206 protein-coding genes, 1 tRNA gene, 1 other RNA gene, 4 pseudogenes and 1 riboswitch (2 of these 213 running past the window's edge) are annotated in these 225,905 nt (G+C 64.6%); of the genes and pseudogenes, 93 read left to right on the forward strand and 119 right to left on the reverse strand.

The features are described from left to right. On the reverse strand, positions 1-1,000 hold the 5' end (the start) of the coding sequence (locus tag ACR64R_RS19880; RefSeq protein WP_487357991.1) for a response regulator. It extends 1,334 nt beyond the left edge of the window; only the first 1,000 of its 2,334 coding nucleotides appear in the window; its start codon is at positions 998-1,000; its stop codon lies off the left edge, out of view. A 332-nt stretch (positions 1,001-1,332) separates the two neighbouring features. Between ACR64R_RS19880 and ACR64R_RS19885 the strand changes: the two genes are divergently transcribed. From ACR64R_RS19885 to ACR64R_RS19915, 7 genes are all read left to right on the forward strand, one after another. After that, positions 1,333-2,472, forward strand: coding sequence for a transporter substrate-binding domain-containing protein (locus ACR64R_RS19885; protein WP_487357992.1), 1,140 nt, complete (start codon positions 1,333-1,335; stop codon positions 2,470-2,472). After that, entirely contained in the window at positions 2,469-3,053 is a 585-nt protein-coding gene (locus ACR64R_RS19890; protein ID WP_487357993.1) for an ANTAR domain-containing response regulator, read from the forward strand. The genes ACR64R_RS19885 and ACR64R_RS19890 overlap by 4 nt, the downstream gene beginning before the upstream one ends. 8 nt (positions 3,054-3,061) lie before the next feature. Beyond that, the gene (locus ACR64R_RS19895) at positions 3,062-3,910 is read left to right on the forward strand and encodes an ABC transporter permease (RefSeq protein ID WP_487357994.1); all 849 of its coding nucleotides are present in this window, start codon (positions 3,062-3,064) and stop codon (positions 3,908-3,910) included. A 2-nt stretch (positions 3,911-3,912) separates the two neighbouring features. Then, on the forward strand, positions 3,913-4,833 hold the full coding sequence (locus tag ACR64R_RS19900) for an ABC transporter permease (protein ID WP_487357995.1): 921 nt from the start codon (positions 3,913-3,915) through the stop codon (positions 4,831-4,833). A 28-nt stretch (positions 4,834-4,861) separates the two neighbouring features. Beyond that, positions 4,862-6,490 carry an ABC transporter substrate-binding protein gene (locus ACR64R_RS19905; protein ID WP_487357996.1) on the forward strand — a complete coding sequence of 543 codons (1,629 nt, stop codon included), beginning with the start codon at positions 4,862-4,864 and terminating at the stop codon, positions 6,488-6,490. A gap of 103 nt (positions 6,491-6,593) precedes the next feature. After that, on the forward strand, positions 6,594-7,538 hold the full coding sequence (locus ACR64R_RS19910; protein WP_487357997.1) for an acetamidase/formamidase family protein: 945 nt from the start codon (positions 6,594-6,596) through the stop codon (positions 7,536-7,538). Next, a complete protein-coding gene (locus ACR64R_RS19915; protein ID WP_487357998.1) occupies positions 7,538-9,238 on the forward strand; it encodes an ABC transporter ATP-binding protein in 1,701 nt (566 codons plus the stop codon). Before ACR64R_RS19910 ends, ACR64R_RS19915 begins: the two co-directional genes overlap by 1 nt. A gap of 68 nt (positions 9,239-9,306) precedes the next feature. On the opposite strand, the gene ACR64R_RS19920 is transcribed toward ACR64R_RS19915, so the two are convergent. Then, positions 9,307-10,224, reverse strand: a complete 918-nt coding sequence (locus ACR64R_RS19920) for a polyprenyl synthetase family protein (RefSeq protein ID WP_487357999.1) — start codon at positions 10,222-10,224, stop codon at positions 9,307-9,309. 128 nt (positions 10,225-10,352) lie between these two features. Between ACR64R_RS19920 and ACR64R_RS19925 the strand changes: the two genes are divergently transcribed. The 4 genes from ACR64R_RS19925 (at position 10,353) to ACR64R_RS19940 (ending at position 13,324) form a co-directional block, all read left to right on the forward strand. Beyond that, complete coding sequence (locus tag ACR64R_RS19925; RefSeq protein ID WP_487362498.1) at positions 10,353-11,060, forward strand: biosynthetic peptidoglycan transglycosylase; 708 nt, start codon at positions 10,353-10,355, stop codon at positions 11,058-11,060. 154 nt (positions 11,061-11,214) lie between these two features. Then, positions 11,215-11,397: a 50S ribosomal protein L32 gene (gene rpmF, locus ACR64R_RS19930; RefSeq protein ID WP_006203806.1), complete on the forward strand. Its 183-nt coding sequence runs from the start codon at positions 11,215-11,217 to the stop codon at positions 11,395-11,397. 232 nt (positions 11,398-11,629) lie between these two features. Then, positions 11,630-12,031, forward strand: coding sequence for a hypothetical protein (locus tag ACR64R_RS19935; RefSeq protein ID WP_487358000.1), 402 nt, complete (start codon positions 11,630-11,632; stop codon positions 12,029-12,031). Positions 12,032-12,262: 231 nt separating this feature from the next. After that, positions 12,263-13,324, forward strand: coding sequence for an alpha/beta fold hydrolase (locus tag ACR64R_RS19940; protein ID WP_487362499.1), 1,062 nt, complete (start codon positions 12,263-12,265; stop codon positions 13,322-13,324). 66 nt (positions 13,325-13,390) lie between these two features. On the opposite strand, the gene pyk is transcribed toward ACR64R_RS19940, so the two are convergent. Together pyk and ACR64R_RS19950 are read right to left on the reverse strand one after the other, a co-directional pair. Further along, the gene (gene pyk / locus ACR64R_RS19945) at positions 13,391-14,818 is read right to left on the reverse strand and encodes a pyruvate kinase (protein WP_487358001.1); all 1,428 of its coding nucleotides are present in this window, start codon (positions 14,816-14,818) and stop codon (positions 13,391-13,393) included. Next, positions 14,815-15,369: a DUF1036 domain-containing protein gene (locus ACR64R_RS19950; RefSeq protein ID WP_487358002.1), complete on the reverse strand. Its 555-nt coding sequence runs from the start codon at positions 15,367-15,369 to the stop codon at positions 14,815-14,817. Before ACR64R_RS19950 ends, pyk begins: the two co-directional genes overlap by 4 nt. Before the next feature lie 170 nt (positions 15,370-15,539). On the opposite strand from ACR64R_RS19950, the gene ACR64R_RS19955 reads away from it, so the two are divergent. The 3 genes from ACR64R_RS19955 (at position 15,540) to ACR64R_RS19965 (ending at position 18,040) form a co-directional block, all read left to right on the forward strand. After that, on the forward strand, positions 15,540-16,337 hold the full coding sequence (locus ACR64R_RS19955; protein WP_487358003.1) for an N-formylglutamate amidohydrolase: 798 nt from the start codon (positions 15,540-15,542) through the stop codon (positions 16,335-16,337). A 25-nt stretch (positions 16,338-16,362) separates the two neighbouring features. Next, positions 16,363-16,671 (forward strand): DUF1244 domain-containing protein, encoded by a 309-nt coding sequence (locus tag ACR64R_RS19960; protein ID WP_487358004.1) that lies wholly within the window; start codon positions 16,363-16,365, stop codon positions 16,669-16,671. Positions 16,672-16,858: 187 nt separating this feature from the next. After that, on the forward strand, positions 16,859-18,040 hold the full coding sequence (locus tag ACR64R_RS19965) for an MFS transporter (RefSeq protein WP_487358005.1): 1,182 nt from the start codon (positions 16,859-16,861) through the stop codon (positions 18,038-18,040). Here the strand turns inward: ACR64R_RS19965 and ACR64R_RS19970 are convergent. Continuing rightward, positions 17,998-18,912 (reverse strand): LysR family transcriptional regulator, encoded by a 915-nt coding sequence (locus tag ACR64R_RS19970; RefSeq protein WP_487358006.1) that lies wholly within the window; start codon positions 18,910-18,912, stop codon positions 17,998-18,000. The genes ACR64R_RS19965 and ACR64R_RS19970 overlap by 43 nt on opposite strands. 96 nt (positions 18,913-19,008) lie before the next feature. Between ACR64R_RS19970 and ACR64R_RS19975 the strand changes: the two genes are divergently transcribed. Further along, positions 19,009-19,965, forward strand: coding sequence for an SDR family oxidoreductase (locus ACR64R_RS19975; RefSeq protein WP_487358007.1), 957 nt, complete (start codon positions 19,009-19,011; stop codon positions 19,963-19,965). On the opposite strand, the gene ACR64R_RS19980 is transcribed toward ACR64R_RS19975, so the two are convergent. From ACR64R_RS19980 to ACR64R_RS19995, 4 genes are all read right to left on the reverse strand, one after another. Further along, on the reverse strand, positions 19,966-20,124 hold the full coding sequence (locus tag ACR64R_RS19980) for a DUF3309 family protein (protein ID WP_487358008.1): 159 nt from the start codon (positions 20,122-20,124) through the stop codon (positions 19,966-19,968). Between the two features lie 94 nt (positions 20,125-20,218). Next, positions 20,219-23,395 (reverse strand): efflux RND transporter permease subunit, encoded by a 3,177-nt coding sequence (locus tag ACR64R_RS19985; RefSeq protein ID WP_487358009.1) that lies wholly within the window; start codon positions 23,393-23,395, stop codon positions 20,219-20,221. A 70-nt stretch (positions 23,396-23,465) separates the two neighbouring features. Further along, positions 23,466-24,641 carry an efflux RND transporter periplasmic adaptor subunit gene (locus ACR64R_RS19990; protein WP_487362500.1) on the reverse strand — a complete coding sequence of 392 codons (1,176 nt, stop codon included), beginning with the start codon at positions 24,639-24,641 and terminating at the stop codon, positions 23,466-23,468. A gap of 355 nt (positions 24,642-24,996) precedes the next feature. Then, positions 24,997-26,418, reverse strand: coding sequence for a coniferyl aldehyde dehydrogenase (locus ACR64R_RS19995; RefSeq protein ID WP_487358010.1), 1,422 nt, complete (start codon positions 26,416-26,418; stop codon positions 24,997-24,999). Positions 26,419-26,714: 296 nt separating this feature from the next. Here ACR64R_RS19995 and ACR64R_RS20000 point away from each other — a divergent pair. Further along, a pseudogene (locus tag ACR64R_RS20000) lies at positions 26,715-27,491 on the forward strand (AraC family transcriptional regulator). Positions 27,492-27,586: 95 nt separating this feature from the next. Here ACR64R_RS20000 and ACR64R_RS20005 read toward each other — a convergent pair. Then, positions 27,587-28,717 (reverse strand): patatin-like phospholipase family protein, encoded by a 1,131-nt coding sequence (locus tag ACR64R_RS20005; RefSeq protein ID WP_487358011.1) that lies wholly within the window; start codon positions 28,715-28,717, stop codon positions 27,587-27,589. 194 nt (positions 28,718-28,911) lie between these two features. Then, positions 28,912-30,012: a citrate synthase/methylcitrate synthase gene (locus tag ACR64R_RS20010; RefSeq protein WP_487358012.1), complete on the reverse strand. Its 1,101-nt coding sequence runs from the start codon at positions 30,010-30,012 to the stop codon at positions 28,912-28,914. An 89-nt stretch (positions 30,013-30,101) separates the two neighbouring features. Between ACR64R_RS20010 and ACR64R_RS20015 the strand changes: the two genes are divergently transcribed. After that, positions 30,102-31,259 (forward strand): citrate synthase, encoded by a 1,158-nt coding sequence (locus ACR64R_RS20015; protein ID WP_487358013.1) that lies wholly within the window; start codon positions 30,102-30,104, stop codon positions 31,257-31,259. Positions 31,260-31,408: 149 nt separating this feature from the next. Here the strand turns inward: ACR64R_RS20015 and phaR are convergent, their stop codons facing one another. Further along, positions 31,409-32,002 carry a polyhydroxyalkanoate synthesis repressor PhaR gene (gene phaR / locus ACR64R_RS20020; protein ID WP_487358014.1) on the reverse strand — a complete coding sequence of 198 codons (594 nt, stop codon included), beginning with the start codon at positions 32,000-32,002 and terminating at the stop codon, positions 31,409-31,411. A 306-nt stretch (positions 32,003-32,308) separates the two neighbouring features. Between phaR and ACR64R_RS20025 the strand changes: the two genes are divergently transcribed. From ACR64R_RS20025 to ACR64R_RS20050, 6 genes are all read left to right on the forward strand, one after another. Further along, positions 32,309-33,493: an acetyl-CoA C-acetyltransferase gene (locus ACR64R_RS20025; protein WP_487358015.1), complete on the forward strand. Its 1,185-nt coding sequence runs from the start codon at positions 32,309-32,311 to the stop codon at positions 33,491-33,493. Positions 33,494-33,579: 86 nt separating this feature from the next. Beyond that, complete coding sequence (gene phbB, locus ACR64R_RS20030) at positions 33,580-34,305, forward strand: acetoacetyl-CoA reductase (protein ID WP_487358016.1); 726 nt, start codon at positions 33,580-33,582, stop codon at positions 34,303-34,305. Between the two features lie 696 nt (positions 34,306-35,001). Next, a complete protein-coding gene (locus ACR64R_RS20035) occupies positions 35,002-38,352 on the forward strand; it encodes a helicase-related protein (protein ID WP_487362501.1) in 3,351 nt (1,116 codons plus the stop codon). Between the two features lie 91 nt (positions 38,353-38,443). Next, the gene (locus ACR64R_RS20040) at positions 38,444-38,830 is read left to right on the forward strand and encodes an RNA-binding S4 domain-containing protein (protein ID WP_487358017.1); all 387 of its coding nucleotides are present in this window, start codon (positions 38,444-38,446) and stop codon (positions 38,828-38,830) included. A gap of 152 nt (positions 38,831-38,982) precedes the next feature. Next, the gene (fdxA, locus tag ACR64R_RS20045) at positions 38,983-39,321 is read left to right on the forward strand and encodes a ferredoxin FdxA (RefSeq protein WP_487358018.1); all 339 of its coding nucleotides are present in this window, start codon (positions 38,983-38,985) and stop codon (positions 39,319-39,321) included. Between the two features lie 372 nt (positions 39,322-39,693). Continuing rightward, on the forward strand, positions 39,694-40,275 hold the full coding sequence (locus ACR64R_RS20050) for a CarD family transcriptional regulator (RefSeq protein ID WP_140645828.1): 582 nt from the start codon (positions 39,694-39,696) through the stop codon (positions 40,273-40,275). Positions 40,276-40,340: 65 nt separating this feature from the next. Here ACR64R_RS20050 and ACR64R_RS20055 read toward each other — a convergent pair whose 3' ends face one another. The 3 genes from ACR64R_RS20055 to ACR64R_RS20065 all read right to left on the reverse strand — a co-directional run bounded on the left by ACR64R_RS20055 (position 40,341) and on the right by ACR64R_RS20065 (position 42,697). After that, the gene (locus tag ACR64R_RS20055; RefSeq protein ID WP_487358019.1) at positions 40,341-41,120 is read right to left on the reverse strand and encodes an amino acid ABC transporter ATP-binding protein; all 780 of its coding nucleotides are present in this window, start codon (positions 41,118-41,120) and stop codon (positions 40,341-40,343) included. Beyond that, positions 41,117-41,797, reverse strand: coding sequence for an ABC transporter permease subunit (locus tag ACR64R_RS20060; RefSeq protein WP_487358020.1), 681 nt, complete (start codon positions 41,795-41,797; stop codon positions 41,117-41,119). The genes ACR64R_RS20055 and ACR64R_RS20060 overlap by 4 nt, the downstream gene beginning before the upstream one ends. Positions 41,798-41,923: 126 nt before the next feature. After that, positions 41,924-42,697, reverse strand: coding sequence for an amino acid ABC transporter substrate-binding protein (locus ACR64R_RS20065; RefSeq protein WP_487358021.1), 774 nt, complete (start codon positions 42,695-42,697; stop codon positions 41,924-41,926). Between the two features lie 305 nt (positions 42,698-43,002). On the opposite strand from ACR64R_RS20065, the gene ACR64R_RS20070 reads away from it, so the two are divergent. Beyond that, on the forward strand, positions 43,003-43,866 hold the full coding sequence (locus ACR64R_RS20070; protein WP_487362502.1) for an RNA polymerase factor sigma-32: 864 nt from the start codon (positions 43,003-43,005) through the stop codon (positions 43,864-43,866). A gap of 170 nt (positions 43,867-44,036) precedes the next feature. Then, entirely contained in the window at positions 44,037-45,980 is a 1,944-nt protein-coding gene (locus tag ACR64R_RS20075) for a caspase family protein (RefSeq protein WP_487358022.1), read from the forward strand. A 114-nt stretch (positions 45,981-46,094) separates the two neighbouring features. Here ACR64R_RS20075 and ACR64R_RS20080 read toward each other — a convergent pair whose 3' ends face one another. From ACR64R_RS20080 to thiB, 4 genes are all read right to left on the reverse strand, one after another. Then, on the reverse strand, positions 46,095-47,501 hold the full coding sequence (locus ACR64R_RS20080) for a M48 family metalloprotease (RefSeq protein ID WP_487362503.1): 1,407 nt from the start codon (positions 47,499-47,501) through the stop codon (positions 46,095-46,097). A gap of 217 nt (positions 47,502-47,718) precedes the next feature. After that, positions 47,719-48,507, reverse strand: a complete 789-nt coding sequence (gene thiQ / locus ACR64R_RS20085; protein WP_487358023.1) for a thiamine ABC transporter ATP-binding protein — start codon at positions 48,505-48,507, stop codon at positions 47,719-47,721. Further along, a complete protein-coding gene (gene thiP, locus ACR64R_RS20090) occupies positions 48,504-50,231 on the reverse strand; it encodes a thiamine/thiamine pyrophosphate ABC transporter permease (protein WP_487358024.1) in 1,728 nt (575 codons plus the stop codon). Before thiP ends, thiQ begins: the two co-directional genes overlap by 4 nt. 128 nt (positions 50,232-50,359) lie before the next feature. After that, positions 50,360-51,370 (reverse strand): thiamine ABC transporter substrate binding subunit, encoded by a 1,011-nt coding sequence (gene thiB / locus ACR64R_RS20095; protein ID WP_487358025.1) that lies wholly within the window; start codon positions 51,368-51,370, stop codon positions 50,360-50,362. 43 nt (positions 51,371-51,413) lie between these two features. Beyond that, positions 51,414-51,519: riboswitch (TPP riboswitch) on the reverse strand. A gap of 134 nt (positions 51,520-51,653) precedes the next feature. Between thiB and ACR64R_RS20100 the strand changes: the two genes are divergently transcribed. From ACR64R_RS20100 to ACR64R_RS20115, 4 genes are read left to right on the forward strand one after another with little or no spacing between them, the layout of a single operon-like run. After that, a complete protein-coding gene (locus tag ACR64R_RS20100; RefSeq protein ID WP_487358026.1) occupies positions 51,654-52,298 on the forward strand; it encodes a thiamine diphosphokinase in 645 nt (214 codons plus the stop codon). 1 nt (position 52,299) lies between these two features. After that, a complete protein-coding gene (locus ACR64R_RS20105; protein ID WP_487358027.1) occupies positions 52,300-54,114 on the forward strand; it encodes an ABC-F family ATP-binding cassette domain-containing protein in 1,815 nt (604 codons plus the stop codon). Positions 54,115-54,162: 48 nt separating this feature from the next. Then, positions 54,163-54,405, forward strand: coding sequence for a type II toxin-antitoxin system CcdA family antitoxin (locus tag ACR64R_RS20110; RefSeq protein WP_487358028.1), 243 nt, complete (start codon positions 54,163-54,165; stop codon positions 54,403-54,405). Then, entirely contained in the window at positions 54,405-54,638 is a 234-nt protein-coding gene (locus ACR64R_RS20115; protein WP_487358029.1) for a CcdB family protein, read from the forward strand. The genes ACR64R_RS20110 and ACR64R_RS20115 overlap by 1 nt, the downstream gene beginning before the upstream one ends. Before the next feature lie 83 nt (positions 54,639-54,721). Here the strand turns inward: ACR64R_RS20115 and ACR64R_RS20120 are convergent, their stop codons facing one another. Then, entirely contained in the window at positions 54,722-56,554 is a 1,833-nt protein-coding gene (locus ACR64R_RS20120; RefSeq protein ID WP_487358030.1) for a hypothetical protein, read from the reverse strand. A gap of 69 nt (positions 56,555-56,623) precedes the next feature. Then, the gene (locus tag ACR64R_RS20125; protein ID WP_487358031.1) at positions 56,624-57,922 is read right to left on the reverse strand and encodes an adenylosuccinate synthase; all 1,299 of its coding nucleotides are present in this window, start codon (positions 57,920-57,922) and stop codon (positions 56,624-56,626) included. A gap of 316 nt (positions 57,923-58,238) precedes the next feature. Here ACR64R_RS20125 and ACR64R_RS20130 point away from each other — a divergent pair, with 316 nt between their 5' ends. Beyond that, complete coding sequence (locus tag ACR64R_RS20130; protein WP_487358032.1) at positions 58,239-59,129, forward strand: DMT family transporter; 891 nt, start codon at positions 58,239-58,241, stop codon at positions 59,127-59,129. 104 nt (positions 59,130-59,233) lie between these two features. On the opposite strand, the gene serA is transcribed toward ACR64R_RS20130, so the two are convergent. From serA to glmM, 5 genes are all read right to left on the reverse strand, one after another. Beyond that, positions 59,234-60,835, reverse strand: a complete 1,602-nt coding sequence (gene serA, locus ACR64R_RS20135; RefSeq protein WP_487358033.1) for a phosphoglycerate dehydrogenase — start codon at positions 60,833-60,835, stop codon at positions 59,234-59,236. A 63-nt stretch (positions 60,836-60,898) separates the two neighbouring features. Next, positions 60,899-62,074 carry a phosphoserine transaminase gene (locus ACR64R_RS20140; protein WP_487358034.1) on the reverse strand — a complete coding sequence of 392 codons (1,176 nt, stop codon included), beginning with the start codon at positions 62,072-62,074 and terminating at the stop codon, positions 60,899-60,901. 192 nt (positions 62,075-62,266) lie between these two features. Beyond that, positions 62,267-63,145 carry an outer membrane protein gene (locus ACR64R_RS20145; protein WP_487358035.1) on the reverse strand — a complete coding sequence of 293 codons (879 nt, stop codon included), beginning with the start codon at positions 63,143-63,145 and terminating at the stop codon, positions 62,267-62,269. 204 nt (positions 63,146-63,349) lie between these two features. After that, a complete protein-coding gene (locus ACR64R_RS20150) occupies positions 63,350-64,162 on the reverse strand; it encodes an outer membrane protein (protein ID WP_487358036.1) in 813 nt (270 codons plus the stop codon). Between the two features lie 433 nt (positions 64,163-64,595). Then, positions 64,596-65,948: a phosphoglucosamine mutase gene (glmM, locus tag ACR64R_RS20155; protein WP_487358037.1), complete on the reverse strand. Its 1,353-nt coding sequence runs from the start codon at positions 65,946-65,948 to the stop codon at positions 64,596-64,598. 366 nt (positions 65,949-66,314) lie between these two features. Here glmM and ACR64R_RS20160 point away from each other — a divergent pair, with 366 nt between their 5' ends. Further along, positions 66,315-67,178, forward strand: a complete 864-nt coding sequence (locus tag ACR64R_RS20160) for a hypothetical protein (RefSeq protein ID WP_487358038.1) — start codon at positions 66,315-66,317, stop codon at positions 67,176-67,178. A 233-nt stretch (positions 67,179-67,411) separates the two neighbouring features. Beyond that, positions 67,412-67,870, forward strand: coding sequence for a hypothetical protein (locus tag ACR64R_RS20165; protein WP_487358039.1), 459 nt, complete (start codon positions 67,412-67,414; stop codon positions 67,868-67,870). A gap of 196 nt (positions 67,871-68,066) precedes the next feature. Here ACR64R_RS20165 and ftsH read toward each other — a convergent pair whose 3' ends face one another. The 9 genes and pseudogenes from ftsH to ybgC form a co-directional block, all read right to left on the reverse strand. Then, positions 68,067-70,001, reverse strand: coding sequence for an ATP-dependent zinc metalloprotease FtsH (gene ftsH / locus ACR64R_RS20170; protein ID WP_487358040.1), 1,935 nt, complete (start codon positions 69,999-70,001; stop codon positions 68,067-68,069). A 103-nt stretch (positions 70,002-70,104) separates the two neighbouring features. Continuing rightward, positions 70,105-71,484 carry a tRNA lysidine(34) synthetase TilS gene (gene tilS, locus ACR64R_RS20175; protein ID WP_487358041.1) on the reverse strand — a complete coding sequence of 460 codons (1,380 nt, stop codon included), beginning with the start codon at positions 71,482-71,484 and terminating at the stop codon, positions 70,105-70,107. After that, entirely contained in the window at positions 71,478-72,650 is a 1,173-nt protein-coding gene (ybgF, locus tag ACR64R_RS20180) for a tol-pal system protein YbgF (protein ID WP_487358042.1), read from the reverse strand. The genes tilS and ybgF overlap by 7 nt, the downstream gene beginning before the upstream one ends. A 211-nt stretch (positions 72,651-72,861) precedes the next feature. Next, entirely contained in the window at positions 72,862-73,368 is a 507-nt protein-coding gene (pal, locus tag ACR64R_RS20185; protein WP_042645746.1) for a peptidoglycan-associated lipoprotein Pal, read from the reverse strand. Between the two features lie 240 nt (positions 73,369-73,608). Beyond that, positions 73,609-74,923: pseudogene (gene tolB, locus ACR64R_RS20190) on the reverse strand (Tol-Pal system beta propeller repeat protein TolB). Between the two features lie 39 nt (positions 74,924-74,962). After that, complete coding sequence (gene tolA / locus ACR64R_RS20195; protein WP_487358043.1) at positions 74,963-76,117, reverse strand: cell envelope integrity protein TolA; 1,155 nt, start codon at positions 76,115-76,117, stop codon at positions 74,963-74,965. 7 nt (positions 76,118-76,124) lie between these two features. Continuing rightward, complete coding sequence (gene tolR, locus ACR64R_RS20200) at positions 76,125-76,586, reverse strand: protein TolR (RefSeq protein WP_487358044.1); 462 nt, start codon at positions 76,584-76,586, stop codon at positions 76,125-76,127. A gap of 9 nt (positions 76,587-76,595) precedes the next feature. Continuing rightward, complete coding sequence (tolQ, locus tag ACR64R_RS20205; protein ID WP_487358045.1) at positions 76,596-77,306, reverse strand: protein TolQ; 711 nt, start codon at positions 77,304-77,306, stop codon at positions 76,596-76,598. Between the two features lie 393 nt (positions 77,307-77,699). Next, complete coding sequence (gene ybgC, locus ACR64R_RS20210) at positions 77,700-78,170, reverse strand: tol-pal system-associated acyl-CoA thioesterase (protein WP_487358046.1); 471 nt, start codon at positions 78,168-78,170, stop codon at positions 77,700-77,702. A gap of 51 nt (positions 78,171-78,221) precedes the next feature. Between ybgC and ACR64R_RS20215 the strand changes: the two genes are divergently transcribed. Continuing rightward, entirely contained in the window at positions 78,222-79,472 is a 1,251-nt protein-coding gene (locus tag ACR64R_RS20215; protein WP_487358047.1) for a glycoside hydrolase family 5 protein, read from the forward strand. A 45-nt stretch (positions 79,473-79,517) separates the two neighbouring features. Here ACR64R_RS20215 and ACR64R_RS20220 read toward each other — a convergent pair whose 3' ends face one another. The 7 genes from ACR64R_RS20220 to rcdA all read right to left on the reverse strand — a co-directional run bounded on the left by ACR64R_RS20220 (position 79,518) and on the right by rcdA (position 84,125). After that, the gene (locus ACR64R_RS20220) at positions 79,518-80,435 is read right to left on the reverse strand and encodes a metallophosphoesterase (RefSeq protein WP_487358048.1); all 918 of its coding nucleotides are present in this window, start codon (positions 80,433-80,435) and stop codon (positions 79,518-79,520) included. A 134-nt stretch (positions 80,436-80,569) separates the two neighbouring features. Beyond that, the gene (gene ruvB / locus ACR64R_RS20225; protein WP_487358049.1) at positions 80,570-81,607 is read right to left on the reverse strand and encodes a Holliday junction branch migration DNA helicase RuvB; all 1,038 of its coding nucleotides are present in this window, start codon (positions 81,605-81,607) and stop codon (positions 80,570-80,572) included. Between the two features lie 43 nt (positions 81,608-81,650). Next, a complete protein-coding gene (gene ruvA / locus ACR64R_RS20230) occupies positions 81,651-82,271 on the reverse strand; it encodes a Holliday junction branch migration protein RuvA (RefSeq protein ID WP_487358050.1) in 621 nt (206 codons plus the stop codon). Positions 82,272-82,281: 10 nt separating this feature from the next. Continuing rightward, positions 82,282-82,701 carry a type II toxin-antitoxin system VapC family toxin gene (locus ACR64R_RS20235; protein ID WP_487358051.1) on the reverse strand — a complete coding sequence of 140 codons (420 nt, stop codon included), beginning with the start codon at positions 82,699-82,701 and terminating at the stop codon, positions 82,282-82,284. Then, on the reverse strand, positions 82,679-82,948 hold the full coding sequence (locus ACR64R_RS20240) for an AbrB/MazE/SpoVT family DNA-binding domain-containing protein (protein ID WP_487358052.1): 270 nt from the start codon (positions 82,946-82,948) through the stop codon (positions 82,679-82,681). The genes ACR64R_RS20235 and ACR64R_RS20240 overlap by 23 nt, the downstream gene beginning before the upstream one ends. A 56-nt stretch (positions 82,949-83,004) precedes the next feature. Then, a complete protein-coding gene (gene ruvC, locus ACR64R_RS20245) occupies positions 83,005-83,517 on the reverse strand; it encodes a crossover junction endodeoxyribonuclease RuvC (RefSeq protein WP_487358053.1) in 513 nt (170 codons plus the stop codon). A 77-nt stretch (positions 83,518-83,594) separates the two neighbouring features. Beyond that, a complete protein-coding gene (gene rcdA, locus ACR64R_RS20250; protein ID WP_487358054.1) occupies positions 83,595-84,125 on the reverse strand; it encodes a protease adaptor protein RcdA in 531 nt (176 codons plus the stop codon). A gap of 557 nt (positions 84,126-84,682) precedes the next feature. Between rcdA and ACR64R_RS20255 the strand changes: the two genes are divergently transcribed. Beyond that, positions 84,683-85,234, forward strand: coding sequence for a DUF2269 family protein (locus tag ACR64R_RS20255; RefSeq protein ID WP_487358055.1), 552 nt, complete (start codon positions 84,683-84,685; stop codon positions 85,232-85,234). Between the two features lie 46 nt (positions 85,235-85,280). Here the strand turns inward: ACR64R_RS20255 and ACR64R_RS20260 are convergent, their stop codons facing one another. Then, on the reverse strand, positions 85,281-86,051 hold the full coding sequence (locus ACR64R_RS20260) for a sulfite exporter TauE/SafE family protein (protein ID WP_487362504.1): 771 nt from the start codon (positions 86,049-86,051) through the stop codon (positions 85,281-85,283). Between the two features lie 163 nt (positions 86,052-86,214). On the opposite strand from ACR64R_RS20260, the gene ACR64R_RS20265 reads away from it, so the two are divergent. Beyond that, the gene (locus tag ACR64R_RS20265; protein WP_487358056.1) at positions 86,215-86,673 is read left to right on the forward strand and encodes an N-acetyltransferase family protein; all 459 of its coding nucleotides are present in this window, start codon (positions 86,215-86,217) and stop codon (positions 86,671-86,673) included. Positions 86,674-86,688: 15 nt separating this feature from the next. Here the strand turns inward: ACR64R_RS20265 and ACR64R_RS20270 are convergent, their stop codons facing one another. Then, positions 86,689-87,417 (reverse strand): class I SAM-dependent methyltransferase, encoded by a 729-nt coding sequence (locus tag ACR64R_RS20270; RefSeq protein ID WP_487358057.1) that lies wholly within the window; start codon positions 87,415-87,417, stop codon positions 86,689-86,691. Between the two features lie 206 nt (positions 87,418-87,623). Here ACR64R_RS20270 and ACR64R_RS20275 point away from each other — a divergent pair, with 206 nt between their 5' ends. Next, positions 87,624-88,271, forward strand: a complete 648-nt coding sequence (locus tag ACR64R_RS20275; protein ID WP_487358058.1) for a thiamine phosphate synthase — start codon at positions 87,624-87,626, stop codon at positions 88,269-88,271. A 1-nt stretch (position 88,272) separates the two neighbouring features. Continuing rightward, entirely contained in the window at positions 88,273-89,436 is a 1,164-nt protein-coding gene (locus ACR64R_RS20280; RefSeq protein WP_487358059.1) for a tetratricopeptide repeat protein, read from the forward strand. A gap of 7 nt (positions 89,437-89,443) precedes the next feature. Here ACR64R_RS20280 and ACR64R_RS20285 read toward each other — a convergent pair whose 3' ends face one another. After that, positions 89,444-90,460: a zinc-dependent alcohol dehydrogenase family protein gene (locus ACR64R_RS20285; RefSeq protein WP_487358060.1), complete on the reverse strand. Its 1,017-nt coding sequence runs from the start codon at positions 90,458-90,460 to the stop codon at positions 89,444-89,446. A 104-nt stretch (positions 90,461-90,564) separates the two neighbouring features. Here ACR64R_RS20285 and ACR64R_RS20290 point away from each other — a divergent pair, with 104 nt between their 5' ends. From ACR64R_RS20290 to ACR64R_RS20320, 7 genes are all read left to right on the forward strand, one after another. Continuing rightward, the gene (locus ACR64R_RS20290) at positions 90,565-91,431 is read left to right on the forward strand and encodes a LysR family transcriptional regulator (RefSeq protein ID WP_487358061.1); all 867 of its coding nucleotides are present in this window, start codon (positions 90,565-90,567) and stop codon (positions 91,429-91,431) included. A 131-nt stretch (positions 91,432-91,562) separates the two neighbouring features. Continuing rightward, positions 91,563-92,129 carry an elongation factor P gene (gene efp, locus ACR64R_RS20295; RefSeq protein ID WP_487358062.1) on the forward strand — a complete coding sequence of 189 codons (567 nt, stop codon included), beginning with the start codon at positions 91,563-91,565 and terminating at the stop codon, positions 92,127-92,129. Between the two features lie 37 nt (positions 92,130-92,166). Next, the gene (locus ACR64R_RS20300; RefSeq protein ID WP_487358063.1) at positions 92,167-92,967 is read left to right on the forward strand and encodes an inositol monophosphatase family protein; all 801 of its coding nucleotides are present in this window, start codon (positions 92,167-92,169) and stop codon (positions 92,965-92,967) included. A gap of 114 nt (positions 92,968-93,081) precedes the next feature. Further along, complete coding sequence (trhA, locus tag ACR64R_RS20305; RefSeq protein WP_487358064.1) at positions 93,082-93,774, forward strand: PAQR family membrane homeostasis protein TrhA; 693 nt, start codon at positions 93,082-93,084, stop codon at positions 93,772-93,774. 176 nt (positions 93,775-93,950) lie between these two features. Further along, positions 93,951-94,976, forward strand: a complete 1,026-nt coding sequence (locus tag ACR64R_RS20310) for a MotA/TolQ/ExbB proton channel family protein (protein WP_487358065.1) — start codon at positions 93,951-93,953, stop codon at positions 94,974-94,976. Position 94,977: 1 nt separating this feature from the next. Next, on the forward strand, positions 94,978-96,006 hold the full coding sequence (locus ACR64R_RS20315) for a peptidoglycan -binding protein (RefSeq protein ID WP_487358066.1): 1,029 nt from the start codon (positions 94,978-94,980) through the stop codon (positions 96,004-96,006). A 353-nt stretch (positions 96,007-96,359) separates the two neighbouring features. Then, a complete protein-coding gene (locus ACR64R_RS20320) occupies positions 96,360-96,785 on the forward strand; it encodes a hypothetical protein (RefSeq protein ID WP_487358067.1) in 426 nt (141 codons plus the stop codon). Positions 96,786-96,912: 127 nt separating this feature from the next. Here ACR64R_RS20320 and ACR64R_RS20325 read toward each other — a convergent pair whose 3' ends face one another. Further along, positions 96,913-97,266 carry a DUF1304 domain-containing protein gene (locus ACR64R_RS20325; protein WP_487358068.1) on the reverse strand — a complete coding sequence of 118 codons (354 nt, stop codon included), beginning with the start codon at positions 97,264-97,266 and terminating at the stop codon, positions 96,913-96,915. Between the two features lie 144 nt (positions 97,267-97,410). Here ACR64R_RS20325 and ACR64R_RS20330 point away from each other — a divergent pair, with 144 nt between their 5' ends. Further along, positions 97,411-98,895 (forward strand): carboxypeptidase M32, encoded by a 1,485-nt coding sequence (locus tag ACR64R_RS20330; protein ID WP_487358069.1) that lies wholly within the window; start codon positions 97,411-97,413, stop codon positions 98,893-98,895. 36 nt (positions 98,896-98,931) lie between these two features. On the opposite strand, the gene ACR64R_RS20335 is transcribed toward ACR64R_RS20330, so the two are convergent. Next, positions 98,932-100,734, reverse strand: coding sequence for an ABC transporter transmembrane domain-containing protein (locus ACR64R_RS20335; protein WP_487358070.1), 1,803 nt, complete (start codon positions 100,732-100,734; stop codon positions 98,932-98,934). A gap of 205 nt (positions 100,735-100,939) precedes the next feature. On the opposite strand from ACR64R_RS20335, the gene rpmE reads away from it, so the two are divergent. Further along, positions 100,940-101,161, forward strand: coding sequence for a 50S ribosomal protein L31 (gene rpmE, locus ACR64R_RS20340; protein ID WP_027166741.1), 222 nt, complete (start codon positions 100,940-100,942; stop codon positions 101,159-101,161). A 183-nt stretch (positions 101,162-101,344) separates the two neighbouring features. On the opposite strand, the gene ACR64R_RS20345 is transcribed toward rpmE, so the two are convergent. After that, positions 101,345-101,986, reverse strand: coding sequence for a TetR/AcrR family transcriptional regulator (locus ACR64R_RS20345; protein WP_487358071.1), 642 nt, complete (start codon positions 101,984-101,986; stop codon positions 101,345-101,347). 109 nt (positions 101,987-102,095) lie between these two features. On the opposite strand from ACR64R_RS20345, the gene ACR64R_RS20350 reads away from it, so the two are divergent. Both ACR64R_RS20350 and ACR64R_RS20355 read left to right on the forward strand, forming a co-directional pair. Beyond that, complete coding sequence (locus tag ACR64R_RS20350; protein ID WP_487358072.1) at positions 102,096-102,929, forward strand: NAD(P)H-binding protein; 834 nt, start codon at positions 102,096-102,098, stop codon at positions 102,927-102,929. Between the two features lies 1 nt (position 102,930). Continuing rightward, positions 102,931-103,407 (forward strand): anthrone oxygenase family protein, encoded by a 477-nt coding sequence (locus ACR64R_RS20355; protein ID WP_487358073.1) that lies wholly within the window; start codon positions 102,931-102,933, stop codon positions 103,405-103,407. A gap of 30 nt (positions 103,408-103,437) precedes the next feature. Here ACR64R_RS20355 and ACR64R_RS20360 read toward each other — a convergent pair whose 3' ends face one another. The 3 genes from ACR64R_RS20360 to ACR64R_RS20370 all read right to left on the reverse strand — a co-directional run bounded on the left by ACR64R_RS20360 (position 103,438) and on the right by ACR64R_RS20370 (position 105,149). Further along, complete coding sequence (locus ACR64R_RS20360) at positions 103,438-103,764, reverse strand: Rdx family protein (RefSeq protein ID WP_487362505.1); 327 nt, start codon at positions 103,762-103,764, stop codon at positions 103,438-103,440. 17 nt (positions 103,765-103,781) lie between these two features. After that, positions 103,782-104,531: a YebC/PmpR family DNA-binding transcriptional regulator gene (locus tag ACR64R_RS20365; RefSeq protein WP_487358074.1), complete on the reverse strand. Its 750-nt coding sequence runs from the start codon at positions 104,529-104,531 to the stop codon at positions 103,782-103,784. 294 nt (positions 104,532-104,825) lie between these two features. Then, positions 104,826-105,149: an ArsR/SmtB family transcription factor gene (locus ACR64R_RS20370; RefSeq protein ID WP_487358075.1), complete on the reverse strand. Its 324-nt coding sequence runs from the start codon at positions 105,147-105,149 to the stop codon at positions 104,826-104,828. Between the two features lie 51 nt (positions 105,150-105,200). Between ACR64R_RS20370 and ACR64R_RS20375 the strand changes: the two genes are divergently transcribed. Genes ACR64R_RS20375 through ACR64R_RS20390 form a run of 4 tightly spaced genes read left to right on the forward strand, consistent with a single transcriptional unit; the run spans position 105,201 to position 107,018 of the window. Next, positions 105,201-105,683: an SRPBCC domain-containing protein gene (locus ACR64R_RS20375; protein ID WP_487358076.1), complete on the forward strand. Its 483-nt coding sequence runs from the start codon at positions 105,201-105,203 to the stop codon at positions 105,681-105,683. 43 nt (positions 105,684-105,726) lie between these two features. Beyond that, positions 105,727-106,119, forward strand: coding sequence for a VOC family protein (locus ACR64R_RS20380; protein WP_487358077.1), 393 nt, complete (start codon positions 105,727-105,729; stop codon positions 106,117-106,119). A gap of 50 nt (positions 106,120-106,169) precedes the next feature. After that, the gene (locus tag ACR64R_RS20385; protein WP_487358078.1) at positions 106,170-106,532 is read left to right on the forward strand and encodes a VOC family protein; all 363 of its coding nucleotides are present in this window, start codon (positions 106,170-106,172) and stop codon (positions 106,530-106,532) included. Positions 106,533-106,556: 24 nt separating this feature from the next. Continuing rightward, positions 106,557-107,018, forward strand: a complete 462-nt coding sequence (locus ACR64R_RS20390; protein WP_487358079.1) for an SRPBCC family protein — start codon at positions 106,557-106,559, stop codon at positions 107,016-107,018. Between the two features lie 6 nt (positions 107,019-107,024). Here ACR64R_RS20390 and ACR64R_RS20395 read toward each other — a convergent pair whose 3' ends face one another. From ACR64R_RS20395 to ACR64R_RS20415, 5 genes are all read right to left on the reverse strand, one after another. Then, the gene (locus ACR64R_RS20395) at positions 107,025-107,792 is read right to left on the reverse strand and encodes a TerC family protein (protein ID WP_487358080.1); all 768 of its coding nucleotides are present in this window, start codon (positions 107,790-107,792) and stop codon (positions 107,025-107,027) included. Positions 107,793-107,872: 80 nt separating this feature from the next. Further along, on the reverse strand, positions 107,873-108,697 hold the full coding sequence (locus ACR64R_RS20400) for a TIGR00282 family metallophosphoesterase (RefSeq protein ID WP_487358081.1): 825 nt from the start codon (positions 108,695-108,697) through the stop codon (positions 107,873-107,875). A 78-nt stretch (positions 108,698-108,775) separates the two neighbouring features. Further along, on the reverse strand, positions 108,776-109,363 hold the full coding sequence (locus tag ACR64R_RS20405; RefSeq protein ID WP_487358082.1) for a 5-formyltetrahydrofolate cyclo-ligase: 588 nt from the start codon (positions 109,361-109,363) through the stop codon (positions 108,776-108,778). 82 nt (positions 109,364-109,445) lie between these two features. Beyond that, positions 109,446-109,601, reverse strand: a non-coding RNA gene (gene ssrS / locus ACR64R_RS20410) — 6S RNA. 25 nt (positions 109,602-109,626) lie between these two features. Further along, positions 109,627-110,052: a DUF4345 domain-containing protein gene (locus ACR64R_RS20415; protein WP_487358083.1), complete on the reverse strand. Its 426-nt coding sequence runs from the start codon at positions 110,050-110,052 to the stop codon at positions 109,627-109,629. A gap of 149 nt (positions 110,053-110,201) precedes the next feature. On the opposite strand from ACR64R_RS20415, the gene ACR64R_RS20420 reads away from it, so the two are divergent. The 4 genes from ACR64R_RS20420 to msrB all read left to right on the forward strand — a co-directional run bounded on the left by ACR64R_RS20420 (position 110,202) and on the right by msrB (position 113,260). Then, positions 110,202-111,041: an AAA family ATPase gene (locus ACR64R_RS20420; protein WP_487358084.1), complete on the forward strand. Its 840-nt coding sequence runs from the start codon at positions 110,202-110,204 to the stop codon at positions 111,039-111,041. Between the two features lie 75 nt (positions 111,042-111,116). Further along, the gene (locus tag ACR64R_RS20425) at positions 111,117-111,563 is read left to right on the forward strand and encodes an N-acetyltransferase family protein (RefSeq protein ID WP_487358085.1); all 447 of its coding nucleotides are present in this window, start codon (positions 111,117-111,119) and stop codon (positions 111,561-111,563) included. A 7-nt stretch (positions 111,564-111,570) separates the two neighbouring features. Further along, the gene (locus tag ACR64R_RS20430) at positions 111,571-112,761 is read left to right on the forward strand and encodes a vWA domain-containing protein (RefSeq protein ID WP_487358086.1); all 1,191 of its coding nucleotides are present in this window, start codon (positions 111,571-111,573) and stop codon (positions 112,759-112,761) included. 94 nt (positions 112,762-112,855) lie between these two features. After that, positions 112,856-113,260: a peptide-methionine (R)-S-oxide reductase MsrB gene (gene msrB / locus ACR64R_RS20435; RefSeq protein WP_487358087.1), complete on the forward strand. Its 405-nt coding sequence runs from the start codon at positions 112,856-112,858 to the stop codon at positions 113,258-113,260. 136 nt (positions 113,261-113,396) lie between these two features. On the opposite strand, the gene ACR64R_RS20440 is transcribed toward msrB, so the two are convergent. The 13 genes from ACR64R_RS20440 to ACR64R_RS20500 all read right to left on the reverse strand — a co-directional run bounded on the left by ACR64R_RS20440 (position 113,397) and on the right by ACR64R_RS20500 (position 128,228). Then, positions 113,397-113,693 carry a hypothetical protein gene (locus ACR64R_RS20440; RefSeq protein WP_487358088.1) on the reverse strand — a complete coding sequence of 99 codons (297 nt, stop codon included), beginning with the start codon at positions 113,691-113,693 and terminating at the stop codon, positions 113,397-113,399. Positions 113,694-113,703: 10 nt separating this feature from the next. After that, entirely contained in the window at positions 113,704-114,144 is a 441-nt protein-coding gene (locus tag ACR64R_RS20445) for a hypothetical protein (RefSeq protein WP_487358089.1), read from the reverse strand. Positions 114,145-114,308: 164 nt separating this feature from the next. After that, positions 114,309-114,569, reverse strand: a complete 261-nt coding sequence (locus tag ACR64R_RS20450) for a DUF2312 domain-containing protein (protein WP_040991643.1) — start codon at positions 114,567-114,569, stop codon at positions 114,309-114,311. A gap of 151 nt (positions 114,570-114,720) precedes the next feature. Next, positions 114,721-118,179, reverse strand: coding sequence for a pyruvate carboxylase (pyc, locus tag ACR64R_RS20455; RefSeq protein WP_487358090.1), 3,459 nt, complete (start codon positions 118,177-118,179; stop codon positions 114,721-114,723). Between the two features lie 271 nt (positions 118,180-118,450). Beyond that, positions 118,451-119,572 carry a branched-chain amino acid ABC transporter substrate-binding protein gene (locus ACR64R_RS20460; protein WP_487358091.1) on the reverse strand — a complete coding sequence of 374 codons (1,122 nt, stop codon included), beginning with the start codon at positions 119,570-119,572 and terminating at the stop codon, positions 118,451-118,453. Positions 119,573-119,708: 136 nt separating this feature from the next. Next, positions 119,709-120,056: a DUF6867 family protein gene (locus ACR64R_RS20465; protein WP_487358092.1), complete on the reverse strand. Its 348-nt coding sequence runs from the start codon at positions 120,054-120,056 to the stop codon at positions 119,709-119,711. Between the two features lie 14 nt (positions 120,057-120,070). After that, positions 120,071-120,799 carry an ABC transporter ATP-binding protein gene (locus tag ACR64R_RS20470; RefSeq protein ID WP_487358093.1) on the reverse strand — a complete coding sequence of 243 codons (729 nt, stop codon included), beginning with the start codon at positions 120,797-120,799 and terminating at the stop codon, positions 120,071-120,073. After that, positions 120,799-122,229, reverse strand: coding sequence for an ATP-binding cassette domain-containing protein (locus ACR64R_RS20475; RefSeq protein ID WP_487358094.1), 1,431 nt, complete (start codon positions 122,227-122,229; stop codon positions 120,799-120,801). Before ACR64R_RS20475 ends, ACR64R_RS20470 begins: the two co-directional genes overlap by 1 nt. Continuing rightward, positions 122,229-123,620 (reverse strand): high-affinity branched-chain amino acid ABC transporter permease LivM, encoded by a 1,392-nt coding sequence (gene livM / locus ACR64R_RS20480; RefSeq protein WP_487358095.1) that lies wholly within the window; start codon positions 123,618-123,620, stop codon positions 122,229-122,231. Before livM ends, ACR64R_RS20475 begins: the two co-directional genes overlap by 1 nt. A 5-nt stretch (positions 123,621-123,625) precedes the next feature. Then, complete coding sequence (locus tag ACR64R_RS20485) at positions 123,626-124,528, reverse strand: branched-chain amino acid ABC transporter permease (RefSeq protein ID WP_487358096.1); 903 nt, start codon at positions 124,526-124,528, stop codon at positions 123,626-123,628. A 427-nt stretch (positions 124,529-124,955) separates the two neighbouring features. Then, on the reverse strand, positions 124,956-125,957 hold the full coding sequence (locus ACR64R_RS20490; RefSeq protein WP_487358097.1) for a 4-hydroxyproline epimerase: 1,002 nt from the start codon (positions 125,955-125,957) through the stop codon (positions 124,956-124,958). Positions 125,958-125,970: 13 nt separating this feature from the next. After that, the gene (locus ACR64R_RS20495) at positions 125,971-127,278 is read right to left on the reverse strand and encodes an NAD(P)/FAD-dependent oxidoreductase (RefSeq protein WP_487358098.1); all 1,308 of its coding nucleotides are present in this window, start codon (positions 127,276-127,278) and stop codon (positions 125,971-125,973) included. A gap of 14 nt (positions 127,279-127,292) precedes the next feature. Then, entirely contained in the window at positions 127,293-128,228 is a 936-nt protein-coding gene (locus ACR64R_RS20500) for a dihydrodipicolinate synthase family protein (RefSeq protein WP_487358099.1), read from the reverse strand. A gap of 68 nt (positions 128,229-128,296) precedes the next feature. On the opposite strand from ACR64R_RS20500, the gene ACR64R_RS20505 reads away from it, so the two are divergent. Continuing rightward, positions 128,297-129,001: a GntR family transcriptional regulator gene (locus ACR64R_RS20505; protein ID WP_487358100.1), complete on the forward strand. Its 705-nt coding sequence runs from the start codon at positions 128,297-128,299 to the stop codon at positions 128,999-129,001. Between the two features lie 274 nt (positions 129,002-129,275). Here the strand turns inward: ACR64R_RS20505 and ACR64R_RS20510 are convergent, their stop codons facing one another. Further along, the gene (locus ACR64R_RS20510; RefSeq protein ID WP_487358101.1) at positions 129,276-129,575 is read right to left on the reverse strand and encodes a hypothetical protein; all 300 of its coding nucleotides are present in this window, start codon (positions 129,573-129,575) and stop codon (positions 129,276-129,278) included. Positions 129,576-129,878: 303 nt separating this feature from the next. Further along, positions 129,879-131,375, reverse strand: a complete 1,497-nt coding sequence (locus tag ACR64R_RS20515) for a CoA-acylating methylmalonate-semialdehyde dehydrogenase (protein WP_487358102.1) — start codon at positions 131,373-131,375, stop codon at positions 129,879-129,881. A 162-nt stretch (positions 131,376-131,537) separates the two neighbouring features. On the opposite strand from ACR64R_RS20515, the gene ACR64R_RS20520 reads away from it, so the two are divergent. Next, positions 131,538-132,419, forward strand: a complete 882-nt coding sequence (locus tag ACR64R_RS20520) for a LysR family transcriptional regulator (RefSeq protein WP_487358103.1) — start codon at positions 131,538-131,540, stop codon at positions 132,417-132,419. Here the strand turns inward: ACR64R_RS20520 and ACR64R_RS20525 are convergent. Then, positions 132,416-132,991 (reverse strand): hypothetical protein, encoded by a 576-nt coding sequence (locus ACR64R_RS20525; protein WP_487358104.1) that lies wholly within the window; start codon positions 132,989-132,991, stop codon positions 132,416-132,418. The genes ACR64R_RS20520 and ACR64R_RS20525 overlap by 4 nt on opposite strands. 152 nt (positions 132,992-133,143) lie before the next feature. Here ACR64R_RS20525 and ACR64R_RS20530 point away from each other — a divergent pair, with 152 nt between their 5' ends. Further along, complete coding sequence (locus ACR64R_RS20530) at positions 133,144-133,584, forward strand: phospholipase A2 family protein (RefSeq protein WP_487358105.1); 441 nt, start codon at positions 133,144-133,146, stop codon at positions 133,582-133,584. Then, positions 133,581-135,746 carry a phospholipase D-like domain-containing protein gene (locus tag ACR64R_RS20535; protein WP_487358106.1) on the forward strand — a complete coding sequence of 722 codons (2,166 nt, stop codon included), beginning with the start codon at positions 133,581-133,583 and terminating at the stop codon, positions 135,744-135,746. The genes ACR64R_RS20530 and ACR64R_RS20535 overlap by 4 nt, the downstream gene beginning before the upstream one ends. A 46-nt stretch (positions 135,747-135,792) precedes the next feature. On the opposite strand, the gene ACR64R_RS20540 is transcribed toward ACR64R_RS20535, so the two are convergent. From ACR64R_RS20540 to rsfS, 10 genes are all read right to left on the reverse strand, one after another. Then, positions 135,793-137,055: a D-amino acid dehydrogenase gene (locus tag ACR64R_RS20540; protein WP_487358107.1), complete on the reverse strand. Its 1,263-nt coding sequence runs from the start codon at positions 137,053-137,055 to the stop codon at positions 135,793-135,795. 21 nt (positions 137,056-137,076) lie between these two features. Continuing rightward, positions 137,077-137,613, reverse strand: a complete 537-nt coding sequence (locus ACR64R_RS20545; protein ID WP_487358108.1) for a GreA/GreB family elongation factor — start codon at positions 137,611-137,613, stop codon at positions 137,077-137,079. Beyond that, the gene (rnk, locus tag ACR64R_RS20550) at positions 137,610-138,023 is read right to left on the reverse strand and encodes a nucleoside diphosphate kinase regulator (RefSeq protein ID WP_487358109.1); all 414 of its coding nucleotides are present in this window, start codon (positions 138,021-138,023) and stop codon (positions 137,610-137,612) included. Before rnk ends, ACR64R_RS20545 begins: the two co-directional genes overlap by 4 nt. Before the next feature lie 264 nt (positions 138,024-138,287). Next, positions 138,288-139,439, reverse strand: coding sequence for an alanine racemase (gene alr / locus ACR64R_RS20555; protein ID WP_487358110.1), 1,152 nt, complete (start codon positions 139,437-139,439; stop codon positions 138,288-138,290). A 73-nt stretch (positions 139,440-139,512) separates the two neighbouring features. Continuing rightward, complete coding sequence (locus ACR64R_RS20560) at positions 139,513-140,028, reverse strand: RNA pyrophosphohydrolase (protein WP_487358111.1); 516 nt, start codon at positions 140,026-140,028, stop codon at positions 139,513-139,515. 52 nt (positions 140,029-140,080) lie between these two features. Further along, entirely contained in the window at positions 140,081-141,265 is a 1,185-nt protein-coding gene (locus ACR64R_RS20565) for a divergent polysaccharide deacetylase family protein (protein WP_487358112.1), read from the reverse strand. A 203-nt stretch (positions 141,266-141,468) separates the two neighbouring features. After that, on the reverse strand, positions 141,469-142,800 hold the full coding sequence (locus ACR64R_RS20570) for a S41 family peptidase (protein ID WP_487358113.1): 1,332 nt from the start codon (positions 142,798-142,800) through the stop codon (positions 141,469-141,471). Between the two features lies 1 nt (position 142,801). Beyond that, complete coding sequence (locus ACR64R_RS20575; RefSeq protein WP_487358114.1) at positions 142,802-144,136, reverse strand: murein hydrolase activator EnvC family protein; 1,335 nt, start codon at positions 144,134-144,136, stop codon at positions 142,802-142,804. Positions 144,137-144,274: 138 nt separating this feature from the next. Then, positions 144,275-144,757 (reverse strand): 23S rRNA (pseudouridine(1915)-N(3))-methyltransferase RlmH, encoded by a 483-nt coding sequence (rlmH, locus tag ACR64R_RS20580; protein WP_487358115.1) that lies wholly within the window; start codon positions 144,755-144,757, stop codon positions 144,275-144,277. Positions 144,758-144,818: 61 nt separating this feature from the next. Then, a complete protein-coding gene (gene rsfS / locus ACR64R_RS20585; RefSeq protein WP_487358116.1) occupies positions 144,819-145,196 on the reverse strand; it encodes a ribosome silencing factor in 378 nt (125 codons plus the stop codon). Between the two features lie 230 nt (positions 145,197-145,426). On the opposite strand from rsfS, the gene ACR64R_RS20590 reads away from it, so the two are divergent. Beyond that, positions 145,427-146,278 carry a mechanosensitive ion channel family protein gene (locus ACR64R_RS20590; RefSeq protein WP_487358117.1) on the forward strand — a complete coding sequence of 284 codons (852 nt, stop codon included), beginning with the start codon at positions 145,427-145,429 and terminating at the stop codon, positions 146,276-146,278. A 5-nt stretch (positions 146,279-146,283) separates the two neighbouring features. Here ACR64R_RS20590 and ACR64R_RS20595 read toward each other — a convergent pair whose 3' ends face one another. From ACR64R_RS20595 to obgE, 5 genes and pseudogenes are all read right to left on the reverse strand, one after another. Further along, positions 146,284-147,570: an MFS transporter gene (locus ACR64R_RS20595; protein ID WP_487358118.1), complete on the reverse strand. Its 1,287-nt coding sequence runs from the start codon at positions 147,568-147,570 to the stop codon at positions 146,284-146,286. 92 nt (positions 147,571-147,662) lie between these two features. Continuing rightward, positions 147,663-148,250, reverse strand: coding sequence for a nicotinate-nucleotide adenylyltransferase (locus tag ACR64R_RS20600; protein WP_487362506.1), 588 nt, complete (start codon positions 148,248-148,250; stop codon positions 147,663-147,665). 83 nt (positions 148,251-148,333) lie between these two features. Beyond that, positions 148,334-149,620, reverse strand: a complete 1,287-nt coding sequence (locus ACR64R_RS20605) for a glutamate-5-semialdehyde dehydrogenase (RefSeq protein ID WP_487358119.1) — start codon at positions 149,618-149,620, stop codon at positions 148,334-148,336. A gap of 31 nt (positions 149,621-149,651) precedes the next feature. Next, positions 149,652-150,792: pseudogene (gene proB, locus ACR64R_RS20610) on the reverse strand (glutamate 5-kinase). Positions 150,793-150,794: 2 nt separating this feature from the next. After that, positions 150,795-151,826 (reverse strand): GTPase ObgE, encoded by a 1,032-nt coding sequence (gene obgE / locus ACR64R_RS20615; protein ID WP_487358120.1) that lies wholly within the window; start codon positions 151,824-151,826, stop codon positions 150,795-150,797. 163 nt (positions 151,827-151,989) lie between these two features. Here obgE and ACR64R_RS20620 point away from each other — a divergent pair, with 163 nt between their 5' ends. After that, entirely contained in the window at positions 151,990-152,853 is an 864-nt protein-coding gene (locus ACR64R_RS20620) for an endonuclease/exonuclease/phosphatase family protein (RefSeq protein ID WP_487358121.1), read from the forward strand. Between the two features lie 172 nt (positions 152,854-153,025). Here the strand turns inward: ACR64R_RS20620 and ACR64R_RS20625 are convergent, their stop codons facing one another. The 3 genes and pseudogenes from ACR64R_RS20625 to ACR64R_RS20635 all read right to left on the reverse strand — a co-directional run bounded on the left by ACR64R_RS20625 (position 153,026) and on the right by ACR64R_RS20635 (position 154,790). After that, the gene (locus tag ACR64R_RS20625) at positions 153,026-153,613 is read right to left on the reverse strand and encodes a GNAT family N-acetyltransferase (protein WP_487358122.1); all 588 of its coding nucleotides are present in this window, start codon (positions 153,611-153,613) and stop codon (positions 153,026-153,028) included. Between the two features lie 123 nt (positions 153,614-153,736). After that, the gene (gene rpmA / locus ACR64R_RS20630) at positions 153,737-154,006 is read right to left on the reverse strand and encodes a 50S ribosomal protein L27 (RefSeq protein WP_006327539.1); all 270 of its coding nucleotides are present in this window, start codon (positions 154,004-154,006) and stop codon (positions 153,737-153,739) included. 99 nt (positions 154,007-154,105) lie between these two features. Continuing rightward, positions 154,106-154,790, reverse strand: a pseudogene (locus tag ACR64R_RS20635) (50S ribosomal protein L21). 326 nt (positions 154,791-155,116) lie between these two features. Here ACR64R_RS20635 and ACR64R_RS20640 point away from each other — a divergent pair. Together ACR64R_RS20640 and ACR64R_RS20645 are read left to right on the forward strand one after the other, a co-directional pair. Further along, positions 155,117-155,206: transfer RNA gene (locus ACR64R_RS20640), tRNA-Ser, on the forward strand. Positions 155,207-155,441: 235 nt separating this feature from the next. Next, on the forward strand, positions 155,442-155,897 hold the full coding sequence (locus ACR64R_RS20645; protein ID WP_487358123.1) for a hypothetical protein: 456 nt from the start codon (positions 155,442-155,444) through the stop codon (positions 155,895-155,897). Between the two features lie 50 nt (positions 155,898-155,947). Here the strand turns inward: ACR64R_RS20645 and recQ are convergent, their stop codons facing one another. Then, positions 155,948-157,792: a DNA helicase RecQ gene (gene recQ / locus ACR64R_RS20650; protein WP_487358124.1), complete on the reverse strand. Its 1,845-nt coding sequence runs from the start codon at positions 157,790-157,792 to the stop codon at positions 155,948-155,950. A gap of 242 nt (positions 157,793-158,034) precedes the next feature. On the opposite strand from recQ, the gene ACR64R_RS20655 reads away from it, so the two are divergent. Then, positions 158,035-158,661, forward strand: coding sequence for a LysE family translocator (locus tag ACR64R_RS20655; RefSeq protein ID WP_487358125.1), 627 nt, complete (start codon positions 158,035-158,037; stop codon positions 158,659-158,661). Between the two features lie 165 nt (positions 158,662-158,826). Here the strand turns inward: ACR64R_RS20655 and ACR64R_RS20660 are convergent, their stop codons facing one another. Both ACR64R_RS20660 and uxaC read right to left on the reverse strand, forming a co-directional pair. Beyond that, on the reverse strand, positions 158,827-159,159 hold the full coding sequence (locus tag ACR64R_RS20660) for a cupin domain-containing protein (RefSeq protein ID WP_487358126.1): 333 nt from the start codon (positions 159,157-159,159) through the stop codon (positions 158,827-158,829). 52 nt (positions 159,160-159,211) lie between these two features. Beyond that, entirely contained in the window at positions 159,212-160,615 is a 1,404-nt protein-coding gene (gene uxaC / locus ACR64R_RS20665; RefSeq protein WP_487358127.1) for a glucuronate isomerase, read from the reverse strand. A gap of 185 nt (positions 160,616-160,800) precedes the next feature. Between uxaC and ACR64R_RS20670 the strand changes: the two genes are divergently transcribed. Next, on the forward strand, positions 160,801-162,291 hold the full coding sequence (locus ACR64R_RS20670) for a mannitol dehydrogenase family protein (RefSeq protein WP_487358128.1): 1,491 nt from the start codon (positions 160,801-160,803) through the stop codon (positions 162,289-162,291). A 136-nt stretch (positions 162,292-162,427) separates the two neighbouring features. On the opposite strand, the gene ACR64R_RS20675 is transcribed toward ACR64R_RS20670, so the two are convergent. The 8 genes from ACR64R_RS20675 to ACR64R_RS20710 all read right to left on the reverse strand — a co-directional run bounded on the left by ACR64R_RS20675 (position 162,428) and on the right by ACR64R_RS20710 (position 171,206). Further along, complete coding sequence (locus ACR64R_RS20675) at positions 162,428-162,835, reverse strand: F0F1 ATP synthase subunit epsilon (protein WP_487358129.1); 408 nt, start codon at positions 162,833-162,835, stop codon at positions 162,428-162,430. Positions 162,836-162,900: 65 nt separating this feature from the next. After that, complete coding sequence (gene atpD / locus ACR64R_RS20680) at positions 162,901-164,481, reverse strand: F0F1 ATP synthase subunit beta (protein WP_487358130.1); 1,581 nt, start codon at positions 164,479-164,481, stop codon at positions 162,901-162,903. Positions 164,482-164,546: 65 nt separating this feature from the next. Beyond that, complete coding sequence (locus ACR64R_RS20685) at positions 164,547-165,431, reverse strand: F0F1 ATP synthase subunit gamma (RefSeq protein ID WP_487358131.1); 885 nt, start codon at positions 165,429-165,431, stop codon at positions 164,547-164,549. Between the two features lie 33 nt (positions 165,432-165,464). Continuing rightward, on the reverse strand, positions 165,465-166,994 hold the full coding sequence (gene atpA, locus ACR64R_RS20690; RefSeq protein ID WP_487358132.1) for a F0F1 ATP synthase subunit alpha: 1,530 nt from the start codon (positions 166,992-166,994) through the stop codon (positions 165,465-165,467). Then, positions 166,994-167,554 (reverse strand): F0F1 ATP synthase subunit delta, encoded by a 561-nt coding sequence (locus ACR64R_RS20695; RefSeq protein WP_487358133.1) that lies wholly within the window; start codon positions 167,552-167,554, stop codon positions 166,994-166,996. The genes atpA and ACR64R_RS20695 overlap by 1 nt, the downstream gene beginning before the upstream one ends. A gap of 246 nt (positions 167,555-167,800) precedes the next feature. After that, positions 167,801-168,196 (reverse strand): AGROH133_08824 family phage infection protein, encoded by a 396-nt coding sequence (locus ACR64R_RS20700; protein WP_042645646.1) that lies wholly within the window; start codon positions 168,194-168,196, stop codon positions 167,801-167,803. 94 nt (positions 168,197-168,290) lie between these two features. Next, positions 168,291-168,986 (reverse strand): aspartate/glutamate racemase family protein, encoded by a 696-nt coding sequence (locus ACR64R_RS20705; RefSeq protein WP_487358134.1) that lies wholly within the window; start codon positions 168,984-168,986, stop codon positions 168,291-168,293. A 36-nt stretch (positions 168,987-169,022) separates the two neighbouring features. Further along, positions 169,023-171,206, reverse strand: a complete 2,184-nt coding sequence (locus ACR64R_RS20710; protein ID WP_487358135.1) for a primosomal protein N' — start codon at positions 171,204-171,206, stop codon at positions 169,023-169,025. 91 nt (positions 171,207-171,297) lie between these two features. On the opposite strand from ACR64R_RS20710, the gene fsa reads away from it, so the two are divergent. Further along, positions 171,298-171,954, forward strand: a complete 657-nt coding sequence (gene fsa / locus ACR64R_RS20715) for a fructose-6-phosphate aldolase (RefSeq protein WP_487358136.1) — start codon at positions 171,298-171,300, stop codon at positions 171,952-171,954. 238 nt (positions 171,955-172,192) lie between these two features. Here fsa and ACR64R_RS20720 read toward each other — a convergent pair whose 3' ends face one another. Together ACR64R_RS20720 and leuS are read right to left on the reverse strand one after the other, a co-directional pair. Next, entirely contained in the window at positions 172,193-172,774 is a 582-nt protein-coding gene (locus tag ACR64R_RS20720) for an LPS assembly lipoprotein LptE (protein ID WP_487358137.1), read from the reverse strand. After that, positions 172,761-175,388, reverse strand: coding sequence for a leucine--tRNA ligase (gene leuS / locus ACR64R_RS20725; protein WP_487358138.1), 2,628 nt, complete (start codon positions 175,386-175,388; stop codon positions 172,761-172,763). The genes ACR64R_RS20720 and leuS overlap by 14 nt, the downstream gene beginning before the upstream one ends. Before the next feature lie 146 nt (positions 175,389-175,534). Between leuS and ACR64R_RS20730 the strand changes: the two genes are divergently transcribed. Then, on the forward strand, positions 175,535-176,197 hold the full coding sequence (locus tag ACR64R_RS20730) for a YggS family pyridoxal phosphate-dependent enzyme (RefSeq protein WP_487358139.1): 663 nt from the start codon (positions 175,535-175,537) through the stop codon (positions 176,195-176,197). A 135-nt stretch (positions 176,198-176,332) separates the two neighbouring features. Next, positions 176,333-177,382, forward strand: coding sequence for an aldo/keto reductase (locus ACR64R_RS20735; protein ID WP_487358140.1), 1,050 nt, complete (start codon positions 176,333-176,335; stop codon positions 177,380-177,382). A gap of 57 nt (positions 177,383-177,439) precedes the next feature. On the opposite strand, the gene ACR64R_RS20740 is transcribed toward ACR64R_RS20735, so the two are convergent. Continuing rightward, a complete protein-coding gene (locus ACR64R_RS20740) occupies positions 177,440-178,345 on the reverse strand; it encodes a LysR family transcriptional regulator (RefSeq protein WP_487358141.1) in 906 nt (301 codons plus the stop codon). Positions 178,346-178,500: 155 nt separating this feature from the next. Between ACR64R_RS20740 and ACR64R_RS20745 the strand changes: the two genes are divergently transcribed. After that, positions 178,501-179,688 (forward strand): MFS transporter, encoded by a 1,188-nt coding sequence (locus ACR64R_RS20745; RefSeq protein WP_487358142.1) that lies wholly within the window; start codon positions 178,501-178,503, stop codon positions 179,686-179,688. A 40-nt stretch (positions 179,689-179,728) separates the two neighbouring features. Then, on the forward strand, positions 179,729-180,763 hold the full coding sequence (locus ACR64R_RS20750; protein ID WP_487358143.1) for an aldo/keto reductase: 1,035 nt from the start codon (positions 179,729-179,731) through the stop codon (positions 180,761-180,763). Between the two features lie 79 nt (positions 180,764-180,842). On the opposite strand, the gene ACR64R_RS20755 is transcribed toward ACR64R_RS20750, so the two are convergent. Together ACR64R_RS20755 and ACR64R_RS20760 are read right to left on the reverse strand one after the other, a co-directional pair. Next, positions 180,843-181,094 carry a hypothetical protein gene (locus ACR64R_RS20755; protein ID WP_487358144.1) on the reverse strand — a complete coding sequence of 84 codons (252 nt, stop codon included), beginning with the start codon at positions 181,092-181,094 and terminating at the stop codon, positions 180,843-180,845. Between the two features lie 279 nt (positions 181,095-181,373). Beyond that, complete coding sequence (locus ACR64R_RS20760) at positions 181,374-181,646, reverse strand: usg protein (RefSeq protein ID WP_487358145.1); 273 nt, start codon at positions 181,644-181,646, stop codon at positions 181,374-181,376. Between the two features lie 303 nt (positions 181,647-181,949). Here ACR64R_RS20760 and acs point away from each other — a divergent pair, with 303 nt between their 5' ends. Further along, positions 181,950-183,905: an acetate--CoA ligase gene (gene acs / locus ACR64R_RS20765; RefSeq protein ID WP_487358146.1), complete on the forward strand. Its 1,956-nt coding sequence runs from the start codon at positions 181,950-181,952 to the stop codon at positions 183,903-183,905. Next, positions 183,905-184,663 carry an MOSC domain-containing protein gene (locus ACR64R_RS20770; protein ID WP_487358147.1) on the forward strand — a complete coding sequence of 253 codons (759 nt, stop codon included), beginning with the start codon at positions 183,905-183,907 and terminating at the stop codon, positions 184,661-184,663. The genes acs and ACR64R_RS20770 overlap by 1 nt, the downstream gene beginning before the upstream one ends. 522 nt (positions 184,664-185,185) lie before the next feature. On the opposite strand, the gene ACR64R_RS20775 is transcribed toward ACR64R_RS20770, so the two are convergent. Continuing rightward, entirely contained in the window at positions 185,186-186,547 is a 1,362-nt protein-coding gene (locus tag ACR64R_RS20775; RefSeq protein WP_487358148.1) for a VWA domain-containing protein, read from the reverse strand. Between the two features lie 303 nt (positions 186,548-186,850). Beyond that, a complete protein-coding gene (locus ACR64R_RS20780) occupies positions 186,851-187,720 on the reverse strand; it encodes a transglutaminase-like domain-containing protein (protein ID WP_487358149.1) in 870 nt (289 codons plus the stop codon). A gap of 170 nt (positions 187,721-187,890) precedes the next feature. Here ACR64R_RS20780 and ACR64R_RS20785 point away from each other — a divergent pair, with 170 nt between their 5' ends. After that, complete coding sequence (locus ACR64R_RS20785) at positions 187,891-188,556, forward strand: HAD-IA family hydrolase (protein WP_487358150.1); 666 nt, start codon at positions 187,891-187,893, stop codon at positions 188,554-188,556. Between the two features lie 144 nt (positions 188,557-188,700). Here the strand turns inward: ACR64R_RS20785 and ACR64R_RS20790 are convergent, their stop codons facing one another. Then, a complete protein-coding gene (locus tag ACR64R_RS20790) occupies positions 188,701-188,922 on the reverse strand; it encodes a DUF1674 domain-containing protein (protein ID WP_487358151.1) in 222 nt (73 codons plus the stop codon). A 106-nt stretch (positions 188,923-189,028) separates the two neighbouring features. Between ACR64R_RS20790 and htpX the strand changes: the two genes are divergently transcribed. From htpX to purH, 4 genes are all read left to right on the forward strand, one after another. Continuing rightward, positions 189,029-190,063, forward strand: coding sequence for a zinc metalloprotease HtpX (gene htpX / locus ACR64R_RS20795; protein WP_487358152.1), 1,035 nt, complete (start codon positions 189,029-189,031; stop codon positions 190,061-190,063). A 32-nt stretch (positions 190,064-190,095) separates the two neighbouring features. Beyond that, positions 190,096-191,436, forward strand: a complete 1,341-nt coding sequence (locus ACR64R_RS20800) for an RsmB/NOP family class I SAM-dependent RNA methyltransferase (protein ID WP_487358153.1) — start codon at positions 190,096-190,098, stop codon at positions 191,434-191,436. A gap of 148 nt (positions 191,437-191,584) precedes the next feature. Continuing rightward, positions 191,585-193,309, forward strand: a complete 1,725-nt coding sequence (locus ACR64R_RS20805; protein ID WP_487358154.1) for a heparinase II/III family protein — start codon at positions 191,585-191,587, stop codon at positions 193,307-193,309. A gap of 113 nt (positions 193,310-193,422) precedes the next feature. Further along, complete coding sequence (purH, locus tag ACR64R_RS20810) at positions 193,423-195,039, forward strand: bifunctional phosphoribosylaminoimidazolecarboxamide formyltransferase/IMP cyclohydrolase (protein ID WP_487358155.1); 1,617 nt, start codon at positions 193,423-193,425, stop codon at positions 195,037-195,039. 41 nt (positions 195,040-195,080) lie between these two features. On the opposite strand, the gene ACR64R_RS20815 is transcribed toward purH, so the two are convergent. After that, positions 195,081-196,496, reverse strand: a complete 1,416-nt coding sequence (locus tag ACR64R_RS20815; protein ID WP_487358156.1) for an MFS transporter — start codon at positions 196,494-196,496, stop codon at positions 195,081-195,083. A gap of 235 nt (positions 196,497-196,731) precedes the next feature. Beyond that, entirely contained in the window at positions 196,732-201,510 is a 4,779-nt protein-coding gene (locus tag ACR64R_RS20820) for an NAD-glutamate dehydrogenase (protein WP_487358157.1), read from the reverse strand. Positions 201,511-201,638: 128 nt separating this feature from the next. Between ACR64R_RS20820 and ACR64R_RS20825 the strand changes: the two genes are divergently transcribed. Beyond that, entirely contained in the window at positions 201,639-202,202 is a 564-nt protein-coding gene (locus tag ACR64R_RS20825) for a peroxidase-related enzyme (RefSeq protein ID WP_487358158.1), read from the forward strand. A gap of 31 nt (positions 202,203-202,233) precedes the next feature. On the opposite strand, the gene ACR64R_RS20830 is transcribed toward ACR64R_RS20825, so the two are convergent. Continuing rightward, the gene (locus tag ACR64R_RS20830; RefSeq protein ID WP_487358159.1) at positions 202,234-202,845 is read right to left on the reverse strand and encodes a LysE family translocator; all 612 of its coding nucleotides are present in this window, start codon (positions 202,843-202,845) and stop codon (positions 202,234-202,236) included. 444 nt (positions 202,846-203,289) lie between these two features. On the opposite strand from ACR64R_RS20830, the gene ACR64R_RS20835 reads away from it, so the two are divergent. After that, positions 203,290-203,913 carry a DUF1062 domain-containing protein gene (locus ACR64R_RS20835; protein ID WP_487358160.1) on the forward strand — a complete coding sequence of 208 codons (624 nt, stop codon included), beginning with the start codon at positions 203,290-203,292 and terminating at the stop codon, positions 203,911-203,913. Positions 203,914-203,964: 51 nt separating this feature from the next. On the opposite strand, the gene typA is transcribed toward ACR64R_RS20835, so the two are convergent. Beyond that, positions 203,965-205,794, reverse strand: coding sequence for a translational GTPase TypA (gene typA, locus ACR64R_RS20840; RefSeq protein WP_487358161.1), 1,830 nt, complete (start codon positions 205,792-205,794; stop codon positions 203,965-203,967). Between the two features lie 194 nt (positions 205,795-205,988). On the opposite strand from typA, the gene ACR64R_RS20845 reads away from it, so the two are divergent. Beyond that, positions 205,989-206,276 (forward strand): hypothetical protein, encoded by a 288-nt coding sequence (locus ACR64R_RS20845; protein WP_487358162.1) that lies wholly within the window; start codon positions 205,989-205,991, stop codon positions 206,274-206,276. 44 nt (positions 206,277-206,320) lie between these two features. Here the strand turns inward: ACR64R_RS20845 and ACR64R_RS20850 are convergent, their stop codons facing one another. Further along, complete coding sequence (locus ACR64R_RS20850; RefSeq protein ID WP_487358163.1) at positions 206,321-207,895, reverse strand: alkaline phosphatase D family protein; 1,575 nt, start codon at positions 207,893-207,895, stop codon at positions 206,321-206,323. 133 nt (positions 207,896-208,028) lie between these two features. Beyond that, positions 208,029-209,312, reverse strand: coding sequence for an MFS transporter (locus tag ACR64R_RS20855; protein ID WP_487358164.1), 1,284 nt, complete (start codon positions 209,310-209,312; stop codon positions 208,029-208,031). A gap of 78 nt (positions 209,313-209,390) precedes the next feature. Here ACR64R_RS20855 and ACR64R_RS20860 point away from each other — a divergent pair, with 78 nt between their 5' ends. From ACR64R_RS20860 to ACR64R_RS20885, 6 genes are all read left to right on the forward strand, one after another. Beyond that, on the forward strand, positions 209,391-209,999 hold the full coding sequence (locus ACR64R_RS20860) for a TetR/AcrR family transcriptional regulator (RefSeq protein ID WP_487362507.1): 609 nt from the start codon (positions 209,391-209,393) through the stop codon (positions 209,997-209,999). 45 nt (positions 210,000-210,044) lie between these two features. Then, complete coding sequence (locus ACR64R_RS20865) at positions 210,045-210,635, forward strand: hypothetical protein (RefSeq protein ID WP_487358165.1); 591 nt, start codon at positions 210,045-210,047, stop codon at positions 210,633-210,635. 573 nt (positions 210,636-211,208) lie between these two features. After that, positions 211,209-212,234: a BMP family protein gene (locus ACR64R_RS20870; protein WP_487358166.1), complete on the forward strand. Its 1,026-nt coding sequence runs from the start codon at positions 211,209-211,211 to the stop codon at positions 212,232-212,234. 216 nt (positions 212,235-212,450) lie between these two features. Further along, positions 212,451-213,971 carry an ABC transporter ATP-binding protein gene (locus ACR64R_RS20875; RefSeq protein ID WP_487358167.1) on the forward strand — a complete coding sequence of 507 codons (1,521 nt, stop codon included), beginning with the start codon at positions 212,451-212,453 and terminating at the stop codon, positions 213,969-213,971. Further along, entirely contained in the window at positions 213,971-215,026 is a 1,056-nt protein-coding gene (locus ACR64R_RS20880) for an ABC transporter permease (RefSeq protein ID WP_487358168.1), read from the forward strand. Before ACR64R_RS20875 ends, ACR64R_RS20880 begins: the two co-directional genes overlap by 1 nt. Continuing rightward, on the forward strand, positions 215,023-215,967 hold the full coding sequence (locus ACR64R_RS20885) for an ABC transporter permease (RefSeq protein ID WP_487358169.1): 945 nt from the start codon (positions 215,023-215,025) through the stop codon (positions 215,965-215,967). Before ACR64R_RS20880 ends, ACR64R_RS20885 begins: the two co-directional genes overlap by 4 nt. A 16-nt stretch (positions 215,968-215,983) precedes the next feature. Here the strand turns inward: ACR64R_RS20885 and ACR64R_RS20890 are convergent, their stop codons facing one another. Next, positions 215,984-216,751 (reverse strand): SDR family NAD(P)-dependent oxidoreductase, encoded by a 768-nt coding sequence (locus ACR64R_RS20890; protein WP_487358170.1) that lies wholly within the window; start codon positions 216,749-216,751, stop codon positions 215,984-215,986. Positions 216,752-217,029: 278 nt separating this feature from the next. Between ACR64R_RS20890 and ACR64R_RS20895 the strand changes: the two genes are divergently transcribed. Further along, positions 217,030-217,185: a hypothetical protein gene (locus ACR64R_RS20895; RefSeq protein ID WP_487358171.1), complete on the forward strand. Its 156-nt coding sequence runs from the start codon at positions 217,030-217,032 to the stop codon at positions 217,183-217,185. Positions 217,186-217,339: 154 nt separating this feature from the next. Continuing rightward, complete coding sequence (locus ACR64R_RS20900; RefSeq protein WP_487358172.1) at positions 217,340-218,281, forward strand: LLM class flavin-dependent oxidoreductase; 942 nt, start codon at positions 217,340-217,342, stop codon at positions 218,279-218,281. A 20-nt stretch (positions 218,282-218,301) separates the two neighbouring features. Here ACR64R_RS20900 and ACR64R_RS20905 read toward each other — a convergent pair whose 3' ends face one another. Further along, a complete protein-coding gene (locus ACR64R_RS20905) occupies positions 218,302-218,967 on the reverse strand; it encodes a cysteine hydrolase family protein (protein WP_487358173.1) in 666 nt (221 codons plus the stop codon). Positions 218,968-219,224: 257 nt separating this feature from the next. On the opposite strand from ACR64R_RS20905, the gene exbB reads away from it, so the two are divergent. From exbB to ACR64R_RS20925, 4 genes are all read left to right on the forward strand, one after another. Then, complete coding sequence (exbB, locus tag ACR64R_RS20910) at positions 219,225-220,172, forward strand: tonB-system energizer ExbB (protein ID WP_487358174.1); 948 nt, start codon at positions 219,225-219,227, stop codon at positions 220,170-220,172. Positions 220,173-220,177: 5 nt separating this feature from the next. Further along, entirely contained in the window at positions 220,178-220,684 is a 507-nt protein-coding gene (gene exbD / locus ACR64R_RS20915) for a TonB system transport protein ExbD (RefSeq protein ID WP_487358175.1), read from the forward strand. Continuing rightward, the gene (locus ACR64R_RS20920) at positions 220,681-221,664 is read left to right on the forward strand and encodes a TonB family protein (RefSeq protein ID WP_487358176.1); all 984 of its coding nucleotides are present in this window, start codon (positions 220,681-220,683) and stop codon (positions 221,662-221,664) included. The genes exbD and ACR64R_RS20920 overlap by 4 nt, the downstream gene beginning before the upstream one ends. A 175-nt stretch (positions 221,665-221,839) precedes the next feature. Next, on the forward strand, positions 221,840-223,234 hold the full coding sequence (locus tag ACR64R_RS20925) for a multicopper oxidase family protein (protein WP_487358177.1): 1,395 nt from the start codon (positions 221,840-221,842) through the stop codon (positions 223,232-223,234). 53 nt (positions 223,235-223,287) lie between these two features. Here ACR64R_RS20925 and ACR64R_RS20930 read toward each other — a convergent pair whose 3' ends face one another. Together ACR64R_RS20930 and ACR64R_RS20935 are read right to left on the reverse strand one after the other, a co-directional pair. Next, the gene (locus ACR64R_RS20930; RefSeq protein WP_487358178.1) at positions 223,288-224,697 is read right to left on the reverse strand and encodes an RtcB family protein; all 1,410 of its coding nucleotides are present in this window, start codon (positions 224,695-224,697) and stop codon (positions 223,288-223,290) included. A gap of 1,132 nt (positions 224,698-225,829) precedes the next feature. After that, positions 225,830-225,905, reverse strand: the final stretch of a protein-coding gene (locus tag ACR64R_RS20935; protein WP_487358179.1) for a vWA domain-containing protein. Its footprint extends 1,484 nt past the window's final position; the window shows 76 of its 1,560 coding nt (coding positions 1,485-1,560); its start codon lies beyond the right edge, outside the window — the gene reads right to left on this strand; its stop codon occupies positions 225,830-225,832.

The following is a 225,905-nucleotide window of genomic DNA, read 5'->3' on the forward strand; positions in this document are numbered from 1 at the left end:
GCACGATAAGCTCGAGGTTTTTTTCGGCAACGCGCGCCGACACCAAGGTCGCCACGTCCTCGACCGCCTCCGCAAGGCGAAACGGGGCGGGGTCGAGCGTCAGCTGGCCGGCATTGATCTTCGAGAAGTCGAGGATGTCGTTGATGATGGTGAGCAGCGCGTTGCCGGATTTGACGATGACCTCGGTGAAGGTCTTCTGGCGCGGCGTGAGCTCCGTCTTGGCTAGCAGTTCGGCCATGCCGAGCACGCCGTTCATCGGCGTGCGTATCTCATGGCTCATATTGGCGAGAAATTCCGATTTGGCGCGGTCGGCGGCCTCCGCCTTGAACAGCGACGCCGCGCTCTCGGCGAAGGCGCGGCGGATCGCATTCTCCATCGGACGGAAGATCAGAGCCGCGGCGATGGCGAGCACGGCGATCAGCAGGCCGCTTGCCCAGAGGAGCAGCCTGTCGCTGGAGGCGTCCGCGAGGCGGCGCTCCTCGTCGAGCGCGGTGCGCACGCGCACCAGCATCGGCTGGGCGAAAAGGTCGTTCTGGTTGCGGATCTCGCGATAGCTCCATTCGTCGACCTTCTGGGCCGCCGACATCAGGTTGAAGTTGCGCACCATGTCGCGCGCCGACCAGAACAGGTCGCCGTTGACCGAGGCGGAATCGAGCGCATTGATCGTGTTGCGGGACAGTTTCGGCCTGATCGCCGCAAGCTCGGCATTCAGGCCTTCGATCTCGCCCGTCAGCCGTTCGGAGTGGCCGCGCGCGGCGGCCGTCAGCGCATCGCGCGTCTCGCTGCGCCAGGCGGTGCCGGTCGTCTCCGCGAAATTCGTGGCGTTGCGCAGGTCGCGGGCGAAGATGACGGCATTGCCGCTGAGAGCATCCACCTCGTGACGGAACGAGTTCACCCGGTTTAGCGCGTACATCACCGCGGTCGAGGCCAGCGCGAAGATCAGCAATCCGGAAATGTAGCGGATCCGGATCGACCGGAGAAAGGACGAGTATTCCGGCATGCGCAACCCCAACACATACGCACAATTGTAGCGGTCGGGATTACGCTTGATTTACATTAAGATTTCGTTGGAGGCCTTATCGATGCCTGACGGCCTTGATGAGAGGGTGACGCGTTCGAGGCAGGTCGTTCCACAGGCACCCTCCAGGCCATTGCAGCCATTCGCGCGCGTGACCGTTGACAAGCGTGCGTCTGCTCGTGTTCTATTTCGCAAGCGCACTTTTTCCCGCGTAACAAATCGCGTCCGGCAAGGCCGGGCAAGGGCAGCATGGCCCCGCCGCGTCTCATGAAAGCATGGGGTGCGTGTGGGGCCTTAGTTTTTTTGAGGTCCGGGTGAAGACGTTCAGGGTCGGCATCCTTTATTCGACCACCGGTCCCTATGGGGCGATCGGCCGCGATTGCCGCGCCGGCGCCGAATTTGCCATCGAGGAGCTGGAGAAGGCCGGAAGCGCCTTGCGCATCGAGCCGGTCTTCGGCGATCCCGCCGGCCAGCCGGAGCGCTACCTCGATTTGATCCGCACCATGCTGCGCGACGATCAATGCCGCAATGTGATCGGCACCATCACCTCGTTGTCGCGCAAGGACGTCATCCCGCTGGTGGAGAAATATGACGGCCTGCTCTGGTATATTTGCCCCTATGAAGGCTTCGAGGCCAACGAGAACGTCATCTACACCGGTGCCTGCCCCAACCAGCATCTGATACCGCTGTTCGACTACATGCTGCCCCGCTACGGCAAGCGCATCTATCTAGCCGGCGCCAATTATGTCTGGGGCTGGGAGATGAACAGGCTGGCGCGTGAGCTTCTCACGCGCGCCGGCGGCGAGGTTCTCGGCGAGCGCTGCCTGCCGATCGAGGAGACCGATGTCGGTCTGCTGATCGCCGATCTCGAGCGGCATCGGCCCGACTTCATCCTCAACAACATGATCGGCCCATCGAGCTACGCCTTCCTGGCCGCCGTGCGCCGATTGGCCGACCGCGATCCCGCCTTTGCACCGGAACGCTGCCCCGTGCTGAGCTGCGATCTGACGGAGTGCGAACTGGGCGAGATCGAGCCGGACACGGCCGTCGGCCAGCTTTCGACAGCCTCCTATTTCGAAAGCCTGGAAACGCGCGAGAACCGGATTTTCAAGCAACGCGTCGCAGCCCGTTTCGGCGGCGAGCGCCGCGTCTCCAGCTTTTTTGCCGGCGCCTATGCCGCCGTCATGCTCTGTGCCGAGGCGATCACAGCGACCCATGGAGACGACCCCGCCAGCGTGCGCGCTTTCCTGCATGCCCGGCCGCGGCAGACCGTGCTCGGACCGCTCGCCATCGATCCACGCACCAATCATGCGGCCCTGCCTTTCAATCTTGGCCGGATCAACGCGCAGTCCGGCTTCGACGTCATTGCCTCGCATGGGGCGATCGTCGCGGATCCTTACCTTGTCGGCACGCTGGCCAGCCGGCACGCTCCGCATCTGAGGGTCGTGCAATGACGCGGACGCCGAGTTTCGTTTCGTGGCGGGCCGTGATCCTGCATCGCGCCGACGACAACATCGAGCGCCTGAAGCGTCAACTCGAACGTCTGGGCGTGACCGTCCTTGTGCAGTGGAAGCCGCTCGATCTCTCGGGGACCCGTGCGGACATCGTCCTGGTCGACGCCGACCAGGGGTGGGACGATCTCTTGCCATGGGACGGCGACGAGGCGCCCGTCCCGGTGGTCGCGCTGCTCGGCTCCGAAGCGCCGGGTCGCATCGCCTGGGCGCTGGCAAAAGGCGCCGGCGCGCTCATAGCGAAGCCGGTCGCCGCCTCCTCGGTCTACCCGGCGCTGGTGCTTGCCACGCACGCCCACCATGAGCGCACCGCCGTAAAGGCACGCATTGCCGGTCTGGAGGAGCGTCTGCGGCTGAGGCCCATCGTCTACGACGCGATGCGCTCGATCATGGCAGCGCAAGGCGGCGATGAGACCGATGCCTATCGCACGCTCTGCCGCCTCGCCATGCAGCGCCGGCTTGCCGTCGAGCACGTCGCCGCCGCAATCGTTGCTGGGCACGAGCCCGTGCCGCGCGCGATGTAGGCCCTCCCATGCGGGTTATGCGCGAACTGATAAGACGGCCTTCCGCCCTGTTCGGGCTGATCGTGGTCGTGATCGTTTTGCTGGCGGCGATCTTCGCGCCATGGATCGCCCACTTCTCGCCGGATGATCAGCTCGCCGACGGCCTGTCGCTCGAAGGCGCGCCGCTGCCGCCAGGCAACGGCCATTTGTTCGGCACCGACACGCTCGGCCGCGACCTCTTCGCCCGCGTGCTGTTCGGTGCCCGCACGTCGCTCATCATCGGTCTTGTCGCCAACGGCGTCGCTGTCGCGATCGGGCTGCTCGTCGGCCTGCTCGCCGGCTACCTGCGCGGCACCGCCGGTAATCTTCTGATGCGCTTCACCGACCTGATGATGGCTTTTCCGGCGCTGCTGCTGGCGATCGCATTGGCCGCGCTGCTGAAGCCCAGCCTGTGGATCGTCGCCATGGTGATAGCCCTGGTGAACTGGGTGCAGGTCGCCCGTATCGTCTACACCGAGACGCGCGGCCTGGTGGAACGTGACTTCATCGTGGCCGAACGTTCGCTGGGCGCCGGCAACGGCCGTATCATTCTCTTCCACATCCTTCCGCACCTGATGCCGACGGCGATCGTGTGGGGCACGCTCGGCATCGCCACCACGGTGCTGCTCGAGGCGACGCTGTCCTTCCTCGGCATCGGCGTGCAGCCGCCGCAGCCCTCCTGGGGCAACATCATCTTCGAAAGCCAAAGCTATTTCCAGGACGCGCCCTGGCTGGTGTTCATCCCCGGCGCGATCATCCTCGCCACGGCGTTGTCCTTCAACCTGATCGGCGACGCGCTGCGCGACATCCTTGACCCGACCCAGCGCGGGAGGCTGTGACCATGGCGTCGTTTCTCGCCCGTCGCCTCGTCCAGGCCCTCCTGATCCTGTTGGGCGTCGCCGCCATCACCTTCCTGTTGCTTTATTGCCTTCCGGCGGACCCCGCCGTTCTGATCGCCGGCCGCTCCGCGACGCCGCAGATGGTGGCAGCCATCCGGCATGAGCTGGGCCTCGACCAGCCGCTGGTCATGCAGTTCCTGCATTATGTCGGCAACCTGCTGCATGGCGATCTAGGCCGCTCCTATACGCAGAAAACGGAAGTCCTGCCTTTGATCCTGGCGCGGCTGCCGGCGACGCTCGTCCTCATGGCGGCGGGCATCGTCGTCGAGGTGGCCCTCGGCCTGACCTTCGGTATCATCGCGGCGGTCCGGCGCGGCGGCTTCGTCGACCGCGCGGTCATGATGCTCTCCTTCGTCGGCGTCTCGTCGCCGCAATTCGTCGTCGCGCTGCTGCTTCTCTACGTGTTTGCCGCCACGCTCGGCTGGTTCCCGATGTCCGGCTTCGGCACGGCGCGGCATGTCGTGCTGCCGGCGCTTACGCTCGGCGTGCTCGGCGCCGGGTGGTATGCACGCATGGTGCGTTCGGCCATGATCGAAGTATTGCGCCAGGACTATGTGCGCACTGCCCACGCCAAGGGCCTCAGCGGCCGCCGCGTCGTGCTCGGCCACGCGCTGCCCAACGCGCTCCTGCCGATCATCGCGATGGTCGGCATCGACATCGGCCAATTCATGAGCGGCGTTGTCGTGGTCGAGGCCGTCTATGGCTGGCCCGGCATCGGCCAGCTCGCCTGGCAGGCCATCCAGCAGGTCGACGTGCCCATCATCATGGGCGTGACCCTGGTTTCCGCCCTGGCGATCGTGCTCGGCAACCTGCTCGCCGACTTCGTCGCCCCGTTCGTCGATCCCCGCATCCGCAGCCAATAACCGACAAGACCAACAGAGGAGTGAACTCATGAACAAAATCGTCAGAAAGATAGGCTTGGCGGCCTTGCTCGCCACTTCGGCCCTGGTGCCGGCCAAATATGCCTTCGCCGATACCCCGACCAATGGCGGCGACATCATCGTCACCTACAAGGACGACATCGCCACGCTCGACCCGGCCATCGGCTACGACTGGCAGAACTGGTCGATGATCAACGCCCTGTTCTCGCGCCTGGTCGACTACAAGCCGGGCACGACGGAGCTGGGACCGTCGCTTGCCGACAGCTACGACGTCTCCGACGACGGCAAGGTCTACACGTTCAAACTGCACCCCGGCGTCAAGTTCACCAACGGCCGCGCGGTGACGGCGGCGGACGTCAAATGGTCCATCGAGCGCGCCGTCAACCCGAAGACGCAAGGCCCGGGCGCAGGCTTCTTCCACTCGATCGTCGGCGCCGACAAGATGACGGCCGGCACCGCGGACACGATGGACGGCATCACGGCGATCGACGATCACACGGTCAAGTTCACCCTGTCGCAGCCCGATGCCACCTTCCTCAACGTGCTGGCGCTCAACTTCGCTTCCGTCGTGCCGAAAGAGGCGGTGGAGGCAGCCGGCGGCGACTTCGGCAAGCATCCGGTCGGCTCCGGGGCATTCACTCTCAAGGAATGGACGATCGGCCAGCGCCTCGTCTTCCAGAAGAATCCCGACTACTTCATCAAGGACCGTCCGCATGTCGACAGCTTCACGGTCGAGGTCGGCCAGGAGCCGCTGGTGGCGCTGCTGCGCCTGCAGAAGGGCGAGGTCGACATCGCCGGCGACGGCATCCCGCCGGCGAAATTTCTCGAGATGAAGAAGTCGCCGGACTATGCGGGCATGATCGTCGACCGCCAGCAGCTCGAGACGAGCTACGTCACCTTGAACACCCAGGTGAAGCCTTTCGACAATGCCAAGGTGCGGCAGGCCGTCAACATGGCCATCAACAAGGACCGCATCGTGCGCATCATCAATGGCCGCGCCACGCCAGCCAGCCAGGTGCTGCCGCCGCTGATGCCCGGCTACGACCAGAACTACAAGGGCTACTCCTACGATCCGGACAAGGCCAAGGCGCTGCTCGCCGAGGCCGGGCTGAAGGATGGCTTCACGACCCAGATCTACACCTCCAACACCGACCCGCAGCCGCGCATCACCCAGGCGATCCAGCAGGATCTGGCTGCGATCGGCGTCAAGGCCGAGATCAAGGCGGTGGCCAATCCGAACGTCATCGCCGCCGGCGGCACGCAGGGCCAGGCGCCCATGGTCTGGTCCGGCGGGCTCGGCTGGATCGCGGACTTCCCGGATCCGTCCGATTTCTATGGGCCGATCCTCGGCTGCGGCAGCGCGGTGGCCGGCGGTTGGAATTGGTCTTGGTACTGCAACAAGGAAATTGATGCCCGTGCCCAGGCCGCCGACGCCCTGCCGGTGCCGGCCAAGGCCGAGGAGCGCAACAAGGCTTGGGCGCAGATCTTCACCGACATCCAGACCAACGACGCCCCGTGGATTCCGGTGTTCAACGAACGCCGCGTGGTCGCCAAGTCCAAGCGCATGGGCGGCCCGGACGAGATCTACATCGATCCCACCCGGGTCATCGACTACGAAGCGATCTATGTGAACAAATAGACCGTCTTATCACCCGGCGGCGAGAGTCCGGTCCGCCGCCGGGACCGTCCAATGATGCCGCTCGAACGGGAGGGCGGCTTGCCAACGATAACGAGAAGCAACCATGTGCGTGAAGTGCGACTACACCATCCACCGCGCCAGCCATCACTTCGGCTGGAACCGCGATTTCGAGCCGGCGCTGACGGCCAAGCCGGGTTCGACGATCCATTTCGAATGCCTCGATTCCTCCGGCGGCCAGTTTGATGCCAATTCCACGGTGGCGGACGTCTCGACCATGGACTTCGGCAAGGTCAATCCGGTGACCGGACCGGTCTATGTCGAGGGTGCGATGCCAGGCGATGCGTTGAAGATTACGCTGCGCCATTTCGAGCCGTCGGGTCTCGGCTGGACCGCGAACATCCCGGGCTTCGGCCTGCTCGCCGACCAGTTCAAGGAGCCGGCGCTGCATATCTGGAAGTATGATGCCGCCTCGATGACGCCGGCCCTCTACGGCCCCGGCGGGTGTGTGCCGCTGAAACCCTTTGCCGGCACCATCGGCGTGGCGCCTGCCGAACCCGGCCTGCATTCGGTGGTGCCGCCACGCCGTGTCGGCGGCAATCTTGACATTCGTGACCTCGCGGCCGGCACCACGCTCTATCTGCCGGTCGAGGTGAAGGGCGCGCTGTTTTCGATCGGCGACACGCACGCCGCCCAGGGCGACGGCGAGGTGTGCGGCACGGCGATCGAGAGCCGCATGGATGTTGAGGCGACGATCGAGCTGGTCAAGGACGCGCGGCTGGAAAGCCCGCGCTTCACCACGCCTGGGCCGGTGACCCGGCATCTCGACGAAGCCGGCTATGAGGTCACGACCGGCGTCGGGCCTGACCTGATGGTTGCGGCGCGCGAAAGCGTGATGCGCATGGTCGACCTTCTTGCCGCCGACCATGGCTTGAATCCGGTCGACGCCTACATGCTCTGCTCGGTCTGCGGCGACTTGCGCATCAGCGAGATCGTCGACATGCCGAACTGGGTCGTCTCGTTCTATTTCCCAAGGATCGTCTTCAACTGATGGCAGACGATTTGAGGTCCGGCGATTCCCGACGACCAGATGCCGTCCTGACCGTCGACAATTTGTCGGTCGACGCGCTGACGCCCGAGGGCGCAAGGCGCGTCATCGACGGCATCAGCTTTGCGCTGGCGCCGGGCGAGACGCTCTGCCTTGCCGGCGAGTCCGGCTCGGGCAAGTCGGTGACGGCGCTCTCCATCATGCGGCTGTTGCCGCGCGCCTCGCTGCGCATCGCCGGCGGCGACATCAGGCTCGAACGGCAGTCGCTGCCGCGCCTGCCCGAGCGCGCCATGCGCGACGTGCGCGGCGGCGAGATCGCCATGATCTTCCAGGAACCGATGACGTCGCTCAACCCGGTTCACTCGATCGGCGCGCAACTGACCGAGGCGATCCGGGTCCACCAGGGCGCTGAGGGCGCCAGCATCGAGAAGCGTGCCCGCGACATGCTGGACGTTGTCCACATCAGCGATCCGGCGCGGCGCATGAAGCAATATCCGCACGAGCTTTCGGGCGGCATGCGCCAGCGCGTCATGATCGCCATGGCCCTGTCGTGCCGGCCGAAAGTGCTACTGGCCGACGAGCCGACCACGGCGCTCGACGTCACCGTGCAGGCGCAGATCCTGAAATTGATGCGCGAGTTGAAGCGCGAATTCGGCACCGCCATCGTCCTCATCACCCATGACATGGGCGTCGTCGCGGAGATGGCCGACCGGGTGGCCGTCATGCGCGATGGAAGGATCGTCGAGGCGGCATCCGTGCTCGACATCTTCGAGCGGCCACAGGCCGGCTATACGCGCGAATTGCTTGCCGCGGTGCCGCGGCTCGGCGCATTCGCGGGAACCGACATCCCGCCTCGGATCACAGCCACCCCTCGGCCACCCGAGCCAGAGGGTACGGCGGCGGTGCTTTCGGTGAAGAACCTCGTCGTCGACTACGGCGCTTCCTCGGGTCTTTTCCGCCGCCGCGCCTCGGAGGCGCCGGCGGTGCAGGACGTCTCCTTCGACATACGGCCTGGCCGGACGCTCGGCCTCGTCGGCGAAAGCGGCTCCGGCAAGTCCACCACCGGCAAGGCCGTGCTTGGACTTGTTCCCTTCACCGGTTCCGTAACCATCGGCGGCACCTCCATCCAGGGCCTCTCCGGTGCCGCGATGCGGCCGGTGCGGCGCGCCGCGCAGATGATCTTTCAGGACCCTTACGCCTCGCTCGACCCGCGCATGACGGTAGGGGCTGCGATAGCCGAGCCGCTCGTCATTCACGGCCTCGGCACCAAAGGCGACCGGCGCGAGCGCGTGGCCTCGCTTCTTGCACGCGTCGGGCTCGAGGCCGATCACGCCTCGCGCTATCCGCACGAATTTTCAGGCGGCCAGCGTCAGCGCATCTGCATCGCACGAGCGCTGGCGCTCGAACCGAAGCTGATCGTCGCCGACGAGAGCGTTGCCGCGCTCGACGTATCTGTACGGGCGCGCGTGCTCGACCTGATGCTGGAGCTGCAGGAGACGCTGGGTCTGGCGTATCTCTTCATTTCGCACGACATGGCAGTGGTCGAGCGCATGAGCCATGACGTCGCCGTCATGCGCTCCGGCCGCATCGTGGAAGCCGGCACGCGCCGCTCGGTGCTGTCGTCGCCACGCGAGGCATATACACGCGAATTGATTGCCGCAGTGCCCATTCCGGACCCGCGCGTCGCCAGCGTCAAGCAGTAGCGCTATTTGATTGCGGGCCAGCCTCTCGCGATCGGCGGAGGCGCGCCTGCTCGGGCCTGCGCCAAAATTCAGTTGCTGCGCGTCGCCACGAAAGTCGCGGCGGCTTTGAGCAGGGCCGCCGCATCTCCATAAGGCTCGAGCAGCGCATGCGCCTGGTCGATGAGGCCGTGGAGCTGGCTTCGCGCCCAGTCGGGTCCGTGCAGCGAAGCAAGCGTCGCCTTGCCGGCGGCGGCGTCCTTGTTCGTCGCCTTGCCCATCTGCTTGGCGTCCGCCGTCAGGTCGAGCAGGTCGTCTGCGAGCTGGAAGGCCAGGCCGATCGCCGAGCCGAATTCGGCCAGCCTCTCGCGGTCGGCTGCGGGCGCGCCGGCAAGGATCGCGCCGGCCTCGCAGGCGAAACGGATCAGCGCGCCGGTCTTCATCGCCTGCAGCGTGATGATGCCGGCCTCGTCCGGCGGTTTGCGCTCCGCCTCGAGATCGAGTGTCTGGCCGCCGACCATGCCGCCGGCGCCGGCCGCGCGTGCCAGCGCCAAAACGAGTGCCGCCCGGCGGTCGGCCGGCAAGACCGTCGCGTCGTCGGCGATGATGTCGAAGGCCAATGTCAGCAGCGCGTCGCCTGCCAGGATCGCGGTCGCCTCGTCGAAGGCCTTATGAACAGTCGGCTGGCCGCGCCGTAGGTCGTCGTCGTCCATGGCCGGCAGGTCGTCATGGATAAGCGAATAGCAGTGTACGCATTCCAGCGCCGCCGCGACGCGCAGCGCCGCATCATTGTCGGCCGAAAACAGCGCCGCGCTTTCCATGACCAGAAAAGGGCGCAGCCGCTTGCCGCCATTGAGCACGCCATGGCGCATAGCCGTCATTAGGCGCTCGGGCCGCGCGATCTCACCGGTTAGCGGACGCGCGTCGAGGACCCGCCGCAGTTCGGTCTCGACGGCGGCGGCACGCATGAAAAGCGCAGTTTCGAAGGCGATCTCGTCGTCTTTGCTCATGGCCGGGAGCGGTAGCCGACACTCAGACGTTGCGCAAGCAGGCGCGCGCCTTTATGCCGGAGGGGGTGAGGCACGGGTGGGGCGGCTTGACGGAACCGATCGTCGAACATGAAAGCGAAGGGCTGAACATGGCGCGTTCGCGGCGCCTGAACCGCGCCGGACTGAAGCGTATCGCCCGGCGTTGCCTGGTCGTCGCGCTCGTGCTGGCGGCTATTCCCGTCGTGCTCACCTTCCTTTATCTGCCGTCCTTCGTGCATCCGGTCTCGACGCTGATGCTGAAGGACCTCGTGACCTTTTCCGGCTACGATCGGCGCTGGGTTTCGATCGACGACGTGGCGCCGGTGCTGGCGCATTCGGTGATCATGTCGGAGGATGGACAGTTCTGTTTTCATCGCGGCGTCGATCTTGGCGAATTGAGGGGCGTCGTCGACGACGCGCTGGCCGGCGAGGCAACGCGCGGCGCATCCACCATCACGATGCAGACGGTGAAGAACCTTTTTCTCTGGGCGCGGCCGCTCAGCAGCGTGCGCAAGGTGGTCGAGCTGCCCTTGGCCGTCTATTTCGACGCGGTGATGTCGAAACGTAGGATCATGGAGATCTATCTCAACGTCGCCGAATGGGGACCGGGCATCTACGGCATAGAGGCCGCCGCCCGGCACCATTTCGGCGTCTCGGCCAAGCAGTTGTCGCGCCGGCAGGCGGCGCTGCTTGCCGTCACCTTGCCCAATCCGATCGCGCGCAACCCGGCCAAGCCGGGGCCGGGCCTGCGGCGGCTGGCGTCGCTGATAGAAAGGCGCGCAAGCAGGTCCGGCGCCTATGTCGGGTGCCTGGATTAGGACGAAGGGCCGCCGGCTCAAAAAAATTCGCGGCCGGCGCTGGCCAAAACGGCGCAAGGCGTGTATAGGCACCCGACTTTCTCAGATTATGGCCTCGATGCGGCCCTTTCGCGAGGGTTGCCGGGGCATTTTGACCATGTAGTGGAGCATATCCATGGCCGTTCCAAAAAGAAAAACCTCTCCGTCGAAGCGCGGCATGCGCCGCTCTGCCGACGCCCTCAAGGCCCCGACCTATGTCGAGGACAAGAATTCCGGCGAAATGCGCCGCCCGCATCACATCGACCTGAAGACCGGCATGTATCGCGGCCGCCAGGTCCTGGAGCCGAAGGAAAGCTGAGAAGCTTTCGCATTGATGACGTTTCAAAAGACCGGCCTCTGGCCGGTCTTTTTGCTTGGCATCGCGCTAGGCAGGCCTTGCGGGGGAATTTGGACGCATTGGCCGCACAGAGCAACCGGCTGACATCGTTATTTCATTAGGTCTTAGAGCGTGTTCGCCGCGCCGGCGAAAAACCTTGACGGCGCGCTTGCCGCGGATTTTACAAGGACGTGCCCCCGTTGGAGTCGCCCACATGTTCGGTGCCGTCCCGCTGCTGATCGTCCCCTTCGTCCTCTACAATCTCGGCCTGCTCGGATTGTTCGGCGGCGGCGACGATCCCTGGATGACCGAGATGTTCTCCTTTCACATGATGTCGGGCGGCATCTTCTCGATGACGCTCGGCGACCTGATGGTGTTGATCGGGCTGATCTTCCTGTTCATTGAGATCTCGAAATCGGTGCGCACGACCAATGCCTCGATCCTGGATCATCTCTTGTCGACGCTGGTCTTCATCGCCTTCCTGGTCGAGTTCCTGCTGGTGAAGGGCGCCGCACACTCCGTCTTCTTCACGCTGATGATCATCGCGCTATTCGACGTGCTGGCCGGCTTCTCGGTGTCGATGCGGTCGGCAAGCCGGGATATCAATCTGAATTAGGTCTCGGCGCCGAAATGACGGACGGGCCAATTCGCTTACCGAATTGCACAGGTCGTCGATCGGCGGAACTGTCCGGCGCGCAGACCACACGGTGGCGAGCAGAGGCGCTGCCGGCTTGTCCGAACGCTTGCGGTAACACGCCCGGCAGCACGATGGATTTTGGCTGCCAACGTAGTCAAAATCGCGTGACCAGTTGAACCAGATCGCGACTTGACCTCGTATCTCCACCGCATGAACCTCATCGGCGCCGCGCTCCTCTTCCTCATCGCGCTCCTCTTTGCCCTGGCCGGCGTCACCCGCGCCGGCGTCTGGGCGATCGAGCGACGCAGCCCGCCGGTCGGCGCGTTCGCCGAGATCGCCGGCGCGCGCATCCACTACGTCCATATCCCGGCGCCCGCCGGCGCCGATCTGCCGCCAGTCGTCTTCATTCACGGCGCCAGCGCCAACCTCAAGGACCAGATGCTGCCGCTGAAGCCGCTGCTCGAGGGTCGCGCAGAAATGCTGTTCCTCGACCGCCCGGGCTTCGGCTGGTCGCAGCGCGGCAACAACGAGACCCTGGCCGCGCAGGCCGATACGATCGCCGGGCTGATGGACCGCCTCGGCATCGAAAAAGCCGTCATCGTCGCACATTCCTTCGGCGGCGCGATCACCGCTGCCTTTGCCCGCCAGCATCCCGAGAAGACACTGGGGCTGGTCTTCCTCGCGCCCGCCACGCACCCATGGCCGGGCGGCGCGACCGCTTGGTACTACAAGCTCACCGCTACACCGGTCATCGGCTGGCTTTTTTCCGAAACGCTCGCCTATCCGGCGGGCATGCTGAGGATAGGCGATGCGACGGCCTGCGTCTTTTCACCCAACAGACCTCCGGACTTCTATCTCGAAAACGGTTCGATCCCGATGGTGCTGCGGCCATCCGCCTTCCGCGCCAACGCCCGCGATGTCGCCCGGCTCTACGACTATGTCCTTGCCGCGTCCCCTTCTTACCACGACATCAAAGCGCCGACCGTCATCATATCGGGCGATCGCGACAAGGTGGTCTATGCGACGATTCACTCCGTCGGATTGAGGCGTGACATTCCCGGCGCCGAACTGGTCTGGGTCCGCAATCTCGGCCACAAGCCGGACTGGATAGCGCCCGACCTCGTGATCGGCGCCATCGGCAAAGTCGCCGGCGCGTCGATCGACCTGCAGGCAATGGCCAGGACCGTGGAGAGCCGGATCGCGGGCGATGCCTATAACGACGACAAATGCCCGGACATCATCGTCCCGGATGCCGGGCAGACGCCGGGCTGAACTCGAAAACCGGAAGCGCGGGAAGCCCGATGTTCGCGGGCCGGCCTCATCCGAATATCAACACGCCTAATGCGTATCCGATCCGATATACGCAATGCGTAGCATATTGGTCGATCCGGGTGTCCGCAGCGGCACGCCGGCCGTGATGATGACACGGTCGCCCGGCTTGCCGAAGCCCTCTTCCAGCGCGATGCGGCAGGCCCGATCGACCATGTCGTCGAGGTCGGTCGCGTCTTCCGAGACCACGCAATGCGTGCCCCACAGGAGCGACAGGCGGCGCGCCGTGTTGAGGATCGGCGACAGCGCCACGATTGGCACTTGCGGCCGCTCGCGCGCGGCGCGCAGACCGGTGGTGCCGGACGCGGTGTAGGAGATGATCGCCGCCAGTTTCAGCGTCTCGGCGATCTCGCGCGCGGCCAGCGAAATGGCGTCGGCCCCTGTCGCCTCGGGTTCGGACCGCTGCGCGTTGATGATGCCGGCATAGGTCGGGTCGGCTTCGACTTTGGCGGCGATGCGGTTCATCATGCCAACCGCCTCGACCGGATAGGCGCCGGCTGCGGATTCGGCTGAAAGCATGATCGCGTCCGCGCCTTCGAAGACGGCGATCGACACGTCGGACACCTCGGCGCGGGTCGGCACGGGCGCGGTGATCATCGATTCCAGCATCTGCGTGGCGATCACCACCGGCTTGCCGGCGCGACGCGCCGCGCGCGTGATCTGCTTCTGGATGCCGGGCACGGCCTCGATCGGCATCTCGACGCCGAGATCGCCGCGGGCAACCATCAGCGCGTCGGAGAGCTCGATGATCTCGGGGAGCCGGGCCACCGCCTGCGGCTTCTCGATCTTGGCCATGATCAGCGCGCGGCCGCGCGCGATCTTGCGGGCCTCCGCCAAGTCCTCCGGCCGCTGCACGAAGGAAAGCGCCACCCAGTCGACGCCGGTGGCGAGCACCGCATCGAGATCGGCGCGGTCCTTCTCGGTCAGTGCGCCGACCGGCAGTTCGGTGTCGGGCAGGCTGACACCCTTCTTGTCGGAGATGCCCGAGCCGGCAACGACTGTGCAGGTAATCGACTTGCCATCGCTCTTCAGAGCCCTCAGCTCCAGCTTGCCGTCGTCGATCAAAAGACGGTGACCGGCCTCGACCGAGCTCAGGATTTCGGGATGCGGCAGATACACGCGCTTCGAGGTGCCGGGTTCCGGATTGTCGTCGAGCGTGAAGGTTTGGCCGACGGTCAGCGCCTCCTTGCCGTTGGCGAACTTGCCCACCCTGAGCTTCGGCCCCTGCAGGTCGGCGAGAATGCCGATCGGTCGGCCGACGGCGGCCTCGACCGCGCGGATGCGGCCGACCAGCGTACGCATCAGCTCGTGGTCGGTATGGCTCATATTGATGCGGAAGACATCTGCGCCAGCTTCGAAAAGCTTTCTCAGCATCTCGTCGGACGAGGAAGCCGGTCCAATGGTGGCTAGAATCTTGACCTTGCGGTTGCGTCTCATTGACTGTTCGTTCCCGGGGCGGGGGTCGCTGGCGCGCCTCCCGTTGCGGGCTCGTCGGTCAGCTGGACCATCCAGCTGGCCTGCTCGCCCGTGTCATATTCCTGAAAACCGGCGCGCTGGAAGCCCCGGGCGACGCAATCATTCACGCCGGCAATCTTGAACTCTTTTTCGGCGACGCACATGTTGATCGGGCCGTCCCAGCGCCCGCCACGCTCGGCGTCTTCTGCATAAAGATAGTAAAACCTTGATGACAGCGGACCCTCGATCAGCGTCTTGCAGGTCGAACCTTCGATGTGCCACCAGCCTTCGGTGATCCAGCCGGCTTTGGCGCGATAGCCTATGCCGACGCCCACCAGATTTTGCGTTGCGTTGCAAACGCGGAAGTCGGCCCGGGCCGGCGAGGTCGCCAACAGCCCGCACACCCCCGCGCCGACGATCAGCAACGGCACGGCCAGGCGCTTGCGCAACCGGCCAGTAAAACCCATCGCAGATCCTCTTGCGAACCACATTTGCATCTCTCGACGCCCCTTTTCAGCAAACTCCGGTCGCATGTCAACGCGCCGTTTTGTTCAAATCCAATCGATTTAGAAGGGCCTGCCGCGCAATTTCTCCCGCCATCGGGGATTTTTTGCGGAAACCTTGGCCAAACAACGGCATTGCGCCAGCGTCCTCTTCGTGGAATGACGATAGCACATCGAAGCCTTCACCCTCTTTTCAGCCGATGACCCGATCCACAGTTTTCGCGCCCTTCGACATTGTCGACGGCGACCGCAAGAAAGGCGTCGTGCTTCTCGCTGATCACGCCCGCCGCGACCTGCCCGAGGAATATGGCAGTCTCGGTTTGCCGGCGTCCGAATTCGATCGCCACATCGCATATGACATCGGCGTCGAGACGGTGACGCGCGAGCTTGCGGCAATGCTCGACGCGCCGGCGGTGCTGGCCGGCTTCTCGCGGCTGCTGATCGACCCCAACCGGGGCGAGGACGACCCGACCATGATCCGTCAGCTCTATGACGGCACGGTGGTGCCCGGCAACTATCCGATCGCCCGGGAGGAGCGCGAGCGGCGGCTCGACCGCTTCTACCGCCCCTATCACGACGCCGTCGGCGCGATGATCGCCTCCGTGGCGCATGCCGCTGGCAAGGCGCCGTTTATCTTCTCCGTCCATTCCTTCACGCCGGCGATGCAGGGTTTCGTCCGTCCCTGGCATGTCGGCGTGCTCTGGGACCGCGACGACCGCGTGGCGCGGCCGCTGATCGACATGCTGGCGCAGGACGAATCCCTCGTTGTCGGCGACAACGAGCCCTATGACGGCGCGTTGCGCGGCGACACCATGTTCCGCCATGCCATCGTCAACGGCTATGCCCATGCGCTGATCGAGATTCGCCAGGACCTGATCGCCGACCGCGCGGGCGCCCTAGCCTGGGCCGAGCGGTTGGCGCCCATCGTTGACGCCATCGACCGTCGTGCCGATATACACGAGGTGAAGATGTTCGGCTCGCGCACCGGGCCGGTTTGATGGCCGCAAGACCGGGAGTTCCCGAATGACCGAGCTCAGCGACGAACAGAAGCGCGACTTCGAGGCAGCCGCTTTCCGCCGGTTGGTGGAGCATTTGCGCGAACGCGGCGATGTCCAGAACATCGATCTGATGAACCTCGCCGGCTTCTGCCGCAACTGTCTGTCCAACTGGTATCGCGAGGCCGCCGACGCCGAAGGCGTGGCTCTGTCGAAGGACGAATCGCGCGAGATCATTTACGGCATGCCCTATGCCGAATGGCAGGCGCTCAACCAGACCGAGGCTTCCGCAGCTAAGAAGGCCGAGTTCGAGGCGAAGCGCCCGATGGATCACTAGCGATGCCGAACGCCTTCGCGGCTATGGACAGGCGCTTCAGCTAATCTCCACCGCAGCAGCCTGCGACGAACGACGCTGACCCTGGGGCGCTCCCTTGGTCCAAGCACTTCCCTGATACGGTTCTTGACTACAAATTGAATCGATCTAATTTGCCGCGCGAACCCCTTTGCATGACGGACTTCGGATCATGAGCGCGCAAAACATCATGCAGGCCGCGACACGCGGCCGCTGGGCCGTGGCCGGCATCTTCCTCGCCAATGGTTTTCTGACCGGCAGTTGGGCGCCGCAGATCCCGGTGTTCCTGACCCGGCTGGAGATCACGAAATTCACGCTCGGCCTGCTGATCCTCCTGTTCGGCGCCGGCGCGGTCATCGCAATGACCTGGTGCGGTCATCTGATCTCCAGGCATGGCTCGCGCGCTGTGACGAGGGCGTTCGGCATCTGCGGCAGCTTCGGCCTTCTCATCGTGGCGCTCGCGCCCAACGTGCCGCTGGCGGCCATCGCCATGGTGATCTTCGGCGGCTCGATCGGCGGCATGGATGTCGCGATGAACTCGAATGCGGTGGTGGTGGAGAGAAAGCTGTCCCGCGCGATCATGTCGTCCTCGCATGGCTTCTGGAGCCTCGGCGGTTTCGCCGGCGGCGCCCTTGGCGGCTTCTCGATTCAGAATTACGGCTATCTCGCCCATGCCGTCGCCGTCACGGTAATCGCCTTTGCGGTCATCGCCTTTGCGATTCGCTATCTCGTCGCCGAGGACCGGCCACAGGCGGTCGAGCATCGGAAATTCTCGCTGCCGCGGCACACGACCGTCTATCTGGTCGGGCTGATGGCGCTGCTCACCATGGTGTCGGAAGGCGCGGTGCTCGACTGGGCGGCGCTGTTCCTGCACCAGGAACTGGGCGCCGATCTCGCGGTCGCCGGTCTCGCCTACGCCGCCTTCTCCGGCGTCATGGCGCTGATGCGCTTCCTGGGCGACGGCGTGCGTAACCGCTTCGGCGCGGTGTCGACCTTGCGCGGTTCGGCGCTCGTCGCGGCAGCCGGCATGCTCGTCGCCGGCCTTTCCTCCTCGCCGTACCTCGCCATCGCCGCCTTCGCCTTCTGCGGCTTCGGCATCGCCAACATGGTGCCGATCCTGTTCTCGGCCGGCGGCAACCAGGAAGGCATGTCGTCCGGCACCGGCATGAGCGTCGTCACCACCATGGGCTATTCCGGCATATTGGTCGCCCCGTCGGCAATCGGCTTCGTCGCCGAGCATTCGAGCTTCGGGCCGATCTTCATTGCACTGTCCGGGCTTCTGGTCATCGTGCTTCTGATGGCGGGCCTCGCTCACCGGGCCGAATTCGCTCCCGAAGCTGTGCCGGCGGAGTAGCGCTTCAGTTCCTCATGCAGGAAATCCGCCACGCGCCGGATGCGCATGCTGGTGCGCACGTCACGATGCATGGCGAGCCAGACCGGCAGCACCGGCAATGGCAGGCTCGGCAGCACGATCTCTAGCGTCGGATCGCGCTCGGCCAGGGGACGCTGGCCAATGCCGATACCGTTTCCGGCCCGCACCGCTTCCCACAACACGATCTGGTTGTCGGTCCTGAAGCGGAAGCTTCCGCGGCTGACCGGGATGCCGAAGGCAGTGAAGCCACGGATGATCTCGTCGCTACGGTCGAATCCGACCAATGCGTGATTGGCGAGGTCGCCGGGCCGGGTCGGGCGGCCATGCCGGACAAGATAGGACGTTGTCGCGCAGGCACAGAGCGGAATGTCGGTGACCTTGCGCGCCACCAGTTCGTTCTGCGCCGGCCTGACCATGCGGATGGCGATGTCGGCGTCGCGGCGCAAAAGGTTCTCGACCTGGTTCGAGGCGACGATCTCGACCTCGATGCCCTGCTCCTCCTCGCCGAGACGCGCCATCATCTGCGGCAGCACATAGGCCGCGACCACCTCGGAGGCGGCGATACGCACCGTGCCCTCTATCGCCTCGACCGACCCCAGCGCCAGCAGCGAGAATGAATTGGCCTGCTCGCTGACGGCCCGGCCACGCTCATAGAGGGTGCTGCCCGCCTCGGTCAGCTCGTAACCACGCCGCCCGCGACGAAACAGCGTCACGCCAAGCGCCGCTTCCAGTTCTGCGATATGGCGGCCAAGCGTCGGCTGGCTGGCGGCGAGCCTGCGCGCGGCGGCCGAAAGGCTGCCGGTATCGGCGACCGCCACGAAACTCTTGATCAGGTTCCAGTCCAACTCCTTCATTCATTTTTGAATAACAGAACGCCAATCACAGTCAATTTCAATTCGTTCGTGAACGCCTCACATTGACCTGGCAAACACAAGCAACGGAGAGAACAAATGACCAAGATCGCAATCCTCGGCGCCAATGGCCGGCTCGGCCGCGTGGTCGGCAAGGCTTTCATCGACGCCGGCTTCGATGTCCGTGCCGTCACCCGCACCGGCACGGTTCCTGCGGAGCTCGATGGCGCGACCGCCGTCGCCGGGGACGCGCTCGACCGCGAGTCGCTGATCGGGGCCACGCAGGGCATCGACATCGTCTTCAACGGCCTGAACCCGGTCTACACCGATTGGGGCAAGTGCATGCCGATGGCCGAGAACGTCATTGCCGCCTGCCGCGCGAATGGCGCGCTGCATCTCTTCCCGGGCACCGTCTACAATTATGGCTCGCCGATGCCGCAGGTGATCAGCGAGGCGACGCCGTTCCACCCGACCACCGAGAAGGGCCGCATCCGCTGCGCCATGGAAGACCTGTTCCGTGGCGAGGCCGAGGCTGGCCGGGTGCGCACCATTGTGCTCAGGGCGGGCGATTTCTTCGGCGGCACCGGTTCAGGCTCCTGGTTCGACCTCGTCGTCGCCGCCAAGATGAGCAAAGGCGTCTACACCGCGCCCGGCCCGGCCGACTTGACGCATGAATGGGCCTACCTGCCGGACTTCGCCGTCGGCTTCGTCGGCCTGGCGAAGAACCTCGACAAGCTCGGCTTCTACGAAGCCATCAACTTCCCCGGCCACGCCATTACCGATCTCGACATGAAGGCCGCCGCCGAGAAGGCGCTGAACCGCAAGCTGAAGCTCTCCTTCATGCCCTGGTGGGTGCTGCGCGCCGGCAGCCCTTTCGTCGCCATGTGGCGCGAGATTGTCTCGATGTCCTATCTGCGCTTCGAAGCGCACCGGCTGGTCTCGACGCGGCTGGAAGAGGTGATCGGCGAAATACCGCACACCCCGCTCGACCAGGCGGTGAAGGAAGCCCTGAAGGATATCGGTATCGCCGTGGATCCCGGTCGCAGGGCCGCCTGATCAGATCCTGCCCATCAGCAAAAGCACCAGCAGCACGATCAGGACGACGCCGACAATGCCGGACGGCCCGTAACCCCAGGACCGCGAATGCGGCCACGCCGGCACGGCGCCGATCAGGATAAGGATCAGGATGATGATGAGAAGCGTGCTGATCGTCATGGAGCCCTCGCCGTCTGATTGAAACCGACGGGACAATGCAAAAAGCCGCCCGGTAGTTCCCGGGCGGCTTCTTTCGTTGGCTTGTGAAATCGCTTTATTCCGCGGCTTTCGGGAAAGCCTGCGCCGGCCCGGCGCCCGACTCACTGGCCGGCGCGTCGGTCGTGACCTCGCCCTTGCCACCGCGGAACAGGCGGCCGAACCAGCCGCGCCGCTGGCCAGGCTTCACCTTGGCGCGGGTGAACACCATCAGCATTGACGGCGTCACCACCAGCGTCAGCAGCGTGGCGAAAGACAGGCCGAAGACGATCGCCGAGGACAACGAGATCCACCATTGCGTCGACGGCGCGTTGATCGTCGTCTCGTGATGGAAGATCTCGAGGCCGAGGCCGAAGGCGATCGGCAGCACGCCGAGAATGGCCGACACCGCCGTCAGCACCACCGGACGCGCACGCTCGCGGCAGGTCTGCAGCACCGCGTCCATCTTGTCCCAGCCCTCCTCGCGCAGCCGGTCATAGGTGTCGATGAGCACGATGTTGTTGTTCACGACCACGCCGGCGAGCGCGATGACGCCGATGCCCGACATGACGATGCCGAAGGCCTCGCCTGTCAGAAGCAATCCGAGGAACACGCCGATCGTCGCCATGACCACGCAGGACAGCACGAGCCACACGCTGGTGAACTTGTTGAACTGGGCAAGCAGCACCAGGAAGATCAGGAAGATCGCGGCGCCAAAGGCCTTGCCGAGGAAGGCGCTGGCTTCCGCGCTGTCCTCGTTGGAGCCGGCCAGCTTCCAGCGGATGCCGCTGCCGAGATCCATCTCGGCGACGGCCTTGGTGACCTGCTCCTGCACCGCCGCCACCTGCGCTCCGGCGCTGACATTGGCTTGCACGACCACGGTGCGCGCGCCGTCGATGCGGTTCAGGATACCGACGGTCGGCTCGGGCTTGCGCACGACGAAGTTCGAGATCGGCACCGACCCTTGCGAGGTCTGCACACGGAGCTCGTCGAGCGTCGAGAGCGTGCGCCGATCCTCCGGCAGCCGTAGCCTTATGTCGACCGCGTCGTCGGCGCCCGCCGGCCGGTATTCCGAGAGCTTGAGGCCGTTGGTCACCAGTTGCACCACCGTGCCGACCGAAGTCGGGCTGATGCCGTATTGCGCCGCCTTGGCGCGGTCGACCTCGAGCGCCCAGTCGACGCCGGGCGGCGGCAGGCCGTCCGAAATGTCGATGACGTTGGGAATCTTGGCGATGCGGGCCGCGACCGCCCGCGCCTTGTCGTCGAGCCCGGCCGGATCGGCGGCCGACAGCCGGATCTGGATCGGCTTGCCGGTCGGCGGGCCGGCTTCCGGAACGCGCACCTCGACATCGACGCCGGGAATGCCCGCCATCACGCCGCGCAGATCGTCGAGGATGTGGTTGGCGGACTTGCGCTCTCGCCAGTCGACGAATTCGTACTGGATCACGCCGACGACGTCTTCCGGGACGTCCTGGCCGCCGCCTTGCGTCTTGCCGACGCGCGTATAGACCGACTTCACGCCGGGCCAGCCGAGCAGCCTGTTCTCCGCCGTCTTCGTCGCCGCGTCCATTTCCGCCAGCGAGAGATTGCCGCGGGCATGCACGTAGAGCAGGCCGTAATCCGGCTCGACGCTGGGGAAGAACTCGACGCCGGCGCCATATTTCGAATAGGCGAAGCCGACGCCAAACAGCAGGCCGACGGTGAGCAGGATGACGGTGATCGGGAAGCGCACCGCCTGCTTGACCACGGCCATGTACCAGCCGTCGCGATTGCCCTCTTCGTGATGCTCCGGCGCCTTGGCGAAGATCGCGCCCAAGGTCGGCGCGAAGACCAGCGCGTAGAGCATCGAGGCAGACAACGTCACGATCAGCGTGATCGGCATGTATTTCATGAAGTCGCCGATGATGCCGGGCCAGAACAGCAGCGGCGAGAAGGCGGCGATGCGCGTCATCGTCGCTGCGATCACCGGGCCTGCCATGCGCTTGGCGGCCAGCGCGAAGGCGTCGGCCTTGGGCATGCCCTCGCTCATGCGCCGTTCGGCGAATTCGGTGACGATGATGGCGTCGTCCACCAGCATGCCGACCGCCAGGATGAGGCTGAACAGCACGATCATGTTGATCGTGTAGCCCATCATGGCGAGCAGCAGGATGCCCATCAGGAACGACGACGGGATGGCAAGCCCGATGAGCAGCGAGGCCCGTCCCGACAGCGCGTAGAGGATGACGATGAACACCAGGATGACTGCGATCATCACATGGTTCTGCAGGTCGCCGAGCAGCTGGTTGACGAAGACCGACTTGTCCTGCGTGTAGGTGACATGCATGCCTTCCGGCATCGTCTTGATGAAATTGTCCGACACCTCCCTGACATGGGTCAGCGTGTCGATGAGGTTGGCGCCGATGCGCTTCTTCACCTCGATGGCGATGGCCGGCCTGCCGTCGAGGCGCGTCACCGTTTCCGCATCCTTGAATGTCGAGCGTATCGTCGCAATGTCCTTTGCCTGGACCACGGCGTTCGGCGTGGCGACGACCGGAAGGTTGGCGACATCTTCAGGGGTCTCGATCAGCGACGGTACCTTGACCGCGTATTTGCCTTCCGAGCCTTCGAGGTTGCCGGCCGCGACCAGGCTGTTTGAGGAAGCGACGCCCTGGATCACCTGGTCGAGTTGTAGCCCGTAGGAGGAAAGCTTCACCGGATCGATGACGACCTCGACGAGGTCGTCGCGCGCGCCCTGCAGCGAGCCTTCGAGCACGCCAGGCACTTCCTCGATGCGGTCGCGAAGCTCGCGCGCGGCCGACGTCAGCACGCGCTCCGGCACGTCGCCCGAAAGTGTGACGACCAGGACCGGGAATTCAGAGACATTGACTTCGTTGACCGTCGGCTCCTCGGCGGCCTGCGGCAGGTCGGCCTTCGCGTCCTGCACCTTACTGCGCGTATCCTGCAACGCCGTCGCCAGGTCGGTCTGCGGCTGGAACTCGACCAGCACATAGCCGCCACCCTGGAAGGCGGCCGAACGCATTTCCTTCAGCCCCTTGAGGCTCTTGAGCTTGCTTTCCATCGGCCTGAGCAGAAGGCGTTCGGAATCCTCCGGCGAGATGCCCTGATAAATCAGGCTGACATACATCATTGGGATCGGAACATCGGGCTCCGCTTCCTTCGGTGTCGACTGATAGGCGACCCAGCCCGCGACGAGCAGGAACAGCAGCGCCGATATCGTGAGGCGGGCGTTGTTGATGGCGAGTTTGACGATATCCATGACTTCGGCCTGTGTTCTTCGGGCTGCGAACCGGCCACCGCCAAGCGGCGCCGGCAAGGGCGTGTCGTTCTTACTGCGTGCCGCCGGTGGCTTCGCCGATCAGCTTGCTGATGATCGCCTGGTCGGCCTCGACAGGCTTCACCAGGTCGCCTTCCTTCACCAGTTCCTGTCCGGCGACGATGATGCGCGCATCTTTCGGAATGCCGCCCAGCACCAGGCCGTGCGGCGTGTCGTCGACGAGGTCGATCGGGAAGAACGCCACCTTGTCGTCCTTGCCGACGGCGCGGATGCCGAGATCGCCCTTGTCGCCCAGCGTCACCACCGAGCGCGGGAGCAAGATCGCGTCGGTCGGCTCGGCGCTGAGCGTGATTTCGGCCGTCATGCCGGCGGGAATGGAGCCGTCACCATTGGGTATCGCCACCTCGACGCGGAAGGTACGGGTCTGCGCCGAGGCATCGCGGCTGATGTAGCGCACCGTTCCGGTGGCCTTCTGGTCGTTGACCAGGCGCACGTCGGCCTCGTCGCCGATCTTGACGTAGCGCAGGTCGCGCTCGCTGATCTCGCCGCGTGCGATCACCGGGTCGAGCTTGAGGATCGTCGCCACCTCGCCGCCCTGCATCACCGAGCTGCCGAGCTCGACCGGAATGCGATCGATGATGCCGTCGAACGGCGCCTTGACCTCGTTGCGGTCGAGCTCGGCCTGTGCGGTGTCGAGTTGCGATTGCGCGAGCGTCAGGTTGGAGCGGGCGGTGTCGAGCTGCAGCTTGGGCAGGTTGCCGGTCTTGGCCAGCCGCTCCGCGGCGTCGAGCTCGGCCTTGCGCTGCACAAGCAATTGCTTGGCATTATCGACGTTGGAGATCTTCTCCTCGGCCGCGAGCATCAGCACCAGGTCGCCGGTCTTGACGTGATCGCCCTGCTTGACCGGCAGCTTTTCGATGACGCCAGCGACGCGCGTCGCCAGCACGGCGCGCTTGTCGGCCTCGGTCAGGCCGGAGATGCGGATTGCCCGCGCATAGATCTTGCGCGGCGGCGTCACCACCGCGACGGTGCGCGGCGGGGCCTTGGGCTCGGCGTCGGCTGTCTTCGCCTTGGCGGCCTCCGGCTGTCCGGCGCCGGCGTGCTTGTCGGTGGTGACCGACTTGTCTGCGGCGCTGCCGACGGACGAGAACTCGCCCGTTCCCATCCAGGCCGCGAAACCGATGAGCACGGCAATGGCTGCAAGCTTGTGAAACCTGATTTTCGGCATCATCATTTTTCCGTTGCAGGACCTGGCGAGGTCGGCGCTTCCGACTCGGGCGCGCGGCCGATATGGGGGTGCGCGGGGCCCAGTTCAATTTGCCGTGATCGGCGGACGTGCGCTTCTACCTCAAAGTTGCGGCGCAATATAGTCGGAAAAGTTGCGGAAACATTGCGCCATAGAACGCTATACCTCGACTAAAGCGGGCTTTTCTTCACTCCTGCTGGCGCTTTTTCGGGCGCGTGGGCAGGTTCCCCAAGGTTATTGGCAACAGCCGTCAGCATTATGCGAGAAATCTTCCACGGGCGGTGACAATCGTCCGGTTGGAGCGCGGTCACGCCCCACTATGGTCCGGTTGAATCCGTCAAGTGATGAGGTTGAGCAACCGGAAGATTCGCTCGAACGTCCTGCCGTAAGGGGGCCGCAGCAGGCCGCCGGCGCTGAGCCTCGACTGAATGAAGATCGGCTTCTCCTTGCTGAAGGTGCGGAACCCCCATTCGCCGTGATAAGCGCCGGTGCCGCTCTCGCCGACCCCGCCGAAGGGCTGCCGCTCCTGCACCAGATGCATCATGCAATCATTGATCGTGACGCCGCCGGCCACGGTTTCATGCATGACCCTTTGCCGGTTGGCGCTGTCGCTGCCAAACCAATAAAGCGCCAGCGGACGCTCGCCCCGGTTCACATGGCCGATCGCCTCGTCCACCGTCCCGTACTCGACGATCGGCAGCACCGGACCGAAAATCTCCTCGCGCATCAGCCGCAGGTTTTCCCCGGCATTGCGCACCAGCACCGGCGCCATCTTGCGGTCGGTGACGCCAAGCTTCTCATTAGCCGGATTGACCTCGGTGACCTCGGCGCCGCTCTCGCGCGCCTCGACGACCATGTCGTTCAATCGCCGATGATGCCGCTCGCTGACGATGGCCGTATAGTCGCGATTGTCGGCGAGGCGCGGATAGAGCTTCGCGATTGCCGCCGCAAATTTCGCGGCGATCGCGGCACCTTGGCCCCGCGGGACCATCAGATAGTCCGGCGCTATGCAGGTCTGTCCAGCATTGAGCAGCTTGCCATAGGCGACGCTGGCCACCGCCGCATCGAGATCGCAGGACGGGTCGAATATCGCCGGCGACTTGCCGCCGAGCTCGAGCGTCACCGGCGTCAGATTGGCGGCTGCGGCCAGCGCGACCTGGCGGCCGACCGCCGTCGAGCCCGTGAACAGGAGATGGTCGAAGGGCAGCGACACGAATGCCTTGCCGACATCCGCGTCGCCGACCACCGCGCTGACCTCGTCGGCGGCGAAATACTTTTCGACGAGGCTGGCGAGAAGGTCCGAGAACTTCGGCGTCAGCTCCGACGGCTTGATCAGCACGCGGTTGCCGGCCGCGAGCGCCGCCGTCGCCGGCGCGATGGCGAGCTGAAACGGATAGTTCCAGGGCGAGACGATGCCGACAACCCCGAGCGGCTGCGGCAACAGGCGGTTGCGGCCGGGCAGGAACGGCAGACTGGTGGCAACGCGTCGCTCGCGCATCCAGGCGCCGAGATGCGACAGCGCGTGCCTGACGCCGGCGCGCACGACGAACAATTCGGCAAGCCGCGTTTCCTGGGCCGAGCGGGCGGAAAAGTCGCTGTCGATCGCGGCGCAGATCTCGGCCTCATGCTCTTCGGTGAGCGCGAGAAGGCGCTTGAGGCGATCTTTGCGGACCGCCAGGCTTGGGAAGGGCTCCTTCTCGAAGGCCCGGCACTGCAGCTCGAAACGGGCGCCGAGCGCGTTCTGTCTTGTCTGCAGCATCGCAACCTCCCGTTTACGTTCAGGTAAGTTACATCGGCCATGCAACCGAATCCAGCGTTGCCCGGGTTCCGTTGCGGAATGCCCCGATTCAAGCGATCCGGATATCCGGTTGGCACCCGTCGTCGACATAGGAAAGCCCACCGGTCCGCAAACGACCCTTTTCGCCGTCCATGTATGAACTGGCGTGCAAACGGTGCTTGGCGGCGGTGGGCGGCTCGCGGCGAAAAAATCCGCAAGATCGGCCGAGCGCCTCATGTCCACGCGGCTTAGCTGGTGCTGCCACGGAGAACGGAGCGATGAAGGCAGCGGTTCATGACCACCATGCCCGGATGCAAAGGGTGCTGGATCACATAGATCGGCATCTCGACGACGATCTGGACCTGGAGGCGCTGAGCGGCGTCGCAGCCTATTCGAAATATCATTTCCACCGGCAGTTCACGGCGACCTTCGGGCTGTCCGTGCACCGATATGTCCAGCTCGCCCGCATGAAGCGCGCTTCATTTCGGTTGGGCCACGCGGACGCCGAAAGCGTCACCGATATAGCGATGGATGCTGGTTACGATGCACCGGATGCCTTCGCCCGCGCCTTTCGGCAACGCGAGGACAAAGCTCATGCAGATAATCTTTACACCAGATGACGTGATGATCCGCGAAGTGCCGCCCACCCTGGTGGCGGTTATGGAACATCGCGGAGATCGGGCGATGCTCGGCGACACCATCCAGCGGTTCATCGCCTGGCGCAAGGCGGCCGGACTGTCGCCCGAAACGAGCCCGACCTTCAACGTCTTCCGCTCCGAAAGATGTCCCGCTGTCGCGGCCGACTACAGCATGGACATTTGCGTCGGCACGAGGTAAAGGCCGGCGAGATCCCCGGCGGGCGCTGCGCCGTGCTGCGCTATCCCGGCAATACCAACAATCTTGAGCCGGCTGCGCTCTACCTTTATCGCGACTGGCTTCCGGCCAGCGGCGAGGAAACGCGCGACTTCCCGATCTATTGCCAGCGGCGGCTGTCCTTTTCCCCGGCCGCGCCGGTGCCTGAAATCATCGTCGAGCTGTTTCTGCCGCTGAAATAGCGCCGCCCTGTGACGGCGGCCTGTCCGCTCCGGTCGCAAAACCGGACTGGCCGCTGTCCACGCGGGCTCGGTCCTGCAAGCTCAGGTCCTTGCAATCAGGCCTGGCGCCGCGCCGCCTCCGGCTTCATCCGCGCGGCAAGGAATTCCTTGACGCGGCGCCCCGGCGCCGGACCGTGCAACGGCTTGAAGCCGTCGGCGAGCTCGCCCGAAAGATCGAGTGTGGCCCGCTCGCCGACGGCGTCGTAATTCGCTTCCAGCCAGTCGCTTGCAGCACTTCGGCCGAGGTCGCGCAGATAGGCGATGAACGCCCATTCGGCATTGACCTTGGATGAGGCCGATAAATCCTTGAAGGCCTCGTCTGCATCGATGCGGTGCATGCGGATGTCACGGTATTCGCCATGTGGCAGGCGTCCGGCCGCGATCAGTTCCTTGACGAAGGCGATCGAGCGGAATTCGCGCAGGAGCCCCGCGTTGAAGGTGATCTCGTCGATGCGGTTCTGAATCTCGTTGGCGCTCTTCGGCGTGCCCTCGCGCACCACCGGATTGATCTGCACAAGGAGCACGTCCTCGGTCGCCGTCGTCTTGAAGAACGGGAAAAGCGCCGGATTGCCGCCATACCCGCCGTCCCAATAGGGCACGCCCTTGATCTCGACGGCGCGGAACAATTGCGGCAGGCAGGCCGAGGCCATCACCGTATCGACGTCGATCTCGCCGTCGGAGAAGACGCGCAACTGCCCGGTCTCGACATTGGTCGCCGAGATGAACAGCTCCATCGACCTGCAGGCCCGCACATTGTCGAAGTCGATCTCCTTCTCCACCACATCGCGCAGCGGATTGAGGCCGAGCGGATTGGCCACATAGGGTGAGAACACCCGCGACATCGTATCGAAGAAGACGTAGCCGGGCGTGTTCTCTATCGACCAGTTGCCCCACGCGACATCCCAGGGCATGCGCTGCACCGGGCTGAAGCGGCCCTTCGAGGCCACGGCCCGCCAGAAATCGTCGAGCTTTCGGCGCGCGCCCTCGACGCCGCCGCGCACAAGGCCGTCGGCCAGCGCCACCGCGTTCATAGCGCCGGCGCTGGTGCCGGACACCGCCGCGATCTCCAGCCGTCCGTCTTCCAGCAACCGGTCGAGCACGCCCCAGGAAAAGGCGCCGTGCGAGCCGCCGCCCTGAAGCGCAATATTGATCTTCTTCTTTTCCTCCGCCTTGCCGTTCTTCACCATGGCGTTCCTTGTCTCGATGCGCTGGCCTGCCGCCGCGTCATTTGGACGGAGTCGGAACAGTCAGCCTATGTTGCAGCGCAGCATATAAGGGCGGACCAAGGCAAGAACACGAACACACAAGCGTGATCGCATGAAATTTCGGTCATTAGGGGTTCCTTCCTCGGCCCACGAAGTGGTGAGAGGAACCGAGCTTCTCAAGCAACGAGATCGGGCACCGGTCCGACATACCGCGATTGTGGCCTGATCAGCCGTCCGGTCGCCTGCTGCTCGCGCGCATGCGCTATCCAGCCGGCGACGCGGCCCGCGGCAAAGACGTTGGAGAATGCCTCTCTCGGGAAGCCGACCGCTTCCAAGAGAAGCGCGGTATAGAACTCGACATTAGTCTGGATCGAGCGTTGCGGCTTTGCGATCCTGAGCACGTCGAGCGCTGCCTGTTCCACCGTCTCGGCGAAGGCCAGCCGGCTGCCCATTTCCTTCCCACTCGCCTCCTTGCGCGAACCGAGCTGCCGCACGACCGCCTTCAGTGCGTCGGCGCGCGGATCGCGCACCCGATAGATGCGGTGGCCGAAACCCATGATGCGATCGCCGTGCGCGATCGCTTCTTTGAGCCAGGCGGCGGCGTCGCCGCTGGATTCGATGGCGTCCAGCATCTCGATCACCGGCCCCGGCGCGCCGCCATGCAGCGGGCCCCTCAGCGCTCCGAGCCCCGCCAGGATCGCGGAGGTCAGCCCGGCCTGTGTCGAGGCCACCACGCGGGTCGCGAAGGTCGAGGCATTGAGCCCATGGTCGCAAACCGTCACCAGATAGCTGTCCAGTGCCCTGGCAAGCGCCGGCGTGGCGGCGCCGGCCAGCATCCGCACCATATCGCCGGCATGATCGGCGTTTTCGTCGGGAGCGACCGGCGTCTCGCCTCGGCCAAGGCGCAGCAGCGCAGGCGTCAGCACCGCTGGCGCTGCGAGCAGCCGCAGCGCGTCGGCAAGCCCGTCACCGTCCGGAAGCATGGCCATGCCGGCCCGCATGCCACTGTAGATGTCGAGCGGGGCAAGCTGCGGAAGCGCCGGTTGCAGGCGATCGAACACCTCGACGCGCGCCTTGCCGACCGCCTTCTCCAGCCCGGCATCGCCTGGGAGATCGTCGAAGAAGCCGTCGAACAGCAGCCGGACCACCTGCGCATAGCGCCAGCGGCCGGCAAGCTCGATCAGCGAATGGCCTCGGATGGTGAGATGCCCGCCCGCGCCATCGACATCGGAAAGCACCGTATCGGCCGCCACAACATCATCGAGCCCATTCGTCATGATCGTCTCCTTGACCTTTTGTGCATTGCAATTAATACTGTGCAATCAATACATCAATCTTGATCAAGATAATCAATGTAAGGCGGCAAATGACGGAATGGCTGACGCGGGAGCAAGCGCTGGAGCGGCTGAACGTCAGGCCTCAGACACTCTATGCCTATGTCAGTCGCGGCCGCGTCGGCATGAAGCCGGACGATACCGACCCGCGACGCAGCCAGTACCGCGCCGACGACATCGCAGCGCTTGCCACCCGACGCGCTCGCGGGCGGAGCCCGCGGGCGATCGCCGAAAGCGCCATCGCCTGGGGCGAGCCGGCGATCGCCACCTCCATCTCGACGGTGCTGCATGGCCGCCTGGTCTATCGCGGCAAGGATGCGGTGGCGTTTTCATTCGCCGCTACGCTCGAGGAAACGGCCGCGCTGTTGTGGGCATCGGATTCGCCGGTGTCATTCGCTTCGCTGACGCCTTCGTCCGCCCGGCAGAGCGGAGCCGCGACGGCCTTTGCCAGGCTCTCGGCGCTCGCGGCCGAAGGCTGGCCCTCGCTCGGCCGCAGGCCGGCCATGCTGCAGCAGGACGGCGCCGCCGCAACCAGCGCGCTGGCCACCGCGCTCGGCGCGATGCCCGGATCCGAACCCGTGCATGCAAGGCTGGCGCGTGGTTGGTCGGTCGAGGACGAAGGCGCCGATCTCATCCGCAAGGCGCTGGTGCTGCTGGCCGATCACGAGCTCAACGCCTCGACCTTCGCCGCCCGCGTCGCGGCCTCCACCGGCGCCCCGGTCGCCGCCTGCCTGCTCGCCGGCCTTGCGACGCTGAGCGGCCCACGCCATGGCGGTGCGGGTGCTGCGGCGATCGCATTGGCCGAGGATGCGGAGCGGCTGGGTCCCGACGAGGCGATTGCCCGCTGGCTGGCGCATGACCGGCCGCTGCCGGGCTTCGGCCACCCACTCTACCCGGAAGGAGACCCGCGCGCGGAGGGCCTCTTGTCCGGTTTCCGGATCGATGACGCGCTATCGCGCCTGCGCGACGCGGTCCTTGCCGCGACCGGCCTGCATCCGAACATCGATTTCGCCCTTGCGGCGATGACGCGCGGCCTGCGCCTGCCGGCCGACGCGCCGTTCCGCCTGTTCGCCCTCGGCCGCAGCATCGGATGGACGGCGCATGCCATCGAGCAGGTCACAAGCAACAGGCTGATCAGGCCCCGCGCCCGCTATGACGGGCCGGCCGAGAGAACGGTGAGCGACGGGTAAAGCGCGCCAGGTGTGTCGAAAGTCAGGTCAGGCCGCGTCGAGAATGATGGCTGCCGAGAACCGGAATGGAGCGTACTCAAAGTACGTGAGCACCGGAAGCGCAGACCGTCGTCGTTCGCAGGCCGGCCTCACCTGAATATCGGCACACCTTACGACATCGTATCGAGCTTGCGCTGCATAGCTGCGATCTGTGCCTTCAATTCCTGCAGATCGTCGGACTTCTCTTCCCTCTTCGGCGGTTCGGACGGGGCGGCGGCGGTGCCGCCGCCGGACGGGAATGGCGTGAACATGCGCATGGCGTTCTGGAACATCTCGACATTGCGGCGAGTCTGTTCCTCGAGCGCCTTCATCGGCGTCTTCATCATGTCGATCGGCGTCTTGCCGAAGGCGCCCTTCATCTGCTCGCGAAACCGCTCCTGCTCCTTGGAGAAGGCGATCATCGATTGTTCGAGGAAGCTCGGCACGATCATCTGCATCTGATCGCCGTAGAAGGAGATGAGCTGGCGCAAGAACGGGATCGGCAGCATGTTCTGCCCTTCCTTGTTCTCCAACTCGAAGATGATCTGCGTCAGCACCGGATGAGTGATGTCGTCGCCGGTCTTTGCGTCCTGGACCGTGAACTCCTCGCCTTTCTTGACCATCTCGGCCAAGTCCTCGAGTGTCACATAGGTACTTGTGCCGGTATTGTAGAGCCGGCGATTGGCATACTTCTTGATGACGATCGGGTCGTCTTTCACGGCCATCCGTATCCTCCCCAGGACACCGGCACCTCAAGGAGTAAGCGGCCGGTAACGATTGCGCCCTTTATCGAGGATACGCGCAAAAGCGTCACAATTCCAAGTGGTTTGTGCACTGCGGCATCAATTAATGCTGCATAGCCATTGCAAAATCCGCCGCGCCGTCGACGTCATGTTACCGCAACCGGCACGCGCCCTGCTTGCCGCGCATGGCGGTCATGCCCATTTCCGGTTTGACTCAGGTCATTTAACGGGCAAGAAAAGTCCTCAACGATAGCCTAAAATACGACAACTCGAAGTCTGGAGAAGAAAATGGCCGCTTCCAATTCAATCGTCGTTGCCAGCGCCGCCCGTACCGCGGTCGGCTCCTTCAACGGCAGTTTCGCCGCCACGCCGGCGCATGAGCTCGGCGCCGCGGTCATCAAGGAATTGCTCGCGCGTGCGAGCGTCGAGGCGGCGGAAGTCGACGAGGTCATCCTCGGCCAGGTGTTGACCGCCGCTCAAGGGCAGAACCCGGCCCGCCAGGCCTCGATCAATGCCGGCCTGCCGAAGGAGACCACCGCCTGGGGCCTCAATCAGGTTTGCGGCTCGGGGCTGCGCGCCATCGCGCTCGGCATGCAGCAGATCGCCACCGGGGACGCCAGGGTGATCATCGCCGGCGGCCAGGAATTGATGTCACTGTCCCCGCATGCCGAGCATCTGCGGGCCGGCGTCAAGATGGGCGACTACAAGATGATCGACACCATGATCAAGGACGGCCTGTGGGATGCCTTCAACGGCTACCACATGGGCAACACCGCCGAGAACGTCGCCCGCCAGTTCCAGATCACCCGCGACGACCAGGACGAGTTCGCTTTGGCCTCGCAGAACAAGGCGGAAGCCGCGCAGAAGGCCGGCAGGTTCAAGGACGAGATCGTCGCCTTCACCATCAAGGGCAAGAAGGGCGACACCGTCGTCGATCAGGACGAATATATCCGCCACGGCGCGACGCTCGACGCCATGACCAAGCTGAAGCCCGCTTTCGACAAGGACGGCACGGTGACTGCCGCCAATGCGTCGGGTATCAATGACGGCGCCGCCGGCGCATTGCTTATGACCGAAGCCGAGGCTGCCCGGCGCGGCGTCACGCCCCTGGTCCGCATCGCCTCATGGGCGACCGCCGGCGTAGATCCGGCGATCATGGGCACCGGACCTATCCCGGCCTCGAAGCGGGCGTTGGAGAAGGCCGGCTGGTCGGTCAAGGATCTCGACCTCGTCGAAGCCAACGAGGCCTTCGCGGCGCAGGCCTGCGCCGTCAACAAAGGCATGGGCTGGGATTCCTCCATCGTCAATGTCAATGGCGGCGCCATCGCCATCGGCCATCCCATCGGCGCCTCCGGCGCCCGCATCTTCAACACGCTGATCCACGAGATGCGTCGTCGCGGCGCGAAGAAGGGCCTTGCCACGCTGTGCATCGGCGGCGGCATGGGCGTCGCCATGTGCGTGGAAGCGCTTTGACGGACTCGATTTGACGGGCGGCGTAAAGCCGCCCGTTCCTTATCTGCCAGGCCCGGACACAGGGTCGCTTCAAGAAGGGGAAACGCATGAGCAAGGTAGCAATCGTCACGGGCGGGTCGCGCGGCATAGGCGCGGCGATATCGGTCGCGTTGAAGAACGCCGGCTATTCGGTCGCGGCGAACTATGCCGGCAATGACGAGGCGGCCGCGAAGTTCAAGGCCGAGACGGGCATCCCGGTCTATAAATGGTCGGTGGCCGACTATGACGCCTGCGCCGCCGGCATCAAGCAGGTCGAGGCCGATCTCGGTCCGGTCGCGGTGCTGGTCAACAATGCCGGCATTACCCGCGACGCCATGTTCCACAAGATGACGCGCGAGCAGTGGAAAGAGGTGATCGACACCAACCTTTCCGGCGTCTTCAACATGACGCACCCGCTGTGGAGCGGCATGCGCGACCGCAAGTTTGGCCGCGTCATTACCATTTCCTCGATCAATGGCCAGAAGGGCCAGGCCGGCCAGGCAAACTATTCGGCTTCGAAGGCTGGCGACATCGGCTTCTCCAAGGCCCTCGCCCAGGAAGGGGCCCGAGCCGGCATAACCGTCAACGTCATTTGTCCGGGCTACATCGCCACCGAGATGGTCAAGGCGATCGACGAGAAAGTGCTCAACGAACGTATCATCCCGCAGATCCCTGTAGGCCGCCTCGGCGAACCGGAAGAGATCGCGCGCTGCGTGGTCTTCCTCGCTTCGGACGAAGCCGGCTTCATCACCGGCTCCACCATCACCGCCAATGGCGGCCAGTACTTCGCCTGACACCCGTTATCGCTAAGGCGGCCCCAATTTTGGGGCCGCCTTTTGCCCGCCGGCAAGGCCGGCGCGACACCTTGCCTCAATTCGGCACGCAAAGGTTAACGGCCGGGGCACTCCCTGTGCGCAACTCTCTTCACAAGCTGTGAGTTCTCGGTGGGCAAGCTGTGGATAACACCATATCTAGGGGTGAACAAACCGGGAAAACCGACAGATCGCTGATTCGTCGCCGATTCGTTCCGGCTTTGACCGGAAAGTTAACGGCGGGCGGGGCAAACGTCACCGAATTCGTTAAAAGCGATTAAGAAAAGTCAATAAATTCATAACCTTGACGATGGTCCCGAGGTCGACCGCGACAGGTCCGCCGGCAAGGTTAACGGTCATGCCCAGCTCGATGGGGCTAGGCATAAATCGGGCCAATTTCTCGATTCAGCATGTGGTGAGACTCATCGTCAAAAAATCCACATGTAGCCGTGAACAAACCCTGAACCAGGACGAGTCAGCGATTCGTCGCTGATTCGTTCCAGACTCGTTCCAGCCGTTAACAGGAGCCGATTTTGGATGCCGCAGCCGGCCCCGCCTACCCAGCAGAGGAACATTCCGCTTTCGCTTGGCGTTTTAAATCCCTATGTGTCGCCTGTCATACACGACGGCGCCGCCGTGGTTCAGACTACAAGCGGCAGAAACCTCATTTCCGAGCCGATGAACATCCAGCCGAAACATTCCCAGCCTTTGATCCTTTCGGGCCGCGACGTGACGGCCGTGCTGGGACCCACAAACACCGGCAAGACCCATCTCGCCATCGAACGCATGGTCGCGCATGAGAGCGGCGTGATCGGCCTGCCGCTACGGCTGCTCGCCCGCGAAGTATATGCCCGGGTCTGCGAGAAAGTAGGCGCCCACAAGGTGGCGCTGATCACCGGCGAGGAGAAGATCGTTCCGGCCGGCGCGAGATACTCGGTTTGCACCGTCGAGGCGATGCCGCGCGAAACCGACGCCGCCTTCGTCGCCATCGACGAAGTGCAGCTCGCCGGCGATCTCGAACGCGGCCACATTTTCACCGACCGCATCCTGCATCTGCGCGGCCGCCAGGAAACGCTGCTTCTGGGCGCGGCCACCATGCATGGCATCTTGCAGCGCCTGTTGAAGGGCGTGTCGGTGGTGACCCGGCCAAGGCTCTCTCACCTTGCCTATGCCGGCTCGAAGAAGCTGACCCGGCTGCCGCGGCGTACGGCGATCGTCGCTTTCTCGGCCGACGAGGTCTATGCCATCGCCGAACTGATCCGCCGCCAGCAGGGTGGCGCCGCCGTCGTGCTCGGCGCGCTCAGCCCTCGCACTCGCAACGCCCAGGTCGAGATATTCCAGTCAGGCGACGTCGACTATCTCGTCGCCACAGACGCCATCGGCATGGGGTTGAACCTCGACGTCGACCATGTCGCCTTCGCCCAGAACCGCAAATTCGACGGCTATCAGTACCGCAACCTGGCTGCGGCCGAGCTCGGCCAGATCGCCGGCCGCGCCGGCCGGCATCTGCGCGACGGCACATTCGGCGTCACCGGCCAGGTCGATCCGTTCGACGAGGATCTGGTCGCCAAGATCGAGTCGCATGACTTCGACCCGGTGAAAGTGCTGCAATGGCGCACCGCCGATTTCGATTTTTCCAGCCTCGATGCGCTGAGGCGCTCGATCGAGACCAATGCGCCGGTCGAAGGGCTGACCCGCGCGCTGCCGGCCGTGGACGCGCAGGCGCTGGAGCACCTGTCGAAGGACGGCGACATCCGCGCTTTAGCTTCCGACAGGGAGCGCGTCGCGCTGCTGTGGGAAGCCTGCGCTCTGCCGGACTACCGCAAGATCGCGCCGGCGCAGCACGCTGACCTTATCGCCTCTATCTATATGGACCTTGCGCGGCATGGCCATGTCGATGAGAATTACATGGCCGAGCAGGTGCGGCGCGCCGACACGACGGAAGGCGATATCGATACGCTCTCGCACCGGATCGCGCAGATCCGCACATGGACTTTCGTCTCCAACCGCCCCGGCTGGCTGGCCGATCAGCTACACTGGCAGGAAAAGACGCGCGAAATCGAAGACAGATTGTCGGATGCGCTGCATGAGCGGTTGACGAAACGCTTCGTAGACCGCAGGACTTCCGTCCTCATGCGGCGCCTTAGAGAAAATACCATGCCTGAAGCCGAAATCAGCCCCACCGGAACCGTCCTCGTCGAAGGCCATCATGTCGGCGAGTTGCAGGGGTTCCGCTTCACCGCCGACCAAAGCGCCGGCGGCGAGGACGCCAAGGCGGTGCGAACCGCCGCCCAGAAGGCGCTCGCGGCCGAGTTCGAAGCCCGCGCCGAACGCTTTGCCGCCTGCGCCAATGGCGACCTGGCGCTCGGCTCCGACGGCGTCCTGCGCTGGATCGGCGCGCCGATCGGCACGCTGGTCGGCGCCGACGAAGCGCTGAAGCCGCGTCTGGTCCTGCTTGCCGACGAGCAGCTGAACGGCCCAGCCCGCGACAAGGTCGCGGCGCGCGCCGAACGCTTCGTCAACTTCCAGATCGAGTCGCTGTTGAAGCCGCTGGTCGATTTGAAGAATGCCGAACAGCTCACCGGCATTGCGCGCGGCATCGCCTTCCAGTTGGTTGAGCATTTCGGCTTGATCAATCGCCGCGACATCGCGGACGAGATGAAGTCGCTCGACCAGGAAGGCCGCGCGGCACTCCGCCGGCTCGGCGTGCGCTTCGGCGCCTACCATGTCTTCGTGCCGGCGCTCATCAAGCCGGCGCCGGCGGGCCTGGTGACGCTGCTTTGGGCACTCAAGAACGACGGCAAGGACAAGCCCGGTTTTGGTGACGTCGTGCACGCGCTGGCGTCGGGCCGCACCTCGGTGGTCATCGATCCGGCCTTCGATAAGACATTCTACAAGCTCGCTGGCTATCGCAATCTCGGCCGCCGCGCCGTGCGCGTCGATATCCTCGAGCGGCTTGCCGACCTCATCCGCCCGGCGACCAACTGGAAGCCCGGCCTCGGCCAGCGCCCGGACGGAGCCTATGACGGCCACGCTTTCATGGTGACGCCGCCGATGATGTCGATTCTCGGCGCCACGGCCGACGACATGGAAGAGATCCTCAAGGGCCTCGGCTACCGCGCCGAGGCGAAGCCAGCCGCCGAAGTGAAGGCGAGGCTCGAGGCCCAGGACAATGCCGCCCGTGAAGCAGCGGCGGCGAAGCTGGCCGCCGAGGAGGCAGCCCGCGCCAGCCATGCGGCGGAGGCGCTCGCGCCCGAAGCAACTGCCGAGGCAGCGTCGGTGGAGAGCCCTGAGACGGCCGGCACCGAAACCCATGCGCCGGAGACCCCGGCGGAAAGCGCGGTCGAACCCGTCGACGAAACAGCCGGACAGGAGGCCGTGGCAGCTGAAGCAACGGCGGAAGCCGCGACGGCAAGCGAGCCGGCGGCGCCAGGCGATGAGCCGGCCGGCGAGACTGAGGAAAGCGCTTCCGCGATTCACGCCGAGACCCCGACCGCAGGCGAGACGATCGGATCGACTGAAACGACGGCGCCGGAAGCCGCCGCGGGCGAAACCCCGGCCGAGGAGCCGAAGCCGGTCCTCTTGTGGCGTCAGGCGCGTTCCGACCATCAGCGTCCGCGCCATCGCCACGACAACCGCCCACGCGGCGGCCAGCCCGCGCGCGACGGACAGGCGGGCGCCGCACCCGGCCAGCCTGGCGACAGGCCTGCACATGAAGGTCGCCGCGACGGTGCCGGCAAGCCGCGCTTCGACCGCTCGAAATTCAAGCCGAGACCCGAGACAGGCGACCGGCGCGAGGGTGGTGAACGGCGCGAAGGCAGGCCGCAGGGCGAGCGCCCTGATCGCCACGAGGGAGGCCGCCGCGAGGGCCGGCCCGACTGGAAGGGCAACAGGCAGGACGGCAAGGGCAATGTGCCTGGCGGAAAGCCGGCCTTCCAGGGCAAGCCGCGCGAGGAACGCCCACAGCGGTTCGATCCGGATTCGCCCTTCGCCAAGCTCGCCGCCTTGCGCGACCAATTGAAGAAGTAGCCTAGGGCATGATCCCGCACCTGAGAACCGCGTCGGCGGAAAGCGGAACAGGGCTTCCGGATAAGATCGTGCGCCAACAAGGCTAGCCTCGATGGTTGGAGAAGGTCGCCAGCGCATCGACAAATGGCTGTTCTTCTCGCGCGCGGTGAAGTCGCGATCCTTGGCGGCGAAAATCGCCGTCGCCGGGCGCATCCGCATCAATCGCGACAAAGCAGCGCAGGCCTCGGACACGGTGAAGCCCGGCGATGTGCTGACCGTCACACTCGAGGGCCGCATCCTGGTCTGGAAAGTGCTCAGTTGCGGGACGCGGCGCGGCCCGGCCGACGAGGCCCGCCTGCTTTACGAGGACATGTCGCCGGCGCCGACGCCCAAGGACGAGGCCGTCGCTGACGCCATTCCGGCGCTGCGCGACGCCGGCAGCGGCCGCCCGACCAAACGCGAGCGACGGCAGACCGACCGACTGCTCGGCGATGATTGAATAGGGCCTGTCGGACCGCCAGCGGCGACGCGGCTGGAATTCGATTTCCCGATGGCCGGCCGCATACAAACTCCGCGCCCTTGCAAGCAGCCGGCAAAGGCGTTACCTCAACCTGAAAAAGCCGAGTAAATCGGGACGTTCCGGAGCCTTCGATGACCTATGTCGTGACCGACAATTGCATCAAATGCAAATACATGGACTGCATAGAGGTCTGTCCGGTCGACTGTTTCTATGAAGGCGAGAACATGCTCGTCATCCATCCCGACGAGTGCATCGACTGTGGCGTATGCGAGCCCGAATGCCCGGCCGACGCGATCAAGCCGGACACCGAGGGCGGTCTCGACAGATGGTTGCAGATCAACTCCGAATACGCCGAGAAATGGCCCAACATCACCGCCAAGAAAGAGCCGCCGGCGGATGCCAAGACCTTCGACGGCGAGACCGGGAAGTTCGAGAAATATTTCTCTCCGGAGCCCGGTGAAGGCGATTGATGCAGGCGCTCGCAGCGCTGCATGACGCGGCGTAACGTGCCCGATACAATTACTGTCTTGACAGGCAGCGACCTCGCTTGGCGTTAGCGAACGCAGCAAAACCTTGATTCTTCCGACTTTTTGTGTTACACAAGCAAAACATGCCGGTGACACAACATCGATTTATGGCGCTAACGCCCCTAATCACTGAAAGGTGAGCTTTTAAATCCGGACCAGAGCGATCTGGGGCAGGCGGTCGCATTCGTGCGATGTGCCGGTCCCTGCTTTTCCGGTAGCTTCATCCTGTTGCGCGGCTAACGGTCGGCTTAGGCCGGCCCCCATGGGTTCGCGCCGGCATGATGCCGGCGGCACAACTAAGGAGTTCAGGGCGTAATGGCAACGATCACCCCGCAGAAGAAGTCCAACGCAGCCCGACACGGGTTCAAGACCGGCGAGTTCATCGTCTACCCGGCGCATGGTGTAGGCCAGATCGTGGCGATCGACGAGCAGGAAGTTGCCGGTCACAAGCTGGAACTGTTCGTCATCGATTTCCAGAAGGACAAGATGCGGCTGAAGGTGCCGGTCGCCAAGGCGACCTCGATCGGCATGCGCAAGCTGTCGGAAGAGGATTATGTCGATCGCGCGCTGAAGGTCGTGCAGGGCCGCGCCCGCATCAAGCGCACCATGTGGTCGCGCCGGGCTCAGGAATATGATGCCAAGATCAACTCCGGCGACCTGATCTCGATCTCGGAAGTGGTGCGTGACCTCTACCGCGCCGACAACCAGCCCGAGCAGTCCTACTCCGAGCGCCAGCTCTATGAAGCCGCGCTCGACCGCATGGCCCGTGAGATCGCCGCGGTGAACCGTATGTCGGAGACCGAGGCGGTTCGCCTCATCGAGGTCAACCTCAACAAGGGTCCGAAGCGCGGCGCCAAGGCCGACAACGAAGAATCCGAACAGGAAGAAGCCGCCTGAGGCTCTCGTCCAAGCGTATGAAAAACCCGGCCTCGCGCCGGGTTTTTTGTTTCTGGCAGCCCATTCTACGCGCCGCTGCCGGCGACGTCCTTCTGCGCCTCCTCCTGCCTGAGCGAGGCGATGAAGCGCTTGGTCCGCTCGCGCTCCGGATTGTCGAACACCACGGATGCCGGGCCCTTCTCGACGATCGCGCCGGCATCGAGGAACACAACCTCCCGGGCGATCTTGGATGCGAGCCTGAGATCATGCGTGGCCATGACCATCGTCGTGCCTTCGCGGGCAAGCTGCCCCAACACGTCGACCACTTCCTGCGCCAGTTCCGGATCGAGCGCAGAGGTCGGCTCGTCGCAAAGCAGCACGCGCGGCGAAGGCGCCAGCGCCCGGGCGATCGCGACGCGCTGCTGCTGACCGCCCGACAGCGTCGCCGGCCAGGCATCGGCCTTGTGCGCCATGCCGACCTTTTCAAGCAGCGCCATCGCCCGCTCGCGCGCTCTCGCCTCAGGCCATTTCAGCACCGTCACCAGCCCTTCCATGACATTCTCGACCGCCGTGCGATGCGGGAAGAGCTGGAAATTCTGGAACACCATGCCGGTCTGCAGGCGGATGCGCTGGATATCCTTTGCCGGCACCTTACCGCCCGGATGGAACGCAAGCGTCTCCTCGCCGATACGCAAGGAACCGGAGGTGGGGATCTCCAGCAGGTTGATGCAGCGCAGCAGCGTGCTTTTCCCGCCGCCGGAAGGACCGACCAGCGCCGTAACACTGCCTTCGTCGATGCTGACGGTGACGCCTTTCAGCACCAGATTGTCGCCAAAGCGCTTTTCGATGTCGGTAAGGCCGATCATGCATTGGCCTCCAGGAACCCGCCATAGCGGTTGAGCCGCACCTCCAGCCGCGCCTGCAACGCCGACAGCACCGAGCTCAGCGCGAGATAAAGCGCGGCCGCCTCGACATAGAGGATCAGCGGCTCGTAGGTGGTGGCGACGATGCGCTGCGCGGCCTGGAACATCTCCGGCACGGTGATGGCGGCAGCCAGCGAGGTGTCCTTGACCAGCGAGATGAAGGTGTTGGAGAGCGGCGGCACCGCGACGCGGCCGGCCTGCGGCAGAATCGTGCGCCGCATCGCCTGGCTCCAGGTCATGCCGATTGAGTAGGACGCCTCCCACTGGCCCTTCGGCACCGAGCCGATGACGGCGCGGATGATCTCCGACGTGTAGGCGCCGATGTTGAGCGTGAAGCCGATCAGCGCCGCCGGGAAGGCATCGAGCAATATGCCGACCGACGGCAGGCCGTAGAAGATCAGGAAGAGCTGCACCAGCAGCGGCGTGCCGCGGAAGATCCAGACATAGAAACGCGCCAGCGCGACCAGCGGCTTCGGCCCGAACAGCCGGATCAGCGCGGTCACCAACCCGGCGATCAGCCCGAGCGCGAAGGACAAGAGCGTCAGCGGCACGGTGAAGATCAGCGCCGCCCACAACAAAGTCGGCAGGGATTCCAGCATCAGTTGCAGCCAGTGCGGCACGGAGCTCTCCTCCTTTCCGGGCGCGGCGGCCGCATCCCGGCCGGCATTGCCGGATGACTATCATATGAAAAGCGGCGGGCCGTCAAAGACGGCCCGCCGACGTCCGAATGCAAGAATGAACGCGCTCTACTTCGAAACGTCCTGTCCGAAATATTTGTCGGCGATCTTCTTGTAGGTGCCATCGGCCTTGATATCGGCAAGCGCCTTGTTGATGGCCGCGACCAGTTCCGGATCGCCCTTGCGCACGATGACGCCGGAATAATCGGCATTCTCCTCCTGCGCGGCGATCTTCACATTGGCGTCCGGCTTGTGCTTCTTGAAATCGAGGAAGGACAGGCTGTCGTTGATGGTGGCGTCGGCGCGGCCGGTGATCAGAAGCTGGATCGACTGGTCGAAGCCGTCGGTGCCAACGAGCTCGGCGCCATTCTTCTCGGCCAGCTTGCCGAAATTCGAGGTCAGCGACTGCGCCGCCTTCTTGCCCTTGAGGTCGGCGAAGGTCTTGATGTCGGTGTTGTCGCCGCGCACGATCAGCACCGCCTTCGAGGCGATATAGGGATCGGAGAAATCATACTTGGCCTTGCGGGCATCGGTGATGCCGACCTCGTTGATGACGGCGTCATAGCGATTGGCGTCGAGACCGGCGATCAACCCGTCCCACTTGCCTTCGAGGAACTCGGCCTTGACGCCGAGCTTGTCGGCGATGGCCTTGGCGATCTCGACGTCGAAGCCGACCAGCGCGCCGGATTCGTCATGATAGGTGAAAGGCGCGTAGGTGCCTTCGGTGCCGACTTTGAGCACGCCGGCCTGCTTGATCTGATCGAGATTGGCGCCGGCATGACCGGCGGTGATCGCCGCAACCTGAAGCGTTCCGGCGATGAGGAGCGATTTGAGCCATTTCATTTTTCTGTGATCCCGTTTTGACCGGTGCCCGGCCTGATTGTGAGAGCCGGAAACTGACAGATAGAAGGCGGCGAAATAAGGAACCACATTTCAAAAAAAGGTTGTTTCAGAAATCTGATTCTCAAAAATGCAGGGAACTGGGCCCGCAGCATTTTCCGGGCCGATAACGGAAAGATCGCGCGGGGCAACACCCGCCCGTTCGGGCGGCGGAACCATCCATGCGCCTGACACGTTGCATGGCTGTTGTAGGGCGCGGCGGTGTCTTTTCAACCGTCCTGAACGCAATCACCGCCAAAGGAGCCGGCATGATCGAGGACGCGGCAGGAAGGACACTGGTTCGGGCGGCAATGAGGGCCCCCTATCTCGAGCGCGAAGAGGAGCACGTCCTTGCGGTGCGCTGGAAGGAAGAGAACGATCAGCACGCGCTGCATCAGATTACCGTCGCCCATATGCGCCTCGTAATCTCCATGGCCTCGAAGTTCCGCCATTACGGCCTGCCGCTCGGCGACCTTATCCAGGAAGGCCATGTCGGCCTGCTTGAAGCCGCGGCCCGTTTCGAGCCCGCGCGGGAAGTACGGTTCTCGACCTACGCGACCTGGTGGATCCGCGCCTCGATGCAGGACTACATCCTGCGCAACTGGTCCATCGTACGCGGCGGCACCAGTTCGGCGCAGAAGGCGTTGTTCTTCAATCTGAGGCGCCTGCGCGCCCGCCTTGCCAACGGCGCGGAGCCCCTTTCCAACGCCTCGCTCTATCGTGAAGTGTCGGCGGCGCTCGGCGTGCCGGAGGCCGACGTGGCGATGATGGACTCGCGCCTGTCCTCGCCCGACAGTTCGCTCAACGCGCCGTTGGCCGACGAGAACGGAGCCGCCGAAAGGATGGACTTCCTGGTTTCCGATGACCCGCTGCCTGACGAGATCGTCGGCGACAGGATCGACATCCAGCGTCGGGCCGTTTGGTTGAAAAGCGCGCTTGGTGCGCTCAACGCCCGCGAGCTGCGCATCATCGAGGAGCGCAGGCTTAGCGATGACGGTGCCACGCTGGAAGCGCTCGGCGAGCAACTCGGCATCTCCAAGGAGCGCGTCCGCCAGATCGAGGCTCGAGCCATGGAAAAGCTGAAGCTGGCGCTGGTGAAGCAGAACCCTGAATTCCAGGCGGAAGCGGCCTGAAAAGATTAGAAGATTTTCGATTCCACATAACGATACTGAATAAGCAGATATATATCACCGTGGTAGAAGATTTTCTTCCTCGTATCTATAAAATGTGGGCTTTTTAACATACTATCGTGGCGCAATCAGTCTTGCTGAAGCCTCCAGATCATAGCGGATGGGGGATTGCCATGCTGCGGTGCTTCGTATTCCTGACAGCCTTGATGCTCGTGGGCCTCACGGCCTTCGATGCGCATGCCGATCGAAGGATAGCCCTTGTCATCGGCAACTCCAAATACCGCGAAATCCCGGCGCTCAAGAATCCGGACAAGGACGCCGAGGACGTGTCGAGCACGTTCCGGCTAGCCGGCTTCCAGGTGTTCGCCGCCAAGGACCTCACCAGGCTTCAATTCGAAGAGCAGTTCCGCAACTATCTGGCGGCGGCGGACGGCGCCGACCTTGCGGTGGTCTACTATTCCGGCCACGGCTTTCAGATCGGCGGCGAGAATTTCCTGATCCCGGTCGATGCATCGCTCAAGGATGCGGCCGACATGGAAGTCCAGGCCATCAAGGTCGATGACATTTTGCGTCAGCTGCGTTCGAGATCGAAGATCCAGATGGTCATCCTCGATGCCTGTCGCAACAATCCCTTCCCGCGCAAGGACTATTGGCTGCGCGACCAGTTGATCGTCGCCGGCGGCAGCGGACTTGCGCAGGTCACCGGTACGCAGAACACGCTGATTGCCTTTGCGACCGAGCCGGGCGCCGTTGCCTATGACGGCTCCGGCGATCTCAGCCCCTTCTCGTCCGCCTTCTCACGCCGCGCGCTGGCGCCGAACCAGGAGATACGCTCGGTCATGGCCGCCGTGCGCCGCGACGTGGTCAAGGCCACCAACGGCAAGCAGGTTCCGTGGGAGAATTCCTCGCTGATCGACGACGTCGTGCTGATGCGCGGGCCGGAGCAACCGGCGCAGCCGCCGGCCGACGCGCAGCAGGACCAGCAGACGGAGCACGGGACGCAGGTCGCCGATGCTGCCCAGGCAATTGGAAGTCGCGACATCGGTGTCCCGGTCGGCATCGGTCCGGTTCCGCTGAAACTGGAGCTTCCGGGCAAGGACGCCGCGATCAGCCTCAAGCTTGCGAGCTACCCGGCGACCGGAACGCTGTCGCTGCCCGATCGCGTCCTGTCGCCGCAATCGAGCCTGATGGCTGCCGAGGTCGACAATCTGCGCTACGAGCCGCAGATCGGTTCGGCCGCGCCCGTCGAGGTCGGCTTCGAGATCCGTGCGGGCGGCGCCGCCAAGCAGGCGACGGTGAAATTGTCGCCCAGCGTCGACCCTTGCGACCAGGCCGCCGGCGAGCCTCTCGACCTGCAGGGCGTCGTCCGCGGCCGATCACCGAATGAAATTGGCGGCGGAGCCGTTGAAGCTTGTGAAGCAGCCGTCAAGGCCTACCCCGACATCACGCGCTTCCGCTACGAGCTGGGACGAGCGCTGCTGGCGTCAGGCAGGATCGACGAAGCCAGGCAGGCGATCCAGGAGGCCGCGGACAAGGGGCATATCCGCGCCCTGTTCGCGCTCGGCTCCATCGCCTCGTCAGGAATGGGGACGGCTGTCGACGCGGCGAAGGCGAACAGCCTCTATTCGAAAGCGTCCGACCAGGGAGATCCGTACGCCATGGCCGCCTGGGGTCGTGCCTTGTTCAACGGCTTCGGCGTCCAGCCCGATACCGGCAAGGGACTGGACCTGCTGCTCCAGGCAGCGGCAATGGGCCATGTTGACGCCATGAAGGACCTTGCGGTGATCTTCCAGGAAGGCCGCAACGGCGTACCCGCGGACCCGGCCCGGGCTTTGGCTTTTCTAAGGGCCGGGATGGATCGGCAGGACGTCTATTCTATGGCCATTCTTGGGCTTTCGCCGAAGCCCCGCACCCCAACGATAGCAGTGTGCAAGCCCAGGGTCGTGACGAAAGTGGTGACGAAGGTAAAGGTTGTCCCTGCACCTACGCCAATAGCGCCGCCGCCGAAGGCGACCCCTGCGGCACCAGGCAAACCCATATTCGTGCCTTCCTGGCGCGGCAGTGGCGGCGACCAAGATCACTCGCAGTCACAAAACAGCAACAACAGCGGTGGCTGATTGGAGTCGGAACGGCGGCGGGGCCGTCGAAACAGGCCGGCAAAGAGCGATCGCGGGGAAGAGGCAGCGGCCTGAAGTCACTGCCGCCAGGACTGCTCTGCTTCCCTGCGGGCCCTACTTGTCTGTGACGATCTTGACCTTGTCGCCCGTCGATACGCTAGCGCCGGGCGACATGGCGTTGAGCACACGGAAGAGATCGAGCTTGCGGTCGACGCCGACCATCTGCGCGGCGAGCGAACCCATCGTCTGGCCGGCCTGAACCGTGACGACCCTGATATGCAGCGGCTTCAGCGCCGCCTTCTCGGCCGGGCTCAGCACGCGGAAGGAGCCGCTGACCGAGCGCGCGACCGGATCAAGCGCGGTGCTGGCTGAGGGCGCTGCCGTCAGCAGCCTGTAGACCTGCCCGCCGGCGCGGATCACGGCGATGTCGAACTGCCAGCCCTGGGCGCTGGCATGCGCCATGGCCGCCTCGTTGCCGTTGACCGTCTCCTGGCGCACGCTGGCGTCTTCCAGCCCGGCCACCCAGCCGCTGCGGATATAGTCGGTCAGTGACACGGATTTGTCGATCGCCACGCCGTCGAAGCGGATGGCGATGTCGCCCGGCCCGGTCGCGGTAACGGCGGCGGCCGAATTGTCGATGACGAAACCATCCGGCACGGTGAAGGAGACGCCGAGATTGGGATGCATGAAGGTCTGGCCGCGCACATAGCCTTCTTCGGGCGTGTCGCCGTAAAGCAGACCGTCGATGCCCGCGAGGAACGCATCGCGGTCGCGCGTGCCGACGCCTGGCGGGCCGAAATTGCGGGCGAGGCGCTGCGCCAGTTCGATGCGCTGCGGCGTGTTGGGGTGCGTCGCCAGGAAGTCGAGGCTGGCGTCGGTGGCGCCGCTGACCGAGCGGAAATCGGTATAGGCCGACATCGACTGCAGGAAGCGACCGGCGGCGTAGGGATCATAGCCCGCTTCGCCGATCGACTTGATGCCGATGGCGTCGGCCTGGAGTTCCTGGTTGCGCGAGAATTGCGCGAGCCTCAGCTTGCCTCGGATCAGCGCCGCCTTGGCGGTCGGGCTGTCGCCGAGCACGTCGGAAACCACCTTGGTCGCCAGGCCTTCCTCAGCCTCGAGCTGCTGCCGCTGCAGGCCATGATTCGCGGTGACGTGGCCCATCTCATGCGCGATGACGGCGGCAAGCTCGGAAGAATCGTTGGCCAGCGCCAGCAGGCCGCGGGTCACATAGAGATAGCCGCCCGGCAGCGCGAAGGCGTTGACGTTGGGCGAGTTCAGGATGGTGATGCGGTAGGTCTGGGTCGGGTTGGCCGACACCACCGTCAGATTGCCGACGACCTTTGCAACCATGCGCTCGAGCTTGGGATCGGAATATTCGCCGCCATAGGTGGCGAGAATGCGCGGATGCTGTGCTTTCGCCATTTCCGCGAGCTTGGCGTTGGCGACGACATTGTCGACGGTGATCGGCTTGTCGGAAGGCTGGAAGCCGCTTTCCTGCACGTCCGGCGGCGTGAACATCTGGCAGCTCGCCAGCGCCAAGGCAAAGCTCGCCAACGCGAAAAATCGCGCCAGCTGCCTTCTCAACACCTTCTCAGCGCCGGTCGACAGATCGGCTTCCTTTCCAAAATGCACGGCAAATCACGGCCATAGCCGGACCCGTATGGCCGGACCTAGCCATACTCCCCCGGTCAAGGCAAGCAAACGCCGGAGCGCCCGTTGCCGGTTTGGCCGTAAATTATGTCCGCTTCCGGGCAATATGTTGTGATCCGGCAACGGTGCCGCCTCGATCGCCGATATAGCGCCGGAAGGCGTCCGGTCCAGACCGGTCGAAGAAATCGCTCGCCGGCCCGGTCGCCGCGATCGTGCCTTCGTCGAGAAATGCCACGTCCTGGCCGATACGGCGCGCATCTTCGGGCTGGTGCGTAACGAATAGAACCGTCATCTCGCGCTCGGCATGGATGCCGGCCAGGAGGTCGAGCATGTCGTCGCGCAGCGCCGGGCCGAGCGACGCGAAAGGTTCGTCGAGCAGCAACACCGGCCGGTCGCGCAGCAGCACCCGTGCCAGCGCCACGCGCTGCCGCTCGCCGCCGGAAAGCTCCCGCGGCAGCCGCTTTTCCTTGCCGGCAAGGCCCACACGCGCCAGCGCCCCGGCGACGGCGGCGCGATCGGCATCGCCGAGCCTCAGCGACGGCGAGCGGCCAAGCCCGACATTGGCTTCGACCGTAAGATGCGCAAACAGATTGTTTTCCTGAAAGACCATCGACACCGGCCGCGCCGAGGGCGGCGCCTTGCCGATATCGATGCCGCCGATCAGCACGTTGCCGGCATCGGGAGATTCGAAGCCGGCGACCAGATTGAGCAGCGTCGACTTGCCGGAACCGCTCGGCCCCATGATGGCTGTGATCCTGCCGGCCGCGAATTCGGCGTCGAAGCGGAAAGCGGACTCGCCATAGCTGAACGACACGTCATCCAGCGCCACGGCAAGGCCCTTTTGCGCGGTTGCGCCATTGATGGTCGTCGTCATGGCTTTCCTTCCCGCCCCAGCCAGTCGGCGGCGACCACCAGCATCAGGCAGACGAGGCCAAGCAGCAAGGCAAGGCCCGCGGCGTCGGCGGTGCGATAGCTGCCCATGCGTGCCAGAAGCAGGTAGGGCAAGGTCTGCACGGAATCGCTGCCGAACAGCGCGATCACGCCGAGATCGCCGAGCGACAGCGCCATGGCGAAGGCGAAGCCGGTGGCCAGAGGCCGTCGCAGCGACGGCCAGTCGATGAGGCGGAGCCGGGTCCAGCCGGATATGCCGAGCGCCAGGCAAAGCCGTTCATGGCGTTCGCTCGCCGCGTCATAGGCGGGGCGAATGGCCCGGATGGCGAAAGGCATCGCCATCACCGCGTTGACGGCCACGACCATGACCGGCGCGACGGCAAAGACATCGGTGACGCCGCGCAGCGCCAGGAACCAGCCGGCGCCAAGCACGATCGGCGGCACGACGAGGACGAAGCCGGCGCCGGTGTCGGCGGCATGCTCGAGCAGGCTCATGGCACCGCCTGCCCGGCGCCGCAGGGCAAGCGCGCGTCGCGCCGAAATCAGCGCCAGCGACAACGTCACGCCGAGCAGCGCCGCGAGCAGGGCAAGGCCGGCACTGGTCAGCGTCGCGCGGCGTACCGCCTCTTCGCCGGCCAGCCGCCCGAGATCGGACTCCAGGCCTGAGAGCACCGTCGCCGCCATCGGTCCGGCGACGAACAGCAGGGCAAGCGCGATGAGGCCGGCATTCAGCACGCTTTCGATCCGGCCCGCCGAAAGATGGCGGCGAGGCGCGACCGGCAGGTTGGCATCGCCGACCGTGTTGGCGCCGAGCCGCGTGAGCGCGACGACCACGACGAAGGTGAGCGCGATCTGCAGCAGCGTCAGCACGACAGCGCGCGCGGGATCGAAGTCGAAACGCAGCGACTGGTAGATGGCGACCTCCAGCGTCGTCGCGGCCGGACCGCCGCCCAGCGTCAACACGATGGTGAAAGAGGTGATGCACAGCATGAAGACGAGCCCTGCGACGCCCGGCATGGCTGCGCGCAGCACCGGCCATTCGATCAGCCGGAAGGCCGGCCGGGCGCCCATGCCGAGCTGGCTCGCCAACCGCCACTGGTCGGCGGGAATGGTGCCCAGCGCCTCGAGGAAGAGGCGCGAGGCCAGGGGCAGGTTGAAGAAGACATGGGCGACGAGGATGCCGGAGAGGCCGTAGATACCCGGCCATTCGCCACCGCCAAGCCTGGCGAAGATGCCGGCAAGATATCCGGCCCGGCCATAGAGCGCCAATATGCCAAGCGCGGCGACGATCGCCGGCAAGGCCAGAGGCACCGCGAACAGTTGCAGGATCAGGCGGCGCCCGGGAAAGACCGGATGTCTCGACAGGGCCCGCGCCACCAGCAGCGCCGGCGCGACCGACAGCAGTGTCGAGAGAGCCGCCTGCCATAGCGTGAAACGGGCGACGCGCAGGAGGTAGCCGTCGAAGGCGGCGGCGGCGCCGGAGACATCGTGCACGCCTTCGAGGATAAGGCCCGTGAAGGCGCCGCCGATGAGCAGCGCGATGGCGGCAAGAGCGATGGCGCCGGCGGTTATGCGGGGGTCAAGCCCAGGGTGCACGTTGCACCTTGGTGGAATTCGGCGAAAGCCGCGTTCCTTCGCGCCCTCCTCTATCCTGCCGGACATCTCCCCCACGAGGGGAGAGATCAGCAGCGTCCGCGCCTCGCTCATCCCGGCAACATTGCCAATTGCCGAAACCGCCGATGACGGCCCATCTCCCCCCAAGTGGAGGAGATGTCCGACAGGACACAGGGGGATGCCGTAAAGCGATCATCTGCTATGAATGGCCAAAGCAGCCCCTACTTGCTCATGACACTCAGCCACTCATCCACCCACGCCTTGCGGTGGGCGGCGACTTCCTCCGGGCTGTACAGCAGGGTCTTGGTCGGCTTCACCAGCTTGTCGAAGGCCGGGTTGAGTGGCTTGTCGGTCTTGCCGGCCGGGAACATCCAGTTGGTTTCCGGGATGACGTCCTGGAATTTCGGCCCGATCATGAAGGCGATGAATTTTTGCGCCAACGGGTTCTTGGCGCCGCCCTTGGTGATGCCGGCAACCTCGATCTGCAGATATTCGCCTTCCTCGAAGGAGGCCGCCTGGTAGCGCTCGGTGTTCTCGGCCACCATGTGGTAGGCCGGTGAGGTGGTGTAGGACAGCACCATCGGGGCCTCGCCCTTGGTGAACAGGCCATAGGCCTCGCTCCAGCCCGGCGTCACCGTCAGAACTTTAGTCTTGAGCTTGGCCCAGGCCTCGGGAGCTTTGTCGCCATAGACGGACTTCACCCACAAAAGCAGGCCGAGCCCGGGCGTCGAGGTGCGCGGATCCTGGATGACGATCTTGTCCGTGCCGGCGCCCTCGACCAGGTCCTTGAGGCTCTTCGGCGGGACTTTCAGCTTCTGCGTGTCATAGACGACGGCGAAATAGCCATAGTCGAAAGGCACGAAAATGTCGTCGCTCCAGCCCCCGGGCACATTGATGCCGGAGACTTCGCCATGCGGCGCGAACAGGCCGCTCGCCTTGGCTTCCGCCGTCAGGTTGGTGTCGAGGCCGAGCACGATATCGGCCTTGGTGCCGGCGCCTTCCAGCTTGACGCGATTGAGCAGGGCAACGCCGTCGGCCACCGAGACGAATTCCAGATCGCAGCCGCATTCGGCTTCGAATTCCTTCTTCACCGCCGGGCCGGGACCCCAATCGGCGGTGAAGCTTTCATAGGTATAGACGGTGAGCTTGTCCTTTGCCTCCGCGGACGCGACGCCCGCCAGAAGCGAAACAAGACCCGTTGCGAGAATGAGATGGGACAGCATCGCGCGCATCGGCGCCTCCTTCGTTCGAGTGACAAGGAATTGAGGCGCCGGATGGTCCGAAACGTCTAATCCCTCCGCCGGTACAAACCGGATCAGGTTCAGCGGGTTGGCTTGTCTGCCTCTCAGCCGGATCACGTCCAGCACCCCGTTAGAGCGCTTCGACAGATAGGCCCGGCCGAAGCGACGCGCAAGCGGAAGTTTGCCGGCAGCTGATGTTGCGGGCACGACTCGCGGCCGAGGCGCGTCGCATCCGGCTTCCGTTTCGCCCGGCGTGCTGGTAAGGGCGACGCCTATGGGCACATTCACCATCCTGCTCGGCGGCGAGCTTATCCGCACGCCTCGGCTCGAACGCCAGATCGAAGGTTCGCGCGTCATCGCCGCCGACGCCGGCATCGGCCATGCGCGCTTGCTGGATGTCGTCCCGGAGCTCTGGGTCGGCGATTTCGACTCCGTGCCGGCGAACCTGCCAGGAGGCCTGGCCGCCGTGCCGCGCAAGGTCTTTCCGGCCGAGAAGGACATGACCGACGGCGAGCTTGCCGTAGCCGAAGCGCTCCGGCACGGCGCCACCGGCCTCGTGCTGGCCGGCGCCTTCGGCGGCAAGCGCGCCGACCATGCCGTGCTGCATCTCGCGCTGGCCGTGCGGCTGGCCGCCGCTGGCACGCGGGTGCTTCTGACGAGCGGCGCGCAGGAAGGCGTTCCCATCCTGCCTGGCGAAGCCAGCTTCGACTATGCCGACGGCACCTTGTTTTCGGTGCTCGGCTTCTCCGACCTGTCCGGCCTCACGGTCACCGGCGCCAAATGGCCGCTCGACCGCGTGGAGGTGGCGTTCGGCTCCTCGCTCACTATATCAAACGAGGTCAAGGGGCAGCTTGGCATCGGGCTGGAGCGCGGCCGGGCGCTGCTTCTGGCTCACCCCTACCCTCTTCCAGAAAGCTGACATGGCGCCGCCACTCCTCAATCTCGACGGCATTAAACTGACCTTCGGAGGCGCCCCGCTGCTTGATGGCGCCGCGCTCAGCGCATCCGCCGGGGACAAGATTGCGCTGGTGGGACGCAACGGCTCGGGCAAGTCGACGCTGCTCAAGATTGCCGCGGGGATGATCGAGCCGCAGGACGGCGAGGTATTCCGCCAGCCTTCGGCCACGGTCCGCTACCTTCCGCAGATGCCCGACATGGACGGCTTCGCCAGTGTGCGCGCCTATGTCGAAGCCGGCCTGGGCCCGGCCGACGATCCGCATCGCGCCACCTATCTGATGGAGCATCTCGGCCTCACCGGCGACGAGCGGCCGAACGACCTTTCCGGAGGCGAGGCGCGCCGCGCCGCGCTTGCCCGCGTCATGGCGCCCGAACCGGATATCCTGCTGCTCGACGAGCCGACCAACCATCTCGATCTTTCCGTCATCGAATGGCTGGAGGAAGAGCTCGCCCGCACGTCCTCGGCCGTCATCCTCATCTCGCATGACCGACGTTTCCTCGAGCGCGTCTCGCGCGCCACCGTCTGGCTCGACCGCGGCCAGACGCGGCGGCTGGACAAGGGGTTCGCGCATTTCGAGGAATGGCGCGATCAGGTGCTCGAGGAAGAAGAGCGCGAGCAGCACAAGCTTGGCCGCCAGATCGTGCGCGAGGAGCATTGGCTGCGTTATGGCGTGACGGCCAGGCGCAAGCGCAACATGCGCCGGCTTGGCGAGTTGCAGACCATGCGACAGCGATTCCGCAGCCATCGCGGCGCCGAGGGTACCGCCACCATGGTGGCGAGCGACGCCGCCGAATCCGGCAAACTGGTGATCGAGGCCAAGGGCATCGACAAGAGCTTCGGCGATCTGATCGTGGTCAAGGGTTTCTCGACCCGCATCCAGCGCGGCGATCGCGTCGGCCTGGTCGGCCCGAACGGCGCCGGCAAGACGACATTGTTGAAGATGCTGACCGGAGAGTTGGCACCGGACGCCGGCACCGTGCGGCTCGGCGTCAATCTGGAGATCGCGACGCTCGATCAGAAGCGCGAGGCCGTCGACCCGCAGGAGACGCTGGCGCATTACCTCACCGACGGGCGCGGCGAGAACCTGCTCGTCAATGGCGAGCAGCGCCACGTCGTCTCCTACATGAAGGATTTCCTGTTCAAGCCGGAACAGGCGCGCACGCCGGTGCGTGAGCTATCGGGCGGCGAGCGCGCGCGGCTGCTGCTGGCCCGCGTGCTGGCGCGACCGGCGAACCTTCTGGTGCTCGACGAGCCTACCAACGATCTCGACATGGAAACGCTGGAACTGCTGCAGGAACTGGTTGCCGGTTTCGCTGGAACCGTCATCCTGGTCAGCCACGACCGCGACTTCCTCGACCGCACCGTCACCAGCGTGATCGCGCCGGACGGCGGCGGGCGCTGGATCGAATATGCCGGCGGCTACTCCGACATGCTGGCGCAGCGCGGCGGCTCCAGGCTGGAGGACCGCAAGACAAGGTCGAAGGTTGAAGCAAACGTGGCTTCGCCGAAAGCCGAACAGGCTGCTCTGAAAAGCCCGGCAAAAAAGTTGTCGTTCAAGCAGAAATTCGCCCTGGACTCCTTACCCAAGAAGATCGAGGCAGTCACCGCCTCGATCGCCAGGCTGGAGAACAATATCGCCGACCCTGCCTTCTATGAGCGAGATCCGGTCTCGTTCCAGAAGACCATCGCCGCGCTTGACAAGGAACGCACCACGCTCGCCGCGCTCGAGGAAGAATGGCTCGAGCTGGAAATGCTGCGCGAGGAGATGGAGGGGTAAGCCGTCTTCACTGCCAATCAGCGGCGTGCGCATAATGAGGACGCCATCATGCGCAAGATAGCGACCAACGCGGTCCATCAACCGGCTAACCTGTCGATCGATTCTCAGCTCATGGCGGAAGCCAAGGGGCTCGATGTGAATGTATCGCGTGCAGCGGAGGCGGGGATAGCGGCAGCGGTCGCTGCCGAGAAGACGCGGCTATGGAAGCTTGAAAACCGTGCGACGATGGACGCCTGGAACGACTATGTCGACAAGCATGGCATCCCGCTCGCCGAGCATCGGCAATTCTAATGGCGTGCTATGACGTCTTCGCCGGCGGCATCGAAGGCGGCTATCTGCTCGACGTTCAATCCGACCCGCTCGACCACTTCAAGACGCGCGTGGTCGTTCCGCTTCTGCCATTGACCTCGGCGCCTTCGCCAATGCGCAAGCTACATCCGGTCTCTGACATCAACGGCCGGAAGATGGTCATGGCCACCCACCTGATCGCGACGGTGGCTGCGACCGAACTCGGCGAGAATTGAACCAATCTTACGAGCCACCACGACGATATCGTCGCGGCGCTTGATATGCTCTTTCAAGGATTATAAGGCGCGCGCGCCCCGCCTCACCCCGACGTTTTCGCCGCCCAGGCCTTAAGCGCCTCGTCGAACACCTTCTCGCCGGGGATGCCCTTTTCCATGGTCAGCAGCGCGCGGCGACCGGTCTTGTAGACCACCGGCACGTCGATCCAGTCCTGGCCCCGAAGCAGCGTCAGGTTGGCATCCTCGTCGGCCTTGGTGTCGTTGAGCGCGACGAGGAAGAAGCCGTCGGCGATCTTGGCCGGAATGCCGATCAGCGGGCTGCCAGCATCCTGCTCCGAGCCTTTCATGGCGATGCGCAGGATGTTGTCGACTCCGCCGCCGTCAAACCCTTGCGGCGTCAGGAAGATCATCTCGATGATGTGGCTGGCCGGCAGGGTCTGGTCGGTGTTGCGCCGGATCGTCATGCGCAGCTGGATGTTCTTGCCGGGGATGGTCGCCTCGGCGCGGATCGCCGGCTCCGGCGGCAGGTCGCCGCCGGGCGATTCCTGCACCAGCGACCACACGATGCTGCCCGGCTCGGCCGTGCCTTGCTGGGTGCTGGTACGTTCCTCATAGAAGATCGCCTTCTGCCCGACCGGCACGGCCGCCTCGGCGGTTGCCGCCGCTGGCGGCGTCGTGGCTGCGGCAGGCGGCGTAGCCCCCGCCGCGGGTGGCGTGGCGCTGGCCGCGGGCGGCGTTGCAGCATCAGTCGTTGGCAGTGTGGTTCCAGCCGCCGGCGGCGTCGGATTGGCTGCATCGGCCGGCGCCGGCGTTGCGGGGGGCGGCGTTTGCGGGGCCGGGGCAGGAGGGGTGCCGGTCGCCGGGGGCGGCGCCGCTGGCGCGGTCGGCGGGCGCGAGGTCAGCGCCGCAACGGATTCACCTTCGCCGATCGTGGCTTGTCCGCCGGCCGGACCGGGGTCTGTCTCCTTGCCCTCGGGCGTCAGGCGCTGCGTGAACTTGGTCGTCTCGGCCGGCTCGCTTGTAGCGGCCGGAGCCGGGGCCGGCGCTGCCGCCGTCTCGGTCGCAGGCTTGGCTGGAGCGGGCTTGACCAGCGGCTCGGTCGAGGCCGTCTTATTGCCGCCGCCGAGGCCGAAGAGCGAGCCGAACGCATTCTTGTTCAGCCATATGCCGTAGCCGCCGCCAGCCAGTACCAACAGGGCGATGCCGGCAGCGATCAAGCCCCCATAGCCGCGCTTGCGCCGCTGCGGCTGAGGCCGCAACCGTTGAAAAGTATCGCCCGCCGGCTGCTCGTCATTCGCAAAGACGTCGCCGCCGTCCTCGGCATCGGCGGCTTCCATGCCAGCGAGGCCCACATCGTCATCGCGCGGCGACGGCATCGGCGGTGGCGGGGCGTTCCGGGCGGGCTCCACCTTTGGCGCGGGCTGCCAGCTCGGCTCGGCTCTTGCCGTGCTTTGCCAGGCCGGCTCCGCCTTCACAGAGCCTTGCGGCGCCGGCTCAGCCTTCGGCGCGCTTTGCCAGGAAGGTTCGGTCCTGACGGGGGCAGGCGCCGGCCTGGGTGGGTCTGATTTGAACGGCTCCCGCTTGGCAGGCGTCGGCGCGACCGTAGGCGGTGCCGGCTGGCGGGAGTGGGTCGGCTGGTTCCTGTTGCGGTCGATGGAGGAGAAGATATGCTCCAGCTCCGCGAGCGGATCGGCGGCGGGAACGCTTTTGGCATAACTGCGCTCGACGCTGGAGATGGCGTCCTCAAGGGTGCGCTTCTGCTGATCGACGACCGCGGGCGCCAATGGCGGAACGCGATCGGCAAGCTTCTTGGCGATTGTCGCCCGCGCCTTATCATAGACCTTCGACCGCATCTCCGGCGTGTTCTCGCTGAGATTGTCGATCGTCTTTTTCAGAACAGCGATGAAATCTGCCATGCGTCAGGTGACCTGCATTCTTCTCCCGCCGGCCGCAAATCAGCCGTAACGCCGGGAAGGGCTGTGAAACTAGTCTTGAAACGGGTCGGTCACAAGTATCGTGTCGTCCCGTTCGGGGCTGGTTGAGAGCAGCGCCACCGGGGCGCCGATCAGCTCCTCGATGTAGCGGACATATTTGACGGCTTGCGCCGGCAGATCGTTCCAGCTCCTGGCGCCGGCCGTAGTTCCCTTCCAACCTTCGAGCGTCTCGTAGATGGGCTCGACCCGGGCTTGCGCACCCTGGCTGGCCGGCAGGTAGTCGATCGTCTCGCCATCGAGTCTGTAGCCCGTGCAGACCTTGATCTCGTCCAGCCCATCGAGCACGTCGAGCTTGGTTAGCGCGATGCCCTTGATGCCGTTGACGGCCACAGCCTGGCGCACCAGAACGGCATCGAACCAGCCGCATCGCCGCTTGCGGCCGGTGACCACGCCGAACTCGTGGCCGCGCGTGCCGAGGAATTCGCCGACCTCGTTCTTCTGCTCTGTCGGGAAAGGCCCCTCGCCGACGCGCGTCGTATAGGCCTTGGTGATGCCCAGCACATAGCCGATGACGCCGGGACCGACGCCGGAACCGGCGGCGGCTTGACCCGCGACCGTATTGGACGAAGTGACGAAGGGGTAGGTGCCGTGGTCGATGTCGAGCAGCGTGCCCTGCGCGCCCTCGAACAGGATGCGCTCACCGGCGCGGCGCTTGTCGTCGAGCACTTTCCAGACGCGGTCCATATAGGGCAGGATTTCGCCGGCCACCGAGGTCAGCTCCTGCATGATCGCCTCATGCGTCGCTTCCGGATGACCAAGTCCGCGGCGCAGCGCATTGTGGTGCGTCAGCAGTCTGTCGACCTTCAGGGGCAGCGTTTCCAAATCCGCCAGATCCATCACCCGCACCGCGCGCCGGCCCACCTTGTCCTCATAGGCGGGGCCAATGCCGCGGCGGGTCGTGCCGATCTTGGTCCCGGAATTGGAGGCGGCATCTTCACGGAATCCATCCAGCTCGCGGTGCAGGGACAGGATAAGCGCGGTGTTTTCGGCTATTTTCAGGCGCTCTGGCGTGACCTGCACGCCCTGCTCCTTCAGCTTCTTGGCTTCGGCCACGAAAGCATGCGGATCGAACACCACGCCATTGCCGATGATCGACAGCTTGCCTTCCCGCACCACCCCGGATGGCAGCAGCGACAGCTTGTAGACCTTGCCGTCGACGACCAGCGTATGGCCGGCATTGTGGCCGCCCTGGAAGCGCACGACCACATCGGCCCGTTCCGACAGCCAGTCGACGATCTTGCCCTTGCCTTCGTCGCCCCATTGCGAGCCGACGACCACCACATTGGCCATATTCTTTTCCCTTGAAATGCCGCGCGGGCGGCCTGAACGACAGGCCTCTATAACCTCAAGCGAGCGCGCGCGCGACCCTTTCTTTGCCGCTGAAACCACCCTCGGATCACGATCCCCGAACCGAAGGTAAGGGAACCTGAAAGCGGGTACCAGCTTTCGAAAGACTGCTCCACCAGGAACAGATCTGAATGACCCCGTCGGCGAAACGTCGGCTGATCCAGGCACAACGAATTCCGGCTTGCGCATTATTTACTTGCCGCCGCCATCCCTCTAACCCGGCCTGAACCCTTGAACACCCCGCAGGGCCGCTTCCTCCATGCACCGAGCCGCCTATCTTTTCCTTCTGTCGACCATGCTCCTTTGGGGCGGCAATTCGGTCGCGGGCAAGCTTGCCGTCGGCCATGTCTCGCCGATGACGCTGGTGTTCCTGCGCTGGGTGATGGCGGTGCTCATCCTGCTGCCCATCGGCTGGCGGGCGCTGCGTGAGGATTGGCCCGAAGTGCGCCGCCACTGGAAGCTGCTTGCCGGCCTCGGCGCCTGCGGCTTCACCATATTCAACGTCATCTTCTACACAGCGCTGAACTATACGACAGCCATCAATGTCTCGATCGAGCAGGCGGCTATCCCGATCGTCATCATACTTGCCAATTTCGTGCTGTTCAGGCTGCGGGTGCGGCCTCTGCAGATCGTCGGTGTCGTTCTCACCATCGTCGGCGTTGCGCTGACCGCCAGCCATGGTGACCTCAGCCAGTTGCTCAAGCTCGATCTCAATTTCGGCGACGCCATCATGCTTGTCGCGGTGCTTTGCTACAGCCTCTATTCGGTCGGACTGCGCCTCAAGCCGGCAATTCGCTGGCAGAGTTTCATGCTGGCCCTGTCGATCGCCGCTTTGCTGGTCTCCTTACCCTTCTTTCTTTGGGAGGTCGCGTCTGGCAGGGTCATCGTCCCGGACACGAGTGGATGGATGCTCACGCTCTATACGGCGCTCGGTGCTTCTGTCGTATCGCAGGTCCTCTACATCAAGGGCAACGAGCTGATCGGCGCCAACCGCGCCGGCCTGTTCATCAATCTGGTGCCGATCTTCGGCACGCTGCTTTCGGTGCTGATCATCGGCGAACAGTTCCAGCCCTATCAGGCCTTCGCGCTCGCGCTTGTGCTGGGCGGCATCGCGCTCGCCGAATACAGCGGCAGCAAAGCCGCCATGTAGAGAGCTCGACATCCGCCGAACACGCCAGGCGGCCGCCGGTGCGGCTATATCATCAACGCCCGCCTGCTGTGCAGACGGGCGTTCTTCATGTCCGGTAAAAGCCGTTACTGCTCGCCGACGTCGAAGCGCAGCCGCTTGGCCGAGTCGATCGACTTGTGCGCCCGCACCTGCTCCAGCACCTTTTCCGGGAACGGCGCGTCGAGATAGAGCAGCGCGATCGCATCGCCGCCCGGCCGGTTGCGGCCCAGCTGGAAGTTGGCGATGTTGACGCCGTTCTCGCCGCACAGCGTGCCGAGCAGGCCGATGATGCCGGGCGCGTCGGCATTGGTCGTGTAGAGCATGTGCTGGCCGACCTCGGCATCGAGATTGATGCCCTTGATCTGGATGAAGCGCGGCTTGCCGTCGGAGAAGCAGGTGCCGGCGATCGAACGCGTCATATGCTCGGTCTTGACGGTGAGCTTGATATAGCCGTCGAACACGCCCGACTTGTCGCGCTTGACCTCGGCGACGATGATGCCGCGCTCCTTCACCATGATCGGCGCCGACACCATGTTGACGTCGGACACCTGCGGCCGGATCAGTCCTGCGAGGGTGGCGCTGACCAGCGCGCGCGTGTTCATCGTCGCGGTCGAGCCGTCGAACAGGATCTCGACCTCCTTGATCGGATCCTCGGTGACCTGGCCGACAAAGGCACCAAGCACTTCGGCGAGCTTGACGAAAGGCTTGAGCCGCGGCGCTTCCTCGGCGGTGATCGAAGGCATGTTGATGGCGTTGGAGACGGCGCCTTTGATGAGATAGTCGCTCATCTGCTCGGCAACCTGCAGCGCCACATTCTCCTGCGCCTCGGTCGTGGAGGCGCCGAGATGCGGTGTCGCCACGACATTCTCCATGCCGAACAGCGGGTTCTGCTCGGCCGGCTCGACCTCGAAGACGTCGATGCCGGCGCCTGCCACTTTGCCGCTCTTCAGCGCCGCGACCAGATCCGCCTCGACCACCAGTCCGCCGCGCGCGCAATTGATGATGCGCACGCCGTTCTTCATCTTGGCGATCGCCGCAGCGTCGATGATATTGCGCGTCTTGTCGGTCAGCGGCGTGTGCAGCGTGATGAAGTCGGCGCGGGCGAAAAGTTCGTCGAGCTCGACCTTCTGGACGCCGAGCTCCTCGGCCCGGCTGTCCGACAGGAACGGATCGAAGGCGATCACATGCATCTTCAGGCCGACGCCGCGGGTGGCGACGATCGAGCCGATATTGCCGCAGCCGATGACGCCCAGCGTCTTGCTGGTGATCTCGACCCCCATGAAGCGGTTCTTTTCCCACTTGCCGGCATGGGTCGAGGCATTCGCTTCCGGTATCTGCCGCGCCAGCGCGAAGATCATCGCCACCGCGTGCTCGGCCGTGGTGATCGAATTGCCGAAGGGCGTGTTCATCACGATGATGCCCTTGCGGCTGGCGGCCGGGATATCGACGTTGTCGACGCCGATGCCGGCGCGGCCGACGACCTTGAGCCTGGTTGCAGCGTTGATCAGTTTCTCGGTGACCTTGGTCGCCGAGCGGATGGCGAGGCCGTCATACTGGCCGATGACCTCGGCGAGCTTTTCCTTGTCCTTGCCGAGATCGGGCAGGTAGTCGACTTCGATGCCGCGATCCTTGAAGATCTGCACGGCGGTGGTGGAGAGTTTATCCGAAACGAGAACGCGGGGCGCCATGGCGGCCTCCTTGAAAGGGATTGGTTGTCGGAAATGATGGCGGCCCCCAGGCCGCCACGGATTTCAGGCCGCGGCCTTGAGCGAAGCCTTTTGCGAGGCGAAGGCCCAGTCGAGCCATGGCATCAGCGCTTCGAGGTCGGCGGTCTCGACGGTCGCGCCGCACCAGATGCGCAGGCCGGGAGGCGCGTCGCGATAGGAACCGATGTCATAGGCGACACCTTCCTTGTCGAGCAGGGATACGATCCCCTTGGCGAAGGCCGCCTGCCCGTCGGCGTCGAGCGCCGCCACTTGCGCGTCGGTGAAGGAGAGACACACCGACGTGTTCGAACGCGTCGCCGGATCGACGGCGAGATGGCCGAGCCATCCTGACTTGCCGGCGAACCGGTCGAGCACCGCGGCATTGGCGTCGGCGCGGGCAATCAGCGCCTCGAGGCCGCCGATCGACTTCGCCCAGTGGAGCGCATCGAGATAATCCTCGACGCAAAGCATCGACGGCGTATTGATGGTTTCGCCCCTGAAGATGCCCTCGATCAGCTTGCCGCCCGAGGTCAATCGGAAGATCTTCGGCAGCGGCCAGGCCGGCTTGTAAGTCTCCAGCCGCGCGACCGCGCGCGGCGACAGGATCAGCATGCCATGCGCGCCCTCACCGCCAAGCACCTTCTGCCAGGAGAAGGTGACGACATCGAGCTTGTCGAAATCAAGCCTTTGCGCGAACGCCGCCGAGGTGGCGTCGCAAATGGTCAGGCCCTTGCGGTTCGCGGGAATGAATTCGCCATTCGGCACGCGCACACCCGAGGTCGTGCCGTTCCAGGTGAAGACGACGTCACGATCGAAATCTATCTGGGTCAGGTCGGGCAGTTCGCCGTAGCCGGCCTCGAACTTGCGCACATCGGCCAGCTTGAGTTGCTTGACGACATCCGTCACCCAGCCGGAGCCGAAGCTTTCCCAGGCGACCATGTCGACACCGCGTTCGCCGAGCAGCGACCAAAGCGCCATCTCGACCGCGCCGGTGTCTGACGCCGGCACGATGCCGATGCGATAGTCCGCCGGGACATTGAGGATTTCGCGCGTCAGCTCGATTGCCTGCTCGAGCTTGCTCTTGCCGATCTTGGCGCGATGGGAGCGTCCGAGCGCGGCCTTCGTCAACGCCTCGACCGACCAGCCGGGGCGTTTTGCGCAGGGACCTGAGGAGAAATTGGGGTTTGCCGGACGGAGTCCGGGCTTGGTAAGCGTCGTCATCGTGGTCTATCCTTCCAGATAGTGGCCCCTCGTTGGGGAGGGGTGGCCCACGGACGGCGATATGCGCTCAGGCTGTCGGCGTCAAGAGCAAAGTCTTTGTCGCTGCCAGGATATTCGCTTAAGAAGCCAGCGTCAAAAAACGGGCGGCGGCACTGAAGAACCGCCCGCCTGCGAACCTCACTGGCGTCTGCGCTACCAAAGATCGTAGCGCAAGCCGAGCTTGACAGTCTGGAAGTTCACGCCCTTGTGAACGTTGAAGAGCCCATTGTCGTAAGCGACATACTGTGCGCTCGGGATCGAGAGATATTCGTAGCCGAGGTCGACCGAAACATTCTTGGTCGCCTGATAGGAGAGGCCGGCCGCCAGCGAGTATGCGAAGTCGTAGCTGGCCTTGGAACTGACCTGCCCGTCATAGCCGGCGGGGTCATCGCAGTTGAATTGCGTCGTGGTGGTGGTGCCGTTGCCGACGACGCTGCTGGTCGACGGAACGCAATTCTTCGCGCCGATAGCGCTGGCGTATTTGTCGTAGACGATGCCGGCGCCGGCGCCGATATAGGGCGTGATACCGACATAGGTGCCGAGATCGATATAGCCGTTGGCCATCAGGCTGTAGGCTTTGTTCAAGGCGTTGCTGGATCCTTTGCAGGGCTGCGTAGTGCCCGCAGCAGTGGTTTGGCTTGTAATCGTTTGGGTGGTGTTATCGATGACTGTCGTCGTTGTTGATCCACTGCAGGTGGTGTCTACGCTGTCCCCGAACTTGTTTGACGGCAGGATCCCGAGGTTCAGGTCGGCACGAAGATAATCGTTGAAATGGTAACCCATGCCCACGCTGGCATCGAACAGCGTCCGGCTGTGCGAAAAACCCGGATTATTGCTGGTGTCGTCGAAGGGATGGCTGAAGGCATAACCGACATCGCCGCGCAGGTACCAGCCCGAGCCGACCTCGACAGGCTGGTAGTCCGGCGCCTGGTCCACATAGATTGGCGGATCGTAATCGGCCGACCTCGCCAGCGTCGGCGGCATCAGCACGATTGCGGCGAGCGCCAGTGCTATACGCGATTTGAATGTCATGGTCCCCGGCTCCCGAGAGTGGCGCCAGCCGCGAACGCGAGCGCCGTTTCAGGGAGTCATTGTTAACCATAGTGGTTAAGTGGCGGTTAAGGATAACGCTCCGTTACCGAATTGATTTTGATCGTATTTTACGGACGGCGCCACAAAGCGAAAGCCGCCCGGTTCGATGCCGGGCGGCTGGGAAATCAGGATAATCGAGGAAGACTACTTGGTGTAGATCGGTTCCGGCTCGGGCTGGTAGGCAACCGGCGCCGCGCAGCCATTGTTGCCGCCGAACTGGTAGCGCAAGCCGCCGCGCACCTCGTGGGTATTCATGCCGTGGTCGAAACCTGGCCCGGAACTAGTCGTATCGTACTCGAACATGCGGCCGCCCTCGATATGCGTGAAGCGGTAACCCGCGTCGAGGATAACCTTGTCGGTGAGGCAGTAGGAAGCGCCGGCCATTAGCGCGTAGGCGAAGCGCCAGTTGGACGAGCCGGGATTGGTCTCGGTGGTATTCGGATCATACACCGTATCCCATTTGACGTGCGCACCGCCGATACCGGCGCCGATATAGGGCGTGACGCCGTGCCAGGTGCCGATGTCGACATAGGCATTGGCGAGCAGCAACAGCGCGCTCATCCTCGAGACTTCGGTCGAGGTGGTGAGCAGATCCGAGGTCTGGCCGTCGAAGTCCGACTTGAACCAGTAATCTGCGGTCACATCGGTGCGGAGGTAGCTGTTGATCTTGTAGCCGACACCACCGCCTAGCGAGAACCCGCCCTTCAGATGGCCGAAATCGAAACTATTGCTGCCGGGCGGCGGCCCATATGTAATATAGTCGATGTCGCCTAGGGTTGACTTGTGGTAGTCGATATCGCCGCGGATGTACCAGCCGCCGACATCCATTGGCTGCTGTTCGACCACCGGCGGCGGTGCCTCTTCGACCTGCGGCGCTGGCAGGTCGGCCGCGAAGAGCGGCCCGGCCGTCCCCCCGAACAGCGCGGCAACCAATGCCATTCTTGCTGTCTTGAACATTCTGTCACCCCTGAGAAGTCCTCGGGACGACACCGCCCGAAGATGATTGACCTCGGGTTAGGATAATGAATTGCAAAGGTTAAGAGCCGTTTAACCGTACCGATTAACCACGAATCCATACAATTTTAGAGGGAAAGTCGTTGTCCGGAGGGCCTGCTTGGCAACGAAAATGCCGCCTTGCGGCGGGCTTGGCGTCCGGCTCGCCGAACCAGGTGAGTTGAGATCCAGGTCAGGCCGAGCCGGAGTCGAAGACGGGCGCGAAGCGACCACACTGGGTGGCTTCCGACAATCGGCCAACGCTTCACAGCCGGTGACATTTATGAAGGCTTCGGGCCGGCGAAGGCCGAAGCGGAACGGACATTCGGTCCGTGAGCACCGGAAGCGCAGAGAGCCGCCATTTGCAGGCGGGCATCACCTGAATATCAACTCACCCCTAGGCGGCGCTGCGGGTTTCCTGCAGGATGCCCACGATGTCGTTGACCACCGTCTCGACCAGTTGCGGATCATCGCCCTCGGCCATGACGCGGATGAGCGGCTCGGTGCCGGACGGCCGGATGACGAGGCGGCCGGACTTGCCAAGGCGGTTTCGTCCTTCCTCGATGGCGGCCTTGACCGGCGCCTCCTCCAGCGGCTTGCCGCCAGAAATGCGGACGTTCTTGAGAAGTTGCGGCACGGGTTCGAACTTCTTCGACAATTCGCTGACCGGCCGGTTCTGGCGCTTGATGCAGGCCAGCACCTGCAGCGCCGAGACCAGGCCGTCGCCGGTGGTCGAGAAATCAGACAGCACGATGTGGCCGGACTGCTCGCCGCCTACATTCAAGCCATGCGCGCGCATATGCTCAACGACATAGCGATCGCCCACCTTGGTGCGGTGCAGCTGCAGCTTCATGTCGCCGAGGAAGCGCTCCAGGCCGAGATTGGACATCACGGTGGAAACGACGCCGCCGCCGGCCAGCCGTCCGCTCTGGTGCCAGGATTCGGCGATCAGTCCCATGATCTGGTCGCCGTCGACGATCGCTCCGTTCTCGTCCACGATGACAACGCGGTCGGCATCGCCGTCGAGCGCTATGCCGATGTCGGCGCGCACCTCATGCACCTTCTTCTGCAGGCCGGCCGGATGGGTCGAGCCGCATTCCTTGTTGATGTTGAAGCCGTTCGGCTCGACATTGATCGCCACCACCTCGGCCCCGAGTTCCCACAGCGCCTCGGGCGCCACCTTGTAGGAGGCGCCATTCGCGCAATCTACGACGATCCTCAGGCCTGAGAGCGACATCGAGCGCGGCAGCGTGCGTTTGGCGAACTCGATATAGCGGTCATGCACGCCGTCGACGCGCTTGGCGCGGCCAAGCCCGTCCGAATCGGCGAGCGCCAGTTCGATGTTCTTGTCGAGCATGCCTTCGATGCGCTCCTCGATCTCGTCGGAGAGCTTGTAGCCGTCGGGCCCGAACAGCTTGATGCCGTTGTCGTAATAAGGATTGTGCGAGGCCGAGATCATCACGCCGATGTCGGCGCGCAGCGAGCGTACCAGCATGGCGACCGCGGGTGTCGGTATAGGGCCGAGCAGGAAGACGTCCATGCCGGCGGCGCACAGGCCAGCCACCATGGCGTTCTCGATCATGTAGCCGGAAAGCCGCGTGTCCTTGCCGAGCACGACGCGGTGGCGATGATTGCCGCGGTGGAAGGAAAGCCCGGCGGCCATCCCGACGCGCATGGCGATCTCGGCCGTCATCGGAAATGTGTTGGCGCGTCCGCGGATACCGTCCGTACCGAAATACTGACCTGCCATGTTCCTACAGTCCCCGTCGGTTTTCAGCGGTCCGTATTGCCACAATTGGGCCGCATCCGATCATCAAATTTCGTGATTATATATTACCAATCCTTAGAAAATCATTGTCGTGGACGGCGCAAGTGATTCGAGAGTCTATACCATCATTGACCTCGGTGCCGACACGCCCGCGCGTGCTGGGCATTTCGACGCCCTGTCAGCGGGCAAAGCTTGGCTCCGGGCGAGCGCGCAAGCAATTCATCACCGTATCGGGAGAAACACACTTTGTGAGAGCGCCCATGCCGGAAGCATCTGGCGCAACCGGACATTGAGCGTTATTGATCTGGCATAGGGACACTTATTGGCGGCATCAAGGGAGAAAACGCCATGCTCATTCATAGACTTGCAGCTTTGACGGGCATCGCCGTCGCAACATTGTTCCTGGCGGCGCCTGCCAACGCGCTGACCATGGCCGAGTGCAGCACCAAGTATAATGCGGCCAAGGATGCGGGAACGCTTGCTGGCCAGACATGGAACCAGTTCCGCAAGGCGCAGTGCGGTAGCGATGCGTCCGCGGCGACCGACACCAAGGCGGCGACCGATACGAAGGCGGCCAATACGAAGGCCGCCGAGACGAAGCCCGCCAAGAAAGCGAAGGCCGAGGCCGCAGCTGCCGATACCGCCAAGGGTCTGAGCTCGAAGGAATGCAGCGCCAAGTACCAGGCCGCCAAGTCCGCCGGCACGCTGAACGGCATGAAGTGGAACGACTTCCGCAAGGCCGAGTGCGGCCCTGGCGCGACCGCCGCGGCTGCCACCGCGCCCGCGGCCGTAGCCAAGCCCGCCAAGACCTCGACCGCGGCCGCCGATGGCGGCAAGGGCCTGACCATGGCTGAGTGCAGCACCAAGTACCAGGCCGCGAAGACCGCCAACAAGCTCAACGGCATGAAGTGGAATGACTTCCGCAAGGCCGAATGCGGCGCCGCCGCTGCGGAGGACGAAACCGTGCCGGCTCCGACGGAAGCCACCTACACCAGCGAGCCGGCGAAGCCGTCCGTCGCCGCGCCGAAGGGCGTGACATTCCCGACGGCGATTTCGCCGAAATTCGCTACCGAGACCCCGGCCAAAGGCCGCATGCACACCTGCCTCGAGCAGTATTATGCCAACAAGGACGCCAACACGCTGAACGGCCTGAAGTGGATCCAGAAGGGCGGCGGCTTCTACAGCCTCTGCAACGCCAAGCTGAAGAGCTGATCGTCTAATTTTCGAAGAGAAAAGGCCCGAGCATCGCAAGATGCGCGGGCCTTTTTGTTGCAGGCGAAGAGCCCGCAGCCTTCCTTGTATCTGCATATCGGGGGACTGTCGGCATCGTCGATTCGCCGACACCTCCGCCGCCGGGCTTGTCGGTTTGCAAATTCTAGTTGAACATATCAGGAACAAACAGTATACAAAAAGACCATAAGCTTACTATCACTCAGGAGGGTCTTATGTTCAGTTTGAAATTGACGGCATTGGCTGTAACGGCATTGGTCGCTTGGAACGTCGCACCTGCAAGAGCACTGACGCTGAAGGAATGCGGCGAGACCTATCGGGCAGCCAAGCAAGGCGGCAATCTGAACGGCATGGACTGGGCCGCTTTCCGCAAGGAGAAATGCGCGACGTCCGACGCAAAGAGTGTCGGCGCCGATACGGTCGAAATCGCGGAGCAGCAGAAAAAGGAAACCAGCGCGGCGGTCGCCTCCACTGTAGCGCCGGCGGGCGTGACATTCCCGACCACCCTCGCCGCAGAGTTTAAGACCGAAAAGCCCGCGAAGGCACGGATGAAGACCTGCCTGCAGAGTTACCACGACAACAAGGAGGCGGGTACGTTGAACGGCCTTCGCTGGGTTCAGAAGGGCGGCGGTTACTACAGCCTCTGCAATGCGCGTCTGAAAGTTGAATCATAAAAATCGAATAGGTCGGACAAAGCGGTTCACCGTTTTTCCCGAGGCGTTGGACCCTGTCCTCGGGATGTCCCAGAATCTGCCGGTCGGGCGATATCTGGGCCCCGGGACGAGAGAAGCATTGCCTTCTCTCCAATTCCCAAACAAAAACGCCGCGGACCAAGCCGCGGCGTTTTTCGATCAGTCTTTCTCGCGCTCCTCAGCCCTGCGGCTGCGGCTCCATGCCGCCTTCGGGCTCCGAGCCCTTCTTGCGGCGCCCGCCCGTGCCGGCCTTCGGCACGGCAGAGCCGCGGCTGGGCGGGGTGTCGTCGCCGAGGTCGCGGGCGGGTTTGTTGCCCGCGATCAGCTGCTTGATCTCGTCGCCGGACAGCGTCTCGTATTCGAGCAGCCCTTCGGCAAGAGCGATCCATTCCTTCTTCTTCTTGGTCAGGATGGCCTTGGCTGTCGAATAGGCATCGTCGATCAGGCGGCGCACTTCGGCGTCGATGATCTGCGCCGTCTCCTCCGAAATGTTCTGTGTGCGCGCCACCGAATGGCCGAGAAATACCTCTTCCTGGTTGTCGCCATAGGCGACATGGCCGAGCTTGTCGGAGAAGCCCCAGCGCGTGACCATGGCGCGCGCTAGCTTGGTCGCCTGCTCGATATCGGAGGAGGCGCCCGAGGTGATGTTCTCCTTGCCGAACTTGAACTCCTCGGCGACGCGGCCGCCCATCATGATCGCAAGCCGCGAGATCATGTATTTGTAGCTCATCGAATAACGGTCGCCTTCGGGCAGCTGCATGACCATGCCCAGCGCTCGGCCGCGCGGGATGATGGTCGCCTTGTGCAGCGGATCGGCCGACGGCACGTTGAGCGCCAGTATCGCGTGCCCGGCCTCGTGATAGGCGGTCAGTTCCTTCTCGGCCTGCGTCATCGCCGACGAGCGGCGTTCGGCGCCCATCATGATCTTGTCCTTGGCGTCCTCGAACTCGGCCATGGTGACGAGCCGCTTGTTGCGGCGCGCCGCCATCAGCGCGGATTCGTTGACGAGGTTCATCAGATCGGCGCCGGAGAAGCCAGGCGTGCCGCGCGCCACCACCTTGAGGTCGACATTGGGCGCCAGCGGCACGTTGCGCACATGCACCTTGAGGATCTTCTCGCGGCCGACGATGTCGGGGTTCGGCACCACCACTTGGCGGTCGAACCGGCCGGGCCTCAGCAGCGCCGGGTCGAGCACATCGGGCCGGTTGGTGGCGGCGATCAGGATGATCGACTCGTTGGACTCGAAGCCGTCCATCTCGACCAGCAACTGGTTAAGGGTCTGCTCCCGCTCGTCATTGCCGCCGCCCAAGCCCGCGCCGCGATGGCGGCCGACAGCGTCGATCTCGTCGATGAAGATGATGCAGGGCGCGTTCTTCTTGGCCTGGTCGAACATGTCGCGTACGCGGCTCGCGCCGACGCCGACGAACATTTCGACAAAGTCCGAGCCGGAGATGGTGAAGAACGGCACGTTGGCCTCGCCGGCCACCGAGCGGGCGAGCAGCGTCTTGCCGGTGCCGGGCGGGCCTACCAGCAGCACGCCGCGCGGAATCTTGCCGCCGAGGCGCTGGAACTTCTGCGGGTCGCGCAGAAACTCGACGATCTCCTCGAGATCCTCCTTGGCCTCGTCGACGCCGGCGACATCCTGGAAAGTGACGCGGCCATGCGCCTCCGTCAGAAGCTTGGCCTTCGACTTGCCGAAGCCCATGGCGCGGCCGGAGCCGGACTGCATCTGGCGCATGAAGAATATCCACACGCCGAGGATCAGGATCATCGGCAGCCACGAGATCAGGTAGCCGAACAGCGAGTTGGAGCCATCGGTCTCGGGCTTGGCGGTGATGGTGACGTTCTTGTCCTGGAGCCTGGAAACCAGCGACGGGTCGCCTGGCGAGTAGGTCTGGAAGCCGTTCGAGTTGTCCGTATAGTTTCCGAAGATACGGGCGCCGGCGATGGTCACGCTCTTGACCCGGCCGGAGGCAACGTCCTGCAGGAACTGCGAATAGGCGATATCCGTCGTGGCCCCTCGCGTCTGCGGCGTCTGGAAGAGATTGAACAGGGCTATGAGCAGGACCGCTATGATCGCCCAGAGCGCGAGGTTGCGATAATTCGGATTCATCTATTGTCCCGTTTGCGTCCGCGCGCGGACCTGCAATGATGGAGAAGCTCGGCCTAACATAGGGAGAGCGCCACCCCTTGCCAAGCAGAACAGCACGTATCGGTTAAGCTTTCGCCCACGCCAGGCCGCCATCACGCATGTGGAACGGTGGCGCCGGCGGCGGCGGCGCGCCGACCAGCGCCGCAACGGCGATGGCGGCTTCGAGGTCGAAGGACGGCAGGAAGCGCGCGAAAGGGGTTACCGCCGCAGCGATCGAGACCGGTTGCGGGCCTGCCACACCGCCAGCGAAATCAAGGCATTTGCCGCCCGACCACAGCGCGGGCTCCGCGGCAAGCGCGGCGCGCGAGAGGCTTTGCGGGATATCCTCGCCCAGGGGCGCCTGCCTGGCGGCGGCCGCCCCCAACTGCGCGATCACCAAGTCGCCAGGCCCGTCTTGCAAAGTGATGCGTCGACGATTGTCCCAAAGCCGATTGTCCGCCGGCGGGGCCGGGGCGGGCAGGTTGCGGTTTTCGCGGCGAAGGAAAATGCCGGCACGGCGGGCGTCGACCACCGTCCGCGACAATGTGGCGCAAAGCGGCCCGGACCGCAGGCGGGAAAACAGCGTCGCGCAACGCGCTTCATCGGCGAGAAACGACACGCCGCCGACGGTCGCCAGCAGGATGCGCAGCGCATAGATGGCGGCCTTGCTGTCCTCATCATGGGCGGCAAAATCGCGGTTGAGGCGGATGAGGCCCGGCCCCGGTCTGCTGGCGAAGGCGCCGATCAGCGCGGCGGCGCGGTGGCCGAGGTCCTCGCGCTCGTTGGCCGCGCGGCCCGCCATTGCAAGCGCTTCCGCGACGCGCTGTTCGCCTTCACCCCGCGCGAGCGCCGCTCGCACGCGCGGCCGCTCGAAGCGGGCGTCGACATTGGTCGGGTCCTCGATCCAGCCGATGTCGCGGCGGCGCAGCACCTCGCGCAGCGACGCGCGCCTAGTGCCAAGCAGCGGCCGGACGATCCATGTGCGCCAGTCGTGCAGCATTGCGGGCGCCATGCCGGCAAGGCCGCGGCCTTCCTCGTCGCGCGCCTGCCGCATCAGCACCGTCTCCGCCTGATCGTCGGCGGTGTGGCCGGTCAGGATGAGCTTGATGCCTTCGGCGCCGGCCGCCGCGGCAAGCAGCCTGTAGCGCGCCTCGCGCGCGGCGGCGGGCAACCCGCTCGCGGGCTTGTCGCCGCTCCAGGCGAAAATACGGTGCTCAATGCCGCGCTCCGCGCAGAAGCGGGCGACGAGCCGCGCCTCGGCGGCGGAGTCTGGCCGCAAGCCATGGTCGATGGTCACCGCGAGCAGCCTGGCGGCCGGCGCGGTCCGGTCGAGGTGATCTTTGAGGAGAAGGAGAAGGGCGGTCGAATCGCTGCCGCCGGACACGGCTGCAACGGCGCCGGTCGAAAAATCTAGGTCACGGAAAAGGTGGTCTGAAAGTTCGGGGCTGGTATCGCGCGTCAGCACGCCGCCAGTGCCTTTTCCTGCTTGATGCGTTCCTTGAGCGTAACGGAGACATCGGGATAGCGCTTGCCGATTTCGTTGAAAGTGGCGCAGGCGACGTCGTTCTGCTTCAGGCCGACCAGCGAAACGCCGAGCTTGAGCAGCATGTCGGGCGCCTTTTTGGCCTTCGGATAATCCTTGCTGGCGGCCAGGAAGACCTCGGCCGCGTCGCGGTACTTCTGTTGGCCGAGCAGCGACTCGCCCAGCCAGTAATGCGCGTCGGCCGCCTTCGCATCCTTGGGGAAGCGGGAGATGTGGTCGCGGAAGCCCTGTTCGGCGGTCGGATAATCGCCCGAAAGGATGAACTGGTAGGAATTGCGATAGAGCTCGTCGGGATTGTCGGTCGACGGCAGGGCCGCGACCACGGTGCCGCCGGATTTGCTCTTCCTGGCCGGCGTTTCGGCCGAAGGCGCGCTGGCGGTGGCCGCGGGAGCCTGCGCCGGCGCGCTGGCCTGCGAACCCGTCTCGGCATTGACGACATTGCCGTTCTTGTCGACGGTGATGGTGCCGAAATTCTTCGGTGGCGCGCCGGTGATCAGCTTGCCGGGATCGCCGGTCTGCGATTCCACGATGACATCGCCCACGCTCTTGCCGCCGCTATCTTGCCCGCTGGCGTCGGACGGCGCCGGCGTCGCCGGGGCCTGCGCGACGCTGTTGTCGGTTCCGGCATCGCCTGTGCCGGAATCCCCGGTACCGGCATCACCGAGATTGGTGTTGCCACTGTTGCTGTTTCCGTCCCGGGGGGCGGCTTCCGATTTCTTCTGCCCGGCCGGCTTGGCGCCGCCTTGCGAGCCACCCTCTAGCTGCTGGAACCGGAACTCGTTGTCTTCCTGCTGCTTTCGGATCTGCTCCTGCATCTGCAGGATCTGGAAATTCATCTCCTCGATCTTGCCGTTCAACTGCCGAAGCTGGTCCTGCAGACCGATTATGCCAGCGCCGCCGCTATCCTGCTGCGCGACCTGCGCCTGTTCCTGCTTCTTGTTGTCGCCGAAAATGCCCAGCGTCGGCAGGTGGAAGGTGAACCCGCTGTCGGAGGCCCGCCCGGCGCTGTCGGCCGAGGCGGCAAGGCTCGGGAGGCTTGATACGAGCAGCAACGCAAGCGTGCCGCTCAGGACCGTTCTGAAATGCATTCTGTCTCTCGCGGTGGGTGTTGGCCTGATGCGCCTTTCCAAATCGAACAACGGGAGGAAGCGCCCTCGCGCTCATAGCAGGACGCGAGACTTCGGCCAAATTTTGTTTCAAGCCGTTGCAAATGAAAAAGGCGGCCCTGAGGCCGCCTTTCATTTTGGCATGTTGTATTTTTGCCGCCTGGGACGTCGGGCGCCCCCTGGCGAAACTTGATCAGGAGCCGGCGCCGGAAAGCGTTGTGACGGCGCGGCGGTTCTGCGACCAGCAGGAAATGTCGTCGCAAACCGCGACCGGGCGCTCCTTGCCGTAGGAGATCGTCTTGAGGCGGCTGGCGGAGACGCCCTTGGAAACCAGGAAGTCGCGCGTGGCGGCGGCGCGGCGTGCGCCCAGCGCCAGATTGTACTCACGCGTGCCGCGCTCGTCGGCGTGGCCCTCGATGACGATCGCATACTGGCGGTACTGGTTGAGCCACTGCGCCTGGCGTGCCAGCGTGGTCTGCGCATCGGCGCGAATCGACGAGGAGTCGGTGTCGAAGAAGATGCGGTCGCCGATGTTGACGGTAAAGTCCTGCGCTGAACCCGGCGTCGCGGCGCCGGCGCCGTTGAGGCCGAGATCGGCTGCGCTGTTCGGGGTCTTCTTCGAGGCGCAGCCCGTAATGGCAAGAGCTGCCACCAGAGCGATCATCGCCGGGTTGCGGGTAAGTGCTGCGATACGGCCCATGCCGCCTCTCCTTCGCAATTGAGTGATTTCGTTGATCACCCAGTAACCACGTTTGGGTTAACCGCCATTCAAGAAACAGGGTTAATTTTCGGTTTCGAGCCGCCGTCCCCGTCCTCGGCCGGTTTTCCGGGACTCACATTGCGTGCGGACCGTAGGCGGAAATGCGGCCAAAACGCGACCGGCCTGTGAAAAAGAGGCCGAAAAGGCCTCTTTCTCGGTGGGCTTTGGACAGATGCGACCCTATTCCAGCAACGGCGACCAAGCCGGATCGGACGCATAGTTCCCCGTCGGGATCGGTTGTTCATTGCGGCCGGTGAGATCGACCGAGACGAGCTTCGGCCCGCCGCCCGCCTCGCGGAAGAACATCAGAACGCGGCCGTTGGGCGCCCAGGTCGGGCCTTCCTGCTGGAAGCCCGAGGACAGGATGCGCTCGCCCGACCCGTCGGTCTTCATGACGCCGATCTGGAACTCGCCGCCGCTCTGCTTGGTGAAGGCGATGAGATCGCCGCGCGGCGACCAGACCGGCGTCGAATAAACGCCGTCGCCGAAGGAGATGCGGTGCGGATTGGAGCCGTCCGCGCCCATGACATAGATTTGCGAGCGGCCGCTGCCGCCGCCCCGGTCGGAGGTGAAGACGATCTGCGAGCCGTCCGGCGAATAGGACGGCGAGGTGTCGATGGCGGTCGAATCTGTCAGCCGCGTTGTCGAGCGGCTTCTCGAGATCCATCGCGAAGATGTTGGAATTGCCGTCGTCGCGCAGCAGGCTCATGATCACCTTCTGGCCATCGGGCGAAAAGCGCGGCGCGAAAGTCATGCCCGGGAAGTTGCCGACAAGCTCGCGCTGGCCGGTCTCGATCTGCAGGAGATAGACCTTCGGCTGTCCGCTTTCATAGGACATGTAGGTGATTTCCTGCCGGTTCGGCGAAAAACGCGGCGTCAGCACGATGGCGCGGCCGTCCGACAGGTAGCGCACATTGGCGCCGTCCTGGTCCATGATGGCGAGCCGCTTCTTGCGCGCGTTCTTCGGGCCGGATTCGTCGACGAAGACGACGCGCGTGTCGAAGTATCCCTTTTCGCCGGTGATCTTCTCATAGATCGCGTCGGCGATGATGTGCGCGACGCGGCGCTGATTGGCGTCGTTGGCGAAGAACTGCTCGCCGGCCAGTTGCTGATTGCCGAAAATGTCCCACAGCCGGTACTGGGCGCGGATGCGGCCGTCCGCCTCCTTGCTCACGCTGCCGGTCACCAGCGCCTGGGCGTTGATGACCTTCCAGTCTTCATAGCGGGGCGCGGCGTCGGGATTCGTGATCTTTTCGACAAAGGCGGCCTTGTCGATCGGCGCGAACAGCCCTGACCGTTTCAGATCCGCTGTCACGATCTCCGATATCTGCGGGCCAAGCCCCCCCTGGAAGTCAGGGATGGCGATCGGCATCGGCTCGACATTGCCCTTGTTGACGTTCAGCTCGAGAGTTGCCCAGGCAGGCAAGGTGGCGACAGAACTTATGCCTAGCGCCATCGCGGCGACCATCAGGAGCGGCTTGAGGATGGATTTCATGTCTTCTCGCTTCTGTTGCTGATTTCTTGGGTGCTCAGGCTACAGGCCAAGCATCGCTCTTGGATCGAAGTTGACACGAATGTCAGACCAGATGTCTTGCTTTCCGGCGGGAACTTGCAGACCTGCGACATCGCATTTCTGCACGGCGCGAACCGCGCTGGCGTCGAACTGGGGGTTGCCGCTGGACTTCTCGACGGTCGGGCGGCCCTCCAGCTTGCCGGAGGCATTCAGGTTGAAACGAATGACCACGGTGAAGTTCTCGGAGCCTTCGAGGCCGACCGGAAGGGTCCAGCAACTGCCGAGCTGATCCTCCAACGCCCCTTGCTCCGACTTGGAGAGCTTCTGGCCCTGATCCTTTTCGCCGCCGAGCGAGGCCTGCTGGGTCGAGCGCTTGGCGCCGCCGCCGGACGGCTTCTGCTTGTCGAGCAGGGCCGTAATCTCATCCGCATTGAACTGCTTCTCGTCCGACTTTTGCTTCGAGGAAGCTTCCTTCACCGGCTTTTGCGCATCCTTGCGATCCGGCGCCTTGGCGCTCTCAGCCTGGGCCGGCTGCGGCTTTGGCCGCGCTTCCGGCGCTGGGGCGGAGTCCGGCAACTTGGCTTCCTCCGTCGGTTGCTGCTGATCGATCGCCTCGGCGACGGCGTCCGGCTTTACCTCTTCCTTCGGGATGGCGGCGGTCGTGTCCTTCGGCGGTGTCGGCGCCGGTTGCTTGGCCGGCGTGGGCTTGGGCTCCGTCTGCTTGACCGGCTCGGGCTTGACCTCTTCCTTCGGCGTCGGCGTCGGCGCGACTTCCGTCGCGGGCGTCGGCTTCGGCTTCTCCTGCGGCTTCGGCACGTCCTCGACCGCCGGCTTCTCCGTCGGCGTCGGCGCGGGCGGTGGCGCCGCCGTCTTCTCCACCGGCTTAGGCTTGGCTTCGTCCGTCACCGGCTTGTCGGTGTCGACCGTGTTCTCGCCGACCTTCTTTGCATCGGGAACGACATCAGGACGCTTCGTCGGGACAGGCGCCGGCTTGTCATGCATGACCGCTTTCTTGTCGCCCTGCAGTGTCTGGGCGATGGCTTCCATCGGCACGATATCGACCGCCACCGACTCCACGTCGGCGGCCGGCATGGGGGGCGGCGACGACAGCGTGAACAGCCCGAAGGCCAGCGCCACCGCATGCAAGATCACCGAAGAGGTGAGACCCGTCCGCATCTGGCGTCTATTGATCCTGTTCCTGCAGCGAAACCAGGCCGATATTCTTGTAACCGGCCGCTGAAATGCGAGCCATGACCTTCATTGCCGTGCCATAGTCGGTCGACTTGTCGCCACGGATGAAGATGCGCTCGTCATAGCCGGTCTTCGAGATCGCCTGCAGCTTTGCCACCAGCTCGTCGATCGGGATCTCGGTTTCCTGAAGGAAAATCTTGCCCGTGGCGTCGATCGAAACAGTGATCGGCTGCGTGTCGACATTCATTGCCTTCGCTTGGGTGTCGGGCAGGTCGATCGGCACACCGACCGTCAGAAGCGGCGCCGCGACCATGAAGATGATCAACAGCACCAGCATCACGTCGACCATGGGCGTGACGTTGATTTCCGACATCAGGGCATGGTGACGGCCACGGCGCCTGTGACCGCGTCCGCCTCGCCCCGTGCCACCTGCGCCAGCAGCAGACATCCCCATGATCGTTCCTCAGGCCTTCTGTGCTACTTTTTCATCGATTTGGCGCGAGAGTATGGCGGAGAACTCGTCCGAGAACCCTTCCATGCGCACGCCGAGCTTGTTCGCGTCCGATGACAGCTTGTTGTAGGCGATGACCGCCGGGATGGCCGCGAGCAGGCCGATCGCGGTCGCCAGCAGCGCCTCGGCGATGCCGGGCGCAACCACCGAAAGGCTGGTGTTCTTCGACGCAGCGATCGCCTGGAATGATGTCATGATGCCGATGACGGTGCCGAAAAGGCCGATGAAAGGCGCCGCCGAGCCGGTGGTGGCGAGGAAGCCTAGGCGTCCCTCCAGCCTTTCCATCTCGCGTGTCAGCGCAAGGTCCATCGCTTTGTCGATGCGCGTCTGCAGAGCCAGCGGCGACTTCGCGCCCTTTTCGAAGCTCTTCTTCCATTCGCGCATGGCGGCGACGAAGATCGCGCCCATGCCGGTGGTCTTGCGGTCGGCCAGCGTGCGGTAGAGATCTTCCAGCGACTGCCCCGACCAGAACACCTGCTCGAAGCGATTGAGCGCCAGTCGCATCCGGCTATAGGCGACGAGCTTGTCGATGATGATCGCCCAGGTCCAGACCGAGGCGCAAAGCAAGCCGATCATGACCAGCTTGACCACCCAGCCGGCCTGCATGAACAGGGACCAGATCGATAAATGCGCTGCCGGATCGGCGAGTGCGATATTTTCCATGCCTTAAGTCCTTAAGATTTTCCGGGCATCGCTGGCGGCTGGCCCATGGGCATACCTTTGGTCCGATCGCGCGAAGCGTGAAGCTTGCGGGATAAGCCCCGAATGCACCGTTTCGCGGCCTTTTCGAGGCAAATATTGGTGAAAGGAAGGCGCACGGATTGCGCCAATCTTCGCCAATTCCTTCATGAACCGTTATGGTTAAGGATGGGTTAGGATGTCAGGCGCGGCGCATTGCCGCGCATGAGGGTCAAGGCGCGACGCAGGGCACGCTGAGATCTAGGTCAGGCCGAGCCGAGAACGGTGGCTTGCGAGAACCGGAGCGGAGCGTACTTTCCGTACGTGAGCACCGGAAGCGCAGGAAGCCGCCTATCGCAGGCCGGCCTCACCTGAATATCAGCTTGACCGAGGCATGAAAGCCGCGATCCACTCCTTCGGAAAGCGCTTCGGCCGGCCGCTTTCGCCGACGATCGCCGCTTCGACCTTGGCCTCGACCAGCAGATCGCCGCCGCGCTTCAATTGCTGGCCCATGACGATGCGGGCGCCGGAAATGTCGTCGGTGCGGGTGTCGATGGTCAGGATATCGTCCATGCGCGCCGGCGAGCGGAAGTCGATCTCCATGCGCCGCACCACCCAGACGATGCGCTCGCCATGTTTGCCGTCCAGGAGTTCGGTGTGGTGGACGCCGGTCAGCCGCAGATAGTCGGAGCGGCCGCGCTCGAGGAACTCGAGATAGCGGGCATGGTAGACGACGCCGGAGAAATCGGTGTCGGCATAATAGACGCGGGCCATCAGCCGGTGGCCGAATTCCGTCAGCGCGCCGGAAAGCCCGGCGCTTAGCGCCGCCGATTCACCATGATCGTCCATCGCGCTTTCCTTTTCTGGCCTGAACGGGCAGGTGTCCGCGCGGGGAACGGGATGGCACTGTTGGGCACGATGATCAAGACCCTGCTGGCCGCGCTGCTGGCGCTTGGCGCGCTTGCGCTGCCGGCCGAAGCGGCGACGTTTTCCATGAAACGCGGCCTCAACCTCGACCAGTGGGTAACCTGGCCGGCCGAGGACAGATGGGGCGACCGCCAGGCGATCCTGCCCTATCCGGAATGGCGCAAATTCCTCAAGGAGGACGACCTCAAGGCGCTCAAGGATGCCGGCCTCGACTTCCTGCGCATGCCGGTCGATCCCGCGCCCTTCCTTTCGGACCGCACCACGGCTCTTCGCGAAGACCTCTATGCCAGCGTGCTGGACTCGGCTCGCATGATCAATCGCGCCGGACTGAAGGTGATTGTCGACCTGCATCTCATTCCGGCCGGGGTCAACCGCAAGATCGGCATGGCGCAGGTGATGGACGATCCGGCCGTCTTCGGCGACTATACCGAGCTGGTGCGAAAGATGGCGCGGACATTGGCCAGCGAGGATCCGCAGCTTGTCGCGCTGGAATTGATGAACGAGCCGCTGGTCGATTGCGACGCCAACGGCACCAGTCGTTGGCCCGACCTGCAGAATCGCTTGTTCTCCGCCGCGCGCGCCTCCGCCACCAGGCTGACACTGGTCCTGACCGGTGGCTGTTATTCGAACGCTCAGTCGCTTGCCAAAGTCGATCCCAAGGCGATCGCGGATGGCAACATCATCTGGGCCTTCCACGCCTATGATCCGTTCCTCTTGACGCATCAGGGCGCGACCTGGGCCGGCGACTTCATCCGATATGTCACCGGCCTGCCCTATCCGCTGACAGCCGTTCCGAAGGCGCAACTGAACGTGACGCTGGACACGATCCGCGACCGCATCAGGGCAGAGGCTCCCTGGGCCCGGCGGAGCGGCCTGCTTGCCTATCTCGACGAACAGGTGGCGACGATGGACAGTCCCGAAAAGCTGCTCGCCGTCATGGACGCGCCGTTCAAGACGGTCGACGCCTGGGCGAAGGCCAACGGCGTCAAGCCACGTGATATCACGCTCGGCGAATTCGGCATGATCCGCAAGGAATATGGCAACGGCTTCGTCATGCCGGCCGGATACCGCGCCGCCTATGTGCGCGACATGATCGCCCGCGCCGAGGCGCGCGGCTTTTCCTGGTCGGTCTGGAGCTATGGCGGCGCCTTCGGCGTCGTCGACGCCTTCGACGGCGAGAAGGCCGAGCCGGACGTGATGGATATGATCAGGTCGCTGCGGTGAGCAACCGTTTGCCGCTTCAATGGGACATTGCTGATTCGAGCGCCATCACGCGCTGTCGGCGGAACCCAGATCTATCTGCAAGATCTCCGGCCGCACCCCGAAACGGATCGGGGCGATGCTGAAGCCCAGCCCTCCCGAGACGATCAGGTTACGGTCGTTTTCCACGACGTGGCCATAGGCATAGCGGTTGCCGTAGGCCGAAGGCACGACCGGCGAATAGCCGAACAGCCGCACCTGTCCGCCATGCGTGTGCCCGGACAAGGTGAGCGAAACCCGCCGCGGCACTTTCGGAAAAATGTCGGGCTCATGCGCAAGCAAAATGACGGGAGCGGTGTCGCCGACCTTGGCCAGCGTGCCGGGAAGATCGTCGAGGCCGGTAAGTCCCTTGCGGCCCTTGGCCTTGTCCGGCAGCAGCGCAATCTGGTCGGCCAGGCCGGCGATCCAGAAGCCCTGGCCGTCCTTTTCAAGTCGTACGACGTCGTTCTCCAGCACCGGAATGCCGACAGCCTCCAGCGCCTTGCGTGAGATGGTCGGCCCTGCTCCGGCTGCCTGCGCCGAGCGATCCTCCCACCAGTCGTGATTGCCGAGGATCGACCACACGCCGAGCGGAGCCTTCAGTCCGGAGAGCGCCGGCGCCCATTCCGAGGCTTTCACCCAGCCGGTCACAATCCGGGTTCCGGCGGGATAGTCGCCAAGCATCACGATCACGTCCGGCTGCAGTGCATTGGCCTCCTCGGCAAGCGCCGCGATCCGTTCCGGCGTCATCCAGGGGCGGCATGCATGGATGTCGGCAAGCGCCACGACGCGCAATTTCAGCCCGGCCGGCCAGTGCGGCGGCGTCAGCGCGTAGCGCTTCACATGGGTCAGCAGCATCGGCTCGATACCGACCGCATAGGCGCCGAGTGACACCATGACGAAGGCCGAGCCGCCGACAAGGCGCAGGAAACCGCGTCTGGTGATCATGGATCGGCCCAAGCCCTTGGCGTATGCGTCAGATGAGCTGCCTTAAAGGCGGCAATTGCGCCCTGAGCTTGGCCGAGGCGCGCAGATTCCGCGCAGGCGGGCCGCTGCGCGGCCGGACGGCGAACAAATTTGCGTTACTCTTCCTGGAACAGGCTGATCTGCTGCTGGGCGATATCCTTCGGCGGGTCGAGCCCGAGATGGCGCCAGGCATTGGCGGTCAGCACGCGGCCGCGCGGCGTGCGCTGGATGAAGCCCTGCTGGATGAGATAGGGCTCGATGATGTCCTCGATCGCGTCGCGCGGCTCCGAAAGCCCCGCCGCGATCGTCTCGATGCCGACGGGGCCGCCGCCGAAATTGCGCGCGATCATCGACAAATAGCGTCGGTCGAGCGCGTCGAGGCCGAGCGCGTCGACCTCGAGCCTCGTAAGCGCTTCGTCTGCGATCTTCCTGTCGACATGCTCGGCGCCCGCGACGCTGGCGAAGTCGCGCACCCGGCGCAATAGCCGACCTGCGATGCGCGGCGTGCCGCGCGCGCGGCGCGCGATCTCGAGAGCGCCGTCGTCGCCGAGCGGCATCGACAGGATGCGCGCGCCTCGGCGCACGATCAACTCCAGTTCCTCGACCGTGTAGAAATTGAGCCGTACCGGAATGCCGAAGCGGTCGCGCAGCGGATTGGTCAGCAGCCCAAGCCTCGTCGTCGCCGCGACCAGCGTGAAGCGGGCAAGGTCGATCTTGACCGAACGCGCTGCCGGCCCCTCGCCGATGATCAGGTCGAGCTGGAAATCCTCCATCGCCGGATAGAGGATTTCCTCCACCGCCGGGTTGAGCCGGTGGATCTCGTCGATGAAGAGCACGTCGCGCTCTTCGAGATTGGTGAGCAGCGCCGCGAGATCCCCGGCCTTGGCGATCACCGGGCCGGAGGTGGAGCGGAAATTGACGCCGAGCTCCCGCGCCATGATCTGCGCCAGCGTCGTCTTGCCGAGCCCGGGCGGCCCGACGAACAGCACGTGGTCGAGCGCCTCGCCCCGCCCCTTGGCGGCATCTACGAAGACCTTGAGATTGGCGCGCACCGCCGCCTGGCCGACGAATTCGTCCAGCGACTGCGGCCGCAGCGTCTGGTCAGCATCCTCGCCGCGCTTGTCGGGGGCAATGAGGCGGGGCGAAAGGCTCATGCCGCCTTCCTTGCATAGGACCGACGACGGAACAAGCGCCGCCTCACCGCGCCAGTTCCTTCAGGCCGAAGCGGATCAGCTTCGACGCATCCGCGCCCTCGCCGGCTGATTTCAGCGCGGCCGCGACCGCGTTCGCCGCGATGTCGCGCGAATAGCCGAGATTGACGAGCGCCGAGACCGCATCCGTGATCGGCGCCGGCGCAACGCCCTCGCCAAGCTCCTGCTTCAGCCCGATCGTCCCGGTCGACGCGCCCGCATAGGCGGGCGCCTTGTTCTTCAACTCGGTGACGATGCGCTCGGCCACCTTCTTGCCGACGCCGGGGGCTCGGCTGACCATCGCGATGTCGCGCAGCGCGATCGCATTGGCGAGATCGGCCGGCGCCAGCGTCGACAGGATAGCCAGCGCCACCTTGGCGCCGACGCCCTGCACATTGTTCATCAAGAGACGAAACCACTCGCGCTCCAGCGCCGACTGGAAGCCGTAGAGCCGGATCATGTCTTCGCGCACATAGGTCTCGATGAACAGCACCACCGCCTCGCCGGGCGAGGGCAGCGCGGCAAGCGTGCGCGCCGAGCAATGGGCGACATAGCCGACGCCATGCACATCGATGAGACAGGAGTCTTCGTCGATCTCGTCCAGCGTGCCTTTCAGCTTGCCGATCATGGCCTGGCCTTCATGGATGTGTTTCCGGAGAGACGATTTCGAGGTCTGGGAAATAGCTGCGATAGCGAGGAGCGTCGCGCGTCAAGAGGCGGTGACCGGCGACGGCCGCATGAGCGCCAATGAAAAAATCCGGCAAGGTCCGCTCTCGAACACCGCCGGCCCGCCGATAACGAGAATGTGCCACCCCAGCCAAGAACGCGGCTTCCCAGGGCAAAAACTCGCGATCCATTTCAAGCCTCTCGGCTGCTTTCCTCAGCATTGCTTCGGAAGCGACCAGAGGAGCAAGCTCGGACCAGACGATGCTGTTGATGACCAGCGCGCCATCGCGTCGGCAGGAGATAATCGCGGACGCAGACCATTCCGTCAGCGGCCCAGCCGGACCCCAGACATCAATGAGCACGTTTGTGTCAATTAACGTCGAGATTTTCACGTGGTCCCCTCAACCACTCCATATACTCGTCCGTCGTCATGCCGCCCAAATCCAGCGTCCCTTCCATCTTGTCGAGGACCTCTTTGAATTTGCGGGCAGCTTCCTCCTCCGAAATGTTTTCGTTGACGGCGACAAGCCGGGCGCCCTCGTCCGTAGCCACGAACTGGACCTCCGAACCCGGACCTATGCCCAGGTGGTCCCTTATTTGTTTGGGAATCGTGACTTGCCCTTTGGTGGTCACACGCATGGTAATACCTCCAAGGTATTACTTACTGCGCAAACGAGAACAAGTCAAGAACAACACTAGCCTGCCAGCACCGCCATGCGGTACGCCGCGCTCGGACGGTGATGCGCATGGCAGATGGCGATGGCCAGAGCGTCGGCGGCGTCGTCGGTGTCGAAGACAGCCTTCGGCATCAGCACCTTCACCATCATGTGGATCTGCTTCTTGTCGCCGTGGCCGACGCCGATCACCGCCTTCTTGACCGCGTTGGGAGCATATTCGGCGACCACCAGGCCGGCGCGCGCCGGTACCAGCATGGCGATGCCGCGCGCCTGTCCGAGCTTGAGCGTTGCCGTCGCATCCTTGTTGACGAAAGTCTGCTCGACGGCCGCCTCGTGCGGCATGGCCTGGTGCAGGACTTCTGCCAGCCCGTCATGCAATTGGCAGAGCCGGATCGCCAGCGGCGCCTTGTCGTCCGAACGCACGGTGCCGGACGCGACGAAGCGCAACGAATTGCCGAGGCTTTCGACGATGCCCCAGCCGGTGCGCCTCAAGCCCGGATCGATACCGATGATGCGAATCGCTTCCCCCATGCGCCAAGTCTAGTCTTGGCGGCAAGCGATGCCAGCAAAATGTGAACAAAGCAGAAACAGGCCGCTAAGGCTTGGGCTCAGCCGCGCGCGAAGGCCGTATTCAGGAGACTGATCTGGTCGGAGACCGGGTTGGCCCTGCGGCCGGGTGTGTGCGTGTCGTTGATGACGCCGCCATAGATTTCCTCGTCCATGCGCCGCACCAGCGCCTGCAGCCGCAGCGAGCGCGTCACGAGGTCCAGGAAATCCCTGGGCAGCTCGTTCCAGCCGAGCGCCTCCTCATGCGCGGACGCGGTGTCGAGACGCACCTTGGATTTCTCCGAGGCCACCTGGTCGCGCGTCATCTCGCCGGAATTCGCCGCGCGCTGCAGCAGGAGCCAGGAAGCGACTTGCATCAGCCTGGTGGTGAGCCGCATCGATTCGGCCGCGTAGAGCGTTGCCGCCGTGCGTGACAATTTCTTGGCTTCGAGCCTGCCCTTGCCGTCGAGATATTCGGCAGCCTGCTCGACCAGCCCCATGCCTTCCTGGTAGAGCGGCTTGAAGGATTGGGAGAAAACCCGGCGCTCGGCCAGTTTGATGGTTTTCGCGCTGCCCTTCGAAGGCTCGTTCATCGATACGCCCCTGCACTGCCCTAAGCCGATTCGGCAATCCTTGCCGACGCGGCCCGCACCCGAAATGACTGAGGCTTGAAAATGCGCTTCGACGCCCATGAAGGCAAGCGCATGTTTAACAAACGGTTAACGCCGGCCCTTTCCGGCCATCCTCGTGGGGGACGGCGCCGGCCTGCCGCCCGCGGAAAAAAAAGAGCCGCGGATAAGGCGGCTCTCAGGAGTTTAACAGGGAGGCGTCAAACAAAGTGGCTCCAACCACTCGGTAAGAATCCAGCAAAACTGGATAGGCGTAGTAAACGCCTGTAAAGCTTAATGAACCCTTAACGTGGCGTCGATTCTTTGACCGAGCGTCCTTTTCTGTGCCGGAACAGGACAACCGGCTCCGCCGCCCGCAATCGTTGAAAGATCGAAATCGGACGCCGTTGTCGCAACCGCCGAAACATGCCGGCTGCCGGCGCGGCATCGTTCCGAAACACGCGCCCCGCAAAACGCCGCTCCTCTGAAGCGCCGCGCAATCCGCGACGCTCGAAATCGGGCAGGATATCCGGGAGCAAACCATGGATTGGTATTCGATCGTCAAATTCCTTCACGTCGTTTCGGCTATTTTGTGGGTCGGTGGCGGCTTCGTGCTGTTCCTGCTCGGCATGCTGGCCGAGCGCGCCGGCAATATCGAGGACAAGCTGCACGCAATGCGCGCCAGCGGACAGCTCGGCGGCAAGTTCTTTGCGCCGATGTCGATGCTGACGCTGGTCTTCGGTCTCATCATGTGTGGCTTCTGGGTCGGCTTCACCGAGCTGTGGATCGTCATCGGCCTCGTCGGCTACGCCACGACCTTCTCGATCGGCATGCTGATCTTCAAGCCGACCGGTGAGCGCATGGGCGCCATGATCGCCGAGCAGGGTGTGACGCCCGCTGTTCTGGCCCTCGGCCGGCCCATGATGAACTGGGCGCGCCTCGATTACGCGGTGATGCTGGTGATCATCGCCGACATGGTGCTGAAGCCGACCTTGCACGACGTCGGCATCCTTGCCGGCATGGTGATGGTGGTCGCTCTCGGCGCCGCGCTCGCCTTCGGCGGCAAGCGCCAGATGGTGCCGAGCGCGGCCTGAGCGTCGCGTTTGGTTGCAGCGAGGCGGGCGGGTGGCCGCCTCGCTTCTACATCAGACCGGCAATGCCGTCCCACAGCAGCTTGACGGCGACGACCGCGACGGTGGCGTAGGTGAACGGATAGAAGATCTCCGGCCGCATGCGTCGCACCAGCCAGGCTCCGGCGATGGTGGAGAGCGGCGCCAGCGGCATCAGCACCGCCGACGCGGTGAGGTTGGTGGTGTCGAACTGGCCGAGCGCGAAATAGGGAACGAGCTTCAGCGCATTGGTGGCGGCAAAGAAGATCGCCGCTGTTCCCGACAGCACTTTCGGATCGAGCCGGATCGGCAGCGCGTAGACCTGGAAGGGCGGGCCGCCGACATGGGCCACGAAGCTGGTGAAGCCGGCGACCAGTCCCCAGAAGGCGGCCGCGATGCGGTTCGGTTCCGCCGCATGATCGGAGCCATGGCGGAACTGCAGGTAGATCCAGCGCAGCACGAACACCAGGGCGACGGCGCCAACGATCAGCCGCACCATCTCCTCAGTGACCAGGGCCGCCGTCAGCCAGCCGAGCCCGATGCCGATCACGGCGCCCGGCATCATGTCGACCAGCATCCTGCGGTCGTAGACGCCCCACCAGGTCCACACCGAAACGACATCCATCAGGCACAGGATCGGCAGCAGGATGGCGGCCGCCTGAACCGGGGGGATCGTCAGGGCCATCAACGGCACGCCGACGAAGCCGACAGCGCCGCCGAAGCCGCCTTTTGATAGGCCGACAAGGATCACCGCCGGAATGGCGGCGGCATAGAACCACGGATCGCTGAGCAGGCCTGACATCGGAAAGGGAAGATTGAGGGAGGCGGAAATCCAGCCATAGCGCAGAATGCCGCCGTCGGGATAGTCATTAACGCCGGCATCCGCTATTGCCGTCCCGACATCGACGACCGGCCGAGCCGCAAGGGCTCGTCGGTCGGCTGGCCCATTATCTCGAGGTGTGGAAATGAGCGCCATGACCATTCGCCGGGCGCGCGAAGCGGACGTCGCGGCGATCGTCGCGATGCTTGCCGACGATCCGCTGGGCCAGGCCCGTGAAGACGCAAGCCTGCCGCTGGCGCGAGCCTACCTGGACGCCTTCGCGGCCATAGATGGCGACCCCAACCAGTTCCTCGCTGTGATGACCGAGGGCGACGAGGTAGTCGGCACGCTGCAGATCACCTTCCTCTCCGGATTGTCGCTGCGCGGCGCCTGGCGCGGCCAGATCGAAGCCGTGCGCGTCGCCGCCAACCGGCGGGGCGAAGGGCTGGGGCGCCGCCTGCTCGACTGGGCTATCGACAAGTGCCGCGAGCGCGGCTGCCGGGTCATCCAACTGACGACCAACAAGAGCAGGCTCGACGCCCACCGCTTCTATGAGCGCCTTGGCTTCAAGGCCAGCCACATCGGGTACAAGCTTGAACTCTAGGGAGGCGGCGACCGTTCAAACCCGCGCCTGAACAAGCAGGAACATCGGCCGTTCCAACTCCTCGGCGAGCTCCGGCCGCGCGGCGATCTGCTCGTCCGTCGGGCGGAATTCCTCGACATGGCCAATGGTGAACCCGGCCGCGATCAGCAAGTTGAGCGTAGTGCCGACGGTGCGATGGTGCTTGACAACGCCCTTGGTGAACCAGTCGGTGGTGCGCGGTCCCTCGACCAAATAACGGTCGATCGGCCATGTCTTCCTGCCCTCGGAATCGATCGACCAGCCCGGCTTGGTCGGCGCCATGTAGATCGGATGTTCCGTCGAGAAGACGAAGGTCCCGCCTGGGACCAAGGCCTCGTGGACGGTCGCGAAAAGACGCGCGGCATCGCCGACATAATGCAAGGCGAGCGAACTGTGGGCGAGGTTGAAATGCGCCTTCGGCAGACTGAGCTCATCGAGATCGGCGCGCCGATAGGTGATGGCCTCGTCGACGCCCGCGGCGCGTGCCTGAGCAAGCATCTTTTCAGACAGGTCGAGGCCCAGAATCTCCCTTGCGCCCTGCGAGCGAGCCCAGCGGCAGAACCAGCCATACCCGCAGCCGAGATCGACGACCTTCAAACCTCCGAGGTCGGGCAGCATGGCGCGCAGCGCCGGCCATTCAGGCGCGCCGTCCAGGCCCTCGACCGAGCGCCCGAGACGGCTGTAACCTTCGAAGAATTCGGGGCGGTCATAGATGTTTTGCGCCATTGTGCCTGCTCCTGCTGTCGTCGGCATGTCTAGCCGAGCTTCCTTCTGCGTCAACGCCAGTGACGGACGCATGGATCACGCAAGCCACAGCGGCGGTAAGCATTTTGGCCTTGGTCCACGGCGCCGCTGTTCAAGCCCGACGCTTTGCTCTATGCCGCAATGCAACCATCTTCGCCCGACATAGGCGAAACCGGGATCGAAGGCCAATGAACGATTTAACCCCGCCCAACCGCTGCCGCATCGTGCTTATAGCCCCGCCGCTCGTGCCGGCGGAGCAGATCTGCGCGGCATTCGAAGGCGGCGACGTTGCTTCGCTCATCCTGCCGGACAACGGCATGGACGACGCCTCCTTCCAGGCCTTCGCCGAGAGGATCGTGCCGATCGCGCAGACCGCAGGCATCGCCGTGATCATCGCCGGCGACAGCCGCGTCGCGGGGCGCGTGCAGGCCGACGGCATCCATGTTGAAGTGAAGCCCGCGGAGCTAGCCGAGACGGTCGAGCGCCTTGCCGGCAAGATGATGGTCGGCGCCGGCGGCGCCAAGACCCGCGACGAAGCGCTGGCGCTCGGCGAGGGGCGGCCCGACTATATGTTCTTCGGCCGCTTCGGCTATGACAACAAGCCGGAGCCGCACCACCGCAATCTCGCCCTCGGCGAATGGTGGGCGGAGATGATCTCGATCCCCTGCATCGTCATGGGCGGCTCCGAGCTTGCTTCCGTCGAGACGGTGGCCGCGACCGGCGCCGAGTTCGTGGCGCTGTCCAGCGCCGTCTTTGCCGACGGGCGCGACCCGCGCGCGGCGGTCGCCGCCGCCAACGCGCTGCTCGATCAGACCGCGCCGCGCTTCGAGGGCTGACATGCGCCTGCGTGTCCTCCCCCTGGCTGTCCTGGCCGGCTTGTTTGCGCAGGCAGCGATGGCGGCTCAGACCGTCCCGCTGCCGCAGGCTCGGCCTGATGCAGGCACACCGAATACGGCCACGCCCAATGCAGCCACGCCAAATGCAGCCACGCCCAATGCAGCCACGTCGGGCGCACCCTTGCCGGACGCACCCATGCCGGACAACGCAGCGCCGGATGCGAGCAGGTTCGGCGGCAATCTGCATATCGACAAGCCGATCCAGAACACCTTGCCGCAGCCGGCCACCATGACGCCGCCGTCGGCCGACGCCGTCAATCCCGACCGCTTCGGCGCCAAGCAGCCGGACGCCGCCTACGGCGCCTTCCAGCGCGGCCTCTACAAGACCGCCTATAACCTTGCCATGGAGCGCGCCAAGAACGGTGATCCGGCGGCCGAGACGCTGGTGGCCGAAATCCTGTCGCGCGGGCTGGGCGTGCCGCTCAATCCGGCCGAGGCCGGCAAGTGGTATGCGCTGGCCGCCGAACAAGGGGTGCCTGAGGCGCAGTTCCAATATGCGCTGATGCAGCTCGACGGACGCTATGTGAAGAAGGACGAAAAGGGCGCTTTCGCGCTGATGCAGGCCGCGGCCGAGGCCGGCAACCGGCTTGCGCAGTTCAACTTCGCGCAGCTGCTCGTCCAGCGGGATCCGGGCGACGCCGGCCTTGCAAAGGCCGCCATCTATTACGAGCGCGCGGCCGCCACCGGCCTTGCCGACGCCCAATACGCAATGGCTCAACTCTACGCCAACGGCGCCGGCGGCAAGCCGCATGACGACGCCCAGGCGCGTCTTTTCCTGGCGCAGGCGGCGCGGCAGAATTACGACACCGCCCAGATCGACCTCGCCGCCTGGATGATAGAGGGACGCGGCGGCCCGCGCGACCTGAAATCGGGCTTTGCCTGGATGAGGCGGGCGGCGCAAGGCGGCAATGTCGCGGCCCAGAACCGCCTTGCCAAGCTCTATATGGGCGGCATCGGCACCGACCCGGACCTGATCCTCGCCGGCGCCTGGTATATCGTGGCCCGCCGCGCCGGACTGATAGACCCGCAGATGGACGATTTCCTGCAGGGCCTCGACGACGACCAGACCAAACAGGCGCTGCAAAAGGCAAATCGGCTGCCGTAAGCCTTCCTCACGTCATGTGGTCGAGAACAACCTTGCCGAAAGGCGATCCGTGTTCGAGATGCTCAAACGCACGTGCGGCCTCTTGCCATGGGAACACTTTGTCGATCACGGGGTGAATTCTGTTGACGGCAAGCGCCCGGTTCATTGCCTCAAAGGACTCACGTGAGCCGACCGGAATGCCGCGCGCCGTGACCTGACGCCGGAAGATCTCGAGCGGATTGACCGATCCGTCGCTGCCGCCGAGATAGCCGATGACGTTGATCTGACCCGCGCGCGCTGCGGCCTTGAGCGACTGCGCGAAGCTTCGCGGCCCACCGACCTCGATGATGTGGTCCGCGCCGCGACCGTCCGTCAGCCGCAGCACTGCTTCCGCCCAGTCCGGGTTGTCGCGATAGTTTACCCCGTCATCCGCGCCGAGCTCTTTCGCCCGAGCGAGCTTTTCATCGCTACTCGATGTCACGAGCACACGCGCTCCGGCAGTCCGTGCAAGCTGCACGGCGAACAGCGACACGCCCCCGGTGCCGAGGGTGAGCACGGTCTCGCCGGGCCTCAACTTGCCTTCGGTGAACAGCGCATGCCACGCCGTGACACCCGCGCAAGGTAGCGTTGCCGCCTCGACATCGCTGAGATGGGCCGGGGCGAACACGGCCGCCTGCTCATCGAGCAAGGCATACTCGCTAAGCATACCGTCGATAGGCCCGCCACGCTGGTAGGAAGCCTCGGCCATGAGGAAGCTGCCACCCACCCAGCGTTCCCAGAATGTCCCGCAGACACGGTCGCCGATCTTGAACCGGCTGACTTCCGTTCCGACAGCCACCACCTCACCCACACCGTCGGAAAGCGTCACCAAGGGCAGCGCGAACTTGGTGTGATAGCTGCCGCGGACGATTTCCACGTCACGGTAGTTGAGTGCGCTTGCCTTCACCTTGATCAGGATTTGCTGCCGGTCCGGCGCGGGTGTCGGCCGGCTGGCCATCCTCAGGTTTTCGATGCCGCCGGGAGCCTGCAATTCGATCGCGCGCATTTGGATTTTCCTTTGACTGGAGCACTCAGGCAGGAAAATCGCTTGCATCGACCCAGATTTCAAATTCATAATATTCAGAATGTTTATGCATCCGAAACATACTGATGCTTGACGAGCTACGTACCCTGGTCGTCTTCGCCGAGGAGGGGTCGATCCAGAAGGTCGCGCTGCGCCTGCCGCTGACGCAGCCGGCGGTGACCAGGCAGGTTCAGCGTCTGGAGGATATGCTCGGCACGACGCTGCTCGACCGGCGGCAAAAACCGCCGCGACTGACGGCAGCTGGGTTGGAGGTCCTCGCACGCGCCAGGGACATTCTGGCTTCGGTGGAGGCTCTAAAGTCTTTTGCAACTAAGGCCGAACCCCAAGGCGTTCTGCGCCTTGGCCTGGCGCATGGGCTGTCCGACCCTGGCGTGGCCAGCGCCATTGCCGACGCAACGGCAGCGTTTCCGAAAGTCTCACTGCGTTTGCGAACCGCCTGGAGCAAAGAGATCGTCGATCAATTCGATCGCGGCCAAGTCGACATGGGCATCGTTCTGAGCCCCCCCGACCATGAAGGTCCGGGAGTGCTCGGCATCGAGCGTCTCAGCGTCATCGCACAGGCCGGCTGCACGCGGCAGCATGTGGAAGCTCGCTCGCCGATGCCTTGGGTGCTGAGCCCGGAGCCTTGCGATGCCCGTCAAAGGCTCGCCTCCGCGATGAGGATTGACGAACGGCGCCGGCTCGTCGTGGCGGCTGAAATTCAGGATCCCGCAATGCAGATGGAATGGGTTCGCCGCGGACACGGCCTTGGCTTGATGCCCTCGCGATTGGCGTCGCGCGGAGTTCCCGATGGCATCATGCTTGTCGACACCGATGATCTCGACCTTTCCATGCGGGTTGTGGCGCTCCGCTCGCCGCACCTCAACTCCTTGGCGAAAGTGGCCGACGCCATCGCCAAAACCGTCGGTGAGGTGATCGCGGCTGGTGCCTGATGCCGAATTTGCGACACAGTCACTCAGCCGCGTACGTTGGCTCCCTCCCTTGCTACTAAGTGCAATTTGTGGTCTTGGGAGCGCCAAAGCGCGACCCGCGCCAGAAAAATCTCATTCCGGACCAGTTCAGCATGGCCAAGATCAGTGGCAACGAAATCCGTCCCGGCTATGTCATCGAGCACGATGGCGGGCTGTGGGTGGCGGTCAAGACCAACACCGTCAAGCCTGGCAAGGGCGGCGCCTACAACCAGGTCGAGCTCAAGAACCTGATCAACGGCACCAAGCTCAACGAGCGCTTCCGCTCGGCCGAGACCGTCGAGCAGATCCGGCTCGACCTGAAGGATTTCTCCTTTCTCTACGAGCAGGGCGACGCGCTGGTGTTTATGGATACCGAAAGCTACGAGCAGCTCGAGCTGGCCAAGGAATTCGTCGGCGAGCGCGCCGCCTTCCTGCAGGATGGCATGATGGTGACGGTGCAGCTTTACGAGGAGCGGCCGATCGGCATTTCGCTGCCCGACCAGGTGACGCTGACCGTCACCGAGGCCGATCCGGTGGTAAGAGGCCAGACGGCGGCCTCCTCCTACAAGCCGGCGGTCCTGGAAAACGGCATCCGCGTGCTGGTGCCACCCTTCATCTCGGCCGGTGAGCGCATCATCGTCGACACCAACGAAATCACCTACATGCGCCGCGCCGACTGAGCGTCGGTACGTAGCAAGACAAAGCCAGGAAGAAGAAATGGCGCGTTCCGCTCTCCTCAACGTCATGGTCCAGGCCGCGATGAAGGCCGGCCGCTCGCTGTCGCGCGACTTCGGCGAGGTGCAGAACCTGCAGGTCTCGATGAAGGGACCGGGCGACTATGTCAGCCAGGCCGACCGCAAGGCCGAAGAGATCGTCTTCACCGAGCTTTCGAAGGCGCGGCCGGGCTACGCCTTCCTGATGGAGGAACGCGGCGCCGTCGAAGGCGAGGACGCCCAGCACCGCTGGATCGTCGATCCGCTCGACGGCACGACCAACTTCCTGCACGGCATCCCGCTCTTCTCGGTATCGATCGCGCTCGAGCGCCAGGGCCAGATCGTCGCCGGCGTCGTCTACAATCCGGCGATGGACGAGCTCTACACCGCCGAGCGCGGCGGCGGCGCCTTCATGAACGACCGGCGGCTGCGCGTTGCCGGCCGCTCCAAGCTGATCGATGCGGTGATCGGCTGCGGCATGCCGCATCTCGGCCGTGGCCAGCACGGCAATTTCCTGATCGAGCTGCGCAACGTCATGGCGGAAGTCTCGGGCGTGCGGCGCCTGGGCTCGGCCGCGCTCGATCTCGCCTATGTCGCGGCCGGGCGCATGGACGGTTTCTGGGAAACCGGCCTGTCGTCCTGGGATATCGCCGCCGGCATCCTTCTGGTGCGCGAGGCCGGCGGGTACGTCTCCGATATGGACGGTGCCCAAGGCATGCTCGACAGCGGGGAGGTCGTGGCCGGCAACGAGCTGATCCAGCGCGCGCTGCTCAAGACCGTGAAGAAGCCATTGGCGGCTCGCTGATCGTCCATGGCGCCCTTCGCGCGTCGAAAAGACGCGCGCCTTAGTCGCAAAACCGCAACCGAAGCTTGAAATACTGGTCCGCGAGCGCCCAGATTAGGCCTTGCAGGATCAACGATGAACGAAGCGCGGCCAGATACCCAGCTTGAAATCCCCCTCGTCGGGCGCTGGCACTATTCGCGCGCCGAAATGATCGCCGACGGTATCGTTCACGCGGTCGGCATCGTGCTGGCGATCGCGGCCGGCTCCGCCTTCCTTGCGCTCGCGGCCTTCCATTCCGGCCCAGGCGAGTATGTGGCCGCCGTCTTCTACGTCGTCTCGCTGCTCACCGTGCTCTCGGTATCACTGGCCTATAATCTGTGGCCGGTCTCGTGGCCGGCGAAATGGGTGCTGCGCCGCTTCGATCACGCCGCGATCTACCTCCTGATCGCCGCCACCTACACGCCCTTCCTCGCCCAGCTCAACAGCACGCCGCTGGCGCTGCCCATGATCGTCGTCGTCTGGGGCGCCGCGATGGCCGGCATCGCCATCAAGATGTTCCTGCCCGGCCGCTACGACCGGCTGGCCATCGTCTTCTACCTGGCCATCGGCTGGAGCGGCGTGGTGCTGGCCGGACCGCTGGTCCAGACGCTGCCGACGGCCTCGGTCGCGCTGCTCGTCGCCGGCGGCATCGTCTATTCCTGCGGCGTCATCTTCTTCGCCTGGAAGGGCCTGCGCTACCACAACGCCGTGTGGCACGGCTTCGTCGTCACCGGAGCGGGCCTTCATCTGGCCGCCATGGTCGACTGCCTGGTCATCAGCCGGTTCTGAGCGCAATTCGAGGAAAATTGGCGCGGCAGTCAGGTCCGGCGCCTTCGGCTCGGCCCGCCGAATTGCGCCAAAACGAGACCGTGCCGGCGATATTGCCAAGCACCATTCAATTTGGTCACAATTCCGTTTAGAGTCGCGGCAATTCTGCGGCGGTTGGCATCGGAAACGGGGCACGGATGGCTTTTCTCAGATCCTTCGGCAGGCGCTCGGATGTCCTGGTCTACGATCCGCACAAGCTGTCGAGCCCACAGGTCTTCCTGCTGACCATGGTGATCTTCCTGATCATCGTCGCCTTTATCGCCGCCATCCTCACCCGCCAGATCTCCACCGCCTTCTCCAGCAACCCGGGCCTCAACGGATTGATCGTCGGCGTGCTGGCGGTCGGCATCCTGCTTGCCTTCGCACAGGTCGGGCGGCTTTTCCGCGAGGTGCGCTGGGTCAACTCCTTCCGCGCCGGCTCCGAGACCACCGAGCCGATCCTGCTGGCGCCGATGAAGGCGATGATCGGGCGCTCGTCCTCGATGGCGTTTTCGACCTCGTCGATGCGCACGATGCTCGATTCCATCGCCACCCGTCTCGACGAGAGCCGCGACACCTCGCGCTACCTTGTCGGCCTGCTGGTGTTCCTCGGCCTGCTCGGCACCTTCTGGGGCCTGCTAAACACCATCGCCTCGATCCGCGAGACGATCGAGGCGCTGGACCCGGGCACCGGCGATGCCGCCGCCGTGCTCGACGCGCTGAAGCAGGGCCTGTCGGCGCCGCTCGCCGGCATGGGAACCGCGTTTTCCTCATCGCTGTTCGGCCTGTCCGGCTCGCTGGTGCTGGGCTTCCTCGACTTGCAGGCCGGCCGCGCCCAGACCCGCTTCTACACCGAGCTCGAGAATTGGCTTTCGTCGGTCACCGACCTGTCGTCGGACATCGTCGTGTCAGACACGTCGAAAACCGCCGAATCCTCCGAGGACATCCGCCTGCTGTCGGAACGACTGCGCAGCCTGCAGGAAAACGGCGGCGGCTCCAATCCGCGCGTCGCGACCGCCATGGCCAATCTTGCCGACGGCATCTCGGGGCTGGTGAAGAACATGCGCTCCGAGCAGCAAATCATGCGCGACTGGGTCGAGGCCCAGTCCGATGAGCAGAAGGCCATGCGCAACACGCTGGAAAAGATCGCCGACGCGCTGAAGAAGCAGCAAGGGGTCCACTGACGTGGCGCTGGCAAGACGGCGCGCCGACCGCCGCATCGACTATTGGCCGGGCTTCGTCGACGCCTTGTCGACGCTGCTCCTGGCGATCATGTTCCTGCTCACCGTCTTCGTGCTGGCGCAGTTCCTGCTCAGCCGCGAGATCTCCGGCAAGGACGCGGTGTTGAACCGCCTCAACTCGCAGATCAACGAGCTGACCCAGTTGCTCGCGCTGGAGCGCTCGAACAGCCAGGACAAGGAAGATTCGCTCGCCAACCTGCAGGCATCGCTGTCGGCGGCGCAAGCCGAGAAGAGCCGCCTGGAGCAATTGCTGGCGCAGGGCGCAGGTGCCGGCGACGCGGCCAACAAGCGTGTCGACGCGCTGTCGGGCGAGCTCAGCAACCAGCGCCAGATCAGCCAGCAGGCGCTGAGCCAGGTCGAGATCCTCAACCAGCAGATCGCGGCCCTGCGCAAGCAGATCGGCGCGCTGGAAGACGCGCTCAACGTTTCCGAGCAGCGCGACCGCGACTCCAACACCAAGATCGCCGATCTCGGCCGCCGCCTGAACGTGGCGCTCGCGCAGCGTGTCCAGGAGCTCAACCGCTATCGCTCCGACTTCTTCGGCCGCCTGCGCGAGATCCTCGCCGACCGCGAGAACATCCGTATCGTCGGCGACCGCTTCGTCTTCCAGTCGGAAGTGCTGTTCCCGACCGGCTCCGACGAGATCAACGATGCCGGCAAGGTCGAGATGAAGAAGCTCGCCGACGCCATCATCGAATTGCAGAAGGAAATCCCGCCCGAGATCAGCTGGGTGCTGCGCGTCGACGGCCATACCGACAACAAGCCGCTCTCCGGCACCGGCCGCTATCGCGACAATTGGGAGCTGTCGACCGCGCGCGCGACGTCCGTCGTGAAGTTCCTGATCGAGAACGGCGTGCCGGCCAACCGGCTGGTCGCCGCCGGCTTCGGCGAATTCCAGCCGCTCGACCCGGCCGACACCGACGAGGCGCGCAGCAAGAACCGCCGCATCGAACTGAAGCTCACCGAACGGTAATTCAAGGGTGCCTCCCGAAAACGGGAACCGGCTGCGAGGCAAAGACATGCGCAGAATCAAGGACCTGATGAGCGCGGAGCGTATCTGGAAGACAGCGCTGCGCTTCAAGATCACGCAAAGTCACGGGAAGTTGTTTGCCGACTGAATACTTAGGGTGCCAAAGTCCCGCGGCAAGTCCTGAAAATATTATGTTTTTTTAATTACACACCACGAACCTACGCTCCTAAGTTGGCGCGCAGGGCCGGGGCCCGCCGGCGATGCCTCCCATCGCGACGCGACGGAACCGGACGGCCCGCAAGTCGGAAGGTCAAGCGGCGCGGCCGCTTCCTTCCCTGTCAGGAGGACGCGCCGCCATGCGCATTTCAACATCTCTCAAGACTGCAACTCTCGCCACGGCTCTGATCGCCGCCCCGCTCGCCGGCGCCTATGCGGCCGGGCATCACAAGGGCGTGCTCGATGCGAGCGATCCAACCGATTTCACCGGCCCTCGGGTGACCAGCCTGATCGAACAGATCCAGGGCGTGGATCAAGGCATCACCGACGCCCGCGAGGCAAACAGCATCTCGGCCTCCGAAGCACGGCAACTTCATATGCGCGCCGCCCATATCAGCCTGGCCGCGCAGCATGTCGCCGCTTCGGATCATGGCAGGATACCGTCCGCGCAATATCATGACCTGCTGCGCAGGCTCGACAATATCGACCAGAGACTGATGGACGATACCGGCAGCGGCTTCATGATGGGCGATGGCTCCGATGGCGGAAACTACCCGAACGGTTGACCACGGAGGAAGGGGTCGCTGGCGCGCGCGAATAGCGGGACCCGGTTTCGGAAAGGATCATGCAGTCAAAACGGCCGCCCATCCCGATTCATCGGGATGGGCGTAACCCCGGGGCGCCCTTCCTGGCTCAAAGGCCGAGCCAGAGTGCGATGATGGCGAGCGCCGCCGGCAGCGTTTGGATGAAGAGTATCCTGCGGCCGACGGTCGCCGCGCCGTAGAGACCGGCTATCGCGACGCAGAGCAAGAAGAATATCTTGACCTGGAACCCGCCGACGCCGAGATAGAGGCCCCAGACCAGACCCGCCGCAAGAAAGCCGTTATAGAGCCCCTGATTGGCGGCAAGCACCTTCGAGACGCTGGCGAATTCCGGCGTCATCCTGAACGCCTTGTGGCCGCTCGGCGTGTCCCACAACACCATCTCCAGATAGACGATGTAGCAGTGGATCAACGCCACCAGCCCGACCAGGATATTGCCGATCATCGTCCCCTCCGATGCTTGTTTCCAGCATTGATCACGGGCCGCCGCCCTAAGGCAAGACAGGTTGACGCTGTCCCGCCGACAAGGGTTGCCAAGCCCGGCGCCTTGGTATCTTTTCGCGCCAGCCAATTGACCTTGGGAACCATCATGTCCTTCCAGAAACTCGACGAACTCGGCCACAAGCTCGAAGCGCTCGAACACGCTCTGGCAATCCTCGGCGCCGATGAAGCCACGCACATGGCGGTCGGCGGCGGCGAGAAGCGCGCCGAGGCGATGTCTTCGCTTGCGGGCATGTTGCACCGTCAGGCCACGGCGCCCGAAATCGGCGACTGGATTTCGGCCGCCGAAGCCGAGCCGCTCAGCGGGGAACAGCAGGCGGCGGTCAGGGAACTGCGGCGCCAATACACCAACCTCACCTGCCTGCCGGCCGAATTCGTCGAGCGCCAGACGGTGGCGCGCATGCGTTCCGAGCAACTATGGCGCGACCTGCGCGCCAGGAACGATTGGGCGGGCTTCCTGCCGGCGCTGGAAGGCGTGGTCGCCCTGGTGCGCGAAGAAGCGGCCCTGCGTGCCGACGCGCTCGGCCTAGCCCCTTATGACGCGCTGATGGAGCAGTATGATCCCGGCAACCGCGCCGCCGACATCACGCCGGTGTTTACAGAGCTGAAGGCCTTTCTCAAGGATTTCCTGCCGCATGCGCTGGCGGTGCAGGATGCGCGGCTGGCAAGACACCCATTGAAGCCGCTCTCCGGCAGCTATGCTGTCGACCGTCAGCGCGAGCTCGGCCTTGCCATGATGGCGGCGGTCGGCTTCGACCTCACCCATGGTTCGCTTTCGGTCTCGCACCATCCCTTCTGCGGCGGCGTGCCCACCGACGTGCGCATCACTACACGCTACAAGACCTCCGATTTCCTGTCGGCGCTGATGGGCGTGCTGCATGAGACCGGCCATGCGCTCTATGAGCAGAATCTGCCGAAAGCCTGGTCGCATTGGCCGCTCGGCAAGGCGCGCGGCATGGCCGTGCATGAGAGCCAGAGTCTGTTCGTCGAAAAGCAGATCGGCCGCAACCCGGCCTTCTGGCGCTGGGCGTTACCGGTGGTCGAAAGACATCTCGGCGAAGCGTGGTCGCTCGACGACATCCTGCCGCACGTCCACCATGTCGAGCGCGGCCTGATCCGGGTCGACGCCGACGAGGTCACCTATCCGCTGCATGTCATCCTGCGCTATGAGCTCGAGCAGGAGCTCGTGTCGGGCCGGCTGGAGGTCGCGGACCTGCCCGAGGCCTGGGATGCCAAGATGCGCAACTATCTCGGCCTCTCGACCATCGACAACCCTGCCGACGGGCCGATGCAGGACGTGCATTGGCCGGGCGCCGCCTTCGGCTATTTTCCCTCCTACACGCTCGGCGCCATGATGGCGGCGCAGCAATGGGCGGCGCTGACCAGGGAGCACCCCTCCGCCGACCAGGATCTCGCCAAGGGCGATTTCGGCGCCGTCAACGAGTGGCGCCGCGCAAGGATCTGGTCGCAGGGCTCGCGCTGGTCGACTCCGGACTTGCTCGAGCGCGCCACCGGGGAGAAGCTCAATGCCGCGTACTTCACCGAGCACCTGCGCAAGCGCTACGGCGGCTGACGCGCAGCCGTTCTACGCCAGCCGGGCGAGGTGCGGCTACTCCGCCGCGCCCCTGAAGGCGCTGGCTCCCGTGTCGAATTGCAGCTTGGCGAGCCGGGCGTAGATGCCGCCCTTGGCGACCAGGCTCTGATGCGTGCCTTCCTCGACGATGCGCCCGCCATCCATGACCAGGATGCGGTCGGCCTTGAGCACCGTTGCCAGCCGGTGGGCGATGACGATGGTGGTGCGGCCGCGCATCAGCCTCTCAAGTGCCCTTTGCACAAGCGTTTCGCTCTCTGCGTCGAGCGCCGAGGTCGCTTCGTCGAGCAGAAGGATCGGCGCGTCGCGCAGGATGGCCCGGGCAATCGCGATGCGCTGGCGCTGGCCGCCGGACAGCGTCACGCCGCGCTCGCCGACCTGGCTGTCATAACCCCTGTCGAGCCTGGCGATGAATTCGTCTGCAAGAGCAGCCTTGGCCGCTTCGTCGATCTCGGCGTCGCTGGCGCCCTGCCTGCCGAAGCCGATATTGTCGCGCACGCTCGCAGCGAAGATGGTGACTTCCTGCGGCACGATCGCGATGCGTTCGCGCACGGCCGCCGGATCGGCCTCGCGCACGTCGACGCCGTCGATGACGATGCAGCCTCTTTCGGGATCATAGAAGCGCAGGATCAAAGAGAAAACGGTGCTTTTGCCCGCGCCCGAAGGTCCGACGATCGCCACCGTCTCGCCCGGCTTCACCTGGAAGCTCAGGCCGTGCACCGCGGCACGGTCCGGCCGCGCCGGATAGGAGAAGGAGACGTCGTCGAAGCTGATCGCGCCGTTGGCGACGGCCGGCAGCGGCTGTGGATCGGCAGGCGCCTGGATGGCCGGTTTCTCGGCCAGGATTTCCGTCAGCCGCTCGGCGGCGCCCGCGGCCTGCGACAGTTCGCTCCACACCTCCGACAGCGCGCCAAGCGCGCCGGCGGCGAACACCGAATAGAGCAGGAACTGACCGAGCGTGCCGGCCGACATGGTGCCCGCAAGAACGTCGCGCGAGCCGAACCAAAGCACCGCCACCACCGAGGAGAAGATCATGAAGATGGCGAAGAAGGTGAGGAACGAGCGCGCGAAGATGGAAGCGCGCGCCGCCTCGAAGGCGGCGTCGACGGCACTTGAGAAGCGGCCGGTGACCAGCTTCTCGTTGGTGAAGGCCTGCAGCGTGCGCACCGCCCCGATCTGCTCGCTGGCATAGGCGGTAGCCTCGGCGAGCGTGTCCTGCGCTTGCCGGGACCTACGGCGCACCGAACGGCCGAAGGCGACCAGCGGCAGCACGATAACCGGAATGGCCGCGATCACTAGGCCGGACAGTTTCGGGCTGGTGACCACCATCATCGCCACCGCGCCAAGGCCAAGGATGAGGTTGCGCAGCGCGACCGAGGCGGTTGCGCCGACCGCCGACTTCACCTGCGTGGTGTCGGCGGCAAGCCGCGATACGATCTCGCCGGAATGCGCCTTGTCGAAAAAGGCGGGCGAAAGCGTCGTGACATGGGCGAAGACGTCGCGGCGAATGTCGGCCACGACCCGCTCGCCGAGCGTGATCACGAAATAGTAACGGCTGGCCGAGGCCGCCGCCAGCAAAGCCGCCATCACCACGAGTGCGGCGAAATACTCCGCAATGAAGGTGGAACTTGCGGCCTCGAAACCGTGATCTATCATACGCCGCACGGCCATCGGCAACGCAAGCGTGGTCACCGCGGCCACAATCAACGAGATGGTCGCGCCGATCGCCAGTTTCCGGTATCGGGCGATGTAGGGGAAAAGGTTTCTCAGCGGTCGGACCGAGCGCCTGCGCTGGTCTCCACTGGCACCGATATCCGCCATGGGCGTTTCCTCTGGCCGCTTGCCGGTACTGCGCCTCAATATGCGCCTGCCGCGGCCTTGTGATTCAATTTCGGCTGATGTATAGGCTCGCCGACCGTTTTAGAAGCCGTGGCTTTTCATTAGCTGCGGCTTCGAGTTTTAAAAAGAGGCGCATCGACGCAGGCCATTGGCCCGTCACCCGCGCCGGCAAGCCAGGAACACGACAATGAAGGCCGATATCCATCCCGACTACCACACCATCAAGGTCGTCATGACCGATGGCACCGAGTACCAGACCCGTTCGACCTGGGGCAAGGAAGGCGACACGATGAACCTCGACATCGACCCGACCACGCACCCGGCCTGGACCGGCGGCCAGCAGACCCTGCTCGACCGCGGCGGCCGCCTGTCGAAGTTCAAGAAGCGTTTCGAGGGTTTCGGCCTCTAAGCCGGATACGCCTTCAGGATTGAAAACCCGCCTTCGAGGCGGGTTTTTTGTTGGCAGGTGCCCCTTATCCCTTCACGGGAGAGGGTGCCCGAGAGGCCGACGAGGGCCAGCGCCAGCCTCAAAGATCGGTCGGTACCGGCGAGAGTCGCGTTCTCACCAGCGATTTCGCCAATCGTGCTAGCCCTATTCCCCCACCAGCTCCCTCAGCGCCATGCGCTTGTAAGCCGCGACCAGCCTGTCGCCCTCCTCCCGATCGACCGAAATCGCCAGCCGCACGGCCGCCTCGCCCATCTGCCACACTAGAAATGCCGTCGTCTCCAGTTCGACCGGATCTGCATCGGGCCTGACCCGCTTGAGCACCGCTACCAGGAAATCGGCATTGGCCCGGCTGTCGGCCAGTTCGAGCGCGCGCAGCGCCTTGTCGGCCTGCGTGCCTGACCAGACGTCGCGTATGACCGGCTCGGCCAGAAACAGCTGGTAGTAAATGTCGACCAATTCGGAAAACGCGCACTTGAAGCCCTCGGCGTCTTCGACATCTTTTAGCGCGGCAGAAATACAGGCCTGGCTTTCAGCGGTGTAGCGCTCGGCAAGCGCCCAGACGATCGCCCGCTTGTCGGGAAAGAACTGGTAGAGCGAGCCGATCGAAACTCCTGCCCTTTCCGCCACCTCGCCCATGCGCATGGCGTCGCTGCCTTGTTCGGCAATCAGCGCCGAGGCGGCGGAAAGCATGCGCTCGACCCGCTCGCGGCTGCGCTGCTGGCTCGGCGACCGGCGCGGCGTAGCGATGGCCGCATGGTCCGGCTTGGCGGCAACTTTGTCATCCATGGCTCTCTCCCAGGCGACCTTCCGAAAACTGCTTGACTCCCAAAATACGAGGGTTTATCACGTTTTGCAAACATGAGGGTTGCTCATATTTTAAACCGAGGAGATCGAGATGACTGACATGACACGAGACCCGGTTCTGGTTCTGGGTGGCACCGGCAAGACCGGGCGCCGGCTGGCCGAGCGGCTGACCGCAAAAGGCATTCCTATCCGAATAGGCTCGCGCAACGGCGCGCCGTCCTTCGACTGGTTGGACAAGGATACTTGGGGGCTGGCCCTCGAAGGCGTCGGCGCCATCTACATCAGCTACTATCCCGACATCGCGGTGCCGGGCGCGGCCGACACCGTAGATGCGCTGGCCCGGCTCGCTGTAGAAAGGGGCGTCAAGCGGCTGGTGCTGCTTTCCGGCCGTGGCGAGACCGAAGCGCAACGCGCCGAGGAGATGGTCAAGACCTCGGGCGCCGACTGGACGATCCTGCGCTGCGCCTGGTTCTCGCAGAATTTCAGCGAAGGCTTCCTCGTCGAATCCATTCTCCAAGGCGAGGTCGCGCTGCCGGTAGGGCCGGTCGGCGAACCGTTCGTCGATGTCGAAGACATCGCCGACGTCGCCGAAGCCGTGCTGACAAGGCCTGGTCATGTCGGCCAGCTCTACGAGCTCACCGGCCCGAGGCTGCTGAGCTTCGCCGATGCCGTCGCCGAGATCGCCAGGGCGACCGGCCGTAAGATAAGCTACCGGCAGATCTCAAACGCCGAATTCACCGAAGCGATGGCCGCGCACGACCTGCCGCCGGACTTCGCCTGGCTGCTCAACGAGCTCTTCACCGAAGTGCTCGATGGCCGCAACGAGATGCTGACCGATGGCGTGCAGCGCGCGCTCGGCCGTCAGCCGAAGGACTTCTCCACCTATGCAAACGCAACCGCCGCGACCGGCATCTGGAGCAACTGAGATGATCGAGCTTGTTCCCAGCCTCACCTTCCTCGCTGCTATCGGCTCCGGCGTCGTCGGCGGCGTGTTCTTCGCCTTTTCCAATTTCGTCATGGCGGCGCTTGCCCGGCTGCCCGTCCCGAGCGGCATCGCGGCGATGAACTCGATCAACGTGACGGTGATCACCCCGACCTTCATGACGGCGCTGTTCGGCACCGGCCTCATCTGCCTCGTGCTGATTGCCGCCGTCCTCTTCGGCTGGAGCCAGCCGGGCTCATACTGGCTGCTTGCCGGCGCGGTGATCTATTTCGTCGGCAATCCGCTCGTGACCTTGGTCTTCAATGTGCCGCTCAACGACGCGCTCGCGGCCGTCGATCCAGAGAGCGCCAACGGCGCCGCCGTATGGGCAAACCATCTGAACCAGTGGGTGATGTGGAACCACGTCCGCACCGTCACCGCCATCGTGTCGATGGCCTGCTTCATTGTCGCCTTGCTCTGAAAGAAGCCCTCGCGAACGAAAGACTCTGCCTCAGGCGGGGTCTTCTTTCGTCTGTTCCTTGGAGACGTGACCCTTGCGATCCGAGTGCCCCAGATCGCGATCGGGGTCGATCACATCGCGCACCAGTTGCTTAAGCTTTGCCGCCTCCGGAAAGCCGCCGTCCCGCTTGCGGTCCCAGATCACCTGATCGTTGCAGGAAACGGTGAAGATGCCGCCGGTGCCCGGCACCAGCGTCACCTCGCCGAGATCGGTGCCGAAGGTCGAAAGCAGCTCCTGCGCCATCCAGCCGGCCCGCAGCAGCCACTGGCATTGCGTGCAGTAGGTGATGCGAATGACGGCCAGCGGCTTCTCGCTCATGTCGTAGGCGCGACCGGTCAAGCCGCGCTGAGCTTGGCCATGGTCTCGTCGTCGACCTCGAAATTGGCGTAGACGCTCTGCACGTCGTCGTCGTCCTCGAGGGTCGCGACCAGCTTCATCAGCGACTGCGCCCGCTCTTCGTCGACCGGGACGTTGTTCTGCGGCTGCCAGATCGGCTTGACCGATTCGGCCTCGCCCAACGAGGCTTCGAGCGACTTCGACACTTCGCCGAGATTCTCGAAGCTGCAATAGATGGTGTGGCCCTCCTCGTCCGACTCCACGTCGTCGGCGCCGGCCTCGATCGCGGCTTCCATGACCTTGTCGGCGTCGCCGACGGAAACCGGGTAGTAGATTTCGCCGACGCGGTTCCACATGAACGACACCGAGCCGGTTTCGCCGAGCGCCCCGCCTGCCTTGGTGAAGGCGGCGCGGACGTTGGAGGCCGAACGGTTGCGGTTGTCGGTCAGCGCCTCGACGATCAGCGCCACGCCGCCGGGGCCGTAACCCTCGTAGCGCACCGCCTCGTAGTTCTCGCCGTCGCCGGCGGACGCCTTGTTGATGGCGCGCTGGATGTTGTCCTTCGGCATCGACACCGCCTTGGCGTTCTGCACCGCGAGGCGCAGCCGCGGGTTCATCGCCGGGTCGGGCGTGCCGGTCTTGGCGGCGACGGTGATTTCGCGCGCCAGCTTGGAAAACATTTTCGACCGCACCGCGTCCTGACGGCCCTTGCGGTGCATGATGTTCTTAAACTGCGAATGGCCAGCCATGGCACCCCTGTCGTGTTCGGCTAGAGCATCTCGAAGCGGAGTGTCATCACCCCGTCTTCGGCAAAATGCTCGAATTCAATCTGTCAGAACGCTACGAGCATGCCTGCGAAGGCGCGCGGCGCTCTTTGTCGGAATGGCCGGCTTATAGATAAATCGGCTCAATTCGTCCAGACGCGCCGTTTGGTCCGGATGAATTCGAGGAAAAACGCTCGGCGTGTTAGCTGCCCGACTTCCCCGCAGTCTTGCGATCGGATTTGCGCAGAGCATGACGCTTGGAGTCCGGTAGACTGCCGATCAGCCTTCGAGATCGGACTTCAACCGGTCGATGATGCTGATCGCGTGGCCGGCATACTGGCTGATCCAGCGGTCATGGATCTGCTTGATCGGCAAGGCATTGAGATGGTTCCAGCGCTCGCGCCCCTCGCGTCTCGCCACGACCAGCTCGGCCTCCTCCAGGACTTTGAGGTGCATCATCACCGTGCAGCGGTCCATGTCGGGAAAGGCCTCGCACAGCGCGCCGGTTGTCTGCGGCTGATCCTTCAGGCGATCCAGCAATTCGCGCCGGCGCGGATGCGCCAAGGCCTTGAAAACATGGTCGTCCCCGGTTCCGCTTGACATGTTATATTTCTATAACATATTGTTCGGTCAAGCAAGGAAGGAACTGTGGATATGCCGCTTGGTTTCAGGATTTCCGGACGCATCGGCAAACCGGTCGCCGAGGTCTTCGACGCCGTCGTCAACCCGATAAAGCTCAGCGGCTATTTCACCACCATAGGCGGTGCCTCCGCTCCGCTTGTCGCCGGCACCACGGTCACCTGGTGGAAGATGGTGCCGGTGGAGGTCGACGAAGTGACGAAGGACAAGCGAATCGTGCTGCGCTGGGACGCGACCGGCGCCGAAGGCAAGCCGGCCTACAAGACCCGCATCGAGATGAATTTCGAGCCTTTGGAGGATGGCGGCACCTTCGTCACCATCGCCGAGGAAGGCTGGCGCGAAGGAGAGGTAGGCCTGAAGAAGTCCTACCTTAACTGCGAAGGCTGGTCGCAGATGCTGGCCTGCATGAAGGCCTATCTCGAATACGGCATCAATCTGCGTGACGGCTACTACCGCAGCGAGATGAAGGGCGAACCGGCCAACGAGACCAATATCTGAGCCGGCATTCAAATCCCGATACCCTGCAGGAGGAGGAGGCCTGATGCCGATAGCAACGCCGTTCCTGATGTTCGAGGGCAAGGCAGAGGAGGCCATGACCCTTTATTGCGAGACCATTCCCGATAGCCATGTCCTCGACATCGCGCGCTACGGGCCCGGCGAGGACGGGGCGCAGGGAACGCTCAAGCTGGCCCGGGCGTCAATCGGCGGCGTCGAGGTCAGGATCTTCAACAGTCCCGTGCACCACGCCTTTACCTTCACGCCGTCCTTCTCCTTCTTTGTCGACTGCTCTTCCGCGCAGGAACTGGAGCGGATCGTCGAAATTCTTTCCAAGGACGGCGGCTTCCTGATGCCGCCCGGCGATTACGGCTTCAGCCGTCGTTTCGCCTGGCTCAACGACCGCTTCGGCGTCTCCTGGCAAATAAACCTGCCCTGATCGGGGCACAGGTCAAACCTAGCGACAAGACAGCCCATATGGAGGGGAGAATGAACGCAGAGATCACAGGCGGTATCAACATCGCCATGAAGGTGCCGCCTCATCAATACGAGGCAACGATCGCCTTCTATCGCGATGTCATAGGGCTGAAGCCATTCACGGCGAAGGCGCCGTCGATCGGCTTCGAACTGGGTCCAAATCGCCTCTGGATCGACGAAGCGCCGATGATGAGCCAGGCCGAGGTCTGGCTGGAACTCTTCACGCCCGATTTCTCCAGCGCCGCCGACCGTCTCGCCAAGGCGGGTATCGTGCGTTGTGATGCCATCGAGCCGTTGGGCGAGGGTTTCCGTGGCGGCTGGATCACCAACCCTGCCAACATCATCCACATGGTGCGCGAACCTGACGCCTGGTGAACCTGTTTCGAAAGCAAAAGCGCCATGGAGATCAAGCAAGTCCCAATCGCCGAAGCCGCCATGCTGATCCGGCGGCCGGTCGCCGAAGTCTTCGAGGCCATCGTCGATCCAGACATCACCACGAAATTCTGGTTCACGCATTCCAGCGGTCGGCTCGACGGAGGCCGGCCGGTTGAGTGGGAATGGCGCATGTATGGCGTTTCGACCCAGGTCGACCCCAGCGAGATTGTTCCAAACGAAAAGATCGTCATGCAATGGAGCGATCCGCCGACCACCGTCGTCTGGACTTTCACCCGGATGCCTGGCGATGCGACCTTCCTTGAAGTCCGCAATTTCGGCTTTTCCGGCTCTGGTGACGCACAGGTCAAGCAAGCGATCGACTCGACCGGCGGCTTCTCTTTGGTGCTGGCTGGCGCCAAGGCCTGGCTGGAACAGGGCCTGGCGCTCGGCCTGATCGGCGATCGTCACCCGAAGGGCCCGTCGTGATGGGCCTCAATGTCCCACGCCCGGCCCCTGCTTCTTGCGGTTTCGCGCCAGCATGTTGAGGCACTCGACCAGGGCTGAAAAGCCCATCGCCGCGTATATGTAGCCCTTGGGCACGTGATAGCCCATGCCGTCGGCGATCAGCGTCATGCCGATCATCAACAGGAAGCCCAGCGCCAGCATGACGATGGAGGGGTTCCTGGCGATGAAATTGGCGAGCGGCGCCGCCGCCAGCATCATCACGCTCACCGCGGCGATCACCGCGATATACATGATGGCGATCTCGTCGGTCATGCCGACGGCGGTGATGATGGAATCGATCGAGAAGACGAGGTCGAGCAGAAGAATCTGGAAGATCGCTCCGGCAAGGCTCATCTGCAGCGTGCCGCCGACCATGGTGTCCTGGTGGTCCTGCGGATCGACCGTGTGATGGATTTCCTTGGTCGCCTTCCAGACCAGGAACAGGCCGCCGGCGATCAGGATGAGGTCTCGCCAGGAAAATCCGTGGCCGAACGCCGTGAACACCGGCGTCGTCAGCTGCACGATGATCGAGATGGTGGCGAGCAGGATGAGGCGCATGATGAGCGCCGCCGAGATGCCCAGCCGGCGGGCACGGGCGCGCTGCGCCTCCGGCAGCTTGTTGGTCAGGATCGAGATGAAGATCAGATTGTCGATGCCGAGCACGATCTCGAGCACCACCAGCGTCAAAAGCGCGATCCAGGCGGTCGGATCGGAAACAAAGGCAAAGTGCGGCGCCAGAAATTCGACGAGCTGCATGAAGGTCGTCCCCTCTACGATCTAGAGCAGTTTTCGTGGGTTTCGTCGCCAGTTAGGTACTGAGCTTGGCTATATCAATGTCACGACCAGAAAAACGGCGCCGTTTCTTCCAGCCGAGGCCCGCGACGAAACGGCGCGATTTTCTCGGCAAGCCCGGTGCGGTCTGAAATATCGACGCCGACGCCGCAGAGCGTCGCGGGCCCCGAAGCCGCCTCGAAACGACCCTTCGGCACCTTGGAAAGAAACCGGTTGAGCGGCTCCTCCTTGTCCATGCCGAGCGAGGAATCGTAATCGCCGCACATGCCGGCGTCCGAAATATAGGCCGTGCCGCCATTGAGGATCTGATGGTCGGCGGTCGGCTGATGCGTATGCGTGCCGACCACGAGACTGGCGCGGCCATCGACGAAATGCGCGAAGCACATCTTCTCCGAGGTCGCCTCGGCGTGGAAATCGACGATCGCCGCATCGGCCTGTTCGCCGAGCGGACAGGCGGCAAGCTCGCGCTCGCCGGCCTGGAAGGGATCGTCGAGCTCGGGATGCATGAAGACGCGGCCCATGATGTTGGCGACCAGAACGCGCGCGCCATTGCGGGCGATATAGACACCTGAGCCGCGCCCCGGTGTGCCCTTGGGAAAATTCGAAGGCCGCAGGAAGCGCTCCTCGCGCGGCGCGAAGATCAGCGCGTCGCGCTGGTCCCAGACATGGTTCCCCGTCGTGACGACATCGGCGCCGGCCGCGAGCGTCTCGCGGAAGATCTCCTCGGTGATGCCGAAGCCCCCGGCGGCGTTCTCGCCATTGACGATGACGAAGTCGAGCTTGAAGTCGGAAATCAGCCCCGGCAGTTGTTCCCACACCGCCGTGCGTCCCGTCTTGCCAACCATGTCGCCGAGGAAGAGAAGTCTCATACGATCCCGCGTCGAAAGTCCGCCAAGCAAAAGCAGCATGACTTTCCGCAAAAGATCATGCGTATCTCGAACGCTTTTCTACAATTCCGGCGTGAACCGGCGCAACCCGCTCTCGGTCAGTATTTCCGGAATGATGACGTCGTGGTCCTCATTCGGCACCAGCGGCACTTGCTGGCAGTCGAAGGCGATGCCGATCAGCCTGGGCGTGATGCCCTTGTCGGCGAGCCTGGCGATGGCGCGGTCGTAATAGCCGGCGCCATAGCCGATCCGATGGCCACGGGCGTCGAAAGCGGCGAGCGGCACCAGCATCAGCGTGGGGTCGAGCACTTCCGCCTCTTCATGCGGCCCGACCGTGCCGAATCCCATCTCGACCATCGGCGCGCCGCGCACCAGTTCGCGAAAGACGATCGTGGTCTTGTCGAGGATCGCCGGCAGGCAGAGCCTGGCGCCCTTCTCGCGCAGCGCGAACATCAGCGGCCGCACATCGACCTCCGAGCGCATCGGCCAGAAGCCGGAGACGATCCGGCCAGGCTCGAAGTCGATTTTTTCCTTCGCGGTCTCGGCCATCTCGAGCGCGATTTCCACGCGCCAGAATTCATCGAGCGCATCGCGGCGCGCCAGCGCTTCCTTGCGAAGCTGTTTTTTCAGGTCTTTGGAAGAACTCATGTGCAGACGCTAGAAAATGCCGAGGTTCGGCGGGGTTGCAGAAGCGACGTTTTCTAGCGCAAGTCTCCCAAAATCGGGAGAGTGACGATCCACACAACCGGTGGAGAGGTCGATCCCGGGTGCCTACAAAGTAGGTGGGCGCCGTGTGAGAAAACCCACGGGTCTTCCCAGGGACAGCTCCCTAAGGATCGATAAGGCCCCGGGGAAAAGTTTCTCCTGCCGGGAAGCACAGACCGCCGAGAGCAATATATGCCGATGGCCGGCTAAGCGCCAGAGAGGCTGGCATCTTCCGCGGCGATATTCGCGACACGTCCTTGCCACCAGACCAGCGCCGGCACTGCCAGCAGTTCGACGCAGAGCCCGGCAATATGACCTCGCGATGGTGGGCCGACCAGGAGCAGCGACATAAGCCGCGCCAGACCACCGCCGAACGTACAGGCGGCAAGCAGCCGGAACCGCTCGGCCTTTGTCTCGATGCCGGGAATGCAACTGTACCAGCCGATGCCTACCGCCAGGAAGAACCCGCAGAGGAAGCGGAAATGGCTATCGAGATCGACCGGCCAGGGTGGGGCTAGATGCAGGAATTCCGGACCGGATATAACGCCTTTCATGCCGATCAGAACCGGTGTTGCAGCGAGCACGGCAACGACGATCTGCAAAGCTGTCTTGCCTGGGATGGTTTCATTCACGCTGCCGCCCTTCCGCCTGTCGAGTGACCTCAGCTCAGCAACGAATATTCTCGGATCCGGGTTTCAAAGGCCATTCGTCGCAACCGGCCTACCCTTGCACCGGGCGAGCCGCGTCCTTACGGTCGCCAACGATCAACCCGGGAGCAAAAATGCGTTTCGAAGGCACGGCCACCTATGTCGCCGACAAGGATCTGATGGTTGCGGTCAACGCCGCGATCGCGCTGGAGCGGCCCCTGCTGGTCAAGGGCGAACCCGGCACCGGCAAGACCGAACTTGCCCGCCAGGTGTCGTCGGCACTCGGGCTGGAGTTCATCGAATGGAACGTCAAGTCGACCACCAAGGCGCAACAAGGCCTCTACGAGTATGACGCCGTCTCGCGGCTGCGCGACAGCCAGCTCGGCGACGAACGCTTCAACGACATCGCCAACTACATCAAGCGAGGCAAGCTGTGGGACGCCTTCGCGGCCGGCAAGAAAGTCGTGCTTCTGATCGACGAGATCGACAAGGCCGACATCGAATTCCCCAACGATCTCCTGCAGGAGCTCGATCGGATGGAGTTCTTCGTCTACGAAACCGGCGAGACGATCCGCGCCGAGTTCCGGCCCATTGTCATCATCACCTCTAACAACGAGAAGGAACTGCCGGATGCCTTCCTGCGCCGCTGTTTCTTCCACTATATCCGCTTCCCCGACATCGATACGCTGCACCGGATCGTGGAGGTACACTATCCCGGTATCAAGCAGAACCTGGTGCGAGCGGCCCTCACCCAGTTCTACGAGATCCGCGAGGTGCCGGGGCTGAAGAAGAAGCCGTCGACCTCCGAGGCGCTAGACTGGATCCGCCTTTTGGTCGCCGACGACATCGCGCCCGAGGACCTGCGCGCCGACCCGAAGAACATGCTGCCGAAGCTGCACGGCGCGCTGTTGAAGAACGAGCAGGACGTGCATTTGTTCGAGCGCCTGGCCTTCATGGCCAGACGACAGCAATAGCGCTTTACCCGTCCGTGGACCCTTGCCGGCAATCGGCCGTTGCCGCAGCTTCGGGCCCGAATGTTGGAGGAGAAAATGTCCGAGATCAAAATCCGCCCGCTCGCGCAGTCCGATCACGCCGAATGGCGCCGGCTGTGGACCGACTACCTGACCTTCTACGAGACGAAGCTGCCGGAAGAGGTCTACGCGATCACCTGGAAGCGGCTGTTCACGGACGGCGAGTTCGAGCCAAAGGGTTTTATCGCCACGCTCGACGGCAAGCCTGTCGGCCTCACCCACTACCTCTACCACCGCTCCGGCTGGTCCGAGAAAAACAACTGCTATCTGCAGGACCTGTTCGCTGACCCTCAGGTGCGCGGCAAAGGCGTGGGCGCCGCACTCATCCAAGCCGTGCAGGACGAGGCCGGCAAGATCGGCGTCAAGAACGTCTACTGGATGACGCACGAGACCAACGCCACCGCGCGCCGGCTCTACGACCATGTGGCGCGCCGCACGGGCTTCATCGAATACGATCTGCTATAAGGGCTGGATGTTCATCCCCTTCTTCCTCGAACTGAAGGCCGCGCGGGTTCCCGTTTCGCTCAGGGAATATCTGTCGCTGCTGGAAGGACTGGAAGCCGGGCTCGTCGACTATGATGTCGAGGCTTTCTATTACCTCGCGCGCGCGGCACTGGTGAAGGACGAGCGCCATATCGACCGCTTCGATCAGGTCTTCGCGCATGTCTTCAAGGGCGTCGAGGCGCTTGGCGGTCCTGATGCCGTCGATGTCGCCAACATCCCCGAGGAATGGCTTCGCCGGCTGGCAGAGAAGCACCTCACCCATGAAGAGAAGAAACTGGTCGAGGCTTTGGGCGGTTTCGACAAGCTGATGGAGACGCTGAAGCAGCGCCTCGAGGAGCAGAAGGGCCGCCACCAGGGCGGCTCGAAATGGATCGGCACCGGCGGCACCTCACCCTTCGGCGCCTATGGCTACAACCCCGAAGGCGTGCGCATCGGCCAGCATGAGAGCCGGCATCGCCGCGCGGTGAAGGTCTGGGACAAGCGCGAGTTCAGGAATTTCGACGACACTGTCGAGCTCGGCACCCGCAACATCAAGGTGGCCCTGAAGCGGCTGCGCCGCTGGGTGCGCGAGGGCGCGGAGGAAGAGTTCGACCTGCCCGGCACCATCCACGCCACCGCCGAGCACGGCTATCTCGACGTCAAGACGCGGCCCGAACGGCGCAACGCGGTGAAGCTCTTGATGTTTTTCGATGTCGGCGGCTCGATGGACGACCATATCCGCGGCGTCGAGGAGCTGTTCTCGGCCGCGCGCGCCGAATTCCGCCAGCTCGAATATTTCTACTTCCACAACTGCCTTTACGAGCGTGTCTGGAAAGACAATCGTCGCCGACTTGCCGAGACGATCCCGACTTTCGACCTCATCCACAAATACGGACCGGACTATAAGGTGATCGTCGTCGGCGATGCTTCGATGAGCCCCTACGAGATTGCGCACCCAGGCGGCTCGGTCGAGCACTGGAATCCGGAGGCCGGCAGTGTGTGGCTGGCGCGCCTCTTGCAGCAATGGCCGAATACGATCTGGCTCAACCCTGAAGCCGAGAAGAACTGGCGCTACACGCATTCGATCGCGATGGTCAGTGAAATCTTCGGCGGCCGCATGTTCCCGCTGACATTGGCCGGGCTCGAAGCGGCAACGAGGCAGCTTTCGCGGAAGCACTGACTTTCCTGCGGCTGGGCAGGACTGTAACAAATGCCTATCTTCATGCGAATATCGGTTGCTACCAACAACGAGCCGCCAAGGCCGAGGAGATTTCATGGACACCCACGCCTATCCCGTCACCCGCACCGATGCCGAGTGGCGCGCCAAGCTGACGCCGGAGCAGTATGCCGTCATGCGCAATCACGGCACCGAGCGTCCCGGCAGTTGCGCCCTGCTCTATGAGAAGCGCTCCGGCACCTTCTACTGCGTCGGCTGCGACCAGCCGCTGTTCGAATCCAAGCTCAAGTTCGAGAGCGGCACCGGCTGGCCGAGCTTCAACGACCCGGTCGCGGGCTCGATCGAGACCACCGTCGACCGCAGCTACGGCATGGTCCGCACAGAATGCCATTGCGCGCGCTGCGGCAGCCATCTCGGCCATGTCTTCGAGGACGGCCCGCCGCCGACCGGCCTGCGCTATTGCATCAATGGCGTGGCGCTGCGCTTCGCGCCGGCAGCCTGATGCGTCGGGAATGACTTCGCAAGGGGCGGCATCGGCCGCCCTTTTTCGCATGGAGCAATTCCAGGAAAAGTGTGACGCGGTTAGGCTCGGCGCCTTCGCCGTAGCCTTCCGCCCGGAACTGCTCCGGAAAAGAACCTCATACCACGACCGTCGCGATCAGCCAGAGCGCCGAACCCAGCATCATCAACTGCGCCTTCAGGCTGCCGCTCTTCTCCGCCGTCCGCCAGACGGCGGTGGCCAGGAATATGTTGTAAGGGACGGGAAGGAAATGCGCCGCCAGCACCAGCCAGAGCGGCAGCTTCAGCCCAAGCAGGAGCAGCGCCAGCGCCGAAGAGGCGAGGCTCAGGACGGTGCCGACGAGCAGCATGTCGCGCCAAAACAGCCGGTCGAGCGGCTCTTCGCCTCTCCACCGCCCACGGAAAAACTCCGTCATCACCGGCGCCCTATCCTTGCCCCAGAACGTCGGTCACGGCTTCCTCGAAGCGTGAGCATTCCCTCGCCAGCCAGTCGGTCATGGCCGGCCAGTTGTCCTCGGCGTAGCAGTTGACACGCCACATCGAGTTGATGCCGAGACCTTCGCTGCTCTGTTCGGGCCTGAGCTTCAGCCTGGCTTCGATCGCCGGCTGGAACGGTTTCAGCCGCGACCAGGACTCCGTGGCGCCGAACTTCTCGTTGCGCCCGAAGAAGACGCCGACATGGTTCTGCGCCGGCGCGACATACATCGAAAGCACCAGGGCTAAGTCCGGCAACCCTCGTTGCCAGAACCAGGGCCCGCGTCGCGCCATCCTTGGCTTTTCTTCCGGATGCCGTTCGGCGAACAGCACCCAGAACCCACGATGGCGGAACTCCGAGGCGCGGCGGCCGCCGAAGTCGAATTCGTTCATGGCCGCGTGCCCCGCTGGCCGAGACTGTTTCGTAATTCGCTCTGGCAAGTCATATGGTGGCGGTTTCGAGAACCGTAGCGCAGCGGACTTTTGGGTCCATGAGCAACGGAAGCACCGAAAACGTCATCAGATGGCCGCCGGAGTAGAATTTCCAAACAGCCTCCTCAGACCATGCCGAGAGCGGCCTTGTAAAGATCGAGGATCGACTCCTCCTCCTGGCGTTCGGCCTGGTCCTTCTTGCGCAGCCGCACGATGGTGCGGATCGCCTTGGTGTCGAAGCCGGTGCCCTTGGCTTCGGCATAGACATCCTTGATGTCGTCCGAGATCGTCTTCTTCTCTTCCTCGAGCCGCTCGATGCGCTCGATGATGGTGCGCAGCTGGCCGGCGGCTACAGTCTGGCTGGTCTCGGTGATTTCGTCGGCCATTTATCTCTCCGCGTCTTTTCGAGCCGTGGCGATTCCCGCCGCGGCGAATTGGAGCCGGTTCCCTGCCCGAGCGGGCGCGGCGGGTCAAGACACTTGTCGACGGCTGTGGACGGCTGCCGCCAGCCGCCCGTCGGACATGACGATCCGAGCGTCACTTGAAAGAGATCAACAAATCCTTCGCATCGATCTGGTCGCCTGCCTTGACCAGCACTTCGGCGACCTCGCCGTCGCGTTCGGCGTGCAGCGCGGTTTCCATCTTCATCGCTTCGATCGACAAGAGCACGTCGCCCGCCTTGACCGCCTGTCCGGCCGCCACGGCAAGCGCCGACACGACGCCCGGCATCGGCGCGCCGACATGCCCTTCATTGCCGGGCTCGGCCTTGCGGCGCGCCTTGGCGGCGGAAGCGCCATGCGCCCTGTCCGGCACCTTGATGCGACGCGGCTGGCCGTTGAGCTCGAAGAACACCGTGACCATGCCCTGGTCGTCGACGTCGCCGAACGCCTGGCAGCGAACCACGAGCGTCTTGCCCTTCTCGATGTCGAGGAAGATCTCTTCTTCCGACTTCATGCCGTAGAAATAGGTCGGCGTTGGCAGCACACTCACCGGCCCGTAAGTCTCCTGCGCGGCGGCGAAGTCGGTGAACACTTTCGGATACATCAGCCATGACGCGAACTCGTATTCCGAGAGCTTGCGGTCGAGTTTCGTCTCGATGTCCTTGCGGCTGGCCTTGAGGTCGGCGGGCTTCAGCAGCGAGCCGGGCCTGACCGTGATCGGCTTCTCACCCTTCAGCGCCTTCTTCTGCAGTGCCGCCGGCCAGCCCCCGGGCGACTGGCCGAGATCGCCGCGCAACATCGACACGACCGAGTCCGGGAAGGCGATGTCCTTGGCCGGGTTCTCGACATCGGCGACGGTGAGGTCCTGGCTCACCATCATCAACGCCATGTCGCCGACCACCTTGGACGAGGGCGTCACCTTGACGATGTCGCCGAACATCAGATTGACGTCGTGATAGGCCTGCGCGACCTCGTGCCAGCGCGTCTCCAGTCCGAGCGAGCGCGCCTGTTCCTTGAGGTTGGTGAACTGGCCGCCCGGCATTTCGTGCAGGTAGACTTCCGAGGCAGGTCCCTTGAGGTCGCTCTCGAAGGCGGCATACTGGTTGCGCACCGCCTCCCAGTAGAAGGAGATGTGACGGATCCACTGCGGATCGAGGCCGGGATCGCGCTCGGTGCCTCTCAGCGCCTCGACGATCGAGCCGAGGCAGGGCTGCGAGGTGTTGCCGGAGAAGGAATCCATCGCCGCGTCGATCGCGTCGGCGCCGCTCTCCACCGCCGCCAGCACTGTCGCCGCCGAGAGGCCCGACGTGTCATGCGTGTGGAAATGGATCGGCAGGTCCGTCGCCTCGCGCAGCGCCTTGAACAGCACGCGCGCCGCGGCCGGCTTCAGCAGGCCCGCCATGTCCTTGACGGCGATGATATGCGCGCCGGCGGCCTCCAGCTCCTTGGCCAGCCCGACATAATATTTGAGGTCGTATTTGGCGCGCGCCGGATCGAGGATGTCGCCGGTGTAGCACATCGCCGCTTCGACCAGCTTGCCCTCCGCGCCGACCGCGTCCATGGCGACGCGCATGTTCTCGACCCAGTTCAGGCAGTCGAAAACGCGGAACAGGTCGACGCCACCGCTTGCCGCTTGGTGCACGAAATGCTGGACGACATTGTCGGGATAGTTGGTGTAGCCGACACCGTTGGCGCCGCGCAAAAGCATCTGCAGCAGAAGGTTGGGCGCCGCCTCGCGCACCTTGCTCAACCGCTCCCACGGATCCTCGGTGAGGAAGCGCATGGCGACGTCGAACGTCGCGCCGCCCCAGCACTCCAGCGACAACAGTTGCGGCAGCGCCCGCGCATAGGTGCCGGCGATGCCGACGATGTCATGCGTGCGCATGCGGGTCGCGAGCAGCGACTGGTGGCCGTCGCGCATCGTCGTGTCGGTGACCAGCACCTGGCGCTGCTCCCGCATCCAGGTCGCGAATTTCTCCGGGCCGAGCGCATCGAGCTTCTGCTTGGTGCCGTCCGGGATGCGGCCATTGAGATAGGGCACGACGGGTGCGGCCGAGTTCGCCTTCGGCATCGGCCGGCCGCGCGTCTCGGGGTGGCCGTTGACGCTGACATCGGCCAGATAGGTAAGCAGCTTGGTTGCGCGGTCCTGCCGCTTCACCTGCTCGAACAGTTCCGGCGTCGTGTCGATGAACTTGGTCGTGTAGGAATTGTCGGCGAAGCGCGGGTGGTTGATGATCGCCTCGAGGAAGGTGAGGTTGGTGGCCACGCCCCTGATGCGGAACTCGCGCAGCGCCCGGTTCATGCGCGAAATCGCCTCGCCTGGGGTGGGCGCCCAGGCCGTCACCTTTTCGAGCAGCGGATCGTAGAAGCGGGTGATGACCGCGCCCGAATAGGCGGTGCCGCCGTCGAGCCGGATGCCGAAACCGGCCGCTTCGCGATAGGCGGTGATGCGGCCATAGTCCGGGATGAAATTGTGCTCCGGATCCTCGGTGGTGATGCGGCACTGCAACGCGTGGCCGTTGAGCCTGATGTCCTTTTGCGCCGGCACGCCCGATTCCCTCGTGCCGATGGCGAAGCCGTCTAGGATATGGATCTGCGCCTTGACGATATCGATGCCGGTCACTTGCTCGGTGACGGTATGCTCGACCTGGATGCGCGGATTGACCTCGATGAAGTAGAACTTGCCGGTGTCCGCGTCCTGCAGGAACTCGACCGTGCCGGCGCCGACATAGCTCGTTTCGCGCGCGATCTTGAGCGCATAGCCGCAAAGCTCCTGACGCAACTCCTCGCTGAGATAGGGCGCCGGCGCGCGCTCCACGACCTTCTGGTTGCGGCGCTGGATCGAGCAGTCGCGCTCGAACAGATGCACGGCGTTGCCGTGGGTGTCGCCCAGCACCTGGACCTCGACATGGCGGGCGCGCTCGATCAGCTTTTCGAGATAGACCTCGTCCTTGCCGAAGGCGGCCTTGGCCTCGCGTTTGCCTTCCATCACCTCACGCGCGAGATCGGCCTCGGCACGGATGGCGCGCATGCCTCTGCCGCCGCCGCCCCAGGAGGCCTTGAGCATGACCGGATAGCCGATTTGCGCGGCAAGCCTCTTCACCTCGTCCATATCGTCCGGCAGTGGATCGGTTGCCGGCACCACCGGCACACCGACCTCGATCGCCAGATTGCGCGCGGCGACCTTGTTGCCCAGCCGGCGCATCGTTTCCGGCTTCGGGCCGATGAAGGTGATGCCCGCCTCGGCGCAGGCCTCGGCGAATTCCGGGCTCTCCGAGAGCAGGCCATAGCCGGGGTGGATGGCGTCGGCGCCCGACTGCCTGGCGACCCGGATCACCTCCTCGATCGACAGGTAGCTCTCGATCGGCCCCATGTCCTTGGCCAGATGCGGCCCCCGCCCGACCTGGTAGCTCTCGTCGGCCTTGAAGCGGTGCAGCGAATATTTGTCCTCCTCAGCCCAGATCGCCACGGTTTTAAGGCCGAGCTCATTGGCCGCGCGGAACACGCGGATGGCGATTTCGGACCGGTTGGCGACGAGGATCTTCGTGATGGCCAAGGACTGGGCTCCAGCAGCGTAAGGGACGTTGAACCGGCGCAATGATTAGCGGGAAAATGCTGCAGTGCAAACAAATTGCACGACACCTAAAACGATTTAGGTCGCTTGTTTGCGTCAAACCTCTATTGCCGTTCTCGAAGACCGGCAGTGGGCGGCAGACGGGGCACCGCCGAGCGCGGGGCGTGCAGCTTTCCGCTCTGTCCCAAAGCAAAACGAAAATGCCCGGCGCAATGCGCCGGGCATTTCTCGAAAGTCGGCTTCTATTGCCGGCTTATTTCTCGAAGTAGCTGTACTTGCCGTCTTCGCCCTTCTTCCACTCGTAGACGACATAGTCCGGACGGGTGATGTCGCCCTTGGAGTCGTAACCGATATCGCCGATGGCCGTCTTCCACGGTCCGCCCGACTTGATCATCTCAGCGACCTTCTGCGCATCGTCGGCCGAGCCGACCTTGGTGATGGCCTGGGCGATGATCTGCACGGCGGCATAGGAGTAGAGAGTATAGGCTTCCGGCTCGAAGCCGGCGGCGCGGAACTTCTCGACCACTTCCTTGGCGGCCGGATTCTTGCGCGGATCCGGAGCGAAGGTATTGAGCGTGCCGGCAACGGCATCGCCGGCGATCGAGGCCAGTTCGTTGGAGACGATACCGTCGCCGGAGAACAGCGGCGCCTTCAGGCCCTGGTCGGCCGACTGGCGGATGATCAGGCCGGCTTCGGTGTGCAGGCCGCCCCAGTAGATGAGCGTAACGCCGTTTTCCTTCATCTTGGCGATGAGGGCCGAGAAGTCCTTGTCGCCGACGTTCACGCCTTCATACATCACTTCCTTCACGCCGTTGGCGTTCAGGTTCTTCTTGGTCTCGTCGGCGAGACCCTGGCCGTAAGGCGTCTTGTCGTGGATGATGGCGATCTTGGCGTCCTTGAAATTCTTGGCGATGTAGTCGCCAGCCACCTTGCCCTGCTGGTCGTCGCGACCGCAGGTACGGAAGGTGTTCCACAGGCCGCGCTCGGTCAGTTGCGGATTGGTCGCCGCAGGCGTCATGACGAGGATGCCGTTCTCGGCGTAGACTTCCGAGGCCGGGATGGTCACGCCCGAGTTGAAGTGGCCGTCGACATACTTGACGCCGTCGGCGACGAACTTGTTGGCGACCGAGATGCCCTGCTTGGGATCGGACACGTCGTCGCCGATCTCGAGCTTCAGCTGCTGGCCGTTGACGCCGCCCGCCGCGTTGATGTCGGCGACCGCCTGTTCAGCGCCCTTCTGCAACTGCGCGCCGAAGGCGGCGTTCGGGCCGGTGATCGGACCCGCGACGCCGATCAGAAGGTCGGCGGCCCACGCGCTGCCGCTGAGCGCGACGAACGCGGTCAGCGCCACGGCGGACAAGAGTGATTTTTTCATTGAAACGCTCCCATTTACGGAGTGGGCGTGGATGATACTTTCATGCGATGCCCACCCTTATCGCAGAAAGCATAGAATGCCGATTTTCAGGCACTTGTCACGCCGATTCATGTCGGAACCGGCGTAATGGCGACCATCAACCTTTCGGCTTCCAGCTTAATAAGGAAGCTCTTTCATAGAGCCAGTTATACTGTGTGACCATCTGGTTGGTGCGCGTGTATTGATAGCCGACAAAGCCCAATATCATCAGCACGATGGTGTCGACGATATAGTAATGCAGCGAGAACATCGTACCCTCGAACAAGGCGTGATGGATGAACCTGATGCCGATGCCGAGACCAAGCATGTAAAAGAACAGCTGAACGTGAGTGCTCCAGGTCTGCGCCGCCGCCTTGCCCGTCATCCACGCCGCCCAGCCGCCGAGCAAGCAGGTGACGAACAGGAACTGCAAGAAAGAGGCCTCTTCGTAGAGAATACCCTGCATGATGAAGACCCCTCTCAGTGATGTCCGCCTTCAAGATAGGCGGCGCGGACTTCCGGATTGGCGAGCAACTCCTTGCCGGTGCCGCTCATCGTCACATTGCCATTGACCATGACATAGCCGCGAGTGGCGAGCTTGAGCGCGCCGAACGCATTCTGCTCGACCAGAAACACGGTCAGCCCTTGCGACTTGTTCAATTCGCGGATGGCGTCGAATATCTGCTTGACGATCAGCGGCGCAAGGCCCAGCGACGGTTCGTCCAGCAACAGAAGCTTCGGCCGCGCCATCAGCGCGCGTCCGATCGACAGCATCTGCTGCTCGCCGCCCGAGAGAGTACCGCCACGCTGGGCGATGCGCTCCTTCAGCCGCGGAAACAGCGTGAACACCTTCTCGACGTCCTCGTCATAATGCTTGAGGTTGTCGAGGCTGGCCCCCATCTGCAGGTTTTCCATCACCGTCATGCGCGGGAAGATACGCCTGCCTTCGGGCGATTGCGCGATGCGCAGGCGTGCGATCTCGTGCGTCGGCATCTGCGTGATGTCGGTGCCGGCGAAGGTGATGGTGCCGGTGCGGGCGCGCGGCGCGCCGAAGATGGTCATCATAAGCGTCGACTTGCCGGCGCCGTTGGCGCCGATAAGCGCCACGATCTCACCCTCGTTGACATGCACATTGACGCCGTTCAGCGCCCGGATGTTTCCGTAATAGGTCTCGACGCCCTTGATATCGAGCAATGTCGTGCCGGCCATTACTTGCGCCCTCCACGCGTCGCGGGCTTGGCCGCCACTTCTTTCGCCAGCGTCTTTGCCTGACCGATCCAGTCTTCTCGGGCAATGCGCCCGTCAAAGGCGAGATAGGCTTCCGCCGCTTCGATGTCGGCCTTCTTCCAGGCCGCGATCTGGTCGAAATGGAAGATGCCGTGCTCGTTCAGCTTCCTCTCGTTGACCGGGCCGATGCCCTTGATGCGGATCAGGCTGTCGGCCTTGCCGCCGCGCGGCGCGTCGAGGCGATTGGAGATGCCCTTGGCTTTCGGGGCGGAAGACTTCGTCGCAGCCGCCTTTGTCTCCGGCGCCTTTACAGCCGGCTTTTTGGCCGCCGGCCTTGCCGAGGCCGCCCGGCTTTCCGTAGCCGGGGGAACCGCCGGCTTGCTGGCGATCACCGCGGCGCGCGCTTCGACCTGCGCCGCTTTCGAGGCCCCCTTCGACACGGTGACCCGCTCGCCCTCGTCAGCATGTTCGACGCTGTCGGATACCGGCCCCGCCATCATCGAAGCGGAGTTGCCGGGGCCGTGCGCCGAGTCCGGTCCGGTGTCGAGCTGCTCGATGACATCCTCGTCGCCGACTTCCGTCAGCACCGTCTCGACCTCCTCGTCGTCGACGCCAAGATAGGCGGCGATGACGCGCGGGTCGGTTCGGACTGACTGCGGATTGCCGTCCGAGATCTTGCGGCCGTATTCGAGCACCACGACATGGTCGGAGATCTGCATCACCACCGACATATCGTGCTCGATGAGCAGGATCGACGTACCGGTGGCCTTGATGCCCATCAGCAGGTCGTTGAGTGCGGCAGATTCCTTTGGATTGAGGCCGGCTGCCGGCTCATCCAGGCACAAGAGCTCCGGCCCCGTGCACATGGCGCGCGCGATCTCCAGGCGGCGCTGCGCGCCATAGGGCAGGTCGCCGGCCGGATCGTCGGCGCGGTCGACGAGATCGGCCTTCTCCAACCAGTGCTTGGCGAGCTCGATCGATTCGGCGGACGCCTGGCGATAGCTCGGGAAGCCGAACAGCCCGAGGAAGCTGTAGCCCGAGGCCTTCATCAGCTTGTTGTGCTGGGCCACCAGCAGGTTCTCCAGCAGTGTCATGCCGGAAAACAGCCGGATGTTCTGGAAGGTGCGCGCCACCTTGGCGCGCGCCGGGATCTCATGGTTGGGCAGGCGCTCGAGCAGGTAGGTCGAGCCGTCGCGCCGGTTGAGCGTCAGCATGCCCTCCGACGGCTTGTAGAAACCGGTGATGCAGTTGAACACCGTGGTCTTGCCGGCGCCGTTCGGCCCGATCAGCGCGGTGATCTCGCCGCGCCTGGCCTGGAAGGACAGGTCGCCGATGGCGACCAGCCCGCCAAACTTCATCGACAGGTGCTCGACCTGAAGGATTATGTCGTTCATGGAAGCCTGCGCGTTCATCAGCCATGCCCCTCCTTGGTGAAGGAGGCTGAGACCGCTCTTCGTTCTTTCAGGAAGGCCGTCGGTTCTCGGCTGCCGACGAAGCCGCGCGGCTTCCACAGCATGACGATGACCATGGCCATGCCGAACAGAAGCATGCGGTAGAGCTCAGGCGTGAAGTCGGGACCGAACACGGCCTTGAGGAAGTCGAGCTCGCGCAGGATTTCGGTGCCGCCGATCATAACCAGCGCCGCCACGGCGATGCCGCCCAACGAACCCATGCCGCCGAGCACGACGATGGCGAGGATGATCGCCGATTCAAGGAAAACAAAGGATTCGGGGCTGACGAAGCCTTGCCGTGCGGCGAAGAACGAGCCGGCAAAGCCGCCGAACATGGCGCCAGTGGCGAACGCCGTCAGCTTGGTGGTGGTGGTGTTGATGCCGAGCGAACGGCAGGCGATCTCATCCTCGCGCAACGCCTCCCAGGCGCGGCCCACCGGCAGACGGCGAAGCCTGATGGTGACGAATGCAGTGAGGAAGCAGAGCCCGAGGGCGAGGTAGTAGAGGAAGATCTTGTAGTAGGCGCCCGACTGGGCGATGTGCAGCACCTTGGCGATGTAGTTCGGGTCGGAGACATTGAACGATATCAGGCCGAAGAACGACACTTTCGGGATGCCCGAAATCCCGGCCGACCCGTTGGTCACCTCGCGCCAGTTGATCAGCACCAGGCGGATGATCTCGCCGAAGGCAAGGGTAACGATCGCCAGATAGTCGCCGCGCAGCCTGAGCACCGGAAAGCCGAGCATAATACCCCAGAACGCCGCCATGGCGCCGGCCGCCGGCAGCAATATCCAGAAAGACAGGCCGTAATGCGTGCCCAGCAACGCATAGGCATAGGCGCCGACCGCGTAGAAGGCGACGTAGCCGAGATCGAGCAGGCCGGCCAGCCCGACCACGATGTTGAGGCCCCAGGCCAGCATGACGTAGATCAGTATCTGGATGCCGAAATTGTCGACCCATTTCAGCGAGCCCTGGAAGCCGAAGAGCAGCACCATCGCAATGGGGTAGAGGATCAGCACTGTGGCGCCGATCTTGTTGAAGTTCCGCTTTATGAAACCGGGTTCGGCGACAATGGCGGGCGCTGCGGCTTTCTCGGCCTTCGACCGCTCCATCGCCGGAATTGCATAAGCGACATAGAGGAAGCGACCGATGGCGACAGCGGCAACCACCAGGGCAAGCAGGCCCCACCGCTGCACCAGGATCAATTCGTTGCTGATGTTCTGGTCCGTCCTGAGACCGATGAACAGCACGAACAGGCCAAGCGAAATGGCACCCGCGTAGAACGCCTCACGAAAAGCACGCTGGATTGGAGTAGCGACGGCGTCGCGCTCCGAGGACACGGTGGCGGCCATGAGGATCAGACCTTTTCGACTTCAGGCCGGCCCAGGATGCCGGAGGGCAGGAAGATGAGCACGATCGCCAGGATCGAGAAAGCGGCGACGTCCTTGTAGTCGATGGAGAAATAGGCCGACCACATGCTCTCGATGAAGCCGATGAGCAGTCCGCCGAGCACGGCGCCCGGCAGCGACCCAATGCCGCCGAGCACGGCCGCGGTGAAGGCCTTCACGCCCGGCACGAACCCGTCCGAGAACACCACGACGCCGTAATACATCAGGAACAGCGTGCCGGCGACGGCGGCGAGAGCCGCGCCCATGATGAAGGTGATGGAAATGGTGCGGTCGACGTCGATGCCGAGCAGCGCGGCCATCTTGCGGTCCTGCTCGCAGGCGCGCTGCGCCCGGCCGAGCGCCGTTCGATTGACGAGGTACCAGAAGATTGCCAGCAATATGACAGTGACGATCACGATGATGATCTGCTTCAGCGAGATGCTGATGCCGTCGATCGTGTAGACCTGGCTGACCAGCGGCGGGATCGGCTTGTTGCGAGGGCCCTGCGTCACCTGGACGAAGTTGGAAAGCGCGATCGACATGCCGATGGCGGTGATCAGCGGCGCCAGCCGGAACGAGCCGCGCAGCGGCCTGTAGGCCACCTTCTCGATCGTCCAGTTGTAGAGGCTGGTGAGAAGCATCGCCACGATCATCATGATCAGAAGCGCCACAACGACCGGCACCGAATAGAACAATGCGCCAAGGATGAGGAAGACGATGAGCGCGGTGAAGGCGCCGACCATGAAAATGTCGCCATGGGCGAAATTGATCATGCCGATGATGCCGTAGACCATCGTATAGCCGATCGCGATCAGCCCATAGATCGATCCCAGCGTCAGCCCGTTGATAAGCTGCTGGACGAAGTACTGCATATTTACGCGGCTCCCCTGGAATGTCGCCTTTGCGGACGCATTCCTTTTCGTATTTCCCCTAGTCGTAAAGTTTCGAGCCCGGATTGCAACGTGATTTTTCAATCGCTCCGCGTGGTTTGCAGGCACGCCGTCCGATTGCTCGTTTTTTCACACCCGACCCCTGGACTATCGCGGACCCTAGCATTGGCACAACGCAATGTCTTTGACGATTCAACCTTATGATGGGCTTCGTGTCGAAGAAATCACCGTCAAAATAAGTTGATGAGAAGAATCCTTGCAAGATCGAAGCGCTCCGTTTCCAGCCTGCGCACATTACGTAAGGTCATGATTGTGTCATCTGCGACCGCCATGTGACGGCAAGACGCCCTCGTCTCGCGGGTCGCGTCTTGGACCTCACCGCAGCCGGAATACATGCCGGCTGAGCGCATCAGGTGACAATGAATCCATGCGCGAACGGATCGCGGTCGTCGATGAAGATTGTGTTCAGTCCGGTCATGCGCGCCCAGCCGCCGATGGAAGGAATGATCGCCGGTTTGCCGGCGACGCTGACCTCTTTCTCGACCCTGCCCTTGAACAGCGAGCCGATGATCGATTCATGGACAAAACTGTCGCCGGGCTTGAGCCTGCCCTTGGCGTGGAGCTGCGCCATTCGCGCCGAGGTTCCCGTGCCGCAAGGCGAGCGGTCGATCGCCTTGTCGCCATAGAACACGGCGTTGCGGGCATCGGCCTCGGCATGCCTGGGCTTGCCTGTCCAAAGCATGTGCGAGAGCCGGTTGATGCCGGGATTCTCCGGATGCACGAAGGAGTATTTCTCATTGAGGCGCTGTCGCACTACCGGGCTCCAGGCGATGAGGTCGCCCGCCGAGTAGTCGGCCATGTCCCGGTAGTTCTGCTGCGGCTCGACGATGGCGTAGAAATTACCGCCATAGGCGACGTCGACAGTGATCTCGCCCAGCACCGGGCATTCGACGGTCAGCCCTTCAGCATAGAGGAAGGACGGCACGTTGGTGATGCGCACCTCCTCGACATATTCGCCTACTTGGCTGTATTCGGCGACGACCAGGCCGGCCGGCGTGTCGAGCCTCAGCACGCCCGGCGTCCTCGGCTTCACCAACCCGTGCTCGATCGCCATCGTCACCGTGCCGATCGTGCCGTGCCCGCACATCGGCAGGCAGCCCGACGTCTCGATGAACAGGATGGCGATGTCGCAGTCCTCGCGCGTCGGCGGATAGAGGATCGAGCCCGACATCACGTCATGGCCGCGCGGCTCGAACATCAGCCCGGTGCGGATCCAGTCATACTCGGCGAGGAAATGCGCCCGCCGCTCCATCATCGTCGAGCCCTCGAGCAGCGGCCCGCCGCCGGCAACCAGGCGCACCGGATTGCCGCAGGTATGCCCGTCGATGCAGAAGAAGGATTTCTTGGTCATCAAACTCTCTTTTTCAGAAACGCTGCGCACGGAACGGGGTGAGATCGAGCGGCGGAGGCTGCCCGAGGATGAGATCGCGGATCAAGCGCCCGGTCGCCGCCGACTGGGTCAGGCCGAGATGGCCATGGCCAAATGCATAGAAGATGTCCGGCGCGCGCGCCGCGCCGATCACCGGCAGAGAATCCGGCAGCGACGGGCGATAACCCATCCACTCGCGGCCGCCCGACGGATCGAGCCCCGGCAGGAAACGGCTTGCCTTCTCAAGCATCGCCTTGGAACGCGCGAAGTTCGGCGGCCGCTCGATGCCGCCGAGCTCGACTGCGCCGCCGACGCGCAGGCCCGTTGACAGCGGAGTGATGACAAAGCCATGGCCGGAAAAGATCAGCTGCCGCTTCACGTCGAAGGCCGATGCCGGCAGCGTCGTGTTGTAGCCGCGCTCGGTTTCGAGCGGGATGCGGTCGCCGAGATCCTTCGCCAGGAGATGCGACCAGGCTCCGGCGGCGATCACAAGCTTGCTTGCCTTTCGCCTGGTGCCATCGGCCAGAACGATCGTGCCGCCGTTTGCCCCGGCTTCCACGCGTTCGACCCGCGCATGCTCGAAACGGGCGCCAAGCTTTTCCGCATAGGCCCAGACCGCCTTGCCGAGCAGCTTCGGATCGGCGACCGTCTTCCAGCCCGGCACGAAAGTGCCCTTGACGAAACGCGGCGAAAGGCCCGGCTGGAGCGCGGCCATCTCCTCGCCCTCGACATGGCGGAAGCCGATGCCGAAACGCTGGCGCTCGGCCCAGCCGGGTAGTGAGGCGCGGAACTCCGCATCGCTTTCATAGAATTCCAGGGAACCGTCCTCGCGCAGCATCGGCCGGGTGCCGGAGCGGTCGAGCAGGCCCATCCACTCGGCCTCGGCAAGCTTCATCATGCCGGCCTGCGTGGCCAGGCTCGTCTCGTAGTGCTTCGCCGCTCCCGCCCGCCAGAAGCGGATCAACCACGGCAGGAGCGTCGGCAGATAGGCCGGCGGAATGGTAAGTGGTCCGAGCGGATCGGCGAGCCATTTCGGCAATTGCCGGATCATCCCCTTATGCGCCAGCGGCAGCACATCGGAGAAGGCGAAGGCGGCGGCATTGCCGGAACTCGTCTCCTCGCAGATACCGGTACGATCAAAGACGGTGACGCTCCGCCCCGCTTCCGAGAGCAGGGCCGCCGCGCAGATGCCGATGATGCCGCCACCGATGATGGCGATGTCCTCCCCTTCCCCCCGCGAACGGGGAGAAGGCGCCCGTAGGGCAGATGAGGGGCGGCGCCCGTCCTCGGAATTTTCCTGCACGTGAAGGCTGTCCCTTATTCTGCCGCCACCAGCTTGTCCGTCGACCGAGCAGACGTCTGCAGCGGCGGCAGCGTCGGCCGCACCGCCAGCGCGTCCCGGATGATCTTCTCGACCGCCTTGCGGCGTTCGCCGGAGAGCGGCTGGCGCGGCATGCGCACGCGGTCATTGGTACCGATCGCCAGCACTTCGGCAAGCTTGATGTTTTGGACCAGATAGGTGGATACGTCGAGGTCCAGCAAGGGCCGGAACCAGCGGTAGATCGCCAGTGCCTCCTCGCGGCGCCCTTCTCTCATCAAGTGGTAGATTGCGACCGTCTCGCGCGGGAAGGCGGTGACCAGACCGGCGACCCAGCCGGTGGCGCCCACCGACAGCGCCTCGAAGGCGAGGTTGTCGACGCCGGTGAAGAGATCGTAGCGGTCGCCGAGCCGGTTGATGATTTCGGTTGAGCGGCGGATGTCGTCGGACGATTCCTTGATGGCGACGAAGCGCTTGTCCGACGCCAGCTCCTCCATCAGGTCGACGGTGACGTCGACGCGATAGGCGAGCCGGTTGGAATAGATCATCACCGGCAGGTCGGCGGCTTCCGCCACGGCGCGAAGAGCGGCGACCGTCTCTTCCGGATTGGTGTGGTAGATCGGGCTCGGCACTACCATCAGCCCGTCGGCGCCTTCCTTGGCTGCGCGCCTCGCGATGCTCGCCGCCTCGCGTGTGCCGGGCTCGTTGACGGTCAAAAGCACCGGCTTCCTGCCGGCGACTTTCTGCGCCGTCTTCAGCACTTCGACCTTCTCGTCATGCGACAGCATTGGGCCCTCGCCGAGCGAACCGCAGACGATGATGCCGTCGCAACCGGCCTCCATCTGCAGGCCGAAACAGCGCTCCATCTCGGCGTGGTCGAGGCGGTCGTCGGCGGTGAATTTGGTCGTGACTGCGGGGAAAACTCCGGTCCACATGGCTATTTCTCCTCTGATATATCAGTCGTATATCTATTAAGAATTAGCCTGTCAACGCTGAATCCGTTATGATATATGAAAAATATATCAGGAGCCTGCCATTGATCTCCCAACTGATATCCATTGAGGCGAACGCGACCTTCGAGCCGGCGGCGACCAGAGCCTATCGCGCGCTTGAGCACATGATCGTCACGCTCGAGCTGGCGCCGTCGAGCTTCGTCACCGAGGGCGCGCTGATCGACCGCCTGGGTCTCGGACGCACCCCCGTGCGCGAGGCAATCCAGAGGCTGGCATGGGAAGGCCTTCTGGACATCAGACCCCGAGCCGGCATCGCGGTCGCGCCGCTTCACGCCGGCGACTGGCTGCGGGTGCTGGACGCACGGCGCGGCATCGAGGTGGTGCTCGCCCGCTCGGCCGCGCGCTTCGTCACGCGCGAGGCCGCCGACCTGTTTCACGAGGCGGCCCTGGCCATGCAGAAGGCGGTGATTTCCGGCAACGTGCTTGCCTTCATCCAGGCCGACAAGGCGCTCGACGAAGCGCTGGCCATGGCGGCTGACAATCCGTTCGCGGCGCGAGTGGCCGCCCCCTTGCAAAGCCACAGCCGCCGCTTCTGGTTCCGCTATAAGGCCGACACCGGGCTGGCCGAATCCGCCGAGCATCACGTCGCGCTGATCCGTTCCATCCTCGACGGCGACGAGGAGGGCGCCGCCAAGGACGCCAAGAAACTGATGGCGCTGCTGCGCGGCCACGCCGAGGTTGCTGCCACTCGATAGGCTAGATCGGCCTTTTGGCTGTGCTCCTCTGCGCCGCCATTCAAGGAGAGGTCGAGGGGCGGCAACAAGGGCCTGGCCCCAATCGGTCAGGCAGGCTCAGATGACGAAAGTGCTCGCCAAGCTGTCGCCGGCCGCCACGGACGCAAGGGGTCGCGGAGCTGGCAGCTTTTCCTGTTCGAATCGCGCATCCGCAATTCACAGCATCAAGCACGCAATCGACTGCGGCACGGCGCCGACGCTCTGAATGCTGCCGCCGCCGTCGCGCAGTTCCGCGTCAAGCGCCCGGCATCGCCGCCGTGATGGTTGGGCTGTCCCAGCCCTCGCCGGCAGAGAGCACGCAGCTCTGGCCTTTGGTGTCCGAGGCCAGCACGGTCCAGCTGCCCTGATCCGAGACGAAGATCTCCAGCACGACGTTCGGATTGATCAGGCCCCGGCCGGCCTCGCTTTCGTGAAATTTGTCTCCAAGCGCCTTGATGATGTCCGCGCGCGGCGCGCATTGCGCCGCCGCGTTCACCGGCGCGGCGCCACCGATCGTCGCCGCGGCCAGTAATGTCGCCATAAGAATTCGCGTCATCTGACACCTCCTCGCGCCAGACATAGACCCCGGCTGCTACCGGCGCTGTTTGATTTGCCTGCACGCAGGCTGGAATACAGCCTAAGGCGGATGACGGTCTGTTGGTTCCATCACACGGCAGCGGAATTATTAGAAAATGCGCATGCTCTCTCGGAGCGCCGCGCCGCGGATCTTGTCCCATCGGTTGCACCGAGCGATCGTACTGAAAGGCAAAAAACCTTGGCCTTGGGGACAGGCCGCATCCTCGCCAAAAGAAAAGCGCGGCTTTCACCGCGCTTCTCAGTAGTTCAGAGGCTTGTCCGCTCAGTTCATCGTCGGGATGACGAACTCCGCGCCGTCCTTGATCCCGGACGGCCAGCGCGAGGTGACCGTCTTGGTCTTGGTGTAGAAGCGGAACGCATCCGGGCCGTGCTGGTTGAGATCGCCGAAAGACGACGCTTTCCAGCCGCCGAAGGTGTAGTAGGCGATCGGAACCGGGATCGGCACGTTGATGCCGACCATGCCCACCTGGACGCGCGAAGCGAAGTCGCGCGCCGCGTCGCCGTCGCGGGTGAAGATGGCGACGCCATTGCCCATCTCGTGGTCGTTGGCGAGCTTGATCGCATCCTCATAGCGCGGCGCGCGCACCACCGAGAGCACCGGCCCGAAGATCTCTTCCTTGTAGATGCGCATGTCGGCGGTCACGTTGTCGAACAGGCAGCCGCCCATGTAATAGCCGTTCTCATAGCCCTGCATCTTGAAGCCGCGCCCGTCGACGACCAGCTTTGCGCCTTCCTTGACGCCGATGTCGACATAGCCCTTGACGCGCTCCAGCGCCTGCGCCGTCACCAGCGGGCCGAAATCGGCGGAAGAATCCGTCGAGGGACCGACCTTCAGGCTCTCCACGCGCGGCACCAGCTTTTCCATCAGCCGGTTGGCGGTGTCGTTGCCGACCGGGACCGCCACCGAGATCGCCATGCAGCGCTCGCCGGCCGAGCCGTAGCCGGCGCCGATCAGCGCGTCGACCGTCTGGTCCATGTCGGCGTCGGGCATGATGATCATGTGGTTCTTGGCGCCGCCGAAACACTGCACGCGCTTGCCCGACGCGGTGCCGCGCGAATAAATATAATGCGCGATCGGCGTCGAGCCGACGAAGCCGATGGCCTTGATATCCGGATCGTCGAGAATGGCGTCGACGACTTCCTTGTCGCCGTTGACGACATTGAGGATGCCTTCCGGCAGGCCGGCCTCGATGAATAGTTCCGCTATACGCAACGGAACGCCCGGATCACGCTCGGAAGGCTTCAGGATGAAGGCATTGCCGCAGGCGATGGCCGGCGCGATCTTCCATAGCGGGATCATGGCCGGGAAGTTGAACGGGGTGATGCCGGCGACCACGCCAAGCGGCTGGCGCATCGAATAAACGTCGATGCCGGGACCTGCGCCATCGGTGAACTCGCCCTTCATCATATGCGGGGCGCCGATGCAGACCTCGACCACTTCGAGGCCGCGCTGGATGTCGCCGCGCGCGTCGGCAATAGTCTTGCCATGCTCGCGCGCCAGGATGTCGGCCAGTTCGTCATAGTCGCGGGCGACCAGTTCGAGGAATTTCATGAGCACGCGCACGCGGCGCTGCGGGTTGGTGGCGGCCCATTTCGGCTGCGCCGCCTTGGCGTTCTCGACCGCGGCGCGCAGTTCCGCCTGCGAGGCCAGCGCCACCGTGCCGCGCACGGAGCCGTCCAGCGGCTGCATCACATCCTGCTTGCGGCCGCTGGTGCCGGCGACACGCTTGCCGCCGATGAAATGACCGTATTCGATCATGGTTTCTCTCCCTGTGTCCTGATGATGGTGCATTGTCCGCCTTTGCGGCGCCGAAGGCAACGCGAGGAAGAACGCAACCGTTGTGCGTAAAATGGACAGCGGCCATAGAGTGTGCATTAATTGCCGCAAATGACAGGGTGCGCCTGTCGTCAGGGATTTCTTATGAACTGGGATGACGTCCGCATCTTCCTAGCCGTGGCGCGCGCCGGCCAGATCCTTGGCGCGGCCAGGCGCCTGGAACTCAACCATGCGACCGTCTCGCGTCGCATCGCCGCGCTCGAGGAGGCGCTTAGGACAAAGCTCTTCCGCCGCCTGACCACCGGCAGCGAATTGACCCCGGCCGGCGAGCGCTTCCTCGACATCGCCGAGCGCATGGAAAGCGACATGATCGCCGCGCGCTCGACCATTGCCGGCGAGGGCGACGACGTTTCGGGGACCGTGCGCATCGGCGCGCCCGACGGATTCGGCGTCGCCTTCCTGGCAAAGCGGCTCGGCGAGCTGACCGCTCTGCACCGTGAGCTCACCATCCAGCTGGTGCCGGTGCCGCGCTCCTTCTCGCTGTCCCGACGCGAGGCCGATATCGCGATAACCGTCGAGCGGCCGACCGAAGGCCGGCTTGTGGCGGGCAAGTTGGTCGACTACACGCTCGGCCTGTTTGCGTCCCGCGCCTACGCAGAAGCCAGCGGCGTCCCAAAAACGCCGGCCGAGCTCGGCAGCCATACGCTGATCGGCTATGTGCCGGACCTGATCGTCAGCCCCTCGCTAGACTATGCATCCGAGTTCAGCCCCGAATGGCGCACCAGCTTCGCCATCTCCTCGGCGCTCGGCCAGGCCGAAGCGGTGCGCGCCGGCGCCGGCATCGGGATCTTGCACACCTTCATCGCCCGCTCGATGCCTGAACTGGTGCCGGTCGACATCGTCGCGCCGATCCGCCGCGCCTACTGGCTGGTCTATCATGAATCGGTAAGGCCGCTGCGCCGCGTCCAGCTCGTCGCCAATTTCATCACCAAGGCGGTGGAACTGGAACGGAGCCTCTTTGTCTAATCCGCGTCGAGCACGAAGGAGCTCACCACCTTCCGGGCTTCGTCCGCAAGCGGCGCCCATTTGCGTGCCGCTTCCTCGGCGCTGTCGCCTGCGACGCCGCAATTGGCGAGGCCGTAGCGTGTGCCGCGCAACGAAATAGCGACCTCGGCATGACCATAGAAATCGACGTCGCTATCGCTGTAGTGAAAATCCATCTCGGCGATCCGTACCGGATAGCCGTCGGGAAACCGCGCCAGCCTGTCGTTGCTGAACTGGGCGGAGCCAAAGGCGGCGCCCACCATTTTCTGCCAGCTTTCCAAGGACCAGTCTTTCTCGATATAGGTCTTGGGCTCACGCGGCACATTCGGATCGAGCGGGTCGTTCAGGCCGGCCGACACCCGACAGACAAGGCCTTCTTCGCCGGACCTGACCTTGAGCTTTATCGAATTGCCGGGCTTTGCTTCATTCGTCCATTCGTCGGGATAGGTCAGCGAAAAGCCATGCTCCTTGTCGTGGATGGTCTTGTCCGCTGCGAGCGCGGCCGGCGCGCAGGCCAGGAATGCGGCCGCGGCCGCAAGAAGAAAAAGACGCATCCCGAAGTCCCCTCCCTGCGGCCGATCCTATCACAGGCATTTGGTCGTTGCCGCCTTGCCTCCGCCACAAATTCAGCCACTGTGGCACCAGCGTGCCTGGCCATGCCATGACGGAGCGCGAGGGGGACAATCTTCGGAACGCCGGCAGGGAAATGCGAGCCGTTCTTGCCATTCTGCCGCTGCTCTTGCTGTCGGGCTGCGCCAATCCCTGGACGAAGGTTCCGGAAGCGCGGCTGCCGAAGCCGGTCCGCTACGCCATGTCGCGGCCATCGCCTTTCGTGATCGGCAATTATTGCGGCCCAGGCACGCGCACCGGCGATCTGTCGGCCAGGCCCGTCGACCGTCTCGATGCCGCGTGCCGGATCCACGACGCCTGCTATATCGCCCGGCACGATCATTGCGAATGCGACGGCGCGCTGGTCGCCGCCGCGCGGAAGATTCGAGACGACAGGACCGCGCCACTCAAGATGCGCAACGAGGCCGAACTGCTGATCGCCACCTTTGCGTTCCCGGTCTGCAGAATCTTTCCGCAAGGTTTCCTGCCGCCGCGCGATCCCAGCCAGCTGAGAGCCATGCACGGTGCGACCGGATGAGCGTGGGATCAGCAATCGCCGGGGCGTTGCTTGGACTGGCGCTGGCAGCACTTGCCGGTTGCGCCGGCATGCCCGGCGATTCGGCCTGCGCCTTCTTTCCGGGCGACGGCGCCTGCGGCCGCCTTCCGGTCTCGGCCGACGGCAGCGGCGCCGAGATAGCCACGGCGCGATATTTCGCCGGCGATGGCGACAGTGCCTATGACAGGGAGTTCCAAGCGCTGCTTGCCCGAAGCCGCCTGGATGCTCTCGACCGCGCCAACGGCACCGGCCGTTTCGGCCGCGACTGGCGCGATGTTCAGAACACCGGCTTCCATGCGACCTACCCGGCGCTGCAGCGGCTGGCGAAACCGATGGACGACACCGAGTTGGCGCCAGCTCACGGCAAACCGGGCGAAGGCCATTTCACCGGTCGCTGGCGCATGTCGCGGCAGACCCTCTATCTCGATGCCGCCGCGCGGCCTTCGGCGTCCAAGACCTTCAGCTTCTCCGGCCTGCAGGCGCGCTCGGTCGAGATCGTGCTGCGCCAGGCCGGACAGCGGCCCGTCGACATCGGCGGCACCTGTAACGGACCGCTCGCGATCCGCGCATCGGGCCGCTCCACCATCGTCGCCGCGGCCTCGTCATTCCATTTGAGCCTGCCGGTCACCGACACCACCATCAGCCTGTTCCCGGACCAGGCGCTCACCCGCTGCGATCTGCGCATCGGTTCTTCCCTGGCGCCTGCCGGAGCGCCGCTGACCTTGCTGCGCGAGGAGAGCGCCGATCCCTGGATCACAGCGCTGGACAGCCGCTACGACCGCTGCCCGGTCCCCGATCCGAAGGGGATGGAGGAGCTCGACCGCGTTTTTTATGCCAGCCGCTGGCTATCCCAGACCTGCGCGCTGCCGCTGGCGTCGCCGACCCTGCTGCGCAAATCGCGTGACGGCTTCAACGCCAAGGTCGAGGCCATGCTCGGCAGGACGCTGCCGGACAGCGCCATCGAGAAGGCCGACCCGGAAATGCCGCTGGATTTCTCCAACGCGCCGAAGCTCAGGCTGATCTATCTGTCGTCGCTGGAGTTCAAGGCGGATTTCTCCGGCCGCATCATGGAGCGGCTGATCCGCCATCACGCCGCACTTGGCACCAAGGTGCGCATCCTGGTCACTGACGTGCTGGAACGGGAGAAGGACGACGCCATGCTGCACCGGCTGGCATCCGAATTCCCCAATGTCGAACTGCAGGAATATCGCTGGCAGGCCGACCATGGCGCGCCATTCGACGAGCAGATCTCGCAGCTTCACAAGACCCATCACATCAAGATGCTCGCGACATTGGCCGAGGAGCCCGCACGCTCACGCGTCATCATCGGTGGCCGCAACATCCATGACGGCTTTCTGTTCCACCAACCGGTCGACCTGACCCGCTATCCGGACCTCGAGCAATACGGCAAGACCGACGGTTTCTCGCTGAACTACTACTCCAACTGGAGCGACTTCGACATCGAGATCGCCGACCAGGCGACCGTCGAGACCCTGGCCGCGCATCTGTCGACGATCTGGCTGCGCGACGCCGACACCAATTTGTCGCGGCCATTTTCCATTCCGGCGCGGTCAGGCGGCCGCCCGCCGAGGGGCGTGGCGCGGCATTTCATTTCCGTGCCGTACGAGGACGGGCACGCGCTGGAGGCCTATTTCGTCGAGCTGATCGACACCGCCGAGCACCGCATTGAGATCGTCAATCCCTATCTCAACCTGACGCCGGATATCGCCCGGGCCTTCGACCGGGCTCTGGCCAGGGGAGTGAAGATCGATGTCGTCGGCCGCATCGATCTCAAAGGCGATATCGGCGGCCGGTTCCTCACCGCGCTCAACAAGCTGTTCGTCGAGAAATACGGCGACCGCATCAACATCCGCGAGTTCAAGGCGCCCGATGTCGTGCTGCATTCCAAGATCATGATGATCGACGAAAGGCTGGTCGCCATCTCCTCGGTCAACCTCAACAACCGCAGCTTCTTCCATGACTCGGAGAACGGCGTGGTCGTGCTCGACCCGGCCTTTTATGCCAGGATGAAGCCGATTTACCAGGACTACGTCGCTCATTCCCGGCCGGTCGCCGCCAAGGTTGGCGTCGGCTGGGCCTACCGGCTGCTGTTCAGCGACACGTGGGTGCGTGAGGCGTTCTAAGCGAGCGCCGCGCGCGGTTTCCGTTTCCATGAAACGGTGAAAGGCTCTAGATCGGCTTGAGATACCGCTCCGGGCTGAGGTCGCGCGCGTTGATCTCCGGCACCCGGTTAGACATGATATCGGCCAGCACCTTCGCCGAGCCGCAGGCCATGGTCCAGCCGAGCGTGCCGTGGCCGGTATTAAGATAGAGGTTGGCGACCTCGCTTTGCCCGATCAAAGGCGGTCCGTCCGGCGTCATCGGCCGCAGGCCGCACCAGAAGCTCGCCGCCTTGAGATCGCCGCTGCCAGGGAAGAGGTCGCCGACCGAATGTTCGAGAGTGCGGCGGCGCGATTCGTGCAGGCGCAAATCATAGCCTGAGATCTCCGCCGTGCCGCCGACACGGATGCGGTCGCCAAGCCGCGTGATCGCCACCTTGTAGGTCTCGTCCATGACGGTCGAAACCGGCGCCGCGTCGGCATTGTGGATCGGCACGGTGATCGAATAGCCCTTTACCGGATAGACTGGAATGGGCCGCCCCAGCTCGCGCATGAAATGCGCTGAGTAGCTGCCCAACGCCATCACGAAAGCGTCCGCGGATTTCCATCCGCTATCCGTGAGGATGTTGGTGAAGCGGTTGCGGCTCCTGACGACGCGCCGGATGATGGAGCCGTATTCGAATGTCACGCCGCGCGCCACGCAGAGCGCGGCGAGCTTGTCGGTGAACATCTTGCAGTCGCCGGTCTCGTCTCCGGGAAGCCTGAGACCGCCGACGAATTTTTCGCGCACCGCCGCGAGCGCCGGCTCAGCGGCTATACAGCCGTCGCGATCGAGGATCTCGTAAGGCACGCCGTATTTCTTCAGCACCTCGACGTCGCCGCCGGTGCCGTCGAGCTGCTTCTGCTTGCGGAAGAGCTGCAGCGTGCCTTTTGTTCGTTCGTCGTAGGTGATGCCGGTCGCCTCGCGCAACGCCTTCAGCGTGTCGCGGCTGTATTCGGCAAGCGGCACCATGCGCGACTTGTTGAGTGCGTAGCGCTCTGCCGTGCAATTGCGCAGCATCTTGATGAGCCACGTCCACATATTAGGGTCGAAGGCCGGCCGCACGACCAGCGGGCCGTGTTTCATCAGCAGCCATTTGATGGCTTTGATCGGAACGCCGGGCCCGGCCCAGGGCGAGGCGTAGCCCGGCGATACCTCTCCGGCGTTGGCGAAGCTGGTTTCGAGCCCCGGCCCCGGCTGGCGATCGTAGACGGTCACTTCATGACCGGCCTCGGCGAGGAAGTAGGCTGTGGTGACACCGATGACGCCGCCGCCCAACACGATGACTTTCATTCTATGCTCCCTCAAGGCCGATCATGCCGCGGAAGGGCCCGGATCGTCCCCTTCTGTCTGCCGGATTTTACCGCGCCCGCCAAGGGGCCAGTCACCCGCGGGCGCGCTGTGGACCAGCTTGAGGACGTGGCGAGGCCGTTCGCCGGCGCGATCCCGCGCCGCCCGCCGCGCGGCCTCCGGTTGATAGGCCACATGCTCGAGAAGGATCGGTTCGGCAGGGCCGTCTGGCCGCTCCGCCAGCGCGAATTGGCCCGTCGTCATGCCAAGCAGGCACAGGCCGCGCCATGTGGCGACCGGGAGGCTGGAGCCGACCGGAGCGGATGCTTCTGCCTGCACCAGCGTCCGGGTCTGCGACGAACCGCCGCTGACGCGGAACATCACCCGGCTGTTGAGCGTGGCAAGGTCGGGCTCCACGGCCTCCGTCGCAATGACGCGGCTTTCGGCGAGCTTGCGTTCGAGCATCGGCGCCATCGGATCGGCAAACGCGCGACGGCGCATCAGCATAGCCTCGATCACCGCGAAGTCTTTCGCCGTCAGGCGGTAGAGGGCCCTGCTCATGTCTCGCTCCGCCCCTGTCGGACGGCGTCGATCGTCGCCGAAAGCACCCGGCTGTCGCGGCTCCGCCACGAGACCGTGCGTCCGGCACGCGCGCCGATCAGCGCCGTTCCAAGCGGCGTCAGCACCGATATGCGTTTTTCGGCGATGTCGGCTTCCGCCGGATAGACCAGCGTCACCGTTCGGGTGCTTCCCTCCGGATCTTGCAGCGTCACCGTCGAGCCCATCCGCACGACGTCGGCGGGCATTGCCGCCTCGCTGGCCACCCTGGCGCGGTCCATTTCGGCAAGCAGGTCCTCGGCCATATCGGGCGCCCGGTCGAGAAAGGCCCTGGCGAGACTGCTCAGCCGGTCGCGATCGGCAGCGCTGACAAGGATGGAATTTCGGGGATGCGATTTCGTTGCTGTGAGCATGGCATACCTCATGTGCTGGCGCATCGGCGATGCGCGCAAGCCGCCACCGAAGGTGGCGAACAAAGCCGGGCCGCAAAGGCCGTCGACTCGATGAAAATGTCTGGAATTCAATGCCCCTGTTCACGCGGCCGCCGGCATTGGCGGCCACGCCGGGGCTACGCTCCCGCGATGGGGCAAACCCTGAAGCAGGTCTTGGTATAAGCGAGGTTGCTCATGCCCCGAACCTTGCCGAGAAGCCCCGGCTTGTCAAGCAAGCCTACCGCTTCAGGAACCAATGTAGCGGCGGTGAAAGCGCGCACCCAGGCTGGTCAATATCTCGTAGCCGATGGTGCCGGCGTGGCCGGCCGCGTCGTCGACGCTTTGCGAAGAACCGACGAGCTCGACGAGGTCGCCTTCCTTGAGCCGGCCGGCCGGAAGCGCCGAGATATCGAGGATGATCGAGTCCATGGACACGCGACCGACGAAGGGCAAGCGCACGCCGTCGAACCAGGCGGCCGAAGCGGCGCGCCTGTGCCAGCCGTCGCCATAGCCCAGCGAAATGGTCGCGAGGTCGAGGGGCCCGTCCGCATGGCGGGTGTGGCCATAGCCGATCCCGGCGCCGGCGCCGACCTGGCGCGTCTGCGCCACCTTGGCTCGCAGCCCTATCACCGGCAGCATCGGATTGGGTTCGCGGGGCGTCGGGTTGACGCCATAGAGTGCTGCTCCGGGACGGGCGAGATCGTAGTGATAGGCCGACCCGAGAAAGATGCCGGACGAGTTGGCCAGGGAGGCCGGCGCCGCTGGCAGCATCTTGCGCAGCCGGTCGAATTCGCGCCGCTGCGTCTCGTTCGCCGCCTGAAACGGCTCGTCGGCGCGGGCGAGATGGCTCATCACGAAACGGATGTCGATGCCCTCGAAGGCGCCGGTCTCCCCCGCGACCGCCTCGACTTCCGCCGGCGCCATGCCGAGCCTTGCCATGCCGCTGTCGACCTGGATGGCGGCAGCCAGCCTCCGGCCCTTGCCTCGCGCGGTCTCGCGCCAGGCCTTCAGCTGCATGGTGCTGTTGATGACGGGGCAAAGCCCGGCTGCCGCGGCTTCCGGTTCCGAACCCGGCGGCAGTCCGTTCAGCACGAAGATGTCCGGCCCCGGGCCTACCGCCTCGCGCAGCGCGATGCCCTCGCCGGTCAGCGCGACAAAGAAGATGTCGCAGCCCTCTTTCGCCAAAGCCGAGGCCACGCATGCGGCGCCGAGCCCATAGCCGTCGGCCTTGAGCACGCCGGCGCAGCGGACGCCATTCAGCCGCGTCTTCAGCCGGCGATAGTTTTCCCGGATGGCCCCGAGGTCGATCGTCAGGATCGCCCCGGCGGCCGCCTCGCTCACAGTGGAATTGCCGCTTGCATCATTGTCCGGAAACGCGCCTCCGGTGTCGTCGTCCATGGCGACCCCCGTTCATCGATCGCCAATCAATACGGCCATGGAGCCGCCGCGACAACCGGACGGATGGCGACTGTCAGGAAGCCAGGTGCTGGAAGGCAGCCACCACCTGCTCATAGACCTTGCGCTTGAACGGCACGATCAGATCCGGCAGCTCGCGCATCGGCCGCCAGGCCCATTCGTCGAATTCGGCCGTGTGGCCGCCGGGCGGCGGATTGATCTCTATCTCGCTTTCGTCGCCCTCGAAGCGATAGGCGAACCATTTCTGCGTCTGGCCGCGATAGCGGCCCTTGAAGGCAACGCCGACCAGATGCGGCGGCAGATCGTAGTTGATCCAACGCGGCGCCTCGGCAAGCAGCGACACGCTGCGCATGCCGGTTTCCTCATGGAGCTCGCGGCCGGCGGCCTCGATCGGCTCCTCGCCCTTGTCGATCCCGCCTTGCGGCATCTGCCAGAGCTGCGTCGTGCCGGAAAACTCGCTGTCCGGTTCGGGGATGCGGTGGCCGACCCAGACCAGGCCGGCCTTGTTGAGGACCATCACCCCGACGCAGGGACGATAGGGCAGCGTTTGAGGATCGACATTCTTGGCCATTGGTCAGCTTCCCAGCGGTTTTCGAGAATGGACTTGGGCGAGGCGGGTAGGGTTAGCCCTTTTGCGGATCGATCGCCACCGCCGAGATCGGCACGATCTCGATGCCGCGCTTCTTCGCCTCGGCGATCCAGGACGCCACCGTGTCGACGGTGATATCGAAGGCCGAACCGATGCCGACCGCGGAGCCCTTGGCGCGCGCCGTGGCTTCGAGGCTGTCCAGCTTCTTGAGGATCTCGCCACGATCCTGCACGGCGTCGATCGCCATGTCGCCGGCGACGAACGGCACGCCGTCCTTCAGCGCGAGATCAGAAGCGACGCTACGCGCGGACGAACCGTCGTCGATATAGGCAAGCCCCCGCTTGCCGAGCTCGGCCATGAACGGTTCCATCGCCGTGGCGTCGGCCGAAAAGCGCGCGCCCATATAGTTCATGACGCCGGTATAGTTGGTGGTGCGGGACAGCGCCCAGCGCAGGCTCTTGAGGTTCTCGTCCGGGCTGGCCGACACCGTCAGCGTGTTGCGGCCGGGATTGACGTTCGGATAATCGAACGGCTCGAGCGGCACCTGCATGACGATCTCATGCCCACTTTGCCTTGCTGCCTGCATCCAGCGGCCGATGCTGTTGCCTTGCGGGGCGAATGCGAGCGTCACTTCGGCCGGCAGCTTGGCGATCGCGGCCTGCGTGCCGGTCTGCGAGACGGCGAGCCCGCCGATGACGATCGCCAACCGTGCCCCGCGCGCGCCCGACCACGGCCGCGCATAAACGTCGAAGGGCCGCCTGCCGTCGGCAGAGCGCATCGGCAGCGGACCGGTGTCGCTGGGCTCGATCAGCCCCTTATCCGGGATATGGGCGACCTTGAGGTTCTGGCCGAGCGTCGAGGGATCGCGAATCACGATCGCCGTCTTAGGCGGCCCATCGCCTTCCTCGGTCTGGACATGGATGATCTGCGGGCCGCCGCTCTTCATCGGCGTTCCGGCCTGCGGCGCGGCCGCCGGGGCCGGTGCGGGCGTGGGCGCCGGTGTAACGGGAGCGACAGTGACCTTCGGCGTCGAAACCGCCACTTCCTGAGGTTTACGGAAAGGCTTTTCGCGCAACGCGATCGCGCCGGAAACGCCGACTACGACAAGCACGGCGACCACCGCGGCAATCGCTCCGCCACTGAAGCCGCGCGACTCAGGCTGCTTGGGCCGCAGCTTCTGTCCAAGCGGACGCTCGATGTCCTTGCCGATGTCAGCCAAGCTATGTTCCCAGCACGCCGCCTGAAGCGAATGTCACGTCCGACGTGAGATCCTACGCAAACTTCACAATCGTCGGCGCTATACCCCAGACGCGTGGCGCCCCAGCCCCGGGGCCCGAATCAAACTGCCGGAACCTCGCGGTCCCGGCAGCATTGCATTGCTTCGCTCAGCCGGCCAGAGCTTTGCCCCGGCCGCGCCGGCCCTTACTGGTTCAGCACGGCCTTGTCCTGATTCGGCGGAAAGGCCGGATCGGTCTTTTCGCCGCGCAGGAGCTGCTCGGCATAGATCAGCTGCAGGTCGTCCTTCGGATCCGGCGGCACATAGGCGGCCGAGCCCGAACCGCTGGCGTTCTCGTCGGCGCCCTTGATGTGACCCTTGAGATCGGATTCGCCACGCGTCAGGTCGCGGCCCTGCAGGTCCGGCGGCAGCGGCTGGTCGACCTTGATGTCCGGGGTGATGCCCTTGCCCTGGATCGACTTGCCCGACGGCGTGTAATAGAGCGCCGTGGTGAGCCTGAGGGCGCCATTCTCGCCGAGCGGGATGATGGTCTGCACCGAGCCCTTGCCGAAGGACTGCGTGCCGACCACCGTGACGCGGCGCAGGTCCTGCAGCGCGCCGGCCACGATCTCCGAGGCGCTAGCCGAACCGCCATTGACCAGCACGATCATCGGCTTGCCGTTGATATCGTCGACCTGCTTCGGCTTGGCGTCGAAGCGGGTGACGTCCTTCGGGTCGCGGCCGCGCGTCGAGACGATCTCGCCGCGCTTGAGGAACGCATCCGACACGCTCACCGCCTGGTCGAGCAGACCGCCCGGATTGAGGCGAAGGTCGAGCACATAGCCCTTCAGCTTGTCATCGGGCACCTGCTTCTTGATGTTCTCGATGGCGTTCTCGAGATCGTCATAGGTCTTTTCCGTGAAGGAGGTGATCTTCATGTAGCCGATGTCCTTCTCGACCCGGTACTTCACCGCCTTGACCTTGATGATGTCGCGCACCACCGTCAGCTCGATCGGCTTGTCGGCACCCTGGCGCAGTATGGTCAGCTTGATCGGCGTGTTGACCGGCCCGCGCATCTTCTCGACCGCGTCGTTGAGGGTGAGGCCGCGAACCTCCTGGCCGTCGATCTTGGCGATGTAGTCGCCGGAAAGCACGCCCGCCTTGGCGGCCGGCGTGTCGTCGATCGGCGTGATGACCTTGACGAGGTCGTTCTCCATGGTGACCTCGATGCCGAGGCCGCCGAACTCGCCCTTGGTCTGCACGCGCATGTCCTGCGCCTGTTCGGCATTCATGTAGGACGAGTGCGGGTCCAGCGAGGCCAGCATGCCGTTGATGGCGTTCTCGACCAGCGACTTGTCGTCCGGCGGCGTCACATAATTGGCGCGCACGCGCTCGAAGATGTCGCCGAAGATCGCCAGCTGCTTGTAGGTTTCCGAACCCGCAGCGTTCGCCGCCGAACCCGGTGCGCCGTAGACCAGGCTCATTGCCGATGCGCCCATCAGCGCGCCGGCAAACAGAAGCGACAGTTTCCGCATCATTTCACGTCCTTCCAGAGAATCGGTCCGCCCACCATGGGGCCGGATCGACAGGTTTTCCATCCTTGCGGAACTCGACATAGAGTTCCGACGTCGAATTCTCATTCCGCGAGGCCGAGGTGCTTGCCACCCGGGCCTCTCCCATCGCGCCGATCGGCTCTCCCGCGAGCACCGACTGTCCGGTCACGACGCTGATTCTGCTCATCCCCGCCAGGACGACATGATACCCATCGCCCGCATTGAGGATCAAGAGTTGACCATAGGAACGAAACGGCCCCGCATAAAGCACGTTTCCATCCGCAGGCGCGGTCACGATGGCCCCCGATTGTGTCGCAACCATGTCGCCCTGCATTGCCGCGCCGTTGCCGTCATCGGCGCCGAAACGCAGCTTGATCTTGCCGATGACCGGCAGCGCGATCTGGCCTTGCAATGCCGAAAACGGAGCTGATCCCGTGAGGCGGTTGGCTTCCGGCACCGGCAGCGCGGCAAGCTCGGCCGTCGACGACGACGTTTCGCTGTCGGTCGATTTCCGCTCGCCCGCCTTGACCTGGTCTTGCGCCTTGCGCGCCTTGTCGGCTTCAAGCGAGGCAATCAGGTCCTTTAGGCTGCTTGCCTTGGCCGCCAGCTGCTGCGAGTGCTGCTGCTCGGCCGCGATCGCCGTCTGGGTATCGGCCTGCAGCTTCTTCTTGGCCTCGAGCAGCATGGTGAGCCGCTTCTTCTCCGCCGTTTGATCGGTGACGGCGGTGGTAAGTCGCGCCCGTTCGGTCTCGATGGAGGCCGTCACCCTTGTCTGCTCCTTGAGATCGGCCATCAGCCGGTCGGTCTGCTGGCGAAGTTCCGGCACCACGGCGCCCAGCAGGATGGCGCTGCGCACCGACGACAGCGCGTCTTCCGGCTTGACCAGAATCGCCGGCGGCGGGTTGAGCCCCATGCGCTGCAGCGCCCCCAGCACCTCGGCAAGCACGTCGCGCCGCGCCATGAGGGAGGCGCGCAGCTTCTGTTCCTCGGCCTTAAGCCCTTCGAGTTTGGCGCCGATGTCCTCGATGTCCTGGCCGAGCTTCTGTTCCGTCATCGCCGACTGGATGAGCGCCGCGGTAATCGAGGCATAGTCCTTGCGCACCGAGGCGATGTCGGCGGCGAGCTTGGCCAGCCGCTCCGACGACAGCGTGATCTCCTTGGAAACCTGCTCGTATTCGGCCCGGCTCTGATCAGGATCGGGGGCCATGTCGAGCGATTGTTCGGCCGCCCGGACCGGCCCGAGCGCGACCGCGGCGGCGACAAGTGTCAAACCGCAACGGCTGCGCCAGGCGCGCGCTCTCGAATTCCAGCCTTCAGACATCAGGCCTCGACTGTATCCGCCGCTTCGTTAACGAACCATCAACCATGTTGGAAGCGCCCAATAACCCGGATGCCGTGCGATTGAGGCGGAAATCGAGGCAAAGGCCGGCAATGCCCAGCTTTCGGTCGATGCCGTTATTCACGATCGATGATACGGATGGCCCGACAGGATCGTCGATATCCGGTAAAGCTGCTCGCCCAGCATCACCCGCACGAGCTGGTGAGGCCAGGTCAGCGCGCCGAACGACAGCACCAGTTCCGCCTGCTCGCGCAAGGACCTGTCATGGCCGTCGGCGCCGCCAATGGCGACGACCAGCGCCTTGCGGCCACTGTCGCGCAATTGGCCGATGCGGGCTGCCCAATCCTCCGAGGAGAGCGACTTGCCGCGCTCGTCGAGCAGGATGAGGACGGCGCCCGACTGCAACTGGGCCTGGAGCTTATGGGCTTCCTCGCGACGGCGCTCGTCGGCGCTCTGTCCGCGGCTTTCGGGGATTTCGACGATGCCGGCAAATTCCAGCCCTACTGCCGGCCCGCTCTTGGCGAAGCGCTCGAAATAGCGGTCGGCGAGTTCCCTCTCGGGGCCGGTCTTCATTCGGCCCACGGCATGAACGGTGATCTTCATCCTCGCCCCGGCGAGCTTGTCTAGCGCATACCGTGACGGGTCACGGCATACGGATCAAGGCTCAGTGCAAGGTCTCTTCCTCGAGATCCGGCGCCTGCCACATCTTTTCGAGATTGTAGAATTCGCGGACTTCGGGGCGGAAGACATGGACGATGATGTCGCCCGAATCGATCAGGACCCAGTCGGCGCTGGCCAGCCCCTCGACGCGCGCCGTGCCGAGGCCGGCATCCTTGAGCGCTTTGAGGAGATGATCGGCGACAGCCGAGACATGACGGTGCGATCGGCCGGAGGCGATGACCATATAGTCACCGAGGCTCGATTTTCCCTGGATGTCGATTGAGACGATGTTTTCGGCCTTGGAGTCTTCCAGACTGGCAAGGACTGTGTCGAGGGCGAGGGTCGCGGCGGCGTTGCCGCTGATCCCGGCCGGCGAAGGCATGATATCGGCCTTCTTCCGCAGTGCTGTTCTCAGTGTGTTTCCTTTCCGAACAAGAACAACCAAATCACCAAGGAAATCAGGTGATCCCACTTAGATAGGCAGAGTTCCGTTGCAGTTTCAAGACGACAGCCCGGCGCATCGGCTGAGTCGCCTCCGGAGGAGGCGCAGACGGCGGGGAACTGATCTCCGACGCACGGGTTATCCGCGCACCGACCAACGGGATCCCCGCCATGCCCACCGACCCGCAAAGCGCCCTCATCACCATTCAGGCCGGGCTTGCGCAGCTCAGCACCTTGATCGTTTCCTATTCCTTCTCGGCCATCGGCGCCGTGATCCTGATGGTTGTCGGGTATCTCGTCGCCGGTCTCGCCGAGCGCTCGATCCGTGCCGGTCTCGGCCATATCCACGGCTTTGACGCGACCTTGCGGCATTTCTTCTCCAAGATCGTCCGCTACGCCATCCTGATCCTGGTCACCATCATGGTGCTAGGGCAGTTTGGGGTGCAGACGGCCTCCATCATCGCAGCAATAGGCGCCATCGGCCTGGCAATTGGGCTGGCGCTGCAGGGCACGCTGCAGAACATCGCCGCGGGCATCATGCTTCTGGCGCTCCGGCCCTTCCGCATCGGCGAATATGTCGAGGTCGGCTCGATTGCCGGCACCATCGAGGAGATCGGCCTGTTCGCCACCAAGCTGCGCTCCGCCGACGGCGTCTATGTGCTGGCGCCCAACTCTACGCTCTGGAACCAGCCGGTGCGCAATTTCACACGCAACGGCGTGCGGCGCACCGATGTGAGCTTGAGCATCGGCTCCTGGAACGACATCGATCGCGCGCAAAAGACCCTGCTTGCGATAGCAGGCGCCGAGAAGCGCATCCGGCGCGAACCGGCACCGATCGCCTTCGTGGCCAGCGTCGGCGACACCACCGTTTCGCTCACCTTGCGCTACTGGACTTCCGCCGCCGACTATTTCTCGACCCAGGTCGACATGACCAAGCGCGCCAAGCAGGCGTTCGACAGCGAGGGCATCTCGGTCCCCCTGCCGCCGCCCGAAGCGCCAGCGCCGGAGGCGCGCAAACAGTAGCCGGTTCAGTGCTGCCGGGGCTGTTCATCGGGCGCGAAGGCAAGCTCCACCGGTAAAGGCGTCTGCGCCGACATCGGCGCGAAATTGCCGCTTGTGGCAGCGGGTGTCGGCCGGCCTGCCGTCACGCGCCACAGCACGAACAGGCAGAAGGCCGAGGCGATGACGATGCCGACATAAATGAACGTCTCGGTGCCGAAGACAGCGGAAAGCGCCGTCACTATGCTCGGCACGATGAAGCCGGCCAGCGACCAGGCAAACAGCATCGAGCTCGACAGCGCCAAAAGCTCATCCTTTCCAGCGCGGTCGGCGGCATGCGCGCTGGAGAGTGCGTAGATCGATTCCGACGCGCCGTCCCAGATGAGATAGATCACCACCAGCACCATAAGCGCGCCGCCGTCGAAGACGATGGCCAGCACGCTGGCGACGGTCGCGAGCGCCGCCGCGCCTGCCAGCACGTAGCGCCGGTCGGTGCGGTCGGAAATCCAGCCGAGCGGTATCTGCAGGATCAGCGTGCCGACCGGCATCGCCGACAACAGCAGCGCCACGTCGGCCTGGCTGTAGCCCTTGGCGGTGGCATGGATCGGCGCGAACCCGGAGACGATCATCGACAGACCGCCGACCGCCAGCATGCCGGCGACGCCGACCGGCGAGATGCGCCAGGCGCGGCGCAGCGCCACGGATGCGGCCTGTGGCGCCGGCGGCTGGGCAAGCCTGGTCATGCCAACCGGCAGAATGGAGAGCGCGGTGAAGGTGATGCCGATCAGCGACGCGGCCGCCGTGTGGATGTCGATCGCCGCCAGCGTGGCGTACCCGATGCCCAGGCCGCCGATATAGGCGACATAGAACACCGCCATCACACGGCCACGGATCGAATTCGGCAAGGCATCGTTCAGCCAGCTCTGCGCGACGATGAACAGCCCGCAGATTGCAAAGCCGTAGAGGGCCCGCGCGGCGATCCACAATAGCGGGATCGGACCGGCGCCGATCGCCGCATTGGAAAGCGCGATCAGCGCCGAAAGCACCATGAAGGCGCGGGCGTGGCCCACTCGCTTGACGACCGGACCGGTCAGGATGCAGCCTGCAAGGCCGCCGGCCGAAAGCCCGGTGACGATCAGCCCGGCCCAGGTCGGGTCGAAACCGTCGGCGCCGAGGCGCACAGGGATATAGGCGAACATCAGCCCGTTGCCGATCGCGATCAGCGCCATCGACACGATGACGCTGGCAATGGCGATCAGCGGCGCCGACTGCTCGGCGCGGCCCGGATCGGTCGTGGTAGGGTTCTTTTCAAGCATGCTTGCGCACATTGGCCCACAGGCCAGCAAAAGGCCGCCGTAAAAGCGACATGGGCCGGGCTTCCCATCCTTCCTTGTGGGAAGGAACAAGCTCAGCTCTTCGCGGCTTTGCGGATCGCGGTGGATGATAGCGAGGAACGGGGACCGTGGATGAAGGTCCATGCCGGCGCCGGCATGCGGGCGAGCAGCGGTGCATCGCCCTCGTCGATGCGGGCGTAATCGAAGGTCTTGGCGACCACCGACGATAGAAAGGAGAGCGTGGCGCCCGGGCGGTCGATGATCGCGATCGGGAAGGTCAGCACGATCTCGCGCCAGCGCTGCCAGCGGTGGAAGTCGCGCAGCGAATCCGCGCCCATGATCCAGACGAAATCGACGCCCGGATTGCGCGCCTTGACCAGCGCCAGCGAGTCGGCGGTGTAGCGCACATGATGCGCCGCCTCGAAAGCGGTCACCTTGATCCTGGGATTCCTGGCGATCCTCTCTGAGAGCTCGATGCGCTCGGCGAGAGGCGCCAGTTCGCGTTGGCTTTTCAGCGGATTGCCGGGCGTCACCATCCACCACAGCTGGTCGAGCGCCAGACGCCGGAGCGCTATCTCCGCAACCAGCGCATGGCCAGCATGCGGCGGATTGAACGAGCCGCCGAACAGCCCCACGGTCAAGCCCTTGGCGGCGTGCGGCATGCGAAAGTAGCGGGCCGGGACAGGCTTCTCGGCTTGCGAAAGCATTCGCCTTGGCCTCCCTCAGGCCTTCCGGGCGAAAAAGGTCAAGGCCTCACCTGTCCCGATCCGCGCACGCGGTACTTGAAGGAGGTGAGCTGCTCGACGCCCACCGGCCCGCGCGCGTGCATCTTGCCGGTGGCGATGCCGATCTCGGCGCCCATGCCGAACTCGCCGCCATCGGCGAACTGTGTCGAGGCATTGTGCAGGAGGATCGCCGAGTCGATCTCATTGAAGAACCTTTCGACAGCCCGCGCGTCCTCGGCGATGATCGCCTCGGTGTGGTGCGAGGAGAAGGTCTCGATATGCTCGATCGCGCCGGCTACGCCGTCGACGAGCTTCACCGCGATGATGGCGTCGAGATATTCCGTCACCCAGTCGGCGTCGGTCGCCAGGCTGGCATCTGCGAAAGCTTTCATCACCTCGGCGTCGGCATGGATCTCGCAGCCGGCGGCGCGCAGCGCCTCCAGGATCGGCACCAGATGCGTGGAGGCCACCGCACGGTCGACCAGCAGCGTCTCGGCGGCGCCGCAGACGCCGGTGCGCCGCATCTTGGCGTTGACCGCGATCTTCACCGCCATGTCGAGATCGGCCGAGCGGTCGACATAGAGGTGGCATATGCCTTCGAGATGCGCGAAGACCGGCACCCGCGCTTCGGTCTGCACGCGCCCGACCAGGCTTTTGCCGCCGCGCGGGATGATGACGTCGAGGTTGCCGCCGAGCCCCTTGAGCATCTCGCCTACGGCGGCGCGGTCGGTGGTCGGCACCAGCTGGATGGCATCCTCGGGCAGGCCCGCCGCCTTCAGCCCTTCGACCATGCAGGCATGGATCGCCGACGACGAATTGATCGAATCCGAGCCGCCGCGCAGGATGACCGGATTGCCGGCCTTGAGGCAAAGCGCGCCGGCATCCGCCGTCACATTCGGCCGGCTTTCATAGATGACGCCGATGACGCCGAGCGGCGTGCGCACGCGCTCGATATGCAGCCCGTTCGGCCGGTCCCATTCGGCGATGACGTCGCCGACGGGATCCTTGAGCGCGGCGATCTCGCGAATGCCATCGGCCATCGCCTTGATGCGCGAAGGCGTCAATTTCAACCGGTCCATGAAGGAACCGGACAGCCCGGCCTCCTCGCCATTCGACATGTCGATGGCGTTGGCGTCGAGGATCGCCTGCTCGTTGCGCAGGATGGAGTCGGCCATGGCGGCAAGGGCGGCATTCTTGGCCTTGGTGGAGGCGACGGCCAACGGTCGGGCGGCGGCGCGGGCGTTGCTGCCGATGTCGGCCATAAGCGCCACGGTGTCTTCGCCGGATTTTTCATGCGCCTTCAGCATGTCTCATCCCTCCGCTGGGTCGTCAGCCACTCTAGTCGTCGGCCAATACTTGTTCGCCGGCAAGGCTTACCACAAGGTCGTCGCGATGGATCATCGCCGAGCGCGCCTCGTAGCCGAGCACATTTTCGATCTCGGTCGTCTTCAAGCCCGCGATCCTTACGGCATCGGCGGCATCATAGGCAACCAGGCCGCGCGCGATCTCGCGGCCCTCGGGCGACAGGATCGCGACCGTGTCGCCGCGCGCGAAATTGCCGCTGACCAGTTTCACGCCGGCCGGCAGCAGCGACTTGCCGGACTTGAGCGCGCTGATTGCGCCGGCATCGACGGTCAGCCGCCCCGCCGGCTCGAGCTGCCCGGCGATCCAGGTCTTGTAGCCCTTCACCGGGTTGGCGCTCGGCTTGAAGAAGGTCGCGCGCTCGCCGCGCTCGATCGCCATCAGCGGCGAAAGCCTCGTGCCTGATGTGATGATCATGGCGGTGCCGGCGGCGTTGGCGATCTTGCCGGCGTCGAGCTTGGTGCGCATTCCGCCGCGCGACAGCTCCGAGGCCGCCGCCCCCGCCATCGCCTCGATGTCGGGCGTGATGCGGTCGACCACCGGGATGAATCTGGCTTCCGGGTCCTTGGCCGGGGGCGCCGTGTAAAGCCCATCGATGTCGGAGAGCAGCACCAGGAGAATCCGCGCCCATCATCGTCGCCACCCGCGCCGCCAGCCGGTCATTGTCGCCGTAGCGGATTTCCGACGTCGCCACCGTGTCGTTCTCGTTGATGACCGGCACCGCCTTCATCTTGAGCAGCGTCGAGATGGTCGCGCGCGCATTGAGGTAGCGGCGACGCTCCTCGGTATCGCCGAGGGTGAGCAGGATCTGGCCCGACTTCAGCCCATCCTTGCCGAGCGCGTCCGACCAGGCGCCGGCAAGCGCGATCTGGCCTACGGCGGCGGCGGCCTGGCTCTCCTCGAGCTTCAGAGCGCGCTTGCCGAGGCCGAGAATGGTGCGGCCGAGCGCTATGGCGCCCGAGGAGACGACGAGCACTTCCGCGCCGGCATTGGCAAGCACCGCGATGTCGTCGGCAAGCGAGGTCAGCCAGTCGCGCTTCAGGCCTGATGCGCGGTCGACGAGCAGCGCCGAGCCGATCTTCACGGTGATGCGCTTGTAGGACTTCAACGACTTCATGGTCATTGCTGCCAGCGCGTGTCGACCGGAGCCGGAACGGCATCGCGCGATTCCGCGACCACCGCCATCAGCGCGCGCAGCACCGCCTCGACCCCTTCGCCGGTGACGGCCGAGACAAGCATCGGCGCGCGGCCGGCCGCGCGCTTCAGCGAGGCCGCCTTCTTCTTGCGGGCGTCCGCGTCGAGGATATCGATCTGGCTGAGCGCTACGATCTCGGCCTTCTCCGCCAGACCATGGCCATAGGCTTCGAGCTCGGCGCGCACCGTCTTGTAGGCCTTGCCCGGGCTTTCCTCCTGCGCCGAGACCAGATGGAGCAGCACGCGCGTCCGCTCGACATGGCCAAGGAACCGGTCGCCGATGCCTACCCCCTCATGCGCGCCCTCGATCAGGCCAGGGATGTCGGCGAGCACGAATTCGCGGCCGTCGACGCGAGCAACGCCGAGGCCGGGATAGAGCGTGGTGAATGGATAGTCGGCAATCTTCGGCTTGGCGGCGGTGACGGCGGCAAGGAAGGTCGACTTGCCGGCATTCGGCAATCCGACCAGGCCGGCGTCGGCGATCAGCTTGAGCCGGAGCCAAATGGTCAGTTCCTCGCCCGGCAGGCCGGGATTTGCGCGCCGAGGCGCCTGGTTGGTCGAGGTCTTGAAATGCTGGTTGCCGAAGCCGCCATTGCCGCCCTTGGCGAGCAGAAAGCGCTGGCCGACCACGGTCAGGTCGCAGATCAGCGTTTCATTGTCCTCGGCAAAGACTTGCGTGCCCGCCGGCACCTTCAGCGTGATGTCGGCGCCCTTGGCCCCGGTCATGTTGCGGCCCATGCCGTGCATGCCGGTCTTGGCCTTGAAATGCTGCTGGTAGCGATAGTCGATCAGCGTATTCAGCCCGTCGACCGCTTCCGCCCAGACATCGCCGCCGCGGCCGCCATCGCCGCCATCCGGGCCGCCGAACTCGATGAATTTTTCGCGCCGGAACGAAACTGATCCGGCGCCGCCGTCGCCGGATCGGATATAAACCTTGGCTTGATCGAGGAATTTCATCGTCGTTTCGAGTTTCTGCTGATGTCCATGAGCGATTGCTCTAAGGCATGCCTTAAACCAAGGCAGGGCCAAGGGCGAGGCCGATTTGTGACTAAAGCGCCGGATGCCCTTTGGCGTAGAACGCGTTAGCACTGTGGCGAGGGCGTGACTGGAGGGGCGCGCAATGAGGATCGTTTCCTACAATATCCAATACGGCATCGGCCTCGACGGCAGATTCGATGTCGGCCGCATCGCCGATGCTGTGCGCGGCGCCGATGTGATCGCGCTTCAGGAAGTGACCCGCAACAACCCGCGCAACGGCAGCCGCGACATGGTGGCGGAACTCTGCGAAGCGCTGCCCGATTATTTTGCCGCCTATGGCAGCAATTTCGAGGTCAACATCGGCTCGCGCCTCGAGAACGGCCGCGCCATCTCGACTTCCTTCCAACTCGGCAACATGGTGCTGTCGAAGACGCCCATCCATCTGTCGCGCAATCTCCTTCTGCCGCGCAGCCGCAGCCTTGAGACCATGAACTTCCAGCGGGGCGCCCTGGAGGCGCTGATCGAAACGCCACTCGGCTTCATCCGCTTCTACTCCACCCATCTCGACCACCGCAGCCCGGTCGAGCGCCAGGGCCAGATCCGCTTCCTGCGCCAGCGCCTTTTGAACTACGCCCTTGAAGGCGGCGGACTGTCGGGCATTCCCGAGATCGGCCTGCCGGACCTGCCCTACCCGGAAGCCTTCATCGTCATGGGCGATTTCAACATGCTGCCGGGCTCCCCCGAATATGTCGAGCTTGCCGGCCGCCCCGACCATGAATTCGGCATGCCGCTGACCGCCGATCTGGCCGTCGATGTCGCCCAGCGTCTTGCCGTCGCCGGGCTGGTCACCTGGGTCGATCCCGAGCGGCCTGAAGACCAAAACCGCCACAAATGCATCGACTACATCTTCACCAGCGCCTCGCTCGCCAAGTCGCTGAAGCGCCTATGGACCGATCGTGACGCCGTCGGCTCCGACCACCTGCCGCTATGGGCCGAACTGAGCTGACCTACTTTGCCTCGATCCAAGGTGCGACGCCGAGGTGTGTTGAGATTCAGGTCAGACCGAGCCGAAAACACTGATTTTCGAGAACCGGAGCGGAGCGTACTTAAGTACGTGAGCACCGGAAGCGCAGAAAATCAGTGTTTGCAGGCCGGTCTCACCTGAATATCGGCACACCTCAAAAGTGCACCCAGTTGCGGAGACTGGTCCACGTCTTCCTGTCCAGCCGATAGCGCTCGACCGGCACCTGGCCGGCGACGATCGAATTCAGCATGCCCTGGCCGGCATACTGGAAGCCGCATTTGTGGATTACCCGACGCGAGGCCGGATTGATCACCCTGGCCGAGGCGTGCAGTACATGAATCGAGGTCCGCTGGAAGGCGAGGTCGACGAGCGCATGGGCGGCCTCGGTGGCGTAGCCGCGCTTCCAATAGGGCTCGCCGATCCAGTAGCCAAGTTCCAGCCCGCGATCGGTGGTGTTCAAGCCGGCGCAGCCGACGAAAGTGCCGGTGTCCTTGAGCGTCAGCGCATAGACAATGCCGGCGCGGCGCGACGCCGCCATGGCCAAGAAGGTGCGTCCCTCGGCCTTGCCATAGGGATGCGGCATACGGGCGAGCATTTCGGCGACATGCCGGTTGTCGGCAAGTGTGACGAGTTGCTCGAGGTCGCTGTCGCGCGGGGCGCGCATGACCAGCCGCTCGGTGGCCAGCACCGGGCAATCGATCGCGTAACTTTCGTCTTCGGTGTCTTCCGCTTCGGCAACCATTTTAGTCCTCCAGGGCAAGAAATGAAAAAGGAGAGAGGGCAAGCCCATCTCTCCTGATCCTTTTCCTGGCCTGGCCAGACACCGGTTCCCGAGATGGGCGCCGGTGTTATGGTGCGGAACCGGCTACTCCGCTGCTTTGGTAATCGGGTTCACCGATACGTAGGTTCGGCCGTTGGCTTTCTTGTTGAAGGTGACTGCGCCGGCTTCGAGCGCAAAAAGGGTGTGGTCCGTGCCCATGCCGACGTTGACGCCGGGATGCCACGAGGTGCCGCGTTGGCGGATGATGATGTTGCCCGGGATGACGGCTTCGCCGCCGAACTTCTTCACGCCCAGACGCTTGGAGTGCGAATCGCGACCGTTGCGCGACGAACCGCCAGCTTTCTTGTGTGCCATTTGACTAACTCCGATGCGCCCTGAGGCGCTTGAATGGTCTTATGAACGCGTTCGCGTTCCGTTTCAAGTCCGTGCCGGCGACGATCGTCGCCGGAAAAACTACTTCTTCGCCAGTTCCTTGGCTTGCTCGCGCCAGTCCTTGATCTGGTCGGCGCTGAACGGCATGTGCTCGTCGATCTTGGCGACGTCCTTGTCGCTGAGCTTGGCGAGCTGCGCGAAGGTGATGATGCCCTGCTCGGCGAGGTCCTTCGCCGCGACCGGGCCGATGCCCTTGATCACGGTCAGGTCGTCCGGCTCGCTCTTCGGCGCCTTGAACAGCGGCGCGGCCTTCGCTTCTTCGCCGGTGGCAGCCTCGGTCTTGGCTTCCTTCTTGGCCTTCGGCTCCTTCGCAGCGGCCTCGGCAGCCACTTCCGCCTTCGCCTCGGCCTTGGCTTCCGGCTTCGCGGCGGCCTTCTTCGACGGCTTGGCGCCACCCAGCAGGATCTCGGAGGATCCGAACGGTGGTCAGAAGCTGGCGGTGGCCGATCTTGCGGCGCGAATTCTGGCGGCGGCGCTTCTTGAAAGCGATGACGGTGCGGTTCTTGCCCTGCTCCACGACTTCTGCCGTGACCAGAGCGCCGTCGACGAACGGCGCGCCGAAGGTGACGTTCTCGCCCTCGCCATGCGCGAGCACATTGCCGATCTCGACGATATCGCCGACCTTGGCTTCGAGCTTCTCGATCTTCAGGAGATCGTTGGCGGCGACGCGATACTGCTTGCCGCCCGTTTTGATGACTGCGAACATTTTTTGCCTTTCGCTGTTCGGTCGGCCTCGATGAGCCGCCTCGGGCGGTTCGGCCGTCTTTTTGTCAGTCTGCGGGTTCAAAAAACAAGCGGCGCGGAAGACCCTCCACGCCGAATGCGGGCTGTCCCTAACCGAAGGTTGCGCCGGAGTCAAGGCAAGCGGGCCGCCCACCGCGATGGACCGATCGGCGTCGCCGGCGAATATCGGGCTGCGCCATCTCCGTTGCCTTTCGCCGAAGCTGGAAATCGCTCGAATAAGGCCTTGTAACTCCGGCGGCCAGCCGTTATCTAGTGCGCCGCGCCGGCAACGGCCGACCATGACCTCGCGGAGAGGTGGCAGAGTGGTCGAATGCACCGCACTCGAAATGCGGCATACTCGCAAGGGTATCGGGGGTTCGAATCCCTCCCTCTCCGCCATCCTGCTTCGCTGTCCGAGCTTCGCAGGACCAGCCTAATCTTCCGCGCGAAGCAGGGCCGGGATTCTCCCACTTAAAATGCCCCAAGTTCAAACTGCGCGTCTCGAGCGATCCAAACTCCGCCGTGAAGCAGCGCACAGTCGCGTGACAAAAATCCGGCCATAGTCGATGCTATATGATCTCAGGCGATCAACCTGCGGAGGGCCTTCGACATGCGCTCTGGGTGGAACCCGACAGTGTCCGGTCGCTCTGGCGGCTTGGTAACGAGTGGCAAGGGCATCGGGCCAACCATGGCGGTTGCCCTTGCAATTGCGTTTTCCCTTTCGCCTTCGCATGCGGAAGCCGCAAAGCACCGCCTGCCGAGCGACTACAGATGGGGCCGCTGCCTGCTCGTCGTTGCGGGCCAGACCCGCATCTCCGGAAAATGCTCCTACCAGATCGAAAAGGGTGGCGATTTCAACATCCAGGGGCCCAAGCAGGTTTTTGCCGGCATCGACTATCCCGACACCAATAGCGGGGCGGGTGAAATGTCCAGGGATTACTGGGCGGTAGTCTACAAGGACGGCAATTCCTGGGCCGGCTATTCGAACGCGGATATAGCGGCGACCCACGGCGACGAAAGATGGGAAGACCTTCGCCGCGAGGGCGCCTGCTACGTCGGGAAAGACGTCAGGATTTGCCTTTGGCATTAGCCGGCGCAAGTTGATGCCTGGCCCGCTGACATTGCCGGGCAGCAAGTCCTTCAGTCCGACCCGTCGGCCTGATGTGCCGCGATCGCACTCAGGAAAACCTCGCCGAACTCCTTGAGCTTGGCGGCGCCGACGCCGTTCACCTCGGCGAAATCGTCGAGGTCTTGCGGGCGGCGCTCGGCCATGTCGATCAGCGTGCGGTCGGAAAACACCACATAGGCCGGCACCTGGCGCTCCTTGGCGAGCCGCAGCCGCAGCGTCTTGAGCGCCGCCAGAAGCGATGCGTCGACGCCCTCGCCGTCCATGGCGGTGCCCTGCGCGGCACGCTTCCTGCCGCGCTGGAGACGGTCCCGGCCCTCGACACGATATTCGAACGCAACCTCGCCGCGGCCGAGCGCCCGGCCGCTTTCGGAGATGGCGAGGCCGCCATGGCCGTCGGAATCCGGCACCAGGAAGCCTCCGGCGACGAGTTGCCGGATGAGCGACAGCCAGACCGGCTTCCGGTGCATGATGCCGGTCCTGAAGCTGGCCAGGTTCTGATGGCTTCTCGCCAGCACCTTTTCGGTCTCATGGCCTAGCAGAATGTCGATGACATGGGCGGCGCCGAAGCGCTCGCCGCTCTGCGCGACGGCCGAAAGGATGATGCGCGCCTCGGCGCTGCCGTCGGCGCGCGGCGCCTGGTCGAGGCAGTTGTCGCAATTGCCGCAGGCCCGGGCTTCCTCGCCAAAATAGCCGAGCAGCACCTGGCGCCGGCACTGCGCCGTCTCGCAATAGCCGATCAGCGTGTCGAGCCGGCGATGCGCCCGTCTTTTGTGCTCGGGCGAGGTACCCTCGTCGTCGATGAACATCCGCCGCGTGCGGATGTCGCCGGCACCGTAGAGCATATGCGCTTCCGCCGGGCGGCCGTCGCGCCCGGCCCGGCCGATCTCCTGGTAATAGGCCTCCAGGCTGCCCGGCAGGTCGGTGTGGAAGACATAGGCGACGTCGGGCTTGTCGATGCCCATGCCGAAAGCGATGGTCGCCACCATGACGACGCCGGACAGGCTCATGAACGCGTTCTGGTTGGCCTCGCGCGCGTCCTTGCTCATGCCGGCATGGTAGGCGAGCGCGCGCACGCCGTTCTTCTCCAGGAAAGCCGCCATTTCCTCGGTTTTGCGTCGCGACAGGCAATAGATGATGCCGCTCTTGCCCTGGTGACGCTCGATGAAGCGCAGCAGCTGGCGCTTGCTGTCTTGCTTGGGCTCTATCGCCAGCTTGATGTTGGGCCGGTCGAAGCCCAGCACCAGGGTCTCGGCGCGCCCGGCGAACAGTCGCGCCTCGATATCGGCGCGCGTGGCCTCGTCCGCCGTAGCCGTCAGCGCGATGATCGGCACTTGCGGAAACAGCCCGCGCAGCCGCGACAGATCCTCATACTCGCGCCGGAAGGCCGGGCCCCATTGCGAGATGCAATGCGCTTCGTCGATTGCGATCAGCCCGACGTCGAGCCGGGAGAGGGCTTCGAGCATCCGCTCCGTCATCAGCCGCTCCGGCGCCATGTAGAGCAGCCGCGTCTGCCCGGACGCGACGCGGCGCCAGGCCGCTACGTTGGCCTCGCGGTCGAACGAGGAATTGATCGTTTCGGCGGGCACGCCCGCAAGGCGCAAAGCGGCGACCTGATCCTGCATCAGCGCCACCAGCGGCGAAACCACGATGGTCAACCCGCCCTTGACCAGCGCCGGAACCTGATAGCAAAGCGACTTGCCGGCGCCCGTCGGCATCACCGCCAACACATGGCTTCCGGCGAGCAGCGCCTCGATGACGGCGGCCTGTCCGGGGCGGAAATCGTCGAAGCCGAACACATCCTTCAGGACACGCCGCTTGTGGTCCTCGGCCCTCAGGCTGGCTGCCTGTGGCGGCATCAGGCTGACACCGGACAGACGTTCGTTTTCGGGAAGGTGCGAAGAGCAGACAAGTGATTCACCACGTGATGCCTTGGAGTAGCGCAGCCCTCATCGGGTCACAACCGCGCTTTGCAGGTCACCCTGTCATCTCGTGCCAATGCGGTCATCGAAAAGCCATGGCTGGCACACTGGTCGGAGGGCTCCAACTGCTATGGTTCGATGCATCCATTGCCGGCAGCGACCGCGGAAGGAGCCTTCGTATGATCGACCCAGCCACGCTCATCACCTACATCGCGGTCGTGTTCGGCTTCGTCTTCATTCCTGGGCCGGCAACGCTGCTCACCGTCGCGCGGGCGACGAGCTCGGGCACTAAGGTCGGCATCGCCACCGGCGCCGGCGTCGCGGCGGGTGATGTTATCCACACCATCATGGCCATTGTCGGCATCTCGGCCATCATCGCCGCCTCGGCGATGCTGTTCAGCATCATCAAATATATCGGCGCAGCCTATCTGGTTTATCTCGGCATCCGCGCCATTGTCGAAAAGGCGCCGGCCGATTTCGCGGGTGGGACGCTGCCGATCTCGGCGGGAAAAGCCTTCCGGCAAGCGATCCTGACCGAAGTGCTCAATCCGAAGACCGCTCTGTTCTTCCTCGCCTTCCTGCCGCAGTTCGTCCACCCGCAAGGCGGTTTCGTGATGCTGCAGCTGATGGTGCTGGGCATCATCTTCGTCCTGCTCGGCCTTTTCAGCACGGTCGTCTTTGCCCTCAGCGCGGGCGGCCTGGGCTCCTTTCTGCGCCGCAATCCGGGGGTGCTGAAATGGCAGGGCAAGGTGGTCGGCGGCATCTTTTGCGCGCTCGGCATACGGCTCGCGCTGCAGCAGCGCTGAATTTTTTCCCGGCCTGCCGCCAGTCAGTCGCCGTTAAACCTATCTTCACCATAATGCGGCACCGTTGCGGTCCTGCGGCGATGTTTGAGTACCGCGGTGGCGCGACCAGCGCCAGGCAACAGGCCCGCGCCCACGGCGCGGGCTTTTCCTTTGAGAGGCGGGCGCTCAGCTGAGAAAATCAGCCCGGCAAGGCGCAAAGCTGTCGACCAGCCGCCCGGCCTCCAACGCCTTGACGCCATGCACGAGGTTCGACGGCACGATGAAGCTGCTTCCTGTCTCGAGGATCTCCGACCGGCCGTCGATGGTGACCTCGAAGCACCCCTCGGCAACGTAACTGGCCTGCACATGCGGATGCGAATGCAGCGCGCCGACGCCGCCCTTCTCGAAGACGAATTCGACCATCATCAGCTCGTCGGTATGAACAAGCACGCGACGGCGGTTGCCGTCCGGCGTTGGCTCCCAGGTTTTTTCGCCCGCAGGTGAGAAAATATCGGTCATCGTCTGATTTCCATCCGAAGTTGCCTTCCTCTTCAAACCATGGGCGCCCGGCTCAAAGGCGGTACGCCTTCTTGGCAAGCGTATAGGCAAGGTCGCGCGCCAGCTCGTGCGCCTCCTCCTCCCGGATGCGGTGCTCTGTGACCAGCCGCGCCAGGAAGGCGCAGTCGACGCGGCGAGCGACGTCGTGGCGCGCCGGGATCGACGGGAAGGCCCGCGTGTCGTCGTTGAACCCGACGGTGTTGTAGAAGCCTGCCGTCTCGGTTGTCATCTCGCGGAAGCGGCGCATGCCTTCCGGGCTGTCGTGGAACCACCAGGCCGGCCCGAGCTTCAGGGCCGGATAGACGCCGGCGAGCGGCGCCAGCTCGCGTGCATAGCTGGTCTCGTCCAGCGTGAAGAGGATGATCGTGAGGTCGCGCTCCAGCCCAACGCAGTCGAGCAACGGCTTCAGCGCCGCGACATAGTCGGTGCGGGTCGGGATATCGAAGCCTTTGTCGCGGCCGAATCTCTGGAAAACAGAAGCCGAATGATTGCGCCAGGAGCCCGGATGGATCTGCATGACCAGGCCGTCGTCGCGGCTCATCTTGGCCATCTCGGTCAGCATCTGGGCACGGAACAGTTTTCGCTCGCGCTCATCCTCCGAGCCGCGGCGGACACGGTTGAAGAGAGCCTGCGCCGCCGCGTCGGAGAGATTGGCGGTTTCGGCGGTCGGATGGCCGTGATCGGACGAGGTCGCGCCGAATTCCTTGAAGTAGGCGCGGCGCTTTCGGTGCGCGTCGAGGTAGCCCGTCCATGTGCCGGTGTCGCATCCGGTGATCTCGCCGAGCCGATCGAGATTGGTCGGAAAACCTTCGAAATCGGGATCGACCACGGCGTCCGGTCGGTAGGCGGTGACGACGCGACCTTTCCAGCCGCTGTCGCGGATTGTCCGGTGCCATTTCAAATCGTCGAGCGCGCCTTCGGTCGTCGCGATCACTTCGATGTTGAAGCGCTCGAACAGGGCTCGAGGCCGATAGTCGTCGCGCTGGAGCAGCGTGGCGATGGTGTCGTAGTGACGGTCGGCAGTGGCGGCGATCAGCGGTTCGTCGATGCCGAACAGATGCTCGAACACATGGTCGAGCCACAGCCGCGTCGGCGTGCCGCGAAAGAGATAGTAATGCTCGGCGAAGCGCCGCCAGATGGCGCGGCCGTCGGTTTCGACAGGCGCGCCGTCCAGCGTCGGCACGCCGAGTTCTTCCAGCCGCACGCCCTGGCTGAATAGCATGCGGAAAATGTAATGATCCGGCACTATCAGCAATTGCGCCGGATCGGGGAAGATCTCGTTGAGAGCATACCAGCGCGGATCGGTGTGACCATGCGGACTGACGATGGGCAGATCCTTCACGCCGCCGTAAAGAGCGCGGGCCAAGGATCGCGTTTCCGGCGGGAACAACAGGTCCGGATCGGTCAATGCGGCCACTTGGCTCCTCCCAGATTGCGCTAACGGTGGATCGGTCGAAGACAATGTCAACATACACAACGGGCCGGTTGCATGGCGACTCACTAAAGGAACGCAGCCATTGTGCGCGCCGACAGCGGATGTTACGCCACTGCCATCGTTTTCGCCCGGCATAAGGCGACCACCCGATCGGAGACTCCGCGTCCATGAACGGTCGCCTGTCCAACGCCACCATTGCGAAGCTGCCGGCCGAAGTTCTGGTTCCTGGCTACGCCCGCGATTCTGCGACCCCCGGCATTGTCCATCTCGGAGTCGGCGCATTTCACCGTGCCCACCAGGCGGCCTATATCGACGCATGCCTGGCGGACGGCGCGACCGATTGGGGTATCGTCGGCGTCTCTCTGCGCAGCCCCGATACTCGCGATGCTCTGGCGCCGCAGGACGGGCTCTACACGCTGGCTGTCAGGGACAGCGCCGGCGAACAGTTGCAGGTCATCGGCTCGATCCAATCCTTGCTCGTCGCCCCGGAAAACCCCGTCGCGGTGCTCGCCGCGCTGACCGACCCGCGCACCCGCATCGTCACACTGACCATCACCGAAAAGGCCTATATCAGGGCAGCCGACGGCACGCTCGACGGCGTTCACCCCGATATCGTCCACGACCTCGCCAACCCCGGATCGCCGAGGACGGCGCATGGATTTCTGATTGAGTCGCTCGCGCGCCGTCGCGCCGCCGGCACACCGCCTTTCACCGTTCTTTGCTGCGACAACCTGCCGGCCAACGGCGCCACGCTCCATCGGCTGCTGATCGAGTTCGCGAAGCTGCGCGATGCCGACCTCGCGCGCCATATCGCCGACGAGGTTGCCTTCCCGTCTTCCATGGTCGACCGCATCGTCCCGGCGACAACCGACGCCGACCGGTCGCGCATAGCGCAACAGCTCGGCGTCGAGGATGCCTGGCCGGTAATGACCGAGCCGTTCCGCCAATGGGTGATCGAGGATCGCTTTCCTGGCGGCCGGCCGGCCTGGGAGAAATTCGGCGTCACCATGGTCGACGACGTCGGCCCGTTCGAGGACATGAAGCTCAGGCTGCTCAATGGCGCGCATTCAGGCATTGCCTATCTCGGCCTGCTCAGCGGCCACGCCACAGTCGACCGCGCCTTCGCCGACCAGTCGATCCGGCAGTTCGTCGACCGGCTCTGGTCCGAGGCCATTCCGACGCTGCCTCAGGACGCCGGGCTCGACCCGATCCCCTACACGGCCGAACTCGCCGCGCGCTTTTCCAACACAGCGCTCGCCCACCGCACCGCGCAGATCGCCAATGACGGCAGCCAGAAATTACCGCAGCGCATCATCGCCTCCGCGCTCGCCAGGCTGGAGAGGGGCATGCTGCCGGAACATCTGTCGCTGGTTGTCGCCGCCTGGATCGCCGCCTGCGCCGCGCGCGGCAGGACTTTGCCGGCGGGCCATTTCACCGATCCGCTGGATTCTGCCCTTAACGACCTGTTCGGCCGCGACCTGCCGACGGCCGAAATGACGGCGGCCGTGTTCGATCTCGCCGGCTTTGCCAAGGGCAATGCTGGCCACCGGAAATTGACAGAGCTTGTCGCCACGCATTTGGCCCATTTCGAGCAGGGTGGTCCGAAGCTGGCTCTCGCCGCGCTCGGCATTGGCAACAAGAACGTAACGTCCGAATAGCGGTTTTCCGTCACGGATTGCGCCCGACAAAGCAGGCCGAAATGTCTCGCAAACACAAAGAGCGAGACAAACCGAAAATCGGACAACAAAAAAGCGGGGCAAGCCCCGCTTTCTCAATCCCTCGCAGACAGCCCAATTAGGCCGGCAGCAGCGCGCCTTCCAGCGTGGTGAGCTGGCTGAGGAACTGCTCGGCGCGGCTGCGCGCCATGTCGTCCTTGGCGTCGGCCGCGTCTTCCCTGGCCTCCTGGATGCGGCGGGCAAGGTCGGCGCGGTCGATGTCGTTCACATGCACCGCCGATTCGGCAAGCAGCGTGCAGCCGGACGGCAGGATGTCGGCGAAACCGCCGAACACGACATAGCGGTCTTCCTTGCCGGAGGCGGCCTTCACAGTGACGACGCCGGGCTTGATGGTGGTCATGACCGGCGCGTGCTGCCCCATCACCGTCATCTCGCCTTCGGCGCCCGGGATGACGACGGACTCGACCTGCTCGGAAACGAGCAGCCGCTCCGGCGAGACCAGTTCGAACTTGAAAGCTTCAGCCATGGTGTCTCACAAACGCTTGCATCGAAATAGCGCGGACGCAAACGCCCGCGCCATCGAATGAGTAATTAAGCCGCTTCAGCCGCCAGGCGCTGCGCCTTCTCGACCGCCTCGTCGATGCCGCCGACCATGTAGAAGGCGGCTTCGGGCAGGTGGTCGTAGTCACCGGCGCAGAGGCCCTTGAAGCCCTTGATGGTGTCGGCGAGGTCGACCAGCTTGCCCGGCGAGCCGGTGAACACTTCGGCGACGAAGAACGGCTGCGACAGGAAGCGCTCGATCTTGCGGGCGCGGGCCACCGTCTGCTTGTCCTCTTCCGACAGCTCGTCCATGCCCAGGATGGCGATGATGTCCTGCAGCGACTTGTAGCGCTGCAGGATCGACTGCACCTGGCGGGCGACCTGATAGTGCTCCTCGCCGACGACCATCGGGTCGAGCATGCGCGAGGTGGAATCCAGCGGATCGACGGCCGGGTAGATGCCCTTTTCCGAGATCGCGCGGTTGAGCACGGTCGTGGCGTCGAGGTGGGCGAACGAGGTCGCCGGCGCCGGGTCGGTCAAGTCGTCGGCCGGAACGTAGATGGCCTGCACCGAGGTGATCGAGCCTTTGGTCGTGGTCGTGATGCGCTCCTGCAGCGCGCCCATGTCTGTGGCCAGCGTCGGCTGGTAGCCCACGGCCGAAGGAATGCGGCCGAGCAGCGCCGACACTTCCGAGCCCGCCTGGGTGAAGCGGAAGATGTTGTCGACGAAGAACAGCACGTCCTGGCCCTGGTCGCGGAAATATTCGGCGACCGTCAGACCGGTCAGGCCGACGCGGGCGCGCGCGCCCGGCGGTTCGTTCATCTGGCCGTACACAAGTGCGGCCTTCGAGCCCTGGCCGCCGCCCTTCTTGTTGACGCCCGATTCGATGAACTCGTGATAGAGGTCGTTGCCTTCGCGGGTACGCTCGCCGACGCCGGCGAACACCGAGAAGCCGCCATGCGCCTTGGCAACGTTGTTGATCAGTTCCTGGATCAGCACGGTCTTGCCGACGCCGGCGCCGCCGAACAGGCCGATCTTGCCGCCGCGAGCATAGGGCGCGAGCAGGTCGAGAACCTTGATGCCGGTGACCAGGATCTGCGCTTCCGTCGACTGGTCGACATAGGCCGGAGCCGGCTGGTGGATGGCACGCAGCTCGACGCCGTCGACCGGGCCTTCCTCGTCGACCGGCTCGCCGATGACGTTGATGATGCGGCCGAGCATGCCCGGGCCGACCGGAACCGAGATCGGCGCGCCGGTGTCGAAGACCTCCTGGCCGCGGACCAGGCCTTCGGTCGAGTCCATGGCGATGCAGCGCACGGTGTTCTCGCCGAGATGTTGGGCAACCTCGAGCACCAGGCGGCTGCCGACATTGTCGGTTTCGAGCGCGTTCAGAATGGCCGGCAGGTGATCCTCGAACTGCACGTCGACGACGGCGCCGATGACCTGGCGGACCTTGCCGGCGGCGCCGACGCGCTTGGTCGCAAAGGCCGGCGCCTTGGCAGTCGCTTCCGCCTTGGCGGAGGCTGCGGTCTTTGCCGGAGCGGCCGCCTTCTTGGCCGGAGCGGGCTTCGCCGCCGCCTTGGGGGCCTCTGCCGCCTTGGCGGCGGTCTTCGGGGTAGCTGCTTTCGCCATCGTCTTTGCCCTTTTCGTCTATCCGTTGTTCACGCCGTCCGCCGGATGTCCCGCGCGGCGCGCGATTAGAGCGCCTCGGCGCCCGAAATGATCTCGATCAGTTCCTTGGTGATCTGCGCCTGCCGCTGGCGGTTGTAGGTGATCGACAGCTTGTTGATCATGTCGCCGGCGTTGCGCGTCGCATTGTCCATCGCGCTCATCTTGGCGCCCATCTCGCCGGCCGCGTTTTCCAGCAGCGCACGGAAGATCTGCACCGCGATGTTGCGCGGGATGAGGTCGGAGAGGATCTCGCCCGGCTCCGGCTCGTATTCGTAGACCGAAGCGGCGCCATTGCTCGTCGCGGCGGCGGCGGAGGCCTGCGCCGCCGGGATGATCTGCTGCGCCGTCGGGATCTGGCTGATCACCGATTTGAACTGCGAATAGAACAGCGTGCAGATGTCGAAGCCGCCCTCGTTGAACAGGTGGATGACCTTGCGCGCGATCGCGTCGGCGTTGACGAAGCCGAGCGTCTTGACCTCGCGCAGATCGACACGCTCGAGGATCAGCGAGCCGTAGTCGCGGCGCAGTATGTCAAAACCCTTCTTGCCGACGCAGATGATCTTAACCTGCTTGCCGTCGGCAAGCAGCCTGCGGATATGCTCGCGGGCGAGGCGTGCGATCTGCGAGTTGAAGCCGCCGCACAGGCCGCGCTCGGCGGTGCAGACGATGAGCAGATGCACGTCGTCCTTGCCGGTGCCGGTCATCAGCGCCGGGGCGTCGCCGCCACCGCCGACGGCCTGGGTGATGTTGGCCAGAACCGCGCCCATGCGTTCGGAATAGGGTCTGGCTGCTTCCGCCGCTTCCTGCGCGCGACGCAGCTTCGCCGCGGCGACCATCTGCATCGCCTTGGTGATCTTCTGCGTCGCCTTGACCGAGGCGATGCGATTACGAAGGTCTTTTAACGAAGCCATGCTTCAAACCTGATCCCGTGCGTTCGGCTTCGTTCAAGCGAAGGTCTTGGCGAAGGCGTCGATTTCCGCCTTGAGCTTGGCGCGCAAATCGTCCGACAGCGCCTTCTCCGTGCGGATGGCGTCGAGCACACCCTTGCCGGCCGAGCGCATGTGGCTGAGCAGGCCATGCTCGAACTTGCCGACCTGATTGAGGGGCAGCTTGTCGAGATAGCCGTTGACGCCGGCGAAGATCACCGCGACCTGTTCCTCGACCTTGAGCGGCGAGAACTGCGGCTGCTTCAAAAGTTCGGTCAGGCGCGAACCGCGATTGAGCAGGCGCTGCGTTGCGGCGTCGAGGTCGGAGCCGAACTGCGCGAAGGCAGCCATTTCGCGATACTGCGCGAGCTCGCCCTTGATCGAGCCGGCGACCTGCTTCATCGCCTTGATCTGCGCCGAGGAGCCGACGCGCGACACCGAGAGGCCGACGTTCACCGCCGGGCGGATGCCCTGAAAGAACAGGTTGGTCTCGAGGAAGATCTGGCCGTCGGTGATCGAGATGACGTTGGTCGGGATGTAGGCCGACACGTCGTTGGCCTGCGTCTCGATGATCGGCAGCGCGGTCAGCGACCCGTTGCCGTTGTCGTCATTGAGCTTGGCGGCGCGCTCGAGCAGGCGCGAATGCAGGTAGAACACATCGCCCGGATAGGCTTCGCGACCCGGCGGGCGGCGCAGCAGGAGCGACATCTGGCGGTAGGCGACGGCCTGCTTCGACAGATCGTCGTAGCTGATCAGCGCATGCATTCCGTTGTCGCGGAAATACTCGCCCATGGTGCAGGCGGTGAAGGGCGCCAGGAACTGCATCGGCGCCGGATCGGAAGCGGTGGCGGCGACGATGATCGAATATTCAAGCGCGCCGCGCTCTTCCAGCACCTTGACGAACTGCGCGACGGTCGATCGCTTCTGGCCGACGGCGACGTAGACGCAGTAGAGCTTTTCCTTCTCGGGGCCGTTGTCGTGCACCGACTTCTGGTTCAGCATCGTGTCGAGGATGATGGCGGTCTTGCCGGTCTGGCGGTCGCCGATGACCAGTTCGCGCTGGCCGCGGCCGACCGGGATCAGCGCGTCGATGGCCTTGAGACCGGTCGACATCGGCTCATGCACCGACTTGCGCGGGATGATGCCGGGCGCCTTGACGTCGACACGCTTGCGTTCGGTTGCCTTGATCGGACCCTTGCCGTCGATCGGGTTGCCCAGCGCGTCGACGACGCGGCCGAGCAGGCCCATGCCGACAGGAGCGTCGACGATGGCGCCGGTCCGCTTCACGGTGTCGCCTTCCTTGATGTCGCGGTCGGCACCGAAGATGACGACGCCGACATTGTCGGCTTCGAGATTCAGCGCCATGCCGCGGATGCCGCCCGGGAATTCGACCATCTCGCCGGCCTGGACATTGTCGAGGCCGTAGACGCGGGCGATGCCGTCACCGACGGACAGAACCTGACCGACTTCGGAGACCTCGGCCTCCTTGCCGAAATTCTTGATCTGGTCTTTCAGAATTGCGGAAATTTCCGCGGCGCGGATGTCCATCAGCCGACCTCTTTCAGTGCAAGCTTGAGCGAATTGAGTTTGGTTTTGAGCGACGTATCGATCTGGCGCGAGCCCATCTTGACGATCAGCCCGCCGAGCAGCGACGGATCGACGGTCATGGCGATGGCCACGTCCTTGCCGGCGATGCTCTTCAGCGTCGCCTTGAGTTCAGTCTGCTGCGCGGCCGTCAGCGCATGCGCCGAGGTGACCTCGGCGGACGCCTCGCCGCGATGGTCCGCGGCGATCCGGCGGAAAGCCTTGATCATGCCGGGCACCGCGAACAGGCGCCGGTTGCGGGCGACGACGCGCAGGAAATTGCCGACCAGGCCGGTGATCCCGGCCCTGTCGGCGATAGCGGCGATGGCCTTTGCCTGGTCCTCGCCGGAGAACACCGGGCTGTTGATCAGGCGGCCAAGATCCTCGCTGCCGTTGAGCATCGCCTCGAAGCTTGCGAGGTCGGCCTCGACCTTGGCGATCGAATTGTCCTGCAAGGCAAGCTCGAACAGCGAGCCTGCGTAGCGTTCTGCGACAGCTGAGATTGGCGATGACGATTGGGCCACGGACCGTCTTTTCTCTTGTCTGACAGGCCGCAGATTGTTGGCGCGAGCAAAAACTCTGGCTAAATCTTTGACCTTATTACAAATTTTCAAGCACGGAGATGCGGCTTCCGCTATCCCCTGCCGAAAGTCGATTGCCGTCTAGCACAGGCTTTTTAAGACCGCAATGCATCGCCCGGCATGGTTTTCACGCACTTTTGTCGCATCGAGCGGCGAAGGCCAACCTTAAGCGCCGGATTAGTCCCCAATTCACGGCACAAAGCCGAAGGCAAAGGCCAGCGGCAGCGCCGCCAGCGCCAATTCAACCACGATGGAAACCCAGTTGAAAGGGGTGTTGGCGCCGTCCGACATCATCGACAGCAATCGGCCGAAGGCGGTGAACAGCCAGGAGAAGCCCAGCGCCATGTAAAGCAGCGGCTGCGCCAACAGGATGCAGCACAGGCTGACGCCGAGATAGAAGCCGGACATGCGGCCGCGACCCTCGGCGATCGCCGCGGCTTTCTCCGGCCTTGGCTGCAGCCGCAGCACCCGAAACGCAAGGCCCGGCGCCAGGAACAGGAACAGGCCGAGGGCCAAGGTCACGACGGCGCTCGACCATGCCAGCCATTCGCCCTGGCTCGCGGGCCACGGAAACGCGAAGTCCATAAGATCCCCCTCATATTCCTTATTCTGAGACAGCGGCATTTTAGCCAGGGAATGAAAGCGCGCCAGAGGACGGCGGGCACATTAGAATCGCGCATCAGCCCAGCGCGAAGTCGACAGCGGCCTGCGCATGGATGCGTGTCGTGTCGAACACTGGAACGTCGAAATCGCGCTCGCCGATCAGCATGGTGATCTCGGTGCAGCCCATGATGACGCCGTCCACCCGGTCGTCGCGACGCATCCGGGCGACTTCGTCGAGATAAACGGTTCTCGATTCGCCTCTGACGATGCCCTGGCAGAGTTCGTCATAGATCACCTTGTGCACCATGTCGCGGCCGGCCTGGTTCGGCACCACCGGCTCGAGGCCGTATTTGTCGGCGAGCCGGCCCTTGTAGAATTCCTGCTCCATGGTGAAGCGCGTCGCGAGCAGCGCCGGTCGTTTCACGCCTGCGTTGACCACGGCACGCCCGGTCGCGTCGGCGATGTGGATGAGCGGAACGGAGATGGCGGCCTGCACCGTGTCGGCCAGCTTGTGCATGGTGTTGGTGCAGATCACCAGGCCTTCGGCGCCTCCCGCCTCCAGCCTGCGCGCGGCATCCACCAGACGGGCGCCGGCGCCCTCCCAGTCGCCCGCGTGCTGCCGCTCGGCGATCTCGGCGAAATCGAACGACCACAGCAAGAGCTTTGCCGAATGCAGCCCGCCCAGCCGTTCGCGCACGATCTCATTGAGCAGGCGGTAATAGATCGCCGTCGATTCCCAGCTCATGCCGCCGATCAGCCCAAGGGTTTTCATAGGTGGTGCTCCGTTGGGAGGGACCGACTTTCCCACTTATAGGAAGCTCTGAGGGTCGATGTCGACCTGCACCCTGACCGAGCCGCGCGGCTTCGGTCCCGCGGCCAGCATGGCGCGGATGAAGCCTTGCATGTCGGCGCGCCGCTCGCCCTGCACGAGCAAGCGGAAGCGGTGGCGGCCGCCGATCAGCGACAGCGGCGCCTCGGCCGGCCCGAGTACGAAGAGATCGGAGGCCGTCGGTGCCGTGCGCCTGAGGGCCCTCGCATGGCTTTCCGCCTCGCCTCGCGTTGCCGCGCTCACGATGATGCCGGCAAGCCGGCCGAATGGCGGCAGCCCAGCCCGCTCGCGCTCGGCGATCTCGCGCTCGTAAAAGGCTTCCGAATCGCCGGAGATGATGGCCCGCATCACCGGATGGTCGGGCTGGTAGGTCTGCAGGAGACCGAGACTCTTCTTGCCGGTGCGGCCGGCGCGGCCGGTCACCTGGCTGAGCAGCTGGAAAGTACGCTCGGCGGCGCGCGGATCGCCATTGGCGAGGCCGAGATCGGCGTCGACCACGCCGACCAGCGTCATGCCGGGAAAATTGTGGCCCTTGGCGACAAGCTGCGTGCCGATGACGATGTCGGCCTCGCCATTGGCGACGGCCTCCAGTTCGAGCCGGAGCCGGCGCACGCCGCCCAGAATATCTGACGACAGCACAATGGTGCGGGCATCAGGGAAATGCCCCACCACTTCCTCGGCGATGCGCTCGACGCCTGGACCGCAGGCCACGAGATGGTCGAGCGTGCCGCATTCCGGACAGGCTTCCGGCCGCCGCTCATTGTGGCCGCAATGATGGCAGACGAGCTGGCCGCGAAAGCGGTGCTCGACCAGCCAGGCCGAACAGACCGGACAGCCGAAGCGGTGGCCGCAGACGCGACAGAGCGTCAGCGGCGCATAGCCGCGCCGGTTGAGGAAAAGCAGTGACTGCTCTTTCCTCTCCAGCGTGCGCTGCATCTGCTCCAAAAGGACCGGCGACAGGAAGCCGCCGCGCGCCGGCGGCGAGCGGCGCATGTCGATCGACTTCAGGTCGGGGAGCGCCGCCTCGGCGAAGCGTGACGACAACACGGCCCGGTCGTAGCGGCCCTGCATGGCGTTGACCCGGCTTTCCACGGACGGCGTGGCCGAGGCGAGCACCACCGGGAAATCGCCGATATGGCCGCGCACCACCGCCATGTCGCGCGCATTGTAGAAGACGCGGTCTTCCTGCTTGTAGGCGGGATCGTGCTCCTCGTCGACGACGATCAGGCCGAGTTCCTTGAACGGCAGGAACAGCGCCGAGCGCGCCCCGGCGACGACGCGCACACCACCCTCGGCCACCTGCCGCCAGACACGCTCGCGCATCCGGGGCGGCAGGTCGGAATGCCACTCCGCCGGCTTGGCGCCGAACCGGACCTGGAAGCGTTCGAGGAAAGCATGGGTGAGCGCGATTTCCGGCAACAGAATCAGCACCTGCCTGCCCTTGTCGAGCGCGGCGGCCACCGCCTCGAAATAGACCTCGGTCTTGCCCGACCCGGTGACGCCGTCTAGCAAGGTGACGTTGAAGGCATCGGCCGCGATAGCCGCGCGCAGCTTCTCCGCCGCAACGTCCTGATCCGGCATCAGCTCCGGCGCGGCATGGCCGGGATCGGGCGCCGCCACGGCCGGACGCGGCGGGATCATCACCGTCTCGAACACACCCTGCGCCCTCAGGCCGTCGATCACGGTCGAGGAAACGCCGGCTGCATGCGCCAATCCCGAGCGCGTCCATGCCAGCCCCCCTTCGGCCGTCTCCAGCACGCGTCGCCGCGCATCGGTCAACCGGTCCGGCTCGGCCAGCGTGCGCTGCAATCCCTCGATCCAGGGTTCGGGGTCGAAAGCCTCCGGGGCCCTGAGCAGCATGCGCGCCACCATGCCTGGGGCAGAGAGCGTGTATTGCGCGATCCAGTCGACGAAGCGCCGCATTGCCCTGTCGATCGGCGGGCAGTCGAAGACTTCTTCGATCGGCCGCAGTTTCCTCGCGTCGACCGTTTCGACCGCGCCGTCCCAGACGATGCCCGCGACCTGGCGCGGCCCGAGCGGCACCCGCACGATCGAGCCCGGCACCACGCGCATGCCACGTGGCACGGCATAGGTGTAGGGCCGTTCGGCCGGCATCGGCACCAGCACCGGCGCGGCTGCGACAAAGGGCGAATCTTCCATCATCAGGCGTGACCTTGCCCTGACTTTGGTCTAGATCAAAGAGGACCCCCGCATATGCCCGGCCAGGCGCCGGGCGATCCCCAAGGAGACGGCCATGAAGTTTTTTGTCGACACCGCTGACATCAAGGAAATTAAGGAGCTGCACGACCTGGGGCTGGTCGATGGTGTTACCACCAACCCCTCGCTGATCCTGAAATCGGGGGGCAAGATCTCCGAAGTCACCAAGCAGATCTGCGATATCGTCGAAGGCCCGGTCTCGGCCGAGGTCGTGGCGACCGAATACAAGGACATGATGGCCGAGGCGAAGATCCTGGCCAAGATCGCGCCGAATGTCGCCATCAAGGTGCCGCTGACGCTTGACGGCCTGAAGGCCTGCAAGACGATCCGCACCGAGATGAACCGCATGGTCAACGTAACGCTCTGCTTCTCGGCCAATCAGGCGCTGCTTGCCGCCAAGGCCGGCGCCTCGTTCATCTCGCCCTTCGTCGGCCGCATCGACGACACCGGCGCCGACGGCATGGAGCTCATCTCGGAGATCCGCACCATCTACGATAATTACGATTTCAAGACCGAGATTCTCACGGCCTCGGTGCGCACGGTGAACCACGTCAAGCAGGCGGCGCTGATCGGCGCCGACGTCGTCACCGCGCCGCCGGCGACGCTGAAGGCGCTGGTCAGTCACCCGCTGACCGACAAGGGCCTGGCGCAGTTCCTGGCCGACTGGGCCAAGACCGGCCAGAAGATCGGCTGACGCCGACTCTCCCATCAGAAACAAAAAAGGCCGGGCAACCGGCCTTTTTTTGCGGGCACAAAGATGCGCGGAGGCGTGTTGAGATCCAGTTCAGGGCGAGCCGGAGTTAAAGACGGGCGCGAAGCGACCAAAATGACGGTTTGCGAGAACCGGAGCGGAGCGTACTTAAAGTATGTGAGCACCGGAAGAGCAGGAAACCGGAATTTGCAGGCCGGCCTCACCTGATTATCGACACGCCTCAGGCTTTTTTGCCGTGCCTGCTAAGATCCTGCGCGATCGACAGCCGCAAAAGGTCGGCCAGCTCGCGCGCGGCGCGGTTCTCGGCGTCGATCTGCGCCCGATAAGCCGCGAATTCCTGGCGCGGCTTGTCGAAGGATGAGGGAATCGAACGCTTGCCGACGGCGATCACGGTGTTGGTCGCGGAATCGCGCAGCACGTAATTGGCCGTCAGCGTGATCGTGCCCGCCGTCGGCTCGTCTTCCTGCGTCTGCACCTGCACGATGGCCGCCGATTCGACCAGCTCGGTGACGCCGAGATCGAGCGTGTAGGCCGGCGAGGCCGGCTCGCCCGAGCCTTGCCCGAAAGCGAAGATCAGATTGTTGCGCACCTGCTGCGCGTAGCGCGTCTTGACCGGCTTGATCGAGATCGAGGCGAGCTCGGCCGACGCGCTGAGCTGGGATCCGGGTGACAGCGGCTGGTTGGAATAGAGCGGCCGCACGGTGCAGGCCGAGACCATCGCCAGGGCGGCGACCATGCCGCAAAGCGCCAAGCGGCCGTTGAGACGGGCCGCTTCTGGTTTCATCGGATCAGGCAACGACATTGACGATCCTCTGCGGGACGATGATCACCTTGCGCGGAGCCTTACCCTCCAGCGCTTTCTGCACGAAGTCGAGGGCCAGCACCGCTTTTTCGACGGCACCTTGATCCGCGTCGCGGGCAATTGTCAAATCCCCGCGCTTCTTGCCGTTGACCTGCACTGGCAGCACGATCTCGTTGTCGACGACCAGCGCCGGATCGTAGACCGGCCAGGGCCGCTCGGCGACCATCTCGGTTCCGCCCAGCGCCTCCCAGCATTCCTCGGCCAAGTGCGGCATGACGGGTGCGATGACGTGCACCAGGATTTCCACAGCCTCGCGGCAGGCGCCCTTCAGCGACGCATCGGCCTTGCCCTCGGCAACCTCGTTGAGCGGCGTCGCCAGAACGTTGGCGAGCTCATAGATGCGGGCGATCGCGCGGTTGAAACCGAGCTTTTCGATATCCTCGCCGACGGCTTTGAGTATCTTGTGCGCGGCCTTGGAAACGGCGCCTGCCTCGCCGTCCTTTGCCGCCGCCGGTTTCACGCCGGAAAGCTCATCGGCCGCGATCTGCACCAGGCGCCAGACGCGCTGTACGAAGCGGTGCGCGCCGGCGGCGCCGTCGTCGGTCCATTCGACGTCGCGCTCCGGCGGCGAGTCCGACAGCATGAACCAGCGCGCGGTGTCGGCGCCGTAGCCGTCGGTGATCTCTTCCGGGCTCACCGTGTTCTTCTTCGACTTCGACATCTTCTCCAGCGCGCCGATCGTGGCCTCCTCGCCGGTGGCGATCTCGATGGCGCGGCGCTTGCCGCCGACGTCCTCGAGCCTGACCTCAGGCGGCGACAGCCAGCGGCCGTTGGTCGAAGAACCGCCGACACGGTAGGTCTCGTGCACCACCATGCCTTGCGTGAACAGGCCCTTGAACGGCTCTGCCAGATTGAGGTGGCCGGTCTCGCGCATGGCGCGGGTGAAGAAGCGCGAATAGAGCAGATGCAGGATCGCGTGCTCGATACCGCCGATATACTGGTCGACGGCCAGCCACTCGTCGGCGGCTTTCGGCTCGGTCGGCTCGTTCGCCCACGGCGCGGTGAAGCGCGCGAAATACCAGGACGAATCGACGAAAGTATCCATCGTGTCGGTCTCGCGCCGCGCGCCGCGGCCGCATTGCGGGCACTTCACATGGCGCCAGGTCGGATGCCGGTCGAGCGGGTTGCCGGGACGATCGAACTCTATGTCGTCGGGCAGCTTCACCGGCAGGTCGGCCTTCGGCACCGGCACCACGCCACAGGACTCGCAATGGATCATCGGGATCGGGCAACCCCAGTAGCGCTGGCGCGAAATGCCCCAGTCGCGCAGGCGGAAATTCACCTTGCGCTCCGCCATCGGCCGACCGCCGATGCTCTTCTGCTCGAGGAGCTTTGCCACTTCATCGAAAGCTTTCTCGGGCTTCATGCCGTCGAGGAAGCGCGAATTGATCATCACGCCGTCGTCGACATAGGCCTCCTCGATGATCTGGAAGGTCTTGGCGTCACCGTCTTCCGGCATTACCACCGGGATCACCGGCAGGCCGTATTTGTTGGCGAAGTCGAGGTCGCGCTGGTCGCCCGACGGGCAGCCGAAGATGGCGCCGGTGCCGTATTCCATCAGCACGAAATTGGCGACATAGACCGGCAGCGTCCAGTTCTCATCGAACGGATGGACGACGCGGATGCCCGTGTCGAAACCTTTCTTCTCGGCCGTCTCGAGCGCCGCCACAGAGGTGCCCATGTGACGCACCTCCTCGATGAACTTCGCCAGTTGGACATTGCCCTCGGCGGCTTTCCTCGCCAGCGGGTGGTCGGCGGCGACTGCCATGAAGGAAGCGCCAAAGATGGTGTCGGGCCGGGTCGTGTAGACTTCCAGCTCATGCATATCGCCGACGGATGCGGCCAGCGGCCAGCGGATCAGCAGCCCTTCGGAGCGGCCGATCCAGTTGTGCTGCATCAGCTTGACCTTCTCCGGCCATTCGTCGAGCAGGTCGAGCGAGTCCAAAAGGTCCTGCGCGAAGTCGGTGATCTTGAAGAACCACTGCGTCAGCTCGCGCTGCTCGACCAACGCGCCCGAACGCCAGCCGCGTCCATCGATCACCTGCTCGTTGGCGAGCACCGTCATGTCCTCTGGGTCCCAGTTGACCTTGGAGGATTTGCGCGTCACCAGCCCCTTCTCGACGAAGTCGAGGAACAGCATCTGCTGGCGGTGGTAGTAGTCGACGTCGCAGGTGGCGAATTCGCGGGCCCAGTCGAGCGAGAGGCCCATCATCTTGAGCTGCTCGCGCATGACGGCGATGTTTTCGTAGGTCCAGTCCTTGGGATGCACCTTGTTCTGCATGGCGGCATTCTCGGCCGGCATGCCGAAAGCGTCCCAGCCCATCGGATGCAGCACGTTGAATCCCTTGGCGCGCTTGTAGCGCGCCACCACGTCGCCCATCGTGTAGTTGCGGGTGTGGCCGATATGGATCTTGCCCGACGGATAGGGGAACATCTCGAGCACGTAGTATTTCGGCTTCGGATCGTCGTTCCTGGCCTCGAACAGCTTCTTTTCGGCCCAGGCCTTCTGCCATTTGGGCTCTGACGTGCGTGGATTGTAACGTTCGGTTGCCATCGGATGTTTTTCACTTAAAAGCAGGCGCAAGGCGCCGGACATGGCCGGCGGCCGGGAAATGTCGTCGCGGTGTTCACCATGGATTGCCGGACCCGTCAACTATGGCGAGCCGGCGTAGCCATGAAAACTATAGACAGGACAGTGGCATGACCAGCGCCGTAGAACAGCTTCACGCGGTAAAGGCGAGGATCGCGAGCGCCGAGCGCGAGGCAAGGCGCGAGCCCGGCGCCGTCACGCTGGTCGCAGTGTCGAAGACCTTCGCGGTCGAGGACATCCGCCCCGTCATCGAGGCCGGCCAGCGCGTGTTCGGCGAGAACCGAGTGCAGGAAGCACAGGGCAAGTGGCCGGTGCTGAGAGAAGCATATCCCGGCTTGGAGCTGCATCTTATCGGCCCACTGCAGTCCAACAAGGCCAAGGAAGCGGTCGCGCTTTTCGATGTCATCGAGACGGTCGACCGCGAGAAGATCGCCGCCGAACTCGCCAGAGAAATGGCAAGGCAGGGCCGGTCGCCAAAACTCTACGTCCAGGTCAACACCGGCTCCGAGCCGCAAAAGGCCGGCATCGAGCCGCGTGAGGCCGTCGCCTTCGTCGCGCGCTGCCGCCAGGCGCATGGTCTGACCATCGAAGGCCTGATGTGCATCCCTCCGGCGGAGGAAAATCCCGGCCCGCATTTCGCGCTGCTCGAAAAGCTGGCCCGTCAAGCGGGTGTCGCGAAGCTTTCGATGGGCATGTCGGGCGATTACGAGACCGCGATAGCCTTCGGCGCGACCAGCGTTCGGGTGGGCTCGGCGATCTTCGGCAGCCGCTGAGCGACTCGACGTATCGTAACGATCTCGTTACCGGCACGCCAATCAAGCGATAAAGCCTGCCCCCTAGCTTGAAACGAAACGGCCCGTTCATATTTCCCCAGTGTGATTCAATCCTGCTTTCGGGGAAACTCCACCATGCGCTATAACCAGCTTGGCAACACCGGCCTGTTCGTTTCCGAACTTTGCCTCGGCACCATGACCTTCGGCGCCGCCGGCCAGAATGCTCAATGGGGCCTCATCGCCAGCCTCGACCAGAAAGGCGTGAACGAGATCGTCGCCCGCTCCATCGCCGCCGGCGTCAATTTTTTCGACACGGCGGACGTCTATTCCTACGGCCAGTCGGAACAATTGCTCGGCCAGTCTCTGAAGGATCTCGGCATCAGGCGTTCGGACGTCATCATCGCCACGAAGGTGCATGGCGCCATGGGCAACGGGCCGAACGAGCGCGGCTCCTCGCGCGGTCACATCATGGATTCGGTCGACGGCAGCCTGGAGCGGCTGCAGACCGACCATATCGACCTCTACCAGTTGCATGGCACGGATACGGTGACGCCGATCGACGAGACGCTGCGCGCGCTCGACGATCTCGTCGCCAGCGGCAAGGTCCGCTATGTCGGCGTATCCAACTGGCAGGCCTGGCGCATCGCCAAGGCGCTGGGCATCGCGGAGCGCAAGGGCTTCGCCCGCTTCGAGACGATCCAGTCCTACTACTCGATTGCCGGACGCGATCTCGAACGCGAGATCGTGCCGCTGATCAACGAGGAAAAGCTCGGCCTCATGGTCTGGTCGCCTATGGCCGGCGGGCTGCTCTCCGGCAAATACGGTCCCGGCGCGCCGGGCAACGGCGAGGGGCGCCGCGCCTCCTTCAATTTCCCGCCGGTCAACGAGGACCGCGCATGGGCAGCGGTCGCCGTCATGCGCGAGGTCGCCAGCAAGCACGACGTCGGCGTCGCCACGGTGGCGCTCGGCTATGTGCTGGCCAAGCCTTTCGTCATGAGCGTCATCATCGGCGCCAGCCGCATGGACCAACTCGAGCAGAACCTCGCCGCGACCGGGCTGAAGCTCGACGCCGACGACCTCGCCAGGCTCGATGAGGTGAGCGCGCTGCCTGCCGAATATCCCGGCTGGATGCTGGAGCGGCAGACTGCCGGCCGGCGTCCGGCGCCGTTCGTGCCGAAGCCGTAATTCCCTCGTTCTGAGCAGACATAGCCGCGTGCCACTGGCGCGCGGCTCGTTCCTCATTCAGAGGCGAACGTTCTCGGCCAGGAAATCGAGGAAGGCCCGGACACGGGCCGGGAGATGCTTGCCCTGGCCGACATAGACTGCGTGCGTCGGCTCCTCGTCGCCGGCATTGAACGCTTCCAGCAGCGGCGCGAGCCTTCCCGCGGCGATGTCGGGCTCGACATGCCAGCGCGCCAGCCTCGCGATGCCGGCGCCGGCAAGCGCCGTCAGCCGCATTGCCTCGCCGTCGCTCACTGTCAGGTTTCCGGCAATGGGGATCATGATCGATGCGCCTTTCGCATCGAGGAATGGCAGGCCGTCGACATGCCGCACGAAGGCGAAAGCGAGCAGATTGTGACTGGCCAAGTCGGCCGGCGTCCGCGGCGTGCCGCGCGCTTCGAGATAGGCGGGCGCGGCAACGACCACCATCGGGCTCTGGCCGAGCTTGCGCGCCACCAACCGTGACTCGCTGAGCGGGCCGGCGCGGATGGCGACGTCGGCGCGCTCCTCCATAAGGTCGATGACGCTGTCGGTCAGCACCGCCTCGACGGAGATTTCCGGATAGCGTGCGAGGAAGCGCGGCAACAGCGGCATCAGCCGGTGCTGGCCGAACGGCACATAGCTGTTGACCCTCAAGCGCCCGCGCGGCGCCGCGCCCGCCGCTGCTTCCCGCTCGGCCGCGTCGAGATCGGCGAGGATGCGCAGGCCGCTGTCGTGGAAGGCCACGCCTTCCGGCGTCAGCTGCAGCCGGCGTGTCGAACGGCTGATGAGCCGCGCGCCGAGCCGCGCCTCCAGCCGCGCGATCAGCTTGCTCACCGCTGACGGCGTCATGCGCAACGCCCGCGCCGCGGCCGAAAAACTGCCTGCTTCGACGACACGGACGAACACTTCGATCTCGCCGGAGCGGTTGATTTCGGGCCTCGCCATTCATGAATCTATTTCACAGAAAATATGCCTGATGCAAGGCTGGCTCACAGCTTGGCGGATCACGATCTTCCGGTCGATGCATGATCCCGAAAAGATCGTGCTCCAACAAAAGGGACGCAGGGACTGCGTCCACCCAGATCGACCGGACCACCGCCATGCCCCTTGCTCTCTACGCCCTCACCGCCGGCGCCTTCGGCATCGGCGTCACCGAATTCGTCATCATGGGCCTGCTGCTCGACGTCAGCGCCGATTTCGGCGTCTCGATCTCGGCGGCGGGCCTGCTCATTTCCGGCTATGCCCTTGGCGTCGTCGTCGGCGCGCCGCTGCTCGGCGTACTGACCGGCCGCCTGCCGCGCAAGACCTTGCTGCTTGCCCTGATGGTGGTGTTCACCGTCGGCAACCTCGCCTGCGCGCTTGCGCCCGACTACTGGACGCTGATGGCGGCGCGCGTGCTCACCGCCTTCGCCCATGCCTCCTTCTTCGGCGTCGGCTCCGTCGTCGCCACCAGCCTTGTCGCGCCCAACAGGAAGGCCTCGGCTATCGCGCTGATGTTCACCGGCCTCACCGTCGCCAACATCCTCGGCGTGCCGTTCGGCACCTGGCTCGGCCAGGCCTATGGCTGGCGCTCGACCTTCCTCGCCGTCACGCTGGTCGGCGTCATCGCCTTTGCCGTGATCGCGCTGCTGGTGCCGCGCGACGAGCCGGCGGCAACGAAGGAGGACGGAAGTTCCGAAGGCACGCTCGCCGTGCTCGGCCGCCGGCCGGTGCTGCTCGGCCTGTTGACCACGGTGCTGAGCTGGGTCGGCGTCTTTGCCGCCTTCACCTATCTGGCGCCGATCCTTACCCGCGTCACAGGCTTTTCCGAGGCTGCCGTCTCGCCGATCCTGCTCGTTTTCGGCGGCGGGCTGGTCGCGGGCAACCTGCTTGGAGGACGCCTCGCCGACCGCCACCTGGTGCCTACGGTCGTCGGCACGCTGGCCTCGCTGTCGGCGGTGCTGTTCGTCATGACCGCGGCGATCCATCAGCCGATCACGGCGATCGTCGCCGTCGGCCTGCTGGGTGCTGCCGCCTTCGCCACCGTCGCGCCGCTGCAGATGTGGGTGCTGGAGAAGGCCGAGGGCGCCGGCCAGGGCTTGGCCTCCTCCTTCAACATCGCCGCTTTCAATCTCGGCAACGCCATCGGTGCCTGGCTCGGCGGCTTCGTCATCGACCACGGCCCCGGCCTTGGCGCCGTCCCCCTCGTCGCCGGCCTGGTGCCGCTCGCCGCGCTCGGAGTCGTGCTCATGGCGCTGCGGCTCGAACGCGGCCGCGCCATAGGCAAGCCGGTCGCGGCCCAATGCTGACCAACTGAATTCCGCCTTCGACACCTCAAGGAGAAAAAAGATGGACTATCGACCTCTCGGCGCCTCCGGCCTGAAAGTACCCGCCCTTTCCTTCGGCGCCGGAACCTTCGGCGGCTCCGGTCCGCTCTTCGGCCACTGGGGCAACAGCGACGCCAAGGAGGCACGACGGCTGGTCGACATCTGCCTGGAGGCGGGCGTCAACCTGTTCGACACGGCCGATGTCTACTCGAACGGCGCCTCGGAGGAGGTGCTGGGCGAGGCTATGAAGGGCCGCCGCGACGCGTTGCTGATCTCGACCAAGACATCCCTGCCGATGGGCGATGGCTCGGCCGACTGGGGCTCGTCGCGATCGCGCCTGATCCGCTCCGTGGACGCGGCGCTGAAGCGCCTCGGCACCGACTATATCGACCTGCTTCAGCTTCACGCCTTCGATGCCTCGACGCCGGTCGAGGAGGTGCTGTCGACCATGGACAATCTCGTGCGCTCGGGCAAGCTGCGCTATGTCGGCGTCTCCAACTTTTCCGGCTGGCAGGTGATGAAGTCGCTCGGCATGGCCGAGAGGCACGGCTATCCGCGCTACGTCGCCCATCAGGTCTACTATTCGCTGGTCGGCCGCGACTATGAATGGGAGCTTATGCCGCTCGGCCTCGACCAGGGCGTCGGTGCGCTGGTGTGGAGTCCGCTCGGCTGGGGCCGGCTGACCGGAAGGATCCGACGCGGACAGCCCCTGCCTGAAAAGAGCCGGCTGCATGGCACCGCCGATTTCGGGCCGCCCGTCGAGGACGAGCTCCTTTTCAGGGTGGTCGACGCGCTGGAAGCGGTCGCCGCCGAGACCGGCAAGACCGTTCCGCAGATCGCCATCAACTGGCTCCTGCGGCGGCCGACCGTGTCGTCGGTCATCATCGGCGCGCGCAATGAGGATCAGTTGCGGCAGAACCTCGGCGCCGTCGGCTGGGCGCTAACGCCTGAACAGATCAAGGCACTCGATGATGCGAGCGCGGTGACGGCGCCCTACCCGTACTTCCCCTACCGGCGGCAAGAGGGCTTTGCCAGGCTGAACCCGCCGGCCGTCTGAAGCCGACCACCCGCCGAGCGGCGGCATCGCCGTCGCTCAGCCTCTCGCCGAAGCGCCTGGTATCCCGGAAACCCTCTGTCTATTCAGCTATGTCGGGAATGTTCCATCGCGGCGTTGCCGCGATGCGCCCTCCTTTGGCCGCTTTGAAATAGGTCACCGCGAGGTCTTCGTGACACATGGAGGACAGGTATATTTGAATTGACCCGCCAAGCGGCGTGATCGGATAACGCTCGCCGCACGCTCGGCCGCGAGCCTCATATCGGCGCTTCTGCGCGGCCGTCATATGGTCGAGGAAACCGGCCTCGCACTTGCTCATGACGATCTCCGTCATATTGGCATCGCCGCTCGACCCCCAGGCGCAGGCATCGTGCAGCTTGTGAGCTTCGTTGGATCGGCGCTTTACCCTTCGGGCACTTCGCCTCTTCCGCGGCGGCATTGCCGACAAGGGTAAGCCAGATCAAGATCGTCCACCCGATCCGCATATCGACTCCCAGGCCGTTGACCTGAACGCGCGACTGCCACGCCGTGCACCTCAGTAGGCCGCCGGCACCACCGCCTCGACGATGACGAATCCCTCACTCGCCAGACACACTAGCCGTCCGCCGAAAACCTAGTGCACCAGAAACTCACCATCCACTTTCCGCCACTCGTTCGGCGCAACGAGCCTCTGATGGGTATAGACCACCGAATGCAGCGGTCCGTCGAGCTTCGTCTTCCAGAACTCGATGAAGCGGATCAGCACCGGAAACTTCGGCGCGATGTCGTAGTCCTGCCAGACAAAGCTTTGCAGCAGGTGCGGGTGATCCGGATAGTGATAAAGGATCTTGGCCGTGGTCAGTCCATAACCCCTGAGCATCAGGTCCATTTCGGAATTGTCGCGCATTGCGTTTCCCTGGTTGATTCTCCTTCCTCCCAACGCCGGATTGTGCGCACGGTTGCTTAACTGTCTATGGATTTTTGCACCGTCCCTCAAAATTTTTCTCGTTAAAACAGATAGTTAGCAGCCGCAAAGCGAGAGTGCTACCAGCCTTGACGCGCGACCCTGCGTCATCCCGCCACGCGAATCCAACGTCTAATGTTGCCGTCGCCATGGAACTGTTAATAATGCCCGCGAATTCGTGGCCGCTTCGCCGCGATGCCGCCGGTTGTCCAAGCCGGCGAAGTGGTTTGGGAGGAAAGCAAGAAAATGTCCGATGTGCATGTCCACCGCGTCCAGCCGGCGTGGAAGAAGAACGCGCTGATCGACAACGACACCTATCTCAAATGGTATGCCGACAGCGTGAAGAATCCGGACAAGTTCTGGGGCAAGCACGGCAAGCGCATCGACTGGTTCAAGCCCTTCACCAAGGTCAAGAACACCTCGTTCGAGGGCAAGGTCTCGATCAAGTGGTTCGAGGACGGGCTGACCAACGTCTCCTACAACTGCGTCGACCGGCACCTGAAGAAGCGCGGCAACCAGACCGCCATCATCTGGGAAGGCGACAATCCCTATGACGACAGGAAGATCACCTACAACGAGCTTTACGAACACGTCTGTCGGTTCGCCAATGTGATGAAGAAGCACGGCGTCAAAAAAGGCGACCGCGTCACCATCTACATGCCGATGATCCCGGAGGCGGCCTACGCGATGCTCGCCTGCACGCGCATCGGCGCCATCCACTCGATCGTCTTCGGCGGCTTCTCGCCGGATGCGCTGGCCGGCCGCATCGTCGATTGCGAATCCACCTTCGTCATCACAGCCGATGAAGGCCTGCGCGGAGGCAAGACCATCCCGCTGAAGGAGAACACAGACAAGGCGATCGACATCGCCGCCCGGAACTTCGTGAGGGTCGAGAAGGTCGTGGTCGTGCGCCGCACCGGCGGCAAGATCGGCTGGGCACCCGGTCGCGACGTTTGGTACCATGACGAGATCGCTTCGGTGAAGGCGGAATGCAAGCCGGAGAAGATGAAGGCCGAGGATCCGCTTTTCATCCTCTACACCTCCGGCTCGACCGGCAAGCCGAAGGGTGTCCTGCACACCACTGCCGGCTATCTCGTCTATGCCTCGATGACGCACCAATATGTCTTCGACTACCACGATGGCGACGTCTACTGGTGCACCGCCGATGTCGGCTGGGTGACCGGCCACAGCTATATCGTCTACGGGCCCCTGGCGAACGGCGCCACCACCCTGATGTTCGAGGGCGTGCCGAACTACCCCTCGCAGTCGCGCTTCTGGGAAGTCATCGACAAGCACAAGGTCAACATCTTCTACACCGCGCCGACGGCGCTGCGCGCGCTGATGGGCGCCGGCGACAGCCATGTGACGAAGACCTCGCGCAAATCGCTGCGCGTGCTGGGTTCGGTCGGCGAGCCGATCAACCCGGAAGCCTGGGAGTGGTATTTCAACGTCGTCGGCAACGGCAAGGTGCCGATCGTCGACACTTGGTGGCAGACCGAGACCGGCGGCATCCTGATCACGCCGCTGCCGGGCGCCACGGACCTGAAAGCCGGCTCCGCGACGCGGCCCTTCTTCGGCGTCAAGCCGCAACTGGTCGACGGCGAGGGCAAGGTGCTGGAGGGCGCAACCGACGGCAATCTCTGCATAACCGATTCCTGGCCGGGTCAGATGCGCACCGTCTATGGCGACCACGACCGGTTCGTGCAGACCTATTTCTCGACCTACAAGGGCAAGTACTTCACCGGTGACGGCTGCCGTCGCGACGCCGACGGCTATTACTGGATCACCGGCCGTGTCGACGACGTCATCAACGTCTCGGGCCACCGCATGGGCACGGCCGAGGTCGAGTCGGCGCTGGTCAGCCACGACAAGGTTTCGGAAGCCGCAGTCGTCGGCTATCCGCACGACATCAAGGGACAGGGAATCTACTGCTACGTCACGCTGATGGCCGGCGAGACAGGCAACGAGGACCTGCGTAAGGAGCTCGTCGCCCATGTCCGCAAGGAGATCGGCGCCATCGCCGCCCCGGACAAGATCCAGTTCGCGCCCGGCCTGCCCAAGACCCGTTCCGGCAAGATCATGCGCCGCATCCTGCGCAAGATCGCCGAGGACGATTTCGGTTCGCTCGGCGACACATCGACATTAGCCGATCCGGCCGTGGTCGACGACCTCGTCGCCAACCGGCAGAACAAGAAGGGCTGATGGGCGGCGAGGCGATCCTCGGCGCCGTCAGCCAGCTCTGGCGCTATCCGGCGAGTTCGCTCGGCGGCGAACGGCTCGATGCCATCTCCGTCGGACTGAGAACCGTCGACGGTGACCGGCTCTTCGGGCTGGTCGATGCTTCCGACGGCGAGATCGCCCGCCCGGACCGCGAAGCCAGATGGCACAAGGTGCCGCTGATCCGCACCCGGCTAAGCGGAGACCGGCGGCTCGAAGTGGCGGTGCCTGGCGGCGGATGGCTGCCCGCGCCCGATCCGGAAAGCGACCGCGCCATATCCGGCTTTCTCGGCTTCGCGGCCGCGATCCGGCCTTTCGGCGCGGAGAACGCGGCGCCTGGCTATGCCGGTCCGCGGACCGAGGCCCGCTATGCCAAGGCGCCGATCCATCTGCTCACCACCGCCTCGCTGTCCCGGCTGAAGGCGCTGCATCCCGAAGGTACGCCCGATCCGCGCCGCTTCCGTCCCAACATCGTCGTCGACATGGATCCAGCCGAAGGCGCCTTCCCCGAAACGGAATGGATCGGTCGGAAACTCGCGGTCGGCGATCTGCTGCTGACCGTCTCGGAGCCCTGCCGCCGCTGCGGCTTCACCATCATCGCCCAGGACGGCTTCGACACCGATCCCGGCATCCTGCGCAACCTGGTGCGCCACAACGACCATAATTTGGGTGTCTATTGTACCATCGACCGGCCGGCGCGGATCGAGGTCGGCGCGCCGATGCGTTTTGTGCCGAGCCGCTGAAGACAGGGCCGCTGAAGACAGGGATGAGTGTGACGGCGAGACGATGACGCCGAGCGCGGCGTGGAAACGAAGCCCGTCAAGTGCCAGCAGACGTTGTTTCGGCCAGTCCCACATTATCCCGCCTGCGCAGCCAATATTGCTTGTCTTCAAATTCCCAAAGACCGGAGCGCGGGCCTCGCCGTCTCGAGAAATGGTGCCGCGGAGCTTGGGAGGATCGCCGGAATGTCGGCCCGAATGTCGACCCCTTGTCTTTTGCCGCGACGCACCCCATCATTTGGTTGTGTTCAACGAACTGAAAGGAGGTGATCCGATGTCGAGTGATTTCGTTTCCTATAACGTGAGCTCTGCGGATTGCACTTCCGGGAAGCAATCTTCCCGTTAAGGCGCGAGACGCGCGGCGGGTGACCCGAAGGGGTCGCCGCCAGGAGCCGCGTCATGGACGGAAACACGGAAGGCCGCCGGCTTCGCAAGAAGCGGCGGCCTTTTCCTTTTGAGGATGGCTTTCGGTCGGCGTGACGGCTGCTACCTGGTTACCGTCAGCTTGTCGATGTTGCGCACAATATCCTGGAAAGCTTGGTCAAGTTCGGTCCCGTTGGCGGCCTGGTAGAAATGCTTGCCGCTGCCCGTGTCGGGGCTGGCGCAGGACTGCAGCGTCGACTTGGCGTTCTTTTCGGTGAGGGCAAAGCCTATGGTGAATATCTCGATGCCCTGGTCCCGCATGGCCGCGCAGAGCGTCGTCGCCGCGGTTCGCGTCTGCACCTTGCCGGCGTCGTCATAGACCTGATTCACGCTATCGGCGTCGAAATAGGACAGGTTGAATTCGCCGTCGGTCATCAGGATCACGTACTTCGCCACTTTCTTCGGATCCATCTTGGCAGGCCGCTGCGATGCGTTCAGCACGCTGCCCCACTTCTCCGAAAGCATGTACCAGGCCCATTGCACGCCGATATGGCCGGCGGTGCCGCCAGAAGCATTGAGGTCCTTGATGACGTTGTCGAGGGCCGAGGCATCCGTGGTCAGCGGCTGTATCGTGGCGGCGGGACAGGCTCGCGTGCTGGTCTGCTTGGCGAAGGCCGACAAATAGAGGTCGCGGTTGACCATGCTGACATCCGGGCCGGCATCCGAGTACTGATAGGCGCCCTTGCGCTCGGTCGCGCAGTTATCGGGACGCGACGATGCCGAGACATATCTTGGATCGCCATTGCCCGGCGCCTGCTTGCGCTCGCTGGCCTTGGTCTCGACGAAGACCGTGCTAGCAGCAAGCGAGCCGACATTGACCGAGTTGGCATAGGGCACGATCGCCACCCGCACGCGCGGATTGGCGGCGTTTTGGCCGCTAAGGAACGAACCGACCGCGTTGCTTGCCGCCGTTCGCAGGTCCTTGATCTTCTGGCCCGCCATGGAACCGGTGACGTCGAGCATCATCGCCACCTCCACCGTCTTGTCCGAGTAGAGCGCCGTGGTCGAAGCGGTCACGCGCCGCATGTTGTCGGTGCCGAACAACGGAAAGAAGAGGCCGACATCGGCATGCGCATCCGCCTTCACGGTGTTGGCTGTCTTGTCGACGGTAAGCTTGTCCAGCACGATTTTGTCGGCCTGCAGGATGCCGGCGGTGCTGTTGGCGTCGAGGAACGCCTGCACCATTTTGCTCGCATCGGTTTCCGTGATGACGCCGAGGGTCAGATCGCGGGCCGTCGAGGTCACGGCGGCGTCGACGACGCCCTGCAAGCCCGACCTCGCATTGTAGAGCTGCGAGATATTGACCGCGAATCCCACCCCCAGCGCGAGGACAGATACGGCAGCTCCAAACAGAACCGCGAAATTGCCTTCGCGATTCCGGGAAAAGCTGTCCACCCCACGAACGAGGTCTCTGTATTGCCGCATCCCTTCCGCCTCCACTGTCCGCGGCTTCGCGCCGCTCGGCAAAGGCATTGCAGAATTTCGGCCAGAAGCCGCCGGAAGACGCCTAGAGTCGGCTAGTCCGTTGTTCTTGCTTGCTTTTAGAAAAAGCGATGGTGAACAAAAAGTAAACGAAATGGCGCTGGCGAGGTAATCTTCACGAAGTGCTTACCATGATGCTCTCCCCTGTCACGGCTGCTCCCGCTTCGGCACGAACGGGTTGTGCCGAAGCGGGTCAAGGAAGTGTCGAAGGCGGTTCTCAGATCAGCAGGCCAACATCAGCCGAATCTAAGCCAGCATCTGCGCGGTGGCCGTCCGGTCGACGCCGTGGTTCGGAGGATTGAAGAGGTTGCCCTCCTGCTCGTATGTCCAGACCTTGAACAATGTCAGTTGGTGCGGACCGAAACTGTGCAGCAGCGGCACGTCGGTTGCATCGCGGCCGCGCGCAATGACGACCCGGCCGATACGCGGCCGGTTGTGGCGCGGATCGAACGTGTACCACTTGCCGTCGAGGAAGACTTCCATCCAGGCCGAAAAGTCCATGGGCGCCGGGTCGGCCGGCACGCCGATATCGCCGAGATAGCCGTTCACGTAGCGCGCCGGAATGTTCATGCATCGGCAAAGCGCGATCGCCAGATGCGCGAAATCGCGGCAGACCCCGACCCGCTCTTCATGCGCCTGGGCGGCTGTGCGGGTGGCGCGCGCATAGCCATAGCCGAAGGAGAGCCGGTTGTTGACGTAGTCGACGATTGCCTGGACACGCGCCCAGCCAGGCGGCAGGTGGCCGAAAAGCTGCCAGGCAGTGTTGCTGAGGTGGTCGGTCTCGCAATAGCGGCTGCCGAGCAGGTAGACCAGCACGTCGTCCGGCAGTTCCGCGACCGGGGTTTCCCGCGCGAGCGTGTTGATCTCGTCGGTCTCGCCGCTGTCCTCGACGGCGGCGTCGTAGAGGATGCGGAAGCTTCCGGCGGGCGCCGTGAAGCGACGGCAGATATTGCCGTGGCGGTCGCGGTAGGTCCGGGTCGGCACCGATGGCGAGGTCAGCACCCGCGTCTGCCGCTTGATGTCGGCATGCCGGTCGGGATGGATCTCGAGAAGCGAGATGATCGGGGTCTCTGCCGCGCATTCAATGGCGATTTCGTAGCCGAGTCGGATCAGCATCGCATGCCCCCTTAAGGATCTTGGAAAGACTGCTCGATGAACGCGGCGAACCGGAGCTTGTTCCGGAGCCGAGTCGAAATGCGGGGCCTCTCGGCTTCTCAGCCCGTGCCGGCCGGTCTAGACTGGCTACTGCGTTTCGCTCTCCCCGAAAACGAATCTCCAGGATTCAGATGTTCGCAGGCTCAAAGTTCGCCGCCTTCCTGTTCGACATGGACGGCACCGTGCTCAACTCGATCGCCGCGGCGGAACGCGTGTGGGCGGCCTGGGCAAACCGGCATGGGCTCGACGTGACGGCCTTCCTGCCCACGATCCACGGCCGGCGTGCGCGCGAGACGATCGCAGCGCTGAATCTCCCCGGCGTCGATCCGCTGGCGGAGGCGGATTTGCTGCTCAAGGCCGAGGCGGATGACCTGGAAGGCATTGTCCCCATAGCCGGGGCGGTCGACTTCCTGCGGTCGCTACCATCGGAGCGCTGGGCGATCGTCACCTCGGCACCGCGCGAACTGGCGCTGCTGCGCATCGAGGCGGCCGGCATCCCGGTTCCAGCCATGATGGTGACGGCGGAAGACGTGACCCACGGCAAGCCGGCGCCGGACTGCTTCCTTCTGGCGGCAAAGCGTCTCGGCGTCGAGGTTGGCGACTGCCTGGTCTTCGAGGACGCGCCGGCGGGCATCGCGGCGGGCGAGGCTTCGGGCGCGTCGGTGATGGTGATCAGCGCCACCCACGTGCACCCGGTCGAGACGCGGCACCCGGCAATCCGCTCCTATGACGAGATCGGCATTGCGCTCGACGAAAGTGGTTTCATTATTTTGTCGCCGACCCAGGCGGCGGCCTGAGGATGTGTTGAGATTCAGGTCAGGCCGAGCCGAAAGTGGTGGCTTCCGAGAACCGGAGCGGAGCGTACTTAAAGTACGTGAGCACCGGAAGCGCAGGAAGCCGCCATTTGCAGGCCAGCCTCACCTGAATATCAGCACATCCGGCTAGAAGTCGCTGGCCAGGCCCTTGACCTCCCAGTCGCCATAGCGCCCGGGCTCCTTGCCGCCGCGACCACCGATCTCCTTCGGCAATTGCGCTTCCGCCGCCCGGTATTCTCGACGACGAGCCTCAGCCTCGGCCAACGCCCGCTGTGCTTCCGGCGTCAGCGTCTTTCGCGGCTTTTCGCCTTCCGCCGCAGCTTCGGTTTTGCCTGGCTCTTCGATCATGCGATAAGTCCTTGCCGATTGAAACGGGAGCGACCGTTTCCCATCATATAGCCATGAAACCGAGAGGATCGACTCCCATTCGCCCCGACCATACACGGATGAAACGATGAACACGCTTCGCACCGCCATGCTCCTTGCCGCGATGACGGCGCTGTTCATGGGCGTCGGCTATCTGATCGGCGGCTCGGGCGGCATGGTGATCGCGCTTTTGATCGCCGCAGGCACCAATCTCTTCAGCTACTGGAACGCCGACAAGATGGTGCTGTCGATGAACCACGCCATCGAGGTCGACGAGAAGAATGCGCCGGAATATTACGCGATCGTCCAGGCCCTGGCCAAGCAGGCCGGGCTGCCGATGCCCAGGACCTACCTGATCGACAACCCGCAGCCCAACGCCTTCGCCACGGGCCGCAATCCCGAGAATGCCGCCGTGGCAGCGTCCACCGGCCTGCTCGAGCGGCTATCCCATGAAGAGGTCGCGGCGGTGATGGCGCACGAGCTTGCCCATGTGCAGCATCGCGACACGCTGACCATGACGATCGTGGCGACGCTTGCCGGTGCCATCTCGATGCTCGGAAACTTCGCCTTCTTCCTCGGCGGCAACCGGGACAATAACAATTCCTTCGGGTTTGTCGGCGTGCTTGTAGCGATGATCGTCGCGCCCTTCGCCGCCATGATCGTGCAGATGGCGGTGAGCCGAACCCGCGAATACGAGGCCGACCGGCGCGGCGCCGAGATCTGCGGCAATCCGCTGTGGCTGGCTTCCGCTCTCGCCAAGATCGCGCGCGGCGCGGAGCAGATCCCCAATGAGGATGCCGAGCGCAATCCGGCGATGGCGCATCTCTTCATCATCAACCCCCTGCATGGCGAGCGCATGGACAATCTGTTCTCGACCCATCCGAGCACCGAAAACCGCATCGCGGCGCTCCAGGAGATGGCGAGCGAGATAGGCCGCGCCTCGCCGGCTGCCCGGCGCGGGGCTTCCACGCCGCCCATCGAGCCCGAGGAGGCATCGGCCGGGCCATGGGGTAAGCCGGCTGGCCCGCCCCCCCAGGCTGAGCCTCCTCGGCCGAGACCCAATCCCTGGGGCCGCAACCCGACCGGACCGCGCAATGTCCGCTCGAAGGGTCCCTGGTCGTGACGCCGCCGAGGCGCGGCCATCAAGGCAATTCGTTGACCAAGGCCGGTGACGAGAACGTCGCCGGACTTGCCGCGCGCAAGGCGGCGGCGCGCCTGCTTGCCGCCGTGATCGACGCCCGCACGCCACTGGACGGGCTGACCGACAACGAGCATGGCCACCCGCAATACAAGGCTCTTGACGGCCGCGACCGTGCGCTGGTGCGCGCGATCCTGGTTACCGCGCTGCGCCATCGCATGACCATCGCCGGGCTGCTGACCAGGCGGCTCGAAAAGCCGCTGCCGCCCAACGCCACGGCGCTCTCGCATATCCTCAATGTCGCCGCGGCGCAGATCCTGTTCCTCGACGTTCCCGACAGCGCCGCCGTCGACCTTGCCGTCACCCACGCCAAATCCGATCCGCGCACGGCGCGTTTTTCCGGTCTCGTCAACGGCGTGCTGCGTTCGCTGGCGCGCGCCAAGGAGGCGGAACTGGCCCCGGCGCTCGCCGCCACCAGCGAGGCGCCGCAATGGTTCTCCGAGCGGCTGGTCGCCGCCTATGGGGCGGACAAGGCGCGCGCCATCCTTGCCGCGCATCGCCACGAGGCGCCGGTCGACTTCACCGTCAAGGCCGATCCCGCGCTCTGGGCAGAACGGCTGGGCGGCATAGTGTTGCCCACCGGCACGGTGCGTGTCGAGAAGCTCTCCGCCAACGTCGTCGACCTGCCTGGTTTCGCCGATGGCGCCTGGTGGGTCCAGGACGCCGCGGCAGGCCTGCCGGCGCGCCTGTTCGGCGATATCAAGGGTCAGCGCGTCGCCGACCTTTGCGCCGCGCCCGGCGGCAAGACGGCGCAGCTCATCCTCGCCGGCGCCAACGTCACCGCCGTCGAGGCCTCGAAGAACCGGCTGGCGCGACTGAAACAGAATCTCGACCGTCTCGGCCTGACCGCCGATTTGGTCCAGACCGACCTCCTTGATTACCGGCCGATGCAACTGTTCGACGCCGTGCTGCTCGACGCGCCCTGCTCGTCCACCGGCACGGTGCGCCGCCACCCCGACGTGCCGTGGACCAAGACCATGGCCGATGTCGAAAAGCTTGCCGACCTCCAGCGCCGGCTGCTTGCGCATGCCGTCGGCTTCGTCAGGCCAGGCGGCCGGATCGTCTTTTCCAACTGCTCGCTCGACCCGCTCGAAGGCGAGCAGCTCTATCGCGCTTTCCTCGCCGGGAACCCCGGTGTGACCGCCGATCCGATCCGGCCCGGCGAGTTCGCCGGCATCGATCCATTCCTGACGCCGGAGGGAACATTGCGCACCACGCCGGCCGACCTGGCGCTGGAATCGCCCGGAATCTCCGGCCTGGACGGCTTCTTCGCGGCGCGGATGAAGCGGGCCGGATAAGTCGTTGTCGTATCGGACCTGCTGACTTTCTTGGGGATGGCCCGGATATCGCCGCGTGAAGCGGTTCACTTCGGCGAAATCCGCCTTCGCATAAGTTCTTGAATCGCATAAGCTTGTGCTTGCGATAGGGGACGGATCAGGAGGGCTTTTGGCACTTGTTGCCGGCAACACGACGCGTCTATGGACGCTTGTCGCGAAGGAGTTCTGGCGCAAGACGCGCCGGCGTTTGCGCGCCGGTCCGATCTATCGCTGGCGCTATTCCGGCCGCACGCCCGAACGAGTCCTGATCGCGCCGCCGGATCTGCGGCTCGCCGATCCCCAGATCGCGCTGGAGATATATTACGGCCGCTATCCGTTATCCGGCCATCTGGTCGAGACCGGCGGCACCTCGCCCTTCCAGCTCGACGTGGCCAATCGCGGCTGGCAGAAATCACTGCATGGCTTCCGCTGGCTGCGCCACATGCGCGCCGCCGGCACCGAGCTTGCCGCCGCCAACGCCAGGGCGCTGGTGACGGACTGGATCGCCATGCATGGCAACCAGATTTCCGGCATCGCCTGGGAGCCGGGAACGACGGCCAAGCGGGTGATCTCCTGGCTTCAGCATTCCTCGGTGGTGCTGCAGGGCGCCGAATTCCCCTTCTACCGCGCCTTCCTCAAATCGCTCGCCGTGCAGATCCGCTACCTGCGCTCGATGGCGCGCGAGATGCCGGATGGCGAGGCCAGGCTGCGCGCCCGCATCGCGCTCGCCTTCGCCGCGCTGTCCCTGCCGGCGCCTGCCTCGGCGCTGCGCGCCGCGACGCGCAACCTGGCCGAGGAGCTCGACCGTCAGATCCTGCCCGATGGCGGGCATATTTCGCGCAACCCGATGGCGGTGCTGGAGTTGCTGGCCGATCTTCTGCCGCTGCGCCAGACCTATGCCAACCAGGCCGAGGCCCCGCCCGCGGCCCTGATCGGGGCGATCGACCGCATGTTGCCGGCGCTGCGCTTCTTCCGTCATCAGGACGGCAGCCTTGCCCGCTTCAACGGCATGGGCGCCACCATCCACGGCCGCATCGCCACCATCATGCGCCATGACGACACGGTGGGTGCGCCGCTGCTGCACGCGCCGCATTCAGGCTATGAGCGCCTTTCGATGGGCGGGGTGACGGTGATCGCCGACACCGGCCTGCCGCCGCCGGTCGACATTTCCAACGCCGCGCATGCCGGCTGCCTCGCCTTCGAACTCTCCTCCGGCCGGCAGCACTTCATCGTCAATGCCGGCGTCGACACTTACGGCGCCCCGGAATTCCGACCGCTGGCACGCGCCACCGCCGCCCATTCCACCGCCACGATCAACGACACGTCGTCGGCGCGCTTCGCCCACTCGCTGCGTGTCAGCGACCTCCTGGGTTCGCCGCTGATCGGCGGCCCGCAGCACGTGCCCTGCAAGCGTCTCGACCAGAAGGGAGTGCATGGCTTCGTCGCGCGCCATGACGGCTATGTCCCGCAATTCGGCTTGCTGCATGAGCGCGAGCTGAAGCTGACGGCGAACGGCAACGTGCTTGCCGGCCGCGACCGTTTCCTGCGCCCTGGCAATGCGGCGATCCGCAACAATGGCCGCGACTTCGTCACGGTGCGCTTCCACGTGCATCCCGACATCAGCCTGCTGCAAGACGATCACGACCGGCTGACGCTGGCCGCGTCGCAGGGGGACACCTGGGTCTTCACTTGCGCAGAAGTGGTGCCGGGCGTCGAGGAATCGATCCATTTCGCCGGGCTGAGCGGCCCGCGCCGCAGCCGTCAGATCGTGCTCGCCTTCAAGGCCTCGGAGGTTGCCGAAGTCCACTGGCAGCTGACCCGCACCAACATCGCCGGCCATCCCGAAAACAACTGAGCCGGGCCGGCAGACGCGGCTGCGAGCCTGACCCAGGACTCACTTGATTTCCAGGGCTCATATGCTAGGGCCGGCCAAGGTCCATTCCAACAGCTCTGAAAGGCCGCCCGCCCATGGCCGTGCCAACCAAGAACATCCCCGCGCCCGACCTCGTCCCGGTGCGCCGAGCGCTGCTTTCCGTCTTCGACAAGACCGGCCTTATCGACTTCGCCAAAGCGCTCGCCGCCGCCGGCGTCGAGCTGGTTTCGACCGGCGGCACGGCCAAGGCGATCGCTGAGGCGGGCCTTGTGGTGCGCGACGTTTCCGACCTCACCGGCTTTCCCGAGATCATGGATGGCCGGGTCAAGACCTTGCATCCGTCGGTGCATGGCGCGCTGCTCGGCATCCGCGACGATGCCGAGCATGCCAAGGCCATGCGCGACCATGGGATCGAGCCGATCGACCTGGTCGTCTCAAACCTCTATCCGTTCGAGGAGGTCCGCCGCTCCGGCGCCGGCTACGCCTCGATCGTCGAGAACATCGACATCGGCGGCCCGGCGATGATCCGCGCCTCGGCCAAGAACCACGCATACGTCGGCATCGTCACCGATCCGGCCGACTATGCTTCCGTGGTCAACGCATTGGAGATGAATCTGGGCTCGCTGTCGCTCGATTTCCGCAAGAAGCTGGCGGCCAAGGCCTTTGCCCGCACCGCGACCTATGACGCGGCGATTTCCGGATGGTTCGCCGAGGAACTGCAGATCGAGCACCCGACATGGCGCGCTTTCGGCGGCCGGCTCGACCAGGTGATGCGCTATGGTGAGAACCCGCATCAGAATGCGGGCTTCTACCTCTCCGGCGACAGGCGGCCGGGTGTCGCGACGGCGCGGCAGTTGCAGGGCAAGCAGCTCTCCTACAACAACATCAACGACACCGACGCCGCTTTCGAGCTGGTCGGCGAGTTCGATCCTGCCGGTTCGGCGGCGATCGCCATCATCAAGCACGCCAACCCTTGCGGCGTCGCCCAGGGCGCGACGCTGAAGGCGGCCTATGCCAAGGCGCTGGCCTGCGATCCAGTCTCGGCCTTCGGCGGCATCGTCGCTATGAACCGCATTCTCGACGCGGAAGCCGCCGAGGAGATCGTGAAGACCTTCACCGAGGTCATCATAGCGCCCGATGCCACCGACGAGGCCGTCGCGATAGTCGCGGCCAAGAAGAATTTGCGCCTGCTGGTAACTGGCGGCCTGCCCGACCCGCGCGCCGCCGGCACGATGGTCAAATCCGTCGCCGGCGGACTACTGGTGCAGAGCCGCGACAACGCCGTTGTCGACGACCTCGACCTGAAAGTGGTGACCAGACGCGCGCCGACGCCAGGCGAGCTGGCCGATCTCAAATTCGCCTTCCGCGTCGCCAAGCACGTCAAGTCCAACGCCATCGTCTATGCGAAGGACGGCGCCACGGTCGGCATCGGCGCCGGCCAGATGAGCCGCGTCGATTCCTCGCGCATAGCCGCCCGCAAGGCGCTGGACGCGGCGGAGGCGGCAGGGGTGGCCGATCCGCTGACCAAGGGGTCGGTCGTCGCTTCGGACGCCTTCTTCCCCTTCGCCGATGGGCTGCTGTCGGCAATCGAGGCCGGCGCCACGGCCGTCATCCAGCCCGGCGGCTCGATGCGCGACGAGGACGTGATCGCCGCCGCCGATGAGCACGGCATCGCCATGGTGTTCACCGGCGTGCGACATTTCCGGCATTGAGCGATCTTTCCCTTCTCCCCCTGTGGGAGAAGGGAAAGGCGCTAACCCTGCCGCTTGTCCGCCGGATAGGGCGTCCCCACCAGAATCGCCATGCCGATTGCGAGAAACAGGATGATCGCCGCCATGCCGAGCCGTGGTGATTGGCTCATCGCGGTGATCGTCGCCACCATGAAAGGCGCAAGGAAGCTGGTCGCGCGTCCCGCCAGCGCATAGATGCCGAAATAGCGGCCGGACTCGGCGGCGGTCACGCTGCGCGCCATATACGATCTCGACGACGCCTGCACCGGGCCGAAGGCCAGCCCGATCAGCAGCCCGTAGAGGATATAGACTTTTTCGGCCGCGGTGCCGAACAGCCCGCCGGAATCGGCGGTCGAAAGCGGGATCAGGCCGAGCAGCGTGAAGCCAGGCCCGGTCGAGACGACGCCGATGGTGGCGAGCGACAGCATCACCAGCGCGATCATCACCACATGCTTCGAGCCGAAAGCGGTGTCGAGGCGCGCCGCGATCCAGCAGCCGAATATGGCGACGACGTTGAGGATGATGCCGAACATGCCGATCTCGGTGATCGACCAGTGGAACATGCCGGCCGCGAAGGTGCCGCCGAGCGCGAGCAGCGCATTGACGCCGTCCTGATAGATCATGCGCGCCAGGAGGAAGCGCAGGATGCCGCTGCGCTGGCGCACCTCGGCGAGCGTCGACTTCAGTTCGGACAGGCCCTCGCGCACCGCCGGTCCGATCGGGATGCCCTTGGTGGCGTCGGGCGTGAAGAAGAACATCGGCAGGATGAACAGGAAATACCAGCCGGCCGACATCGGCCCGGTGAAGCGCGCATCCTCGCCGAGCTTCGGATCGAGGCCGAACAGTGGATCGAGGCCGATGATCGTCTTGCCGGTTTCCAGGTTGCCGGCCAGGAACAGCACCACGAAGATCAGCGCCACCATGCCGCCGAGATAGCCGAGCCCCCAGGCGACGTTGGAGATCCGGCCGATCTCTTCCTTTGGCACCAGTCGCGGCATCATGGAATCGTTGAACACGGTCGAGAATTCGGCCGCCACCGAGGCCAGCGAGAACAGGAGCACGACCAGGAAGAGGTTCGAGCCGGGCGCGGCGAACCACAAAAGCGTGAGGCTGACGATCTTGATCGTGGCGAAGAAGGCGATCCACGGCTTGCGCGGCCCGGTCTGGTCGGCGATCGATCCGAGCACGGGCGACAGCACCGCTATGACCAGGCCCGCGGCGGCAATGCCATAACCCCAGGCGGCCTGCCCGGCGGTCGGGTCGCTCGCCATGCGCGAGACGAAATAGGGCCCGAAGATGAAGGTGGTGACGACGGTGAAAAAGGGCTGCGCCGCCCAATCGAAGAACATCCAGCCCCAGATGCCGCGCCCCGATGCCCGCTGCAATGTCTCTACCGCCGCCATGCTGATTCCCTCGGCCTCGCTCGCGCCGGGCGTCATGTCTGCATGTTTTCAGGCAGCGATGCAAATGAACAGGCTTGGCGCTTATCGCCTTGGGTTCCTCGCCCCACGAAGTGGGGAGAGGTGGCTCGGCATAGCCGAGACGGAGAGGGGAATACGGCGAGCGAAGCCGGAGTGATCCGTGGCGGAGGGGCCCCGCCTTACGAAGCCCCTCTCCGGCCGCTTCGCGGCCACCTCTCCCCGCCTTCGACGGGGCGAGCAACCCAAGCCTCTTCTACATCCCCGTCAGGTCGCTCATCAGGCCCGACGCCACCGACAGCCGCGACACCGTGATCTCGCCGCCTTCGGTCAGCGCCTGCAGCCGCTCGCGGATGCGCGCGACCCGTTGGCCGCCGGCTTCCAGCCAGGCCGCGACCGGATCCGCCGCCGCGCCGTGGGCGGTGAGCGCCGCCACCGCGATGCCGCGCCTTGCCGCGCCGATCGTATCGGTCGCGCGCGACAGCGCCAGCTGGTCATAATAGTCCGGCGGCATGATAGAGCGCGCCGCTTCCTCGACACGCGGGATACGGAAGGCGTCGCTGACGGCGAAGAAGGCCCTGGCGGCGCCGACGATGTCGGCATTCGCCATGCGTGCGGCGAGCGCGATGTCGGGGATCAGATCCGCGACATCGGCAAGCGCGAGCTTTTCGGCCAGCTTTTCCGGCGCTCCGGCTTCGAACAGGCCACGCCGCCGTTCCTCGATCCGCTCGCGCGAATAGGTCGGTAGCAGCGAGACGAGCTTCGGCTCCAGCGCCTTGCGCGCCTCCTGCAGCCCGGCGATGCGCTGGCCGAGCGCCTCGGCGCCGGCGTCGTTCTTCAAGTACCAGCCGCTGACCACGAAGATGAGCCGGCTAACCGATTGATACAGATCGAGCTGAATCTGGCCGTCGATCCGGTTGTCGAGCGCGTCGATCTCCTTGTAGAGAGAAGGCAGCGCGAAACCGTCGCGGACGAGGGCGAAGGTGCGCACCACATCGGCCGCCGTGCGCCCGGTGGATTCCTGCAGCCGGTTGACAAAGGATGGACCGCCGCGATTGACGAGATCGTTGGCGATGACCCGCGCGATGATCTCGCGCCGCAGCCGGTGGTCGCGGATCTCGCCGGCGAATCTCCTGGCCATGCGCTCCGGGAAATAGCCCATCAGGTCGCGGTCGAAATGCGGATCGTCCGGCACGTCGCTGGCGACGATGTCGGAGAAGAGCACGATCTTGGCATAGGCAAGCAATACGCCGAGCTCGGCCCTGGTCAGCGGCTCGCCCCTGGCCTCGCGCTCGGCAAGCGCGGCCGGCGAAGGCAGCGTCTCGACGGCGCGGTCGAGCAGTCCGCGCGCTTCCAGCGCCGTCATGAAGCGGGCCTGGTGCGCGATGTCGGCGAGCCCGCGCTTGCGCGCCAGCGAAAGCGCCAAGGTCTGCTGGTAGTTGTTGGAGAGCACCAGCGCGCTCACGTCCTCGGTCATCTCGGCCAGCAGCTTGTTGCGCGCCGGCCGCGCCAGCGAGCCCTTGCGCATCGCCGACGCCAGCGCGATCTTGATGTTGACCTCGACGTCGGAGCAGTTGACTCCGCCCGAGTTGTCGATGGCGTCGGAATTGCAGCGCCCGCCATTCAGGCCGAACTCGATGCGAGCCCGCTGCGTGACGCCGAGATTGGCGCCCTCGCCGATCACCTTGGCCCGCACGTCGAGCGCGGTGACACGGATCGCGTCGTTGGCGCGGTCGCCGACATCCTGGTTGCTTTCGCCTGAAGCCCGCACATAGGTGCCGATGCCGCCGAACCACAAAAGATCGACCGGCGCCTTGAGGATGGCGTTCATGATCTCGACCGGCGTCGCCGTCGTCTTGGCGAGGCCGATGGCGGTTGCGGCGGCCTGCGGCAACGTGATCGATTTCTGGTTGCGCGAGACGATGACGCCGCCTTCCGACAGCTTCGACTTGTCGTAGTCCTGCCAGGACGAGCGCGGCAGGGCGAACATGCGTTGGCGCTCGGCCATCGAGGCGGTCATGTCCGGATCGGGATCGATGAAGATGTCGCGATGGTCGAAGGCCGCGATCAGCCTGGTCTGCGGCGACAACAGCATACCGTTGCCGAACACGTCGCCCGACATGTCGCCGACGCCGACCACGGTGAAGGGCGAGGTCTGGATGTCGCGGTTCATCTCGCGGAAATGCCGCTTGACCGCTTCCCACGCGCCCTTGGCCGTGATGCCCATCTTCTTGTGGTCGTAGCCGGCCGAGCCGCCGCTGGCGAAGGCGTCGTCCAGCCAGAAGTGGTGCTTCTCGGAAATGGCGTTGGCGGTGTCGGAGAAGGTCGCCGTGCCCTTGTCGGCGGCAACGACGAAATAGGGATCGTCAGGATCGCGCCGCACCACGCCGGCCGGCGGGATGACGCCGTCGACGCCGATATTGTCGGTGATCGAAAGCAGGCTGGAGACGAAGTTCTTGTAGGCCGAGGTGCCGGCCTCGAAAATCGCGTCGCGGCCGCCGCCGGCGGGCAGGCGCTTCGGGAAGAAGCCGCCTTTGGCGCCGACCGGCACGATGACCGCGTTCTTGACCTGCTGCGCCTTGACCAGGCCGAGCACCTCGGTTCGGTAGTCCTGGGCGCGGTCTGACCAGCGCAGGCCGCCGCGCGCCACCGGGCCGAAGCGCAGATGCACGCCCTCTACCTCGGAGCCGTAGACGAAGATCTCGCGCCAGGGCCGCGGCGCCGGCAGTCCCTCGACGGCCTGCGAATCGAGCTTGATCGCCAGCGACTGCCCCTTCGCTTTCGTATCGGCTACGAAATGATTGGTGCGCAGCGAGGCCTCGATGAGGTTGAGGTAGCGGCGGATGATGGTGTCGTCATCGATATTGGGCACCTCCTCCAGCGCGTCCTTGATCTTGGCCTTGAGGTGCCTGGCGGCGACCTCGCCCTCGGTCTCCGCCGTTGGCCCGAGACGGGCTACGAACAGCGCATGCAGGCCGCGCGCGATGTCGGGATAGCGGTTGAGCGCGGCGGCGATGAAATCCTGGCTTTGGGGAATGCCGGCCTGCTGCAGGTAGCGGCCATAGGCGCGCAGGATTGTGATCTCGCCCGACCACAGGCCGGCCGTCTGGGCCAGGCAGTTATAGCCGTCATTGTCGACGTCGCCGCGCCATACGGAGAGGAACGCGTCCTCGAACAGTGCCCCTCCATCGGCGAGGTCGATCGGCTTGCCGTAGCTGTTCTCCAGTTCCATGTCGTGGATGAAGACCGTTCCGGCCGAATCGCCGCCGACCTCGAAAGTGCGCTCGCTGATGACGCGGAAGCCGATGTTTTCCAGCACCGGCACGCGCCGCGACAGCGCCACAGGGCTGCCGAAGTGATAGATTTTCAGCGCCGCCTGGTTCGGCTTTTGGTCGGCATGGCGGTAATAGTCGATGGCGATCGGATTTTCGGCGCTGATCTTGGCGATGCGCCTGGCATCGGCCAGCGCCACGGCGGCCGAGAAGGAGTCGCGGTAGCTTTCAGGGAACCGCGCCGCGATCGCCTTCAGTGCCGGATCGCTGCCGGCCGCTTCCGCGGCTTCGGAGAGCGCATCCTCCCAGGTGCGGACGATGTCGCGTATCGCCGCCTCGATCGCCGACGGCTCGATCTTCGGCGTCTTGCCGCCGGAACGGCCGATGATGAAGTGGACGCGCGCCAGCCCGCCTTCCGGGAAGGCCGGGTAATAGGCCGAGAGCCGGCCCTCATAGACGGTCTTGAGATAGGTGCCGACCTTCTCGCGCACGGCGCTGTCATAACGGTCGCGCGGCACGAAAACGAGGATTGAAACGAAACGATCGAACTGGTCGACGCGCACCAGCGCCCTGATCCGCGGCCGTTCGACCAGCCCGAGAATGGCATTGGCATGCTTTCTGAGGACTGGCACCGGGACCTGGAAGAACTCGTCGCGCGGATAGCTTTCCAGCACGTTGATCAGCGCCTTGCCGGAATGGTCGTTCGGATTGAAACCCGACTTGGCGATGATCGTTTCGGCCTTCGAGCGCAGATAGGGGATCTTCATCACCGAGCGCGTGTAAGCGGTCGAGGTGAACAGGCCGACGATGCGCAACTCGCCGGCGAGCGCGCCTTTCGACGTGTAGGTCTTGACGCCGACATAGTCGAGATAGATGCGGCGATGCACCAGGGACTTGGCGTTCGCCTTGGTGACGATCAGCGGCTCCGGTCCATGCAGGAAGGCGCGGATCTCCGGCGTCGTCGTCACCGCCTCGGTGCCGCGCCTCAGCACCAGCACATCCGGATCCGACAGGATGCCGAGGCCCGGTTTCTCGGCGCGCTCCAACTTGCCGCTTTCCTCGCCGCCGACATATTTGAATTCGCGCATGCCGAGGAAGGTGAAATTGTCGTCGCGCAGCCATTCGAGGAAAGCGATCGCCTCGGCGACGCTCTTCTTATCGAGCGGTACCGCGGAATAGCGGAACTCCGAAATCGCCTGGTCGAGGCGGGCGAGCATCGGTTTCCAGTCGACGACGGCGGCGCGGACCTGGGAGAGCATCTTGCGCAGCCGCTCGGTTAGGCTCGTCGCCTCACCGGCGGTCAGCCGCGGGATATGGACATGGACGACGCTCAGCCGGTCGTGGTCTTCATCCTCCCTGCCGCTGTCGCCGAGCACCTCGACGACGCCGGCCCTGCCGTGCCGGACGGTGACGATCGGATGGGCGACCAGCGTCGGCTGGCCACTGCTCTCGGTGATCTCGCCGAGGATGGAATCGAACAGGAACGGCATGTTGTCGTTGACGACGGTGATGACCGTGACCGGCCTGCCGTCGCAGGCAACGCCGGAGTCGGCTTCGACGGCGACGACGCTCTCGCCCTTCCTGTGGCTGGCGACCGCCTGGGCGGCAAGCTCGCCCGCGCGTTCCAGATCGGCCGCGCTATAGGCCGCGATGTCCTCTGCCGGAGCGCGGGCAAGCAGATAGTCGGCAAGCCTTGCGGGCTTCTCCTCCGCTTTCGCGGGGGCGGCCGCTTTCTTCTTCGGCTTGGATTTCACGCTGGCCATGACGCTTGGTCCCTCCCGTCTTATGCTTTTGCGGCTATCGTAGCAGATGACCGCCATTTCGCGACAAAGGTTTGACGACGCATTAAAAAATTCGAACCGACGCCGTCACCTTGCAGGGAGAATGACCCATGACCGACAGGATTACCGCGCTCGACCTCGTTCAGGCGGAACTCAGCGAGGCAACGAAAGCCTATTTCGCAAAGTGCAAGGAGAAGCTCGGCCTCGTCCCCAACGTGCTCCTCGCCTACGCCTTCGACGAGAAGAAGCTGCGCGCCTTCACCGACATGTACAATGATCTGATGCTGGGCGATTCCGGCCTGTCGAAGCTGGAGCGCGAGATGATCGCGGTCGCCGTCTCCTCGATCAACCATTGCTATTACTGCCTGACAGCGCATGGCGCGGCCGTGCGTCAGTTGTCGGGCCAACCCGCGCTCGGCGAGATGATGGTGATGAATTTCCGCGCCGCCGATCTCTCGGATCGCCAGCGCGCGATGCTGGAATTCGCGGTGAAGCTGACGGAAGAGCCGACCAGGATCGTCGAGGCCGACCGCGCCGCCTTGCGCCAGGCCGGCTTTACCGACCGCGACATCTGGGACATCGCCTCGACCGCCGCCTTCTTCAACATGTCGAACCGCATGGCCGCCGCAGTCGATATGCGGCCAAACCCCGAATACCACGCCATGGCGCGGTAGGACCCTCCTTCCGTCCGCGTGCGCGCCGGGATCAGCGCGCGGCGATCGCCGCGGCGGCGCCTGCCATCGTCGTGGCACTGACGCGGTTGGCGATCTTCATGGCGGGCTTGCTCTTCAGGAGCCGGCGCGCCTGGGAAGCGGCCAGCACCCAGGCGAGGTCTATGACGACCAACACGACGACCATCGTCAGCGTCAGTTCCACCCAGCCGACGAACCCGACCGCAGCAAGATCGATGATGGTCGGCAGCAGCGCCAGATAGAACATCATGATCTTCGGGTTGCCGAGCGTCACCGCCATGCCGGCAAGGAACAGTTTCAGGGCTGAGTCCTCGCGCGGCATCTCGCCTTCCTTCGCTTCGACCGGCGCCGTCCACATCTTGAAGGCCAGCCAGGCGAGATAGGCGACACCCACCCATTTAACGGCGACGAAGGCGTAGTGGAAAGTCTGCGCCACGACAGCCAGCCCGAAAACGGTCAGCGACAGCCAGATGGCCTCACCGATCCACATCGCCAGCAGGAACGGGAACACGTCGCGAAACCCCTTCGAGATCACCCGCGCCACGAGTGCCGCGATCGACGGCCCGGGCGAGCCGGCGGCGACGAACAGGGCGGCGGCAAAGATCAGCAGCGAGGCGAGATGCATGGCAGACCTCTTGTGGTCAAGAACTCAATCATAGGAGACTAACGCAGCCTCCGGGATCACGAAAGCGGATGGCTTGCCAGATTGGCGCCGCGCGTCTAGAAGACCCGCCACTTTATCCATTTCGAGCATCACTTTGCCTCAGTAACCGCCGGTCTCGCCAGCTCCTCCGAATGCACCGCAGGCGCAGCCATTGGCGCGGCCTGCTTCATTTTCATGTGTTCTTCAGGCGGCGGTTCGAGACCGGTTTGGCATTGCTGAGCCGCTGCCGTGCGCAACTTCCGCGCCGAACGACTGACATCACAACACAGCCTTCGCCACGCCGTGCCCGTACGAGCATGATTCCGAAAAGTGGTACCCGGTTTTCGGAAAAGATCATGCTCGACAAAAAGGGCATCTCGGACAGTGCCGGCCTGACGGACTTCCCGACGGGAAGGGCCTATCGGCATGTCTACCTTGAGTGTCCAATGGACGATCGCTTCCGCATCCGCGCCTCGACCTCTCATCAACTGCAATCGCTGCGGCGGCGTCAGGCCGTATCTGTGCAGCGAAAAGTTCCGTGTCAACGCCAACGGCAAGCGCATCGACGTCTGGCTGATCTACCGCTGCGTCGACTGCGACAATTCCTGGAATTTCGCCATTCTGGAGCGGAGAAACCGCCGCCACATCGAGCCAGCCCTGCTCGCCGCGCTCGAAGGCAACGATCCGGCTCTCGTGCGCCACTTTGCTTTCGATGCCACGGCGCTGCGAGGCCGGGCCGGCCGGATCGAGGAATTTTCCGATGTCATGGTGCGTCGGGAGCTACTGGGCGGCAAGCCGGAAAGGCCGACCGTGCTCGCAGTCGAACTTCGACTTGAGGGTACAACGCCTTTGCGGCTCGACCGCCTGCTTGCCGGCGAGCTCGGTCTTTCTCGGTCAAGGCTCCTGGAGCTGGACGACCGCAAGCGGTTGGCCGTCGAACCGGATGGCGCCAAGGCCCTGCGCAAGCCGGTTCGTGACGGCTTGACCGTCCGCATCGATCTGGCCGGGGAGGCCGACAGCAACGCCATCCTGTCGGCCGCGCGCCCTTGACACGAAAAGAGGGAGCATCCGCTCCCTCTTTCTGAACCCTCTTCGCGAACCTTAGGCCGCGCCCATCACCTTGGCGGCCTTCTCGAAACGCTTGCGCTCGTTCGGGTCGAGATAGAGCTTGCGCAGGCGGATGGTCTTCGGCGTCACCTCGACCAGCTCGTCGTCCTGGATCCAGGCCAGCGCCCTCTCCAGCGTCATGCGGATCGGCGGCGTCAGCTTCACCGCCTCGTCCTTGCCGGCGGCGCGGATGTTGGTGAGCTTCTTGCCCTTGAGCACGTTCACCTCGAGGTCGTTGTCGCGCGAATGGATGCCGATGATCATGCCCTGATAGACCTTGACGCCCGGATCGATGATCATCGGGCCGCGGTCTTCGAGGTTCCACATGGCATAAGCGACGGACTCGCCCTGCTCGTTGGAGATCAGCACCCCATTGGTGCGGCCGGGCAGCTCGCCCTTATAGGGCTCGTAGGCGAAGAACAGCCGGTTCATCACGGCGGTGCCGCGCGTATCGGTCAGCAGTTCCGACTGGTAGCCGATCAGGCCGCGCGTCGGAGCGTGGAAGACGAGGCGCTGGCGGTTGCCGCCTGACGGACGCAGCTCGACCATCTCGGCCTTGCGCTCCGACATCTTCTGCACGACGACGCCGGCATGCTCCTCGTCGACGTCGATGACGACTTCCTCGACAGGCTCCAGCAATTCGCCGTTCTCACCCTTCTGCATGACGACGCGCGGGCGCGACACGGCAAGCTCGAAGCCTTCGCGACGCATCGTCTCGATCAGCACGGCGAGCTGCAATTCGCCGCGGCCGGAGACGAAGAAGGAGTCCTTTTCAGACGATTCCTCGATCTTCAGCGCGACATTGCCCTCGGCCTCGCGCAGCAGGCGATCACGGATGACTCGGCTGGTGACCTTGTCGCCCTCGGTGCCGGCAAGCGGACTGTCGTTGACGAGGAAGGACATCGTCACGGTCGGCGGATCGATCGGCTGCGCATGCAGCGGTTCGGTCACGGACGGATCGCAGAACGTATCGGCGACGGTGCCTTTCGACAGGCCGGCGATGGCCACGATGTCACCCGCCTGCGCTTCCTCGATCGGCTGGCGCTCGAGGCCGCGGAAGGCGAGGATCTTCGAGATGCGTCCCGTCTCGATCTGCGTGCCGTCGTGATGCAGCACCTTGACCGCCTGGTTGGCCTTCAGCGTGCCGGACTCGATGCGACCGGTGATGATGCGGCCGAGGAAGGGGTTGGCTTCAAGGATCGTGCCGATCATGCGGAACGGGCCGGGATGGACGGTTGGAGCCGGCACATGCTTGACGACCAGATCGAACAGCGGCGCCAGCCCCTGGTCCTTCGGGCCCTCGGGGTTTTCCGAAACCCAGCCGTCGCGGCCCGAACCGTAAAGGATCGGGAAGTCGAGCTGCTCGTCAGTGGCGTCGAGCGCGGCGAACAGGTCGAACACCTCGTTGACCACCTCGACATGGCGGGCGTCCGGACGGTCGATCTTGTTGATGACGACGATGGGGCGCAGGCCGACCTTGAGCGCCTTGCCGACGACGAATTTGGTCTGCGGCATCGGCCCTTCGGCGGCATCGACGAGCACGATCGCCGAATCCACCATCGAAAGGATGCGCTCGACCTCGCCGCCGAAGTCCGCGTGTCCGGGCGTGTCGACGATGTTGATGCGGGTGCCATGCCAGTCGACCGAGGTCGCCTTGGCCAGGATGGTGATGCCGCGTTCCTTTTCGAGGTCGTTGGAATCCATGGCGCGCTCGGCCACGCGCTGGTTGTCGCGGAAGGCGCCGGACTGTCTTAGAAGCTGGTCGACGAGGGTGGTTTTGCCATGGTCGACATGCGCGATGATCGCGATATTGCGGAGGTTCATTTGTCTGGTCTCGGGAGCGTTGCAGGCAGCAGGCCAGAGGCGCCGCCTTTTTCGGTTGGGCGGCTCATACAAGGTTTTTCGCAATTGCGAAAGGGGAGGCCCGACCCCAAATAAATGGTCACTGATTCTTAAACGTCTTGGTGTGAAATGATTTTGTTAACCAAGGCGGAACCTTTGAGGGGCCGGACAGTTCGATGTTGATGACCGATCAGATGTCCAGATTGCGTCCGGTTTTTGCGTGGGCGGCGCTTGGCCTGCTCGTCGCGGTGGGCGCCGCGCAGTCGGCAGCAGCACTCAGGGACGCCGACCCGATATCGCCGCCCGACGCCAGAACCGCCCAGCAGATGTTCGCGGACGCTCCCGACGGCGTCGACCCGATCGTCACCGGCCCGGTCAGCGCCGCCTTCAAGCAGCGCCAGAAGGACGCCAACTGCGACACCGCGGTCTGGCCGAACATTCCCCGGGCCTGTTATCCGGATTAACGACCGCGCCATGCGCGGTCGCCGTCTTTCCTAGAGAAAAGCCTTTAGGCCGACCGCACCGGGTCGAGCGTGACCTTGAAGAGCTCGTTGTCGTCGCGGTCCATCAAGCGCACGGTAAGCTGTTCCGTGGCACCGGAGATATCGACCAGCCCAAAGAACTGCAGGCCAGCCGACGGCGGCAGGTTCTGGCCCTGCTCTGCGGTCGGCGCCTTGATGAACTTCAGCTCCGGACCGAACGTCATGTCGAGCTCATTGGGGCCGAAGGTGCCGGCATGGATCGGGCCGGAGACGAACTCCCAGAATGGATTGAAATCCTGGAACTTCGCCTTGTCGGGGTTGTAGTAATGCGCTGCGGTGTAGTGGACGTCGGCGGTGAGCCACAACGTGTTGGTGATGCCGGCATTCTTGATGAAACGCAGCACGTCGGCAAATTCGAGCTCCCGGCCCTTCGGCGCGCCATTGTCGTTATTGCTAACGGCCTCGAAGCCGACCTTCTTCGCCGCGTCGTCCCAGACGACGAGGCTGAGCGGCATGTCGGCGGCGATGATCTTCCAGGTCGCCTTGGAATTCGCCAGCTCGCGCTTCAGCCACTTGGACTGCTCCTCGCCGATCATGCGCGCCTTCGGCGTCAGCGCTTCATCCAGATTGGGCCCATTGGGGCCGCGATAGGAGCGCATGTCGAGGAAGAACACGTCGAGCAGCGGGCCATGCGAGATCTTGCGGTAGACACGGCCCGGCTCCGACGGCTCGTAACGGATGGTCGTCATTTCGTGGAAGGCGCGCGCGGCCCTGGCCGCCAGCACGTGGATGGATTTCTCCGTGTAGCGGTTGTCGGCGGTGAGGTCCTTCGAATCCGACCAGTTGTTCAGCACCTCGTGGTCGTCCCACTGGTAGAAGGTCGGGCAGATGGCGGAGAGGCCAAGCACGTGCTTGTCCATCATGTTGTATTTCCACTGGTCGCGGTACTCGTCCAGCGTCTCGGCGACCTTGCGCTTGCCGTCGATCATGACGACGTTCTTCCACTTGCCGCCGCCGGGCAGGTCGACCTCGTCCTTCATGGCGCCGTCGGCATAGATCGTGTCGCCTGAGTGCAGGAAGAAGTCGGGCGTGTGCTTGGCGATGGTCGAATAGGTCTTCATGCCGGTCTCGTCGATGCCCCAGCCCTGGCCGGCGGTGTCGCCCGACCAGGCGAAGCGCACGTCGCGCTTCGAGGACGGCGCGGTGCGGAAGCGGCCGACGATCGGCTCGGAGACGGCGTTGATGTCTGACAGGTCGGCCGCCACCATGCGGTAGAAGATATCCTGGTCGGAGGCGAGGTCGGTGAGCAGCCGCTTCACCGTATAGTCGCTGGCGGGCGAAGTATCGAGCGGCGCAAGCCGCGTGGCGTTGGCGAAGCTCTCGGTCGTCGACACTTCATACATCACGCGTGCCGGGCGGTCGGTGCGGGTCCACACCATGCCGGAGGTGGCGTCGACGTCGCCGGATTGGACGCCATGCGTGAAGGCCGGGCGCTGGCTGGCGCGGGAATAATAAGGCATTGCCAGTCCGGAGGCGCCGACAAGGCCGAAGGCGCTGGCCGAGGTGACGAAAGCGCGGCGGGTGAGGGAAAGCTTGTTCATGGCTGTCTCCGGGTGGCGTTGAACGGGACCGCCAAGCTCTCGCCTCAATGTTTCAGGCGCATCTCGGAACCATGAAGTTTTGATAACAGTGCACCTCCCCTTCTCCCCTCTTGGGAGAAGCGGAAGGCGCGCCTTAAGCCGCCTGCGGCTCCGGCTCGAAGGCCGGCCTGCTCGTGTTGATCAAGAGCGAGATGCACGCCGCCGCAATGCCCGTCATGCCGGCGATCAGGAACGCCAGCTCGTAATTGCCCTGCAGCTCGCGCATCGTGCCGCCGAAGGCTGCCGCCGCTGCCGCGCCCACCTGGTGGCCGGCGACGATCCAGCCGAACACGATCGGCCCGCTGCGGTCGCCGAAGGCCTCGTTGGCGAGCCTGAGCGTCGGCGGCACGGTAGCAATCCAGTCGAGCCCGTAGAGCACGGCGAAGATGATCAGGCTGGTCGCCGAGAAGCCGGAATAGGGCAGGTAGATCAGCGACAGGCCGCGCACGGCGTAATAGACGCCGAGCAGCTTGCGCGGATCGAAACGGTCGGTGAGCCAGCCGGACAGCGTAGTGCCGATCAGGTCGAAGATGCCCATCATCGACAGCAGTCCGGCAGCTTGCACCTCGCCGATGCCCATGTCGCCGCAGAAGGCGATGAGATGCGTGCCGACGAGGCCGTTGGTGGTGAAGCCGCAGACGAAGAAGGTGGCGAAGAGATACCAGAACACCCTTGTGCCGGCGGCGCGGCGCAACGTGTTCAGCGTATGCGCCAGGAAATTGCCTTGAGAGGCCGGCGATACCGGCGGCACGTCGTCGGCATCGGCGCCGTAGCGCACCTGGCCTATCGAGGCGGGACGCTCCGGCACCAGCAGTAAGACGAACGGGATCAGCGCGGCAGTGGCAAGCGCCACGGCAATCGCCACCGGCTTCCAGCCGCCGCTTTGCGCCAGCGAGGCGATCACCGGCAGGAACACCAGCATGCCGGTGGCGCTGGAGGCCGACATCAACCCCATCATCAGGCCGCGATTGGTCTTGAACCAGCGGTTGACGATGGTGGCGCCGAGCACGCTCGCCACCGCGCCCGAGCCGATGCCGGAAAGCACGCCCCAGGTGAGGAAAAGATGCCAGGGCTCGGTCATGAACAGGCTGAGCGCCGTCGATCCCGACATCACCAGCAGCGATCCGAGCAGCGTGCGGCGCAGCCCGATACGCTCCATCAGCGCCGCCGCGAACGGCCCGGTCAGCCCGTAGAGCAGGATGCCGATACTAGCGGCCCAGGAGGTCACGTCGCGGCGCCAGCCGAAGCTTTCTTCCAGCGGAACCATCATCACCGATGGTGCCGAGCGAAGGCCGGCGGCGATCAGCAGGCAGAGGAAAATGACGGCAACGACGACGAATGCGTAGCGCTGGCCAAACGGGCGAGACTGGGCTATCATGTTACTGACCGGTACGTTGCAATGGAACGGCGCCATACATACGTACCGGTCAGTAACATTGTCAAGCGAGTTGTTTGCATGCCATCGGACAATAAAATTGAAGCGTCGTTGAACGTGGCCGCTGTTCCCAAGGCGGCGGATAAGATCCTGGATGTGGCGCGCGACCTCTTTTATCGCGAGGGCATACGGGCGATCGGTGTTGACGAAATCGTCAGGCGCGCGGGGGTCACCAAGCCGAGCCTTTACCGCAGCTTCCCGTCGAAGGACGAGCTCGCAGCTTCCTACCTGCGCAAATACGATCTGGAGTTCTGGGAGCGCTTCGACGAGACCGTCGCGGCGCATCCCGGCGATCCGCGCGCACAGATCATCGCTTTCCTGACCCGTGTCGGCAAACGCACGCAGAGGCCGGATTATCGCGGTTGCGGCATGACCAACGCGGCGGTGGAATATCCGGAGCGCGGCCACCCGGCCCGCATCGTCAGTGAGAGCAACAAGCAGGAACTGCGCCGGCGTTTGCGCGCCATGGCGGCAGCGATGGGGGCCGCCGATTCCGACACGCTGGGCGACGGGCTGCTGCTTCTCATCGAGGGAGCCTATATCAGCGGTCAGCTCTTTGGTTTGGGCGGGCCGGCCGCGGCAGTCGCCCGCAACGCCGACCTGCTCATTGAGGCCAGCTTGAAGAAATAGCGATTGGCGATACCCTTTCGACAACTCGAAACGGAGTTGTCCGTCATGCGTGCCCTTCTTCTCCCGCTTGTCCTCGCCGGATTCTGCCAGGCAGCCAAGGCCGGCGACATCTCCAGCGCCTACACCGATCTCGACTGGAAGAAGGACTGCGTGACCTATGCGCAGGCTGCGCAAGGCGACGGCGACTGGGCGAGCCTCGTCTGCTCCGGCTATCGCGGCTACCCGGTGCTGATCGGCTACGACGACGCGCGCGAATCCGTCTATTATGGCTTCCCCTCCGACGACATGACCGCTGTCTGGGAGAGCTTCACCGCCTTCAACGGCTCCGGCCCGAAGGTGGAATGGCGGATCGAGACCAATGGCGACATCGCCGCCCCCTTTGCCGCCATACATCGCCGCTCGGTCAGCAACCCAGAGGACGAAAAGAAATCGACCGACGTGCTGGTCGTCGCCAAGGTCGCGCAGCCGGAAGAGCATCAGGGCTGCACCGTCGGCCTGGTCTTGGCCACCGGCAACCCGCAGGCCAACGACCAGGCCCGCAAGCTCGCCGACGAAAAAGCGAAGACCTTCGCCTGCGGCAAGGACCAGCGCGAAGTCATCGGCGACGTTCCGCCCTTCGGCCGGGTGGACAACTAGCCGCGGGGCTGCCCTCGCCCGTCTCCAGATGCCGGCTAAGCATCCGCCGCAATCCTCCAGTACGCCGTCGCGCAGCCGTTTTTCGCTGATCAATGTCAGGGGATGCGCATCAACTGCGGCACGATCACGGCCAACCTTTCGGCCTGCCCTGCCGGCAGCGGCGGATCGGCGGCGGAGAACAGCGTCACGATTTGGCTGCGCCGGCGGCCTCGCATCGAGCGTTTCCAGCCGTCGTCGCCCGGCAGTTCGAGCAGCGCCGCCGAGACGGAGCTGCGGGAGGACCTGCCGCAAAGGCCGCGGGTCAGCGCTAGGAGTTTCGGCGCGAACAGAGCGGTCGGGCGATTTTCGAGCCGGCGCCGGCGATGAGGTCATTCGCCGGGATGGAGCGTGGGAAGAGGCGCCCGCCCCGCTCCTTGCTTCGCCATCAAATGACGAAGGAGACAATCGCGGCCCGGGACCGCCGGATCAAATTTGACCATATGGACAAAAGTTGGACGCCGTTCCATAGTCTCAGGCGTCTGACATCTTTTGAACGGCCGGCTCGACACGGCCGTCGAGCAGAGGGGAACTTCAATGGAAAACGAACGTAGAAGAACGCAACGCACGGGCCTGTCGCGGCGCAGCGTGCTGGAACTCGGCGCGCTCGGTCTCGCGGCCACCGTGCTGCCCGGCGCGGCTTTCGCCAAGGACAAGAAGCTGAAGGTGGCGGCGATCTTCGCCACCCCGATCGAGGAACCGTGGGACAACCAGATCCATGTCGCGCTGCAAAAGGCCGAGAAGGAACTGGGCATCGAATATAAATGGTCGGAAAAGGTCCAGACCGCCGACTTCAGCCGCGTGATGCGCGAATACGCGCAGGGCGGCTACCAGCTGGTGCTGGGCGACGCCTTCGCCGCCGAGCGTGAATCGCGCCGCACGGCCAAGCAATTCCCGAAGACGGCGTGGCTGTTCGGCTCGGGTGCTGGGCCCGCCGAACCCAATTTCGGCGTCTTCGACAACTGGATCCACGAGCCCGCTTATCTCTCCGGCATGATCGCCGGCAAGATGTCGAAGTCGGGCACCGTGGGCGCGGTCGCCGCGATGGGCATTCCGGAAGTGAACCGCCTGGTCAACGCCTTCTTCGCCGGCGCCAAGGAGGTCAATCCCAACGTCAAGAAGAAGGTCGCCTTCATCGGCTCCTTCTTCGATCCGCCCAAGGCAAAGGAAGCGGCAGTGGCGCAGATCGATGCCGGCGTCGACGTGATCTATGCCGAGCGTTTCGGCGTCATCGAGGCGGCGGTCGAGAAGAAGATTCTTGCCATCTCCAACATGTCCGACCAGTCGAGCCTCGGGCCCGACACGGTCATCACCGGGCCGGTGTGGGATATGTATCCGACCGTCGAGCAGGCGATCAAGCTGGTCAAGGCCGGTGTCTTCACGGCGCAGGACTATGGCGATTTCTCGCGCATGGCCAAGGGCGGCTCCTATCTCGCGCCTTACCATAAATTCGACAAGACGCTGCCGGCGGAAGTGAAGGATCTCGTCGAGAAGAAGAAAGCCGAGATCCTCGAAGGCAATTTCCGCGTCGACGTCGACGAGAACACGCCGGTTTCGGATTGACGCCTTGTTGAGGGTGGCGCGAGGCCACCCTCTCTGTCCTGCCCGGACATCTTCCCTCGAGGGAAGATTGGCGGTTCCGTCGACAGCGCTCGACCTTTGTACGGTGGGGACCCGCGTTGACATCTGATCTCCCCCTCGATGGGGAGATGGCCGGCGGGCGAGAGGGCGGCAGCGCCGCCCTTCGCGGTTGGCCGGATCGAAATTCAAGGAGCACCCTTGTCGGCCCCACTCATCGAAATGCGCGGCATCACCAAGATCTTCGGCGCCGTCAAGGCGAACGAGGCGGTTGACCTCAGCGTCGCGCCCGGCGAGATCCTCGGCCTGCTGGGCGAGAACGGCGCCGGCAAGACGACGCTGATGAACGTGCTGTTCGGCGCCTATGCGCCGGACGCCGGCGAGATCCTGGTCGGGGGCAGGCCGGTCGCGATCCACAATTCAGCCGATGCGCTGGCCGCCGGCATCGGCATGGTGCACCAGCATTTTCACCTCGCGCCCCGGCTGACCGTGCTCGAGAACCTTCTGATCGGCATTCCCGGCAAGTCCGGCCGGATCGACCGCGCCGGCGGGCTTGCCCGCCTGGGCGAAATCAGCCGGCAGTATGGGCTGACCCTCGATCCGAACCTGCCGGTCTCGGCGCTGTCGGTCGGCGAGCAGCAGCGGCTCGAGATCATCAAGGCGCTCTTTCGCGGCGCGAAGCTCTTGATCCTCGACGAGCCGACGGCGGTGCTGGCGCCGAGCGAGGTCGACGGCTTGTTCGCCGCCTTGCGCTCGATGGCGGCCCAGGGGCTCGGCATCATCTTCATCTCGCATAAGCTCAACGAAGTGCGCGCGCTCACCCATCGCTGCGTCGTCCTGCGCCTTGGCAAAGTGGCCGGCCGCGTCGATCATCCGGCGCAAACGACCTCGGCCGAGATGGCCAGACTGATGTGCGGCCACGAGATCGTGCCGCCGGTCAGGGAGGTTTCGACGCCCGGCGCTTCCGTGCTGACGCTGGATGCCATTTCCACCTCCGGCCATGCCGGCACACCGCTGCGCGATGTCTCGCTCTTCGTCCGGTCCGGCGAGATCCTTGGCATCGCCGGCGTCTCCGGCAATGGCCAGCGGGCGCTGGCCGACGTGATTTCCGGCATGCTGGCGCCCAGGGCCGGAACGATGACGATAGCCGGCAAAACAGTTGCACAATTCTCTCCCAGGGAACTGCAGGCGCTGGGCCTCGGCCGCATCCCGGAAGACCGGATGACGACCGGCCTGGTGACCAACCTGCCTTTGGCAGATTCGATGGTGCTGCCGCGCATCGGCACCGAGGCCTTCAGCCGCAAGGGGCTGCTCAATCCGGCCGCGATCCGCGCCTTTGCCGAGGAACAGATCAAAGCCTATGACATCCGCTGCCCCGGGCCGATGGTGCGCGCCGGCGCGCTGTCGGGCGGCAACCTGCAGAAGGCGCTGCTGGCGCGCGAGCTCGCTTTCGACCCCAAGGTGCTGATCGTCTCGCAGCCGACGCGCGGCCTCGACATCGGCGCCGCGCGCTTCATCCACGAAAAATTCCTCGCCATGCGCGCCAGGGGCTGCGGCATCATCGTCATCGGCGAGGACCTCGAGGAATTGCTGATGCTCTCGGACCGCATCGCAGTGATGTATGAGGGCCGCATCGCCGGCACGATTCCCAGCGCGGATGCCACCGTCGCCAAGCTCGGCCTGATGATGACCGGCGCCGGGCGCACCGAGGAGGCGGCCTGATGTTTCGCCTCGAGGCCCGCACATCGACACCAGCCTGGTTCAACCTTGCGCTGCCGCTTTTGGCCATCGCCGCGACGCTCATTCTGTGCAGCGGCCTGATCGCCATCGCCGGCGCCGGCGTCATCGAGGCCTATGGCGTGATGCTGTCCGCCTCGCTCGGCGACAGCTACGCCATCACCGAAACCCTGGTGCGCGCGGCCCCCATGATCTTCACCGGCCTCGCCGTGGCGATCGCCTTCCGCGCCAAGTTCTGGAACATCGGCGCCGAGGGCCAGTTGCTCGCCGGCGCGGTGGCGAGCTGCTTCGTCGGCGCTATCCCGATGCCGGGCGTGCTCGCCATGCTCTTGATGGCGCTGGCGGGCGCCGCGGCCGGCGCGCTTGTGGCGCTGGTGCCTGCAACATTGCGCGTCAATTTCAAGGTCGACGACGTGGTCAGCTCGCTGCTGCTCAACTCGGTCATCTACTATGCTCTGATGGCGCTGATCGAGGGGCCTTGGAAGGACACGTTCAGCGGTTACCCGATTTCGCCGCCGATCGAGGATTCGGCAAATTTCCCGGTGCTGATCGAAGGCACGCGGCTGCATCTCGGCGTCATCGTCGCGCTGATCACAGCACCCCTCTGCTGGTTCCTGATCGCCCGCACCACGCTCGGCTTCCGCATCCGCGTCACCGGCGAGAACCCGGAAGCCGCGCGCTATGGCGGCATCAACGTGCAGCGCGTGCTCGTCTCCACCGCGCTGCTCTCCGGCGCGCTCGCGGGGCTCGCCGGCGTCGGCGAGGTCGGCGGCGTGCACTTCCAGGTGATGAGCGACATCTCGCCAGGTTACGGCTATTCCGGCATCGTCGTCGCGATGCTGGCCAGGCTCAACCCGCTCGGCGTGGTCCCGGCGGCGATCTTCCTCGCCGCCGTCATGACCGGCGCCGAGGCGATGTCGCGCGCCACCGGCGTGCCGGCTTTCTTGAGCGACGTCATCCAGGGCACGGCGCTGCTCGCCATGCTGGTGGCGCTGCTCTTCACCGCCTATCGCATCCGCCGCGTGGGAGCCTCCGCATGAGCGTGGTGTTCGAGCAGATTTTCCAGGTCGGCTTCCTCGCAGCCATCATCCGCATCGCCACGCCGCTTGCTTTCGCCACGCTGGGCGAGATGTTTTCCGAGCGCGCCGGCGTGCTCAATCTCGGCATCGAGGGCATCATGCTGCTGTCGGCGATGGCGGGTTTCACCGCCGCCAGCCTCAGCGGCAGCCTTTGGCTGGGCGTGCTTGTGGCCGTGCTGGTCGGCGCGGCGATGGGGGCGCTGCATGCGCTGTTCACTGTGGCGCTGGGCCTCAGCCAGCATGTCTGTGGCATTGGCGTGACGCTGTTCTCGTCGGGCCTTGCCTATTTCCTCTACCGGTTGATCTTTGGCCAGCAATCGGTGCCGCCCAGCATCGACGGCTTCAAGCCGGTGCCCATCCCGCTGCTCTCGGACTTCCCGGTGCTCGGCCCTGCCGTGTTCAACCAGTTCACGCTGGTCTATCTCGCCATCATCGCCGTCCCGCTCGCCGCCTTCGTGCTCTACCGCACGCCCTGGGGGCTATCTGTGCGCATGGTCGGCGAGAACCCGCGCGCGGCGGACTCGGCCGGCGTCAGCGTGATCGCCACGCGCTTCCAGGCGGTGATTCTCGGCGGCGCGTTGATGGGGCTTGCCGGCGCTTTCCTCACCATGGCGCAGTTCAACGCTTTCACCTTCGGCGTGGTCTCCGGGCGCGGCTGGGTGGCGATCGCGCTGGTCGTGTTCGGCCGCTGGGATCCATGGCGTTCGGCGGGAGCGGCGCTGCTCTTCGCCTTTGTCGACGCGCTGCAGCTGAGAATGCAGGCCAGCGGACTCGGCCATATTCCCTACGAAGCCTTCCTGATGCTTCCCTTCATCTTCACCATCGTCGCCATGGCCTTCATGTCGCGCAACGCGGTGGCGCCCTCGGCGCTGCTGAAACCGTTTCGGCGGGAGGAGCGGTAGAGGAAAGCGGCCAAGCTCAAATCGCCGTGAACGCGTTATCCACGAACAGATGCGCGCCGTTGACGAAGCTCGATTCGTCGCTGGCAAGGAACAGCGCCGCCTTCGCCACCTCCTCCGGCTCGCCGATGCGGCCCTGCTGTGCGGCCATCGCGGCATCCGAGACATCGACGCCGAGCTTGCCGAGATCCGCCACCTCGCGCATCCCGTGCGGCGTGCGGATGAAGCCGGGGCAGACGGCGTTGCAGCGTATGTTACGGTCGCGGAATTCCACCGCGATGGCGCGGGCGAACATATGGCAGGCGCCCTTGGTGGTATCGTAGAGCACCTCGTTCGGCGTGGCGGCCACCGCCGAGATCGACGAGGTGCATACGATCGAGCCGCCGCCGGCGGCGATCATGCCGGGCAGCACCGCGCGCGTCATCAGGAACATCGAGCGCACGTTGACGGCATGCAGCCAGTCCCACTCCTGCAAGGTCGTCTCCAGGAACGGCTTGATGACGATGGTGCCGGCATGGTTGAACAGCACCGTGACCGGACCGAGCTTTTCCGTCGCGGCCTTCACGGCCGCCTCGACCTGCGCCTCGTCCGAGACGTCGGCCACGAAATGCTCGGCTGTATGGCCCCGCGCCCGGATCGCCGCGGCGGTCTTGCCGGCCGCCTCGCCGTTGCGGTCGATGATCGCCACCTTGGCGCCTTCGGCGGCAAACAGTTCCGAAGCCGCCCCGCCCATGCCTGTCGCGCCGCCTGAAACGATAGCGACCTTGCCCGCCAGCCTTCCACCCATCTTCTTCTCCCTGGATCCTACGAGTGATTTTGATGCTATCCCGTCAGACGGGGAATAGCCAAGCGCTTGAGCGAGGCCGTTTGCCGCTGAAAAGCATGTTGTTCCAGGCATTTGCCCGACTTGCCCGTGTTGGCTTGAGCCGAGATTTTCCATCTCGCGGGAGCAATAAATACCCCGATTACACCGTACCCAGAGAACGTTTTCCCATAAATTGCCGAAAAATAGCAATCGACAAAGTCTACTAACTTTATAGATTAATGGCCGAGACGGAGGCCGATATGTCCTATATCCAGAACGCTCAGACCGCCCGCAAGGGACAAGGGCTGACTGCCGACCAGAGCTGGAGGCCTGCCTATGGCGGCACCTTCGCTTATCTCGTCTTCGCGCTTGCGTTCGTGTTCACCGGTGCGGTGGTGCTGGGGCTGATCCCCTGACCCAAGGCGGGCCGAGACCCGCCGTCGAAAAAATCTCAGTCGAGTAATCGGAGTGGAAAACTGGCCGGGCGCCAGGGTGCCGTCGTGCGCCTGCGCCTCGGATTTGGTTCGAGTGCTTCGGAGCGGGGCTATCCACGTGATGGAGGAGATGGCAATGCCGATCGAGTTCACGCATGTTCCCGGCAAGGCTGCCGACAGCAGCTTCTTCTACGACTTCGCCGAGACGGCGACCAGATTGTCGCTGATCGAGGACACCGGTTTCCGCAAGCTGGTCGTCGATGATCCGGCCGGCCTGCTCACCAATATGGACATCGCCGCGCAGACGCTCGACCGCACCGGCTCGCTCGAGGTGGTGCTGACGCATTGGGCCGGCGTGATCGAGCCGACGGTGGCGGCCAGGCAACTCGCGGCGCTCGACCGTCGAGGCGGCGGCCGCCTGTCGCTTCGCATGCTGAGCGAGCCGCTGGAGGATAGCGATGCCGAGGCGCGACCCGTGGGGCACTGCGTGGTGTGGCAGCGCATCGACGAGTATCTGGTGCTGTTGAAACGGCTGTGGTCGAACGACAGGCCCATTGACCACGAAGGCGCCTTCTACAGCGTCAAGGGCGGCTACGTGCCGCGCAAGGGCCCGCGTGGCGCCGATTTGACCATCCGCCTCGGCGGGCAATCGGGCACCGCGCTGAAGGTCGCCGGCAAGCATGCCGATGTCTTCGAGCTCGCCGCCGGCTCGCCCGACGAGGTGAGGCAATTGATCGAGCGTGTGCGCGGCGCCGCCGCAGAGCATGGCCGCGGCGGCAGGCTGCGCTTCGCGCTGCCGGTACGCATCCACGCGGACGGCTGGAGCGGAACCCCCGATCACAAGGCGGTGGAGATCGCCGGCCCCCCGGCACGCATTGCCCTGGCGCTTTTGCCCTATGCCGCGCTGGGCATCGAGGAATTCATGATCAGCGGCATCGATCGGCCGAGCGAGATTGCCCGCGTCGGGCGCGAGATCGTCGCGCTGGTCGCGAACTCGCTGGCGCGCCGCGAGGCGGAGATCCCGCAGCCGGGAGCTTACGCGGCGCGCAAGCCTTTGGCCGCGCGCTCCCCAATGTAAGGAGAAAGGCTCGCGATCCCTCAATTCGCGAGCCGCGACAAGCCGGCGATGACGGCTGCCGAATCCGCCAGGGCTCCGAATATCCCATCCTCGACCGTCACCATGTGGAGCGCCGCTTCGTGCGCATACTGGTCGCCGCTGGCGCAGGCGTCCGTGATCGTCAGGCACTGGAAATTGCGGTCGCAGGCTTCGCGCAGAGAGGTGTGCACGCAAACATCCGTCGTGCAGCCGGTGAAAAGCAGATGGGTTATGTCCCGCGCGCGCAGCACCATCTCCAGATCGGTATAGGTGAAGGCGCTGTTGCAGGTCTTGTCGACGATGATGTCCTCTGGCTTCACGTCGATTTCGGCGGAGATCTGGAAGCCCGGGCCCGAGCGCAGCAGGACATCCGTGCCGTCGAGGCCCGCCCGCTTGCGGCGCCACTTCTCGTAGGGCGTCATGTCGGCCATGTCCGCGCGATAGCCTTGCCTGGTGTGGATGATGGTAAGGCCGGCGGCGCGGGCGGCCGCAATCAACCGGTTCACCGCCGGCAGGATGGCCCTCAGCGGTGACGGATCATAGCCTTTCCTGGCGAAGTAGCCGGCCGGCGACAGGAAATCCTCCTGCACGTCGATAACCAGCAGCGCGGCATGCTGGGGCATCAGCCTGCCGTCATAGGAAAAGTCGAACGGTATCGCCTTGATCATCATCGGTCTCCTTCTTCGATATCGAGCATAGCCTGCCTCCCTTGCGGGGAAAGCCCTGTGGCGCTCGCCGGCATGCGCCCGAGAGCGGGTGAACGGCGGCTTTGCCGGATTTTGTTGACCTGGATTCCGATCTTAATCTTGACTATAAATATCATGTTTCATACTCAGTCTTCAGCCCCATGGCGGTAAGCCGTGACCGAAATTCGCACCAGCCAGCGACCCTGCCGGTTCGTGCCAAGACACAGCGAGGACGAGACTTGTCCCGGAGCGTTCTGTTCGCGGCGCTGGCCGCATCCGCGCTTTTCTCGGCCGGGACAGCCCTGGCCCGAGAGCAGCCGGCGTCCGGTCCGGCGCCGGCCGCGCAGGCCCCCGCAGCTGTCGCGGCCGCCACCAATCCGCCGGCCACGGTGCAAATGCCGCTTGAAGTCGCGCAGGCGCGACCGGGCGTCCAGCCGGCTCCGGACCGCGCCGTCGGCCAGGAACCCTCTATTTCGCCGAGACTACCGCATGACCTGTCGCCCTGGGGCATGTTCAGGAATGCCGACGTCGTCGTGAAGGCGGTCATGGTCGGGCTGGCCTTCGCATCTCTCGTCACCTGGACGATCTGGCTCGCCAAGTCGCTGGAGGTCCTCGGCGGCAAGCTGAGAGCGCGTCGCGCCGCCGATGCGATCGGCAACGCGGCGACGCTGACGCAGGCCGGCCGGGAACTCGGCCACAGCGGCGGCCCGGGCGCGCTTCTGGTGCGGGCGGCGGAAGAGGAACGGGCGCTTTCGGCCGGCGCGCTCGACCATGCCTCCGGCGACGGCCTGAAGGAACGCGTCGCCTCCAGGCTGGCGCGCATCGAGGCGGCCGCGGCGCGGCGCATGTCGCGCGGCACCGGCCTGCTCGCCACCATCGGCTCGACGGCGCCCTTCGTCGGTTTGTTCGGCACTGTCTGGGGCATCATGGACGCCTTCATCGGCATCTCGCAGGCGCAGACCACCAACCTGGCTGTCGTCGCGCCCGGCATCGCCGAGGCGCTGCTTGCCACTGCCATGGGCCTGGTGGCGGCGATTCCGGCCGTGGTCATCTACAACGTCTTCGCGCGCTCCATAGCCGGCTACAGGCAGATTCTCGCCGACGCCTCCGCCGGCGTCGAGCGGCTGGTCAGCCGCGACCTCGATTTCCGCACGGTGCCGCCGGCGACGGCAGTGGCGGCGGAGTAGCGGCGATGGCGGCGCGGATTCGCGAGACTTTAGGCGATGATCTCGAGGAGAAGCACGACATCAACGTGACGCCGTTCATCGACGTCATCCTGGTGCTGCTGATCATCTTCATGGTCGCGGCGCCGCTTGCCACCGTCGACGTCAATGTCGACCTGCCGGGATCGACCGCGACGCCCGCCCCGCGCCCCGAGACGCCGCTCTTCCTCACGCTGAAGAGCGATCTCACGCTGGCGATCGGCAATGATGCCGTGCCGCGTTCCGCCTTTGCCGGCATGCTCGACAGCCGCGCCCGGGGCGACCGGCAGACGCGCATCTTCCTGCGCGCCGACAAGACGGTCGGTTATGGCGACCTGATGGAGGTGATGAACCTGCTTCGCGCCGCCGGCTACCTGAAGGTCGCTCTGGTCGGGCTGGAGACGGTATCGGGTGGGGCCGGCGCGGGGGCCTTGCCTGGAACGCCCGCGACGGGCGCGAATTCCGCGCCGGAGCCGGGTGGAGTCGGCACGCCATGACGGCCGCCGCGCTCTCGCGGATTTCCCAACCGCGCTTCGGCGCGCGTGACGCCGGCCTGTGGACGAGCGCCGCGGCGATCGTTCTTGCCGCGCATGTTGCGACCGCCTATGCGGTGCAGGATCTGAGCCTTCCCGACATGCCGGATGGCGGGCCGCCACCTGCGCTGGCGGTCGAAATCGCGCCGCTGGTGATCGCGCCCGCCATTCCGGAACAGGCGGCCATGCTGGACATCGCGACGCCGGAGCCGCCCGACGCGGCCGAGGAGACGGAAAAGCCGATCGACGCAAATCCGTCGACCGATCCGGTTCCGGTGGCGGACCCGATGGAGCCTCTCGCTGAACAAACCCTCGACGCCGACACCACGCAAGAGCACGGCCCGGCCGAGCAGGCCATCGCGCCGCCGAGCGAGCAGCAACCGCTGGACGAAGTCGTGCCGAATCCAGTCGAGGCAATCGCGCCCGATGTCGCCGTTCCGCTGCCGGTGCCGAGACCCGTCGAGGCGGAGGCGAAAGCGCAGAAGCCGGCCCAGCCCAGGAAGAAGGCCGAGAAGAACCCGGTCGAGAACCCGAAAGAACGGGTCAGGAAGGAAAAGGCGCCACCGCCCGGCGCCACGACCACCGCCAGCATCTATGCCAAGCAGGCGATGAAGGCGGCGGCGCCGCAGTCTTCCAACGCAGCGCCGCGATCGAGCGTCAGCCCGTCGCGCTGGAATTCCAGCCTTGCGGCGTGGATCAGGCGGCACACCCGCTATCCGAGCGCGGCGCGCGCCAGACGGGCCGAAGGCACGCCAAGCGTGACATTCACTGTCGACACCTCCGGCAGGGTGGTCTCAGCCCGGCTGGCGCGATCCTCGGGCGACGGCGATCTCGACCGCGCCGCTCTCGGCGCCTTGCAGGGCGCTTCGGTGCCGGCGCCGCCGGCCGAGCTTGGCGCGCGCGTTACCCGCACCGCGCCCTTCGTCTTCAGCCTGCGCGACTAGAGCGTGAAGCGCGTTCCATGCGGACTTGCGTGGGAATGAAGAACTGGAGCAGGTTCGTGTTTCTATTGGAGGCTGAGTCGCTCCAACTGCCAGCTGGGCGGCGATCTGTCCGTTTCGGGATGCGCCCTAATGATGATAAAGCCTGAGGCAACCACTCATCTATTTCAGGATTCCCATGTCGGTCCTCACACGCCGCAAACTCCTGCAGGGCGCCGCGGCCGCCGGCGCGGCCGGTATAGGCCTCTCGACCGCCGGCAAGCTTGCCGGCTGGGCGGCGGCGAAGCCCGAGCCGCTAATCCTGAAGACCGCGAGCATCGAGGCTCGGCTGATGGACGGCACGCCGACGAGGAATGTTCTGACCTATGGCCAGGCCGGCATGCCGCCGGTCGTCAGGATGAGGAAGGGTGAGCCGTTCGCCGCGCGGCTGGTCAACGGCATCGACGATCCGACGACCATCCACTGGCATGGGATCCGCGTGCCCAACAAGATGGACGGGGTGCCGTTCCTGGTGCAGCCCTATGTCTATCAGGGCGACCATTTCGACTACACCTTCACCCCGCCCGATGCCGGCACGTTCTGGTACCACCCGCATTGCAACACGCTGATCCAGATGGGTCACGGCATGACCGGCGTGATCGTGGTCGAGAACCCGAATGATCCGGTCTTCGATGTCGAGATGGTCGTCAATCTGCGCGACTGGCGGCTTGGCGACGACGGCCAGTTCATCGAGCAGTTCAGGCCGCGCGACGCGGCCAAGGCCGGTACCTTCGGCACGGTGCGCACCGCCAATTGGCTCGACCAGCCGCAATTCGACGCGCCTACCGGCGGGCTGGTGCGGCTTCGGGTGGCCATCACCGACGTCACCCGCATCTATGCCTTCCGCGTCGACGGCGCCGAGGCGACGGTGATCGCGCTCGACGGCAACCCGGTGCCGCAACGGTTTGCGCCGGATGCCTTGCAACTGGGGCCCGGCCAGCGGCTCGAGCTTGCCATCCGCATGCCCGACGAGGAAGGCGCCATCGCCAGCCTGCGCGATGTCAGGGGCACCAAGCCGAAGATCCTGGCCACGCTGCGGTCGGTCGGCAAATCGCTCAAGCACGATCTTCGCGATCTCGGCCCGCTCGAAGCCAATCCGGTGCCCGAGGCGGATCTCGCCGGTGCCACGCGCATTCCGCTGGCACTCAGCGCCACGGCGGAAAACGTCGCGGCCGACGGCATATGCGGCTCGATCGGCTACAGTTTCTGGGCGATCAACAAGGTGCCGTGGCCCGGCGACACGCCCGACCCGACCGCGCCGCTGGCCGAGCTGAAGCTCGGCAAGAGCTACATCATCGATATGGAAAACCTCACCCCGCACGCGCACCCCATCCATCTGCACGGCATGAGCTTCAAGGCGCTGTCGTCGTCGACGCGCACAGTCCGGCCGCTGGTCTCCGACACTTATCTGATCCAGCCCAACGAGAAGGTGCAACTGGGCTTCGTCGCCGACAATCCCGGCGACTGGCTGCTGCACTGCCACATCATCGAGCACCAGAAAACGGGCATGACGAGCTATTTCCGGGTGGCGTGAAGAGCCCTTGGATGGATGCGAGCATCCCTGCCCGCATCCATGATGGTCGGTGACTATTGCTTGCGTGCTTCCGTCTCGCGCCGCTCCTTCTTTTTGCGCCACGGCGCATTGGCTTCCCAGTCGCCGGCCATGATGCAGCCATAAGGCAGCACCTCGTCGACGATCTCCGCCAGGCCGAAATGCTCGATCTGGCGGCGCATGGAAGCCGCGTTCTTGTAGGCGCTGGGCAGCTCCGAAATATCGGTCACCCCGCTGAAGAACCGGGCGTCGATGCCTTTGGTCTCCTCGGCGAAAATCTCGGCGTCGCTGCGCCCGGCCTGCATGCGCCGGTGCTGGGTGCGCGAGAAGTTGCGTCCGGCGCCGTGTGGCGAGAAACCGAGCCCGTTTTCGGCATTCTTGCCGCGGACGATCAGCACCGGCTCCGCCATGTTTAGCGGGATCAGCGTCAGATCGGTCGCGTCGTCGGCCCAGCCGTCGAAGGCCGGCGTGGCGCCCTTGCCATGGTAAAACAGCCCGTCCGAGCGGCGGAAGACGAAGTTGTGCTCGTTCCAGAACCGGTCCGAGACCTTCGCCGACAGCTTTTCGGCCGCCAGGTCGTGAATGAGCATATGGTTGCCCTTGGTCCATTCGCGGATCAATTGCAGGGCTCCCCAATACTCATCACCCTCCGGCGTATCAGCCGGAATCCAGGCGTTCTGCGGCAAGGTCTCCGGCGACAGCGTCTTGCGAACATGTTCGGCCATCTTCATACCCTTGGCATAGAGCCTGGCGCCTGGCGCACGCGAACCGTGATGGGTGACCAGCGCCGTCTCGCCGCTCGACTTCAGCGTGCCGACATAGGCGAAATGGTTGCCGTCGCCCTGCGTGCCGAAATGCTCGATCGCCGGGCTCTTCAGGTCTCGCAGCAAGGCATTCGCCTCGAAGCGCGCAAAAAGCGTGTCCGCTGGGCGGAACTGCTGGCCGCGCTGGCGCCCGCCAGGCCCGAAATGGGTGACGGCATGGACGGCGTCGAGCAACGCGGCTGGCGCCACGCCGGGAAACACCGAGATCGCCATCGAACAGCAGATGTCGGCCGAATGCATGCCGGGATGGATGCCTTCGGACACGGCGACGCCGCCTACCGGGATGGTGCCGGGCGACCCCGCCGGGCAGGCATCGGGCATGATGGCGCCGGCGCGCACCACGGGCGTGCGCATCAGCTCGGTCATGCTGCGGGTGACGGCCTCGACATTGGCAGCCTCATGCGCGTCTTCGGCCAGGATGTTGAGGTGAAGCGGCAGCGTGCCGGTCGCATGAAGCGGTATCGCCGGCGGCGGCGCAAAGGCGCGCGCGGCATCGATCGCATCCTCACGCGATCCGCCCTTTTCCAAAACGTCATTGGCCGCCACGAGCGCTCGGGCAAACCACTTGCCCTGCCGCATTCCGGCGTCGATCAGATCCTGTCCGCTTACAATCTCGGTCATGTCTTTCACCTTCAGTCTGTCGTCATTTCAATCAACGGACGACAAGGGTCACGAGACGCTTTTCCGCCACTTCGCCGTTTCTTGCGAAGGAGGGACACGAACCCTCACGCCTTTCGGCACCCGCTCTCGGCGTTTCACTTTGAGCAGGCTGCGTCTACCTGTAGTCCCGTAGCATTCGTCCTCGATCCGGTCTGGCGACAAGGGGCGGCAAGACAATTTACTGAGCTACTTTCCATCCTGAAGACGGAAGGGATGAATCGAACACCCGACCTCCCGCGACATTTGTCGCGGGTGCTCTATCCAGTAGTCCTGCCTGCATTCGCCATTCGTCTTCAAGTCTCACTGCATTCCATAGGCGGGCGAAAAGCGGATGCGAGAAACCGATCGATCCTGGGATCGACGGGCGGATTCGAACCGCCAGATACCAATGTATTCCCGCAGGCATTCGCCCTGTTCAATCGGCTGGCGACAAGGATCGGCAAGACGACGCTTGACTGCGCCACCCCGCTCCGCGGAGCGAGAGAGTGATTTGAACACCCGACCTCCCGTCTTTCAACGGGCGCGCTACCTGTAGTCCTGCCTTCATTCGCCATTCATTCGGTTGGCCGCGGCGACAAAATAAGATGAAACCCGGGAGTCCCGCTCGTGCCAGAGAGCGCCGCCAAGGTGAGGAGTCGAACCTCACGGAGCATCCCATTCTTTGGAGCTGTAGTTCCATCGGGCATTCGCCGCGGCTGTTTCTTTGTAAGGTGTGACGACAAGTCTGTTGTAAAACTGCCTTTCTGCTCTACCGACTGAGCTACGGAGCCGATTGGCAGCCCCGGCTGGAATCGAACCCGCGACCCGAACGTTAGGATGGAGTTCCACAGGCACTCGTCACGCCTTCGATCTTGTTCTCCTTGTTCACACGCGCGACCGAAGCCGCGAAAAGTCGTCGGGGATGACGACAAGAGTGATGAAACGTCTCCCTGCCTTGCGACAGGGCCCTGCTCTAACCGCTGAGCTACGGGTCCATGATGGCGGACCCGACGGGATTCGAACCCGCGACCTGGAGGGTAACAGCCTGTAATTCCATCGGCATTCGTCATGCCCTGTTCTTGCGATGCCGGCGGACGCGCCGCCGGCATCTTTGTCAAAGCTCCACTGTCTCGATCGAGCGCACCCAATGGTCCGGGTCGCCGCCGGAAGCGAGCATCGTGCCGACCACG

Source organism: Mesorhizobium sp. MC2-1-1, from assembly GCF_057597255.1.

What these genes read in the sequence shown, in the direction of transcription:
- ACR64R_RS19890 (WP_487357993.1), top strand. Translation starts at nt 2,469, where the DNA reads ATGACGCGGACGCCGAGTTTCGTTTCGTGGCGGGCCGTGATCCTGCAT.
- ACR64R_RS19895 (WP_487357994.1), top strand. Translation starts at nt 3,062, where the DNA reads ATGCGGGTTATGCGCGAACTGATAAGACGGCCTTCCGCCCTGTTCGGG.
- ACR64R_RS19900 (WP_487357995.1), top strand. Translation starts at nt 3,913, where the DNA reads ATGGCGTCGTTTCTCGCCCGTCGCCTCGTCCAGGCCCTCCTGATCCTG.
- ACR64R_RS19905 (WP_487357996.1), top strand. Translation starts at nt 4,862, where the DNA reads ATGAACAAAATCGTCAGAAAGATAGGCTTGGCGGCCTTGCTCGCCACT.
- ACR64R_RS19910 (WP_487357997.1), top strand. Translation starts at nt 6,594, where the DNA reads ATGTGCGTGAAGTGCGACTACACCATCCACCGCGCCAGCCATCACTTC.
- ACR64R_RS19915 (WP_487357998.1), top strand. Translation starts at nt 7,538, where the DNA reads ATGGCAGACGATTTGAGGTCCGGCGATTCCCGACGACCAGATGCCGTC.
- ACR64R_RS19920 (WP_487357999.1), bottom strand. Translation starts at nt 10,224, where the DNA reads ATGAGCAAAGACGACGAGATCGCCTTCGAAACTGCGCTTTTCATGCGT.
- ACR64R_RS19925 (WP_487362498.1), top strand. Translation starts at nt 10,353, where the DNA reads ATGGCGCGTTCGCGGCGCCTGAACCGCGCCGGACTGAAGCGTATCGCC.
- rpmF (WP_006203806.1), top strand. Translation starts at nt 11,215, where the DNA reads ATGGCCGTTCCAAAAAGAAAAACCTCTCCGTCGAAGCGCGGCATGCGC.
- ACR64R_RS19935 (WP_487358000.1), top strand. Translation starts at nt 11,630, where the DNA reads ATGTTCGGTGCCGTCCCGCTGCTGATCGTCCCCTTCGTCCTCTACAAT.
- ACR64R_RS19940 (WP_487362499.1), top strand. Translation starts at nt 12,263, where the DNA reads ATGAACCTCATCGGCGCCGCGCTCCTCTTCCTCATCGCGCTCCTCTTT.
- pyk (WP_487358001.1), bottom strand. Translation starts at nt 14,818, where the DNA reads ATGAGACGCAACCGCAAGGTCAAGATTCTAGCCACCATTGGACCGGCT.
- ACR64R_RS19950 (WP_487358002.1), bottom strand. Translation starts at nt 15,369, where the DNA reads ATGCGACCGGAGTTTGCTGAAAAGGGGCGTCGAGAGATGCAAATGTGG.
- ACR64R_RS19955 (WP_487358003.1), top strand. Translation starts at nt 15,540, where the DNA reads ATGACCCGATCCACAGTTTTCGCGCCCTTCGACATTGTCGACGGCGAC.
- ACR64R_RS19960 (WP_487358004.1), top strand. Translation starts at nt 16,363, where the DNA reads ATGACCGAGCTCAGCGACGAACAGAAGCGCGACTTCGAGGCAGCCGCT.
- ACR64R_RS19965 (WP_487358005.1), top strand. Translation starts at nt 16,859, where the DNA reads ATGAGCGCGCAAAACATCATGCAGGCCGCGACACGCGGCCGCTGGGCC.
- ACR64R_RS19970 (WP_487358006.1), bottom strand. Translation starts at nt 18,912, where the DNA reads ATGAAGGAGTTGGACTGGAACCTGATCAAGAGTTTCGTGGCGGTCGCC.
- ACR64R_RS19975 (WP_487358007.1), top strand. Translation starts at nt 19,009, where the DNA reads ATGACCAAGATCGCAATCCTCGGCGCCAATGGCCGGCTCGGCCGCGTG.
- ACR64R_RS19980 (WP_487358008.1), bottom strand. Translation starts at nt 20,124, where the DNA reads ATGACGATCAGCACGCTTCTCATCATCATCCTGATCCTTATCCTGATC.
- ACR64R_RS19985 (WP_487358009.1), bottom strand. Translation starts at nt 23,395, where the DNA reads ATGGATATCGTCAAACTCGCCATCAACAACGCCCGCCTCACGATATCG.
- ACR64R_RS19990 (WP_487362500.1), bottom strand. Translation starts at nt 24,641, where the DNA reads ATGCCGAAAATCAGGTTTCACAAGCTTGCAGCCATTGCCGTGCTCATC.
- ACR64R_RS19995 (WP_487358010.1), bottom strand. Translation starts at nt 26,418, where the DNA reads ATGCTGCAGACAAGACAGAACGCGCTCGGCGCCCGTTTCGAGCTGCAG.
- ACR64R_RS20005 (WP_487358011.1), bottom strand. Translation starts at nt 28,717, where the DNA reads ATGGTGAAGAACGGCAAGGCGGAGGAAAAGAAGAAGATCAATATTGCG.
- ACR64R_RS20010 (WP_487358012.1), bottom strand. Translation starts at nt 30,012, where the DNA reads ATGACGAATGGGCTCGATGATGTTGTGGCGGCCGATACGGTGCTTTCC.
- ACR64R_RS20015 (WP_487358013.1), top strand. Translation starts at nt 30,102, where the DNA reads ATGACGGAATGGCTGACGCGGGAGCAAGCGCTGGAGCGGCTGAACGTC.
- phaR (WP_487358014.1), bottom strand. Translation starts at nt 32,002, where the DNA reads ATGGCCGTGAAAGACGACCCGATCGTCATCAAGAAGTATGCCAATCGC.
- ACR64R_RS20025 (WP_487358015.1), top strand. Translation starts at nt 32,309, where the DNA reads ATGGCCGCTTCCAATTCAATCGTCGTTGCCAGCGCCGCCCGTACCGCG.
- phbB (WP_487358016.1), top strand. Translation starts at nt 33,580, where the DNA reads ATGAGCAAGGTAGCAATCGTCACGGGCGGGTCGCGCGGCATAGGCGCG.
- ACR64R_RS20035 (WP_487362501.1), top strand. Translation starts at nt 35,002, where the DNA reads ATGAACATCCAGCCGAAACATTCCCAGCCTTTGATCCTTTCGGGCCGC.
- ACR64R_RS20040 (WP_487358017.1), top strand. Translation starts at nt 38,444, where the DNA reads ATGGTTGGAGAAGGTCGCCAGCGCATCGACAAATGGCTGTTCTTCTCG.
- fdxA (WP_487358018.1), top strand. Translation starts at nt 38,983, where the DNA reads ATGACCTATGTCGTGACCGACAATTGCATCAAATGCAAATACATGGAC.
- ACR64R_RS20050 (WP_140645828.1), top strand. Translation starts at nt 39,694, where the DNA reads ATGGCAACGATCACCCCGCAGAAGAAGTCCAACGCAGCCCGACACGGG.
- ACR64R_RS20055 (WP_487358019.1), bottom strand. Translation starts at nt 41,120, where the DNA reads ATGATCGGCCTTACCGACATCGAAAAGCGCTTTGGCGACAATCTGGTG.
- ACR64R_RS20065 (WP_487358021.1), bottom strand. Translation starts at nt 42,697, where the DNA reads ATGAAATGGCTCAAATCGCTCCTCATCGCCGGAACGCTTCAGGTTGCG.
- ACR64R_RS20070 (WP_487362502.1), top strand. Translation starts at nt 43,003, where the DNA reads ATGATCGAGGACGCGGCAGGAAGGACACTGGTTCGGGCGGCAATGAGG.
- ACR64R_RS20075 (WP_487358022.1), top strand. Translation starts at nt 44,037, where the DNA reads ATGCTGCGGTGCTTCGTATTCCTGACAGCCTTGATGCTCGTGGGCCTC.
- ACR64R_RS20080 (WP_487362503.1), bottom strand. Translation starts at nt 47,501, where the DNA reads ATGTTCACGCCGCCGGACGTGCAGGAAAGCGGCTTCCAGCCTTCCGAC.
- thiQ (WP_487358023.1), bottom strand. Translation starts at nt 48,507, where the DNA reads ATGACGACGACCATCAATGGCGCAACCGCGCAAAAGGGCCTTGCCGTG.
- thiP (WP_487358024.1), bottom strand. Translation starts at nt 50,231, where the DNA reads ATGAGCGAGGCGCGGACGCTGCTGATCTCTCCCCTCGTGGGGGAGATG.
- thiB (WP_487358025.1), bottom strand. Translation starts at nt 51,370, where the DNA reads ATGCGCGCGATGCTGTCCCATCTCATTCTCGCAACGGGTCTTGTTTCG.
- ACR64R_RS20100 (WP_487358026.1), top strand. Translation starts at nt 51,654, where the DNA reads ATGGGCACATTCACCATCCTGCTCGGCGGCGAGCTTATCCGCACGCCT.
- ACR64R_RS20105 (WP_487358027.1), top strand. Translation starts at nt 52,300, where the DNA reads ATGGCGCCGCCACTCCTCAATCTCGACGGCATTAAACTGACCTTCGGA.
- ACR64R_RS20110 (WP_487358028.1), top strand. Translation starts at nt 54,163, where the DNA reads ATGCGCAAGATAGCGACCAACGCGGTCCATCAACCGGCTAACCTGTCG.
- ACR64R_RS20115 (WP_487358029.1), top strand. Translation starts at nt 54,405, where the DNA reads ATGGCGTGCTATGACGTCTTCGCCGGCGGCATCGAAGGCGGCTATCTG.
- ACR64R_RS20120 (WP_487358030.1), bottom strand. Translation starts at nt 56,554, where the DNA reads ATGGCAGATTTCATCGCTGTTCTGAAAAAGACGATCGACAATCTCAGC.
- ACR64R_RS20125 (WP_487358031.1), bottom strand. Translation starts at nt 57,922, where the DNA reads ATGGCCAATGTGGTGGTCGTCGGCTCGCAATGGGGCGACGAAGGCAAG.
- ACR64R_RS20130 (WP_487358032.1), top strand. Translation starts at nt 58,239, where the DNA reads ATGCACCGAGCCGCCTATCTTTTCCTTCTGTCGACCATGCTCCTTTGG.
- serA (WP_487358033.1), bottom strand. Translation starts at nt 60,835, where the DNA reads ATGGCGCCCCGCGTTCTCGTTTCGGATAAACTCTCCACCACCGCCGTG.
- ACR64R_RS20140 (WP_487358034.1), bottom strand. Translation starts at nt 62,074, where the DNA reads ATGACGACGCTTACCAAGCCCGGACTCCGTCCGGCAAACCCCAATTTC.
- ACR64R_RS20145 (WP_487358035.1), bottom strand. Translation starts at nt 63,145, where the DNA reads ATGACATTCAAATCGCGTATAGCACTGGCGCTCGCCGCAATCGTGCTG.
- ACR64R_RS20150 (WP_487358036.1), bottom strand. Translation starts at nt 64,162, where the DNA reads ATGTTCAAGACAGCAAGAATGGCATTGGTTGCCGCGCTGTTCGGGGGG.
- glmM (WP_487358037.1), bottom strand. Translation starts at nt 65,948, where the DNA reads ATGGCAGGTCAGTATTTCGGTACGGACGGTATCCGCGGACGCGCCAAC.
- ACR64R_RS20160 (WP_487358038.1), top strand. Translation starts at nt 66,315, where the DNA reads ATGCTCATTCATAGACTTGCAGCTTTGACGGGCATCGCCGTCGCAACA.
- ACR64R_RS20165 (WP_487358039.1), top strand. Translation starts at nt 67,412, where the DNA reads ATGTTCAGTTTGAAATTGACGGCATTGGCTGTAACGGCATTGGTCGCT.
- ftsH (WP_487358040.1), bottom strand. Translation starts at nt 70,001, where the DNA reads ATGAATCCGAATTATCGCAACCTCGCGCTCTGGGCGATCATAGCGGTC.
- ybgF (WP_487358042.1), bottom strand. Translation starts at nt 72,650, where the DNA reads ATGCATTTCAGAACGGTCCTGAGCGGCACGCTTGCGTTGCTGCTCGTA.
- pal (WP_042645746.1), bottom strand. Translation starts at nt 73,368, where the DNA reads ATGGGCCGTATCGCAGCACTTACCCGCAACCCGGCGATGATCGCTCTG.
- tolA (WP_487358043.1), bottom strand. Translation starts at nt 76,117, where the DNA reads ATGCGGACGGGTCTCACCTCTTCGGTGATCTTGCATGCGGTGGCGCTG.
- tolR (WP_487358044.1), bottom strand. Translation starts at nt 76,586, where the DNA reads ATGGGGATGTCTGCTGCTGGCGCAGGTGGCACGGGGCGAGGCGGACGC.
- tolQ (WP_487358045.1), bottom strand. Translation starts at nt 77,306, where the DNA reads ATGGAAAATATCGCACTCGCCGATCCGGCAGCGCATTTATCGATCTGG.
- ybgC (WP_487358046.1), bottom strand. Translation starts at nt 78,170, where the DNA reads ATGGACGATCATGGTGAATCGGCGGCGCTAAGCGCCGGGCTTTCCGGC.
- ACR64R_RS20215 (WP_487358047.1), top strand. Translation starts at nt 78,222, where the DNA reads ATGGCACTGTTGGGCACGATGATCAAGACCCTGCTGGCCGCGCTGCTG.
- ACR64R_RS20220 (WP_487358048.1), bottom strand. Translation starts at nt 80,435, where the DNA reads ATGATCACCAGACGCGGTTTCCTGCGCCTTGTCGGCGGCTCGGCCTTC.
- ruvB (WP_487358049.1), bottom strand. Translation starts at nt 81,607, where the DNA reads ATGAGCCTTTCGCCCCGCCTCATTGCCCCCGACAAGCGCGGCGAGGAT.
- ruvA (WP_487358050.1), bottom strand. Translation starts at nt 82,271, where the DNA reads ATGATCGGCAAGCTGAAAGGCACGCTGGACGAGATCGACGAAGACTCC.
- ACR64R_RS20240 (WP_487358052.1), bottom strand. Translation starts at nt 82,948, where the DNA reads ATGCGTGTGACCACCAAAGGGCAAGTCACGATTCCCAAACAAATAAGG.
- ruvC (WP_487358053.1), bottom strand. Translation starts at nt 83,517, where the DNA reads ATGGGGGAAGCGATTCGCATCATCGGTATCGATCCGGGCTTGAGGCGC.
- rcdA (WP_487358054.1), bottom strand. Translation starts at nt 84,125, where the DNA reads ATGAACGAGCCTTCGAAGGGCAGCGCGAAAACCATCAAACTGGCCGAG.
- ACR64R_RS20255 (WP_487358055.1), top strand. Translation starts at nt 84,683, where the DNA reads ATGGATTGGTATTCGATCGTCAAATTCCTTCACGTCGTTTCGGCTATT.
- ACR64R_RS20260 (WP_487362504.1), bottom strand. Translation starts at nt 86,051, where the DNA reads ATGTCAGGCCTGCTCAGCGATCCGTGGTTCTATGCCGCCGCCATTCCG.
- ACR64R_RS20265 (WP_487358056.1), top strand. Translation starts at nt 86,215, where the DNA reads ATGAGCGCCATGACCATTCGCCGGGCGCGCGAAGCGGACGTCGCGGCG.
- ACR64R_RS20270 (WP_487358057.1), bottom strand. Translation starts at nt 87,417, where the DNA reads ATGGCGCAAAACATCTATGACCGCCCCGAATTCTTCGAAGGTTACAGC.
- ACR64R_RS20275 (WP_487358058.1), top strand. Translation starts at nt 87,624, where the DNA reads ATGAACGATTTAACCCCGCCCAACCGCTGCCGCATCGTGCTTATAGCC.
- ACR64R_RS20280 (WP_487358059.1), top strand. Translation starts at nt 88,273, where the DNA reads ATGCGCCTGCGTGTCCTCCCCCTGGCTGTCCTGGCCGGCTTGTTTGCG.
- ACR64R_RS20285 (WP_487358060.1), bottom strand. Translation starts at nt 90,460, where the DNA reads ATGCGCGCGATCGAATTGCAGGCTCCCGGCGGCATCGAAAACCTGAGG.
- ACR64R_RS20290 (WP_487358061.1), top strand. Translation starts at nt 90,565, where the DNA reads ATGCTTGACGAGCTACGTACCCTGGTCGTCTTCGCCGAGGAGGGGTCG.
- efp (WP_487358062.1), top strand. Translation starts at nt 91,563, where the DNA reads ATGGCCAAGATCAGTGGCAACGAAATCCGTCCCGGCTATGTCATCGAG.
- ACR64R_RS20300 (WP_487358063.1), top strand. Translation starts at nt 92,167, where the DNA reads ATGGCGCGTTCCGCTCTCCTCAACGTCATGGTCCAGGCCGCGATGAAG.
- trhA (WP_487358064.1), top strand. Translation starts at nt 93,082, where the DNA reads ATGAACGAAGCGCGGCCAGATACCCAGCTTGAAATCCCCCTCGTCGGG.
- ACR64R_RS20310 (WP_487358065.1), top strand. Translation starts at nt 93,951, where the DNA reads ATGGCTTTTCTCAGATCCTTCGGCAGGCGCTCGGATGTCCTGGTCTAC.
- ACR64R_RS20320 (WP_487358067.1), top strand. Translation starts at nt 96,360, where the DNA reads ATGCGCATTTCAACATCTCTCAAGACTGCAACTCTCGCCACGGCTCTG.
- ACR64R_RS20325 (WP_487358068.1), bottom strand. Translation starts at nt 97,266, where the DNA reads ATGATCGGCAATATCCTGGTCGGGCTGGTGGCGTTGATCCACTGCTAC.
- ACR64R_RS20330 (WP_487358069.1), top strand. Translation starts at nt 97,411, where the DNA reads ATGTCCTTCCAGAAACTCGACGAACTCGGCCACAAGCTCGAAGCGCTC.
- ACR64R_RS20335 (WP_487358070.1), bottom strand. Translation starts at nt 100,734, where the DNA reads ATGGCGGATATCGGTGCCAGTGGAGACCAGCGCAGGCGCTCGGTCCGA.
- rpmE (WP_027166741.1), top strand. Translation starts at nt 100,940, where the DNA reads ATGAAGGCCGATATCCATCCCGACTACCACACCATCAAGGTCGTCATG.
- ACR64R_RS20345 (WP_487358071.1), bottom strand. Translation starts at nt 101,986, where the DNA reads ATGGATGACAAAGTTGCCGCCAAGCCGGACCATGCGGCCATCGCTACG.
- ACR64R_RS20350 (WP_487358072.1), top strand. Translation starts at nt 102,096, where the DNA reads ATGACTGACATGACACGAGACCCGGTTCTGGTTCTGGGTGGCACCGGC.
- ACR64R_RS20355 (WP_487358073.1), top strand. Translation starts at nt 102,931, where the DNA reads ATGATCGAGCTTGTTCCCAGCCTCACCTTCCTCGCTGCTATCGGCTCC.
- ACR64R_RS20360 (WP_487362505.1), bottom strand. Translation starts at nt 103,764, where the DNA reads ATGAGCGAGAAGCCGCTGGCCGTCATTCGCATCACCTACTGCACGCAA.
- ACR64R_RS20365 (WP_487358074.1), bottom strand. Translation starts at nt 104,531, where the DNA reads ATGGCTGGCCATTCGCAGTTTAAGAACATCATGCACCGCAAGGGCCGT.
- ACR64R_RS20370 (WP_487358075.1), bottom strand. Translation starts at nt 105,149, where the DNA reads ATGTCAAGCGGAACCGGGGACGACCATGTTTTCAAGGCCTTGGCGCAT.
- ACR64R_RS20375 (WP_487358076.1), top strand. Translation starts at nt 105,201, where the DNA reads ATGCCGCTTGGTTTCAGGATTTCCGGACGCATCGGCAAACCGGTCGCC.
- ACR64R_RS20380 (WP_487358077.1), top strand. Translation starts at nt 105,727, where the DNA reads ATGCCGATAGCAACGCCGTTCCTGATGTTCGAGGGCAAGGCAGAGGAG.
- ACR64R_RS20385 (WP_487358078.1), top strand. Translation starts at nt 106,170, where the DNA reads ATGAACGCAGAGATCACAGGCGGTATCAACATCGCCATGAAGGTGCCG.
- ACR64R_RS20390 (WP_487358079.1), top strand. Translation starts at nt 106,557, where the DNA reads ATGGAGATCAAGCAAGTCCCAATCGCCGAAGCCGCCATGCTGATCCGG.
- ACR64R_RS20395 (WP_487358080.1), bottom strand. Translation starts at nt 107,792, where the DNA reads ATGCAGCTCGTCGAATTTCTGGCGCCGCACTTTGCCTTTGTTTCCGAT.
- ACR64R_RS20400 (WP_487358081.1), bottom strand. Translation starts at nt 108,697, where the DNA reads ATGAGACTTCTCTTCCTCGGCGACATGGTTGGCAAGACGGGACGCACG.
- ACR64R_RS20405 (WP_487358082.1), bottom strand. Translation starts at nt 109,363, where the DNA reads ATGAGTTCTTCCAAAGACCTGAAAAAACAGCTTCGCAAGGAAGCGCTG.
- ACR64R_RS20420 (WP_487358084.1), top strand. Translation starts at nt 110,202, where the DNA reads ATGCGTTTCGAAGGCACGGCCACCTATGTCGCCGACAAGGATCTGATG.
- ACR64R_RS20425 (WP_487358085.1), top strand. Translation starts at nt 111,117, where the DNA reads ATGTCCGAGATCAAAATCCGCCCGCTCGCGCAGTCCGATCACGCCGAA.
- ACR64R_RS20430 (WP_487358086.1), top strand. Translation starts at nt 111,571, where the DNA reads ATGTTCATCCCCTTCTTCCTCGAACTGAAGGCCGCGCGGGTTCCCGTT.
- msrB (WP_487358087.1), top strand. Translation starts at nt 112,856, where the DNA reads ATGGACACCCACGCCTATCCCGTCACCCGCACCGATGCCGAGTGGCGC.
- ACR64R_RS20440 (WP_487358088.1), bottom strand. Translation starts at nt 113,693, where the DNA reads ATGACGGAGTTTTTCCGTGGGCGGTGGAGAGGCGAAGAGCCGCTCGAC.
- ACR64R_RS20445 (WP_487358089.1), bottom strand. Translation starts at nt 114,144, where the DNA reads ATGAACGAATTCGACTTCGGCGGCCGCCGCGCCTCGGAGTTCCGCCAT.
- ACR64R_RS20450 (WP_040991643.1), bottom strand. Translation starts at nt 114,569, where the DNA reads ATGGCCGACGAAATCACCGAGACCAGCCAGACTGTAGCCGCCGGCCAG.
- ACR64R_RS20460 (WP_487358091.1), bottom strand. Translation starts at nt 119,572, where the DNA reads ATGAAAAAATCACTCTTGTCCGCCGTGGCGCTGACCGCGTTCGTCGCG.
- ACR64R_RS20465 (WP_487358092.1), bottom strand. Translation starts at nt 120,056, where the DNA reads ATGCAGGGTATTCTCTACGAAGAGGCCTCTTTCTTGCAGTTCCTGTTC.
- ACR64R_RS20470 (WP_487358093.1), bottom strand. Translation starts at nt 120,799, where the DNA reads ATGGCCGGCACGACATTGCTCGATATCAAGGGCGTCGAGACCTATTAC.
- ACR64R_RS20475 (WP_487358094.1), bottom strand. Translation starts at nt 122,229, where the DNA reads ATGAACGCGCAGGCTTCCATGAACGACATAATCCTTCAGGTCGAGCAC.
- livM (WP_487358095.1), bottom strand. Translation starts at nt 123,620, where the DNA reads ATGGCCGCCACCGTGTCCTCGGAGCGCGACGCCGTCGCTACTCCAATC.
- ACR64R_RS20485 (WP_487358096.1), bottom strand. Translation starts at nt 124,528, where the DNA reads ATGCAGTACTTCGTCCAGCAGCTTATCAACGGGCTGACGCTGGGATCG.
- ACR64R_RS20490 (WP_487358097.1), bottom strand. Translation starts at nt 125,957, where the DNA reads ATGACCAAGAAATCCTTCTTCTGCATCGACGGGCATACCTGCGGCAAT.
- ACR64R_RS20500 (WP_487358099.1), bottom strand. Translation starts at nt 128,228, where the DNA reads ATGTGGACCGGAGTTTTCCCCGCAGTCACGACCAAATTCACCGCCGAC.
- ACR64R_RS20505 (WP_487358100.1), top strand. Translation starts at nt 128,297, where the DNA reads ATGATATATGAAAAATATATCAGGAGCCTGCCATTGATCTCCCAACTG.
- ACR64R_RS20510 (WP_487358101.1), bottom strand. Translation starts at nt 129,575, where the DNA reads ATGACGCGAATTCTTATGGCGACATTACTGGCCGCGGCGACGATCGGT.
- ACR64R_RS20515 (WP_487358102.1), bottom strand. Translation starts at nt 131,375, where the DNA reads ATGATCGAATACGGTCATTTCATCGGCGGCAAGCGTGTCGCCGGCACC.
- ACR64R_RS20520 (WP_487358103.1), top strand. Translation starts at nt 131,538, where the DNA reads ATGAACTGGGATGACGTCCGCATCTTCCTAGCCGTGGCGCGCGCCGGC.
- ACR64R_RS20525 (WP_487358104.1), bottom strand. Translation starts at nt 132,991, where the DNA reads ATGCGTCTTTTTCTTCTTGCGGCCGCGGCCGCATTCCTGGCCTGCGCG.
- ACR64R_RS20530 (WP_487358105.1), top strand. Translation starts at nt 133,144, where the DNA reads ATGCGAGCCGTTCTTGCCATTCTGCCGCTGCTCTTGCTGTCGGGCTGC.
- ACR64R_RS20535 (WP_487358106.1), top strand. Translation starts at nt 133,581, where the DNA reads ATGAGCGTGGGATCAGCAATCGCCGGGGCGTTGCTTGGACTGGCGCTG.
- ACR64R_RS20540 (WP_487358107.1), bottom strand. Translation starts at nt 137,055, where the DNA reads ATGAAAGTCATCGTGTTGGGCGGCGGCGTCATCGGTGTCACCACAGCC.
- ACR64R_RS20545 (WP_487358108.1), bottom strand. Translation starts at nt 137,613, where the DNA reads ATGAGCAGGGCCCTCTACCGCCTGACGGCGAAAGACTTCGCGGTGATC.
- rnk (WP_487358109.1), bottom strand. Translation starts at nt 138,023, where the DNA reads ATGCTCACAGCAACGAAATCGCATCCCCGAAATTCCATCCTTGTCAGC.
- alr (WP_487358110.1), bottom strand. Translation starts at nt 139,439, where the DNA reads ATGGACGACGACACCGGAGGCGCGTTTCCGGACAATGATGCAAGCGGC.
- ACR64R_RS20560 (WP_487358111.1), bottom strand. Translation starts at nt 140,028, where the DNA reads ATGGCCAAGAATGTCGATCCTCAAACGCTGCCCTATCGTCCCTGCGTC.
- ACR64R_RS20570 (WP_487358113.1), bottom strand. Translation starts at nt 142,800, where the DNA reads ATGATGCGGAAACTGTCGCTTCTGTTTGCCGGCGCGCTGATGGGCGCA.
- ACR64R_RS20575 (WP_487358114.1), bottom strand. Translation starts at nt 144,136, where the DNA reads ATGTCTGAAGGCTGGAATTCGAGAGCGCGCGCCTGGCGCAGCCGTTGC.
- rlmH (WP_487358115.1), bottom strand. Translation starts at nt 144,757, where the DNA reads ATGAAGATCACCGTTCATGCCGTGGGCCGAATGAAGACCGGCCCCGAG.
- rsfS (WP_487358116.1), bottom strand. Translation starts at nt 145,196, where the DNA reads ATGCCTTCGCCGGCCGGGATCAGCGGCAACGCCGCCGCGACCCTCGCC.
- ACR64R_RS20590 (WP_487358117.1), top strand. Translation starts at nt 145,427, where the DNA reads ATGCCCACCGACCCGCAAAGCGCCCTCATCACCATTCAGGCCGGGCTT.
- ACR64R_RS20595 (WP_487358118.1), bottom strand. Translation starts at nt 147,570, where the DNA reads ATGCTTGAAAAGAACCCTACCACGACCGATCCGGGCCGCGCCGAGCAG.
- ACR64R_RS20600 (WP_487362506.1), bottom strand. Translation starts at nt 148,250, where the DNA reads ATGCCGCACGCCGCCAAGGGCTTGACCGTGGGGCTGTTCGGCGGCTCG.
- ACR64R_RS20605 (WP_487358119.1), bottom strand. Translation starts at nt 149,620, where the DNA reads ATGCTGAAGGCGCATGAAAAATCCGGCGAAGACACCGTGGCGCTTATG.
- obgE (WP_487358120.1), bottom strand. Translation starts at nt 151,826, where the DNA reads ATGAAATTCCTCGATCAAGCCAAGGTTTATATCCGATCCGGCGACGGC.
- ACR64R_RS20620 (WP_487358121.1), top strand. Translation starts at nt 151,990, where the DNA reads ATGAGGATCGTTTCCTACAATATCCAATACGGCATCGGCCTCGACGGC.
- ACR64R_RS20625 (WP_487358122.1), bottom strand. Translation starts at nt 153,613, where the DNA reads ATGGTTGCCGAAGCGGAAGACACCGAAGACGAAAGTTACGCGATCGAT.
- rpmA (WP_006327539.1), bottom strand. Translation starts at nt 154,006, where the DNA reads ATGGCACACAAGAAAGCTGGCGGTTCGTCGCGCAACGGTCGCGATTCG.
- recQ (WP_487358124.1), bottom strand. Translation starts at nt 157,792, where the DNA reads ATGCCGCCACAGGCAGCCAGCCTGAGGGCCGAGGACCACAAGCGGCGT.
- ACR64R_RS20655 (WP_487358125.1), top strand. Translation starts at nt 158,035, where the DNA reads ATGATCGACCCAGCCACGCTCATCACCTACATCGCGGTCGTGTTCGGC.
- ACR64R_RS20660 (WP_487358126.1), bottom strand. Translation starts at nt 159,159, where the DNA reads ATGACCGATATTTTCTCACCTGCGGGCGAAAAAACCTGGGAGCCAACG.
- ACR64R_RS20670 (WP_487358128.1), top strand. Translation starts at nt 160,801, where the DNA reads ATGAACGGTCGCCTGTCCAACGCCACCATTGCGAAGCTGCCGGCCGAA.
- ACR64R_RS20675 (WP_487358129.1), bottom strand. Translation starts at nt 162,835, where the DNA reads ATGGCTGAAGCTTTCAAGTTCGAACTGGTCTCGCCGGAGCGGCTGCTC.
- atpD (WP_487358130.1), bottom strand. Translation starts at nt 164,481, where the DNA reads ATGGCGAAAGCAGCTACCCCGAAGACCGCCGCCAAGGCGGCAGAGGCC.
- ACR64R_RS20685 (WP_487358131.1), bottom strand. Translation starts at nt 165,431, where the DNA reads ATGGCTTCGTTAAAAGACCTTCGTAATCGCATCGCCTCGGTCAAGGCG.
- atpA (WP_487358132.1), bottom strand. Translation starts at nt 166,994, where the DNA reads ATGGACATCCGCGCCGCGGAAATTTCCGCAATTCTGAAAGACCAGATC.
- ACR64R_RS20700 (WP_042645646.1), bottom strand. Translation starts at nt 168,196, where the DNA reads ATGGACTTCGCGTTTCCGTGGCCCGCGAGCCAGGGCGAATGGCTGGCA.
- ACR64R_RS20705 (WP_487358134.1), bottom strand. Translation starts at nt 168,986, where the DNA reads ATGAAAACCCTTGGGCTGATCGGCGGCATGAGCTGGGAATCGACGGCG.
- ACR64R_RS20710 (WP_487358135.1), bottom strand. Translation starts at nt 171,206, where the DNA reads ATGATGGAAGATTCGCCCTTTGTCGCAGCCGCGCCGGTGCTGGTGCCG.
- fsa (WP_487358136.1), top strand. Translation starts at nt 171,298, where the DNA reads ATGAAGTTTTTTGTCGACACCGCTGACATCAAGGAAATTAAGGAGCTG.
- ACR64R_RS20720 (WP_487358137.1), bottom strand. Translation starts at nt 172,774, where the DNA reads ATGTCGTTGCCTGATCCGATGAAACCAGAAGCGGCCCGTCTCAACGGC.
- leuS (WP_487358138.1), bottom strand. Translation starts at nt 175,388, where the DNA reads ATGGCAACCGAACGTTACAATCCACGCACGTCAGAGCCCAAATGGCAG.
- ACR64R_RS20730 (WP_487358139.1), top strand. Translation starts at nt 175,535, where the DNA reads ATGACCAGCGCCGTAGAACAGCTTCACGCGGTAAAGGCGAGGATCGCG.
- ACR64R_RS20735 (WP_487358140.1), top strand. Translation starts at nt 176,333, where the DNA reads ATGCGCTATAACCAGCTTGGCAACACCGGCCTGTTCGTTTCCGAACTT.
- ACR64R_RS20740 (WP_487358141.1), bottom strand. Translation starts at nt 178,345, where the DNA reads ATGGCGAGGCCCGAAATCAACCGCTCCGGCGAGATCGAAGTGTTCGTC.
- ACR64R_RS20745 (WP_487358142.1), top strand. Translation starts at nt 178,501, where the DNA reads ATGCCCCTTGCTCTCTACGCCCTCACCGCCGGCGCCTTCGGCATCGGC.
- ACR64R_RS20750 (WP_487358143.1), top strand. Translation starts at nt 179,729, where the DNA reads ATGGACTATCGACCTCTCGGCGCCTCCGGCCTGAAAGTACCCGCCCTT.
- ACR64R_RS20755 (WP_487358144.1), bottom strand. Translation starts at nt 181,094, where the DNA reads ATGACGGAGATCGTCATGAGCAAGTGCGAGGCCGGTTTCCTCGACCAT.
- ACR64R_RS20760 (WP_487358145.1), bottom strand. Translation starts at nt 181,646, where the DNA reads ATGCGCGACAATTCCGAAATGGACCTGATGCTCAGGGGTTATGGACTG.
- acs (WP_487358146.1), top strand. Translation starts at nt 181,950, where the DNA reads ATGTCCGATGTGCATGTCCACCGCGTCCAGCCGGCGTGGAAGAAGAAC.
- ACR64R_RS20770 (WP_487358147.1), top strand. Translation starts at nt 183,905, where the DNA reads ATGGGCGGCGAGGCGATCCTCGGCGCCGTCAGCCAGCTCTGGCGCTAT.
- ACR64R_RS20775 (WP_487358148.1), bottom strand. Translation starts at nt 186,547, where the DNA reads ATGCGGCAATACAGAGACCTCGTTCGTGGGGTGGACAGCTTTTCCCGG.
- ACR64R_RS20780 (WP_487358149.1), bottom strand. Translation starts at nt 187,720, where the DNA reads ATGCTGATCCGACTCGGCTACGAAATCGCCATTGAATGCGCGGCAGAG.
- ACR64R_RS20785 (WP_487358150.1), top strand. Translation starts at nt 187,891, where the DNA reads ATGTTCGCAGGCTCAAAGTTCGCCGCCTTCCTGTTCGACATGGACGGC.
- ACR64R_RS20790 (WP_487358151.1), bottom strand. Translation starts at nt 188,922, where the DNA reads ATGATCGAAGAGCCAGGCAAAACCGAAGCTGCGGCGGAAGGCGAAAAG.
- htpX (WP_487358152.1), top strand. Translation starts at nt 189,029, where the DNA reads ATGAACACGCTTCGCACCGCCATGCTCCTTGCCGCGATGACGGCGCTG.
- purH (WP_487358155.1), top strand. Translation starts at nt 193,423, where the DNA reads ATGGCCGTGCCAACCAAGAACATCCCCGCGCCCGACCTCGTCCCGGTG.
- ACR64R_RS20815 (WP_487358156.1), bottom strand. Translation starts at nt 196,496, where the DNA reads ATGACGCCCGGCGCGAGCGAGGCCGAGGGAATCAGCATGGCGGCGGTA.
- ACR64R_RS20820 (WP_487358157.1), bottom strand. Translation starts at nt 201,510, where the DNA reads ATGGCCAGCGTGAAATCCAAGCCGAAGAAGAAAGCGGCCGCCCCCGCG.
- ACR64R_RS20825 (WP_487358158.1), top strand. Translation starts at nt 201,639, where the DNA reads ATGACCGACAGGATTACCGCGCTCGACCTCGTTCAGGCGGAACTCAGC.
- ACR64R_RS20830 (WP_487358159.1), bottom strand. Translation starts at nt 202,845, where the DNA reads ATGCATCTCGCCTCGCTGCTGATCTTTGCCGCCGCCCTGTTCGTCGCC.
- ACR64R_RS20835 (WP_487358160.1), top strand. Translation starts at nt 203,290, where the DNA reads ATGTCTACCTTGAGTGTCCAATGGACGATCGCTTCCGCATCCGCGCCT.
- typA (WP_487358161.1), bottom strand. Translation starts at nt 205,794, where the DNA reads ATGAACCTCCGCAATATCGCGATCATCGCGCATGTCGACCATGGCAAA.
- ACR64R_RS20845 (WP_487358162.1), top strand. Translation starts at nt 205,989, where the DNA reads ATGTTGATGACCGATCAGATGTCCAGATTGCGTCCGGTTTTTGCGTGG.
- ACR64R_RS20850 (WP_487358163.1), bottom strand. Translation starts at nt 207,895, where the DNA reads ATGAACAAGCTTTCCCTCACCCGCCGCGCTTTCGTCACCTCGGCCAGC.
- ACR64R_RS20855 (WP_487358164.1), bottom strand. Translation starts at nt 209,312, where the DNA reads ATGATAGCCCAGTCTCGCCCGTTTGGCCAGCGCTACGCATTCGTCGTC.
- ACR64R_RS20860 (WP_487362507.1), top strand. Translation starts at nt 209,391, where the DNA reads ATGCCATCGGACAATAAAATTGAAGCGTCGTTGAACGTGGCCGCTGTT.
- ACR64R_RS20865 (WP_487358165.1), top strand. Translation starts at nt 210,045, where the DNA reads ATGCGTGCCCTTCTTCTCCCGCTTGTCCTCGCCGGATTCTGCCAGGCA.
- ACR64R_RS20870 (WP_487358166.1), top strand. Translation starts at nt 211,209, where the DNA reads ATGGAAAACGAACGTAGAAGAACGCAACGCACGGGCCTGTCGCGGCGC.
- ACR64R_RS20880 (WP_487358168.1), top strand. Translation starts at nt 213,971, where the DNA reads ATGTTTCGCCTCGAGGCCCGCACATCGACACCAGCCTGGTTCAACCTT.
- ACR64R_RS20885 (WP_487358169.1), top strand. Translation starts at nt 215,023, where the DNA reads ATGAGCGTGGTGTTCGAGCAGATTTTCCAGGTCGGCTTCCTCGCAGCC.
- ACR64R_RS20890 (WP_487358170.1), bottom strand. Translation starts at nt 216,751, where the DNA reads ATGGGTGGAAGGCTGGCGGGCAAGGTCGCTATCGTTTCAGGCGGCGCG.
- ACR64R_RS20895 (WP_487358171.1), top strand. Translation starts at nt 217,030, where the DNA reads ATGTCCTATATCCAGAACGCTCAGACCGCCCGCAAGGGACAAGGGCTG.
- ACR64R_RS20900 (WP_487358172.1), top strand. Translation starts at nt 217,340, where the DNA reads ATGCCGATCGAGTTCACGCATGTTCCCGGCAAGGCTGCCGACAGCAGC.
- ACR64R_RS20905 (WP_487358173.1), bottom strand. Translation starts at nt 218,967, where the DNA reads ATGATCAAGGCGATACCGTTCGACTTTTCCTATGACGGCAGGCTGATG.
- exbD (WP_487358175.1), top strand. Translation starts at nt 220,178, where the DNA reads ATGGCGGCGCGGATTCGCGAGACTTTAGGCGATGATCTCGAGGAGAAG.
- ACR64R_RS20920 (WP_487358176.1), top strand. Translation starts at nt 220,681, where the DNA reads ATGACGGCCGCCGCGCTCTCGCGGATTTCCCAACCGCGCTTCGGCGCG.
- ACR64R_RS20925 (WP_487358177.1), top strand. Translation starts at nt 221,840, where the DNA reads ATGTCGGTCCTCACACGCCGCAAACTCCTGCAGGGCGCCGCGGCCGCC.
- ACR64R_RS20930 (WP_487358178.1), bottom strand. Translation starts at nt 224,697, where the DNA reads ATGACCGAGATTGTAAGCGGACAGGATCTGATCGACGCCGGAATGCGG.